Genomic DNA, 208,825 nt, shown 5'->3' with positions numbered 1-208,825 from the left:
AGAGTGATTACCCTTGGAGAGTTCATCAAGAACTTTGAGTTTAAAGCTTTCGCTGTAACGTCTTACATATCCGTCATTTTTATACATATACATTTGTTTTAGTGTATACATATTTCAGGACGGGTCAAAATTGCACACAACGGTTTTGTGTATGATTAGTGGCGTGGTTAAGCACTAATTTAGCAAATAAAAACTGAATAGAAAATCCGCGAGGATTTTCGTAAGCAGGCTCGTACCAAGCAATTGATTATACACGTTGTTGGCGTTAGTTTTTCAGTTGACAAAATTTATCAATTTATATTTTAAAGTGTCATTGTTCTTTATCACATAGAATTCATCTTCACCTTTTCTTTTGTACAATTGGTATGGAACTTTTACAAATGCAAAATAGAATTCATTTTTTCCATTTTCAGCTAGAGCATTATTTTCAGTTATTAGTGGGCAGCTGCTATCAAATAGATATGATTTATTAATTATGCTTCCTCCTCGACTATTATTATGTATGCTAACGCGATAATCTAAATATGTGTCAATATTAACTCTTGTGTATCTATCAAAATCATTACAACTTAAAAGAACTATTGAAATTAGAATTATAACGGATAACTTTTTTATCATATTTGAATTATAGAGTTTCACAATTAACGCCAACGTTTAGTATAAAAGAAGTAGGGCTGTAAATAAGCGATTACTTTTCGGATTATCCACAAGCCAAATCTTTTGCATTTTGTTTTAAATTATTCTTCTAAAAGCCAAATCAAAAGGTTTGGCGACCTCGCAAATAAGCCTGAATCATTGGGTTTAGCACTTACTTGCCCTATTTTTTTTTATACAGTGTTGCCAGTAGTTTTTCTATACGTACTCATTGATTTGGTCCAGCATAAATTTCGCATCATTATCGTTCCTATCCAGCAGTTGCACCTTTTCGTAACATTTTTTTGAATTTTTAAAATCCGACAATTGGAAGTAAGAATACCCCAAATTTGAATATTTGATAATCTTTTCTTGAACTCCAATTTCACTATCTTTCAAAAATGGATGATTGAAATCCGAAATAGCTTCATCATATCTTTTTAAAACCATAAATGTATTTCCACGATTCAGATAATTGCTTCGGTCGTACGCATATTTAGAAGCATTTATAGCTTTTGTGAATGCATCAAGAGCTCCGTCATAATTACCAGCGTTAAACAGTTGCGATGCAATTTGTTGAAACCTCATCATTTCCGCCCCTTCTTTCTGGATTATTTCTTCTTTGGAAGTTGCAGGATTGTAATTTTTTTCCAGGTAAGGCGCAGAACATAATTGACCTAAAATGGCTTCAATCTCATTATATTTATTAATTGCTTTTTTCTCAATTATAGTTCCTGAAATTTTTGAAATAGCATCTATTTTATTCAAACCAGTTCCCCCAAAGGCACTCCAGATTAAAACGCATTCGTCCGCCAGTCTTGAATAAAGATATGCATATTCGAGTTCTTCTAAATCTTTGGCACTTCCATTTTGAGCTTTTTCGATTTGCTTTTTAAAATCGAAGTATGAAATATTACCTACTTTATTTTTCGTTTTTTTGCTTAATAGATTTAGTAAAACGGGTTGTGTTTTAGCTACTGCAGTTTGTTGGTAACTTGTTTTCAATTTTTGTAGTCCTATGTTGAAATCGTTCCATAATATTTTATTTCCTCCTAAAAATTTCTTTTGGAAACTGTTATTGAGTTCATCCCACATAAAGTCCATAGTATATTTTCTATAAAATATATTTAAAACTATCTTTTCAGGGTATTCCGTTTTTGAGTATTTATTTTTCCAATTTGAAAGTAGGTCATTCCCTTCTTTTAAGCTATTCTTTAAGTCTAATTTCATTCTTGATATTTTTCTAAAAATTTTAATTATTTAATGTTTTTCAACTTCAGACGATTTTTTTAAATTATTGGCAACGGTCTTGTATATGGCTCGTAGCGTGTAAATTAGCGATTATTTTCGGATTAAGCACAAGCCGAATTTTTAAATTTTACTATTTATCTTTTTATTGGAAATCGTCAAATTTAAAAATTTGGCGACTTTCCAAATATGCCTTAAATTCCGATTTAACAACTGCCCAGCTATGAGCTATATACGTTGTTAGAGGCAGTTTTTGTTACTATTCTAATTCCTTTAGTTTAGCTTGAGCTTCTTGATTTCCGTCTATTCCAACTGCTTTTTTATAGTTGTTAATTGCTTCTGATTTGTTTTTTTGAGATAAAAAGTAATTCCCTAAAGCAACAAAACTTTTTGATTCATTAGGATAGAAATCAGCATTCAGTTCTAAATATGCTAAAGCTTTTTTAGGAAGATTATGTCCATCCAACATAAAGAACCCAACTTGATTTAGTAATTCCCAATCAGGTTTTACTTCACGTTTCATTCGAATGCTCAATTTTTTATAGTGGGTTTTAAAAGGCTCTGTTAATTCTTTGGCAGAATATTCTTTTGGTGTGTTAAAACGCCACATTTCTGGGAATGGAAACCAAGAGAAAATAGACCGCAATCCATTATATTGGGCTGGAACAACAATACTTCCGTGGTCTTCATTCTCAAAATATTCCCATTTAAAATTAATCTCTTTATTATTTTTCACTAATAGGTCGTGAAACTTTAAATTGGCTCTAATCTGTTCAGTAGGAACTGTTTTGTCTTTTCTAACTTTAATCGTGTCCATTGCTTTGCCAATACTATTTGCCACAGCTATATATAATGATTTTTCTTTTCGATTTCCTTTATTTAGTTGTTCTTGAGTTTCTTTAACCAGATTTTCTTTGTCCCACCATAGACTTGGGTCAATTGCCAAATAATTATCAAAAGAGTTTTCGTGATGTAAGTATGAATAAAGTACAAAAAGACCTCCTGTAGAATGACCAATAATGGTATTGTTGTTTTCGGTTGGGTATTTATTGTTGATATACGGTTTTAATTCTTGATTTATGAATTTTAAAAAATTACTGGCACCTCCAGAAGTTTCCGATTCGTGTCCGCGTTGAAAAGGAACATTAGTATTCGTAAAATCTCTTGTTCTATCGGTATTGGTAATGCCAACTATTATAGATTGAGGAATTTTGAAAGGCGTTAGTTGCTTTTGCATTCCAGTAATAACATAAAATTGTTGAGATGCGTCCAATACATAAATAACTGGATAGTTTTTAGTGCTATTAAAGTCCTCTGGTGTATGTATCCAAATTTCTCTTTGTTCCTTTAATATTTTGGAATATAAACTATCAACCTTCCCAACTACTATTTGCTTTTCGCTATTTTGATGAAATTGTGCTATTCCTTTGAAACATAGGAACAAGGTAATTATGGATATTACAATTTTGGACTTTCTCATTTGTTTGGTTAGGTTTTAGTTTATAATTATTTCTTTTGGCTAATTGACAAAATCAAAAATAATTCCAGAATTGTCCTTTTTACCTATCGTGTTTTTTTAAATTGCCTCTAACGTTACGTGTATGAGCAGTGGCGTGGTTCGTCACGGACAATTGTAAACAGGTACTTGCCATTGGAAATTCCGCAGGAATTTCCAAGTAGGCGAGAACAAGCCATTGCTTATACACATTGTTACCACACGTTTTTATTTTCCATTTCAGAAAATCAGTTGGTCAACTTGATTTCTGATTGAGAATAGGAATATCAAAATCAAAAGAGTAATCAGATTCGTTTTGAATTTCACGTATTCTTGTTTTTTATATTCATTAATTATTTTATAAAATAAAAATCCGCCAACAAGTAAAATCGGCAGATAGTTAAATATAAAGTCAACATACCATAATTCAGAAATTCTACTCGCACCATCTCCAGAACCAAATATGAGGAAAAAAGCAAATATCTCAATTAAAATCAGAATTAATAGAATTCCAAAAAACAGAATAGACCTAATTCCAATTCCGAGATAATTTGTCTTTATTTTTAAAAATTCCGTTGTATTCAATTAGTTCTTATTAGTATTCCTTTTTAAACATTTTGAAAGCAATTCCGCCAACAATTATTAATGGAAGAACATACATAATTAGTTTCGTCAATCCGTTATTTGAAATATTACCAGCTTGAGCTCCAGTTCCAAAAATGAGAAGAAAGATTAACGATTCAACAAAGTATATTGATATCAACAGAATTATTAATCCGATAATCTTTAATGTGTTTTTCAAGGTTTCGTTCAAATTCTGATTAACTTCAAATTTACTATAATTTTCCTACACATTAATTTCACTCGTTAGCTCAAGAAATTAACGGGTTTTTCTTGTGTGGGGAATGTGTGGTAACGGTCTCGTATAACCGTAGTTACGGGATTAAATTTAAAGTTTTTCGGATAAACACCGACGGTAGCAATTACGAGTGGATTCGGACGTAGTCGAATCCGCCGTAATTGCGGTTATACATTGTTGTAAAACGTTATTTTATCCATTCAATATTTTTAAAGTAGTTGGTATATATACAATAATCAATATCGAATTTTCTTTTTTTGGATGAATTTATTGTAAGAATAAATATTCGATTGGTCTCTTGGTTAATCAAATAGAAACTCAACATTCTCGAATCTTTACTTTCTTGAGATTCTATCCAGTATGATTTGTATTCGTTAAGTTCAATTTTACCATAATCTCTGAAGCTTTTGGCATATACAGTTTCGGACAATACTCTATCAAAATAATCATCCATATTTTCTGAAACTTTTAGTCCAATTTTTATTTCAAGAATCGCGCTTTCATTAGATTTATCTTTGGGATTGTATTGATGTACGATGAATTCGTCAGTTTTGTAAGTTTTAGAATTATAGTTTTTAGGTAATAAGATGGAATATTGATTGATTGAGTCTGTAAATGAGCGATAATCAAGTCGTCCGTTAATCGAACAATAATTCCAATTAGGCGTTGTATTTTCTTTCAGTTTATCTTTTAATCTTTCCCAATTTTCGTTGTTATTTTGCGCCCTTAAACCATTAATAGATAGAAGGCCGAACAAAAGTAGAACAAGATATTGGTGTTTTGTCATAATGTGTTACAACGGCGATGTGTATGATTAGTTGCGTGGTTAAGCACCTAATTTAGTAAACAAAACCGAACGCGTGAAAATTCCGAAGGAATTTTCCAAATAAGCACTTGCCAAAGCAATTAATTATACACGGTGTTGTAACACGCTTTTGTTTTTCGGTTTCCTTTTCCTTTTTTACTCCGACAGCCCATTTTCTTATTTGTTCGTTTAAATCTCTAAGTCCGATTCCGCCAAGTAGCATTCCAATTGGCATTCCGATTAAAGTTCGACAAAATTCTTTCGGATTTCTCCGATAGTCAGGTAGATAAGCCCAGTATAAAAATCCTCCGAAAAGGATTATCAAAATTGATATAATTAAGAATTCGGTCATATTCTGTTTTTTAACCAAACATTGCCCAAAGCATTGACATTATTGAGTCAAAAGGACTTTGTTCTTTTTCAGGTTCACAATATTTTTTCGATAAGTATTTTAGCGATCTTTTATTCCAATTATTATCGAATATTAAACTCAGTTCGGATTTATGTTTTTGTATTTCAGATTCTGATATTTCTTTCTTTTTTATTTTATATTCGATTTGTATTAGTTCCGTTATTTTATCAAATTCACCGTTTTGAAACAACTCCTTTTCCTTTTGAGTTCCAACACTTTCTAACGAAGATTTTTTCCCCTCGTAAGTATTATAAATTCCCAAATGTTTTTTAGTTAATTTCAATATTTCTTGATTTGGTCAAATGTGTTACAACGTTTATGTATATGAGCTGTGGCGTGTTTTAGCACGAACCTTTACAAGTAAAAACTGGCTTTGGAAAATCCGTAGGATTTTCCAAGTGAAGACTGACCAAGCCATAGCTTATATACTGTGTTGGCAAACGTTTTTTATTCAGTTATAAATATTTTCTTATTAGGAATATCAATTGTAAGAATTTTACCCAGCCACTCTATACTAGTTTTACCTTCATATATTAATCCATCAACAAATGCAGCATTTAAAGTCTCTAGTTTACATAATTCATTTTCTGTATTTAATTTTGATAGCGTTCCAATGTAATAGTTGTTTTGCTTTTTAAATTCGCTGGTTCTAGGTACTGTTTTGAAATCTTTTTTATCTAATGCAAGTGGTTCAAAGAGTTTTGAACTAAACCAAAATGAATTTTTTCCTGCACCGCTATCCAATTCTATTTGTATTTTCAAAGTGTCATTCAATTGTATGTATGTGAAAATATCAATGGCTTTTCCTGCGTAATCTGCTATTTGAATATCGATGCTTTTTTCATTTTTTGTAGGCTTATTGAAAAGGATTTTTTTATTGATATAATCAATAGTAACAGTTGTGTTTCTGAAGGGTTGTAATGATATAAGACCGTCTATATCTCCGAAATCTAAATCTATAATGGCATATTGTTGATTGTCAAATTCCCTATTATTGATTTCGATACTTGTAGCATTATATAAGTCAAGATTCAATTCTTCACCAGTTGCTCGATGCCCCACAAAGAAATTGTTTGTTTTTTCATTTGTGATTTTATGAGAAAATTTTGTGAAAATAACATTAAGACCTGCTCCTGTGTCAAAAATAAACTTTCCTTCCACATTATTTACTTTTGCATTTATAATAATATGTCCACTTTCATTTGTTTCAAAAGGTATTTGTGCATTTGCCTTTGAAAAAAAAGATAATAATATAAAAAGGATTGCTGTTCTAAATAATTGTTTTGTCATTGTAGTTTTTTTAATGTTTGCCAACACGTAAATATACGTAATTTAGTTAATCACCTCCAAAATCATCACTTTTTTAATGTGTCCTTGGAAACATAAGGCATAGCAGTGCTTTTGTATTCGTTATTTTGTATATCTTTTGGTTGTATATCATCAATTCATATAAGAACTGATATACAAAATGACCAGTTGCAAAATGCGGGAAATTATTAAAATAGTGTTGAAACTTTTTAAGTTTAAATAAGCAATATATAAACTTCTACCACAATAATTAGAAACTTGTAAATAAATTATCCGAAACTAAAAATGCCCAACGCTCAGTGATTTGAATCAACAATCAAGATGCAAGAGCCAAGACAGTAGCCAAAATTCCCCCGACCAAAGACCAACGTCCAAAGTCCAAAAACCAAAAACAAAAACCAAAAACCAACGACCATCTACCAACGTCCAAAGTCCAAAGACCAACGTCCAAAGTCCAAAGACCAACGACCAACGACCAAAGACCAACGACCAAAGACCAACGACCAAAGACAACCCCCAAATAACCCTAAATCTAAGACCCTAAAACCAGAATGAATGAAGTTTAAAACTTTGTGAAAAAAAATTTACTTGTAGGTATTTTTACATATAAAAACTGACGAATTATCACTTACCTTTGGCTCATGAGTATAATAGTACAAATTGCGGTTTCCCCACAACAGCTAGAGGATCTAGATTTTATTTTAGGACTTGCTTTAAAGAAGGAAAAACTTCGAAAAAAAGAAATTGGAGATTGGCGAATTCGCAAACGATCTATCGATGCGCGAAATAGTCCGATAAAAATAAACCTTCAAATAGAGTTGTGGTTACTTGAAGAACTTCGCGAGCAAATACCACCTTATATTCCACAAAAGGTTCACAACGCCAAAAAAGTAGCAATTATTGGAGCGGGACCAGCTGGACTTTATGCAGCTTTACGAGCGGTAGAAGCAGGATTTAAACCTGTAGTATTCGAACGCGGTAAAGATGTACGTGAACGCAGAAGAGATTTGGCTATTATCAACAAACTTCAAAAAGTAAACCCCGAAAGTAATTATTGCTTCGGCGAAGGTGGTGCTGGAACATATTCCGATGGCAAACTTTATACACGAAGTAAAAAACGTGGCAATGTGCTTAAAGCATTAGAGTGGTTTGTACATTTTGGAGCAGATGAAGATATACTCGTAGATGCTCACCCACATATAGGAACTAATAAACTGCCAAAGATAATCACTTCAATGCGGGAGGCGATTATAAAAAATGGGGGAGAGGTTCATTTTAATTCCAAACTTACCGATATTAAGATTAACGATGCCGCAATACAGGCTATTCAAATTAATAATGAAAAATGGTTTGAGTTTGATAATGTGATATTGGCAACAGGACATTCCGCTAGAGATATTTATTACTTGCTGCATCATAAAAACATTAAAATTGAAGCAAAAGGTTTCGCGATTGGCGTTCGTGTAGAACATCAACAAACGCTTATAAATCATATTCAATATCAAAAAGAATACGATAACCCTTATTTACCTCCAGCTAGTTATAGCTTAGTAGAACAGGTAGATGGCTTTGGTGTATATTCATTTTGTATGTGTCCAGGCGGAATAATTGCACCTTGTGCCACCGAGCAAGACGAAGTTGTTACCAATGGTTGGAGCCCAAGTAAACGAAATAACCCTTATGCAAACTCAGGAATTGTGGTAAGTGTAAAACCGACAGACTTACCTAATTACAAAAAAGATGATCCATTTGTATGCTTAGATTTTCAGAAATATGTAGAAAAACGATGCTGGGAAGCGGGAGGTAAAACACAAAAAGTCCCTGCTCAACGTATGATAGATTTTGTAGAAGGTAAGATTTCTACCGATTTCCCAAAAACATCATACCAGCCAGGTATTGTTGCAGCCGATTTAAATAAAGTGCTACCAGCTTTACTCGCAGAAAAACTGAAAAAAGCTTTTGTTGCATTTGGCAAAAAGAAGAATGGGTATTACACTAATGAAGCCGTACTTCACGCACCCGAAAGTCGAACATCCTCAACTATTAGCGTGCCTAGACACCCAATTACACTAGAACACGTTGAAATTAAAGGTCTATATCCCTGCGGAGAAGGAGCTGGTTACGCCGGTGGAATAATTTCTGCAGCCATAGACGGAATTAATTGTGTTGATGCAATAGTGAGAAAGCAAGTAAGCACCGAATAGCCAAAATTCGAAATTAGAATCTAGACTCTCACCCCTCACCACTCACCTCTCATTTCTAGCATCTAGAATCTAGACTCTCACCCCTCACCACTCATCTCTCACATCTCACATCTCATATCTCACATCTCACATCTCATATCTCATATCTCATATCTAGCATCTAGCATCTAGACTCTAGACTCTCACCCCTCATCTCTCACCACTTACCTCTCACCACTCATCTCTCACCTCTAACCATTCACGTCTAAAAACTTAACATTTGACATTTATCATTCTTAATTAATTACCTAAGGCTTATTTTTGCATTCATTAAACGAAAAAATATGAAAGCATTATTAGAAAAGTCGATAAATAAAGCAATGGATTATACACAGTATAACATGCTTTTCAAACAATTGGTGGAAGAAGAAAGAACTACTGGTGAATTCTCCCAAATGAAGGTCGATTATACAAAACTAAACTTCAGCCGAACTAAAAGATTGGATAAAACTGCAAAGGTTTCGGAAGAGGCTATGGAGGTATTTAAAAGTGTTTCTAATAAACAAACTTGGCTTGTTATCACCGAACCTTGGTGTGGAGATGCAGCGCAAACACTTCCTTTCTTAAATAAAATCGCTCAAGAAGCTGATAATATCGATTTAAAAATTGTGCTTAGAGATGATAATCTTGAATTGATGAATCAGTTTCTTACTAATGGTTCGCAATCTATCCCTATTGTAATTATGATTGATGAGGATATGAATGTGCTTCAAACCTTTGGTCCGCGTTCAAAAGCAGCTACTAAACTTGTTTCAGACTATAAAGAGGAGCACGGAAAAATTGACGATGCTTTTAAAGAAATTATACAAGTTTGGTATAATAAAGACAAAGGTATTTCAATAGTAAATGACCTTGTAAATAGTTTGACTGTTAAAGCTTAAGTTAAGTAAGGACATTTTAGAACCAAGAATCTAGAATCTAGACGGATTGGATAAAATAAAGTGACTGTAATCTCGATTTAATCTAACAGCAAAGCGGTCTTAGCTTTTTTAAAAAAAATCTGACAGATTTCATTTCAAAAATCTAATACATTATCAATCTTTGTAACAAAATAAAAAACCATGCAAATTGTATCTGCTCAAGAAGCTGTATCCATAGTAAAATCTAATAATCGCGTATTTTTTCAGGGCGCAGCAATGACGCCTAATTTATTGATAGACACTTTATGTGAGCGATACCACGAACTTAAAAACGTTGAAATTGTTCAAATTCACACTCACGGTGAAGCAAAATACACCGTTGAACCTTATACTCAAGCCTTTCGCCTTAATAGTTGTTTTGTAGGCGATAATGTTCGCAAAGGAGTAAATACCATGCATGGTGATTATACTCCAGTTTTCTTAAGTGAAATACACTTGCTGTTTAGAAGAGGTATTCTTCCTTTAGACGTAGCGTTTATTCAAGTATCTCCTCCAGACAGACATGGGTATTGTTCCTTAGGAGTTTCAGTTGATGTTACCTTACCCGCTATTCAAACTGCAAAACACGTAGTAGCCTTAATTAACCCGAATGTTCCAAGAACTCATGGAGACGGGATTATTCATATTAAAAAAATCGATTATGGCGTAGAGGTAAACACCCCGATATACGCCGCTACAATTGGCGAGCCTTCTGAAATTGAATCTATTATAGGTAGAAATGTAGCAGAATTGGTGGAAGACGGTGCAACCTTACAAATGGGGATAGGGAATATACCTAATGCGGTTTTGCATAACTTAACCAATCATAAAAGGTTGGGAATTCACACCGAAATGTTTAGCGATGGGATACTTCCTTTAGTTGAAAGAGGGATTATTACAGGAGAAGAAAAAGCAATAAAAACAGGCAAGATTGTTACTTGCTTTGCAATGGGGACTAAAAAATTGTACGATTTTATAGACGATAACCCTAATATCCACTTCAAAGAAGCTGCATATACTAACGATACAGCAATTATTAGAAGCAATCCAAAAGTGACAGCTATTAATAGCGCGATTGAAATTGATTTAACAGGTCAAGTTTGTGCAGATAGTATTGGGATGTATCAGTATTCTGGAGTTGGAGGACAAATGGATTTTATTCGCGGTGCATCACTCTCGGAAGGAGGGAAGCCTATTATAGCTATGCCTTCTATCACAAACAAAGGTATTTCAAAAATAACTCCATTTTTAAAAGAAGGAGCAAGTGTTACAACCACTCGAGCCCACGTGCATTATGTAGTTACAGAGTATGGGGTAGTTAACTTATTTGGAAAAGGTATCGAACAACGCGCCAAAGAACTTATTTCAATTGCTCACCCAGATCATAGAGAAGCTCTAGAAAGAGAAGCTCGTAAAAGATTTAATCACTAAGTTATTAATGTTTTAAGTGATTATAATTTAATAGTTTTAATATATTTTTGTGTAATATTCATTTTTAATTCGCTAAATTAGGGGAAATAATAAAAATTATGTTTTCCAAGGCTTGTGAATATGGAATTCGTTCGGTTCTTTTTATCGCTGAGCAATCTGAACAAGATAAAAGATCGAATGTTACTGAAATATCCAAAGCAGTAGACTCCCCAGAACCATTTACTGCAAAGATATGTCAGCAAATGGCGCGTTCGGGAATTATACTTTCCAAAAAGGGGCCTAAAGGTGGGTTTTATATTGAAAAAGATTCTAAACTTACTCTAGCCGACATTGTAAGTTGTATTGATGGAGACAAAATTTTTAATGGTTGTTGCTTAGGTTTGCAATTTTGTTCTTCTGAAAATCCTTGCCCAGTGCACGATGAATATTTGGTGATTCGCGAGGGATTAACCAGTATGTGTGAAAATAATACCGTTATTGAACTTGCCAGCAAAATCCGAAGTGGCGAAACTTTTTTAAAGATGTAACTTTCTATACATCCAATTCAAATAAAAGATATTATATTTAAATTCTGATAGTTTTATCAGAATTTAAAATTTTGTATACCTTTGCATTTCTAAAATTCAACAATGTTTTCAAAAGCCTGTCAATACGGAATTAAAGCATCAGTTTTTATTGCTTCACAATCTGCCATTGGTAATCGTGTAAGTTTAAAGGAAATAGCTGCTGGAATTAATTCTCCTGAGGCATTTACGGCTAAAATTTTACATCAATTAGCTAAAAATAATATTCTTCAATCCCTAAAAGGTCCTACAGGCGGCTTTGAAATTCCAGAGGGGAAAGCAGAGACTATTAAATTGAGCGATATCGTTTCAGCGATAGATGGAGATTCTATATACATGGGGTGCGCTCTAGGTTTTGATCATTGTGATGCACTTCAACCGTGCCCAATGCATGATAAATTTGTAGATATTAGAGATAACCTTAGACAAATGCTTGAAACTACGAGCCTGCATGAATTAGCAAATGGAGTAGACGTGGGATTGTCATTTTTAAAACGCTAAATATTTTTTTGCACCTATTTATGATAAAAAGGTGAGAAATTAAGAAGTGAATTATACTATACCTCTAAAACAAATTTTAATATAAAATGAAAAAACTGAATTGGTTAATATTATTGGTTCTAGGAGTACTGCCTCAATTTGCAATAGCGCAAAAAAAATAGTAGTATTTCAACAGAAAACTGGATGTCGAGTCCCGGCATTATCGGCACCTTCGTTTTAATTGCCATTGTTATGGAAGTTTCTATAAGGTTCAGAATTGAAAAGCCAATTTTAAAAGAGTCATCATTTTATACCGGGTTCTTGAATATCTTTAAAGGAATGTATCCAAAAACAATTTAAAATGAGCTATATTCATCGTTTTCTCACACTGTTTAGTTCAACACCGAAAGTAAAGCCTAAACTAAAATTAGTTGATGAAAGTTGTCCTTTTTGTCGGGGCTATCAGGAATACGATTAAATAATCCGTTCTCTGCCGAAGGATAAGCAGATTGATGTTAAAAACCATCGAGATAAGTTTGTAAAAGTTGGCAAATTTGTGGTGAATCGCATGGATGGTTTTAAAAATAAAAATGAATAATTGAGCGCTGTTCAGAATGTGGCGGCAAACGAATTAAATATATAGAAAACCTTTAATTTTATGGAAAAGAAGAAACCTATTAAACGTCATATTGCTTTGCAACCTTTAAGTAGGCAACATCATTTTGGCTTATTGTTTAGCTGGAAAATTCGAAAAGGATTTCAAAATAATATTGAAATAGGACGGATGCAGGAATATGCAAAGTGGTTTTATAAGCACGAAATAACACCGCATTTTAATGATGAAGAAAAATACGTTTTTCCTATTCTAGATAAAGAAAATGAACTTATTGAACGGGCTTTAAAAGAACACAGACGAATTAAACGTTTGTTTAATGATACAAAAGATCCTGAAAAATCACTCAATAAATTAGAGGAAGAGCTAGATGCTCATATTCGTTTTGAAGAACGAATTCTTTTTAACGAAATTCAAAAAGTAGCAACAGAAGCTCAACTTGCTAAAATTGAAGAAATCCATAGCGATTTAGAAAAATCACCCGACTATCACGATCCCTTCTGGGAGTAAAAAATTACCCTTTAACTATCAATAATATAAAAAGATATAGCGTTTTTTGTATATTCTGACAAAATTGTCATAATTATGATTTAAGTCATACTTTGTTCCTTTTATTCTACTGAAATTTGTTTTATTAAATAAACATAAATAACAATGCCATGACAACACTTCAAGATAAAACAGTAGCAGATGTAGTTACGGAAAATATAAAAGCCGCTCACGTCTTCAAAAAATATGGAATAGACTTTTGCTGCGGTGGAGGGGTAAGTATCAAAAAAGCATGTGAAAAAGCTGAAATTGATCCTGTTTTAGTAGAAACAGAAATACTTAACTTAGAAAATATAAAAGACCGAGCTTTAGATTTTAACAGTTGGAAACTTGACTTTCTAACCGATCATATTATAAATGTTCATCACGGTTATGTGGAAGAAAGTAGCCCATTATTACTTCAGTATTCGCAAAGAGTAAACCACGTACACGGACATCATTACACCGAATTAGCCGAAATAGAATCCTTAGTAAAACAAGTGGTTCAAGAATTGGCAGCACACATGAAGAAAGAAGAATTAATTTTATTCCCATTCATTAAAAAACTTGTAAAAGCAGAACGTGAGGGTACAGAAGTTCCTCCAATACATTTTGGAACTGTTGAAAATCCTATTAAAATGATGGAGGCAGAACACGAAGAAGCAGGTGAAATTCTGCGTAAAATAGCTAAATTAAGTAACAACTTTACGCCGCCTCAAGGTGCTTGTAATACCTATAAAGCGTTTTATTCAAAACTAGAAGAATTTGAACAAGATTTACACCAACACGTACATTTAGAAAATAATATCCTTTTCCCGAAAGCATTAAAACTGGAAAAGACATAAAAAAAATAATTGAGAAATTAGTAAAATAGAACTATCACTAAAGAATAATTAGTTTGTTTTTAATACAGTTCGGAAGATTGACAAATAAGAATGTTTAACGTCAAACTCCGAACTGTTTTTTCTTAATTTTATAGCTTGATAAATTTAAAAAAACATATTGGCATTGCGCTTGCTTATTTCCTGCTAGTAGCTCTAATGGGAGTATTGTTACGGTTATTCTTTGTTACCCCTGTTCAGCTTAATTTTAAGTACATACTTCACGCACATTCTCATACAGCTTTGTTGGGTTGGATTTATTTAGGATTAACAACTTTAATCTATAAAATTTTCCTTTCCGAAGCAGAAAAATCCAAGTTGTATAAGCGCATTTTTATTTTTACCAATATCTGCATATTAGGGATGCTTGTAACCTTTCCCTTTCAAGGGTATGCACTGTATTCAATTATATTTTCAACACTATTTTTGTTTGCTTCCTATTGGTTTACTTGGTTTGCGATAAAAAACATCCCTGAACATTTTAAGCATCGTTTTTCTTGGAAACTTGTAAAAGCTTCCCTTTGGTATTTGGTGTTTTCAAGTATAGGTCCATGGGCTATCGGTGGGGTTATGGCTACGTTAGGCACAGAATCCATATGGTATAAAACATCCATTTATTTCTATCTTCACTTTCAATACAACGGTTGGTTTATATTAGCGCTTTTAGGGATTTTGTTCTATATACTTGAAGAAAAATCAGTTGTTTTTAAAGCAGAACAGTTAAAATCAGTATTCTTTCTCCTGAATTTTGCTGTGATATTTACCTTATTCCTATCAGTACTTTGGTTTGGGCCGCCTAAAATTATTTATGTGTTGGGCTTAATTGGTGCTGTGGCGCAAATCCTAGCATTTTATGAGTTGTATATACTTATTAAAAAGCAGTGTAGTTTTTTAATTAAAAGTATTTCTCCTCAAGGTCTGTTGCTTTTTAAAATTGCAGGAGTTTTACTAGTTGTAAAAGTATTCATGCAGTTCTTTTCTGCTTTTCCTTATATGGCAGATTTGGCTTATCGGCTTAAGGATTTTGTAATCGGTTATTTACACCTAGTTTTTCTAGGGATTGTAATTCCTTTAATGCTCGCCTTTTTAAATTATTTCCGTCTGCTTAAGATTCCTAAAAGCTTCTTGTGGTTTTTCTTAGTGGCTTTTATAACTACAGAGGCTTTAATATTTTATAAAGCTTTTGCATTTTGGCTAGGCCTACCTTTTTTTCAGAACTATTACATTTTACTTGCCATTTTAAGTTGTCTTTTTCCAATAGCCGTAGGGATTTTATTTTTCAATCAAATTAAAAGTTTTTATCTTTCTACCTAAATCTATTTAAATTGAATGATTATATATAGCAAGCTTTAATTATAAAGCTGATAATTATCATTTATAGAGATATGAGGCTTTGCGATATTTGCCCTTGAATTAATGCGAAAATTTTTATCCTAATGGTTAACTGTTTCCACTGTGGCGATGAGTGTCGCGACGACGTGATCACACACGACGAAAAGTCCTTTTGTTGCCACGGATGTAAGACGGTTTACGACATTCTACACGATAGCGATTTAGGTTACTATTACGATATTGAAAAAAATCCAGGAATTTCTCCCAATGAAATCGCGGGTAAATTCGATTTTTTAGACAACCAAACCATTGTTGAAAAACTACTAGAATTTAACGATGGTAAAATGCAAATTGTCTCATTTGTAATTCCTTCAATACACTGTAGTAGCTGTATATGGATACTGGAAAATTTAAATAAACTCAGCCCTTCAGTAATTTCATCTCAGGTTAATTTCCCTGAAAAAACAGTTCGAATTTCTTTCTCTTCTGAGGAAGATGCCCTTAAAAACTTAGTGATTTTATTAAGCCGAATTGGCTATGAACCATATATCTCTTTAGACGATTCGGATAAAAAAGATAAAAACGTAGACCGCAGTTTAATTTTTAAACTAACAGTGGCTGGATTTGCATTTGGAAATATAATGTTCCTTTCACTTCCTGAATATTTTGAAGGATCTGAATTTTGGTTAGACAAATTCAAACCCTTCTTTCGATGGTTGATGTTTGCTTTCTCGCTTCCAGTAGTTTTTTACTCTGCAAGCGGATATTTTATTTCAGCTTATAAAGGACTTCGTTCTAAAATCTTAAATATCGATGTACCCATTGCCCTGGGTGTCGCCGTGCTTTTTATTAGAAGTACTATAGATATTGTAATGGACTGGGGAACTGGTTTTTTCGATAGCTTGGCAGGACTTCTTTTCTTTTTATTACTAGGGAAATTCTTTCAGCAAAAAACCTACAGCTATCTATCTTTTGAACGCGATTACAAATCGTACTTTCCAATAGCAGTTACCCGACTGTTTAAAAACCCTGAAGGTAATACCGTTGAAGAACAAGCCGAAGTTTATAAGGTTGAAAAAGGCGATCGCTTGTTGATTAGAAACAATGAAATTATCCCTGTAGATGCCATCTTGATAAAAGGAAATGCCCTAATCGATTATAGTTTTGTTACGGGTGAAGCCGAACCAATTTCCAAACAAAGTGGCGACAAGCTTTTCGCTGGAGGAAAACAACAGGCAGGAATTATTGAAGTTGAGGTTTTAAAACCTGTTTCTCAAAGCTACTTAACGCAATTGTGGAGTAACGATGTTTTTAGCAAGGATAGAACAGGAGTTTTCGAATCCCTTACAGACAGTATAAGTAAACGTTTTACAGTAACGCTGTTAACTATTGCATTTATTGCAACAATTTTTTGGATGGTTGTAGATCCTTCAAAAGCATTTAATGTGTTCACTGCTGTGCTAATTGTAGCTTGTCCTTGTGCTATTGCTCTAGCTGCACCATTTACACTAGGGAATGTGCTGCGTATCTTCGGAAGAGAAAAACTGTATTTAAAAGAAGCTTCAGTAATTGAACAAATGGCAAAGTTGGATACCGTAGTATTCGATAAAACCGGTACGCTAACTACCAATCAAAAAAACATAATCACTTATGAAGGTGTAGCACTCACTGAAGAAGAACAAAAATTACTTACAAGTACACTTCGAGCTTCTAGTCACCCCTTAAGTCGTTCCCTATACAGCATTTTAGATAAAAACGATATTCAAACCTTAGATGAATTTGAAGAAGAAGTAGGGAAGGGGATTTCAGCGTCGTATAATGACAATTCTATAAAAGTAGGTTCTTATGAATTTGTCGGAGATTCTAGCGATTCTATAGACGAGATTAAAAATAAAACTACTGTTCATATAAGCGCAAACAAAGTCTATAAAGGGTGCTATGTTTTTAATAGTGAATACAGAACTGGAGTAGCCGATGTATTTGAGCAAATAGGAAAGGATAAAGAAGTGATTGTTCTTTCAGGGGATAATGAAGGTGAACGTGAACGTTTGGAAGCAATGTTGCCGCAAGGTGTTAAGTTGTATTTCAACCAAAAACCGAACGATAAATTAAATTTTATTAAATCATTACAACAAGAAGGCAAACGAGTGTTAATGATTGGAGATGGATTGAATGATGCCGGGGCGTTAAAACAGAGTGATGTTGGCTTTGTAATATCCGAAAATACCAACGTTTTTTCACCCGCTTGTGATGGTATACTAGATGCGTCAAAATTCGATAAAATTCCTGACTATCTTAATTTTTCTAAGAAAGGAGTGCAAGTGATTAAATGGGCCTTTGTGCTCTCCTTGTTTTACAATCTTATAGGAATTTCATTTGCAGTTACCGGACATTTACTTCCCGTTGTAGCTGCTATTTTGATGCCTTTAAGCTCTATTAGTGTGGTGGTATTTACAACCATTACCACCCAATCTATAGGTAAGAAATTAAGAATGAGTATAAATAAGAAAAGCTGACGATTATCATGTTTTGGTGATGATTGTGATAATATTTTTGAATTTGATATTTAAGAAATGACGATAATTTACATGCTCTTGGCGCTCAGTCTTTTAGTTGCGATTATCTTTTTTGTACTGTTTATTTTTTCAGTAAGAAAAGGGCAATACGACGATACCTATACGCCATCTGTACGAATGCTTTTTGACGATGAGCTTGTAAAAGAAGATGCCGAACTAACAGGAGATAATGCCGGAAAAAAATCGAATAACAGTAAAGTAAATTTAACCAATCCAGATAAATAATTCTTTTACCATTATGCAAACAGAACAGTTTTACTATGACAATCAGATTGTCAAAAAGTTTATCTATGCTACCATTTTTTGGGGACTCATAGGTATGAGCGTTGGCTTACTACTGGCTTTTATGTTTATGTTTCCGAATATGACAGACGGAATTTCTTGGCTAAGTTTTGGTCGTTTAAGACCATTGCATACCAATGCCGTGATTTTCGCTTTCGTAGGAAATGCAATCTTTGCAGGGGTTTATTATTCCTCTCAACGTTTGCTAAAAGCTAGAATGTGGAGCGATTTTTTAAGTAACCTTAATTTTTGGGGATGGCAGGCAATTATAGTTGCAGCAGCTATTACCTTACCATTAGGTTACACCACTTCAAAAGAATACGCAGAGCTAGAGTGGCCAATTGATGTTGCAATTGCAATAATTTGGGTGGCTTTTGGTGTAAACTTAATTATGACCATGGTAAAAAGACGTCAACGTCACTTGTACGTTGCGCTTTGGTTCTATTTAGGAACATGGGTAACTGTGGCAGTATTGCATATTGTAAATAGTATGGCAATTCCTGTAACAGCATTAAAGAGTTATTCAATGTATTCTGGAGTGCAGGACGCCCTGGTACAATGGTGGTATGGTCACAACGCAGTAGCGTTTTTCTTAACTACACCTTTCCTTGGATTGATGTACTACTTTGTTCCTAAAGCTGCAAATAGACCAGTGTATTCATATAGACTTTCTATTGTTCACTTCTGGTCTTTAATTTTTATTTATATATGGGCAGGACCTCACCATTTATTGTACACATCACTTCCAGAATGGGCGCAAAACCTAGGAGTTGCATTCTCTGTAATGCTACTTGCTCCATCTTGGGGAGGTATGATTAACGGACTTCTAACCTTGCGTGGTGCTTGGGACAAAGTACGTGTTGATCCTGTACTTAAATTTATGGTTGTGGCAATTACCGGTTACGGGATGGCGACTTTTGAAGGACCAATGCTTTCACTTAAAAACGTGAACGCTATTGCTCACTTTACCGATTGGATTGTAGCTCACGTTCACGTAGGTGCACTAGCGTGGAATGGTTTCTTAGCCTTTGGTATGATTTATTGGTTGGTACCACGACTATTTAAAACAAAACTATTCTCAGTTCAATTGGCAAACGCGCATTTCTGGATAGGTACTTTAGGTATCATTATGTATGCGTTACCTATGTATGTAGCTGGATTTATGCAAGCTTCTATGTGGAACCAGTTTAACCCAGATGGAACGCTTACTTACGGGAACTTCCTTGAAACAGTTACCCAAATCATGCCTATGTATTGGATGAGAGCAATAGGTGGTAGCTTATATATTACAGGTGCTTTCATTTTGCTTTACAATATTATAATGACTGCGAGAAGAGGTAGTAAAGTTACAGACGAACTTGCTGAAGCTGCTCCATTAACTCCAGTTACTAAAAGACAAACTTCAGGTGAAGGATGGCATACTTGGTTGGAGCGTCGCCCAATTAAATTAACGATTTATGCAACAATTGCAATTTTAATTGGTGGAATGGTGCAGATTATTCCTTCGTTAATGGTGGACGATTATGTACCTGCAATCTCTAGTGTAAAACCTTATACACCTTTAGAACTAGAAGGTCGTGACATTTACATCCGCGAAGGTTGTGTGAACTGTCATACGCAAATGATTAGACCATTTAGAAGTGAAGTAGAACGTTATGGTGAATATTCAAAATCTGGTGAATTTGTTTATGATCATCCATTCCTTTGGGGAAGTAAGCGTACAGGGCCAGACCTTCACAGAGTAGGAGGTAAGTATTCTGATAACTGGCATTTAAACCACATGTACGACCCGCAGAGTACTTCATCAGGATCTATTATGCCTTCGTATAAATGGTTGATTACATCAGAATTAGATAAATCTGATACCGAATCTAAAATGCGTGCGCTAACCAAAATTGGGGTTCCTTATACTGAGGATGAAATAGCGAGAGCTCAAGAATGGATGACTGAACAAGGTACTCAAATAGAAAAGAACCTTTATAGCGACCCAGATTTTGCTTCATCATACGAGGCAGATAAAAAGTACGCTCAAGAAAACGGGGAAGAATTTGTTGAGATGAAAGACCGAGAAATTGTAGCGGTAATTGCTTATCTACAACGATTAGGAACTGATATTAAAGTACAAAACGCCGAAGATGCATCGGCATTAAACGACTAGTTATGTTGAAATTTGTAAAAGGAAACCTAGAGAACATAGACGATGTTCAAATATATCCAATGATATCACTATTAATATTCTTTTTCTTCTTTGTTGGGCTCTTTTATTGGGTAATTACAGCTAAGAAAGAGCACATTACCGAAGTGAGTAATATTCCATTGGAAGACGATACTAATAACCAAAACGACCAAATACTATGAAAACCGTAATGTCATATTTAAGAGTCATAGGCTTTATGATTCTCGCCTTTTTCCTACTAGAGTTTATAGTAGATTCTGGAGAGGAATGGGCTATAGTTAAATATCCAATTATCTGGGCTGTTTTAGGCGTGGTGTTTTTCTTTGCTGTTGCTTTCGAAATAGTTGCAGCTGCTTTACAACGTGTTCTTTATACGGGGCTTGATGATGATGCTAAAAAGCGATACGCAACTTTAGAAGAAAACCAATTCGGTTGGATTAAGAAAAAGTATAAAGAAATGCTCGATTCTAAGCCTATAGAAGCAGAGCAGGAGATAGTGTTAGAGCATAACTACGATGGTATTCGCGAGTTGGACAATAACCTTCCGCCATGGTGGAAATACTTGTTCTATGCAACAATTGTTTTTGCGGGTGTTTATCTAGTTTATTATGAAATCTTTGATGGTCCAAATCAAATTGATGAACTTGAAACTGAAATAGCACAAGCTAAAATTGATATCGCTAAATATAAAGAAAACAACAAAGACCTTATCGATGCTAGCACAGTAGAGTTTTTAGATTCACCTTCAGATCTTGCTGCAGGTAAAGCTATTTACACCGATAACTGTGTGGCTTGTCATAAAGACAGTGGAGGTGGAGGTATTGGTCCAAACCTAACAGACGATTATTGGATTTTAGGTGGAGGAATTAAGAATATCTACAATACCATTAGCGAAGGAGGTAGAGCAGGAAAAGGGATGATTGCCTGGAAAACAGATTTGAAACCTAGTGAAATTGCCCAAGTATCGAGTTATGTAATGACACTTCACGGTACTAATCCAGCAGATGGAAAAGAACCTGAAGGAGAAATTTGGAAGGATGAAAACGCTTCAGAAGAAGCCGTTGAAGAAAATGAAACAGTAGATAATACTGAAGTTTAAATAGAGATTTACCCTGTATCAATAGCTAATAACTTAGAGTTGGTTTTAAACTATTCTCTAAGTTATTAGCATCAATATTACGTTTCACATCAAAATATAATACCATTGGAAACTCCAGAAAACGAAAGCTTTAGAGATAGCATCGGAACGATGAATGAAGAAGGGAAAAGAGCTTGGGTGTATCCTAAAAAACCTTCCGGCAAGTATTACGATTACAGAAAGTATGTAAGTTATGTTTTACTTACATTTCTATTTACCGCCCCGTTTATAAAAATAAATGGCAACCAGTTTTTACTATTTAATGTTTTAGAGCGACGCTTTAATATTTTTGGATTTCCATTTTGGCCGCAGGACTTTTACCTGTTTGTTATAATGATGGTAATTGGGGTAGTTTTTATCCTGTTATTTACAGCTGCTTTTGGACGAATATTTTGTGGGTGGATTTGCCCACAAACTATTTTTATGGAAATGGTTTTCCGCAGAGTAGAATACTGGATTGATGGCGATAGAGGTGCTCAAATTCGTTTGGATAAACAAAAGTGGGATGCAGAGAAAATTAGAAAGCGAGTTTTAAAGTGGACTATATTTTTTATTATTTCATTCTTAATAGCCAATATATTTTTAGCGTATCTGATAGGAAGCGATCGTTTAATACAATACATCTTTGAAGGACCTTTTGAACATTTAAGTACGCTAATTTCTCTATTAATTTTCACAGGTGTTTTCTATTTTATATTCGCTTGGTTCCGTGAGCAGGTTTGTGTTATAGCTTGTCCTTATGGAAGACTTCAAGGAGTTTTATTAGATAACAAGTCTATAGTAGTAGCCTACGACCACAAGCGTGGGGAAAAGGAAAAAGGCCGTGCAAAATTCAGAAAAAATGAAGATCGTGCCGCTTCTGGAAAAGGTGATTGTATAGACTGTTTTCAATGTGTTCATGTGTGCCCAACTGGAATTGATATCCGTAACGGTACTCAGCTCGAATGCGTGAACTGTACTGCTTGTATGGATGCTTGCGACAGTATGATGGAAGCAGTTAACCTACCAAAAGGGCTAATTAGATATGCTAGTGAAGAAAATATTGAAAAGAAAGCTCCTTTTAAATTCACCCCGAGACTGAAAGGATATACAGCTGTTTTAGTGATCCTTATTGGTGTTCTTACAGGGATGTTGTTCTTAAGAAGTGATGTGGAAGCGAATATATTAAGACTGCCAGGACAGCTTTATGAGCATAAAGACAACAATATCATTAGCAATGTATTTACGTATAAATTGCTAAACAAAACCACAAGAGATATTGAAGACATTCAATTTAAATTGAAATCTCCTAAAGGTGAAATCAAGAGTGTAAAACAGGGTGAAATTATAGTTCCTGCTCAAGATTTAGCTGAAGGAACACTGTTTATCGAAATTAATGGCTCAGCCTTAAGTGGTGATAAAAACCGTGCGGTGATTGAAGTGTATAGTGGTGACAAACTGATAGAAACCACAAGCGTTACATTCTTAGGTCCGCGTAGTTATAAGTAATTCTTTTATTAGAAAAGGAAATTGAAATATAGAATTAATCATTAAATAATAATCGTAATGAAGATAAATTGGGGTACAGGATTGGTGATTGGGATGGTGCTTTTTATATCATTCATACTGTTTTTCGTTATAAAAATCAGTACTCAAGATAAATACGATTTTGATTTAGTAACTGAAGATTACTATCAAAAAGAATTGGTTTTTCAAAAAGAAATGGACGATCAAACCAATTCACATTCTTTAAAGTCTAAAGTTAAAGGCAAAAGAACAGCTGAAGGATGGTTGATTACCTTTCCAGAGGAAGTTGATTATTCAAAGATTTCTGGAACAGTATTGATGTATAGACCTTCCAACAAGAAATTAGATTTCGAGATGCCATTAAAACTATCGAGTTCAACCTTACTTATTCCGGATGAAAAGTTGGTAGGAGGCCGATGGAACACTATCGTTCACTGGAGTATCGATGGTGAAGATTATCTGTTTAAAGATGAAATTATTTATTAGTAAGGATTGAGTTTGAAATCGAAAACCTTACCGAAGTTGATATATAAACTTAGAATCGAGTTCTTAAAATGTTATACACCGCACTTTTATTTGGATTATTAGGTAGTTTCCACTGCGTGGGAATGTGCGGCCCTATTGCATTTTTATTACCTGTAGATAGAACTAATAACCTAAAGAAAATTGGTCAGATTTTTCTGTATCACTTTGGAAGGATACTAGCTTATAGTATTATAGGATTGGTCTTTGGGCTAGTAGGAAAAAGTTTAAACTTATTTGGGTTTCAGCAACAGCTTTCAATTTTGATTGGAGTATTAATGATTGCTGTAATCTTCATTCCCATAAAAACCTTTAATAAATACAACTTTTCAAAACCTATTTATAAAGCTGTTTCAAAAGTAAAATCTGCATTAGGGAAAGAATTAAAAAAGAAAACCCCTGATACGTTTTTAACTATTGGGTTTTTGAATGGCTTTTTACCTTGTGGGTTAGTGTATATGGCTGTTTTCGGAGCAATCGCCTCAGGAAATCCGCTTCAAGGAAGTTTGTATATGGCAATGTTTGGACTGGGTACAATCCCGCTAATGACCTCTGCTATATACCTTGGGAATTTTTTAAATGGGCAAGTGCGCCAACGAATTCGTAAAGCAATTCCCGTGTTGGTAGTAATTATAGGATGTCTATTTATCGTGAGAGGATTGGGCTTAGGGATACCCTATATTTCACCAAAACCAATGACTGAAAAAGTAGATTCAAATTTAGACTGTGCGCCAACACTATCAGAAAATAAACTAATTAATAACCAAAAAAATATTTAAGCAATGACAAATTCAATCTTACCATTAGCTAACTGGGGCATGGGTACCGCAATCATCATTTTCTTTGCAGTGCTATGTGTAGTAATGACTGCCATTGTACTTAACTTTGTTCTTAGAGGTAAAGGCAGTGGTGACAAGAATAACACTACAAATTCAGATAAAGAATAACAGAAGTAGGTAAATCTAATTGCCGACGCACTTAAAATTTCTGGTTTCTTCTTTTGAAAATTACTACCTCGCTAAATCAATTATAGCTTGGATAGTTTCTTTATTATCTACACCAAGACCTTCTTGTTGATGTACAAGTTCACCCCCTTGATTAAAAACACTTATAATATTTGAGTGCGAAAAATCTATTGGGGAAATTTGTTTGTAATTAACTGCTAATACTGCCGCAAATTCACGGGTATCTTCTTCGCTACCACGTAGGAAAAGCCATTTGTCATCTTCCATCTGGTTTTCTTTTGCGAAAGCTTTTAAACGCTCAGGGGTATCAGTTTCTGGATCTATACTTACAAATACATATTGAACATCATCCTTTTTATCATTAGGAATTTGTTTTTCAATATTTCTCATATCGGCAACCAACCTTGGGCAAGCAGCTTGACACGAGGTATATATCATAACCATAGCCAATACCTTTCCTTGTAGCTCTTTCAGTTCAATGTCTTTGCCGTCTTGCGTTGTCCAATGGGAAGGAAGGTTATAGATAGACATATCGGAAATAACATTACTCTTAGATTCTTCGGTGTTGTTTTCAGAAATATCTTTAGAATCGTTAGCCGCATTATTACAAGACATTGCAACAAGTGAAATTGCAATTAAAATATATTTTAAGTTTTTCATAATCATTTTTAATTTTTATAATGATGAATTAAGAGGTTAGAGCTTATTCTTCTATATCCTTTACACATCTAAATCCGAGGTTTTGTGAGCTGTAACGTGCTTTCATACTTCCGCGAAAAGCATATCGCATAAACGCAGCATAATTCATTAAATCTGAAGCGCCAATAGCTGCACTTCCGCAGAAAAGATTAGAGTCTTTATCCTGATCTTTTCGTGATTCTCCTGAAATAAGAACCGTATTAAAATCTTGTGTCCACTCCCATACTAAGCCGTGTAAATCGTATATTCCATAATAGTTTTTATAAGATTCTCCTACTGGATTTACATAGGTTTTAGGAGTCTCGTACCAACTTAAAATATATTGATTATAAGATTCAATTCTTCTAGCGTCGGGAACATCTTTATTGGCCATAGCGGCAAACTCCCATTCGTCAACTGTAGGTAATCGTTTTCCTTGGCATTCGCAATATTTTTTTGCTGCAAACCAAGAAACACTTGTTATTGGAGCATTAGGAAGACCACTATAAGTATCATCATTCTCCCATTTATTAAGATAGCTTTTATCTGCAAACAGACTTATCACCTTGCTTTTTTTCCATTTTGGATTTTCCTTTACAAATTTTAAGTACTCTTCATTTGTAACAGGATATACGTCCATCAAAAATGGGTCAACTTTTACCAGTTGGTCTGCCGTTCCATAGAGCGGTAAAAAAACACCGCCCTTTACTTTGGCCATTTTATCATTTTGAGCAGTAACCTTAACAAATAATAGTGAACAGACTAAGAAAAGGGCGGTGTTGTATAATTTCATTTTATATAAATTTATTATCTATTTCTTACAGCTTGTACCATTTCTGGGGTTACATCTGTCTTATTATTACCCCAGCTGTTATATACATATGTCATCACATTTGCAACATCTTCATCACTAAGGGCCTGAGCAGTCATCACACTATTGTATTTTTTACCGTTTACAGTAATTTCACCTGATTTACCATTTAATACAATATCAATTGCGCGATCTACATCTGCGTTTAGGTAGTCTGCTTTAGCTAAAGGAGGGAAGGCACCTTCAATACCCTGACCGTTTGCTTGGTGACAAGCAACACAAGTAGCCATATATTTATCTTTACCAAACTTCATTTTTTCTTCAAAGCTCAATGCCTTAACTTCTTCTTTTGGAGTTTTTTTGTCTTTGCCTGGCATAGATTGAATTACACCACCTTCAGGAAGGTAAATTCCTTCGTAAATTTCTCCTGCAAATACTTTTTCGTTTTCTTCGCCTTCTACATTTAACATTGCAAGTGCTCCCTTATTGAAAGCTCTAAAAATAGAGTGATCTACCAATATAAAAGAACCTGGAACATCCACTTTAAATTCTATAATTGCTGCTCCTCCTGCAGGTATTAATGTAGTTTGAACATTTTCGTTTATTAAATCTCCACCTTCAACGTGTACTCTGTCAAAAATTTCTCCAATAACGTGAAACGAAGAGACAAGGTTCGGGCCCCCGTTACCTACAAATAAACGAATAGTTTCACCCACTTTTGCAGTCAGTGCGTTATCTCCTGTCATTGCTCCTACGTGACCGTTAAACACTACATAATCTGCTTTTTCATCAATTGCTTTCTGCATATCGAATGCTTGTAAACCACGTTCACCGTACTTTCCTTCGGTGTAGAAGTCACCCTGCATTATGTAGTATTCTCTATCTACTGGTTCTAAACCACCTTCTGGCTCAACTAGAATTAACCCGTACATACCGTTTGCAATATGCATCCCTACTGGAGCGGTCGCACAATGGTAAACATATAATCCCGGGTTGAGGGTTTTAAATGAAAAGATTTTCTCGTGACCTGGAGCAACAAATGAAGATTCTGCTCCACCTCCTGGACCATTCACTGCATGAAGGTCGATGTTATGAGGAAGCTTATTGTCTGGGTGATTTTTTAGTTTAAATTCAATTTCGTCACCTACTCGAGTTCTAATAAAACTTCCTGGTACAGTACCACCAAACGTCCAATAAACGTATTTTACACCGTTTACCATTTCGCCTTCTCTTTCTTGAATTTCAAGATCGACGATTAGCTTTTTAGCTTTACGTTTTCCTACTGGAGTAGGAACAAATGGTGGATCGGTAAGTTCTGCTACCATTTCTTGGCTTACCGGAATATCTAAAGCATTTTCATAGGTTTTGCTAGATTGGTCGTTAACACATCCAGTTAAAAAAGCTGCTGCTCCAAAGCCTAGCAGCAGTTTTACTACATTTTTTTTCTTAAAATTAATTGTCATAATAGTTGGTTTTAAAAAGTTGATTTATAATTTGGTTGTTTCATTCTTATTCCAAGTGAACAGTGTAGGATTTATTGTAACCATTGCCCAAGCCCAATAATTTGAATTGCCATCAAAGTTGTTTTTTACAATTTCGGTGCCTTTTGTAGCGAAGTATTGAGAATAACCAAGTTTTAGTCCTACAAATTCATTCAATTCATACGAAGTTAACAAATCCAATTCAAACCCTAAATTATTTGAAACATAGTTATTTATGTCTGCAGCAGCATAAAATTGATGAAGTGCTAAATTGAAACTTGTTTTAGTATTTAGATTGTACTTTACATTTCCGTAGATGTCCAATAGTCCTACATTATTTATATGGTTTCCTACATAATAAAAATCCATTAGCCCATTAAACTTATGATTTGTACCATATAGAGGAGTAAAGGCTTTATTTTCCCCGCTTGCTGGCGTACCAAACTCATTTCCACTTTGTAACTCGCTTCCTAATCCTAAATTTAGATTTGAAGTTGCAGCATAATTCGCTTCTAATGAAAATAAATATGCGCTTAAATCATTATCGGCTACATCTTTACCAAATTGATAGTAGAGATTTGAAGAAAAGTTGAAGTTATCAATACTAGCTTTTAAGTGCATTCCAGCAGTTTGGCTGTATCGAGTGTCATTTTTAGACGCATCTATTTCATTAATATATTGAAGTCCGTTGTTTAAAAACAGAAAACTTGCGGATAGCTTTTCCCAATTTTTATTTACCCAAATATATTGAAGGCTTTTATAGGTATTTACTGTAAGTATGTTTCCAGTAAGACTTTCATTGTCCTGATTATAAGCTGCACCAAAATGAAGTTTAAAATAGCTTGGTTCAAATTTTAGAATTGCAGCGTCGTGGCTTCTTCCTTGCTGTGCCCAGCCAACATTTCCAAAGAAACGCTGATCGTCGTACACTATCTCCTGACGTCCAATTTTAAAATTAAAATCTTTAACCAAAAGTATTTCTGCCCATGCCTGATGTAGCGAAAAGCCATTATTATCTGCTACATTAAGTTGTGGCACATCTCCCCAAACTCGCACATCTTGCGGACTTAAATACAGGTGAAGTTTTTCAGTTTTAAATTCAAAGTTTAACCGTGTACGTTGTGAAACAAAGGCCGCAGGATCAACATTGTTTGGGTACAGTGTTTTATAACCATGTCTAAGCTCAAATCTAGGACGTAGCTCTGCATCTAATGTAAATTGTGAATATGAAGTTGTCGCAACTAAAAAAAGAAGTATAAAGAGTAAACTTTTAATTATAGGTAAATTCTTCATGAAGATAATTTCTAATACAAATGTCTGAATAGAAATTAAAAAGAAATATGACGGTTGTCACAAAAGCCCTATTAATAACTACTCTAAACAGTCATCGAAAACAGTTGCCTATCTGGCTGATTTCGTTGCAATAGTACGTCAAATGCCATGCAGATATTACGTACAAAAGGACGACCTTTTTCTGTTATATGTAGTTCTTTAGCGCCTATTTCTAACAAACCATCAGCTTCCATTTCTTTTAGGTTGCTGATTACTTCTGGTAATTCTGGAAATTGAAGTGAAGTGTCCTCCCAAGAAGTTTCTAATCGGCACATCATATTTAAAATGTGCTTTCTAATAATTAGATCTTCTTCATTTAACATATGACCTCTATAAACTGGAAGAATTCCTTGTTCAACTAAATGCTGGTATTCCTCTACGTTTTTAGCATTTTGGGCAAAACTGTACCAGCTATCACCAATGGCAGAAACTCCAAGCCCAACCATTAGCTGGGTTTTACTTTCGGTATACCCCATAAAATTTCTATGCAATTCTTTTTCTTCCACAGCTTTATATAAGCTATCCGATTTTAAAGCGAAATGATCCATGCCTATTTCAATGTATCCAGCTTCTTCTAGCATTTTCTTACCAGTTTCGTACATATCTCTTTTTTCTGCTGGAGTAGGTAAATCTTCTTCTTTAAAACCTCGTTGTCCATTTCCTTTTATCCACGGCACGTGAGCATAGCTGTAAAAAGCTATACGGTCTGGCATTAGCTCTTTTGTTTTTTCTATAGAATAAATTACGTGCTCTTTTTTCTGAAATGGGAGTCCAAATATAATATCGTGTCCTACCGATGTATAACCAATTTCCCGAGCAGTTTCAGTTACTCGTTTTACGTTTACAAAGGGTTGAAGTCTGTTAATCGCTACTTGAACCGTTGGATTATAATCTTGAACCCCATAGCTTACTCTTGTAAAACCACAATCGTAAAGAGTTTGTAAATGATCGCCTTTGGTGTTGTTTGGATGACCTTCAAAACTGAATGATGGATTCTCAGCCATTGTTGCATCTCGAAAAATACCTCTAATAAGAATTTTTAAGTTTTCTGCTGAAAAAAAAGTAGGTGTTCCTCCTCCTAAATGCAATTCCTTAATAATTGGCCTCTCATTAAATAGCTCAAGGTAAAGTCGCCATTCTTTTAAAACAGATTCTAAATATGGTGTTTCAACAGCGTGATTTTTGGTGATGCGTTTATTACATCCACAAAAAGTACACAAGCTTTCACAAAAGGGTAGGTGTATATACACACTTATTCCTTCTTTCGAATTGCTTTCAGAAAAACTTTGTGATACATTTTTTTTCCATTCTTTTAAAGAGAAGTTAGCGTCATTCCAATACGGAACAGTTGGATAACTTGTGTATCTTGGACCTGGAACATTGTACTTTGAAACTAAATTGGAAGCCATACCTTATAATTTAAGTGCCAAAATTAGAGATGTTTGTTTTTAACCGAAATGATTAAAATCAGTTTTAAAATTTTAAAACATTCTACTTTTCTTATTCAATCGATTTCTTGGTATGTGACATTTGTTACAGTAAGTGTTGTTTTATTGTATTATTTTTAGCTTAATCACTATAAAAACCGTTAGTTATGAAATTTCTTGCAAGCATTCTTATTGTTGTAATTTTATCTGCATATAATTATAACACTGAAGATAAGTATTCGGAAATAGCACAAAGCAATCCTTCTGAGGTTATATTTAAGCAGGAACATCCTGGTAAGCGGTTGATGGAAAATAATTGTAATATTTGCCACAATCCAAAAACTGCAGAAGAAAGTATTATAGCTCCCCCGATGGTAGCAGTGAAAATGCATTATATTTCTGAAGAAACTACCAAAGAAGAATTTGTAGATGCAATGCTAGATTGGGCTAAAGAACCTTCAGTAGAGAAATCGAAAATGCCTGGAGCAATTAAGAAATTTGGATTGATGCCTTATCAATTTTATCCTGAAGGAACTATCAAACAAATTGCAGATTATATGTTCGATAATGAAATTGAAAAACCAGTTTGGTTTGATATCCATTATAAAAAAATGCACGGTGACCGCAAAAATTGAGGCGAAAAGTAAAACTAAATCACAACAATTTTAAAAGAAGTAGAATGCAAATAGCTTCTGAAATAAGAAAAATACTTGTGATGAGCTTTGAAAAAAAACAATTAATTAAAAGATAATTAAAGAATTACTTCAATTTCCAATTGATATAAATGCAATATGTCTTAATTGTTATGAAATATTTGGAAAAGAATTAAAAATTACTACATTAACACCATAAATAGAGCGTTACTTTTAGATATCTCCACAAATAACTATAAATACTGAGTGCGTGATATTTGAAACAAAATTTTTAAAAATTTATATATGAATAACAGCCAGTCTTATTGGGATGAGAGGTACAAAAAAGGAAAAACAGGTTGGGATATAGGTTATGTTTCCACTCCGATGGAAGATTATATCGATCAGCTTACCGATAAAAATTTAAAAATATTAATTCCCGGCGGAGGGAATAGTTATGAAGCGGAATACTTGTTTGAAAATGGTTTTAATAACGTTTATATAGCTGATATTTCTTCAATTCCGCTTAGCAATTTGGCGAATCGTGTGCCATCCTTTCCAAAAGAAAATTTACTACACACAGATTTCTTTGATTTAAACGATTCGTTCGATCTAATATTAGAGCAAACGTTCTTTTGTGCATTGGAGCCAATCCTTAGAAGTAGATACGTTGATAAAGTGAATGATTTACTTAAGCCCGGTGGGAAATTAGTAGGATTGCTTTTTAATATTCCATTAAATAGTGACGAGCCACCATATGGAGGGAATAAAGGTGAGTATATTCCTTTGTTTGAAGATAAGTTTGTAATCGATAAAATGGAAATGGCTTACAATTCTATCCCTCCCAGAGAAGGAAACGAATTGTTTATTAAGCTGCAGAAAAAGTAAAATTAAACTTATAGCTTTTCGCCATAAGCTAAATCTCCTGCGTCACCCAAACCTGGAATAATATATCCACGACTGTTTAAACTGTCATCCACAGCCGCTATCCATAGATGTGTGTCTGCGGGGAAAATATTTTCAACATATTCAATCCCTGGTTTAGCACCAATCACAGATAGTATGTGTATTTGCTTTGGTTTTCCGTGATTTTTTAAAGCTTCCAATACATTTTCCAATGTTTTTCCTGTTGCAAGCATAGGGTCTACAAGTATCAATGTTTTTCCTTCTATAGAAGGTGAAGCTAGATAGCTAACGATAACTTCAAAGCCATCATCATCATTTGGATGTTCTCTGTAAGCAGAAATAAAAGCGTTTTCAACCGAATCGAAATAATTTAAAACTCCATTGTGAAGCGGAAGTCCGGCGCGTAAAATAGAGCATAATACTATTTTGTTGTCAGGAACATATACTTCCTTTTCACCTAGTGGAGTAGTGACCTTAACGGTTTCATAGTTTAAGGTTTTACTAATCTCATAGCTCATAATTTCACCAATGCGTTCTATATTTCTTCTAAAACGCATGGAATCTTTTTGAATCGAAACATCGCGAAGCTCAAAAATGTATTTACTGATTAAAGAATTCTCTTTGCTGAAATCGTTTATTATCATAATAATTTAGATATGTGTACTAAGATAAAGTTTCTCAAAAAAACAAAGCACTAAATCCAAAAAAAAGACCACCTTCTTTTAAGAGGATGGTCTTTTAAAATGAATGAATAGTGAATGTTTTAAAGGCTTTTCAAGAAGTCTTTAAAATCCTGTCTATCGTAATCGGCCATTCCTTTGTGAGTAAACACCAATTCTCCTTTTGAATTTATAATATATGTAGTAGGGATACTTTGCGACTCATACATTCTTGGCATTGCTGCTATTGGTGCATAAACTTCAAAGTCAAAATTGTTTCTCTTTTTATAATCTATCGCCTTTTCAAACTTACGATCAAAAGAAATCATGAGCACTTCAACTTTATCCTTATCGATGTCGTTGTACATTTTGTTTATGCTAGGCATTTCTGCTATACATGGCGGACACCAAGTAGCCCAAAGGTTTATAAATATTACTTTCCCACGAAATTGTTCCATAGAAACCTTTTCCCCTTTAGAATTTATTAACTGTAAATTGAAATCGGCTTTTGTTGCTGTAGGACCTTTTTCTGTAATATCTTCTTCTACTTTTTCAATATCTGGATTCATTGCACCTGTAGCTAATAATCCACGTTGTGCAAAACCGATAATTTCAGTGTGAATTCCAGAAAAGTAAATTCCGAGTATCACTACTGCGAATACTCCGTATTCGATTAAGTTTTTCTTTATTTTTTTGTTCATACTCAATTTTTTTAAAAAGTTGTTTTTTATTTAAAAATGTAATCTGTACCTGGCACTGTAGAAAACGAATTCACACCCAAATACTCACAATATGCTCGACCGTCCATTTTTGGCGTAATAGGGGAGTGAAGCTTTAAGTATTCTTCTACCACTTCGTGAATGGTATAATCCTTAGTTTCAACATCAATTACATTAGGCATTCTACACAGTACGTGGTCTGGATCTCCAGGACGTTCACATGCAGAAATTGTGTAATATCTATTTTCATCAAGTGGTTCGCCATTTACTTCAATAGATATTATTCGTTCATTTTTATCATTCTGACTGTTAAACTCAACTTTCATTCCTGAAAATCGTACCAGCCATCCGCCAAATCGTTCTGTAGCATTTTGTGCAAAAGCGTTATGCATCTCTTTTTCCAACCACATTTTTATTTGTTTCCCTGTGGCTTTCCCTGTTTTTACGGGCTCATTAACAGGCATTAGGTTCCATAGGTTTGCCCGAGTTATTGCTGCTGGTTCACCATCTTTAGGAACTATAGGATTGCCAAATCTAAACCCGTTTGAAATTGAAATATCTGCTCCAGTTTTCCAGCGTGCCGCGTCGGTTATTAAATTATCCATAGGATTTTCAACTGTAAGATATCGATACAATGGCTCCGTTGTGTACCCTACAATAGTTTCAAGATTTTCTTGATACGGAGCTTTGTTTTTGTTTATTATAGCTTGTATTTCTGGATCCGCTTTATACACTTCAGGATCTACATCTATAAGTTCATAATCGTCTTTTACCAACTTATTATTAACAAAATATAAGTTTAGCTTTCCTACAAACGATCCAAAAGCTCCCGGCTCTGTAACTTTTGCATATGTACCTTGTATGGGTTGCCTAACGCGTTCGTGGGTGTCATTTCCTAGAATATAATCTACGTTTTCAGCAATTGGGCTATTGGCCAAGGTAACCTGCTTATAGATACCGATATGCGTAACTAAAAACATCACATCAATTTTCTCATCTACCTTTACCTTGTCTATAAACTTTTTTACACTGTTGTCTATTTGACTAAAATTAATTCCTTTACTGAAAATGGGGTTCTGTCTTATGGGAACATCTGGGTCGTTTATGCCGATAAATCCAAGACGAACGCCATTAATTTCCTTTACTAAATATGAAGGGTAAAGATTTTCATTACTGTCTTCATGTTTCATATTCTGAACAATGGTAGGGGTTTCAAACTTTTCATAAACTTCAAGCATTTTTTGCTTGCCGTAAATTACTTCCCAATTTCCAGGAATTAACACATCGTAGTTCATGTTTTTGATTACATCGGACATTACTTCACCCTCAGAGAAAGCCACATAACCACTTCCTTGAATTAAATCGCCACCATCTACAATGAGGGTTTTTCCAGGATTTTTCTTTCTTTCTTCGTCAAAAAGCGTTTTTATATGGGCTAAACCGCCACGCTTCTTAAAGACAATCTCGTTGTTTTCCCAAAATAACTCAGGGTGTGGATCTAATTGCCCGTGAATATCTGCAGTTTGTAAAATCGTGATTTTTAAAGTGTCTTGCGTATCGCTGTTTGCTTGGGGATTTTTGTTAAAATTAGGGCTGTTCCAAGCTATAAATGTTGCAACACCCACAATTAAAGCAATATATGTATAAATTAGATTTGGTTTCATTTTGGTTATTTTAAAGGCTTAATAATTTATATCCTTTTTTCTGAAGTTGGAAGGCAGTTAAAAAGGCATTATCTACAACTTCCACTTCTTTAGGTAAATCTTTAGGGTCTATTTTTAGACGGTCTAAAGACATTTTGCACACATTCAGACTCACATTTTGCTTTATTGCCTGCTTTCGGTTTTCCTCAGTGTCAGAAGTTTTTATTGGAGATACATTCGCCCCGTAAAGAATGATTTTAAAGTCTCCAGAGGTATTTAATTCTTTAGCTGCGAGTAAGATTGGTTTTAGCTGTTCAGGGTTTGAAGTGAGTACCACAAAATCATCTGTAATTTGCTGTTGTTGGGCTGTTACACTAAAACTTACTAAGGCGATAAGTACTATAAATATATTTTTCATAATTTAAATTTTTAAAGTCCTAAGCTTAAATATCCTTTTTGCTGAAGCTTTAGGTTGTGTGATATTCCATTATCTATTATTTCCATTTTCTTCGGAAGCTTTTTCGGATCGACATTAAATTTCTTTAATGAAAATCCACAGGCTACGATGTTTGCACCTATATTTTTCGCTTCTTTAAGATGAGGTTTCATAGATTCCAAATCGGTTAAATTGCCGATTTCCTTTCCACAAATAATAATTTCAAAATTCCCGAAGTCTTTTCCATCTTCTTTTGAAAGTTCTTTTGCAGCCAAAAGGATTGGCTTGAGTTGTTGTACTTTTTTTGTGAGTACTACATAGTTTTGTTTTTCAGCTTCTTGAGCTATTGTATGCTGTATATTCCCCATTAACATAAATAGAGAAAGTATAAAAGTTGAAACTAGTGTTTTCATTGTGATTGTATTTTGTTGTTATTGAAGTCGTTTAAAATAAAAAAGAGTAGGCCTCCAGCGATTGCTATATTTTTAAAAAGTGGCCCTAGACTGTTTACTTGTCCTATCTGAATGGTAATAGTTATGGGGATAAGCACAGCGAGTAATACCATAGCCGCCCATCGGGTTTTAAAGCCAATTAAAAAGCAAATCCCTGCCGCCAACATTACAATTCCTGATAGTGTCACTAATAGTTCAAGGTTGCCAAAAAACTCGGCAAATCCCTTGAATTTAGCCATCTGAATGCGATTTACTGTTTTTTCAATTTCAATTAAGTGATTGGCTCCCGCCATTAAAAATATTCCGCTTACCATAATGCGTAATATCTGCACAGAGCGTTTGCCAACGGTTAGAGTTGGGGTCATAAATATGTAAGTTAAAGATTGAAAGATATTTTATCGATAGCAAAATCTATTCACCTATAAAATCAGGTGTTCCTAAATCGATAAAAAATAAAATGCCTGAAAATATTTATGAAAGGCGAGGAGGGAGGTAGTTTCGTTCGTCAAACAAGTTTAATTTGAGGAACTCTTTAAAAGTGAAATTCTCATAGTTGTCTTCACTGTAAACCAAGGTAAATTCAGGGCTTATAAAGTCGACAAATGATGTGCAAATAAGTGATATTTGAGCCTGTTGTTCGTGCTGATATTCGATTACTTCAGCTTTTGAATCAGCAACTGTAGATGTTTTGTTTTTACAATAAGGCTTTACAAACGTGATATTATCTGAAACTAAATGCGCGAAACCACTATAACTATTAAAAACCAAACTCATCAAGATAAGTCCGGCGAAGATAAAAGCTATTGTGTTTTTAGGTTTCATTACTAGCAAATCTAAATAATACTTTATAATTAGAGTGTAACTTAGGTTACATTGATTAGCGAAAGTTCGGATTAACCGACGGAATTTTATAATCTCCACACAAATAACTCACAACTCATAACTCACAACTCATAACTCATAACTCTGAACTAATAAAAACTACTTACTCTCAGCTTCTGTAGTTTTATTTTTCTTGAAAATAGGAATTAAATAGGAAATAGAATATCCATAACCTACGCCAAATTCGCTATAATCATAGGTTCTGTTGTAACCTGGTATGTATAGATTGTCGAAGTTATTGGGTTTGTCTTCGGCTACTTTTCTTTTTAGTTGAAGGTTTATAGATAGGTAGATGTTGTTTAACACCTCGGTTTTTACCCCTACAATTAATTCTGCCCAATGTGCTGTTAAGCCTGTAAATTCTTGAGAGTCGTAAATAGTTTCGTTGGGATATGCTGGATTGTCTGTATAGATTCTGTAGCTAATTAACTCCTGCTTAAATGTTGAAAATCCGTAGCGTAAGCCAATAGTAATAGCGTTTTCCATTCCAAGCCAATTTTCGTAGGCGTTGTAATCGAACCCAAGTTTGGCATAGCTACCGCTGGTTTTGGAAGATACATAAGGTTCTACCCAATCTTTCTTTTCGTTTCCTAATTCTGCTGCAGCATAGAATTTATCCGTAACCCTAAAATCTCCTATAATTTCAAAGCCAGAATATCCGTCTTCGAGTAATGTTCTTAAAGGTTTAGATAAATCTGCTCCAACACGCAATCCGTATTTTTCAATCTTCGGAATAGTATCGTTAGCATTTTTATTTTTTTGCGCCACCATAGATTGAGTGCCGCAAAATAGACTAATGCAGCAAAGTAAGGTGAGCGCTATTTTCATCTTTTACAGTTTCTCGTTTTGGTATTACTTGTTCAATCCAATTCTCGTTGCCTTCTTCTTCTAAAGTAAAATTCAAATTATCGAATTCCGTTCTAAAACCACAGGCACGATTTACGTAGCCATTTTCTCTACTATAAGTAAACATCATTTTATCAATGTTTACAATAGTATCGGTTTCAGTAATTGTGGTTTTTATAAAAAGGTATTTTGTGGTATCTCGGTTTGTATTAAGCGGAAGTACTATAGAATCTGTACTGCTTCGCGGAATAACTTCAATGGAATCTGAATTATTTGTTTTTACAGTCAAAAAATTAACTTTCTTAAGCACCGTAGGGTTTGCGATATCATTAAACGTTATCACCAAATTAGACGTTGTTGCAGTATCTGGTGGGCAGATATCATCTTTTGTACACCCTTTAAAGGCATAAATAATAAGAAAGAGAAGTATAATTCTTTTAAACATAGTTTTTTAAAATTGACCTAAACACCTTTTTGACATAGAATCTAAGACTAAAACATTCAAAATAGAAGTCTTAAGATTGAAATTGTCCTCCGTCTAATTTAATTAGCGTTTCTCCAAAAGTACAACATTTTCTACGTGATGTGTTTGCGGGAACATATCTACAGGCTGTACTTTAATTACTTTATACTTTTCATCTAAAAGTGCCAAATCGCGAGCTTGAGTTGCACTATTACAACTTACATATACAATTCGTTGTGCTTCTAAATTCAATAACTGCTGTACAACATCGGCGTGCATTCCGTCTCGTGGTGGGTCGGTAATTACAACGTCTGGCTTTCCGTGAGTATTGATAAACTCTTCATTGAAAACCTTTTTCATATCGCCTACATAAAACTCGGCGTTATCGATTTTATTTAAAAGTGCGTTTTCTTTTGCAGCTTCAATAGCATCAGGCACAGCTTCAACCCCAACAACTTTCTTAGCTTTTTTAGCGACAAATTGCGCTATAGTTCCTGTTCCAGTATATAAATCGTAAACCAATTCGTTGCCGCTTAAACCAGCAAAATCGCGGGTTACTTTGTAAAGTTCGTAGGCTTGTTCGCTATTCGTTTGGTAAAAAGACTTCGCATTAATCTTAAACTTTAAGCCTTCCATTTCTTCAAAAATATGGTCTCTTCCGTAGAAAAGTCCGATTTCTTGATCGTAAATGGTATCGTTTCCTTTTGAATTGATAACGTATAAAAGGGAAGTAATTTGAGGGAATTCTTCAGAGATAGCTTTTAGTAGTAACTCCCTATTTTCCTTATCCTCGTAGTAAAATTGAATCAAGACCATTACTTCTTGAGTTGAAGAAGTACGAATCATCAAGGTTCTTAAAAAACCTTCTTGATTTCTAGTGTTGAAGAAAGGCAGATTTAATTCTTCGGCCTTTGCCTTAACAAAATCTCGGATAGCATTACTTGGGTCGGCTTGTAAAAAACACTTATCTAAATCTAAAATCTTATCCCACATTCCAGGAATATGGAAGCCTAAGGCATTTCGGTTTTCGATTACCTCGCCGCTTCTAATTTGATCTAGCGTAAGCCATTTGCTATCACTAAATGAAAATTCCATTTTATTGCGATAGAAATATTGCTTTTCTGAACCTAATATAGGTTCAAATTCAGGAAGCTCAATTTTCCCAATGCGTTTAAGGTTTTGTTCTACTTCTTTATGCTTGTAAAATAGCTGATGTTCGTAGCCCATATTTTGCCACTTACAACCTCCACAAGTACCGAAATGCGGACAAACGGGTTCAACTCTTTTTTCAGAATATTTTGAAAAAGAAATTGCCGAACCTTCAAAAAAGCCTTTTCTCTTTTTTGTAGTTTGCACATTTACAATATCGCCGGGAACCGCATTGTTAATAAAAACAATTCTGCCGTCGTCTGCCTTAGCAACTGCTTTGCCTTTAGCGCCAGCGTCTATCACCTCTAAATTTTCAAGGATTACCCTTTTATTTTTTCTCGCCATAGGCGCAAAAATAGCACAATTGTAAGGTTTAAATCCTGTTAAGGCACTAAAAAAAGTGGTAATTATTTAGTAATTTGCGCTCCAAGGATGATTTCTCTCCATTAAGTAGGAATCAAATCTATTTTATTTCAAAATATTACAATTTTATGTCAGTTTTAGAACAATCAGCTTCACAGAAAGCAATCGAATTAGAAAACAAATATGGAGCCCATAACTACCACCCACTTCCAGTAGTTTTAAACAAAGGGGAAGGTGTTTATGTTTGGGATGTAGAAGGCAAGAAATACTACGATTTTCTTTCGGCTTATTCTGCAGTGAACCAAGGACATTGCCACCCAAAAATTGTTGGTGCAATGGACGAGCAGGCTAGAACTCTTACACTTACATCACGTGCATTTCACAATGATATGCTAGGTAAATATGAAAAATTTGCTTGTGAGTATTTCAACTTCGACAAATTATTACCGATGAATACAGGTGCCGAAGCAGTGGAAACAGCTTTGAAAATTTGTAGAAAATGGGCTTACGAAAAGAAAGGTATCGATGAAAATGAAGCCGAAATTATAGTTTGTGAAAACAACTTCCACGGAAGAACCACTACTATTATTTCCTTCAGTAACGACCCAGTAGCTCGTAAAAACTTCGGTCCTTATACTAAAGGATTTATAAAAATTGAATACGACAATCTTGAAGCACTGGAAAAACACTTGGAAAGCAATAAAAATATTGCTGGATTCTTGGTAGAGCCAATTCAAGGTGAAGCAGGAGTTTATGTTCCTTCAGAAGGATATTTAAGCAAGGCAAAAGCACTATGCGAAAAACACAATGTATTGTTTATTGCAGATGAAGTACAAACAGGAATTGCGCGTACAGGAAAACTTTTAGCTGTAGATCACGAAAATGTAAAACCAGACCTTTTAATCTTAGGGAAAGCGTTAAGTGGTGGAGCTTATCCAGTTTCGGCTGTTTTGGCAAACGATGAAATTATGAGTGTAATTCAGCCAGGAAACCACGGTTCTACTTTTGGTGGAAACCCTGTAGCTGCTGCTGTAGCAATGGCTGCGCTAACAGTTGTAAAAGAAGAAAACCTTGCTGAAAACGCTGAAAAACTTGGAAAACTGTTCCGTGACGAATTAAACAAGTTTATTGAAAATAGTAATATCTGTAAGCTAGTACGCGGAAAAGGATTGCTGAATGCTATTGTAATTAACGATTCTGAAGATGGTGATACGGCTTGGAATATCTGCTTAAAGCTTCGTGATAACGGACTTCTAGCTAAGCCAACCCACGGAAACATTATCCGTTTTGCACCACCATTGGTAATGAACGAAGAGCAATTGATGGACTGTGTGTCAATTATTACTAAAACTTTAAAAGAGTTTGAAAAATAATAGTAAAACCAAATAGGGTACTACAACCTTAGGGTTAGCCTATAAACTAAAGCGGTCTCGATATACATCGAGGCCGTTTTTTTATGGGGTTAATTTGAGAGATTAAATTCCTTGATAACGTAACACCAAATGTTGCCGAATATTAAACCTGACAGGTTTCCAAAACCTGTCAGGTTTGAGTAATGAATCATAAATCCAAAACCTGTCAGGTTTGATCGCGGAGCCAAAAATCCAAAACCTGTCAAGATTGGTGGTGAATCAAAACAACATTGATATTCAATTACTTAACTTTTTCCTGTCTTAGATTTATAAAATTGACAGAAAATGCTTTTGGTATTTGTTAATTATTATGGTTAAGTTTAGAAAGTATTAATAGTATTATCGTTAAAAATGAAGTAAAAACATAAGCTTTATTAAGGTTCTAAACATATCTATTAGCAATGTGTTATTGCTTACAATTTAAATGTTACAGCAGTTCGCCATGGCTTATTGACTTTATTTTTATTAAATTTTAATTCTTAATTAGTTTCTTATGAGAAAAAAATTACCCTTCTACCACTTATGGCTTTTGTCATTTGCTTTAATCTTTGGAGTGTCAACTTCCATTACAGCTCAAAACTCGTCTAAAACATTAACTCAACTTCATTCAAAACAAGCTTTAAAATCGAGTAGCGGCATCACTCAACAATCTAGAAATAACCCAAGCTCTATAAATGAAACTTCTATAAATACTGCTGATAGGATTAACGTTCAGGATTGTGATCAAGGGGATGATAGTAACGGATTTGAAAACGGATTTAATATTACTGCTGAAAGTGGCTATAGAAGTGCAGACGACTTTTATGTATCGCCAAATGAAAGTTTAAATGTTCGCTCTATCGTATTTAATGTATTTGCGAACTATCCTGTTTCTTCTGTAGATTTTAATTTTTATGAAGACGATGGCGGTAAGCCTGGAGCTACATTAATAGCCTCTGAAACTGGACTTACGCCTTATGCTCAAGTGCCAATTGGTGCAGCTTTTGGATACACAGTCTATGCTATTTACGTAGAAGTTGATTTCAATTTTGATGGTGGAGCTTCAGGTACGTCTTACTGGATGCAACCTGAGGTGGATTCACCTATGGCATTTTGGGAAGGAACTTCCGCAGGTACACTTGGAGAAGTAATTCATATGAGTGAATTTTTAGGGCCATGGACGCCAGATGATGATGGAGGAATTCATCACGGAGTGTTTAAATTACATTGTGATGTAGTGGTTGCTGGAGATCCAATTTGCTTTGATATTTCTGATACTATTGAACCTATAACACGTGTTGTGTTAGCCAATATCGATAACACATCAAGTGCTGCAATTGACGGTTCGCCAGCGCTGGAAGATTTTACAAATATACAAGGTGTTATGGCTCAAGGAATATCTTACGATATTGCTCTTGCGGGTAACACAAATGGTTTCCTTTGCTATTTTACAGTTTGGATTGATTGGAATCAGAATGATGAGTTCGAAGCTGATGAAATGTATGAAATCGGGTATATAGCTAACTCTTCAGGTACAGATGGAGAGCAGACCACCGGGACAATTACAGTTCCAACCAGTGCCGTTCTTGGAGAAACTACTATGCGAGTTATTAAAAACTGGGATACTTCGCCTACAGACCCATGTGGTGTTTACTTATATGGACAAGGGGAAGACTATACCATTATAGTTGAAGATGAATTAGGTGTCGAAAATCAAACTTCTACTGCATTTTCTTATTACCCGAACCCAACGAGTGGTGTTGTTAAGATTACAGCGAATAAGGAAATTAATTCAGTGTCAGTTGTAAATATTCTTGGCCAACAAGTATTGGTAAAAGAAAACCTCGAAAACGGATTGGTTGATTTATCCAACTTACAAATTGGAGCTTATATGTTCCGCGTAGCATTCGATGATGGAAGTATAGAAAACTTTAAAGTTCTTAAGGAATAATCGATTAGTAAATAATTACATAAAAATGAAAAAGCCGCCTATTTGGGCGGTTTTTTTATACTAGTTAGTTAAACCTGACAGGTTTGAGTGATGAATCAACATCCAGAACCTGTCTGGTTTGCTAGTGCGATCAATTAGGTTTTGCTATAAATCAAAACGGCCCCGATTTTCATCGAGGCCATTTCTTTATTGGTTAGCTTGAAAGATTACATTCCGTATTCTTTCATAAGCTCTTCGTTCATATTCATAATACCTTCCATACCGAATGTTGAAAATAGATAGATAACATATATTAGGTAAATTACACTTAACGCAATTCCTATATACGACAGAATCTTTCCGGTTTTTACATTTTGGTATCCTGTATAAAGCTCTGGGTTTTCCATATACAACTTAGTTGCAGTGCCAGCCATTACAATGGCTACAATTCCGAAAATTAGACCTAGTCCATAGCAACAACAAGTGACTATAGATATAATTCCGAAAACGAGAATTAAGGTTGAATTGGGTAATTTTTGTTGTTCCATAAAAATTTTGTTTTTGGTTGGTTGTTTAAAAGTACCAATTTTTTTGAAGCCCTAATATTTTAGCTAGACAAATTGATTCATTTTAATAAAATAACTCACTACTATTACAATGGCATTCAGCACGATAAGGCCAATCTTAATTTGATAATCGAATTTAAACTTCACGAAAAAGTTTACAAAAATCACTGCTAATAGTAATAGTATAGTATAAATAGCAGGATAAACTTTAAAGGCCGCAGCAAATTCACCTGTAAAAACATGAACAAATGAACGTTGCATTCCACAACCCAAACATTCTACTCCAAAGATTTTCTTGTTTACACAAGGAATCATGTAGTCTTCAAATCCGGTTGTTAACACAGAAGACATTTTTTACTTGTTGTGAACTATCGCCTTATAATCTATTGTAATATCGTCTTTGGTAGTAAGTTTTACCAGATACACACCATCACTTAAGTTTCCAGTATAGAAACTATAGCTATTGTTAGCTCCTAAGTTTTGCTTTTGAATTACCATTTTCCCGTTCATATCGTAAACAATGGCAGACTTAATAGTATGGCCTTCAGGATTGCTGATTTCTAGTTGTTTTTGTGGATTGTTTTGGAACATCGCTACACTAGCAATAATTTTTTCCTGATCTTCGATAGAAGCGGTAGATGAATTATTGCGGTATTCTGCTTTCTTAAAGACAATGAAAAATCTGTTGTCGTAATGTCCTGCATCCAAAGTTAAACTGAAAGGAAATGTAAGGCGTGTTCCTATACGTCTAAATGAATTGTCTTGACGGTCGTATAAGAATATTTTCTCGTAAGGCTTTTTAACCTCCTCAGCAATTAAAAGTTTAATTTCTGTAGTCTTGTTTAATTTGAAGTTAATAGGAATTTGCTTGTTTTCATCGTAGTTAACTGCGTTAATTACATAAGGCAAACGATCGCTATCGTCACCAACAGGAAAGTAAGCATCGGTATTTAATCCCATAGGACTAAGACCATCTAATCCACGGTCGTATCCATCAGTTGCCTGTTCGGAAAACACTAATAACATATCCCTAGTTAAAGCATCATCAAATACTGCGTAAATTCGAGTTTGAGGATCACGAGTATCTAAATCTGTGGGAAGGGAAGCTGTAAGTTCCCCTATATCTCTTGTATTGCTAATTGAAATATCATCTGATGGTCTTTGAAATACAGAACCGGGTGCTCCTTCCTTCACAAATATTCTATGCGAATTTTTAATAGTGACATTCCCGTCATTTTGACCAACAAACATAATTCCTTGTCCGATTGGTGCGTATCGCTTATTTTGATTACTCCCACCAACTCCAGTAGATGTGCCACTATTAGTTCCTGCTGCATTCCAAATGTAAAAAGGTGCTGCAGTATAAGAACCTGGAGGATTGTTATCAGCTAAATCACCATCGTTGTCTTTAGACCCTGGAGTCCATGTGCCATAGCCAAAAGGTTTGTCGGTGTATAAATGTGAGTGTTCATTTCTATCTTCATCGTAATACCAAAACACTCCTAATTCTTCATTTCCAGTATCGTAAAAAAGCTGATTTAAATCTAATGCAGAAGCATAAGGATTACCGGATAAGGTCATTTGTGATACTCCATCAACAGGTGCTTTTACGGGAATGGTAAAACTACCACTATTAGGTCTTCCCCTAAACTCATAAACTTGGTCATGGTTACTTCCAGTACCCTCTATAATATTACCAGGATTAGTTCCAAGGTTTACACCTTTCATGGTAAAACCTAGACCTGCTCTAACGTTATTATCAGCGTTAATTCTAACATAATTTCCTTCGGCTTCTGTACCTGGTTGAGGGTGGGTGTAAATCCAACGCCTTGAAATAGTTAGTCGTGGGTTTGTAAAACCATTTCTAGAAGCTACATTATAACTTATTCTAGCATCTGTACCTAAAGCTCCACCTAATGCTTCGTAAATGCTATTTATTCCAAAATGTGAATTGTTTCCTACTGAAGTTGCGGCTGCTGGATTTCCTACTGGCGAGCACCAGTAATAATATGCAAAAGTATTGGTAGGATTTGTGTTTTGTTGCACAGAAAGAAAACCGTTTCCTGTATTAGTAGAAGTTGTACCACCCTGTATCAACTGTCCGTTATCGCGTAAGTAGATACTGGCCTCAACAGAAGCAGTGGGATTCTTAGTAAGGTTTATGTCGTTTTCAACATATACAATCTGATCTTTCACATAAATATATGATTCAGTTATACCATTCGGTTTTACTGTTAACTGCGCAAAAACCCCAGTAGCTATTAAAAGGAATGAAAGTAAGAGTAGTTGTTTTTTCATCGTGAAAAATTATTTATGAAACTATTGCTTTAGTTTGATACACAGTTTATTTACCAGTCTAATCGATTTATTATGTATGAATAGCAAATAGTTAAAGCGCATTTCATATTTTTACATTTTTAAAGCCTTTGTTGTGGGGAAATTAAGGCACTTTTAAAAGGTTAAATTTAAAAAGAAAATTCTATATAATTACGCTAATACTACAAAATACCTAATTTTTTCGTTTATAGGTAGTTAAGATAAGAAAATTGTAGCATTACTTAGCGGTTTTTTTTAAAAATACATCCAGCTTAAATGCAAATAGGAGATAAAGTTTCGGTTTTAGATGATAATATTTCAGGTATTGTTACTGCCCTAGGTGGCAATACGGTAACTCTTGAAACCTCTGATGGATTCGAATTGGTATACCAAAAAAATGAACTTATTGTTTTGGATGGTTCGCTTTCTAAAAGAGATTTAATTCCTAAGGATGTTTTGTCTATCATTTCGGAGAAAGAACAGAAAAAGCCTGGGAAAACAAAACGTGTAAAACCTAAAGAACGCAACGCTCCAGCTATGGAGGTGGATCTTCATATTCATCAACTCGTTCCAAGTACAAGAGGGATGGATAATTACGATATGCTTACAATTCAGTTGGATACCGCAAAAAGACAATTGGAGTTTGCAATATCAAAAAGAATCCAAAAAGTAGTCTTTATCCACGGAGTAGGCGCAGGTGTACTTCGCACCGAACTCGAATACCTTTTTAGACAATACGATAACGTAAAGTACTACGATGCCGATTTCCAAAAATACGGAAGAGGAGCAACGGAGATTTATATTTATCAGAATGTTTAATTGTAGTGGGGGTAGACGTGAGAGGTGAGATTTGAGACGTGAGACGTGAGATTCTAGATTCTAGAATCTAGAGTCTAGAGTCTAGATGCTCTCTTTTCTTTTTTCTCTTCTCTCTTCTCTCTTTTCTTTTCTCTTGTCTCTTGCAGTGAGATTTGCTTTAAAAATGTATCGAAGACTAAGGCTGTGGTGTTACGGTTTTGGTTATAATTTCCACATTTTCAATAGTTCCCATGTCTAGGGTTTCTATTATAATTTGTTCATCACCTCTTACTAAAACCAAATCTTTTAGAGTGATTTGAACACTTTTAAAAATTTGATATTCGTGAGGTTGATGTTGAAAGACTCCGTAAGAGTTAGCTACTTCAGGGTTTAAATAGTCAGGACCCACAGTAGGATCGGTGATATCATTTCTCGGATCTAAATCTAAGTTTTCATCTTCAAAACGAGTAAGTACTCCATCATTATCATCGTCATTGTCTAAAAAGTCTGGAATTCCATCTCCATCTGTATCTTTTGGATTTGAAAAAGGATCTTCATCGTCATCTTCTAAATTGAGTTCAAAAACTGTTGGCACATTGTCGCCATCATCATCAAAATCGTACATATCGTCTAAGCCATCGCCATCGGTATCACCAGCAAATTCAAATTCTCTTGGCACTCCGTCATTGTCTTCAATTAAAAAAGTAGTTGTAAGTACCGCAGTTCCAGAACTTGCTACATATTCTACAGTAACATTTGGTGAAGTAGGAGGAATACTACTGCAAAAATAGTTGTTGCCTAATGCTGCGTCGTAGGTTCTATAATCAACTACTATAGTTGTCCCGTTAAGGGCGTAGTTTGCAATTCCTTCTTCGCGATAAAGACTATCTAAAACTTCCATTTTAAGCGATAAGCTTTCTTTTGAATCTGGATTTACTTTATAAAACACATAGTTCCCTACGTCTCCGCAAGTTTTAAGTTCTGCATTGTCAAAGTTAAAAGACCTCACAATTATATCACCGTCATCACAACTTTGAATAAAAATAGAAGAAAATATAAGAAGAAATAAAAACCGATTCATTTTATGAGTTTTGGTAATGTTTTTAATAACAGTGAGTTATCGGAATTAATTGCAATGTTTTAATGTAAAATCAATTAATTCAAGTAAAGCGATAAAGATAAAAAAATTGAATGGTAATTATAATGAATCATTACTTTAAATAGCTGTCTAATTTACAACAAATCAAGGTGAAGGTACAGCTATTAGGATTTATTAATTGAGAATATAAATGTAAGAGGTTAAACTATTCGGTTAATAGTTAGAATCAGTTGGAATTTTTAAATGAATTTCAGACAAAAAAAATCCTGACAAGTAAAACTTGCCAGGACCTCCAAAAATCCTAATTATAAAAAAACTACTTAGAACGGATATGTGTTCTCCGCAATTACCTTATTAGAGATTGTCTTTCTAAGTTCAGCGATGTTTGGCATGTTTTGGTACTTAGTAAATCTTCTAAGTCCCATAAGCATTGCACGTTGTTCATCACCTTCAGAGAAAGAAAGAATTGCTTCTTTTGCTTTTACAGTAATAATATCTACAGCGTGGTATAAGTATAGCTGAGACATTGCAATTTGTTCTTTTTGAGTGTCTTCACCAAAGCGTTTTGCGTTCTTTTCAGTACGTAAAATTGCACTTTCAGCCATATAGATTTCAATTAAGATATCTGCTGCAGCTATAAGTGTTTGTTGGTGTTCTTCAAGTTCAGTTCCATATTTTTGAGCTGCACTTCCTGCCACCATTAAGAATACTTTCTTCAATTTAGCAATCATTGCTTTTTCTTCTGAAAGTAATTCAGAGTAGTCTGGAGTGTCGAAAGATGGGATTCCCATTAATTCGTCAGCTACTGCTTGGGCTGGGTTTAAAAGATCTACGTGACCTTTCATTGCTTTTTTCACAAGCATTCCAACTGAAAGCATTCTGTTTATCTCGTTTGTTCCTTCGTAAATACGAGTGATTCGAGCATCACGCCAAGCCGATTCCATTGGTGCATCTGCACTGTATCCCATCCCTCCATAAATCTGAATTCCTTCATCTGTACAGTTTTGAATGTCTTCTGAAACAGCTACTTTTAAGATTGAGCACTCAATAGCGTATTCTTCTACACCTTTAAGCTCAGCTTCTTGATGGCTATTTCCAGCCTCCATACGAAGTGCAATTCTATCTTCGATATCTTTGGCAGCTCTATACGAAGCACTTTCATCTACATACGCATTCGTTGCCATTTCGGCTAACTTAAGTTTTATAGCTCCAAAAGATGAAATAGGCACGTTAAACTGAATTCTTTCATTAGCGTATTCCACTGCTTTTGAAATCACTCTACGCTGTCCGTCAAGTCCTGCAGCAGCAAGTTTAATACGACCAACGTTTAAGGCATTCATCGCAATTTTGAAACCTTCGCCTCTTTCGCCTAACATGTTTTCTACAGGAACTTTAGTTTCATTAAAGAAAACTTGGCGAGTAGAAGAGGAGTGGATACCTAATTTCTTTTCTTCTTCACCTAGTGAAATTCCGTTTGAAGGATCGTTTTCTACGATAAATCCAGTAATGTTTTTGTCGTCTTCAATTCTAGCAAATACAATAAAGGTATTACAGAATCCAGCATTCGAAATCCACATTTTCTGTCCTGAGATTGAGTAGTATTTTCCATCTTCAGAAAGAACTGCTTTAGTTTTTCCGCTGTTTGCATCACTACCAGCACCTGGCTCAGTAAGTGCATAAGCACCAAACCACTCACCAGTAGCTAATTTAGGAACGTATTTTTTCTTTTGCTCTTCAGTACCGTATAGGGTAATTGGCATAGTTCCGATACCTGTATGTGCTCCAAAAGCTGTTGCTACAGAACCACTAGCTCCAGAAATATAGTCGCATACTAACATAGTAGTTACGAATCCCATTCCTAATCCGCCGTATTCTTCAGGAACTGCTACACCAAGAAGTCCCATTTCGCCAGCTTTACGCATAATTTCTTCGGTAAGGGCGTAATCGTGTTGCTCAAAGCGTTCTTTTAATGGCCAAATTTCACGATCTACGAATTCCTTCACAGAATCGCGCATCATTTTTTGCTCTTCAGTAAAATCTTCAGGAGTGAAGACGTCTTCGGCTTTTGTTTCTTTAACTATGAATTGTCCGCCGCGGAGAAGGTTGTCGTTGTTTTTTTCTGTTGTGCTCATATTTGTTTTGATTTGACTTAGGACGGTAAGACATAAGACGTAGGACTTGCCGTCACCAATAATGTTTTTGTATATATTAAAATTAAATTTTACGAAATATTCTTTTCTAAATTTTCCATAAAACGTGTAATCATTCCTTGAATTGATTGAATTTTTATTTCCAAATGTTTAAATCTTTCATTGGAAATATAACCAACTTCAAACGCAATTATAAGTTGAGTTTCCCATTCGAAAGCCGAACCAAGAGCATTATCCAAATATTGGAGAAAATGTTTATCAGTTCTTTTTGCAGTTCCTTCCGCAATGTTTGAAGGAATGGAAACCGCTGCCCTTTGCAATTGACTAGTTAAAGAATAGATTTCGGACTTTGGAAATGTATCTGTAGTTGAATAAGTTTCTTTTGTTAATTCAATACCTTCTTTCCAAATTGTAAGTTTTCTAAAATTATGCTTCGCTGCCATATTGTAAAGGTTTTAAAGTTTTAGTCTTACGTCCTACGTCCTATTGTCTTAAGTCATTATTTAAGAAACTCATAAACCCCAGCAGCTCCTTGTCCGGTTCCTACACACATAGTTACCATTCCGTATTTGCCTTGGAGGTTACGTTTGCGCATTTCGTCGAATAGTTGCACAGAAAGCTTGGCTCCAGTACAACCTAGTGGGTGACCTAAAGCGATTGCTCCACCATTTACGTTTACAATTTCCTTGTCTAAATCTAGTCCGCGAATTACTGCTAATGACTGTGAAGCAAAGGCTTCGTTTAATTCGATTAGCGCTAACTGATCTTGTTTTAGTCCGGCTTGTTTCAGAGCTTTTGGGATAGCGTACAATGGCCCGATACCCATAATACTAGGTTCTACACCTACAGCTGCATAGCTTACCATTCTTGCAATTGGCTCAAGGTTTAATTCTTTCACCATTTCTTCGCTCATGATAACCGCGAAAGCAGCACCGTCACTCATTTGCGATGAGTTACCAGCTGTTACACTACCGCCATTCGCAAATACAGGACGTAGTTTTGATAAAGCTTCTAGGTTAGTGTCTTTTCTAGGTCCTTCATCTTTATTTACAGTATAAGATTCAGTAACTTTTTTTCCGTTTTCGTTTACATAGGTACGTTCTACTTCAATAGGAACAATCTGATCGTTAAATCGTCCTTCCTCTTGCGCTTTTAATGCACGCATCTGACTCGTGTATGCAAATTCGTCTTGGTCTTCGCGAGAAACGTTGTATTTTTTAGCAACAGCTTCTGCTGTTAGTCCCATATTCCAGTAGTAGTCTTCCTTACCATCTTTGGCAACTTGATAATCTGGAACTGGTTTGTAACCTCCCATTGGGATATAGCTCATGCTTTCTGCACCACCAGCGATGATACAATCTGCCATTCCGTTTTGGATTTTAGCAGCGGCAATAGAGATAGTTTCTAATCCCGAGGCGCAATATCTGTTTACTGTCATCCCAGGAATGTCCACGATATCCAATCCCATTAACGAAACTAATCGACCTACGTTAAGGCCTTGTTCTGCTTCTGGCATTGCGTTACCAACAATTACGTCGTCAATTCGTTTTTTGTCGAGTTGCGGTAATTCGTTCATAATATACTTGATGGTCTCCGCCGCCAATTCGTCTGGACGTTTAAAGCGGAATACCCCACGAGGCGCTTTCCCCACCGCGGTTCTGTATGCTTTTACTATATATGCTGTTTTCATAATAGATTTTAGATTTTAGACATGAGATATAAGACTTTTTAAATTTTCTTTGAAAATTTCAGTATCAAAGCATAATTCATTTTTTGTATCTCAATTAATTCATTTAAAATAGGTTTAACTGTATTTTCTGAAACTAATTCAAGCCGGTGGGATAGAACTAGTTGTGTAAACAATTCATTTGATGAGCCGTTGGCAATACCTAAAAAGTTTTTAAACTCTCCATTAGTACTTCTTCCTGCTCCTTCAGCAATATTTGATGGTATTGAAACTGCACTTCGTCTAACTTGGCTTGTTAAACCATATTTTTCTTCCTTAGGAAATTCAGCTGTTATCCGATAAATCTGTTCCGTTATATCCATCGATTTTTGCCAGATTTTTAACTCTTGGAAATTGTGCATGATACTTAGATTTTAGAGGTTAGACATGTGATTTAAGATTTTAATAAAAATAACTATTTAGCTGATAATTAATTACTTTGTCTCAAGTCTCAAGTCTCACATCTCAAGTCTAGTATCTAATTTCTAAGCGGTTTCCCCTTCTGAATCATGTGCTGCAATCTTTCTAGGGTTTTTCTTTCTCCGGTTAAACTTAAGAATGCTTCTCTTTCAAGATCTAGCAAGTATTGCTCGCTTACATAGCTCGCTTCACTTAAATCACCACCTGCCATAACGTATGCCAGTTTGTTTGCAATCTTCTTATCGTGCTCACTAATGTATTTTCCAGCGTACATTTGGTCGGTTCCAACAAGGAACATTCCCATTGCTTGCTTTCCGAGTACTTTAATATCTGTTCTTGGAATTGGTTTTGTATATCCTTGATCAGCCATAAAACGTGCAGTTGCTTTTGCTGCAGCAATTTGTCGGCTTTGGTTTACAACCACAATGTCTTTTCCTTTCTGAAGAATTCCAGTGTCAAAGGCTTCATAAGCTGAAGTAGATACCTTTGCCATTCCAATAGTCAAGAAGTAATCTTGAAGTCGGTTAAGCTCAACATCTCCTTTTTTGAAAGTATCGCTTGCTCTAAGTGCCATTTCTTTAGAACCTCCACCGCCAGGAATCACCCCAACGCCAAATTCTACTAAACCAATATAACTCTCTGCAGCGGCAACAACTTTATCGGCGTGAAGTGTAAATTCACATCCACCCCCTAAGGTCATTCCGTGTGGTGCAACTACTACTGGAATAGAAGAGTAACGAAGGCGCATGCTTGTATCTTGGAAATACTTAACAGCAGCATTCAATTCGTCGTATTCTTGTTCTACAGCCATCATAAAGATCATCCCGATATTGGCACCAACAGAGAAGTTTTTCCCTTGATTGGCAACTACCAAACCGTCGAAGTCTTTTTCAGCAATGTCTATCGCTTTATTAATTCCAGCTAAAACATCGCCACCAACAGCGTTCATTTTACTAGTGAATTCCACATTTAAAATCCCATCGCCAAGATCTTCAACTACAACACCGCTGTTTTTGAAAACTTCTGAAGTCTTACGAATGTTGTCTAGAATAATAAATGAATCCTGACCAGGTACTTTTAAGTGTTTTTTCTGAGGGATATCGTAGTAATAGGTATTCCCTTCTTTTACGGTATAGAAAGAATCTACACCAGCTTCAAGCATTTCGTTTACCCAAGCTGCTGGTTCTTTTCCTAAATCTTTAATTAATTCAATTCCTTTTTTAACACCTACGGCATCCCAAATTTCGAAAGGACCATTGTCCCATCCGAAACCTGCTTTCATAGCATCGTCAATCTTGTAAAGTTCGTCGGTGATTTCAGGAATTCTTTTTGAAACATAAGCAAACATTGCTGCGAAGTTCTTGCGATAGAATTCACCAGCTCTATCTTCCCCTGCAATAAGAATTGGGAAACGATCGGTTACAGTACCAACCGATTTCGTTTTTTCTAGAGTTGCAAAAGATGCTTTTTTACTTTTTCTGTATTCTAGAGTGTCAAGGTCTAATGAAAGAATTTCACTATTCCCTTTTTCGTCTTTTACTTTTTTATAGAAACCTTGTCCGCTTTTACTTCCAAGCCATTTCTTTTCCATCATGGTGTCGATAAAACCTGGAATTTGGAAGATACCGTGTTCTTCGTCTTCTGGAACATTCTCGTGAATACCTTTAGCAACGTGTACTAAAGTATCAAGACCAACAACGTCAACAGTTCTAAAAGTAGCCGATTTTGGACGACCAATTACTGGACCGGTTAGTTTATCAACCTCTTCAACGGTAAGTCCCATTTCTTTCACTTGGTGGAAAAGACTTTGAATTCCGAAGATTCCAATTCTGTTTCCAATAAATGCAGGAGTGTCTTTGGCTACTACCGTAGTTTTTCCAAGGAACTTTTCACCGTAACCATTTAAGAATTCTAACACTTCAGGTGAAGTTTTAGGTCCTGGGATGATTTCAAAAAGTTTCAAGTAACGTGGTGGGTTAAAAAAGTGAGTTCCGCAGAAATGCTTTTGGAAATCTTCACTACGTCCTTCGCTCATAAACTTAATAGGAATACCAGAAGTGTTTGAAGTAATAAGGGTTCCTGGTTTTCTGTGCTTATCTAGATTCTCGAAAACTTGTTTCTTAATGTCTAGACGTTCTACTACTACTTCAATAATCCAATCGGCAGTTTTTACCTTAGCAATATCATCTTCTAAGTTTCCTGTAGTAATACGTTTTGCAAAATCTTTGTGATAGAGTGGGGCAGGGTTGCTTTTAATGGCTTTCTGTAATTCTGTGTTTACAATTCTGTTTCTTACCACTTTATCTTCTAGAGTAAGCCCTTTTTTCTTTTCGGCATCATTAAGCTCACGCGGAACAATATCGAGCAATAGCACCTCTACACCAATATTGGCGAAATGGCAAGCTATACCGCTTCCCATAATTCCGGAACCGATTACCGCTACTTTGTTAATTCTTCTTTTTGACATCTCTTTAAATTATGAGTTATGAATTATGATTTCTGAATTAAGAAAACTGAAGTCTTAATTCGGAATTATTTATTTTTTTGATTTTAAACTGAATCATAGACCTTTTTGGAGCTAATTAAGTCGTTAATTGTTTTTGCCACTTTCCTAAAAGTCTGTAAATCTTCTTCTGAAACATTTTCTCTTACAGCTTTATCAAAGCCGAAGACTACATCTTTTGAAAAACTTCGCATTTCTTTACCAAAAGGAGTTAGATGAATTAAAACCCCACGTCCATCTTCTGGATTTGGTTTTCGTTCAATTAGTCCTTTTGATTCCATTGCTTTTAAAGTGCGTGAAAGACTTGTAGCTTCCATTCCCATCTTTGGACCTAAAGCAGTACTTGGGGTGCCATTCTCAGGATCAATACTTATTAAAGCAAACCCAGTTGCCATAGTACTCCCTTTTTTTCCTGCTTCCTCATTGTACATTTTAGTAACATTCATCCAAGTGGAACGCAAAACATAATCTATGGTTTTCTCTTTTGTTTTTTCTTGCATTGAGGATATTGAAAAAAGTATAATACCAAAGATACAAAAATTTATTATGCACGCATAGTAAATTTAGTAGTTTTTTTATAATAAGTTGTGAGTGAGTGCCTCGGTACAATTTTATAGCTTAAAATGTATCCTTTTCATTCATAAAATGGCAGCTGCAAAATCCCTCGAGAGCCGATTTAGGGCTTTTGTTTTTTGTCTTGGTAGGAATTATTAAAACAAGTACTTATATATAGGTGAATTAAAAAACAATAAAGATCTTCAACAATATTTTTTCGGATTCTGGTATTTAATAATCACATAGTACTGGATTCAATTCAATTGAAATTATTCCGTGAAAACATTATAGCTGCATTAGTGTGTTAAGATTTAATAAAGAGCTAGAATCAGTTTAACGAAATGATATAATTTTGAATCTTGATTTTTAAATGGATATTATATAGACTTTAAGTCCTAACGCAAATAGATTAAGAATTATGAAAAAAATATTATACGTATTCATGCTTTCAGCAATTATCTATAGCTGTAAAGACAATTCTAAAAAGGATGAAACTCAAAAGCCTTCAACCGTAACCCTTGAAGAAAGTGTAGAGAACTTAACAGATAGTATTCAAGTAAAAAATATTCAGATAGGCTCGGATACTTCAAACGATAAAAATAAGTTTCACTTGTCTTATCCAAGTACGGTGTATGATTTCATTAATAAAAATGAAGAGGAATTTGCGCAGTCGTATTTAACCGAATTTAAAGACGCAGCTAAGGATGTAAATGAAGACGCAGTTGCAGGACTAGATTTTGGTCAGCATTTTGAAATTATAGAAAGCACACCTTCTATTATAGCTTTTTTAATTGAGCGTTACACTTCATACGGAAACAATTATAATTCTCAATACTTCACTCATATATATGACATAAAAGAAAAAAAGAAACTTGAATTCTCAACTATCTTTTCTCCACAGGATAACTTTGATAAACTAGCTGAAGTTGTTAAATCGAAAACAAGTGAGATTTTAAGAGATAGAATAAGATCAATGGAAGAGCTTACTGATGATGATAAAAAAGCACTTTGGAAAAATAGTCAAGAAATGATTGACGAGGGTACAAAAGCAAACGATAAAAACTATCATGCTTTTAGCTGGGATGAATCGGGAAACTTGACAATATATTTTGATAAGTATCAAGTTGCTTCGGGGAATCATGGAAATATAGAAATTAAACTTGCTCCAGAATCATATAAACACTTAGTGGCCGAAGAGTATCAATATATTTTTCACATTCAACCACAAACACAAGAAGAGGATACATCCACTACATCAATTGATACCGACCAATCTTCTCCAAAAACATATAAGATTGACTGCAGTAAGGAGCCTTGTATAGCAATTACTTTTGACGATGGACCTGCAACGCACACAACGCAACTTTTAGATATTCTTAAAAAGCATGATGTGAAGGCCACATTTTTTGTGTTAGGAAAATCGGCTAAAGTTCAAAAAAACACTTTATTAAGAGCTTATAAGGAAGGACATCAGATAGGAAATCACAGTTGGGATCATAAGGATTTAAAAAAACTGTCTGATGAAGAAATAGTAAACCAGATAATTAAAACCAATGATGTGATTTCAAATATCACAGGAGAAGAAGTGAATGTTATGCGTCCTCCTTACGGTTCGTTTAACGACATTGTAAAAAACAAAGTGAATATGCCAATCATCTTGTGGAATTTAGATCCACTGGATTGGAAAGACCGCAATGCCGAAACTGTCGCACAAAGAATAAGTGAAGCGAATATAAATGGAATTGTTTTGGCTCACGATATTCATAAAACAACCGTTGAAGCAATGCCAGAAGTGATTTCTAATCTTAAATCAAAAGGATATCACCTAGTTACTATAGACAACCTATTTGCAGGGAAAGAACTTGTAAATGGTAAAACCTATAACCGAAGACAATAATTAATTATTGATCTTTCTTTGAGTAATTCAGTTTTCCATCCACTATTCTTGCTGGAGCAGTGTAGGGATGTTCGGTAGCTTTGTTTTCGCTCATTATATGTAGTACTTCCCATCCATCAACTTTTAAGATATCGGAAATTAATGAGCGGTGACAGCTCCACCAAACAGCTTCGGCACACATTATTGCTGTCTGCTTTTCTGCGGCAATTTCTTTTAGAGTGTTAAGAGCTTGTTTAAACTCTTCGGTTGCCATATAATCTGCATATCCTTTAAAAGAATCTAATCGCCAAGCATCGTTTTTGGAATTGGGATTTGGTTTTCTACGTCCGCCTAAATCTATGAGATGCGTGTATTCTATGTTGTTTTCGGGAAGTGATTTTTCTAAACTGTCCTTATTAAATTGTGGAAATTTTCGAGAACTAGGATAATGCCGAACATCGACGAGAGATTTTATATTGAAGGATTGCAACAATTTTAAAAATTCGTCGAACGTACGGGTTGAGTGTCCGATGGTCCAAATAGTATTCATTTTTATAAAATAGATTACTATTAAATGTAAGAAATAGAGAAGGAGGGAAGAAGGAAAACAATCGGTTTAACGTAAGTTTATTAGGGTAGTGCCGATGGGTTTATGGTTAGAATGGATGCGATAACAGGATGTTTTTCTGTTTAGGTGGCATTTAAGACCTACACAGAGGCCTTCGGCGACGCCTTGCAGGTTGGGTTTTCGAAGACATTGGCAGGTTGTTACTTTTGTAAATTGAGGTGTAAGTTTAATTCGCTACAAACTTTAATCCTACAATAGATAGTATTAAAGTAGAAAGGAAAAATACACGCCAGAATGTAGCGGGTTCGTTAAAATAGAAGATGCCTACAAGTACAGTTCCCACTGCTCCAATTCCAGTCCAAACGGCATAGGCTGTTCCAATAGGTAAGGTTTTCGTTGCTTGAATAAGTAGAAACATACTTATAGCTAAACTAACTAGAAAGCCAAGAAACCAAAGCCTAGATTCTAGTCCTGTAGTTTCATTTACTTTTCCTAAGCAAGCCGCAAAACCAACCTCAAATAGACCACCTATTATAAGTAGGATCCAATTCATATTGTACGATGAGTTAATAAAATCAAATGTATTAAAAAAAGTCTGACAAAGTTTATCAATCATTATTATCACTAATGAGTTACGATAAACTTTGTCAGATTTAGAGAGTGTTTAAACTCGAATATTTAGAAAATAAACTTATGAAGTATGTTCATAGATTTTATCATAAAGATCTTTATACTGCGCTTTAATAACTTTACGCTTCATCTTCATGGTAGGTGTTAGCTGTCCGTCTTCAATGCTCCAAACATCGGGAGTCATTTCGAACCTTTTCACTCTTTCCCACTTTCCGAAACGCTCATTAAAAAGATCTACTTCTTCTTGAATACGAGCAATTACTTCTTTGTTATTTACCAAGTCCTTATTGTCTGCAGGAAGGTTGTGATTTTTCAGTTTCCCCCATTCTCGAATAAAATCAAAGTCGGGCTGAATTAAGGCTGCAGGCATTTTTTCACCTTCACCAATCACCATTATTTGTTCAATGAAACGAGATTGTTTCATTTCGTTTTCAATAATTTGTGGCGCTATATATTTCCCACCACTCGTTTTGAACATTTCCTTTTTACGGTCGGTAATCTTAAGGAATCCTTCGCTATCAATTTCACCTATATCTCCAGTATGGAAGTACCCACCTTCCATTACCTTTTCTGTTTCTTCTTCATTTTTAAAATACCCCAACATTACTTGAGGGCCTTTAACTAGAATTTCACCATCTTCGGCGATTTTTACTTCAGTTTCACTTAATGGTCTACCAACGGTACCAATTTTAAACCCATTGTTTCGCATATCGTTTACTGCAACTACAGGAGAAGTTTCGGTAAGTCCGTAACCCTCCATTACCGGAATTTGAGCAGCGTTAAACACACGTGCAAGTCTTGGTTGTAATGGAGCACTACCTGAAGCAATAGCCTTGATATTACCTCCTAAAGCTTCTCTCCATTTACTGAAGATTAACTTGTTAGCAAGTTTAAGTTGTGATTCGTACCACCAGCCATTCTCCCCGTACGGTTCATATTTTAATCCAAGGTCTATAGCCCAGAAGAATAATTTCTTTTTAATTCCAGTTAGTTCAGTTCCTTTGGCGTAAATCTTATCGTAAACTTTTTCAAGTACACGAGGAACAGCCGTCATTACCTCTGGTTTTACTTCATTTAAGTTTTCACTAATCGTTTCAAGCGATTCAGCAAAATATAGTTCTACACCACAATACTGATACATATAGTGTAACATTCTTTCGTAAACGTGACATACGGGTAAAAAGCTAAGTCCTTTAGATTTTCCCATTACAATAGGAAGACGCTCCGAACTAAATTTAGCATTACTCGCAATATTTTTGTGAGAAAGCATTACACCTTTAGGTTTTCCTGTAGTTCCAGAAGTATATATTAAGGTAGCAAGATCATTTTCGTCAATTGCCGCCTTTCTTTTATCTAATTCATCTTGATTGCTTTCATCTTTTCCTGCTTCAAGTACTTCCGACCAATTTTTTGCTCCTTTAACGTCATTAAAAGTATAGACTTCTTTCAGTTTAGGAACATTGTTTTTTATGGCCATTACCTTGTTGTATACCTCTTCATCTGAAACAAAACAATAAACAGATTCACTATGATTTAAAACGTATTCATATTCATCTTCAGAAATAGTTGGATAAATTGGAACATCTTGCGCCCCAGTTTGCATAATACCGATATCGCATATGTTCCATTCTGTTCTGTTCGTAGAAGAAATAAGCGCAACCTTGTCATTTGGTTGAACTCCCATTTTTATTAAAGCACGGCTTATTGCATTTGCTTTATCGATATATTCTTGTGTAGAAGTTGATTTCCATACTCCATTATATTTAGTAACAAGAGCATTTTCTTGAGGGTACTGTTTAAGTTGATAATATGGGAAATCAAAAAGTCTTTTTGGATCAGTCATAGTGTAGAATTATTGTATGTGCAAAATAGTGAAATTATTCGATATTCCATATTCACTATTTCTAAAGTAATATAATTATTAAAAATTCTATAAATCGAAGCAGTGGGTTTATTACTATCTTAGCGGAATCTTTGTTTGCTAAGTTATTTCAAATTTTTACAACATAAAAACTGAATCTATTTTAATACTAATCGCCGAGATAATTTAACCAACTACGATTGATATCTCACAAATTCTAATTTATTGAACTATGAAGCTTTTTAAATATTTAGCTCTTAATTTATTTTGTTTAACACTTTTTATTTCCTGCGATAATTCTCAAGAAAAAGTTTCTGAAGACAAGGAATTTAAAGTCGATTTTGAAAAATACACTCTAGATAACGGTTTACAAGTTATCTTTCATATAGACCGTTCAGACCCTGTGGTTGCAATAGCTTTAACAAGTCACGTAGGTTCAGCTAGGGAAATTGAAGGGAGAACTGGTTTTGCACATTTATTCGAACATTTACTTTTCTTAGAATCAGAAAACCTTGGAAAAGGCGGACTTGATAAATTGAGTGCTCGTATTGGAGGCTCTGGCGCAAATGGTTCTACTAGTAGAGATAGAACAAATTATTTCCAAACAGTGCCGAAAGACGCTTTAGAAAAAATGATTTGGGCCGAAGCTGATAAACTTGGTTTCTTTATCAATACAGTTACAGAACCAGTCTTGGCAAAAGAAAAGCAAGTGGTGAAAAATGAAAAACGCCAAAGAGTTGATAATGCTCCTTACGGTCATAATTTTTACGTAATTCATAAAAACCTTTATCCAGAAGGGCATCCTTATAGTTGGGAGGTAATCGGGTCTTTGGAAGATCTTCAAAATGCAACCCTTCAGGATGTAAAAGATTTCTATAACCGTTGGTATGTTCCTAACAACGTAACGCTTACCATTGCTGGAGATATTGATGTTGATCAAGCAAAAAAATGGGTTGATAAATATTTTAGTGAAATTAAACGCGGCGAGGATATTCCTAAAATGGAAAAGCAACCTGTTACGCTTTCTGAAACTAAAAAGCTGTATTACGAAGATAATTTTGCCCGTGTACCTCAATTAACGCTTACTTGGCCAGGGGTTTACCAGTATCATCCAGATTCGTATGCCCTAGAGGTTTTGGCAACCTATTTAGCAAAAGGTAAAAAAGCACCTTTATACCAAACGCTAGTAGAAAATATGAAGCTAACCGACGAAGTGGATAGTTATCAATACAACTCTGAAATTGCTGGTCAGTTTATGATGCAGGTTACAGCGTTTCCAGATACAAGCTTACAAGACGTATTAAATGGAATTGAAGAAGGATTAAAAAAGTTTGAAGCTGAAGGGATTTCTGAAGCCGATTTAGATAGAATTAAAGCAGGGCAGGAAACTGCTTTTTATCAAGGACTTTCAAGTGTGCTAGGAAAGGGATTTCAGTTAGCTCAATATGAAATATTTGCTGGGGATCCTGGATTTGTAAATCAAGATGTGAAAAATATACTTGCAGTTACGCCTGATGATGTAATGCGAGTTTACAACCAATATATTAAAGGTAAGAATTATGTGGCAACAAGCTTTGTTCCTAAAAACCAGAAAGCACTAGCCCTAACAGATTCTAAATTAGCAGATGTAGTGGAAGAGCCAATTGTTGAAGGTGCTGAAGAAAGTTTTGATTCAAGCGTAGTTGCGGAATATGAAAAAACACCTTCAAGTTTTGACAGAAGTGTGGAGCCTCCTTATGGTGAAAGTCCAGATGTGAAAGTTCCAGAAGTATGGAAAGACGAATTGTCTTCAGGTATTAAATTATTTGGAATTGAAAACAATGAAGTGCCTTTGGTGCAGTACAGAATTCAACTTGATGGCGGAATGCTTTTAGAAAATTCAGAAAAAATTGGTGTTTCAAATTTACTAGCAGGTCTAATGACTCAAGGAACTGCTACAAAAACTCCTGAAGAACTAGAAAATGCAATTGAAAGTCTCGGGGCATCTATAAATACTGTAGCTACAAAAGAAGCTATTATGATTTATGGAAATACATTGGCTAAGAATTATGATAAAACGATGAGTCTTATTGAAGAAATTCTACTTCAGCCAAGATGGGATGAAAAGGAATTTGAACTTCAAAAGCAAAGTGTTTTAAGTCAAATTGAACGTCAGAAAGCAAATCCAAATAGTATTGCAGGTATTGAATTTGACAAGTTAATTTACGGTGAAAACAATATCTTATCGCACGATAATTTCGGAACTAAGGAGTCTGTAGAGGCTATTACTTTAGATGATTTAAAAACATATTACAACACATATTTCTCACCAAACATTACTAAATTTCATGTAGTGGGTGCTGTGTCACAAGCTGAGGTTTCACGCTCGTTAACGTCATTAAATGATAAATGGGCGTCAAAAGAAGTGTTGTTTCCTGAAATAGCTGATATTAAATACCCTGAAACTTCAAAAATTTATTTTTATGATTTTCCAGGAGCGAAACAATCTGTTCTTAATTTTGGTTACCCGGCTATAGCTGCTACACACGCCGATTTTTATCCTGCTAGCTTAATGAATTACCGATTAGGCGGTGGTGGTTTTGCGTCGCAACTTACGCAAGAATTACGCGAAGGTAAGGGTTACACTTATGGTGTTCGCTCTGGATTTACAGGTACAAGTATTGAAGGGACGTTTATGATAAGCAGTGGTGTTCGCTCTAACGTTACCTATGAGTCCACAGCCTTGATAAAAGATATTTTAGAAAACTATGGTAAGAATTTCAATGAAAATGATTTGGAAATTACCAAAGGCTATATGCTAAAAAGTGGAGCAAGAGCTTTTGAAACATTAAACAGCAAGTTGTCTATGCTTTCAAATATTAGCAACTACAACTATCCAGTTGATTATGCAAAACAACGCGAAGCAACCGTTAAAGCCTTGACCGTAGAAGAAGTTAAAGCATTAGCTGAAAAATACATTCGTCCAGATAAAATGATATATGTGATAGTTGGCGATGCAGCAACTCAATTGGGTAAACTGGACCAACTAGGGTTAGGAAAACCAGTGCTTTTGAATAAGTAATTAGAAATTGATAACTACGAGAAAATAACTCGTAGTTACTTTCATAAATAAAAAAACCGTTTACAAATTTTCTGTAAACGGTTTTTTATTATCTATAGAATAGATCTACTTCTTTTCAATCCATTTTCTTGCATTAACTAAGGCTTCAACCCAAGGAGAAACTTTGTCATCCTTTCTATCTTGTGGGTAGTATGCCCAGTTCCAAGGAAAAGTAGAACGCTCTAAGTGAGGCATCATTACTAAATGGCGACCTGTTTTATCAGTCATCATTGCAGTGTTGAAATCACTTCCGTTCGGATTTGATGGCAATTTATCATAACCGTATTTTGCAACAATATTGTAGTGGCTTTCCTCTTTTGGGAAACTGAACTTCCCTTCCCCGTGAGCCGACCATATTCCTAATGTACTTCCTGCCATTGAAGATAACATCACAGAATTATTCTCCTGAATTTTTACAGAAGTAAACACACATTCAAATTTATTGGTATCGTTATGAAGCATTTTTGGTTTTTCTTCATCTTCAGGATTAAGTAATCCTAACTCCACAAATAACTGGCATCCGTTACAAACACCTAAGGATAATGTATCGTCTTTAGCAAAGAAATTCTTTAATGCTTTATTCGCTTTTTCGTTGTAAAGGAAAGCTCCAGCCCAACCTTTAGCACTTCCTAAAACATCACTGTTACTAAATCCACCAACAGCAACTAAGAATTTTATATCCTCAAGATCTTCCCGACCTTCAATAAGGTCGGTCATATGCACATCTTTTACATCAAATCCTGCCAAGTGCATCATATAAGCCATTTCGCGCTCACTGTTACTTCCTTTTTCACGGATTACAGCTGCCTTGGGTCTCGACTGCGCTCGACCTGACATTGTCTCCTCGAGCGTAGTCGAGAGGTTGCCTGTGAAATTCTTGGGAAACACAAACTTTAATGGCTGATTCTTATAATTGTCAAAACGTTCTTTAGCTAGTTCTGAACCGCTTTGATTTCTGTCTAATAAATATGAAGTTTCATACCAAGCATCACGCATTTCAGGAATGCTGAATGAAAGTTCTTCGCTGTTATTTTTAATGGTTAGTGTTTCATTAGTTGTAACAGTTCCAATCTTTTTGAAATCGATATTATTTTCAGATAGAAGTTTTTCAACTGAAGTATCTTCAGAAGCTTGAATTACAAGTCCTGCGTTTTCAGCAAAAAGAACTTTTACCATATCACTTTCACCTAAGTTTGAAAGATCTAAATCTGCTCCAAGATTAACGTTGGCAAAGCACATTTCTAATAAAGTAGTAATCAATCCACCTGAAGCAACATCGTGTCCAGCAAGAATTTTACCTTCTTTAATGAGATCTTGTAACGTATTGAAAACGGTTTTTACGTATTCAGCACTTTTTACATTTGGCGCTTCGTTTCCGATAGCGTTTAAAATTTGTCCAAAAGAAGATCCGCCTAGTTTAAAGTTGTCTTGAGATACATTGATATAGTAAATACTACCACCACCGTTCTGAAGAACAGGCTCAACTACTTTTTGAATATCGTTACAGTTTCCTGCAGCAGAAATAATTACAGTTCCTGGAGAAATAACCTCTTCGTTTTTGTATTTCTGCTTCATTGAAAGTGAATCTTTTCCGGTTGGAACGTTGATTCCTAAATCAATTGAAAAATCTGAAACAGCTTTAACAGCTTCGTATAGTCTTGCGTCTTCTCCTTCGTTATTACAAGGCCACATCCAATTGGCTGAAAGTGAAACACTTTTTAAACCATCTTTTAATGGAGCCCAAACAATATTGGTTAGAGACTCGGTAATAGCATTACGCGATCCTGCAGCGGGGTCTATTAAGGCTGTTAATGGAGAATGCCCAATAGAAGTGGCTACACCCTCTTTACCTTGATAATCTAAAGCCATTACACCGCAGTTGTTTAATGGTAATTGTAATTGTCCTACGGTTTGTTGTTTTGCAACACGACCAGTTACACAACGGTCAACTTTATTGGTAAGCCAATCTTTACAAGCTACAGCTTCTAATTGAAGAACTTGTGTAACGTATTCTTTTATTTTTGAAGCTTCGTAAACAGAGTTTTTATAGTTTCTATTTACGGTTTTGTCTTTCATTATTGTTTTTGGTGAGCTACCAAACATGTCTTCAAGAGCAAAATCCATAGGTTTTTTGCCGTCTTTGTTTTCAAAACAGAAACGTTGGTCGCCTGTAACTTTCCCTACTTCGTACATAGGAGAGCGTTCGCGGTCTGCAACTCTTTTAAGGTTTTGAATGTCTTTATCACCAATAACTAAGCCCATTCGCTCTTGGCTTTCATTCCCCATTATTTCTTTGTCAGAAAGAGTAGGGTCACCAATAGGAAGTTTGTTTAAGTCAATTTTTCCACCTGTTTCTTCAACTAATTCACTTAAACAGTTTAAGTGTCCACCTGCACCGTGATCGTGAATAGAAACAATTGGGTTGTGGTCGCTTTCTACCATTGCTCGAATGGCATTGGCAGCGCGTTTTTGCATTTCTGGGTTACTACGTTGAATTGCGTTAAGTTCAATTCCGCTGCTAAATTCACCTGTATCTGCCGATGAAACTGCAGCACCACCCATTCCAATTCGGTAGTTATCACCACCTAAGATTACAATTTTATCACCTTCTTGAGGCTTGTCTTTTATTGCTTGACTTGCTTTTCCGTAACCGATACCACCAGCAAGCATAATCACTTTATCGAAACCTAATTTACGAGCGTCTTCTTCGTGTTCGAAAGTAAGAACAGATCCAGCGATTAATGGCTGACCGAATTTGTTTCCAAAATCGGAAGCTCCATTACTAGCTTTAATTAAAATATCTAAAGGCGTTTGGTAAAGCCAATCGCGTTCTTTCATTCCTTTTTCCCAAGGCTTTTCTTCGTTCAAACGTGAATAAGAAGTCATATAAACCGCTGTTCCAGCAAGCGGTAAAGAACCTTTTCCTCCTGCCAAACGATCGCGGATTTCACCACCACTTCCAGTTGCAGCACCGTTAAAAGGCTCTACTGTAGTTGGGAAGTTGTGCGTTTCAGCTTTTAATGAAATAACACTGTCGAAATCTTTTTCTTCGTACCAATCTGGCTTATCTGCACTTTTTGGAGCCCATTGTTTTACTTTAGGTCCTTTTATAAAAGCTACGTTATCTTTATATGCAGAAACAATATCGTTCGGGTTTTCTGATGAGGTCTTTTTAATAAGTTTGAATAGGGAAGAAGGCATTTCTTTTCCATCTATTTCAAATACACCGTTGAAAATTTTATGACGGCAATGCTCACTATTTACTTGGCTGAAACCAAAAACCTCACTATCGGTAAGCTTTCTACCTATCTTTTTTGATAAGTTTTCAAGGTATTCAACTTCTTCAGCATTTAGCGCTAAACCTTCTTTTTCATTGTATTCAGAAATATTTTCAATTTCTAAAATTGGTTCAGGTTGCACATTAATATCAAAAACCTCTTGATTTAGTTCCTGAAATTTTTGAGAAATCATAGGGTCGAAAGCCTCTTTTACAACTGAACTGTTGTGAAATTCCTCTATACGAATTACGCCTTCAATCCCCATATTTTGGGTGATTTCAACGGCATTAGTACTCCAAGGAGTAATCATAGCTGCGCGAGGACCAACAAAAAAATCCGACGTGTTTGTGGACAGGACGGATTCCTCTAGCTTAGCCTGATTGCCAAAAAGCCATTCCAGCTTTTTAGTATTTTCTTCTGAAATTATTCCGTGGGTTTGAACTGCAAAAACAGTGTTTTCTACGTTACCAAAAAAGTGAATCATCTATTTTTATTTTGAAGCTGCAAAGTTAACTATTTTAAAGGATAATCTATTTATCTAAAAAGCTTCAAAATTCTCTAATTATCATTTTTAATTAACAACAATTCGATTTTTTGAAGTTCTAGAGGTGTAAAACAGAAAAGAGCAGACTTTTGCCTGCTCTTTTCTTATATAAAATCAATCTTTTTTTATGCCTTCTTTTGTAATAAAGAAATGTAAAAACCATCATAACCACTTTTGCTTGGCAAGATTCTTTCTTCATTTAATAACGTAAAATTCTTACCAGCTTCACTAGCTAAAAATGCTTTCACTTGTAATTCATTTTCTGAAGGCAGGATAGAGCAAGTAGCATAAACCAAATCTCCACCTGGCTTTACCATTCTAGAGTAGCTTTCTAATAAATCCTTTTGAGTAGCTCTAATCTTATCTAAAAATTCAGGCTGAAGTTTCCACTTAGCATCAGGGTTTCTTCTTAAAACTCCTAATCCAGAACAAGGAGCGTCAATTAAAACCTTATCGGCCTTTTCTATCAACTTCTTTATAACTTTAGTGGAATCAATTACTCGAGTTTCAATATTGAAAATATCGTTTCTTCGAGCTCTACGCTTGAGTTCGATAAGTTTATTCTCGTAAATATCCATTGCAATTAGCTGGCCTTTATTTTCCATCATTGTTGCAATATGAAGGCTTTTTCCGCCCGCCCCTGCACAAGCGTCAATAACGCGCATTCCAGGTTTTGGGTCTAGCATAGCAGCTACTTTTTGTGAAGAAGCATCTTGTACTTCAAACAAACCGTTTTTAAAAGCATCTGTAATAAATACGTTTGAACGCTCTTTAAGTTTTAAAGCATCTGGATAACCTTTTATTGTTTCAGTTTCAATTTCAAGGTCCGATAATTCATTTTGTAACGCTTCAACTGTAGTTTTTAAGGTATTTACGCGTAAAACAACGTCGGCTTGTTTGTTTAAGGCTGCAATTTCCTTATCCCATTTCTTTCCTAATTCTTTTTCACCTAACTCATCCATCCAATCTGGAATAGATTCACGGTATTTTCTAATTTTAGAAAGTTCGTCGAATCTTCCTTTTATACGACGGGTAGGAGTATCTTCAAATTGTTTCCATTCTGGAATTTTAATTCCGTTTAAGGTTGCCCAAACAGTAAATAATCTAAATAGATTAGGACGGTCAAAAGGTTCGCGAACTTCAGCAATTTCTGAATATAGGCGTTTCCACCTTACAATATCGTAAGTGGTTTCTGCAATAAATGCTCTGTCTCGCGCACCCCAACGTTTATCACGTTTTAAGGTGCTTCTTAATACTTTATCGGCTTGTTTATTTTCGTTGAAAATAAGGTGAAGTGAATCAATAGTAGCGAATACTAGGTTTCGGTGTAATTTCATTTAATAGGGTATTCAATTTATATAACACAAAACCAGATTAATTAATAAAATTACTCCTGAAATTTGTGTTTGACTTTAAGGCTTTCAATCAGTTGAAAACTTTTGCGAGTGCAAAGGTATCTCTTTGAAACTGAAATTGAAACTTAAATCGAAATCAAAAAAAATATTTTATAAATTATTTTTTACAATTTACTACCAAAAGACTTAAAAGTTGAAAGATATTTTCAATTTATCTGATGTTCCCAAGCATTTATAAATAGGTTATGATATTTGGTATTTTAGAATGTTTACTTTTGCCAAAAATTTTAAAAATGCGATTTCTTTTTATCCTATTAGCTGCATTAACATTAGTTTCTTGTAACACTAAGCCTGAAGTAGAATTTAATTCTGTTGATATTACACCAGTTTTTATAGACAGTTTGAGTATTCGCGCTATTCAACCCTTAGATGAAAACAGAGTTTGGTTTGCAGCAGATCAAGGAAAAGTTGGTTTTATTGACGGCGACACTCCGAAGCTAGCTGTAATTAAATATGAAGATACCTTACTTCATTTTAGATCTATAGCAACAACAAACGAAGCGGTTTTTGTCTTGAGTATCGCTAATCCTGCAGTGCTTTATAAAATTGGTTTTGATGGAAAAGATGCAACCAACATAGAAGAGGTTTATTCAGAGAAAAACGAGAATGTGTTTTACGACTCGATGAAGTTTTGGAATGATATGGAAGGGATTGCAATTGGCGACCCTACAGAAGACTGTATGTCTGTAATAATTACCCGCGATGGTGGAAATACTTGGCAAAAGTTATCTTGTGAAAATCTTCCAAAAGTAGAAAAAGGCGAAGCAGCATTTGCGGCAAGTAATAGTAATATTGCCGTTTATGGAGATAATGCTTGGGTGGCAACAGGTGGTAAAAAAGCTCGAATTATGCATACTTCTGATAAGGGAAAAACTTGGGAAGTATATAAAACACCAATTATTCAAGGACAAGCGATGACTGGAATTTACTCTGTTGACTTCTTAGATGAGAAAAACGGCGTTATTTTCGGTGGAAACTGGGAAGACAAAGAGTTTAATGAAGGGAACAAGGCTATTACTAAAGATGGCGGTAAAACTTGGAAATTGATTGCAAATGGAAAGGAGCCGGGGTATCGCTCTTCTGTAAAATATGTACCTGGCACAAAAGGGCAAGGGCTAGTTGCGGTTGGCTCACCTGGAATTTCGTTTAGCGGTGATGGAGGTAAAAACTGGAAGGAACTTTCAAAAGTTGGTTTTTTCGCTATTGAATTTGTTAACGATAGTGTAGCTTTCGCTTCAGGCAATAAAAGAATTTCAAAATTAGTATTTAAGAAGTAGCGTTATAATTTCTTCATTGTTAAACTACATTTATTATTTATATCTGTAAAATATTGATAGTTAGGTATTAATAGGCTTTTGGTTTGTAAAAACTTACAGTCATTAACACTTGCTTAGTATCATTTTAAGAATAATTTAGGGCTTTAAAAATATCATTTCACAATATAGGCCGTTTTAGGGGGTATAAGTCGAACTAATTCTAAAACCTAAACTTATGAATTTGATTAAAAATTTTAAAAAACCTTTACTCGCCATTGCTTTAGCGGGCGCATTTACAGCGTGTTCAGACGATGACGATTCGTTATCTGTTGAAGATGGAAATGGAAAGCTTGGTATTTATGCTTCAGCCAACTATTCTTCAAACGCAGGTAAAAACACCGTTTTGGATGGTCCAGTAGTTGAACTGTCTAAGTTCTTAATTAATTTAGAAGAAATTGAGTTGGAGTACGATGATATCATCGGAGATGACAACTTCTATAATAGTGAAGAAGAGATTGAATTAAAAGGTCCTTTTGAATTGGATTTATTATCCCCAACTCCAGTTGTAATTACTATAGTAGATGCACCTAATGGTCGTCTTGAAGAAATTGAATTCGAATTTGATAAAAACGAAAATCCAGATAGCGAAATTTATGAGCAGAGTATAAGAATGGAAGGAACTATAGACGGTGTTCCATTTGTATTCTGGCACGATTTTGAAGAAGAACTAGAAGTAGAGTTCGACGAAGGAGAAACTAATACTGTTATATCAAACGATCAGAATAGTGTTGTAATTAACTTCGACCTAAACAGTGTTTTTGACGCTACAACAGGTGTAGATCTTTCAAACGCAGTTGACGGAAATGGTGATGGAGTTATTGAAATTAGTCCTAACGATGAAGATGGAAACCGCGATATTGCAGATGCAATGAAAGAACACATAAAAGATAAAATTGATTTACTTGACGATTAATCTTGTAAACAAATAATTCCACTTTTATCACCGGCTCCAATTTGGAGCCGGTTTTTTTTTGAATAATTATCACTTTCACAATAAATTCAGGTTTTCTATAGTAGTTTAATAATTTTCATTTTTTATTTAATAATTTGATTGATAAAAATTGGGCAATAAAATCTTCACAAGTTTTATAATCTAATAAATTGATTGTTCGTCTATTACCACAATTATTAAATTGAAAAAACCGGACTATTTAATCTTTTAAAATTCTTCAAAAGCCCTTGATTAGCCCGTAAATCCTAACATCCTAATTTTGGATTCCGATATATTAATGACATATTTGGTAAAATTTTAATAATTAAACCAATATAATGAAGAACAAATTACTTAGAAAAGGGTCAATTTTATTAGCGTTGATGATTTCATTCGCTATGACCCAAACAATGAATGCTCAATACTGTGTTCCAGAAGGGACAAACTCTGATCGATTTATCGATAATTTTTCAACTACTAATGGAGTTGAAAACATTTCAAACTTAGGAAGTGGATTTTCAACCGGCGGTTACGGCGACTTTTTTGATACGCATACCTTATCACAAACTGCTGGTGGCTCAGTTGATTTTTCTGTAGATATTGAAGACGAAACTGCTGGATTTAGAATTTGGGTTGATTGGAATCAAGATGGAGTTTTTGATGTAGCTAACGAAGTTGCATACTCATCATCATCATACGACACTAACCACACAGGAACTATTAGCGTACCTGCTAATGCCCCAGAAGGTGAAACTAGAATGAGAATTGTAAGCCATTGGTTAAGTTCATCTGGCGATATTGATCCTTGTGTAACAGGTTTTACTTACGGTGAATTTGAAGACTATAAGCTTATAGTAACTGGACTAAGTTCTTGTACAGGAACACCTGATGGAGGTGTTACATCGGTAGATCCAACATCTGGAAACCCAAGCTCAACGTATACTGTATCAGCCCAAAACTACACAGTTGCTGGTGAAATGACGTACTTATGGCAGTCTAATACAAACAACGCAGGTTGGGAGGATCACGGTACAGCATTTGCTTTTTATGAAGATTTTACTGCAACGGCGTCTAGCGAGGTAGGAGATATTACAGAATGGAGGTTAGAAGTAACTTGTACTGCATCTGGAGAAACTTCTTACTCTGATGTGTCAACTTTTACAACAGAAATTTCATATTGTGGAGCTAATAGTAGTAATGTTGAAGCAATTTCTAAAGTTGTTTTTGCAGGAATTGATAACGATTCTCCAGTGTCAAGTACATTAGGATATGAAGATTTTACTGCTATAGTAGCGCAAGTAGAAGCTGGTGGAACATATAGTTTTGCAGCCGAAGGTAATACAGGTGGAAATTTCACAAATTATTTTTCAGTGTGGATTGATTGGAACCAAAATGGTGTGTTTGAAACAACCGAATTTGTAGAAATTGGTTCAATTATAAATTCTGATGGAACAGATGGGCAACAAGCAGTTAATGATATTGTTGTTCCTGTTGATGCAGTTGAAGGTGAAACCCGTATGCGTATCAGAAAAAACTTTAACTCTCCTTCTTCAAACCCTTGTGGGACTAACACATATGGACAAGTAGAGGATTATACTGTAAATGTTGCAGGTACTGCGCCTTTCCCAAGTCCTTATTGCGATATAGAAGATGCTGTTGATGTAATTGTTGAAGAAATTACTAAAGTTGAATTTGCAGGAACAACTATTACAAACGAAGACACAACTTCTGTATTAGTAGATAAAACTGATATTGTTGTGAATGTTACTGCAGGAGAAACTTATACAATTAGTGTAGAAGGTAACACTTATGGTGATTTTGAAACCAATATCGTTGCATTTATAGACTGGAATCAAAATGATATATTAGACGATTCAGGTGAAGTTTATGAATTAGGAACTTTACAAAATTCAACTGGAGACGATGGAATTTCAGTGAGTATGGACATTTTGGTTCCTTCAGATGCTGTAGTTGGAGCTACAAGAGTTAGAATTACAAAAACTTATTTTGATGATCTTTCTGATGCGATTGTTACTCCTTGTGGTATTCAATTTGATCCATTCGGAATGGGAATTGAACCAGGATATGGTCAAGCTTTAGATTTTACATTAGAAGTTGAAGAAGCGAGTACTGTAGATTGTTCAGGAACTCCTGAAGCAGGTATCACAACTGTTACTCCAGAAGAAGGTGAAGTTGATACTGAATACACGGTTGCGGCTACTGGGTTTACAACCGGAACTGGATTGGAATACCAATGGCAATCTAATACAGATGGTGCTGGATGGATAAATGAAGGAGATGCATCAGATACTTTCTCTACATATTTAGCAACTGCACCTTCTGAAAGTGGAGTTACGGTTGAGTGGAGATTAGAGGTTACTTGTACCTTATCATCAGAAACAGCATATTCTGAAATTGCAACATTTACAACTATAGAGACTTCGCTTTATTGTATTCCTACATTAGTTTGTAGTGATGGAGATAATATTGTAAATGTTACTTTCCAAGAGATAGATAATACTACTGACTGTAGTGCTGGTGGATATTCCGATTATACTTCAATGGTAGCTACTGTTGAAGCTGGTGGTACTTATCCAATTTCTGTAACTGTAGGTAATGGATGGGATGTTGAATCGGCTTCAGTTTGGATTGATTTTGATAACAGTGGAAGTTTTGATGAAAATGAATTCTTTTACATTGGAACAGGAACCGGAGAAACTCTAACCGAAGATATTGCTATTCCTGCAGATGCTGCAGATGGAAACTATAGAATGAGAGTTCGTGTAGCAGCAGTTCCAGAGACAGATGCTACTTGGGATATGGCTTGTGATGAAGATCAAGGATATGGTGAAACTGAAGACTACACAGTTACTGTTGATGGTGTAGCAGGAATTAATGACTACACAAGTTCTAATTTCACATACTTCCCTAACCCAATGGAGAATGAGTTAAACATTACTTCCAATAAAAACATTGAGTCTATTTCAGTGTATAACTTATTAGGACAAGTTGTGATGAACAATGTAAATTTTGCAGCTGGTAAAGTTGATGTTTCTTCACTTTCTACAGGTGCTTTCTTATTCCGTGTTACTTTTGAAGACGGAGTAGTTGAGAACTTTAAAGTTTTGAAGAAGTAAGAAATACTTTTAGACTGTATATTATAAAGCTGCCCTTTTTAGGGCAGCTTTTTTTTTGTAGAAAATCATTAAATAATCCCATATAATTCCTTCCTCATGATTTCTAAACATTGGGTTTGTTCGACGTAAATTTTATGAATATATTTGGTAACATATTAACAATAAAACCTAAGTAATGAATATTAAACTACTTAAAAAACAATCATTAATTTTAATTTTAGCTTTTTTATTGTCTATTTCTCATAATGGTTATGGGCAGTCTCTAGATAGTTCTCTTGACTCAAACAAAACGGTAATTTTAGACTGTGGACAAGGGGATGACAGCAATAATTTTGAGAATGGAAAAGAAATAGCAGGTGCAGAAATTATTAGGCATGCAGACGATTTTGACGTTGCTCCAAACAGCACTTTAAATATCCGTTCTGTAGAGTTAAATATAATGACGCTCCAACCTATCAATACTTTAGACTTAACATTTTATAACGATGACAATGGTTCTCCGGGCAGTACAGTTTTGGAAACAATCACTGGTCTTGAGCCATATGCCCAAGTGCCAATAGGATTTGCATTTAACGCCTATAGTGTTTATACAGTTATGGTAGAAGTAGATTTAACTTTTGAAGGAGGTGCTTCAGGTGCTAAATATTGGATGGAACCGGTAGGTCAAAATAGTAGCGTTGAGGTTTACTGGGAGATTAACACTTCAGGAACTTTGGGGAAACCAATACATGGTAGAGCAGGAGGTCCGTGGATTGAAAGTACAGATGGAGCGCAAGGAGTTTTTAAATTACATTGCGAGGTTGCTACGCCACCACCATTCGAGTGTATGTTTGATATTAATGCTTGGGTAGAGCCAATTACTAGAGTTGTAATGGCTGATGTAGATAATACATCATCTCCAACTAGTACATTGCCATTAGAAGACTTTACAAGTACAGTAATTAATGCTGAAGTAGGAGCATCAATCGATGTTGCACTAGAAGGAAATACTGAAGGACCTTATGATAACTTTTTTACGGTTTTTATAAATACAGCCGGAACAGGTGAAGAGTGGAGTACTTTTGAAGCTTTTGAGATTGGTTCTATCAATGGATCTACAGGTACAGATGGACAGCAAGCAACTGCAACAATTACTTTGCCTAATAGTTTAGAGGAAGGTGAATATCTGTTACGAGTAGTAAAGAATTTTAATGTTTCACCATTAGACCCTTGTGTGAATTACGCTTATGGACAAGCTGAAGACTATACACTTAATATAGGTGGCACAGTTGGAGTTAACGATTTTTCAAATGTAAAATTTACTTATTACCCTAATCCAATGGGGGATGAATTGATTATAAATTCTAAAGAAAATATTGAGACTATCTCAGCTTATAACCTATTAGGTCAAGAGGTGTTGAGCAATCATAAGATTACTAATGGTAAAGTAAATGTTTCTGAGCTTACGGCTGGAACTTATATTTTCAAGATTACTTTTGAAAACGGAATTACTGAGAACTTTAAAGTTGTGAAGAAGTAATTTCTAACCGAATACTTAAATTAATTAAAGCTGTCCTAGTTAAAGGGCAGCTTTTTTATTGAATGAGTTTTGAAATATAAAACACCTAATTGCTGATTATTGTAGTAAAACCGAATTCTTCATATCAAAAGCTAAACTGATATAAGTGTTGTTGTTGAATTCAAACTCATCTATAATTACCCAGCCTAATTTTTTAGTGTGAGCCTTTTCAGAAATTACATTTACTTTATTTATAAAGGTAATAGAGATAGGATACTTCTTATAAAACTCTATTCTCATCTCCTCAAAAAGCTGATTGAGTAATCCCGTTCCTCTATATCTTTTATCTATACATATAGGTCCGTATTGGAAAGTGTTTTCGGTGGTAATTTTATTTCCGTTAAATGAAAGTTGAGGCAACCGAGCTATCATTACCTTGAAAATATCCCATTGCTCAAAATACTTCCAACTTCCAGCGAAAGCATAAGCTACAACATCGTTAGTTTCATTTTCTGCGATAAATAATCCATTAAGGCTAATAATTTCTTCCAATTGGGAAGTTGTAAAAGGAGTGGTTACAAAACCTTCTTTACGTTCTTCTTCACTTAAATTGCGATATAGATACTTCTCCTGAAGTAAAAGAACGCCTTCAATGTCCTGTTTATAAGCCAATCTTGTATTTATCATAACTTCAGAATTTAGAATGAGAACTACTATGAAGCTATTTCTTCCTCTTTTTTATTGTTCGGCAAAACAGTTTGAAGTATTACAGCAATAGTCATTACAATTACACAACCAACTAAGTTAAGCCATAAATAAGGCATTAAATCGATATACCAGAAGTAGATTATTATTACTTGAGTAATTAGCGCTGCAATGAAAACCGCTTTGCTACGCACATATTTTATGAAGAAGGCTAGTAGGAAAATTCCTAAGACGTTTCCATAGAAAATAGATCCGATAATATTTACTAACTGAATAAGGTTGTCAAATAAATTTGCTGTACAAGCTACACCAATAGCAATTACTCCCCAAAGAAGCGTAAAGCCTCGCGAAGCTGCAACGTAATGCTTTTCACGTTTCCCTGGTACATTTCTTTTGTAGAGGTCTATTGTGGTTGTACTTCCTAAAGCATTCAGCTCTGAAGCAGTCGATGACATTGCCGCACTTAAAATTACAGCAAGTAATAAACCAATAAGTCCGCGTGGAAGGTTTGTTAAAATAAAATGTATAAAAACGTAATCCTTATCGTTAGTTTCAGCATTAGGATTTGCTTTCTTTATAAGTGATACCGATTGATCGCGAAGTTGTTTTTCACTCTTGTTTAAGTCTTTTATCTCTTGTGCGATGCTTTGTTTTTCAGCATCTGTTTCTGCTTTTGAATAGCTTAATTGAGCTGAGTTTAATTGTAAATCAAGCGCACTTTTCTCCGCTTCTAAAGCAGTGTATTCATTTGAATACTTCGATTGTTTTACATCTTTAACTGCAGAAGGATTAAAGTGAAGTGGAGAGCTATTGAATTGATAAAACACAAAAACCATTATACCTACAAGCAGAATAAAAAACTGCATTGGTACCTTTAGCATACCATTCATAATTAGCCCCATTTGGCTTTGCTTAACACTTTTTCCAGAAAGATAACGCTGCACCTGACTTTGATCTGTACCAAAGTAGGAGAGGGCTAAAAAAGAACCTCCTATAATTCCACTCCAAAATGTGTAACGATTATCAAAATCGAATGAAAAATCAAGAATGTCCATTTTTCCGTTGGCACCTGCAATTTCTAGTGCTTTGGTAAATGTAATGTCTAGTGGAAGGTAGTTTAGAATTAAAAGGAAAGCAATCAGCATACCGAAGAAAATCACAGCCATTTGTTGCTTTTGAGTAACACTTACGGCCTTTGTTCCACCACTTACCGTATAGATTATAACTAGAACTCCAATTATAACATTTAAGTAAATAAGGTTCCATCCAAGAACAGCTGAAAGAATAATAGAAGGAGCAAAAATGGTAATTCCACAAGCCAAACCTCGTTGTATCAAAAACAGAATTGCCGTTAAGGTTCGAGTTTTTTTGTCGAAACGACTTTCAAGGTATTCGTAGGCTGTATAAACGTTGAGCTTGTGATAAATAGGAATAAATACCAAGCAAATAATTACCATAGCTATTGGCAATCCAAAATAGAATTGCACAAAGCCCATTCCGTCGTGAAAAGCTTGACCTGGAGTAGAAAGAAAAGTAATCGCACTGGCTTGTGTAGCCATTACACTTAATCCTATTGTCCACCAATGAGCGTTGTTTCCACCTTTTAAATAATCACCCGTATCTTTTTGCTGGCGCGATTTCCAAGTGCCATAAAGTACGATAAATACTAGGGTTCCGATTAAAACAATCCAATCTATCTGCTGCATTTAGGCGAAGTTTTGCATTAGTAAATAAAACAAATAGATGTACACAGCATTCAAAAGAAGTACTATCGTAAAACTTCTTTTCCAAACAAATTTTTGTTTTTCCTCATTCATAATTATATAAATTACTTTCCTATTGATAACATATTAGCAAATATTCTAAATGCTCCTGGAACACCTGCAGGAAGTTCCCTGAAAAAACTTAAACCTGTATAAATATAGTGTCCTTTGCCATATTTGGCAACTAAGAGTGAGCCTTTTGTTTGAGCTTCCCCACTGTCTTTCATACCCAGAATTGGTGTAAATTCTTTTGCCCATTCATCAGGGAAATACAAACCGCGTTCCTGTACCCAACCTTCAAAATCTGCTTGAGTGATTTTGTTTGGTGTATTCATTACAGGGTGTTTTGGTGATAGAAACTTTACATCAGAAAACTCATCAGTAACCCTGTCTCTTGAAAGTTTTAAAGAGTAAGGTGCAAGATCTTTTGTTACTAAATCGTGGCTTGTGTTGTATTGTACAATCATTGTCCCACCATTTTCAACGTATTTGTTCAAAATAGGTTGTGCAAAAGCTAAGTCTGAAACTACGTTATAAGCGCGTATTCCAACTACAATTGCATCAAAACCTTTTAATGATTGTTCTGAAATGTTTGAAGGATTTATAGTTGTAACGGAATACCCAATTTGCTTCAGGCTTTCTGGAATAGCATCGCCAGCTCCGTTTATATATCCAATACTCTGACCTTTCTTTTGAATATCTATTTTCGCAACTTTTGCTTCGGAAGGTAGAAGTACACTTTGATAAGGTATGTGGTCATAATCGATAAGCACTAACTCCTTATCAAAAGTTTCATTTTCAGCATTTATAATTGTTTGTAAATACCCTTCACTTTGATTATTTGGTGGAGTAACTTTAAAACTAAAAGTTTTTGTTTCACCTTTTCGGCTCAGCTCAAAATTTTGCTGACTTGGTTCAATTTTCCAGCCTTCAGGATATTTTAAACTTACATTCCCTGAAATATTATCTTTTCCAGCTCTAACAATTACCGAAACATTTCTTGAACTATTATCTGCGAAAATTAAAACCTTCTCAGGAATTGAAGCGGTAACTTTTGGTAGAATTTCAAGAGGACGATACACTTCTCCTTTTACGGGGTCGTTGAATTTATATATGATATCCTTAGTAAATGGAATTACAGTATTTCCAAATTGAAGTTCAAAAATTAACTGTTCAAATACAGGGGTTTCTCCAAGGCCAATTAATTTCTTTGGTGCAGCATACATGCCCACTGTTCCTTTTTCATTTAGCCAATAGGGTGAGGAGTAAGGTGGGGTGTTTTTTTCTGAACGAAGGGTAAGTTCAATATTTTTTTTGTTGTTAAATGGAAGCGATTCGGTAGTATTCCAAAGTGCTTTTCCATTAGCATTTTTAATCGATTTTAACGCCACACTATTCCCTCCTCGATTAACTGCTTCAACTGTTACATTAAAGTTGTCGTTAGGATTGATTGTGTTTTCTTCGGAAACTGCTTCCAAGAAAATTCCGCCACAATCTAAAATGAGTTGTTTTAGTTGCGCTAACTTTATTGCTCTCCAGTGCTTATCTTTTAAGTTTGACACAAGTGGATAGGCTTCCAATAATTGCGGAAGCATTTGTGAAGGATTTTCAAAGTTGAAGTTTTCTTCTAAAGGCTTTAGGATAGCTGCAATTTCATTTCCTCCTTCAAGTCTCGACCAGTTAGTGTTTATTCCTTCAAAAAGATTGTTATCTGAAGGTTTTGAACCTTTAAGAATTTCCAAATATTCAGTTTCAGAACCACGGGAGCCCGTACTTCCGAATCCTTGTGATTTGTGCATACTTCTACTCAACGAGGCTATTTCACCATTGGATAATCCGAGAGAAGGAAAGTAATTACCAATTTCTACTTTTACGTGATCTGATTTATCTGCTTTTTCAAATTTTTCTTTACTTCCATAAAACCAATACGATGTATTAAAAAACAAACGTTGAGGTTTCCATGTACCGTGTTCATTTGCAGATTCAGGGAATTTTGTTGCATCATTTGCCAAGTCGAAACCTTCTAAACTCAACATGGCCGAAGCTGTGTGATGCCCGTGTGTGCTACCAGGACTACGATGGTCGAAACGGTTTACAATGATGTCTGGTTTAAACTTTCGGATGGTCATTACTACATCGCTTAAAACATCCTCTTTTTTCCAAAACTCAAATGTCTCATCTGGATTTTTGCTATACCCAAAGTCATTGGCGCGAGTAAAAAATTGCTGCCCGCCGTCAGTTTTACGAGCTTCAAGAAGTTCTTGCGTACGAATAACGCCAAGTAATTCTCTAAGCTCTGGGCCTATTAGATTTTGCCCGCCATCACCTCTTGTTATTGAAAGATAGGCAGTATTTGCGTGAACATCATTTACCAAATACGAAATTAGCCTTGTGTTTTCATCATCGGGGTGTGCAGCAATATATAATGCCGACCCTACAAAATTTAGTTTTTGAAGGTTGTGATATATTTCGGATGCGGTTGGTTTTTTCGGGGCTTGAGCAGTAGCAGCTAGTGTAAATAATAAAAGCAGAAAGCTATAAATCGATGTTTTTTGCATAAAAATAGTACTGTTTTATTCGATAATTTTTCAAAGATACCTATTTGAGAAAACTATATGGGAGGCAACTCTTCCTTATTTTTCTCGAGATTTTGTAAGTGCTCTTGAATTTCTTCTGGGCGAATAATACTCACACCTTTCTGAAGCATCATACTATTTGGGTAGGTAATAATTTCATTGTCTGGGGTATGCAGGATAATATGAAATGTTTTAATATCCTCAATAGTTCCTTCGCAAGGGGCTTCCTTATCGTGAATTTTTATATAATCCCCGATTTTATATGGGAAAGTAAAAAACATAATCACCCCACTCGTAATATTGCTAAGTATAGACCACTGAGCAAAAAACGCAATCCCGATAACGGCAAAAACCGACGACATCACTAATCCTAAGTTTTCAAAATCAAGTCCCCAAATAATAAAGAATCCTAAAGCACCTAAAAAATAAATAGAATAATCTATATGCTTCATTATAAGACCTGTGCGGTGCTCCAAACGTTCAATTTTGTCGGTGAAATTTCGAACTGTTCTTTTTAAAATTATTCTTATCAGGATTAGTACAACTATTAGAATGATAGATTCTAATAGTTCTGGGTATATTTCTTTAAGGTTTATCATATTAGTAGGTTTTCAATCCCAATGAATCGCGAAGGTGCAAAAACTCATTTTTGTTTTCTTTCCAATAAGCGCTTTGTATACGCTTAGATTTTATGGCAGTTGTTTTAAGATGACTAGTGTCATTAGTTTTTTGAGCATTTACCTCTTCCCATTTTTCAATTTCATATGGAAAATTACTTTGAAAAAATAGCGTTAGTTCTCTTTGTAAATCAGGATAGTTTAAGGTGTAAATTGAAATAGAATCCCCTTGCTTTAAACTTGCTGTAGCATTGTAGGCTTTTACTTCTTTATGATAAAATCTCAAGTATTCAAATGAAGGGATTAGCGTTAAATTACCCGTAGGTAATTCTTCTGGGTTTATACGGATGAGGTTCCAAAGTTCATTTTCTAACCAAGTTTTAGGCACACTAAAATTTTTATCACCTTCATCAGCAAAGTAAGAGTGGCTTTTAATTTCGTATTCATTTCTATTGTTGAGTTGCATGTAAACCTGCCCACACCATTCCTGCACACTATTACTGATCTTTATTGCATTTTCTTGAGTAGAAATTGGACTAAATGTGCTTGTCATTACAGAATAAGGATAGATACCAGTATTGAAGTTCTTAGTTTGATTTAATTTTAATACTGAAATATTTTCTTTGGAATCGTTATCTGCTTTTACTTGTTCCTTGGGTAAGAAATTTTCTGAAACAAAAATGTTTACCGCTTTCCCTTTTCTAATTTCACCGTAGCGTACTTGAGATAAATCGTACGAAGTAATTTCTGCCTTTCCGCTGTACCAATAATCTTTAAACTCTTGCGAAACGTTTCTGTAGGCAACATCTTTTTCCTTAATGGTCTCTTTTTGATTTTTAGAGAATTCTTTTTTTTCTTCGGAAGAATTACAACTAAATAAAAATAGAGATAGGAAAAGTACTGCAAGAAGTCTGAAGAGATACATGGGCGAAGGTTTTACGTAAAAATAGCAAAAAATCAGCGCTCGACAATCTCGGTTAACGTTTTATAAACAAGGCGGGTAGGTAATCCCATTACATTAAAATAGCAACCTTCAATTTTCTCGATTCCTATATATCCAATCCATTCCTGAATTCCATAGCTTCCCGCTTTGTCAAAGGGTTTGTAAGTTTTAATATAGTAGTCAATTTCCTCTTCAGTGAGCGTTTTAAACCAAACCTTTGTAGTGTCGTTTACTGTAATTTGAAACTCTTTGGATGTAAAACAAACGGAAGTTATAACTTCGTGAAATTGGCCGCTTAAGCTTTTAAGCATTTCTTTGGCTTCTTGACTATTTTTTGGTTTGCCAAGAGCACTATTATCCTTCCAAACAATAGTGTCGCTAGTAATTAATATATCGTTAGTTTTAAGTGATCTAAACGCGGATGCTTTAAGCTGAGAGAGGAAATCCGTAATTTCTTCTCGATTTAAATCTGAATTGTATTTTTCATCAACCTCTTTTACTTGAATGGAATAATCTACATCCAAATCTTTAAAAAAAGCTTGTCTTCGTGGCGAGCCTGAAGCAAGGATGATATTGTAGTTTTTTAATTTTTCTTTTAGCATTTTTAATTCAAGGTTTCTCTGTGTTGTGGTTTTATAGATAGATTTGTGAAACCACTTATTCAAGATTTAAATTATTTACTCCAAAACTACATATTGAAAAAGCGGAATTGAGCAAATTCCCAAAAACATTACAACTTTTAATACTTTAGAGAGTAATGCGTAATGTTTTACTGTTTTTGCGTCCCAAATTTTCACACAGAAAAAGAGTAGGGGTCCTACAATTGCAAAAAGGAAGTAAAGTGATAAAACTTGATAATTGTAAAGGTATTCGTACATGTAATAAATAATCCCGAAAACCATCAAGGCCGCTAATACAAAAACAATTCTACTTGTTCTTTTTCTACCAATAGCAATTGGCAGCGTGTTTATACCTCCTTTTTTATCACCGTTTATATCTTGTAAATCCTTAACTATTTCACGAATAAAATTAAGTGCTAGCGCAAAAAATGAAAAGTAAAGCACAACTTTAAAAACCGCCGATTGTAATTCCTTATTTTCGATTGTAATTGCAGGTAACAAATCAAAAAGCGTTACCATTATAAGACTCATTGCAACTAAAAAGGAGACTACTAAATTTCCTAAAAGAATAATTCCTTTTAAATAAGAAGAATACAAATAAAGCAAAGCAGAGAAAACGATGAAAAGCGCAGCAAAACCTGGCTTCCCGATGCTGTTAGAAAGATAAAACCCTATTCCTACACCTATAACATTTAGGGCGATAAATAGGTTGTTCGCGGTTTGTTCCGAAATCTTTTTACCGATTAAAACTTTCTGTGGCTTGTTGATTCTATCAATTTCAACATCATAAATATCATTGATAATATTTCCGGCTGCAGCAATGCAAAGTGTTGCTATTACAAGCAAAGCAAAATTGAAATCACTTAGTGTAATATCAACTTCAAAAGGTATAAAAAGCCCATACCTAATAAGTATTTGCACCAAGGCGATAAAAAACAGGTTTTGGTAACGAACTAGATTAAGGTAATTCAAGAGTTAGATTTTAAATTCAGCAATTTTGTTAGGTGTCAATCTTCAACTTAAATTAATCGTATTTAGCACTAACTTTTTCAGTCATTAGCCATTTTCCGTGTACTTTTAGCACTTGCTCAATAACATCTCGAACGCATCCTTTTCCACCGTTTTTATGTGAAACGTATTTAGAGATGTTTTTTATTTCCGGTACTGCATCTTGTGGGCATGTAGGCAAACCAACTTCCTGCATTACTTCATAATCAGGTAAATCGTCACCCATATAGAGAATGTTCTCTTTCTTTAAATTATGAGTTTTTAAGTAGTCGTCTAAAATTTCAGTTTTATTATGAGCTCCAAGAAAAACATCTTTTATTCCTAGATTTTGAAGTCTCACTCTCACGCCTTCATTAGATCCACCAGAAATAACACATACATTAAAACCTTTGTCTACAGCAGTTTTAAGTGCATAGCCATCTTTCACATTCATTGTGCGAAACATTTCACCTTGGGTGTTAACTTGGATGCTTCCGTCGGTAAGAACACCATCAACGTCAAAAATAAAAGTGTTTATGTTTTTTAAATATTCTTTATAACTCATTTTCTTATTTTTCTATGAATACTCATTTTCTTATTTAAAATTGTTCTTTAAGGCATCAGTAAATAGTTCGTAAACTTTTCTATAATTACTGTCATCCAACAAATTTAAGTGTTTTTCAATGGTTTTAACGTCATTTCGTTTTGCTGGACCTGTTTGTGCCTCTTTTGGGGATAGGGTTTCAATTTTTAAAGCTGTTTCCTGAATTAATGGCCTAAGCAAATCAAAAGGAAGGTTTTCCTTATTTAAAATATCACCGCCTATATGATATAGGTAATTGGTGAAATTATTTACAAAAACTGCAGCTAAATGTAGTTTAGCCCTTTCCTCGGATGAAATTTCTGTAACATTTTCAGAAATGGTCTCTCCCAACTTTTGAAGTATTTCCAAATCTGAAGCGTTTTCGGCTTCTATACAAATTGGGATATTCTTAAAACTAACTTCTCGTTGTTTTGAAAAGGTTTGCAGTGGATAAAAAATTCCACGTCTGTTGTTTTTAGAAAGTACATCCATAGCCGCGCCGCCTGAAGTGTGTACAACCAATTTATTTCGAAGGGCCAAGCTTTCAGAAAAAGATGAAATAGCGTCGTCTGGAATGCCAATAATATAGACATCGGCTTCTTCAATTTCTGAAATTTTATCAGTAAAAGAAATTGATTGAGATGAAGAATCTAAGTCGATTTTACTTCTGTTAAAAACCTGTTTTACAGTTGCTTGACTGCTGTTTTTAAAAGCTTTGAATAAGTGGCTATTTACGTTGCCAAAGCCTAAAAGAATCACATTTATCATAACGCGAAGTTAGCCTTTTTATAAATTTCAAAATTGATTTTGAGGTTAATTATATTCTCTTTAGATAAGTCGAATGTTAGATTTTAATTTTCTCAAGTCTAAAGTCTTATTCTCACCTAAACACTTTATGCTTGATAATTTTCACTTCACCTTCTTGCTCTAGTTGCTTGATGGCTCGAATTACGGTTTCAACTCTTTGTCCCGTTAAATCTGCAATTTGCTGTCGAGTGAGTTCTACTTGAAATAATTCGTCGCTTCCATATTTCTTTTTTAGAAAATCTATCAAAGTCAAAATGCGATGTTCTGGAGAGTGAACAGATATTTCTTTTAAAATTGTGGCTTTATAGTAAAGTCGTTTAGCTAAAGCTTTGGTGAATTTTAAATTGATTTCAGGATTGTGGGTGAGTAATTCAAACAATTTTGTTTTCGGCAGTTTGTAATACTCTGTTTGTTTTACTGCTGCCGCTGAAGCGGGATACTTAAAATCTGCAAATAGAGGAGGCTCCGCAAAGCTTTCACCATTGTAAAAAAATCCTTGAACAAATTCCTTCCCGTCATCGTTTACATTAAACATTTTCACCTCTCCAATTTTTATCTGAAAATAGAAATCTGCACGAGTATTTTCGTTTAAAATAATCTCTGAAGCGGCAATGTTTTCTAGTGTTGCTTCATAATCTAATAATAATTCTTCAGGAATCATCTCTTTATGATTTGCCTCATAAAATAAGGCTTGGTTCGCTTTGTAAATTTACTCCAAATTATACAAAACCCTAATATTATGAGACATCTATCTATAAAAGAAATGCAGCACGAGTTTTCAAAGGACTATTATATGTATATTCCCTTAACAATCATTCTAAATAGTTGCGTGGGTTCTATCGCTGCGATGGCAATTTTGGCTCAAGGTACAAGTTTATTGTCGGGAATAGAACTTACAATTGTCGTCTCTCTTTGTATGGGCTATAACGCAGCACTTTTGGCGGGCTCTAATAAAAACTTCGCCTTTTGGCTTTTAACAGTAAGTATGGTTGTAAACATATTGCTGATTTTGATAACTTTGCTGTAAAAACAATGAAAAAGAAAATTGAATCTCGGGAAGATGTATCCTTACTTGTAAATACTTTTTATTCGAAAGTCAGGAAAAACGAACTTCTCGGACCTATTTTCAATGGAATCATAAAGGATTGGCCTTCACATCTGGAACTACTTACAGATTTTTGGGAGACCAATCTTTTCTTTCAACGAAAATACTTCGGAAACCCAATGCATGCTCATGTTGAAGTTGATAAGAAAGTGGGCGGTACAATCAACGAACTTCATTTTGGAACGTGGATTAATCTATGGCACGAAACCATAAATGAACTTTTTGAAGGCGAAACAGCCGAAATAGCCAAAAATAGAGCTAGAAATATGGGGACATTTCTGAATTTAAACATATTCAATTCTCGAAATAATTAACTTCAATAATTACTGAGTTTAATAGGTAAAAATCAATGTGTTTAACGAAAATATTGAATTAAATTCAAGTATTTATAACATTAAATAAACGTGTGTTTTAGCAGTGTAAGTACTATGTGTTTTTAATAGATTAAATGAACGCAATTACTTATTTTTGCAGCAAAATTTATCGAAATGCAAAAAAAGATTGCTTCCGTCCTTTTCTCTACCAAATTAACAGCAGTTTTATTTATCGTTTACGCCATTGCAATGGCAGCGGGTACATTTATGGATGCAGACTCCCAAAGTCCGCCAACGCCATATACTCGTGAACTTATTTACAATGCCTGGTGGTTTGAAGCAATTATGGTATTGTTTGCCATAAACTTCGTAGGAAATATTTTTAGATATAATCTTCATAAACCTAAAATGTGGGCTACTTTATTGCTTCACGTTTCTCTAATTTTAGTTATAGTTGGAGCTGCGGTAACAAGATATATCGGCTTTGAAGGGGTGATGCATATTCGTGAAGGACAGACAGAAAATTCTATTCTTTCTGAAGAAACCTACCTAGACGTATTTATCGATGGAGATTACATGGTCAATGGTGTAGCGCAACGCAGAAAAGTAAAACCAAAAAAACTTCGTCTTTCTGAAAAGTTAAATAACAACTTCACTATAAACACTGATTATAACGGCAAGGATGTTACAATCAAGTATAAGAATTTCATCAAAGGTGCTAAGCAAGATTTAAGAGAAACTGAAGATGGCGAAGAATATATAAAGATAGTTGAGTCTGGAGATGGAGAACGTCACGAACACTGGGCTAAAGTGGGTGATGTTTCTAATATTCACAACATTCTTTTTGCTATTAATAAACCTACTGATGGTGCGATAAATATTACTTTTTCTGAAGACGGGAATCACACAATTTCTAGTCCATTTGCCGGAAACTTTATGCGAATGGCAGACCAAATGGAAGGGGAGGTTGTAGCCGACAGCGTTCAACCGTTTAATATGCGATCGCTTTACCGTATGGCAGGAACATCATTTGTAATTCCTGATCCAATTACTAAAGGTGAATTTGGAATGGTTAAAGCTCCAGCAGATGAACCTAGCAACCAAGATGCACTTATTCTTGAAGTTTCTACTGATAATGAGACCAAAACAGTTGAGCTACTTGGAGGAAGAGGAACTTCGCCAAATCCAAACGAAGTGCATATCGATGGCTTAAAAGTTTATATGTCTTACGGCTCTGAAAGTATTGAACTTCCATTTTCTATAACATTAAACGATTTTATTGCTGAAAAATATCCTGGTACTGAAAAAGGGTATTCTTCATTTATGAGTAAGGTTACTGTTATCAATGAGGATAAAACACATTTTGACGCCGATATCTTTATGAATAACGTACTAGACCATGAAGGTTACCGTTTTTTCCAATCTGGATTCGATCCTGATGAAGGAGGAACAATTCTTTCTGTAAACCACGACTGGTGGGGAACTTGGATTACATACATTGGTTACTTCTTACTATACGTTGGATTAATGGCAATTCTTTTTACTAAACACAGTCGTTTTGGTAAGCTTGAAAAAACGCTTACTAAAATTAAAAAGAAGAAGAAAAACATGATTACTGTTTTGGTGCTACTACTTTCTTTTAGTGGTATGGCACAACACAGTGAGCACTCAACGCATAGACCACCTGTTGATAAAGCAAAGATAGATTCGTTAATCGTTGCTAATGCTGTAAGCAAAGAACACGCAGCCGAATTTGGACACTTGATTATTCAAGACAATGGGCGAATGAAGCCTATAAACACTTTCTCAAGTGAATTATTAAGAAAAATAAGCCGAAGCGACCACTATCAAGGATTGGATGCTAACCAGGTGTTTATTTCGATGACGGAATTTCCTAGACTATGGGTTGAAGTGCCTTTAATTGCGCTTAAACGCGGAAACGATAGTATCCGTCACGTTGCTGGAGTTTCTGAAGATCAAAAAAATATTTCGCTATTAGATCTTTTTGACGACAAAGGAAATTACAAACTAGAACCATTTTTGGCGGCTGCAACAAGCACTAATACTCCTAACCAATACCAAAAGGATTTTATAAAAGCTCACGAAAACTTTTCGCTTTTAAACTCTGCATTAAGTGGAGGGATTTTAAAAATCTTCCCAATTCCAAATGATGAGAGTAAGAAATGGGTTTCATACCCAGAATTGAATGAAGCCAACCTAACAGGAATGGACTCGTTGTATGCTAAAAACATACTTCCGTTGTATTTTGATAGCCTTAAAAAAGCACGTGAAAACGGTGATTACTCCAAATCTGATGAGTTATTAGAGAGTATTACCAATTTTCAGAAAAAATACAGCGCAGATATAATGCCTTCTGAAAATAAACTGAGAGCAGAAACTTTTTACAATAAAGTTGATATTTTCAATCGCTTGTATAAATACTTCGCAGTATTTGGAATTATAATGATTGTATTCATTGTAGCTCAGCTTATAAAAGATCGAAAAGTACTTAGAGTTTTAATAAGATCTACAAAAGTTATTATGTGGGTTTTATTTATAGCAATGACGCTAGGGCTTGCTTTACGCTGGTATGTAAGTGGTCACGCACCTTGGAGTGATGCTTATGAGTCTGTAATTTATGTAGCATGGGCAACAATTTTCTTTGGACTTTCTTTTGGTAACCGTAGTGATTTAACTGTAGCAGCTACATCGTTTGCGGGTGCAATTATTCTATGGGTTGCACATCAGAGTTGGTTAGACCCTTCTATTGCAAACCTACAACCGGTACTTGATAGTTATTGGTTAATGATTCACGTAGCAGTAATTGTAATGAGTTACGGTCCATTTACACTCGGAATGATGCTAGCAGTAGTTTCTATGTTCCTTATGATTTTCACTACCAAGAAAAACTTTAAGCGAATGGAATTAAACATTACCGAGCTTACAGTAGTGACGGAGTTAGCGCTAACTGTTGGATTGGTTCTGCTTACCATCGGAAACTTTTTAGGTGGACAGTGGGCTAACGAAAGCTGGGGTAGATACTGGGGCTGGGATCCAAAAGAAACTTGGGCACTTATTAGTATTATGGTTTATGCTTTCGTAATCCACGCTAGGTTAGTACCAGGATTACGCGGAAAATGGACATTCAATATGTTGGCGTTGTTTTCATACGCTTCAATTATGATGACTTATTTCGGAGTAAACTTCTACTTAAGTGGTCTTCACTCTTACGCTAGTGGTGATGCACCTGCAACACCAACGTTTGTATGGTGGATTACTTTATTTGCAGTAGTATTAAGTGCGGTGTCTTACTTTAGATACAAGAAGTTTTATATTAAGAAAAAGAAAAAATCCAAACGAGTTAAGTAAAACCTTAATTCGTTTGGATTAGTAATAATTCTATTTTATAAATAACTAAAAGCCAACAGCAGTATCGTCGCCGCGATAGTCTGCACCGCCTTGTAATTTGCCGTTTTCTAATCTTAAAATTGCATCAACTTTTCCAATAATTGGATCAGTTTCGAGGTTTTCAGGATATCCTTTTTGTTTTAATTCCTCAATGATTTCACGAGGGAATCTTTCAAATTCATATCTAACAGCATCAGGTAACCATTGATGATGGAAACGAGGTGCATCAACAGCTTCTTGCATATTCATATTAAACTCATAAACATTTAAAATTGTTTGTGCTACCGAGGTGATAATTGTAGAACCTCCAGGCGTTCCTACTACCATAAAGAGTTCACCATTCTTTTCAACAATTGTTGGTGTCATAGAGCTTAACATTCGTTTTTGAGGGGCTATAGCATTAGCTTCGCCTCCTACGAGTCCGTACACATTAGGTGCTCCTGGTTTTGCACTAAAATCGTCCATTTCATTGTTTAGGAAAAAGCCTAGTTCACTAGCGTAAAGTTTAGAACCATAAGCTGAATTTAATGTTGTAGTAGCCGAAACTGCATTTCCAAAGGAGTCTACGATAGAATAATGTGTGGTTTCTGTATTTTCATACCCCATAATTACTCCTGGTTTTACTTCTGAAGAAGGCGTAGCAGCATCAAAAGAAAAACTTTGCATTCGCTGTGATAAATAGGCGTCATTGAGAAGTGAATCTGTTGGAATTTCAACAAAGTCGGGATCTCCAAGGTAAAAACTTCTGTCGGCATACGCACGACGTTCGGCTTCAGCAAGCACCTGAATGTATTTTGCACTGTTGTGCCCATAGCTAGAAAGAGGAAAGGGTTCAACCATTTTTAAGATTTGTGATAAACAAATTCCACCGCTGGATGGAGGTGCCATCGAAATTACTTTTAAATCTTTATAGTTAAAAACAATTGGCTCACGCCACTGTGCTTCGTAGGCTGCTAGATCTTCTAGCGTTATAATTCCTCCTTTTTCATTTAAAAAGGAGACTAATTTTTTAGCTGTTTCTCCTTCATAAAACTCAGAACGTCCGTTTTGAGCAATTAACGTTAAGGTATTTGCTAAAGCTGCGTTTTTAAGAGTGTCACCTTTCTTATATGTTTCAGTAAAAAGATTTTTTTCACCGCTTACTTCTTCAAATATGGTTTTGTAATGTTCCAACCTTTTTGCCTGTTGTTCGGTAATAATATATCCGTTTTTAGCAAGGTCGATAACAGGTTTTAAAATTACTTCCATTGGTAAACTTCCCAACTTCTCGTGTACTGCAAACATTCCTGCTACTGTACCAGGCACGCCCACAGCAAGCGCTCCTACAGAGCTTTTTTCGGGTATAAAGTTTCCTTCTTTGTCTAAATACATGTTTTTTGTAGCGGCAATAGGAGCTTTTTCACGATAGTCTAAAGACCCTATTTCACCGTATTCGCTGCGGTAAACCATAAACCCACCGCCACCTAAATTACCAGCATAGGGAAAACAAACAGATAATGCCATTTCGGTAGCTATCATAGCATCAAAAGCATTTCCACCCATTTTTAGGATTTCTGTGCCAATGCGAGAAGCTTCTTCTCTAGCTGAAACTACCATTGCACTATCAGCTACTACAGCTTCTTTGCTTTCGGTTTTCGGTTTTTCGTAGCTGTTTTGGGTGGTAACTTTTTCTTTGCAGGCAAATAGTAATAAAACAATTAAAATTAATGAGTAATGTTTCATAATTCGATAAGTTTTTGGTTAGAATGTATTATTAATTCATCAAAAAATGAGGTAAATTCAGATTCAAATTCTTCGTAATATTCTTCGAGTTCCACTACTGCTAAGTTCATTTTTGCAACTCCTTTAGTGCGTACATTCATTTGGGCTAGTATTTTTCCTATACCTTCAACAGTGGCGTAGCTCAGCAACCAGTTATCAGCTATCATATACGGCATCATTCGCTGAATTCTAGCGGGAAGTATGGTGAAGTTATTACGAAGCAACTCATAAAATTCTTCAACATATTCATCCAAAGGTTGATCGGAATATTTTTTCCAGTTTTTTGCAAGATAATGGTCGTAAAGTATATCTACAATTACGCCACTATAATGGCTGTAGTTTTTGTGAAGTCTCTTGGTGCTTTTATGAACAGTGGGGTGAGAATCGGTAAAGGAATCGATCTCGCGATGCAATAAAATACCTTTTGCAATCTTAGGCGGGTATTTTAGGTAACGCTTTCCTTTTATGCCATCTGCAATAAAATTGCCAATTGTAATTTCGTCGTCATCTCCGGAGAGATATATATGTGCTAAAAAATTCATTCAATAAATATATGTATTTTTGATCTGTAAATACTGAAAATTGAAGAGGTTACCCAATTTAGACCCGTTGCGGTTTTTTCTAGCATCCCTTGTGTTGCTGTTTCACTTGCCTCAACTTTCCGCTAACCAGGGACTTCCTTATTTTGATGGGCTTCCTATATTTCATCGTGGTTTGGAGGCCGTTTATATGTTTTTTGTACTTAGCGGGTTTTTAATTATTAGAATTATTTACCGCGCCAAAATTCGGGGTACATTCTCTATTAGAGACTTTTACATTAAAAGAATTCTGCGAATATTTCCTTTGTATTATCTAGTTTTAGGTTTTGGATTTTTCTTTTACAATGTGATTTTACCCTATTTAAATATTTATTTTGAGATAAAATATACGTGGAAGGAAGCTCTGTTATATAATGTTTTCTTTCTACCGAATGTGTTCGCAAAAGTTTACGAACCCGGTGGAATTATTGAAATTCTATGGTCAATTGGGATTGAAGAACAGTTTTATTTATTCATAGCCCCTTTACTTTTTTTTATTAAAACCAAATGGATTTTGCCAATTCTAAGCGCTTTGCTGCTTGGGTATTTCATTCTATACTGGTCAAATATTTTTGAAGTACTTCGCAATTATACTTTTGTGTTTTTCTACCTTTTCACAGGTGGAGTTATTGCTATACTTGAAGAAAAGAAAATGTTAGAGATTTTTAAACGTAGAAAATTTTTTCCTCTGCTAGTTTGTTTGGCAACATTACTGTTTTATTTTACCGATATATTTATGTTTGAACCTTTGTGGCTTCGTTCTTTAATAACCTGTTTGTTATTCGGATTCTTTGTACATACCTTGGCATTCAACAATCGCGGAGTGGAAATGAATAATAAAATAATTAATCATTTTGGAAGTATTTCGTACGGAATATATATGTATCACGCCATAATTCTAAACGCTGTTGTATTTTTGTTTTTAGAACTAGAAATCCTTCAAAACCTTAATAAAAAATTAACCGTATTTTTGATGCTCCTGCTTACCTTCGCAGGAACTATTTTAATAGCTCATATATCGTATACTTACTTTGAGCTTTACTTTTTAAAATTGAAAAATAAATTTAGAAAATGACTTTAATTAAATCTATATCAGGTATACGCGGAACAATTGGCGGCCTACAGAGTGAAAACTTAACTCCAATCGATGCTGTAAAATACGCTGCTGCATACGGTAGTTGGGTAAAGAAACAACGCAACAAAGAAACACATAGAGTAGTGGTGGGTCGTGATGCCAGGATTTCTGGTGAAATGATTCAGCAATTGGTTATGAACACCTTAGTAGGGATGGGTATAACGGTAATAGACCTAGATCTTTCTACCACTCCTACAGTTGAAATGGCAGTAATGATGGAACACGCCGACGGTGGAATTATCCTTACAGCTAGCCACAATCCAAAGCAATGGAATGCTCTTAAATTATTGAACAATAAAGGTGAGTTTTTAAATGCTGCAGCGGGACAAGAAATTCTTGATATTGCTGAAGGAGGAAATATAGAATTTGCAGAAGTTGATGACTTAGGCGAAATTCATAAAAACGATGCCTATATAGACTTACACATCGATGAAATTTTAGATTTACCTCTAGTAAATGTCGATGCTATTAAAGCTTGTAAGTTTAAAGTAGTGGTTGATGGTGTTAATTCAACAGGAGGAATAGCGATACCGTTATTATTAGAAGCTTTAGGAGTAGAGCCAGTAAAATTATATTGTACTCCAAACGGTCATTTTCCTCACAACCCAGAGCCTTTAAAAGAGCATTTGGGCGATTTGATGAAAATGGTAGTAGACGAAAATGCCGATTTCGGAATTGTAGTAGATCCAGATGTAGATCGTTTAGCTTTTGTTGATGAAAAAGGTGAAATGTTTGGGGAAGAATACACTTTAGTAGCTGTTGCTGATTATGTTTTAAAACATACACCAGGAAACACTGTTAGCAATATGTCTTCGTCTAGAGCCTTACGCGATGTTACCGAAAAACACAACGGAACTTATACGGCTAGTGCAGTTGGGGAAGTGAATGTGGTTGAAATGATGAAAGAAACCAAGGCTGTAATTGGCGGTGAAGGTAATGGTGGAATAATTTATCCAGAATTGCATTACGGTCGTGATAGCTTGGTAGGAGTAGCTTTATTCTTAAGTCATTTGGCGGAACAAAAAATGGCTGTTAGCGAACTTCGTAAAACATACACTTCATATTTTATGAGTAAGAAGAAAATTGAGCTTACTCCAACATTGGATGTAGATGCAATTTTAAAAGCTATGGAAGCCAAGTATGCATCAGAAGATATCAATACCATAGATGGAGTTAAAATTGATTTCCCTGAAAATTGGGTACACTTACGTAAATCCAATACAGAGCCTATTATTAGAATATATACCGAAGCCAAATCGCAAGAAGAAGCAGATAGCTTAGCCGATAAGATTATTGCTGAAATTAAAGCAATAGCTAATATTTAGTAAACATCATAGATTAAATATTAATGGCCCCAGTTGGGGCCATTTTTTTTTGAATTTTAATTCCCTCAATTCAATATAAAGAAGATTCTTAATTAAGATGAAGCGAGCATTTTAAGCTTATTTCTTTGTGAATGGAATTAGCATAGGCACTTCGTTTTGATAGGTTTCATATTGTTTTCCAAGTGCATTTTTTAAGTCATTTTCTTCTAGATACTTTACAGCTATTAAAATATAAATAGTGGTAACAACGGTAAATAATAAATGCCCAACCGTCATTGTAGGAGCTGCCCAAAAGGCGACTAAAAAACCTAACATAATTGGATGTCTAACTATTTTGTACAAATAGTTGGTTTGAAATTTTGGGCTAGATGTTTTCTTATTTTTAAGATTATTGAAAATTTGAGCTAATCCAAAAAGTTCGAAATGGTTTATCATAAATGTAGAAAGTAATACAATAAGCCAACCTAAAAAGAAGAGTATAGTTATAATTAAAGTTATAGTTTCACTTTCAGTTTTCCACACTATAGTAGTAATCGGCTGCCACTGCCAATAAATTAGCAGCAAAGCTAAACTTGATAAAAGTATATATGTACTTCGCTCCATTGCAGTACTAAATATGGAGGTAAACCATTTTTTAAATTTTGGTCGTGCCATTATACTATGTTGCAATGCAAATACACTTAGTAAAATTATATTTATAAATAGGGCAGAACCTATTGTTGTTTCAGGTCCAGAGTCTATAGATTTAGGAACAATTATATTGCCTACAAAACCAATAGCATAAAGGAATGCGATTAGAAATATTATATAGGCAAGAATACCGAAGATGAAAATCATTGATTTTTTCATAATATTTGTTTTTAAAAATTACTGTTAACGACAGTGTTTGTGGTTATTGGAATGCCTTTTTTTATTGTTTGATATACAATACAGCTGCGTTTAGCTCCATTTATAAGGATTGTCATTAACTTATTGTTTGTATTTCTAGCGGATACTAATATCTCTAGATGCATCGATTGAAAGCCAACAGGAATAGATTTGTCTATCATTAAAGTTCCTCTAACATCAATATTTGCAGTTGCAATAACTTTTGTTTCAACTAGTTCAATATTTAATTTATTTGAAATTAATCTAACTGTACTTTCAAAACAAGATGCTAAGGAAGCACATAGTAAATCCCCAGGATTTGGAAAGTCGTGGTCGCCACCAACAGCACTGTGAACACCAATTTTAAAAGGAATTTTCATTTTTTCATTTACTGCAACCCAAGTGCGAAATGGATCATGTAAATCTTTTCCAAAAACTTCAGCTGAATCTGTAATCCAAGCAGAAGAGGGGTCATTTAAGTATTTTTCGGTGAGAATCAAATGTCTTTGATTAACAATTGAATTGTCTTTAAGAGCGAATTTGGTCTTGGATAAATACTTTCTAGTTGCCATTACATCATTATTTAATTCGAGAATAATGTAAAGGTTGCGTTATTATAGATTAATTGGCTTTCTTAAAAGTTCAAATAATGTTCTTAAAAGCCCAGGTAGTAATCGCTAGGTTTCTGCATTGCGAATTCTAAACTTGTTGGGAGTTATTTTGGAAGTTTGTTTAAACGCCTTAATGAAGTGCGAAATGTTTTTAAATCCACATTCATACCCAACTTCACTTACGGTTAAGTTTGTACCTAATAGTAGTGTTTTTGAATGGTCTATTCGTTTACGAATTAGCCATCTTCCCGGTGTGGTGTTGAAAATGATTTCAAATTCACGTTTAAAAGAAGAAAGACTTTTCCCGCATAATTTTGCAAAATCGGGTATTTTTAAATCGTATTGAAAGTTTTCTAACATTATAGATTTAACGTCAGACGTTTTACTTTGCAATATGGAATTGAAATATATTAGTAGATCTTTATTGCTAGAGTTAAGCGCAATAGCATAGAGTAATTCGTTAAATTTTAATTCAACTAGTTTTTTAGGAGTTTCAATTTTGTTGTTTAAATATTGAAATATACTTGCTATCAGGGTTGTAAATACTTCATTTGTAGTAATATCAAAAATTTGGCTGTGTTCTTTTCTTTGATTATTCTGCCTTATAAATGAGGGATTTTCAGAAATGAATCTTTGTATAAATGTGTTGTTAATGAAGAATAACATAACACAATATTCATTTTCTAAATACTGCTTTGTAGTGTAAACACCTTTCCTAACAAACAATGCATCCCCTTCGTTAAGTTTATAGGTTTTTTTGGAGGTAATCCAATCTTTTTTGCCACTGATTACGTAAGTGATTAAATGATTTTCTATCCATAAATTATACTCTTCAATATGAAGCGGACATTTATATTCTACAAATAAGTAGTCATCGCCAACGAGTTTGTTGAATCTAGGATGTTGTTTGAAATATTCGTAAGCATTAATCACAGGGTTGATTTTGAGATTTACTCTCTGTGTCTTAAAATAATGATTACGAGGAGCTTTAGAAGATAACTAAGACTAGTAAAAGAGCTCTAATATTTTATAATGTACTAAGCTACGTATTATTTTCTTAGAAATAGTCTTAGATTGGTTTTTTATTCGATTGATTTTGAGTTAGATGAGTGCGAATTTTGCGTGATGAAGTATTTTTTGGGTTCTAAGTATACATTATGAAGAAAGGCACTATTGATATCTATAAGCTAAGTATTATAATTACAGGTTTTGCCCATTTTAAATTTTCCAAGACTTTCTAGCATTACATTACTCTTTTCAATATCAGAATATACATAAAGTGAAAAAGCTGTTTTTCGGGGAGAAAATCCAAGTATAGGAGCATCTCCATCATGTCCGCTTGCATATTTGTAATGATAATTTCCGAAACTTTTATTGTCTTGATAATTTTCTAATGAAAATATCACCACAGTTTCTGAACCCCATACAAAGGATAAGCATGATTATTTTTAATTTTGATTTCCTTTACAGGGTAATAATCATCAAATTCAGGAAATTTCCACATTATTTCTTTTCCTGATTCTAACCTACCACTACTTTCTGAAATAAAGTACTTGGTCATTATCTCTGGATTAACAATTCCTTCGAAAACATCTTCTACAGGTATTTGAATTTGAATTACGGTATTAGATTCTAATATCATTTTTTCAAATTAAATTCTTACCTGATTTTTTCTAATATTTCCTTTAGTTCGGTTTCTTTCTGAGTTCCGATTAGTAATTTTTTTCCATTCAGAAGTTCTATAGCTAAACCTCTATTTCCTTTAGTGTTGTAGACAGTTCCATATTTTGTACCAAGCCGGATACCCCATCCACCTACAAATCCGTAATTCACTACTTCAACACTTTTAACATCTTTCCATTTTACTTGTTTCTTAACCAATGGGAAGAAACGCATTCGGATTTCATTTTGGTCAATATTAGTTTTTAGTCGCATAAACCAAAACAAAGCAATTAAGCCAAAAATGAAAATAGAAAAAATAATGAGCTCTAAATCGGACATAGGGCTATCACCAAATTTTTCCTCGATAATTAATTGCTTATAAATCCCTATAATGGGTAATACTCCAATTCCGATTAAAATTAACCAAAGCCACCATTGTGTGAATTTTTGTTCTTCTTTGAAAACGATCTTCATATTCAATTAACTAATAAGGTTAAAATAAAAACACTTAAGTTTATATAGAATTAAATGTAAGGAATTTTCGAATGAAAATGGGTGCTGTAAACCTTAAACTAGCGCAGATAAAGCCTAAAATATTCTATCCAGCTAATTTTAATAAATGTCTTATGAATTTCTTTTTTCCAATTCTTGAACTGCTAATTTCAGAATTTTTATTTGTCCGTAAATATTATTCCACGGTTCAGCATTAATTTGAAAAGTTTCTGTTTTTTTTCCGAAAGAGTTTTTATACTTAACGACAAATCCTTTAAAGTGATCCAATTCAATAATTTCACTGGTTTTAAGGTTTAGTTCTTTTTTACCACCTAAAATGGAATAACTTATTAGGCTTATCTGATTTCCATTCACATCTATTTCAAGTAATAATTTCTGTTCTTTTATTGTTAAGTACATCGGATAAATTAATAATATCAACCAGGTATACCATTCAATTCGCTTAACGGTATTGAATAAATATATAATCAAGCCAACTGTTATAATGTTGACCAGCAATCTCCAAATTATTGATATTTTAAGGTTATGTATTAAGTGGTCATTCATATCTAAATTCCTGAGTTTTAATTAGTGCCAAAGTATAGAATAAGGTGCGTTTGAAGGATAATATTTGCATTTCTATGTTCCTTTCATTTTTCTAAGTTGCCGATATTTAAATACTTGACATTATTTGTAAAATTAAAATCTGTTTTGTTATTATATACGTAACCGTTCATATCTGTAAAATTAAAATCGGGGAATATCTGCTATTTTGAGTATGCCTTTTAAACTTCATAAGTTTGTAATATGAAGTCCATATTGATCAAAATGCTGAATTAAATAAGCTTTTTCTTTTGGGGATTTGAAATAAAACGGAATAGAAAACTCGATGTAATCAGGAAAAAGTTTACCCTTAAAATTAGTAAAAGAAGTTTCCCCATCTCTGAATTTGACTTTGAAACTAATATATTTTTCTTCTTGCTTTAGCCATATACCTATGTCTTCACTAAACTCTCTTTTTTTAATAACGCCATAATTATATTGATGATTATAATCAACGGCTGTGTAAGTGATTTCTTTTGTGATTTGAGCTTCATTATTCTCCCACACAAGCGTTTGAAAAGGGAACGTCCATGCACCCACACAGGAATAAAATCCACTGCTTAGCATTCCAAATGTTTTCTTAAAGAAATTAGGATGAGAAAGTTTTTCCTCCTCCCAGCTACCGGAAATATCTAGCTCGTCCGGCCATAGGTAATGTGCCAATGCGGGAATAAATTTCACGCATTCTTGCTTTACTTCTTGTTCTCTTTTTTGCATCCGTAAGGACTTTTCATAATAAGGAGATTCCTTGTCCTTAATAACTGAATAGTCATATAAACACAAATTCTTTTTTTCTTCTAAACAAGTGAATAAATAACCTCTATGATGTTTTGATAAGGAGAAGTAGTTTTCATTGTAAAAATAAAACACAGTAGTTTCAATAAAAGATTCTCTGATACCTGGACCTTTTTTAGTGACTAGTGCAAAGGAATAATCACCAGGGGGAGGAAACTTATCTTTTTCCCAAGTGGCTGGAGCGGTTAATACAAAACTTCGTCTATTTTCTTGAAAGGGAGCTACAAACTTATTCTCCTCCTCCTTTGAGTTAGCCCAGAAACCACATTCCTCCCATATTTCATGCATGGCTTTAATATCTTCGGGCTTGTCAGAATCCTTCAAAATACGCAGTAAATCGTATATATGGTTAGAGTTTTTTAGCTCATATATTGTTGTTTTTGCCATTATTGGATGATTGGATTTGTTAAAGTCTTGGCTTTAGACCAAATCTGTTTACCTTTCTTAAACCGTTCTTTGTATGATTAGTGGCTTGTTGATGTAACCAATTTAACAAAAAAATCACAAATAGACATGAGTGAAGCGCACTTTGGAAAATAAAACCATGTGCCGTTAGCTATCGGGATTGGTAAGTAGGTGAGAACTAGCCATTAATTATTCAGGGTATTGTAGTACGTTATTCATTCACTATTCGTTCTTGTAATTTGGAATGAGCCTTTCTTCCCTCTCTAATTATTATATCAATAATCTCTTTAATATCTTTTTTTGAAGTCCTGAAATTAACAACGCAAGCTCTTAAACAATACATTTCATTTACAATAGCATTTGATAAAAATAGCTCGCCACCAGTTTGTAATTTATTTAATAATGCTTCATTTAGTTTATTTAGATAATCATTACTTTCTTTGAAATTGATTGGAATATATCTAAAAGTAGTAATGCTTAAATTTTGAGAAACTGCCTCTAATTCAGCATTTTCTTTAGCCAAGTCAAATAATATTTCTGATAGTTCAATGTCTTCACCAATTAGTTTTTCATATCCACTTCTACCTATTTGTTGTAATGATAACCAAACCTTTAAAGCTCTAAAGCCACGTGAATTTTGAAGTCCATATTCATAAAAATTTTGAGCAATTTCGTTTTCATCGTTGCTAAAATTATAATATTCTGGATGTGAGCTATAGGTATCTATTAAGTGTTGAGGGTTTTTAACCAATGTACATCCGGCTTCAAGAGGACTATATAACCATTTATGTGGGTCGAGAGCAATAGAATCAGCTTCTGAAAGACCATCAAATAGTTTTTTGTATTTTGGAATAACTGTGGCTGGTACACCATAAGCTCCATCGATGTGAAACCATAAATCATAATCTTTGCAAATGGTTGAAATTCCTTTTAAACTATCAACCACTCCAGTACTAACATCACCTGCAGTACCTATAACCATTATTGGCTTAAAACCATTTTTTATATCTTCTTTAATTGTTTCTTCTAGCACTTTATTGTTCATTTTATTTGAAGAATCAGTTTGAATCCAGCGAATAGATTTTGTGCCTAAACCAAATAATATAGCTGCTTTGTCAACCCAAGTATGTGTGGTTTTTGAACAATAAATAGTTAACTTCTGGGATATATTTGAAAGTCCATCTTCTTTTATGCTTTTGGGTGCTTTAGCTGTTCTAGCTGCTAAAAATGCTGTAAAATTTGCCATATTTCCTCCGCTGACTAAAATTCCTCCGTAGTTAGGTGAAACACCAATGAACTCTGCCAGCCATTGAATAGTTTGTTTCTCAATTTCAGTAGCCATTGGACTTAAAATATGTGCTCCAACATTTGGATTTACAGATGCAGCTAATAAATCGGCTAAGGCTCCGATTGGGGCAGCAGATGAAGTAATATAGCCTAAGAATTTAGGGTGTCCATTAAGTAATGAATGATTAAGTAATAAGTTCGTTGCTCTAGAAATCAGTTCGGTTGCGGGTGTTCCTATTTCTGGCAGGGAAGTGTTTCCCAATATACTTTGTAATTGATTTGGACTTTCTTTTACAGTAACAGGTTTTTTATCAATGCTAGAAAGGAAGTCAGAAATATCATCTATTAATTGATGTCCGATTTTTCGAAACTCTTCTTTATTAATCTCTATTGAATTATTTCGATTTTCAGTCATAATATTATGTTTCGCGATGATATGTTACAAAGTTTATGTGTAAGGAACGTTTCGTGTTTGAGTGCGAGGACTTTCCTTCGCCAGTTCGCTACTCTCGTGTTGGAACGAAATACGGAAGAAAGCAAACAAAGTAATGAACAAATGATTAATCTAAATTAAGCAATGTTTTTTACACGGAGTTAGCCTACGTTTTTTATTTTACTAAATCTAAACATTATTTTTTTTAGAGGTTTCGCTTTATATCCAGACTAGGTTAATGTTTTGCGTCATTAATTTCTATCCAATAACCGTCTGGATCTTGAAAATATATTTGTCTAATTCCGTCTGGTCTTGATTGGATTTTTTCACTTTCTCCAGCAAAATTGGAATATTCGATTCCTTTTTCTTTTAAATGTTCTAAAAATCCATCAAAATTGTTAACTGCAAAGGCAAGATGAAGCACTTTGTTAATTTTTATATCACCATACTTATCAACCTGAGCTTGTGCAATGTGAAGTTGCTGGTTTGTGCCAGTATCAAAGAAACGAATCAACTTATACTCAGGCCAAGGTGTATCTAATTCCCTTAGGTTTAGTATGTTTTTATAAAATTTGGCACTGATATCAATATTTTCAACTTGTATTGTTGAATGATCATGTTTGAGTTCAAAAGACTGGGCACTAGCATTTAAAGAACTGAAAGTTAAAGCGAGTAATAATATAAGACGTTTCATAATTACTGATTTTTGTGTAAGAATATGTAAGTTACAAAAATCATTCTAACTCGTTAATTACGAGAATTGTAAGCGGGTTTTGGTGAAATTGTAAAAGGTGTGTGGCTATAGTTTGTTGCGTGGTTAAGCACCTAATTTAGCAAATACAAACAAAATAGACACGAGCAAGGTGAACTATGGGAAGTAAAAATCCGCGTCTCGATATCTATCGGGATTCGTAAGTAGGCGAGGACTAGCCATAAATTATATGGGGCTTAAGTTTACAATGCATTAAATTTATTAGATAATCAGAAAGAACAAAAGACTGAAATAAGGATAATGTACAATTGCTTTTCGGTTTGGCATTTATCCCATTTTGCTTATAGCTAATGTTGGTGGTAGTGTTTTTTTGAATTCTTGTATTTCTTCGTATTTCTCAATTCCCAAATATTCAATCAATTTTAAAAAATGAATCTTATTTTCAGAGTAATATTGTAGTAATAGTTCTCTCATTTTCAGGAATTCATTCTCATACATTAGTTGAAAATTCACTTTAGTTTTATGTCCGTTGATTAGGGTTAACTCACAAACATTAGAGGTTCCATTTGTTCTTCCTGGAGCAAAGTCTCCTCCCGCTTGGGATTCCCATTTATCAAAATAATCATTTATATAAAACTCAATTTTCTTAATTTCATTTAGTTCAATCTTTAAGTCATCAATTAAGATTTCACGGGTTCTGAACCTCAATTTTTTGTTTAGATTTCCATTAAGTGATTTTCGTTTTGACGCTTGAGTGATTTTAAAATATATCATTAACATACAAGCTAAAATTCCAACTCCTTGACCAAGATTTTCAATTGTGCTATTGTCAAGATATTCTCTGGCTAAATATGCGATTCCTATACCTATAAATAACAATGAATAAACAACAATATTCACTGATAATGTAAAACCTTTGTTTTTAGTAAAAATTTTGAATTCGATTTCTTTTTTCATTTTACATTATCACAAATGGTTATACTCGTGTAGGCAAACTTTTTTTAATTACAATGCAATACCCAATATCTCTCTTCTTTTCGCTTTAAGATTACGCCTGTTATAGGATCAATTATTAATCTTTCGTAATCCCCAAGACATTTTTCCTGATATAGAGTATTTTCAATTTGCCAGTAATAAACTTCAGTTTTATTGTTAAACCTAACTTCTTTTTTTAAAGGATATTCTGAAGGTTTTAAATTTTGAAGTGCAACGATACTATCCAGTTCCATTGGAGTTAGCCAATTGGAAGGTTGGTTTTTTAAAATGTAATCCGGAATTCTTTTGGTATTAATTTTCTTTATAATATTTAAATCAGCATCAAGGACAACATTGAAGGTTTTTGGAACTTCTAATTTGGCAAACTCTACATTACCAAAGTCAAATCTGATTTCCGCCTTGTCAAGTCGGTTTTTTATTTTTTTCCCCCGTTCTATTTTTTTCCATTTATTTTTTCCTCGCTTATTTTTATATCTATAGTAAGAATGACTGTTATACTCAAAATCATTGAATAGGTTTTCACCTACAGATTCTTTTAAATGAAATTCAGCTATTCTAATTAGGTCATCCGTTGTTTTGTTTTGAGAAAAACAGTTTCCAAGGCATAAGAAAAATAATATTAAAGTTGAAATCTTATTCATTTTAATGTTTGCCGACGGTTAGTATTACCGTTGTTAAGGGATTAAAATTAATTATTTTCGATTAAATATAGGCCTTAGTAATTTTGAGGTGGATAGATTGGCCAGTTCGCATTCCGAGCTAGTTTAATACGCAGTCAAATTGGCCAACACGAATGCAGGGAACTAGCGAAGCAAATTACGGTTATATATTGTTGTGCTATGTTATTTTTCTAATTAGTTTATTATAGTAGCAGTAAATTTTCTCTTTTCGTTTTTTTCCTTTGATCCACCCATACACTTTATTCGACTCAGGAATATATTCTATCGAAGTTTCTGAACAATTGCCGAGAAAATAATCATCATACTTTTCATTTGGCATTTCCTCATATTGGGAAAGAGTTGGTGTCATTAAATAAACTTTATTGATTTCGAAGTCTCTTACACCTGTTCGGCAATCAGCACCATTTGATGCAAATATTCTTATGATTTTCCTTTTTTCCTTGCCTTTAATAACAGAGATAATTTCCAGGTCAATTGATTCATAAAATTCAGGAGGATTATCATATTCCTCCTCAAATGATGCATTGACGGCTGCTTCGATGGTTGCAAATGTCTTTCCATTTTCAAGGTGAAAATTTCGTTCAACAACTTTTGCTAATACTACTAATTCTGCACTTTTTGCTGTTTTAATAAAATTTCCACCCCAATAACAACTACAAGCGAAGGTCAGGGTTGAAATTAAAATAAAAATTATCGTTAGAATTGGTTTTTTCATAATGTTGCACAACGTTTATGCAATGTTGTAGCGCGTTTGTATTTCCTTCCTTAATTCTTCTACTTCCGAAATTTTCATTTGAAGAACAGTTTCAAGTGAATTCGATTTGGTTTTTAATCTTAGTCTTCCAAGAGGTTTATCAAATTGTTCTTCGCGAATTAATTCAGTTTCTAAGTCCTGTATTTCGATTTCTTTATGTCTATCTTTGAAAAGCCTGTAATCAGCAACATAAGAAATCTTTTCAGTCTCCATACTTAAAATTTCTCTGCCAACAGAATTCCAAAGTGTTAGTTTCAACAAATAAAAGCCAATACCCCAACAAAGTAGAAATGAAAAAACTATTCCGATAAATGGTCCTTCTCCAGATTTCAAGACAAAAATCGTAACCGCAATTGGAATCAATGCTATTAAGACAAGAAAAGTCGTTAAAACAATTCGAATAAATATAGGCGATTTCCTCGCGGAAATAATCAAGTGATTATCATCAATATTAAACTGCTTATTTTTCATTTTTAAATGCTTGCTAACGGTTGGGCTATGAGCAGTGCGCCAAAAATGCAATTATTTTCGGGTTTGAACTCATTTTATAAATATACAAGTGCTTTTGGGTTTAGCACAAATCCAGTATTGCTTATAGCCTCGTGTTGTAACCAGTTTTTAATTCTTCAGTCTAAAGTTCTCTAGAGTGATAAGTTTTGGCTCAACCAAATTTTTAATAAACGTATGGTCGTTTTTAAAATAACCAGATGTTTTAAGAGTGTAAACAATATTTTTCTTTCTATATAAGAAAAGCACTCCATTCGGTTCACCGTTCCAATTTCGAACCGCGTAGAAATTTTGATCTCCTGATAGAATAATTGAGTCATATTCTATTACAGTTTCATTAGAAGTCGAACTCCTTGGCCTCAAAATTATTTTCTTTATTAAATCAAATTTTCTATTCGCTTCTTTCTCAGAATTACTTTTGCTAATTTCTATGGAATAGTATAAAGGTGAATATTTATCGGATTCGGGTGAATCATAAGTATAAGTCAAATCGAAATGACCGTCTTTCCATTTTTTTACAAATGCGGATTCCGAACTTCCACTAGTATCTACTTTAATATTATAAAATTCCCCAATTTCTATTGGCGTGGTAAGAATACTATATTTTTTAAAATCCACATTCTTTTCAATTGTGCAGGAAAGCACACTCAAAATAACAGTAAAGTATAAAAAAAAATTTAATGTTTTCATCAAATTGGTTACAACGGTTAGTATATGAAAAGTAGGCGATTTTGAAGTACTAAACTGTCGGTTAAGCACAAACTTTGAAACGAGCCTAAACCCTTGACTTTACCACTATTTCGCCTATTTTTTATATACATTGTTGGCAGCTGGGTTTATTCATTTAAAACTATTTTTCACTTCTTCAAACTTCTCTTTGCTAAGTAATTTGTTTTCATCTAGAGTAATTATTTGTGCTTTATCAGCAAATGGCTTGAGTTGTTCATTTTCCATAGCGCTCATTATGATTTGATTGCCATCTAAAAAATCGTCTGTTAATAATTCTACTATTTTTTCATAGTTTGTAAATGACTGTTCCTGCTGATTTGGGGTGTCAATGACTAGAGGAGATTTAGCTTCATTTCCAAATTTTTCTACCATTGAAAAAATAGTCAAGTAGTACCCTAATATGGCTCTTGCTCCTTCAGCGGCTCCACCTTCTTTTATGACTTTATTGTAGTCTAGTGGTGAGTTTATTTCAGATAGGTTTACTGCTTCTGCGTCAAGTAGCTGAACATAATTTGATAAAATTGAATTAAAGGAGTTCAAAATACTCTCAGTTTCTTCTTCGGTTGTTAAAGACTTTTGTTCCTTTTTTAAGTCTTTGATTTCTTCTTGCAGTATTGCTATTTCAGCATTTTTAATATTCTTAGTTCTAGTCACTTTGGTTTTGATAGAGTTTCCGGCAACACTTTCAATTATTTGATTAAAATCAATTTTGGATTCAGTTTCGTCTTCAATCACATACTTTTCATTTATTTCAGAAATTTGAGACCTGATACTCTCCAATTGTCTTTCATTAGAAGCTATTTTCTTATCAATTTTGTCAGTAGATTGGATTATTTCTCTAAGCTGATTTTCAGCTTGATTTTTATCTGTCATAATTGAAGCACGATTAACAATTGAGTTTTCATGTACAACACCACATAATGGACATTCGATTTCATCATCTTCAATGTTTTCAACGGAAAATTTGTAGTCTTTATCAAGTTCTGATATCAGTTTCTCAGTCATTACTTGCTGCTGATAGAGATATGATTTTTCAGAATTATTAATAGCTATTGCATGAAGCAATTCTTCTTGACCTTTTTGAAGCGATTCTAAATCTTTTTTTATGTTGTCTGTAATTTTATCGATTGCTGAAACCGTGGTAACCGTATTTACTGAATTTGGAACGTAGCTTTCAATAACTTCAAGAGTTGTATCAATTTTCCCAACTTCATACTCAATGTTTTTTTGTGATTCCTTCTTATCTGTTCGTTCAGATTCCAATTTAAAATGTTCAGGTTTAAGCAGTCCTACATGATACTTTACTATAGTAGACTTCCAATTACGATATTGACCTAATCTATCAAAATTGTCCCAAGCTTTAGCCCAACTTCTCTTTTGGTCAATATAGAATGGGATAAAGTAATAAGCAGGAGGTGGTGTCTCTAACAATCCTGAGTTTTGATTTGGTAATAACGCGCTGAATCCAACTATATCAGCAAATTTTTGAGAATATTCACCTGTTATTTTTTGAAAATTTTCATAATCAGAACTACCTTCTTTAATAGAAATTTCATTTTTATATCTTTTTACTCTAAAAGTTTTGTCGTCAACTTCAAAGTCAACAATTGTTTTGCAGTCCTGAGCATTCCAAGTAGTATCAAGTTCAGGTTCGCACCCAAGTCCCCAAAAAATCAATTTTAATAATGTTGATTTACCTACACTATTATCTTTTGCCGTTATCAGATTCAGGTTTTTGCCGAATTTGAACTGATTTGCTGACTTTGTTGTGTTTGACAGAACTAGCAGTTGTATCAATCTTAAGCTTTTCATTTTGTTTAGTTCTAAGATTTCTTATTAATATTTTAAAGTTGCTCTTGTCCATTACATCATCATTATATATTCACATATTATAGCTGACGTTATTTCATCTTGTGAAGAAAATTGTCTTCGAATTTTCGCAGGTAAATTAGTCGATACTTGAGTGATTAATTCTTTGAAATCAGATTGTCCTGAAGCAATTGCTTCTTCGATTCTTCTTTGAAGGATAGTTGTTGTATCGTGTTGAAAACTGCTACTATTACTTATCCTTTGTCTCTTGTATCTTAAAAATGAACGTTTTAATAACTTGGATTTGATTGAGTTCAGACCTATTTCTGTACAAATGCGGTTGAACTCTACATCCAATTGAGCTTCGTCTTTAATATTTGTGAATTCATTTATGACACTAGTTACTTTTTCTGAAGTCAACGCTTTATTTTTTATGAGTTCATCCCATTTGGTGAAATCATAGGTAACTTTTCCTTTTCGTATAAGTTCATCAATAAGAAGTCTATAAATCGATTCGTCATTAAAACGTGATTCAGGATAAAGGCGATTAATCAAACTTGAAATTTCACCTACAAGGATTTTCTGGTAATCTTTTTCGGCTAAATCTGGTACAATAAACTTTAACGTTGACGGTAATTCAGAAATTGAAAGTTCATTTTTTATTGCGGCTTCTAGTTTTTTAAGTTGACTGTCTGCTAAATCTTCTTTTCGAATTATTTTTAGTTCAACATCATCTTTTTTTAATTCAAGACTAAAGTTACTAGTGCAAACAAGATTCAAAGAGGTAATCTTGTCAGCATAAGGTTTAGAATTTACACTTTCAATTAGCTTACCTAAAACAGACCTACCGCTCTTTTTTTTCTCAACTAATTGATAATTTGTAAATTTTGCTGAATTCGTTTTAACCTGATTGAATTCGAATTTTGCATTTTGAGAACTTAGTGAATCACTAATCACGACATCTTCATGAAGTTCAATAAATACTGCATATTCATTCGTTGTGTCATGTTCACTAATAACTCTGTATAAAGCCCAATGATACTGATATAGGTACTTATCAATAGTTTTAGCCCCAGCCTTTTCTCTTTGCGAGTCGAATAAGGGATTTGTATTGTCTTTATCAGTCATTTATTGTTTTTTACCTTGCTGCCAACGGTATTGTGTATGGTTAGTTGCGTGGTTAAGCGAATAAGTTAGCAAATAAATCACAAATAGAACATTCCGCAGGAATGTTCGTAAGTAAGCTAAAACAAGCAATTAATTATACACGGTGTTGGCAATAGTATATTTTACTAATATTTCGTTCAGTTTTCGTGTATCAGATTCCGCAATTTCATTTAAGTCAATCGTAATTTTTTTTCCGTTATCTTTTGTTATAATCAACGTTTTTTCATTCAGTTCAGTCGTTTTTACCTGGTCAAAACTCAATGATTTACCCAAAAATGAATTTACCTTAATATTTATACCTTTTTTATTCCATTGCACATAGTTCTTATACCAAAACATTTGACTGAAATAAAGAGCTTGTAATAAAAATCCGATTTTCAAAATGTATTTATTCAAGTCATACCTTGAGAATTCAATAGGTTCAAAAATTCCAATTATAAAACAAATAATAGATAATATTAATATTGTAATCCAAAATTTATTTCTCATACTATCGAAATGTATTCTTTTCATTTTTTCACAATTGCTTTAAAGAGTTTGTATGCTGATAAAATTCCAATTAAAAACATAATTCCGCAAATCAAATATTCCGCTTTAGAAAAATAATCAAGTCCTCCAATAATTCCAAAAGCAGTCCATAATAGATGTGTCAGAATTTCACTTTTATTCGATTTGTTTTTTTTTTCGTGGTGTTCTGTCATATTATTGCCAACGTGTTTGTATATGGTTTGTTGCGTGGTTTAAGCAACTAATTTAGTAAATAATTACCGACCAAGAAAGTCCGAGAGGACTTTCGTAAGTAAGCGATAAGCCAGCAATAAATTATATACGGTGTTGGCATTTCGTTGTTTTTATTCAGTTTTATTTTGGTCTTTATCTGCTTGTTTTTTTAAATTATATCTGGTCATAAGTGCCATAAATATTCCGAAAAAAGAGGCGTGAAATATAAATTTCCATATTTTGAAATCTTGCCCATCAGAATAGTCAAATCCAGCCATAAGTCCAGCATAAACAATTCCAGAAAATAAACCTGATTTTATTATTGCTTTTGTCTGCGTATTCATATTTTTTTAAATTCCGTTTTTAGGTTAAATTTATTTCCGATTGAGTGAGAAATTCCGCTTTAAATTCGGGTTTTGCTTTTCAATTCAGTTTCCGATTCCTCAAACGAACTAAAAGTCAAACGTTTTAAATCACTCTTTTTTATGCGACTTTAAATTCTCATTTACTTTTTTGTCAAGTAATTTGTTTTCAGTTCCTCAACGATTTTAAATTCAGTCAGATTTGAGTCATTCGCATATTTTTCCATTTCCGATTTAATGTCTTTTAAATTACTCATAATTGTCATTTTTAACGGTTCTGCTCAATGAATGCCAACGGTTTGGCTATGGTTTCGTTGTGGAATTGTCCGCGAGGACCATTCCGCCGTAACCAAGCGATGGTTTAAAGATAGGAATTTCCGGAGGGAAAATTCCGCCACAATGAATTATAGCCGTTGTTGTAGCAAGTTTTCATTCAAAGACTATTGGTAAAACAGTCTTTTTAATTTTTACAATATGGTAAGGTTGTGTAATCACAGTGGTTGCGTTTCCATTAGGAGCTAAATCAGTTATATTGACCATGATGTTTTCAGGATTAGAGGTAATATTTAATTCAAGGCTATGACCTCCATTTCCTTTTATTTCATCAAAAACAGCAATAACTGTATATTCAGAAAAATCAATTTCTGTTTCCGAAAAGTTATCAGACACATTGTTTATTGTATTCATTTGAGTTATTAAATCGTTCCAGACGCCGTCGTCGGTTATAACAATATTTTGCTTATTTATTCCTTCGCCTCCATTTCCATAAAGATTATCTTTAGAAATTAAGATAGATTGAATACTTACAATTTTAGTGTCATCATCAGTGTTGCAACTAAAAACGAGTATTGTCAATAAAATAATTAGGACGTTTTTTATCATTTTGACATAGGTTGTTTTTTACTAGATGCAAAAATTCTCGGAAGGTTGTGTAAAATTTGCTACAACACGTAAATATACGTAATTTAGTAAAATACCCCGAAAATCACTAAATTTTTTACTCAGCTACCAATACATAAGCCTTTATACAGTTTTTTCTATGCGTTATTTTGTATATCTTTAGGTGTATATCACTAATTTTCAGATTGTTTGATATACAAAATGACGATATGCTATGGACCTGAAAAACTATAAATTCGAACCTGGATCTCATCAGAATAAACCCGTTATTTGGGTTAGATTTCCATATCATTTCCATCTAAAAAATGCCTTAAAAAAAAGATTTCCATCAGCTAAATGGAGCCAATCCAATAAATCTTGGTATTTATTAGACACGCCTGCCGTAAGAGAAGTGCTAAACCTACCTAAAAAAAACAATGAAGATAAATTGCTGTATAATATTCATCCAGTAAATCAGCAAGCTATGTTAAACTTTGTAAACCAATTAAATCTTAAGGCTTATAGCGAAAATACAATTCGGGTTTATTGCACAGAACTAAAGCATTTATTGTTATTGCTAAATAATTATCCTGTAGAAAAGCTTACTCCAGAGAAACTTAAGGCCTATTTCCTCTATTGTTTAAAAAATGAAAGAATGAAAGAGCGAAAATTAAATGGGAAAATAAATGCAATTAAATTTTATTTCGAACAAGTCTTACACCGGGAGAAGATGTTTTTTGATATCCCAAGACCTAAAAAGCCGGCAACGCTACCAAAAACATTAACCCAACGTGAAATTTCTTTACTTTTTAAACAAGTTACAAACATCAAACACCTCTTAGCATTACAATTATGCTACGGTATGGGCTTGCGAGTAAGTGAAGTTGTTAACCTTAAACTAGAACACATTAATACTAAAGATGGAATAGTGTTGATAGCTCAAGCAAAAGGCAAAAAAGACAGATATGTACCGTTACCAAATTCGGTTTTGCCATTGTTGAGAGAATATTATTTTCAGTTTAAACCCAAAAAATACTTACTAGAAGGTAGGTTTGGTGGACAATATTCAAAAGGAAGTGTGCAAACGGTTTTTAGAGAAGCTTTAAAGAATGCAGGAATTAATAAAAATGTAGGCCTACACGGCTTGCGACATAGTTACGCTTCACATTTATTGCAAACCGGGACAGATATTAGGTTAATTCAAGATTTATTGGGTCACCACAGTATTAAAACAACTATGATATATACCAATGTAACTCAAAAACAACTCAATAAAATTAAAAGTCCATTGGATAGTTTAAATTACTAACCCCCTTATTATTTCAAAGGGCGTCTTTTAAAAGACGCTTAATAATATGTTGGACTTGTTATTGTTTTCTGTGTTTCCAACGTTTGTGCGACCATAGATAATGCGCTGGGTTTTCACGAATTTGCGTTTCTAACATGTCAAAAAACATTCTTGTAATTTGAAAGTCTTCATAAGTCTTTGGGTGATCTGCAATAGGAACAAATGTGGCGGTATAATACCCGCGCTTTACTTTTTCAACTTTTAAATAAAGCACTGCAAAGTCTAACTTTTTAGCCAATTCCTCGGTTCCAGTAAACATAGGAACATCTATACCCATAAAAGTATCGCGATATTTAAAGGCATTCAGTTTAGGAGATTGATCGGAAAGAATGTAGGTGAGCGTTTTTATTCCTTTTTTCCATTTTCGGAAAAGTACCGGAACAATTTTTCTGTTACTTACAATTATACCTCCAAAATGCTCCCGAGTTTTTTTAACCAAATCGTCAAATTGTTTATTGTCTAACGGCTTGTAAACAGCGTGAGCTTGATGTTTCATGAGTTTGTTTAGAATGCCACTCCATTCCCAATTTCCATAATGCCCAGCCATCAATAAAATACTTTTATCGCTGTTGTAATAGCCGTCTAGAATTTCAACATTGGTAACTAGAAAGCGCTTGCGGATTTCTTTTTCTGAAATGGTAAAAGCTTTTATGGTTTCAAAAATAAGATCGCAAAGATGCTTGAAAAAGGCTTTGGTAATTTTATTGCGTTCTTCCTGGGTTTTTTCGGGAAAAGCTAAGGCTAAATTCTCTTTTACTACTTTCTTACGATACCCTACAATGTAGTAAACCAATATAAATAAGGCACTTGATTTTATATACAAAATACGCATTGGCAATTTTGAAATAAGCCACAGAATAGGGTAAACGAATATATATAGAATTCTTTGCATAGGTAATGAAACCGCAAAACTACTCAATTTATTTCTTGAAAGTGTACATTGGAAATAGGAAATTAAAAGTGATTTTATAATTATTCTCACTCCTTTTATCATTTCATAAAGTAAGGTAGCGGCATCACTAACTGAATTCTCGCTTCAAATAAATGCTATCCTAGGGAATCTATAGTTTTGTCGGTAATTGTTGAAGGTAAAGAAGGTTTGCAAATAGCTACTAATAAATTCACAATTCGGCTTAAATACTCCTAATTTCACCCTTGGTTTTCGTATTTTTGATTTCAAAATTTTCAACTATATATATGTTAAACATAGACATCGCAACAATTGTAATTATCGCTGCAAACGTAATTATATCAATGAAAGGTTTTAACGACATAGCCTTTTTTAATAAGTATAAATTCAATATTTCGGGGATACGCCACGGAGAGCAAATAAGAATGTTTAGCTCGGCATTTTTGCACGCAGATTTTTCGCATTTATTATTCAATATGCTTACCCTATACTTTTTTGCTCCCGTTGTAATTAATAGTATTGGTGTAACTTCCTTCGTAATTATTTATGTTGTAAGCTTATTAGCAGGGAATTTACTTTCGTTTTACTTTCATAAGGATGAACCCCATTACAGCGCAATAGGAGCAAGTGGTGCAGTTATGGGAATCTTGTATTCTGCTATATTATTTCATCCAAATATGGGGCTGTATCTATTTTTTATACCCATTGCTATTCCAGCTTGGTTATTTGGTGTGGCATATTTGTTGTATTCTATCTTCGGAATGAAAAAAAGACTAGGAAATGTAGGTCACGATGCGCATATAGGTGGAGCTTTAGGAGGTTATGCACTAACACTAATGTTTGTACCTAGCTTATTTACTACAAGTTTGTGGATTGTTGTTTTACTTGCTGTTCCTTTAATTATTTTATTCATTATGCATAAACTTGGGAAAATTTAAAATCTCAAAAGTTATTAAACTAATTCAACAAAATATGAAAGCACTTCAAACCATTTTAATTTTAGCATTAACAACAACCGCAGTTATGGCTCAAAACACTCTTCCACCTCCAACTATAGATGTTACAGGCGAAGGTATTGTACGTGTTGTTCCCGATGAGGTAACAATAAATATTCGTGTAGAAAATACAGGTGAAAACGTTAAATCGTTAAAAAAGCAAAACGATGCTATTGTAAACGATGTTATTAAATTTCTGAAGAAAATGAACATCGAAAATAAAGATGTTCAAACCCAGTACATGAATTTAAATAAGAATTACGATTACAATACCAAAACATATACGTTTGCTGCAAACCAAGCTATCTCGATAAAGTTATACGACTTATCTCAATACGAAGCTATAATTAGTGGCCTTCTAGATACGGGCGTTAATCGTATAGATGGTGTTATGTTTTCGTCTTCAAAAAAGGAAGCTTTGGAAAGCCAAGCGCGTAAAAATGCAATCGAAAATGCGTTGATGAAAGCAAAAGAATACGCAGGTGTTTTAAATCAATCTGTAGGTAAAGCAGTTTCAATCAGTGAACAGACAAATGCTGGACCTGGGCCCATAATGTACAAATCTGCAATGATGAGTGATCAAAGTGGAGGAGGTCAAGAAACAATAGCTCCTGGCGAAATGGAGATTAAAACCTCAGTAAATGTTAGTTTTCTTTTAAACTAAAAAGAATAGGGTAGAAGGAAAGTACCTCAACAAAAAAGCCTCGAAAACCAATGTGTTTTCGAGGCTTTTTTAATATTTATTTTTTTAAGAAATTATTCTCCACCTAATAAGGTTGAAATTTTAGCTTCTAAAGCTGCACCTCTAAGGTCCTTATCTATAATAACTCCATTTTCATCTAGTAAAAAAGTTGCTGGAATAGCACGTATATTGTATTGCTGCGCAATAGGATCTTGCCACCACTTTAAGTTAGAAACGTGATACCAATCCATTTTATCATCTTCAATAGCTTGAAGCCATTTGTCTTTCTGAGTGTCTTTATCTAAGGAAACGCTAATGATGTTTAATCCTTTTTCGTGATATTTATTATAAACCTTTACTACGTTAGGGTTTTCTACACGGCATGGCTTACACCAAGAAGCCCAAAAATCAATTATAGTATATTTTCCTAATGCATCTTCCAACGACATCATTTCGCCTGTAGGAGTAGGAGCGCTAAAATTTGGGGCTTTACTACCAATACTCGCTTTCTTTAAAGACGATACGTTGTTTTTAAGGTCAATAACCAACTCGTTCTCGGCTAGTTTTGGGTTCAGATTGTCAATAAATGTTGAAGCCTCGTTTGGGTTTAATTCCTTTTTGCTAACCATTTCAGAGATTAGCATTACAGCGAAAATAGAATTGTTGTTTTTACTTAAGAAATCTTTTTTGAATTCAATTTCCTCATTCATCAAGTTTAAGTTTTCACTTTGCACTTGTGTAATAGCAGCAGTATCATTTTCTTGTTGTGCAGCACGGTAACGCTCCATTTGTTGCTGCTTAACTTTGTTTAAAGAAACCATCTTGTCAACAAACTCACTATAAGCTTCGTTTTCTTTTCCACCGCTCACTCTTGAAGCTTGTAGGCTATCCTTGTAAACTACAGCTTTCATATCTACGTTTTCAGGGAAATATAAAACAGATCCGTTCACACCATCTATTCGTAAGAAGTTTAGGTTATAACCTTCACTCTTATTATAAGTAGCCGAAAACTTTCCATCGGTTACCGTTAAGGTGTCAACAGCTTTAGGTTGTTTATTTTCTAAGGTAAATACATAAATCTTGGATCCATTTTCAAACCCAATAGCATCACCTTCAAACTTGTAGCCATTACTAGCTGAATCGTTACAAGAAACCAGTGAAATTGCAAATAATAAAGCAAATATAAATCTCATAATATTAATCTATTTTAATTTTTGGCAAAAATACAGGTTTAAAACCTTAAAGAGATAAATACCTATTCATTTTGGTTTTAATTAACATACCTAGGTAGTTTGCTGTATTTTATACAATAAAAACGAGTTGCTATATTTAATTATAGCAACTCGATATTGTTTTTAAGAATTGGATTGGTTTTAAATCAAAACCAAGGCTCTTCTGGATTATACCGCAACACCGTACTCGCGTAAAGCGTCGTTAAGCGATGTTTTTAAGTTTGTGCTTTCTTTGCGTTTTCCAATTATTAGCGCACAAGGAACTTGATATTCACCTGCTGGGAATTTTTTGGTATAACTACCAGGTATTACTACCGAACGCTCAGGAATATAGCCTTTCGTTTCAACAGGAGATTCTCCTGTAACATCTATAATTTTTGTTGAAGCAGTAAGCACTACGTTTGCCCCTAAAACAGCTTCTTTCCCTACGCGTACACCTTCAACAACGATACAGCGGGAGCCTATAAAAGCATCGTCTTCAATAATTACTGGGGAAGCTTGTAAAGGCTCTAAAACCCCTCCAATACCTACACCACCACTAAGGTGAACGTTTTTACCAATTTGAGCACAGCTACCAACTGTAGCCCAAGTATCTACCATTGTACCTTCATCAACGTAAGCTCCAATGTTTACATAACTAGGCATTAGGATTACCCCTTTTGAAATATAAGCTCCGTGGCGCGCCACAGCATGAGGTACAACGCGAACTCCTTTGGCTTCATAACCAGATTTTAACGGAATTTTATCGTGATACTCAAAAATTCCAGCTTCCATAGTGCGCATTTTCTGGGTAGGGAAGTAGAGCACAATGGCTTTTTTTACCCATTCGTTAACTTGCCACCCATCGGCTACAGGCTCTGCACAACGCAATTTCCCTTGGTCGCATAAATTTACAACTTGACGGATAGCCACAAGTGTTTCAGATTCGGTTAGTAAGGATCGATCGTCCCAAGCTTTTTCAATAATCGTCTTTAGTTCGGTCATTATATATAATCGTTAATAATTTTAATTTACTTTCTCTATTTGTTAATTCTATAGTAGTTGGCTTTAACTCACATCAACTTCTAACTTCTAACCTCTAACCTCTAACCTCTAACCTCTAACCTCCAACTTCCAACTTCTCACTTCCAACTTCCAACCTCTAACTTCCAACCTCCAACTTCTACCATCTAGCCCCTAATCCCACAAATATACTCTTCATAAATCAAAAATACGGTTCATAATAGTATAGTAATTCACAAAGGCTTATTTTTGTCGCAGTTATGGGAAGAATTTTAGCATTAGATTACGGTAGTAAACGAACAGGCATCGCCATTACAGACGAGTTGCAGCTAATTGCTTCAGGGTTAACCACGGTTCCTACTTCCGAATTAATCGATTTCTTGAAGAAATATATAGCTTCAGAAAAAGTTGAATTGGTTTTGGTAGGTGAACCTAAACAGAAAGATGGAACACACTCAAGTATAGAAGAGGAAATTCAGAAGTTTTTAAAGAAATTTTCAAATATCTTCCCCGACTTACAAGTTAAACGCGTTGACGAACGTTATACTAGCAAAATGGCATTTCAAACTATGATTGATAGCGGTCTTAAAAAGAAGCAACGTAAAAATAAGGCGCTGGTTGATGAAATTAGTGCAACAATAATTTTACAGGAGTATTTATATAATAAATAGCTTTGTGAACTCGCAATTTATCGCACGCCCATCATAATAATGAATAAAAATAATAATAGATAATAGAGAATGATTTTACCAATAGTAGCTTACGGCGATCCAGTTTTAAGAAAGGAAACCGAAGAAATAACAAAAGATTATCCAAACCTTAAGGAGGTAATCGAAAATATGTTCGAAACAATGTATGAGGCACGTGGTATTGGTCTTGCTGCACCACAGGTAAATTTACCGATTCGTCTTTTTATTGTTGATGCTACCCCTTTTGAAGATGACGAAGATCTTACTGAAGATGAGCAGAAATATGTTTCAACATTTAAGAAGGTATTTATCAACGCTAGAATTTTAGAAGAATCTGGAGATGAATGGGCTTTTAATGAAGGTTGTTTAAGTATACCAGATGTTCGCGAAGATGTATTCCGCCAACCTGAAATTGTAATGGAATATTACGATGAAAACTTCAAAAAACACAAGGAGTCTTTTAAAGGAATGGTAGCGAGAATTATTCAACACGAATACGACCATATCGAAGGAATTTTATTTACCGATAAACTATCTCCGTTAAAGAGAAGATTAATCAAAAGTAAGCTTGAGAATATTTCAAAAGGAAAGATTAACATAGATTACCGAATGAAATTTCCAAATGCAAAAAAGAAACGCTAACTCACTTGCGTATCTAAACCAAACCAAAGATATTTGTAACCATTAAAAAATAAAGGAATTTTATGAGCTTAGAAAAAGTGTTATCAATCTCCGGTAAACCTGGATTATATAAATTGAAATCCCAAACAAGAGCAGGCTTTTTAGCAGAGTCGCTTTTAGATGGTAAAACAATTAACGTAAGTGGCCGTCACAATGTGAGCTTGCTTTCAGAAATTGCTATATACACACTATCAGCAGAGGTTCCACTACGCGAAGTCTTTAATAAGATTGCAACAAAAGAAGAAGGAAAAGAAGCTATTAGTCATAAGTCTTCTAAAATAGAATTGGAAGAATACTTCTTTAGTGTATTACCAGACTACGATGAGGATAGAGTGTATGCTAGTGATATTAAAAAAGTACTACAGTGGTACAACCTTTTAGTTAAAAATGGTCTTACAGATTTTTCTGAAGCAAAAGCTGAAAATAAAGAAGAAGACAAAGAAACAGTAGCAGCAAAGCCTAAAAAAGAAACAGCTGCTAAAGCTGCATCTCCTAAGGCTGCAAGTGCAAAAGCGTCTTCAGCAAAAAAGGGAGGAACAGCTAAAAGTACTGCCGCTCGTAAGAAATAATAATTTGTTATTACTTAAAAAGGTTATAGTATTTTATAACGAAAGTCTTAAAATCCAATTGGGTTTTAAGACTTTTTCTTTTAGTAAAAATTTATCACCCGGTATTTTATAATAAACCATAACTTTATAGCCTCTGTGTTATTTAGTCTTTAGGCATCGCTATAAATTTGCTTCATTTATTAAATACATTAAAACTTAATTACACCTCATTTACAATGAAAAATACGCGTCAAGACCAACTTAAAGCCTTCGATAGATTGTTAACCATTATGGACGAATTGCGAGAGCAATGCCCTTGGGACAAAAAACAAACTATGGAATCGCTTCGTCATTTAACCATAGAGGAAACCTACGAACTTGGAGATGCCATTCTAGATAACGACCTAGATGAGGTAAAAAAAGAGTTGGGGGATGTTCTTTTGCACATAGTATTTTACGCAAAGATAGGAAGCGAAACAAACGATTTTGACATTGCAGATGTATGTAATAGTATATGCGATAAACTTATTGCACGTCACCCACACATTTATGGCGATGTAAAAGTTGCAGATGAAGCTGAAGTAAAGCGCAACTGGGAAAACCTAAAATTGAAAGAAGGAAAAACAAGTGTTTTGGAAGGTGTTCCTAAATCCCTACCGGCAGTAGTTAAAGCGAGTCGAATTCAAGAAAAAGTAGCTGGTGTAGGTTTTGACTGGGAAGAACCACAACAGGTTTTTGAAAAATTACAAGAAGAATTAGGTGAATTACAGCACGAAATAAACGAAAACAACCAAGATAAAATTGAAGCCGAATTTGGCGATGTGCTTTTCTCTATGGTTAACTATGCTCGATTCTTAAATGTAAACCCTGAAAATGCATTAGAGCGCACAAATAAAAAGTTTATTAAACGTTTTCAATACCTAGAAGGAAAAGCTAAAGAGATGAACAAATCTTTAAAGGATATGACGCTTGCAGAAATGGATGTTTTTTGGAATGAAGCAAAACTTCAATAACAACAGCATGGCTTAGAAATAAAAAAAGATTTAATCTTTCTCAAGTGGAATGATTAAATCTTTTTTTATGCTTAAAAGTTCAATTTTAGTCTTCTCGAACTTCTTTAATTTTCGAAAGCTTAGCCTTCCAAACTTCTAATTGTTCTTTATGACGTTCGATGTTTTTGCGAACTTCTACAACCATAGGATTGTCGTCGTCTACATGGCGGAAGAAACCTAAGTTATTTTCTAACTGACGGATTTCATCTTTCGTTTCTTCAATCTTTTTAGAAATGAAGAAGTGTTCGTTTTTAAGTTTACGCTCGTCATCTCTGTTTACAAGCGTATTCAGCTTGTTGTCGAACTTGATAAGTTCCGCTTCTTTTTTACCTAAATCAAGCTTTTTGAAAAGTGCATCCAGTATTTTATTAAACTTTTGCTCTATATTACGCTTGTTATAAGGTACGCGACCAATTTCTTTCCAAGCAGTAATGTTGTCTTTTATAGCCTTAATATCGGTTTTATGATCTCCACTTAATTCAAAAGTAGCAAGTTTTGAAAGCATTGCTTCTTTTGCTTCATAGTGAGCAACCTCTTCTTTATTTGCTTCATTTTTCTGAGCGTGAAGTCGGTCGAAGTAGTGGTTACAAGCTTTTTTAAACTGCTTCCAAATCTTGTCGCTATATTTTCTTGGTACGTGACCAATATTCTTCCAGTCATTCTGAATTTTCTTCATCAACTGGGTTGTAGTTTCAAAATCTTCGCTGTCTTTATTGTCTTCAGCAATTTTAATAAGCTCACGCTTCATCTCAAGATTTGTAAACTGTTCTTTCTTTTGATTTTTGTAGAAAGAGTTTTTCTGATAATTAAAGCTACTTGTAGCATCTTTAAAAGATTTCCAAACCTCCTTGTTGTTTGCTCTTGGTACACGACCCGTATTAAAAAAAGTATCTCTTAACTCTTGAACCTTTTTAATTGAGTTTTGCCATCCTTGGTGACTTGGTTTCGTCTCTTCGGTTGTCTTTTTTATTTCCTCGATAAGTTGTTTTTTCTTTTCGAGGTTGTTTTCAAACTCTTTTTCAGCCTCGGCTAAATACGCTTGGCGTTTATCGTGAATAACCTTTGTAGCTTCACTAAACTTATCCCAAACTTCATCACGATATTCCTTAGCAACTGGACCTATATCTTCTTTCCACATTTTGTGAAGCATCTGTAACTCACGGAATGCCTTGTTTACATTTGCTTCTTGCGCAAGTTCCTCAGCTCGGGTAATCAATTTCAACTTAGCATCTAAGTTGTGTTTGAAATCCATATCTCGGAATTCACGATTCAGGTGAAGATAATCGTAGAAATTTTCAACGTGGTGATGGTAAGTATTCCAAACCGTATTATACTTGTCTCTCGGTATTGGACCTGCAACGTGCCACTTTTCTTGTATTTCTTTAAAGTGCTTGTAAGTTGTATTGATGTTTTCTTCAGCACCTAAAAGGCTCTTTAATTCCTCAATTAACTCCCAGCGCTTATCTAAGTTTGCTTGAAGATCCTTTTTAAGGGATTTGTAATAGTTGTTACGCTTCTCCTTATAATCGAAATAAAGTGAATTAAACTTTTTCTTTAACGGAGTAGTGTAGTGGAAGTCAATAATGTTTCCGCCCTCAGCAAGAAAATCTTCCTTCTTATGCTCTAATTCCTCATTAAACTGATTGTTAAACTCCGCGCGAATTTCTTCAACATCGTGTTTTAAATCTTGAATTTTCTTCGTGTTTAATAAAGTTTCAAACTCGGCAATCAACTCTTTTTTAGATAGCGTACTGTAATCTTTTTGTGCCTCTTCTTCTTTAGTTTCGTCTTCTTCCTCATCTTCTGAAGAAGCTACTTCCTCTTCATCTTCAATTTCAATTTCGTCCAGATCAGCAGTAGCAGGAGTAGTTTCCTCTGCAACTGTATCAGAAGCTACTTTTTCTTCTGTTTCAACTTTTTCAGTTTCTACAGGTGCAACAGATTCTTTTTCAGATGTAGTTTCGTTATCTGGAGTTACTTTTTCATTTTCTTGATTACTCAATGGAGTAGATGTATCCTTTGGCATTTTTTCGTCAGACATTTCTTTCAATGTTTAGGTTCATTTATCTTAGAGGTTCAATATACTAACAACTCTGCAACTAGCAAAGCACACGAGGCTTTTTTGGAAGTTTTTCCTCAAATTTTATGAATTCCAGATCTCCCAAGCTTTTTCAGCCTGAAACTCTAACATTTTTAATCCGTTAGAGATTCTTGCTCCTTGATGTTTTCCGCGTTTTAGAAATTCAGTTTCTGCGGGGTTGTATATCAAGTCGAAAAGCAAATGTTTTTCTGAAAGAAACTCGTAAGGGATGCTAGGACAGTCAGTTATATTAGGAAAAGTGCCTAAAGGCGTACAGTTAATAATCAAACAGTGATTTTGAATGATGTTTTCATCAAGTTCATCATAGCTTAAATTACTCGATGTTTTCTTTCTACTTACAAATTTAAAGTCGAATCCCAGCTTTTCAAGGGCGTACGCAATTGCTTTTGAAGCCCCGCCAGTTCCTAGGATTAGCGCAGTTTTCTTTTGAATAGGTAGAAACGCTTCCAAAGACTTCTGAAATCCATAATGATCGGTATTAAATCCCTTAATCATTTTAGATTCTGACACTTTAATGGTGTTTACAGCTCCAATTTTCTTAGCCTCTTCATCTAAGTCATTTAGTAAAGGTATCACTTCCTCTTTATAAGGTATCGTAACACTTAACCCAAGTAAATTTGAAGTTTCAGAAATAACCTTAGGAAAGTCATTTATTGATGGAATATCAAAGTTTTCATAAGTGTGATTCAGGTTTTCTTTTTCAAACTTTTCGGTGAAATAAGTCCTTGAAAATGAATAACTAATATTTTTTCCAACCAATCCGAATTTAGACATTTTGTTGTTTTTTATAATTGTCGTACCAATCTAAGCTTAACACAATAACAACACCTACTACCATAAACACTATAGCGAGTATAGTTTCCGTTCCAAAAGATTCTGGAAAATAGCGAGTATATCCTGTAATTATTTTTCTTCCGTTGGCGTCAACAGTAATGTTTCCTAAGCTATCAATAACGTATTTTTCTTCCTTCCAAGGCCAAACAACGCCTAAAGACCCAGCAATAAACCCTATAATTACTGCGTAAGTGGCTTTTTTAAATCGTTTTAATACATAAGCCAATAAGTGCGAAAGTGAAACTAATCCTACTAATGAGCCAATAGAAAAAACAGCTAAAACTTTAAGTAATTCAATGCGGTGCGGATCGTAAAGCCAACTAAAATCTCCTTGAAATACGTTGGCAATAGAGTCGAAAAGCGCATTTACAGAATCTACTAGAAGCAGTACATAATTCCCGAGGAGAATTAATATAAACGATCCCGAAAGCCCTGGCAAAGTCATTCCTGAAACACTGATGATTCCACAGAAAAAAACAAATAGTAGATTGCTGTTTTCCTTAGCAGGTTCTAAAAAGCTTATGGCTACCCCAGCAATCACTCCAGCCATAAGATAGGCGATGTACTTTTTGTTCCATTCACCAAAATCTTTTGCAATAAAGTAAATAGAACCGATTATCATTCCAAAGAAAGCACTCCAGACGTATAGCTCGTAGTGAACGATGAGGTAGTCTAATAATTTAGAAATACTAAAATAGCTGATTACCATTCCAGTAATTAGCAATGTTAAAAACTGACCATTTGTATAGCGATATAAACTCTTAAATCGTCCACCGATTAAGAGTTTAAAAGCTTTTTTGTTTATTTTTTGTAGCGAGTAGATAAACTCTTCGTAAAAGCCAGCTACAAAAGCAACAACACCCCCCGAAACCCCTGGAACCTTATTGGCAGCACCCATTCCTAGCCCTTTTAGGACTAACCAAACTTTATCAGAAAGGGAGCGGTTTTCGTACATTATCGGGATATGTATTTTTAAGTTTTAACTCTCAGTAGGATTTTGCTTTTTTACTGCTACACGTTCAAGTAAAAATATGGTTAAAAAGCCTATGATAGCAAAAGCTATAGCTAATATTACTTGAGGGTTTCCATCAAAATTTTGTGGAAGAATACTCCTCTCTAAAAACGGAACTTCTTCTCTAGCGTGATTTAGCCTGTATTGAAGCACTTCTTTCCAAGGCCAAATTTTATTTAAAGCGCCAATCATAAACCCAGTTAGCACTGCTAATATTAGGTTTTTATGGTGTTTAAACAACCAGTTTAACACTTTAGAAAATAATTTTAACCCAACTATAGCACCAAGTCCGAAGACTAAGATTTTTCCTACGGAATTTAGAATAAGACTAGTGTCTAATGTAGAAATACCTTCTGTAAGTTGTGTGATAATCCCGATAACTGTGGTGTAAGCGCCCATTAGTAAAAGGATAAAAGCTCCTGAGATTCCTGGAAGAATCATCGCGATAATAGCAATAAAACCAGCTAAGAAAAGAAACCAAATACTATCTGGTGATCCTATTGGCTCTGCAATAGTTACTAAATAGGAGAGGACTGTGGCAATTATTAATGCCAAAACTACTACAAGTCGCCATTTCGAAATCTGTTTCCCTACGTATAATATACTTGCGATTACCAATCCGAAGAAAAAAGACCACACAGCAATTGGGTAAAACTCCAATAGCCAAGTAATTAATTTTGCAAGGGATAAAATGCTTATAAGTACCCCTGAGAATAGGGCTAGTAAAAACGAAAGATTATAGTGTTTCCAAGCTTTAGAAAAGCCTTCTTTTTTCCAAATTTTAAAGAATCCTAGGTCTAAATTGTGAATGGTTGTTATCAACTCTTCATAGATACCTGAGATAAAGGCAATAGTACCTCCCGAAACACCGGGAACAACATCGGCAGCGCCCATCGCTAAACCTTTCGCAGTAATTAATAAGTATTGAATGAAATTTCTTTGAGGCATAATTTTAAATTGCTAAAGCCTCAAAAATACACAAATTAAAGAGAAGGATTTTTGTGTTGTTTGATTATTTCTTGAACCCTTTTAATTTCTAAAACTGAAGGAAATAATTCTTCAAGTATCATAAAAAATTCAGGTTCAGATTTTAGTGCATTTTTCAAGTGAAATGCACCTTTATCATGTTCGTTTAAGATGAAATACAAACCAGAAAGTCGGTATTCTAACTCAGCGTTTTCTGAATAAAATTCAAGAGCCTGATTTAGATTGTTTACAGCTGCTTCAAATTCGCCTAACTTTGTTAAAATATCACTACGTGTTAACCAAGATTCTAATTCATAATTTCCTAATTCTAAGGTTTTACGAAATCCAACTTCAGCTTCTTCAAAAAGACTTAGTTTGTTGTTGATTTTGGCGTAACGTTTCCAATAAAGCACATTTTCACTATCAATATTAATAGCTTTCTCGATATAGTACAATGCTTTTTGATACTGCTTGTTTTTGTAGTAATAATCAGTAATAGCTATCCAACCTTTATCTAGTAAGGAATCTTCTTCTACACATTTAGTAAAAAACTGTAGTGCCATTTCATCATTACCTAATTTCTCATAACATTTTCCAATGCGAAGTAGGGCGTATGATGTAGGGTCGTCTAATCCTAATGTAATAGAATAACTTTCTATAGCTTCTCTATATCTTTTGAGCTTTTCAAGTACTCTCCCTTTTTCAAGGTATGCGCCAATAAATCTATCGTCGCTAATAATAGCGAAGTCGAAAGCCGCAAGTGCTTTTTTATAATCTTTTAAAGCGAAATATTGTTTCCCCACTTGATGCCAAGCTACTTCGCAATAAGGATTTTTGTTTAAAAAATCATTTAGATAATCTATTGCTTGCTCGTATTCTTCAAGATATTCGAAACAGTAAATAATGTTGTAAAGTGCAGAGTAATCCTGTTCGTCTTTCTCTAAACACTTCATAAAATATCGCTTGGCGTTTTGGTAATCTTCCATAAAAAGATATTCCATACCTAGCAATGAAAGCACATCACTTTCATCTGTTGTGATGTCTAAAGCTTGCTCTAATAGCGAAATTGCTTCTTTGTGTTGATCTCTACGAGAGAAGATATTTGCTTTTTGAATGTAAATTTCCTCGTTGCTTTGCTCTAATAGATAAAGTTCATTTAAAAGCTCTTCAGCAATATCTAATTGATTTTCGAAAATGTAAATTTCAATTTTAAAAAGCTTTAGGTTGGTAGAAGTAGGGTGTTGCTCTAAACCTAATTTAGTAGCTTTTTTAGCTAGTGCCATTTTTCCGTTTGCAAGGTAATGATGCACTATTTCTTCAAATTCCTCGGAATCGAAAAACAGTACGCTGTTGGTTTTCAGCATAGATTCGAATTTCTCAAGGGCAAAGTTGTTATGCTCGTTTGAACTTAATTGCATACGCTCGTTTTAACGGTTGTAACTATTTTAAAGATAGTAATGATAATTTAAGTTCAATTGTTATGCCGAGTTTCTTGTTAACGAACTTATTAACAAGAAAATAAGAGTGTAAATACCTGAAAATCAATAAAATAATTTAGTTTACTTTCTTTTGAATTGAATCTAAAACTTCTAAAATTATATTACAACCCTCTGTAATTTCGTCATTGCTAATTGTTAGGGGAGGTGTAATACGTATGGCTCTTCCTTCGAACAGTAGCCAGAAAAGAATTAATCCTCGGTCCTTACAAGCAAGGATAACTTCGTTTGCAATTTCTGGGGTTTCCACCATTGCTGCAAGCATTAAACCTCGTCCGCGAACTTCTGTAATTAACGGGTGATTTAGTAGTTTTCTAAAAAGCTTTTCCTTTTCAAGGGTTTGTTTTATAATATCGGTTTCAGTTAACTCTTGTAGAGTTGCCAAGGCAGCTGAAGCAATTACTGGATTACCACCAAAAGTAGTAATATGCCCTAATTTTGGATTGTCTTGAAGTAACGTCATCACTTCGTGTGAAGTCGTAAACGCTCCAATTGGCATTCCTCCACCCATTCCTTTTCCCATAACTAATATGTCTGGTGCTATCCCAAAATGTTGAAATGCGAAAAGTTCTCCTGTGCGGCCAAAGCCTGGTTGAATTTCATCTAGGATTAACAAAGTGCCAGTTTCGTCACACTTTTCACGTACTTTTTTCAGATAGTTGTTTTCTGGCTGAATAAAGCCTGCTCCCCCCTGAATGGTTTCTAAAATAATAGCAGCAGTCTCTGAAGTTATTTTTTCAAGGTCTGCTTCGTTATTAAAAGTAACAGGAAAACAATCGGGTATTAAAGGTTTAAATGCGTTTTTGCGCTCTTCGAAGCCCATAACACTCATAGACCCCATCGTGTTGCCGTGATAGGCGTTATTTGCGTATAGAATCTGCGTTCTACCCGTTGCGCGTCGTGCTAGTTTTAAAGCTCCTTCTATGGCTTCTGTACCGCTATTTACTAAATAAGTGGTGTTTAGATTTTCAGGTAAATTTTCAGCGAGTAATTTAGTAAGCGCTACGGCTGGATCTTGAATGTATTCTCCATAAACCATAACGTGAAGATATTTTTCAGTCTGATTTTTAATAGCCGAAACCACTCGTGGATGACAATGTCCAAGTGTACAAGCTGAAACTCCAGCGACAAAATCAAGGTGTTTTCCACCAGATTTGTCGTAAATATAACTCCCTTCTGCACGAGAAATCTCCATCGCCAATGGGTGAGGAGTGGTTTGTGCCTGATATTTGAAGAAATCGTTTTTCATTGTATTATGAATAATTATATGCGCAATTTAAATCTATAGAACTGCTTTTGGTTTTGTAGAAATTGAAAGTAAGACCAAAAGAATTTGAGAACTTTTAAAAAAGAAATTTATTTTCCAACCACCACCTTCCAACTTCTAACCTCTAACCTCTAACCTCCAACTTCTAACTTCTAACTTCTAATCTCCAACTACTCGTCTTCTTCCGTTTCCGCTTTAGGGTCGTCTGGGCGGTTTTGTAGATCCTTCGGACTTAACTTAGACTCTTTTGGGAGTTGAATTTTATCTTCGGGTATATCTTCAAAAAACTCACCTTCGTCGTAAGGCAACGGAATTCCTTGAATTTTAGGTAAAATAGGGGCTGGTTTATCTTTAAATAAATCTTCTACTTTTAATAAACGTTCGTCACCTCTCCATGTAAAACCAGGTAAAATCCGAGCGTTTTCAGGAAGCATAGATGGTGGATATACCTTACCTGTTGCTTTTTTAATAAATCTAATTCCTGTAATTTGCTGTTGCTCCAAATACATTTGGATCGAACTCGAAACAGTATTGTTTATCCCAACTAATTGTTCTTTATCGTCTCGAGAATAATAAATTACTTGAGTGTTTTTGTTGATGTTTACGGTATCTAACTCGTTGTTTGTAAAAAGCCCAATGAGACTTTCTCCCTTTACTTGATTGTAACCCAAACTATCTTTCTGAACTAAGAACGCATTATTAAAAACTTTTAATGTGTCTAGTTTATTCGTTAACGTGTCTGATAAAATATGAATGGTGTCACCAGTCATTTGATTTTCACCACTCCACATCACAGGGTTTCGCAATAACTTTGTGATGCCTCGTTTTTCATTTACGTAGATAGAATCGCATTTACCGCTAGTAGGTTCATCGCCTTCTTTGCCAGGTTTAAACATTCTTGCTTGGTAAAAACCTTTTAGAATTCTATTTTCAGGCTTTCCTGTTACTTGTAATGTATCGGCATGAACGTAAATAGAGTCGTTGTCACGAACTGTAATTGCAACAGCTCTTTTGGTTATAAAAACAGAATCTTTAGCGCGAAAAACTTCAGCATAATGCCCGCGGATAAAGCTTTTGTTAATAGTGTCTATTACTCTAATGTTATTGGTGGCCGAAGCAAAACTTTTATTTCGGTCGAAATAAATACTATCGCCATAGAGTGTTCTGTTTTCGTAATCTACTCTAGAATTTTTTACAAAATAACCTGTATCCCCGCGAGTGTCGTAATATCCTCGCTCACAATATACAGTGCTAGTTTCACTTTCTATAGTTGAAGGACCGTAGAGGTAAGCATCACCAGATTCAGAATAAAAGTCTAGTTGATTACTTTTTACCGTGTATTTTGGATTTACAATCTTTACGTCTGATAAAAACTGGTACTTCTGACTTTCTGCAAAATACCTTCCAATTCTACTTGTCAATACACTCGAGGTATCTTGTACAGTTCCCCCAGATCTGTAAAAAGCTTGTTGTTTAACCCTATCGAAGTAAAGGGTATCTGTTTTTAGTGTAGTTTTTGGCTCAGTAAGTACTACATCACCACTTGCAAAGGCAAACTGAGTATTTCCGTTATACTCGGCGTATTTACTATTCATTGAAATAGTATCGCCCTGTGTAATTCGTACTTGACCGTATGCTTTAACGAAGTTGCTTTTTAGATAAACAAAAGCTTGGTCGCACCACATTTCTACACCTTCATGAACAATATAAACTTGTCCCGATTCGTCCTTAGTGTAAATTGCTGCATTCGGAAACTCTGGTCGTATTTCTAGATAACCAGATTGTATATCAACTTTCTGTTTTTCCTGTGCGGAAAGATGTATTCCGAAGAAAAGAAAAAGTAAAATATATGCCGATATTGCTTTCAAATGCTGCTTCTCTTTTATTTGTTCTCCGCTTTAAACTCAAATACCTACAAGGTTTTAAAAACCTTGTAGGATTATGTATTTGAAAGTTATGATGTTTAAAAACTAATTCTTAGTCTCTAAGAATTGTTTGTTTTCTATCTGGACCTACAGATACTATCTTGATAGGAATTTCCAATTCTTTTTCAAGGAAATCTATGTAGTCTTTTAGCGCTTGAGGTAACTGAGATGCTTCACTCATCTTAGTTAAATCGGCTTTCCAACCTTTCATTTCTGTATAGATAGGAGTAACGTTTTCGGCTTCTACGTTGTACGGTAGATGCTGAATAATTTCGCCTTTGTAATTGTATGCAGTACAAATTTTTAATGTATCAAATCCGCTTAAAACGTCGGCTTTCATCATTATTAATTGTGTTACACCATTCACCTGAACAGCGTATTTTAATGCAACTAAATCTAACCATCCACAACGTCTTGCACGCCCAGTAACAGCTCCAAATTCGTTACCAATCTTTGCCATTTTTGCGCCTATTTCATCAAAAAGTTCGGTAGGGAAAGGACCACTACCAACGCGGGTTGTGTATGCTTTAAATATTCCGAATACATCTTTTACTTTGTTAGGAGGTACTCCCAAACCAGTACAAGCACCAGCAGCAGTGGTATTTGAAGACGTTACAAAAGGATAAGTTCCAAAGTCGATGTCTAATAACGAACCTTGAGCTCCTTCAGCTAAAATTGTCTTTCCAGCTTTTTGTGCTTGGTGTAAGTATTCTTCACTATCAATAAATGTTAGTGTTTTTAGCGTTTCTACTGAAGCGAAAAATTCTGCTTCAAGATCTGCTAAATCGTACTGAACATCAACATTGTGAAAAGCAATCAACGCCTCATGCTTATCTGCTAATGCGCGATATTTATCTTTCCAGTTGTCTAATTCTAAATCACCAATACGAATTCCGTTTCTTCCGGTTTTATCCATATAAGTTGGTCCGATACCTTTTAAAGTAGAACCAATTTTCGCCTTTCCTTTAGAAGCTTCAGAAGCTGCGTCAAGCAAACGGTGTGTTGGTAAAATGATATGTGCTTTTCTTGACAGAATTAAGTTTTTCTTGTAATCGATATTGTATTTGTCAAGTCCTTCAAGTTCTTTTACAAAAACAACAGGATCGATAACAACACCGTTACCAATTACGTTCATTGCGTTTGTGTGGAAAATTCCAGATGGAATTGTTCTTAAAACGTGTTTAATACCGTCGAATTCTAAGGTGTGGCCTGCGTTTGGCCCGCCTTGAAAGCGTGCGATTATATCATAGTTTTTTGTAAGTACGTCGACAATTTTTCCTTTGCCTTCGTCGCCCCATTGTAGTCCAAGTAGTAAGTCTACTGCCATAATTTATCAAGAATTGTCCGCGTCAGAATTTGTTGCGGGTTTTTTATTTCCGTAGAAATATAGTGAATGGTTGGTTATTTCAATATTGAAAACTTCTTCAATAGTTTTTTTAATGCTTTGTATTCTAGGATCGCAAAACTCGATCACTTCGCCATCCGAAAGGATAACGTGATCGTGGTTGCGGTCGAAATATGACTTTTCGTAATGCGCTTGGTTTTGTCCAAACTGATGTTTGCGAACCAACCCACACTCCAAAAGTAATTCAATAGTATTGTAAAGCGTTGCACGACTTACGCGATAATTTTTATTCTTCATATTTATATACAACGATTCAATATCAAAATGGTCGTCGTGGTCATAAATTTCTTGAAGTATAGCAAAGCGTTCTGGCGTTTTACGGTGTCCTTTTTCCTCTAAGAAACCCGTGAAAACGTTCTTTACAATAGCCTGATTATTTAAGTCTGTTTTAATGCTCATAATAAGGATGCAAAGTTACTCAAAATTTAGATGTTCTATTATGGAAATTAAAGAAAAAGAAACTTGAGGTATTTGGCACTATAAATTTCAGCTTTTTAGGCCTAAATACGTGATGTATACTGCAGTTTTCAATTCTTGGAACACCTTAATTCTTCATCTATTTTACTTATTCTCTGGAAACTTTGTCAATTCCATTAATCTTTTTAATGTTATCCATTAAGTTGTTAAGGATGGTTCTGTTTTTAACAATAACAATAATTTTCCCTGTGAAAACTCCATCGTCACTATCAAAATGAACACTCTTCATATCGATATTAAGGTTGTTTGAAATTACCTTGGTAACTTCATTTACAAGTCCAATTGTATCTATTCCACTAATGTTAAGAATAGCCTTGAATTCACGCTGAGTAGAATCCACCCATTTAGCAGGCATAATTCTGTAGCTATAATTACTCTGTAATTGTAAAGCGTTTGGGCAGGTGGTTTTATGCACCTTTATTCCATCGGTTACTGTAACGAATCCAAAAACATCATCCCCAGGAATCGGGTTACAACAATTAGCTATTTTGTAATCCAACTTGTCTTCGTTTTTTCCAAACACCAGCTGATCGAACTTTTCGGTAATTTCTTCTTTGTGGATATCTTCCGGCTTGTCTGGCTTTCTGATTTTATTTTTAAAGAAACTGATAAAGGCATTACTTCTGGATGAAGCAAAATCTTTCAACTTTTGGTTGTCGATAATTCCTGCTCCCACACGGTAATACAGGTCGAGGCTAGTTTTTACCTTAAAGAATACAACCATTTGATTGATGGTGTTTTCGTCAAGATTTATTTTTAATGATTTTAGCTTCCTCGTTAAAATTTCTTTTCCATCTGCAGCAATTTGTTTCTTTTCGTCTTTTAAAGAAGATTTAATTTTTGAACGCGCACGACCCGTGGTTGCATAGTTTAACCAGTTGGCAGTTGGTTTGGCATTTTCAGATGTAATTATTTCAACTTGATCCCCACTTTTCAGTTGATGACTTAGGGGAACTAATTTTCCATTCACTTTTGTACCACGAGTATGCATCCCGATTTCGGTGTGAATGTGAAAAGAAAAATCTAAAGCTGTTGCGCCCTTTGGAAGGGAGTATAAGTCTCCTTTTGGTGTGAAAACGAAAATCTCTTTTGCGTATAGATTTAGTTTGAATTCTTCAACAAAATCTACAGCGCTTATTTCTGAATTTTCTAAAGTATCTTGTAATTTATTTAGCCAATTCTCCAAACCACCATCGTCCTTCTCTTTGTTTTTGTATTTGTAGTGAGCTGCGAAACCTTTTTCAGCAATTTCATTCATACGCTCACTTCTAATTTGTACTTCTACCCAACGCCCTTTAGGCCCCATTACGGTAATGTGAAGGGCTTCGTATCCTGTTGATTTAGGTGAGGAAATCCAATCGCGCAAACGTATTGGATTAGGACGGAAATGATCAGTAACTATAGAATATATTTTCCAAGCTAAAAACTTTTCGTTTTCAGGTTTACTCTTGTAGATAATACGAACGGCAAACTTATCGTAAACCTCATCAAAAGTTACGTTTTGAGCCAGCATCTTCCTACGAATAGAGAAAATAGATTTTGGACGACCTTTAATGTCGTATTCTAATTCTTCAGCATCTAAGGAATTTTTTATAACATTATTAAAAGCATTGATATAAGCATCTTGCTCTTCTTTGCTTTCTTTAATTCTGCTTAAAATATCGGCGTAAACATCGGGTTCAGTAAACTTAAGACCTAAATCTTCGAGTTCTGTTTTAATGTTATAGAGTCCGATGCGATGTGCAAGAGGCGCGTATATATAAAGTGTTTCGGAAGCAATTTTACGCTGTTTATGCGGCGGCATGCTATCCATGGTTTGCATATTATGAAGCCTATCCGCGATTTTAATGATGATTACCCTAATGTCTTCATTTAGAGTAAGCAACATTTTACGGAAGTTTTCTGCTTGCATAGAAACATCTTCCGAAAGGGATATGTGGGCAATTTTTGTAAGTCCATCTACAATGCGAGCAACCACTTTGCCGAACATTTTTTCAATATCCTCAACAGTGTACTCGGTATCTTCCACAACATCGTGCAAAAGTGCTGCTGCGATAGAGGTGGCATCTAAACCAATCTCCGAGGCAACAATTTTTGCAACTGCAATAGGATGAAAAATATAAGCCTCACCACTTTTACGGCGTTGCTCTTTATGTGCATCTACAGCAAGGTCGAAAGCGCTGCGAATCAGTTTTTTATCTTCCTTGGTTAAGGTGCGATAACTGATTTTTAGCAACTCTTTATACTGCTTTGCAATTTCTTTTTTTTCTTCTTCTAAGTCTGCTTCTGTCATACATCTAAAAGTATTGAAAAGTATTTAAACGGGCAAAAAAAATAGGGGTTTGTGATGATTATAATTTGAGGATTAGTGTCAATAAAAATCGAAAAAATTGAATTGAAATTCTCCTCAAAATTACCCTTTAAATTAAACATAACAATATTAAAAACAAAGAGCCACTCAATATTGAGTGGCTCTAAATTTAAGATGTTATAGAAACTTAGTTTTTAATAACTCTATAGGTTCCAATTTGTCCTTTTACAGTAACTTCTAAGATGTAAGTTCCAGTGTTTAAACCTGCAAGGCTAATCTCTGAAGTAGTAGCATCTATGTTAGTGGATAATACCTTTTGACCTAACATATTGTAGATAGTTACAGACTCTATATTGTTTGCAGAGTTTAGTGAAAGCATATCTGATGTTGGGTTAGGGTAGAAGCTAAATCCAACAAGACTGTTTTCATTAACGCCTAATAAACCTACTTCAATGGTATAGTCTTCCGTTTGTCCGTAATTAGAGCCTGGATTACAAGAATCGATAGCATAATCGTTTGCAGTGCTTGTAAATCTTTTGATTACTCTCATTCTTGTTGCACCTGCTGTAACGCCCATAGGCACTACTATGTCACCAGTTGCTTGCTGTCCATCGTTACCGTTTGAATTGCTTATCGCACCAATTTCGTAACGCTCACTGTCGTTGTCTAAAACGCCATCTTGGTTCCAATCGATAAATACAGTGAAACTAGAAATAAATCCACCTGTGTGTCCTTCTAAGGCGATTGGGTAAGTTTCTCCTTCTGTCATATTACCTACAATTGAAGTAAAATCTTCGTGACCTGGAGAACCATCAACGGTATTATCAGTTCTATTGCTTATTCCAGCAACCTCAACCAAAGTAATTGGCTCTACCGCATATAGGTATTCAATTGGACCACAGTATGGGTCTGGGAAAGAACCTGCTGTTACGTTTATTGTGTAATCTTCAGCTTGTCCGTAGTTAGAACCAGGAGTACAAGAATCTATTGGATAATCAGATCCCGAGCTTGTAAACCTCTTGATTACTCTCATTCTAGTATTTCCTGCAGTAGCTCCTACAGGTACAGCAATACTTCCAACCGTTTGAATACCGTCATTTCCATTAGATTCAGAAATAACTCCAATATCATAACGCTCTCCTTCATTGTCTAAAATTCCATCTTGATTCCAATCAATAAATATTGTAAAGCTATTATCGTAGCCTCCTGTATTACCTTCTAATGCCACAACATAAGTTTCGCCTTCTGTCATTTCACCTACAATTGAAGTGAAATCCTCGTGTCCTGGCGATCCGTTTATAGTATTATCGGTTCTATTGCTAATTCCAGCAACTTCAACTAAAGTTATTGGTTCAATATCTAGATTGTATTCTAATGGGCCACAATATGGATCAGGGAAAGATAAAATGTCAACATTAATTGTATAATCTTCAACTTGCCCCCAAGCACTAGTAGTACAAGAGTCTACAGTATACTCAGAACCAAATTGCTTATGAACTCGCATTCTAGTAGGGCCAGGAGTTACTCCAGCAGGAACAGTAATTGTTCCAGTTGCTTGAATTCCGTCAGTTCCTGTTGAATTTTGTATAACACCAATTTCATAACGTTCATCATCGTTATCTAAAACACCATCTTGATCCCAGTCTATAAATACTGTGAAAGAGTTAGGGTAGTCTCCGTTAGTGTTTCCTTCTAAAGCGATAGAATAGCTTTGTTCTTCTTTCATTATACCTGTAATAGCAGTAAAGTTTTCGTGAGATGGTGAGCCATCTACAACTTCACTACTTCTGTGGCTAATAGTCGCTACTTCTACTAAAGTGATAGGTTCAACTGTGATATTGCTTACTTCGCAGTATGGTGCAGGGAAACTTCCACCTCCAACAATGTCTCCGTAAATTACGAAAGGAAAACCTTGTGGGGTACTTGTACCACTATCAAGGATAGATACCCAAGAACCACTTTGGTTTTGAAGCGCATTTCCTGTAGTAGGTTCGCCTAAAATTACAATAGGAGGAGCCCAAGGTCCAGACGAACCAGAGCCTTCAAAAGTATATTCTATCCAGTAAGTACCTGCTGAAAGTGATAGACCTGGTGTAAGAGCTTTTACTCTTTGAATTTGTCTACTTGTGTCGTTTGGTTCGGTTTCAGTAGTTCTGTTTGCATCAGCATAAGTAGCTACATCAATGATGTTTGTTGTAAGGTCTCCCCAAACAATGTTTGCTCCACCTGCACTTGGGTCTGCATCCCACACGCGTACATATACGGCAGTAACTGAAGGCGCAGTAGAACCAGTTTGGTATGCAAATACATCTATAGATGAAATTTCAACATCTTCGGCAAATATTACGTCATCGGCAATACTTGTACCATCAGTTAATTTGGCAGAAGAACCTAAAGTGTTCATTCCTAGAGTAACAGACTCTAAAAGACTGGAGTTTGGATTACCTGCTGTATTCCAATACGGACCATTATAATACAAGATGTCGTTAGGAGACAGATTACTGTAATGAGTTCCTGTGTATGGTACTGCAATATTGCTACTTCTTTGATCGCTGCTAACTGCACCGTTGTTTTCAGCTATAGCTGGAACTGTGCTATTGTAATAAGCGGCAGGTAGCTCTACTGTTGTGTTTTTGATTACTTTACTTTGGTTCTGAACTCTATTTTGGGCGAAGCCAATAGAACAGACCGAAAGAAAAGCTAATAGTGTAAGTTTTCTCATGATAAATTTTACGATTATTAGATTAGGGGTTGTTTTGAAAATCGCAAATATATCTTAAAATATTGTTAATGCAAATGGAATTTTGTTAAGGAAGAATGAGTATTTGCAAGGCTTTATGCGATTTTTATCAAATCGATTTATTTTGATGCTTTTTAATTGTCTTAAAATCAAAACCTTGTGGTGTTGAAAATGAAGTAGTTGAGGATTTGTAAAAAAAAATAAATAGAAATAAGTTTTTATTGAAAAAAATTAGAATGATTAATAAAAAAAGCCACTCATTTTAATGAGTGGCTTGATTGATTATTTAGTTTGGTATTAATTTTTAATAACCTTGTAAGTTCCAATCTGACCTGCAACAGTTACTTGCATTATGTAAGTTCCAGAGTTTAAATCTGAGATGTTAATATCAGAAGTAGTAGCACCTATTTTAACGTCTTTTACTTTTTGACCTAATAGGTTAAAAATAGAAACAGACTCTATATTGTTTATAGATTTTAATGATAGAGAACCTGAAGTTGGGTTAGGAGAAAAATTAAATCCAGCTAACTTATTGTCGTTTACACCAGCAACAACATCACCATAAATTAAAAATGGTAATCCTTGTGGAGTAAATGTACCGCTATCTTCAAGAGCTACCCAGCTGCTAATTGAAGCTTGGTATTGTATAGCGTTTCCAGTTGTTGTTTCACCTAAAATTGCAATTGGTGGAGCCCAAGGTCCAGAAGAACCTGTACCATCAAAAGTATATTCAATCCAGTAAGTTCCAGCAGCAAGAGAAAGTCCAGGTGTAAGTGCTATTACAGTTTGAATTTGTCTAGATGTATCCCCGATATTGGTTTCTGAATATCTGTTAGCTTCAGAGTAAATAGCTTCATCAATAATGTTTGTGGTTAAGTCTCCCCAAATTACACTACCACCAGCGCTTGGGTCACCATCGTATACTTGTAAGTAAACAGCATTAATTGAAGGAGCGCTAGAGCCTGTTTGGTAAGCAAACACTTCTATAGAGGTAATTTCAACAGGTTCTGGAAAGATTACGTCGTCAGCTACGCTATTTCCGCCGCTAAACTGAGCGCCAGATCCTAAGGTGTTCATTCCTAATGTAACAGATTCTAAAAGGCTAGCGTTTGGATTACCAGCGGTATTCCAATAAGGTCCGTTATCATATAACAAGCCGTTAGGGGCCATGTTGTTATAATAAGTTCCAGTAAACGGTATTGAAACATTGGTGTTTCTCGGGCCATTGTTTACAACACCTGCGTTTTCACCAACTGTGGTTGCACTATTGTTGTAATAGGCAGCAGGTAATTCTACAGTTTGAGCTTGGCTCAAACCGATTGCACAAAATGAAAAAAGTGCTAAAAAAGTAATTTTCTTCATAATAAGAGGGTTTTAAAGGGTTATTTAAGATTTTAGTTTAATCGTACTAAATGTATTCATAATTAATACATAAACAAATAGTAAATGTGTAATTTTTTAAGATATTATTTAAGGATATTTCATTTGTATTAATTTTCTTGAATAATAGCTTTTAGAAGAGGGTATGCACTTGATTATCAAAACATTGTAATTTTGCAGAATAAAATTTTGTGATTTACATATTGCTGTTTGATAAGTTATTGTTATAGGATTTAGGTGAGGAAGTTGGAAATACGAATCTGAATTGAGTAAAAATATGATGAAAATCGTGTGAAATCTGCTTGATATTGATTGAAATGATGAATCAATATTCCTTTTTAGGACGACTGAGTTGAATAAAAAATAGTGTTGACTAAAGAAAATGATTAAACACCATTTTAATTATTACTGTATAATAGAGTAGGTCTTACTAGTCGTTATTAATTTTTTTACTCCTGATTTTATCAGAAATGGCTAAACCTATTCCAGTTAAGACGAAGGGTGATAGTTTTAACTAAGAAATATAATTCCAAATATTTCGATACTTCACTAGTTGGGCATAGGTGCTTTTAATTGGTCTGTTTTCGTCGGAAGCGAGATTTGGATCTGCTTTCAATGTTTGTAAAGCGTAACTGCGGGCTATTTTTAAAATTTCGGAATCTTTTACAATATCTGCGATTCGAAGATTTAATACGCCACTTTGTTGTGTTCCCATCATATCTCCTGGGCCGCGAAGTTTTAAATCTACTTCGGCTATTTCAAAACCATCGCTGGTGCGAACCATAGTTTCGAGTCTTGTCTTAGCGTCGGCAGAGAGTTTATGGCCTGTCATTAATATGCAGTAACTCTGTTCGGCACCTCGGCCTACACGACCTCTTAATTGGTGTAACTGTGAAAGGCCAAAACGTTCGGCGCTTTCAATAATCATTACACTGGCATTTGGAACGTTTACACCAACTTCAATAACAGTTGTAGCAACCATGATTTGAGTTTCTCCTTTCACAAATCGGTTCATTTCATAATCTTTATCGGCTGGTTTCATCTGCCCATGAACTATAGAAATTTGATAATTTGGACCTGGGCCATTAGGTGGAAATTCACGAGAAATACTTTCATATCCATCCATCAAATCTTTGTAATCCATGCTCTCACTTTCTTGAATTAAAGGGTACACAATATACACCTGTCTGCCCTTCGAAATTTCCTCTCTAATAAAGTGAAAAACCTTCAGTCTATTTGCGTCAAAACGATGTACAGTTTTGATGTCTTTTCTACCGGGTGGAAGCTCATCAATTATACTAATATCTAGGTCGCCATAAACGCTCATTGCAAGGGTGCGTGGAATAGGGGTGGCGGTCATCACAAGTATGTGTGGAGGGTACTCATTTTTGTGCCATAATTTGCTTCGCTGTTCAACTCCAAAACGATGCTGTTCATCTACAATTGCAAGGCCTAAATTTTTGAATTTCACCTTATCTTCGAGTAGCGCATGGGTACCAATTAAGATGTCTATTTCTCCATTTTCAAGTTTTTCGTGAATCTCCCTTCTCTTTGAAGTTTTAGTTGAACCCGTAAGAAGTTCTATACTGGTATTCAGTTCTTTGCATATCTCAACTAACCCTTGATGGTGTTGGACTGACAAAATTTCAGTTGGAGCCATTAAACATGCTTGAAAACCATTGTCAAGTGCTATTAACATTGACATTAGCGCAACTATGGTCTTCCCGGAACCTACATCTCCTTGTAAAAGACGGTTCATTTGTGCATTGCTGCCTAAATCGTTGCGAATTTCTTTAATAACTCGCTTCTGAGCATTGGTTAAATCGAAGGGTAAATGTTCGTTAAAAAAGGTGGTAAAATTCTCTCCTATTCTATCAAAAGTATACCCCTTAATTTTAGATTTATGTACAAGGTTTTTTCGTACCAACTGAAGTTGAATATAGAATAATTCTTCAAACTTTAATCGATATTGAGCCCGTGCTAAATGGGCCTGACTTTTTGGGAAATGAACGTTCAAAAGTGCGTCCTTTTTTGACACTAATTTTAGCTGTTCTAAAAGGGGTGTTGAGAGGGTTTCAAAGAAGGCATTTTTACTCTCTAAAAACAGCTGTTGCATCAGTCCATTTATCACCTTATTTGTGATGCCACTATTACTTAATTTTTCAGTAGAAGGATAAACAGGTTGCATGGCAGATCGAATACTTTTTTCGTGTATTTCGAGCAATTCCATTTCTGGATGTGGCATTGAAAAGCTTCCATTGAAAAAATTCGTTTTACCAAAAATCACATAAGGAACATTGATTTTTAAATTCTCTCTAATCCATTTTACTCCTCTAAACCAAACCAACTCCATTTGTCCGGTTTCATCTCTAAAAGTTGCAACAAGTCTTTTTCCTCGTTTTTGCTCTACTGTTTTTATATGTGTGATTTTCCCAACAATCTGTACTTCTGCATTAGTTTGTTGTAATTGGGAGATTTTATAGTATTGCGTTCTGTCTAAATATCTATTAGGGAAAAGATTTAGCAAATCCTGAAATGTATGAACCCCTAGCTCTTTTTTAAGTAAAGTAGCACGATTAGGTCCAACGCCTTTTAAGTAATCTATAGGGGTTTGCAAGAAATTTGCATTCATAAAGCTCACTTGATATTATGGAGTAAAACTAAATTAAAATTAAGTTTTGAAAGCTATAATTATATATTTGTTGCTATATTTCAGCTAATTTAAACAATCTATTTAATCAAATACTCTAGAAATTATCATAAACAACCTAGGAAGAATGATTGAGTATTTCATCTTCCCTCAAAACCAATTAATCAATGAAAAAAATCTACCTTTTATTTCTCTTGGCAATCGCAATGCAGGTTTCAGCATTTGCACAAACCACATTGGAGCTTTCTACGAGGCTTACGGAGGATTATCCTTTGGAGATGCCTACCTTAAGAGCTTACCCAATATATCTGAATGCTGAAGTAGAAGAACCAGATAGCGTTACTGAAGTAAGCTTAACTATAAATGGTGAAGAGTTTCCTGCTGAAATAGAAACTGGATTTTATTACTATTTATGGGAGCCTAATAGTTATGGGAATCACGAAATAGTGATGACGGCAAAAACTGCTCAAGGTGAAGAAACAACCTTAACTCGTAATATAACTGTTACAAATACAGTAAATTCTCAAGTGGTAAGAAGCTTAGAAGATGTAGTAATTGAGTTTACAGGACAAAATGATAGATGGTACTATGGAACGCACACTTTTCCACAGTTTGTAGGTGCTTACAACGATATTAATGCTATTTTAGAAGTAGAATGCCCTAATATTCCAGGGGGATGTGATGATTGGGATAGATTGGCTTACATAGATATTAAAGCTCCAGACGGTAATTGGATTCAACTTATTCGATATATTACTCCGTATCGTGTAGCATGTGACCACGAACTTAACGTTACAGATTATATGTCGTTACTTCAAGGTGAAGTAGAAATTCGTGTGTTTATCGATACTTGGGGAACAGGTGGATGGCAACTTACTCTAGATGCTGAATATACTGCAGGTACGCCTCAATACGCATACAGCAATGTAGTAGAGGTGTGGGACGATGCCTATCCTTTTGGTGATCCTGCAAACTTACAACCTGTAGAGACTTTTAATGTAGAAATTCCTGCAGGAGTTCAATCTTCACATTTAAGAGTATCTAATACTGGACACGGTTGGGGAGGAAACAATACTTCTAATGCTGCAGAGTTTTTTAATGCTACGCACTATTTTGATATAAACGGAGAACAAACTTTTACACAAAACCTTTGGAATGCTTGTAACCCAAACCCTGATGGCTGTACAGGACAACAAGGAACTTGGAGTTATCCTCGTGCTGGATGGTGTCCAGGGGCAATTGCACCACCAGATATTTATGATTTAACTTCTTATATTGGTAGTTCTTTCGATTTGGATTACCGTTTCCATCCTACATATCAAGATTATTGTCATCCTAACAATCCAAACTGTGTTTCAGGGCAAACTTGTGCAGATTGTAACGATGGATATAACCCACATTACTACGTAGATACCCATATTATAAATAAGAGTAACCACCCGATGGTTTATGGAAATACTTTAGGAATCAATGTCGTAGATAATACTCAGGTTTACGATGTGAGTGTTTATCCAAACCCATCTAAAGGTGTATTTCAAATTAATACATCTTACCCAGAATCTACTACAAGATTAACGGTAAATACAATAGAAGGGAAAACAGTAAAAGCGTATTACTTTAAGACTCTTGCAGAACTTAAAAACTTTACGTTTGATGTTACTAGTCTTTCGAGTGGAGTTTATTTCATAAATCTCGAAAATAGTTACGGAACAGGAGTAAAAAGAATTATTTTAGAATAGAATTTTAATTCTCACACTTTTAAAAAGGTTATTTTTGAATATCAAGAATAACCTTTTTTTATGCTTTATTTTTTGAATTTTAACTCCACCAATTTCTCACAAAGATTTTTGTTTTTACTATTTTCTGTGATTGCAGCTACCTTTAGGTTGCAAGCACAGCAGACCGATGTTGTGGATTTTATGAAGATTGATGCTTTAATTGAAGCAGATGTTGTTACCAAGAAAGTATCGGGGAAATTTACTGCGACGTTTAATGTTTTAAAAACAACAGATTCCATTTTTATGGATGCTGTAAATATTCAAATTAATGAAGTTGTAACTGAAGAATTCAAAATTGCATCTAATGAGAAGAAAGTTTGGTTTGTTGGTAATTTCAAAAAAGGAAATACTTACATAGCAGATTTTTATTATGAGATGAAACCCAAACAAACTCTTTATTTTTTTGGGAATGAGATTTGGACACAAGGTCAAGGGAAATACACTTCGCATTGGTTGCCCAGTATAGACGATGTAAACGATAAGATTGAATTCGATTTAAAAATTAAAGCTCCTAAAAACAAAACTGTAATTGCAAATGGGAGACTAATAGAAATTGATAATTCAGAAAATCGAAATAGCTGGAGGTTCGATATGAAAGAGCCAATGTCTAGCTATTTAGTAGCCTTTGCAATTGGAGATTACAATAAGATGGAGCTAGTTTCAGATTCTGGAGTTCCAATTGAATTGTACTATAAACCGAACGACTCACTAAAAGTTGAACCCACATATCGATACAGCAAACAGATATTCGACTTTCTTGAAAATGAAATAGGGGTGTCATACCCTTGGCAAAACTACAAGCAAGTTCCCGTACGAGATTTTTTATATGCAGGCATGGAAAACACCACTGCTACATTTTTTTCAGAAGCATTTATTGTTGATGAAATTGGGTTTGCCGATAGAAATTACGTAAACGTTAACGCTCACGAATTAGCACATCAGTGGTTTGGAAACTTGGTTACCGCAACGGCAGATAAACATCACTGGTTGCAGGAAGGTTTTGCAACTTATTACGCGCTGTTAGCAGAAAGAGATGTTTTTGGCGAAGATTATTATTACTGGCAATTGTATCAAACTGCCGAGCAATTAAAAGCAATGAGTGATGAAGGTAAGGGAGAATCGCTATTAAACCCTAAGGCAAGTTCACTTACTTTTTATCAAAAAGGTGCGTGGGCATTGCATATTTTACGTGAACGAATAGGGGATGAACCATTTAAACTGGCCGTAAAAAACTATCTCGAAAAGTATAAATTCAAAAATGTAGCTACCGAAGATTTTTTAAATGAAGTGAAAATGGTTTCTGAAGTTGATATTACGGCATTCGAATCGCACTGGCTGCAACAAACAGCTTTTCAAAGTGAAGATGCGTACCAAGCTTTACTTAAATCACCTTTTATAAAAAAGTACTTTGAAGTTTCTGCGTTACGTGTGATGCCTTTTTCAGAGAAAAAAAATCAGTTGAGAACCGCACTTACTTTTCCAAACGATTTTATTGGGCAAGAAGCTGTTTATCAGCTGATGGATGAACCTATTTCGGAAATGGTTCAACTTTATAAAAGAGCTTTTGAAAGCAATAACATCTACGTAAGACAAGCAATTGCACTATCGTTACAAACAATTCCAAATGAACTTCAAAAAGAGTATGAAGGACTTTTAAATGATGTTTCTTATGTAACCAAAGAGGCTGCTTTATATCAATTATGGATGCAGTTTCCAGACAAAAGAGAAGAATATTTGAATAGAACGAAAGGCGTAATTGGATTTCAGAATAAAAATGTAAGGCAATTATGGCTAGCTTTAGCATTAATAACGGAAGGATATAATACTTCTGAAAAGCTTGATTATTTAAATGAATTGAAGAGCTATAGTGCTACAGTCTATAGTTTTGAAATTCGCGAAAAAGCGTTTGAATATATTAATGAATTACAACTTTGGGATATTGAAACGCTCGAAAATTTGGCTGAAGCCTGTGTTCATCCCACTTGGCGCTTTTCAAAATCTTCTAAAATGTTGATGAAAACTGTAGTGGAAAGCAAATCGTTTAATAACGAATTAAAAAGTATAGAAGCAAATATCTCGAAAGAAGCTGCTGAATACTTGAAAACATTAAAGATATAAAATGAGAGCATTAGTTATTTCGGGAGGAGGAAGTAAAGGAGCATTTGCTGGAGGTGTTGCACAATACCTTATGGACGAACTTCACGAAGAATACGATCTTTTTGTCGGAACCTCTACCGGTAGCCTACTAATTTCACATTTAGCATTAGATAAAGTAGATAAAATTAGAGATGTTTTTACTTCTGTTAATCAAAATAGCATCTTCAACAGTTGCCCATTTATCATAAAAAAAGACAAACTAGGAGGGAAGCAGATAGCTATAGATCATTACACGGTTTTAAAAAATTTTATAAAAGGAAAGAAAACTTTTGGAGAAAGTTTAAATCTGCGTAAACTCATTGAAAAAACTTTTACCGAAGATGAGTTTCACATATTGAAAGCTTCATCTAAAGATGTGGTTGTTACCGTTTCCAACCTTTCACTTAATCAGGTTGAATATAAGTCTATATCCGATTTTGATTACAAAGATTTTTTAGATTGGATTTGGATTTCGTCAAACTTCACACCTTTTATGAGTCTTGTGAAAAAGAATGGCTGTGAATATGCAGATGGTGGCTTTGGGAGTATGGTGCCTATTGAAGAAGCTATAAATCGAGGAGCTAAAACTATAGATGTTATAATTCTTGAAACCGAGGTGACCTACTATAACCGATTACCTTCAAAGAATGTTTTTTCGCTTCTTACCAACATGCACACTTTTATGGCGGATAGAATTGAAAAACAAAACATCCGCATAGGGAAGTTTGTAGCTGCTAATAAAGGGGTGATTATTAATATTTATTATACGCCAACAGTGTTAACAACCAACTCCTTAATCTTTGAAAAAGACAAAATGGCTAGCTGGTGGAAACACGGCTATGAGTACGCTCATCACAAAAATGAAGCATTAAGTGAGCTCCGTACTAAAGACAATTAAGCAATATAGAGTCTTACTTTTCAAATTTCAAAATACAATGGGGGAAACCCCCTAATCTTTAAGTGTATTCCCCAATTTTTATGGTTAATGCAATTGTAGTTGTTTATAAATCAATATAATTGAGTTATATTCACTAATCGTATTAAAATCATCTTTTTACATAACCATAACCAAATTTATTATGAAATCAATTTTGAATTATCGTTTATCCTTATTTTGTATTTTTTGCTTCTCATTATTTAGCTGCCACGAAGGCACAACGACTACTGAACCCCCTTATGAAGGACCCCCTAAAGGACATATAATTACTGTAGAACGTGCTCAGGAAATGTATGACTCTTATTCTCAACGACGAGTTTCAATTATAAAAAAATACGAAGACAGTATTAAACCTACACCAGAATCATTTGGGGCAACACGATATGCAGAATTCGACCTAGCAACTATTAAACAATATATAGCTTTTATCGAACACGAAGCTAATAGAGCTAAGGTGGACGTAAGTACTTTGCGATTTTACTTGTCTAACTATCCAAATAGCAATAAATATCCAAACGGTGATGCTGTAAAATACCCAAGACAAAACAGCATTTTTGTTGTTCCAACTATGGACCACAATGGAAAAAACGTAGGTTTTTCAATAGAAGAATTAGAAGGTAAATATACAGCTGTGCCTATCAGAAAAAGGGATGGCGGTAATAATGATAAAAATGGAGTAGTGAATGAAGCTAGTTTTTTATCTTCAAATACTACTACACTTCAAGTAAATACCACTAGTTTAATACTTAATGACGGAACAATAATGCCCCCACCAATACTTGGGTCCGACGACTTTGGAGACAATAACTAATTTAATTTAAGTTTTGTGGAGGCAGTAGTAAAACCCCTTGAATATATATTCTTGACTTTATACTTGGTTGTATTTGTCATCTCTTTAATTCGTTTCCCGCTTTATAAAGATTCCCCTCTAAAATATTTTCCGTTAATTTTATTATTTACGGTAATTACAGAGTTTTTAGGGGGGTATATCAGAGATTTTATCGGCACGTCGAATTTGATAATCTTTAATATTTATTACCTTTTTTACTTCACCTTATTTCATTATGTGTTTCTAAAAGTTATTGAAGAAGCGTGTTTTAAGAAGTATATAAAGGTGGGGATAGTTTTATTTTGGGTGTTTTATATTCGAGATTTAATATTAGTAGATATTTTTAATTATTCCTTTATTGCCTCCTATATAGTGGGTGCAGGAGTATTAATCTTCTGTATAATTCTATACTATATAAGTGTTTTACAATCTTCATTGGTTTTAGTAATCAAAAACGATTTGTTATTTTGGGTAAGCGTCGGCTTGTTTTTGTTTTATATAGGATATCTTCCTATAAAAATTATGAGAACATTGTTTTTTGACCTTACAAATTTTTATTTAATCTTACTTATCATTCAGTTTTCACTTATTATTGTGATGTATTTGTTTTTTCTTATCGGATTTATATGGATGAAAAAGAGATAATCGTACTAATGGCAATTGCGATACCTGTGACTTTGGTTATCATAGTTATTGTGCTCTTTAGTGTGTTTTCTAACAGAAAAAATAAATTACTTAAACAACAAGAAGAAGCAAAAAAGTCATTTGAGCGCGAATTAGCTGAGTCGCAAATTGAAATGCGAGAAGAAACATTAAGAAACATTAGCTGGGAATTACACGACAACATTGGCCAGCTAATGACCTTAGCTAAAATACAATCTCAGTTAGCTGTAGATAAACCTGAGTTATTACCAGAGGTCTCCGATACTATTGGCCAAGGAATTAACGAACTCAGATCACTTTCAAAATTAATAAACCCGGAAGCATTAAAAAGCTTGAGTTTAGTAGAAGCTATTACTCTTGAAATAGAACGATTTAATAGATTGAAATTCATAACTTCAACTTTAGAAGTAAATGGAGAAGTAGTTCCTTTAGAAAGTAACATACAAGTTATCTTATTTAGAATACTACAAGAATTCTTTTCCAACACAATAAAACATTCTAAGGCTTCTAATTTAACCGTAACGCTCGATTATACAGATAACCAATTGACAATTTGTGCAAAAGACGACGGTATTGGGTTTGATGATAACGATGTGTTTTTAGGTATCGGTCTAAAAAACATGAAAACTCGTGCTAAACTTATTAATTCAACTTTATCCATTAATTCGGAAAGAGAACAAGGGACTACTTTGCATTTAAATTATAACTTTACATAATTTAAGTTTATAAGTGTAATTCTTAATTCCAAAATTTATGAAGTATTCGGTTGTAGTAGTAGATGATCATTATTTGCTTTCTCAAGCCATAGGAGGAATGGTTCAGGGGTTTGAGAAGTTTGATGTGCTTTACTTATGTAAAAATGGGCAGGAATTATTAGATAAACTAAAAGACCCGAGTAATATCCCAGATATAGTTTTGATGGATATTAAAATGCCTATTTTGAATGGTATTGAAACCACAGAAATTATTAATAAGGAATATCCTAATCTAAAAGTTCTAGCGCTTTCTATTGAAGAAGATGAATATACTATATTAAAAATGTTGCGTGCTGGTGCGCGTGGATATCTATTAAAAGACACCAAAAAAGAAATTCTTGAAGAAGCTCTAACAAAAGTAATTGAAGTAGGTAGCTACTACACAAATAACGTTTCTAAAATCCTTACAGGTTCACTCGAAAATGATGTGAAAACTGAAATTAAAGATAGAGAGCTCGAGTTTATTAAATTAGCTTGTACCGAAATGAACTATAGAGAAATTGCAGATATTATGTGCTGCAGTTACAAAACAGTAGAAGGGTATCGAGATTCTCTGTATAGAAAATTAGGAATTAAAAATAGAATAGGACTTGTGCTTTTTGCAATTCACCACAATCTATTTACACCTTAAAATAGTTCAGATACCTCTTTTTTAACGTATCCCATTGCTTTTTGTGAAGGAGAAACTTCTTCCATAAATTGCTGTAGTAAATATTCTCTCATTTTATCTACATCTCCATCCTTCACGTGCATATTTCCTTGTCTAATAATGTTTATAGTAGCGTTTTTAGCCGCTTTTACAACATTCCAGCATTCAACACTTACGTAAACTTGCTGCGTTAAATTATGGTCAAATTCTTGCTCAATATTCTGAACTAATAGCTTCTCATATTCATCCTTAGCATCCGAAAATGGCTTTACACGTACAAGCAACTTATTTAGATCTATACGCTCTAAAAACAAAGTAAGGCGTTCGTAAGCTTGTAAACGTAGTGGTAATACCTGCTTTTGAGCTTCCTTTTGAATTAAATACCTGCGCCTTCCTTCTTCATTGGCAGTATGTCCTTTAAAAAAATAATAAGCCACAACACCTACTACAGCAGCAGGGAGTAAATAGGCAAAATAACTAATAATTTGAGTTGCTTCGTTCATAGTGTTTTTTTAATCAGAACAAACTTAATCGTTTTATGAAAATTGACAAGAGATATAATGTTATAAAAATGACTCAGTTTTTACTTTTTTTAAATATATAAATATTGATTAAACTTGTTAAAACAAATATTATGAGATATCTATTAATAACTCTTACAATTTGCATTGGGCTAATGCTAGGTTGTAATTCGAAAAATAATAGTAAAACTGAAGATGTAACTTCTGAAGAAACAATAGCAGAAGAGCAGAATTCAAACTCTGAAACTCAAGAATTTGTTGAAGAAGCAAATCATATAGAATATGATCCATCTGAAACATTGTACTTTAGTCACGCTTTTATCTATAAATATACCGATGAAGATGAATCGAATGAACTTTGGCTATATTATAATCCCGAAAATGGACAATTGCTATATGTGCCAGAAGATGAAATGATAGATTTTGTTATAAGTGATCCTGATGGTAATTATTACTTCTTTGGAAATGACGGTCACGGCAATGATATGGTAGATGCTCAATTTGTTGAATGGGTTGCCAATCCTGAGTTTTATGATGAAAATGAAAATTATCCAGTTTCAGACCAATACGTAAAGCTGATCCCTACAGGCAAGAAAAAAGTACTAAATGAATACTTTAAAATAGATGGAAAGGAGATTATATCAGAAGAGTATAAATGGGAGTTTACTAAAATGAAAGGTGAGCAGTCTACTTTTATCACGAATGTAATTCCAATTAATTTTTATCAGGTTTATGGATTTAATAAATTAGAAGGTGATATATCGCTGCCTTACCCTTATTTTGATTTCGTTGGAATATTTGGTAAAAATCAAACCATAACTGAATTTAAATCTGGAACAACAAAAATAGAACTACTATCTTATGAGTACAACACTTATTTTGTTGAAGCTGCCAAATATCAATATGTTGAACAACTGCCAAACGGAGATTGGCAAGAGAAAGCTTTACCTCTTTTAAAACCTAAAAAATAATAGGTAATTAAGAATACTGAAAGCGACACTCGTATTTCTCTAGAAATATTTATTAATCACAAACTAAGTACCCTCCTCAAGAGGTTACTTATTTTTGTTTATAATTTGACTAATAATTTCGGGTTTAAAAAGCTTATAATGGCTAATTTCACACTTTGAAAAAAAGCAAAATTTTGGAAAAGTATTTAGAACAACTTAATGATGCTCAACGTGCGCCAGTACTGCAAAAAGACGGAGCGATGATTGTAATAGCAGGTGCTGGATCTGGAAAAACTCGAGTGCTTACATTTCGAATTGCGTATTTGATGTCGCAGGGAGTGGATCCATTCAATATATTAGCACTAACGTTTACCAATAAGGCCGCTCGCGAGATGAAAGGCCGTATTTCTAGTATTGTTGGAAGTAGTGAAGCTAAAAATCTGTGGATGGGGACTTTCCATAGTATATTCGCAAAAATTCTTCGTTTTGAAGCTGATAAACTTGGCTACCCTTCAAACTTCACAATTTATGATACACAAGACTCCCAAAGTGTGATTCGATCTGTGATTAAAGAAATGAGTTTGGATAAGGATGTCTATAAGTACAAACAAGTTTACTCACGCATCTCTTCTTATAAAAACAGTCTGATTACCGTAAAAGCCTATTTCAATAATCCAGAACTAATGGAGGCTGATGCTATGGCTAAAATGCCTCGATTGGGAGATATTTATAAATCATACGTTGATAAATGCTTTAAAGCAGGAGCAATGGATTTTGACGATTTATTGCTGAAAACAAATGAGCTATTAACCCGCTTTCCAGATGTATTGGCTAAATATCAAAACCGATTCCGCTACATACTTGTAGATGAGTATCAAGATACAAACCACAGCCAGTATTTAATTGTTAGAGCGCTTTCAGATAAATTCCAAAACATTTGCGTAGTAGGGGATGACGCACAGAGTATTTATGCATTCCGTGGCGCGAACATCAACAATATTCTGAATTTCCAGAAAGATTATGACGATGTAAAAGTATATCGACTAGAGCAAAACTATCGTTCTACAAAAAATATAGTAAACGCTGCCAATAGTGTAATTGAAAAAAACAAAACCCGTCTAGATAAAGAAGTTTGGACAGATAATGTAGAAGGAAATAAAATTCTTGTAAATAGAACGATGACAGATGGTGATGAAGGCCGATTTGTTGCAAGTTCGATTTTCGAAAACAAAATGAACCATCAGTTAAAAGAAGGGGATTTTGCAGTTTTATATAGAACAAACGCTCAGAGCCGTGCGATTGAAGATGCTCTCCGTAAAAAAGATATTCCTTATAGAATTTATGGCGGATTGAGTTTCTACCAAAGAAAAGAAATTAAAGATGTTCTGTCGTATTTAAGATTGGTTCTCAACCCAAAGGATGAAGAAGCGCTTAAACGAGTAATAAATTATCCTGCTAGAGGAATTGGAGGAACTACGATGGATCGTTTAATTATTGCTTCAAATCATTACAATCGTTCGATTTTTGAAGTGATGAAAAACATCGATAAAATCGATTTAAAAATTAATTCTGGAACAAAATCTAAGTTGTTAGACTTTGTGGCTTTAATTGAGAGCTTCCAAGTTTTAAACCACAATTACGATGCTTTCACTATTACCGAGCATGTAATTAAAAAAACAGGTTTATATCAAGAATTAAAGAAAGACGGTACACCAGAAGGAATTGCTCGAATTGAAAATATTGAGGAATTGCTAAACGGTATGCGTGATTTTGTGGAGGAGCAAAAAGAAATTGCCGATGCTACAGGTTCGCTTTCAGAATTTATGGAAGATGTAGCGCTAGCTACTGATTTAGATAACGACAAGGGCGACGACGACCGAGTAGCACTTATGACGGTGCATTTGGCCAAAGGACTAGAATTCCCTTATGTTTATATCGTTGGGATGGAAGAGGATTTATTTCCTAGCGGAATGAATATGAATTCTCGTAGCGAACTAGAAGAAGAACGACGTTTGTTTTACGTAGCGCTAACAAGAGCCGAAAAACAAGCTTATCTTACCTATACACAATCTCGCTATCGATGGGGGAAATTGATTGATGCAGAACCAAGTAGATTTATAGAAGAAATTGATGAAAGCTATTTGGAATACTTAACTCCAATCACTGAAAATCGATACAAACCTCTATTAAATGCAGATATTTTTGATGAGGTAGATCATAGTAAACTTCGACTTAGAAAGCCTACTGCAGGTAAACCACCTACAGGTCCTACAGAAGAACAATTACGAAAATTGCGTAGGCTAAAGCCTGTTACAAGTGATACAAATAAAAATTTTAGCGCTGAAGATGCAAACCTAAGTATTGGAACTATGGTTGAGCATGTTCGTTTTGGAAAAGGGAAAATTTTAAAAATTGAAGGTGTTGGTGCCGATACTAAAGCCGAAATAAACTTTGATAATGGAGGCCTTAAAAAACTACTTTTACGTTTTGCCAAGCTTAAGGTTTTAGATTAATTATTCTGAAACCTTAAGGTAAGTATTTATGTAGCTGCTTATTTGTTCAATCATATTTTCAATGTCACTTTGTGCCCAATCGCCATGGCCACCGTTATAGACGGTAAAGTTATGGTCTATTTCTGCAATATTTAATGCAGTGTTTAAGGTTTCACCGTTTGATAAGGGTACAATTGAGTCTGTATTTCCATAAAACAATAGCGTAGGACTAGAAGCGTTAGAAACCTGTAATGCAGGGCTTAATACTTCTGAGTAATTTGTTTCAAGAGGGTATGCAGTTTCATCTACTAATGCAGCCAAGAGAAAGGGAAAATTCGGATTCGAACTGTAAAATTCATCTGTAAAATCTGTTGGTCCTACGATATCCGCAATCATCTTTACTTGATTATCTGAGTCATAAACATAATCGTACATAAGTGAGATATGTGCCCCAGCACTAGCCCCAATAAGTGCAAATTCAGGTAAGATTTGTAAGGCTTCCTTTTCTGATGTTAACTTATTTATTACTTCATCAATGTTTAAAAACTGATTTGGAAACGCAGGAGTGTTGATGTCAGCCAACACATAATTAATATTTACTATTGCGTGATTTGGATGTCGTTGCTTTATCTGCGGAATCAAGAAATCCATATCTGCTTTATCTCCTTCAACCCAACCGCCACCGTGAACCAAAACAATTACTTTTGTTTTATCTTCCGAACGATTTGCTGGAAGGTAAAGATCGTATTTTTGTTGTGTATGGCTACCATAAGATACATTTAGTAAAACCTGCTCATCTTGTGATAGTTCAGGGCTGTTATCATTGTCTTTAGAACAGGAAACAATGGCAAGTAGAAGTAAAGAAAACAGTAAAAAGAAAAAGTTCTTTTTCATAAAATTAGGTTTGTTGTTTTCTATAACGTAATTATTTTATCTTTATGTTAAGTCAACACTCGATTAGTTGTTATTTCTTTAAAATTGGATTATATTTAAATTAAAATACCGCGCTATGGCTGAATTCATTAAAATTTACGAAGAGAATCCGAATCCGAAGGAAATTAAACGCGTTGTAAAAATTCTTCGCGATGGTGGTGTTATTATATATCCTAGTGATACTGTTTACGCGCTTGGTTGCGATATAAAAAATACCCGAGCGATGGAAAGGGTGGCTCAGCTAAGGGGGGTAAAACTTGAAAAGGCTAACTTTTCATTCGTATGTGAAGATTTGAGTAATCTTAGTGATTACGTAAAGCAGATTGATACTTCTACATTTAAGTTGCTTAAGAGAAATTTACCTGGTCCATATACCTTCATTTTACCTGGAAATAATAACCTTCCTACAGTGTTTAAAAAGAAAAAGGAAGTGGGAATTCGCGTGCCAGATAATGCTATTACTCAGGCAATAGTTCATGAACTCGGTAACCCAATTATTTCTACATCTATAAAAGATGAGGATGAGGTGATAGAATACACAACCGATCCTGAACTTATATTAGAGAAGTGGGGTAACTTAGTCGATTTAGTTATTGATGGCGGTTATGGTGGTAATATTGCCTCTACAGTGATTGATCTTACCGGTGATGAACCAGAAGTTATTCGTGAAGGGAAGGGTAGTCTTGAACTTTAAATAATTTATCTTTCTTGAAACACTTGTTATTTTTGTAACAACTGCTTTAACCCGCGATAAATATTTTGTTCTAGTATATCCATTTCACCGTCTACTAAAAATAATTGTTTAATACTTCTAAAGGCTTCATCAATTTCCTCTTTTGAATAGTTGAAACGTTCAATAGCGGCATGTATCTTTTGGATTTGCTGATAATCGTTATCGTTTTCAAATTCTTTTCGAATTTTTTGATACTTCTTATCTCCAACCCTAGATTTTATATATTCCTTTTCTTCTTTAGAAACACTAAAATCTGCATGAGCACAATAGAGTAGTATATACCCTTTAAGCTCTTCGTGAGTCCAAGTCGTGGTGAAATCTTCCATAGCATTTCTCTTTAATTAATTAGCACTATACAAGATACAAAATATCGAGGAGGTTTTCCAATTATAAAAAAACAAAAAACCCAGCCTGTTATGGCTGGGTTTAGTTTTAAAGGTTTTCAGAAAGATTAACTTCCAGAAGCCTCAAGGTTTTTCATTTCTTTTTCAATCATATCGTAGAATTGATCGATCTTAGGAAGTACTAAAATACGAGTACGTCTGTTTGTAGCTCTGTTTTCAGCAGTTGTATTAGGAACTAAAGGAACGTATTCTGAACGACCTGCAGCAACTAAACGACCTGGTTCAACTCCAAGTTTCTGAAGCTCTCTAACGATAGCTGTAGCACGCTTCACACTTAAATCCCAGTTGTCTATTAAATCACCTCTTTTTCTATAAGGCACGTTGTCTGTATGTCCTTCAACCATAGCTTCAAAATTAGGCTTGCCGTTGATTACTTTTGCAACTTTACCTAAAATCTCAGTAGCTCTAGTAGAAATATCGTAGCTTCCACTTCTAAAGATTACTTTGTCTGATAGTGAAATATAAACTACACCTTTTTCAACATTTACTTCAATGTCTGGGTCGTTTATACCAACTTCTTTCTTAAGACTTGTAACAAGTGCAAGAGTTACACTATCTTTCTTGTTAAGTGCATCTTGAAGACGGCTAATTTTAAGATCTTTTTCTTTTAAGCTCTCTAAAGACTTTTCAAGGTTTGTAGCTCCTTTTGAAGTTAACATTGTAAGCTCTTTTGAACTTTGGATAAGATCAGCATTAGTTTGTCTCATGTCTGCCAATCGCTCTTCAAGTTGTTTTGCACGAGCATTTAAAGCTGCTCTTTCAGCAAGACAGTCATTAAGTTTAACTGTTGCAGTGTTTAAAAGATCTTGGGTATTTTTTTGTTTTGCTTCAAGCTCAGTGTACTTCTTTTTTGAAACACAAGAAGTGAATACTAAACCTGAACACATTGCTAAAATCAATAGTTTCTTCATAGTTTGTAGGTATTATGTTTAGATTGTTGTTTTAAAATTTAATCAAGAACAAAAATATTAAAATAGCGCTCTAGGAAGAAACGATTAACAATACTTTAGGTTAAAGTTTCTCGAAATTTTGTCTTTTTTTTATAAAGTATTGATAAACAATGGATTTTATTTCGAAATATTCAAAATTTGAAGCATATTCTCTACGTTTTTTGATAAATTTAGGAAGTAAGCCATAAAAATTAAAGTGAGCTTTTACAATTGCAATACAATGTTTGGGTTTTCCTTTCAATAGAAATTGTATACCTGCAACACCATCCAATATAAAACGCACCAAAATCGTAAAAATAACCTCTGTGCCTTTTACATTCTTTAATAAGTTTAATAGTGAATTTCGGAAGTTATAAAAGGTTTTTTTAGGATTTACAGCATCCAATGTTGCACCACCTACGTGAAATACTTTTGATGCTCCTATGTAAACTACCTTTCCTCCTTTAGAATTTAAACGCCAGCAAAGATCAATTTCTTCTTGATGGGCAAAGTAATCTTCATCGAGAGCTCCTGCATTCCAAAAAGCAGCAGACCTAACAAAAAGACAAGCCCCAGATGCCCAAAAAATTGTAGCAGTATCATTGTATTGACCGCTATCTTTTTCCAAAGTGTTGAAAATACGTCCGCGACAATAAGGATATGCATACTTATCTACAAAGCCTCCTGCAGCACCAGCATATTCAAAATACTCTTTATTTTTATAGTCTAAAATTTTAGGTTGTGCAGCAACAACTAAAGGATTACTTTCAAATTGTGAAATTATAGGTTGTAACCAATTCTCTGTTACTTCTACATCACTATTAAGAAGAACAAAGATATCTTCAGAAAGTGTTTTTAAAGCATCATTATAGCCTTTAGCATACCCACCATTTACACTGTTCTGAATAATTTTAACCGTAGGAAAATTTTCAGAAACGTATTTAACCGAGTCGTCAGTAGAGGCATTATCTGCTACATAAATCGTCGCTTCCTTTGAAAATGCTACAACTGATGGAAGAAATTTTTGTAATAAACTCTTTCCATTCCAATTTAAGATGACTACGGCTACTTTCACGTTGTAAAGATAGATTTTTAGGGGGTTTTTATGAATTTATTTATAGTTCGGAATGTCTTTTAGGAAAACATAGCGTTCGTTTTCATAATCCATCTGGCAGTAGTAATGCTCTAACCCGTTGGTAACCATTAAATAACTAGCGTTTAAAGCCAGATTGTATCTAGCAATCTGATCAAAAGTGATTTGAGTAATCGGTATAGAAGGCGCCTTACATTCCACAATCAGAAATATGCTCCCGTCATTGTTAAAAACCACAATATCATAACGCTTGGTTGTATTGTTCAGTTTTAATTGCTTTTCAACATTTATAAGACTTTTTGGATATTTTTTTTCTTGTAAAAGAAATTGAACTACGTGTAAACGCACCCATTCTTCGGGAGTAAGTACCACGAACTTTTTTCTAATTTCATCAAAAACCAATGTTTTATTTTCGCTACTTTTGAAGCGGAAGGAATACTGTGGAAAATTCAATTTTTGCATTTGCAAAGATTCAAAAATTAAAATTTAAATTTCAAAATTAGATTTCTTCTAATTAAAATCTTCAATCGTTAATCGTAAATCGTCCAATGCCACTCGACAAAGTAAAGTCCATTATAACTGATATAAAAAACGGAAAAACAAAACCTATCTATTTTTTGATGGGTGAAGAGCCGTATTATATTGATGGGATATCTAAATATATAGAAGAGAATGTTTTATCTGAAGAGGAAAAAGGGTTCAACCAAATGGTGCTTTATGGTCGTGATGTTTCTGTTGATGAAATAATCAGCAATGCCAAACGCTTTCCGATGATGGCGGAAAAACAAGTTATTATTGTTAAAGAAGCGCAAGACCTATTTCGCACAATTGAAAACCTTGTGCCTTATGCCGATAATCCACAACCAACTACTATATTAGTACTTTGTTATAAATACAAAACCTTAGATAAACGTAAAAAGCTCGCAAAAACCATCGCTAAAAACGGAGTTATTTTTGAAAGTAAAAAACTTTACGACAATCAAGTTCCGGATTGGATTAAGCGAGTTTTAGCGGGTAAAGGGTATACCATTACTCCCAAAGCAGCCCAAATGCTTGTCGAATTTCTTGGTAACGACTTAAGCAAAGTAAATAACGAATTAGAAAAACTTCAGTTGATTCTAAAACCTGGAGAACAAATTACACCTCAAATAATTGAAGAAAATATTGGAATAAGTAAGGACTTCAATAATTTCGAACTTCAAAATGCAATAGGATCTAAGGATATAAAGAAGGCATTTGCAATTATTCAATACTTCTCGCAAAACCCGAAAAACAATCCGCTGGTGATGACAATTGCATTACTGTATAGTTTTTTCTCAAAATTATTGAAATACCACGCGCTTTCAAACAAAGGTGAAGCAGCTAAAGTATTAGGAGTACATCCGTTTTTTGTAAAAGATTATCAAACAGCAGCAGCAAATTACCCAATGAAAAAGGTGAGTGCAATTATTGCGGCCATTCGTGAAGTTGATATGAAAAGCAAAGGGGTAGGTGCAGCAAACGTTCCACAAGGCGACTTGCTGAAGGAGTTGCTGGTAAAGATTTTCAATTAACTTTTATCGTTCAATTCTAAATAGAACAACTTATTTCTTATCTATAGAAAACTTTCCTGGACCTAGTAAAGCAATTGCAATAAATCCAATTAAAAATAAGATAGCTTTTTCTTTTACTGCAAAAGGGTCATTTGCGTGTACGATAAAAGCTGCAACCGCCATTGTAATAATTACGGGAATTGAAGATAGACGAGTTTTAAATCCAATAATAATCAGAATTGGGAATATTACTTCGCTAAGTACGGCTAAAATTAAAGAAGCTGGCTCTCCCACACCAATAGGGTCTCTAAAAGTTAAATCTCCAGCAAGTAATTTCTGCAATTTTGGTAATCCGTGAGTAAGCATCAAACCACCAAAACCTAAGCGTAACAGCAGTAAGGCAATATTGTTAAAACTAGATTTATTCATTCGTTTTTAATTTTATAGATGCGAATATAAAAAAAATGAATCTAGAAAGCACTAATTCAAAAAATTGGAGCAGCACTTTTTTAAATGTATTTTTGCGAGCCAAATAAACAGTGAATGAAAAAAATTAAGGCTTGGTTTGCTGCCGCTAGATTACGTACCCTTCCACTTTCGGTTTCGGGAATTATCATAGGAGCAACTGCTGGAATAATTCAGAGAAATCATGTATTACAGTCTCAAGCTGACCTCGATTTTGGAGGGGTAGAATACTTAACTCACTCAACTGTATTAAGTTCTCCTATTTTTTGGCTAGCGATTATGGTTACTGTTGGCTTTCAAGTTCTGTCCAATTTTGCAAATGATTATGGCGATGGTGTTCGCGGAACCGATGCTAAAAGAGAAGGCGAAAAACGAATGGTTGCTTCGGGAATTATTACACCAAAGCAAATGAAAATTGGAATGTTTGTGGTGGGAGCATTCACTTTCTTGTTGGCGACTTTCTTAATTTTCTTAGCCTTCGGAAATGAAAACTTTATAATTTCTTTTATATTTTTTAATCTCACAATTGCATCTATTGTAGCAGCGGTAAAATATACAGTTGGTAAAAAAGCTTATGGATACTCGGGCTTAGGAGATATTTTTGTATTTCTGTTCTTCGGATTATTAAGTGTATTAGGTAGTTACTTCTTGTTTACACATAATTTAAAATGGGAATTACTGTTGCCAGCCATAGCCGTAGGTTGTTTTAGCACTGCAGTGTTAAATTTGAATAATATGCGCGATATTGATAACGATGCTGCTGCTGGTAAAAACACTTTAGTAGTAAAACTTGGTATAGACAAAGCTAAAAGATATCACGCCTTTTTATTGATGTTTGGAATTGCTTGTGCTATTCTTTATACTGCATTGAATTATCGAGAAGCATTGCAATTTGTTTATGTTATTGCTTTTATTCCTTTTTTATTAAACATTAAAACCGTGTTTAATAACAAAATTCCAAGATTGTTAGACGCCGAATTAAAAAAGGTTGCTCTAGGCACTTTTTTGTTTGCTGTCTTGTTTAGTATATTTATGTAGAAAAAACACATATTATGAAAATTACATATTACGGACATAATTGCTTAGCCCTTGAAATTAAAGGGAAACACATTTTAGTAGATCCATTTATATCTGGAAACGAACTTGCAAAAGATAAAGTAGATGTTGACTCCCTAAAGGCAGATTACATTTTACTTACTCACGCACATCAGGATCACACCCTAGATGCTGCAAATATTGCCAGAAGAACGGGGGCAATAATTGTAAGTAATTTTGAAATTGCAACACATTACGAAAAAAAGGGTATCGAGGTTCATCCTATGAATCACGGCGGTAGCTGGAAATTCGATTTTGGAAATGTAAAATACGTTACAGCTATTCACACAAGTTCTTTTCCTGATGGTAGCTATGGTGGACAACCTGGCGGATTCGTTATTGAGGGCGAACATAAAAACATTTACATAGCAGGTGATACAGCCTTAACTATGGATATGAAATTGATTCCTCTGCGAACTAAATTAGACTTAGCAATTCTACCTATTGGAGATAATTTTACAATGGGAATAGACGATGCTATTATTGCTAGTGATTTTGTTCAATGCGATAAGGTTCTGGGTGTTCATTACGATACATTTGGCTATATAGAAATAGACCACGAGGAGGCAAAGCGTAAGTTTTATGACGCTAATAAAGATTTAATGTTATTCGAAATCGGGGAGTTTATTGATTTATAATTCTAACTTTTCCCTAAGCATAGGCAAGGGGTTGTTTAATGATTAAAGCACATTTCAAAAAACATATTCTAAACTTTAAACGCCCGAGTGGAACCTCTCGAGGCGTTTTAAATACTAAAGAAACTTTTTTCATTATCCTGAAAACTGAAAACAGTTTTGGAGTAGGAGAGTGTGGTATTTTAAGAGGTTTAAGTATTGACGACCGCCCAGATTACGAAGAGAAACTTCAATGGGTATGCGATAATATTAATTTTGGCAAAGATAAACTCTACGAAGCTTTAACAGAGTTTCCATCTATTCAGTTTGGGGTTGAAGCTGCTTTCCAATCTTTAAACTCCAAAAATCCTTTTGAAATCTTTCCTTCAGAATTTACGCGTGGAGAAAAAGCTATTCCGATTAATGGTTTAGTTTGGATGGGGGATAAAAGCTTTATGAAAGAACAAATTTCAGAAAAGCTAAAGCAAGGCTTCACTTGCATCAAAATGAAAATTGGAGCTATCGACTTTAAAACTGAAATAGAACTTTTAAAATCCATAAGGAAAGAGTTTTCACCACAAGAAGTAGAACTTAGGGTAGATGCAAATGGTGCATTTTCACCTAAGGAAGCTTTAGAAAAGTTGAAGGTATTATCAGATTTAGAATTACATTCTATCGAACAACCAATCAAACAAGGACAATGGCAAGAAATGGCGCGTCTTTGTGAAGATACACCGCTTTCTATAGCTTTAGATGAAGAGTTAATAGGGATATTTTCAGAAGAAGAGAAACAGAAGTTACTTGACACTATAAAACCGCAATACATTATTCTAAAACCTTCATTAATTGGTGGGATTCAGGGAAGTGATACTTGGATTCAATTAGCTGAAAAATACAATGCAGGTTGGTGGATTACCTCTGCCTTAGAAAGTAATATAGGTTTAAATACAATTTCACAATACACTTTTACAAAAAACAGTAAATTGCCTCAAGGTCTAGGTACAGGTAGTTTGTATACAAATAACATAGACAGCCCTCTTAACGTTGCAGATGGAGCTTTGCATTACGATGCAGAAGCAGAATGGAATTTTAAGTTTTAACAATCAAATCACTTTCATAAAAACAAACTTTTATAAAATGTACATAAAACAAGCTTTTAATTTTCTTCACGACTGGTGGCGTTATTTAGTAGGATTTCTAATTATTTTCATAGCAAGTCAATTAGGTTCAATTCCATTTTTGATTGCTGTAATGTTGAAAGTAATGACTGAAGGTGGAGATATAGAATCGGTACAAGATCCTGGTGTTTTGATGACGGTATTAGATTCGAACTTAACCTTTTTCCTGATGTTGTTAAGTTTTGCTGTAGGCTTGGCGGCAATTATTTTGGTGGTGAAATACCTACATAAACAACCTTTTGTAACCTTAACAACTTCGCGTAAAAAGACCGATTGGGGAAGAGTTTTTTTTGGTTTTGGGCTAATTACAATAACGACTTTGGTAGTTACATTGTTAGATTACAACAGCAATCCAGAAGATTATGTAATTCAATTTGAATTAGTGCCATTTTTAATTTTAGCATTAATAGCAGTGGTAATGATACCCTTACAAACCAGTTTTGAGGAATATCTTTTTCGAGGTTATTTAATGCAGGGAATCGGTGTTATTGTTAAAAATAAATGGATTCCTTTGGTTGTAACATCTGTAATATTTGGTGCGCTGCACCTAGCAAATCCAGAGGTTGACAAACTAGGGAATGTTATTATGATATATTATATCGGGACAGGGTTTTTCCTAGGAATTATGACCTTAATGGATGAAGGAATGGAGCTTGCTCTCGGATTTCACGCAGGGAACAACTTAATTACAGCACTACTAGTAACTGCAGATTGGACGGTATTTCAAACTAACTCAATTTTTAAAGATGTTTCCGATCCTTCTGCTGGATTTGATGTAGTTGCCCCGGTATTGATTATCTACCCAATTTTCCTGCTTTTAATGGCGTGGCGCTATAAATGGACAGATTGGAGTGGAAAACTATTTGGTAGAGTTGAAGAGCCAATAGTTGTAATTGAAGAAAATGAATCTAATTCAACTTATATAGATTAGTGAAACGTTTGCTACATCCAAGTTTTAGATTAAATGGAGAAGCTTTTTCTACTGAAAAAGGTTTGAAGAAGCACGCCGAATATTTACTCAATAGCAAGGAAGAATACGAAGTAGCAATTGGAAGTTTCATTTTAGAATGGCTAGATGAAAAGGATTTTATTACCGTTAAAACTTCTGGGTCTACAGGTACTCCTAAAGTTCTTAAACTTCAGAAAGATCATGTTTTTAACAGTGCCACTGCAACTGTAAATTACTTCGACTTAAAAGAAAACTGTAAAGCGTTATTATGTCTTCCAGCAGCATATATTGCAGGAAAAATGATGCTTGTCCGCGGAATGATTGCAGGTTGGGATTTATATACTGAAGCACCTGTTAAAAGCCCGTTGGAAAATTTAGAAATAGACTTTGATTTTGCAGCCATGGTGCCTTATCAAGTTTTTCATTCGTTGAAAGATTTGCATAAAGTGAAGAAGTTAATTATAGGTGGGGGAGCTGTTTCAGTAGAACTAGAAAAAGAATTACAACTTCAAGATACACTAGCTTTTTCAACGTATGGGATGACAGAAACCATCACTCATATTGCAATCCGAGCTTTAAACGGAATTGATAAGTCTAAGGCTTTTAATGCGCTTCCTACAGTAAAGTTTTCTCAGACTTCGGAAGGGTGTTTACAAATATCAGCTCCTAAAATTTCAGAAGAATTAGTTGTAACCAATGATGTAGTTAATTTACTATCACCAACATCATTTATTTTCCTAGGAAGAATAGATAATGTTATTAATTCGGGAGGCGTTAAAGTTCATCCTGAAGAAGTTGAAGAAAAATTATCACTTCATATAGACACCCCATTTTTTATCGCTTCAGAAAAAGATGAGGCATTAGGGGAGCGAGTAATTATGATTGTTGAAGCTGAAAACACTTTAGAACTTAAGGACTTTTCAGAAGCTTTTACATCACTTTCTGCATACGAAAAGCCTAAAAAGGTTTATACCGTTCCACAGTTTATTTATACTGAAACTTCAAAAATTAAGAGAGTTGAGGTATTACAGACTTTAAACAAGGGTTAAGCTAACCAAGACTTTTTATAAGCTTTAGTAGCGAACTTTATTGTGTTTCTTCATCTCTTTAACTTCTTTTTTAGCTTCTTTTTCATGGAAATCTCCTCCTAGATATGGGCAATGTGCAAGAGCTTTCATACTCTCAAAAGGCACCGGTACTTTGTGATACATAAACGATTGGGCTAAGGTTTTAATAAGGTTCTTATCTCCAACGGTAAGATCTACATCATCCATGGTAAATTGTGCAGGATGCTCGTACCCACAGGCGTGAGTCATTTCTAAAAGTTCTTTTCTAAAGTTTTTAAAATAGAAATGCGCTCTTACAGATTTATCTTCAATATTTATTCCTCTTTGTAACCACTTATTTTGGGTAGCTACCCCTGTAGGACATTTGTTTGTGTGGCATTGTTGCGCTTGAATACATCCAACGCTCATCATAGCTTCACGAGCAACGTTTATTAGGTCTGCACCCATCGAGAAAGCCATAGCAGCCTTTGCAGGAAAACCTAGTTTACCGCTGCCAATAAAAACTACTCTATCACATAAGTCGTGTTTTTTAAAAATCTTATAAACTTCAGCAAAACCAAAGAGCCAAGGAAGCGAAACGTGGTCTGCAAAGCTAGGAGGGGCTGCACCGGTTCCACCTTCACCACCATCAATTGTAATAAAATCTGGACCTTTACCCGTTTCCTTCATTATTTTAGCCAACTCTTCCCATTCGTTTAATCTACCAACAGCCGATTTAATTCCAACAGGTAAGCCAGTTTCTTGAGCAATATCTTCAACAAAATCAAGTAAGCCTTTTACACCTTTAAAAGCTGAATGTGTAGGAGGAGACAATACATCTTTTCCAATAGGCACGTGTCTAATTTCAGCAAGTTCTTCCGTTATTTTAGCTCCCGGAAGAACACCGCCTTTCCCTGGTTTTGCTCCCTGAGAAAGTTTTACTTCTATAGCTCGAACCTGTGGGTTTTCATTTACCATTTTAACCATTTTCTCCATCGAGAATTTGCCTTCATCATCTCGAACCCCAAAATACCCTGTTCCGAAGTGAAACACTACATCGGCACCGGTTTTATGATATGGCGATAATCCACCTTCACCTGTATTGTGATACGCATAGGATAGCGCACAGCCTCTATTTAGTGATTCTACAGCACGTGCCGATAAAGAACCAAAGCTCATTGCAGAAACGTTTATAATAGATGTAGGGCGGTAAGGTCTGCGACGTTTATTATAGGCTCCCATAACTTTAGCACAAGGTAAAAAGTAAGGGTTTTTGTAATTCGGATTGTCTTTTTCAACCTTATAAGGTAATAACGCATTATTTATAAAAATATAGTTAGGCTCGTAAATATCACGGTCTGTACCAAAACCTTCGTAGTTATTTTGATTTTTTGCCGACGCATAAATCCAACCTCTTTCAATTCTATTAAATGGGAGTTCCTCTCTGTTGTTGGCAACTATATACTGTCTTAATTCAGGGCCAATACTTTCGAGCATGTAACGAATATGACCAACTATAGGAAAGTTGTGACTGATAGTGTGACGTTTATTAAAGAAAACATCACGTATGGCGATTATTGATAAAACTATAAGTATCCAAGCCCACCAAGGGATGTTCGACAAAAACTCTAATATTCCGTTCATCATTTTTGCTTATTAAATTTCAGGTTTCGAAAAGAAAGTTAATTAATTTTAAAACATAAAGGTATCAAATTTAAATGTTGATTTAGTAAAATTATTAACCATATTTCTGTGAATTTAATAAAAAAACCGTGTTAGAAATATATTTTTTCTAACACGGTTGCTAAACTAATAACTTAAGTACTTGTTAAGCTTCTGGATGATTATCGGTTGCTTTCATCAACCAAGCATCTAGCATCCAGCTAATTTTTTCTATGTGGCCAATAAAACCTCCAACCATATCAATTGTTCCTTCATCATCAGCGCTGCTAGCTTTCTCAACTACCTTACGCATCTGCTTTAAAAGTTTCCCATGATCGTCAAGTAGAATTTTCACCATTTCAACATCTTTAGTGTTTTCTGAAGATTCTTCTAGGTTACTCATTTTAATATAATCTGAAAGATTACTTGTAGGTTGAAAACGAAGGGTTAAAATTCTTTCTGCAATTTCATCTACCTTTAATTTGGCATCGTCATACATTTCTTCAAACTTTACGTGAAGTTCAAAAAAGTTACTTCCAACGATATTCCAGTGGAAATTACGTAGTTTTTGATAGTATAAATGGTAGTCTGCTAAAAGGACATTAAGTTCTTTTGCAATTGTTGCAGTTTTCTTTTTATCTAGATTTAAATAGCTCATATTTTTTTGTTTTAAGGTTTTCTCAAAAATAAGAAACTATTATACTGAAATCAATGTTTTAGAGGGGTTTAGCTTTATTTTAACGATAATAATCGAAGTAATTTCTTTTAAAACCTTTTAGCCCTTGTATTATATCTTGCCCTTTGTTTTGGGGATGATACTTATTAAAATAGATTTTAATTCTTGGTGAATCCATTGGCTAATCTTTCCTAATAAACTTAGACAAGGCATCGCGGGAGTTTGGCAAGCAACTTTTTGATCTGTAATAAGCCAATCTGCAATTTCCTCTCTCTTATTTCGACTAGTGTCAACTCCTGATAGTTTAAGCTTTAAAATATTTGAAAGTACGAGTGGATTTATTTAAACATTAAGACTTAAGCATGATTTACAGACATTTTACTTGGATGATTTCTGAAATAGTCCATAGTGTTGTTAAGTTCTAAAATTATTCGTGTACCTAAAGGCTTCCCTTCGTCGTCTTTCTTATCGATAATCTTATAATTAATTTTTCCTTCGTTCGTTTTATTGTAAAGTTCGATACGCTCCTTAATTATTCCCATCCCCATACTATTATGGCTTTTAATGGTGTTTATTTTATTTTTATTATCTCTTCCAGCGCCATTATCATCAATAATAATTTGTGTTGTGTTTTCATCGATATCTATATGAATACTTAACAACTTCTTTTTACGTGGGCTGGCTAACAAGCCATGCCAAATAGCATTTTCTAGGAACGGCTGAATTAATAATGGCGGAATTAAGACATCTTCAAGGTCTGGGTTCTCAATGCCCGAAATAACATATTTAAAGTCATTGGAGAACCTGTTTTCTTCGAGCTTAAGATAGTTTTCGGCTAACTCTAATTCTTCTTGTAGAGAGATAACTTGCTGTTTTGATGTTTCAAGTACCATTCTTGTGTAATGACTGAATATCCCTAAGTATTCAATTGCTTTACAGTTCTGTTCACTTTGTATGAGATAGGTAATGGCGTTAAGGCTGTTGAATATAAAATGAGGATTAATTTGAAGTCTAGTAACAAGAATTTCCGCTTGTGCTAAGTTTCGTTCGTAAATAGTAACCATTTTTTCTTTTTCAGCTTGATTTAAACGCTCATTAGCTGTTTTTCTAATACGGTAATTTCTATACTGCATAAAAAAGATAATCAATATCGCACCTAGTGCAATCGCTAAAAGGATGGTGATAATTTGTCTTCTCTTAAGTTCATCTTTCTGGGTATTCAAAAGCACTTGCTGTAAAGCTTTATCCTTTTCTAAAAATTGAATGTGACTTTCCTTTTTTTCTAAATTGTACTCCTGTGTAAGAGCTTCAATTTTTACGTTTTGTTCATTTATATTTATACTATCCTTATAAACCTGAGAGAGTTTAAAGTTTGATAATGCCGATTTATAATCTCCTCTTTGTTCAGAAACTTCAGAAAGCTTTAAAACATTTGTACTTATCATACCTAAGGCATTTAGGTTTTTAGAGAGTTCTAAGGATTGATTATAATAATCTTCGGCGCGATTTAATTCACTTTTCTTTAAATAGGTGTTCCCTAAATGTGTAAGAATTTCTGCTTGTCTGTGGATATTTTTAAGAGACTTGTACCCATCGGCAGAAGTTTGAAAATAAGTCACAGCTTTATCTAAATCTTTTCCTTCCTTTAACTTAGAAATCCCCATATACTCATAAGTAATAGCTATTCCAAATTCATCATTTCTATCTTGATTTAATTTTAAAAGTATTTTCAAATATTCATTAGCAGTCTTAAAATCACCTTTCACGATATAATAATCGCTAATAGAAAGATAGTTCATTGCAACTCCTAAGTCATTGCCTATATCTTGTTGTGCTTTTAAAGACCGTTCAAAATATGGTAAAGCTTCATTTTCACGTCCAGGTATATTGCTTAATGTGTTACCAATTCCGTTAGAAGAAATAGCTATGTTTTTTAAATTATTTTCGTCTTCGGCAATTTTTAAAGCTTGCATATAATAGAGAAATGCAGTGTCGTTATTATGATTGTATCGGCCCGCAACACCTGCATTATTCCCCATTATCATTTTGAAAATCGGGTCTACATCTTTATCTTTTATTAATTCAAAAGCTCTAGTGTGAAGTGATAGCGCTTGATCGTAACGTTGATGATAACGGTACAACAACCCAAGATTGTCTAAGGCTCTGGCGTATAATACCGTATCATTTATTCGCAATGCTCGATCTACTGCTTCCTTAGCGTGAAAGTATTCCGACTCTAGGTCGTGTTGCATTTTATGAATTCCCTTAGCTAAATTAATTTCCGCTAAAACTTTTAAGGAATCATTGGTTTCATTTTCAAAAGCCGTTTTCAAGCTGTCAATACGTGAATTGGATTGCCCTAATATTTCATTAGAAGTGCATAGGAATACTAAGGCTAACAGAGAAAATGTTATGCTTTTTATATTGCGTACCAAGGGGAGTGGGGAAATTATTTTTTGTTTCAAGGGGTGTAGATTTATATTCTGAAATTTATGAAAATAGAATAATTCTGAAGTATTTTTCTATCAAATCTATAAGGAATTTAAACTATAAAGTTAGAATGTTTGAATTATGTTGAAAAATACAAAAAAAATAATTTAGCATCTATTAAAACAGCAAATCTTATTATAGATATTTAGGACATACTCGCAAGTTTCTTTACAACTTTAGGAACACCTGTAGAGGCTTTTTCGGCATAAACTGAGATTTCTTTAGTTGGGTTTATTGAAGGATTGGGGTCTATAAAATAAACTTGAGCATCAGGTTTGGCATATTGTATCAAGCCTGCAGCGGGATATACTTGCATAGAAGTCCCTACAATAATTATAGCATCGGCATCTTCAATAATCTCAGAGGCAACTTCAATCATAGGAACCATTTCGCCAAACCAAACTATATGTGGGCGAAGTTGGTGGTTGTTTTCACAGCAATCACCTATGTTTAAGTCGTCCGTCCATTCTAAAATTAAATTTTCATCAACAGTGCTTCTTGCTTTTAGAAGTTCGCCGTGTAGATGAATAACATCAGTACTTCCGGCGCGTTCGTGAAGGTCGTCTACATTTTGAGTAATAATTGTTACATCGTGATGTTTTTCAAGTTCTGCCAACGCAATATGAGCACTGTTAGGTTCTACGGTTTGCAGCTGCCTTCTACGTTGATTGTAAAAATCGAGTACCAAGGCAGGATTACGCTTAAATCCTTCGGGTGAGGCTACTTCCATTATATCGTGATTTTCCCATAATCCGTTGCCATCTCTAAAAGTTTTTATGCCACTTTCTGCACTTACTCCAGCTCCTGATAATACTACAATTTTCATAATTTTTGCCCGCAATAACGGGGAGTTTTATTAATAGAATTCTTTACTAAGTTATTTAAAAATATGAATATAAGAAACCATCAATAAAACAAATACTTTTATCTTCGCAGATTTAAAATTGAATTTGAAATCTAAGTTGAAAAGTTGATTTTAATTCACAAACCTATAAACCCAAAACTCATTAGCTTTTCAAGTCGATTAATGAGCGAAATCGAAGTATGGATTTAGAACTTTTAGAATACCTTCAAACTTACCTTACAGAAAATAGAAAAGAGCGCTTTCAGGAAGTGCTATCAGAACGAACTCGCCATTTTACGGTAGTTACCGAAGATGTTTACCAACTCCATAATACAAGTGCTGTAATGCGTACTTGTGATGTTTTTGGTATTCAGGATTTACACGTTGTAGAAGAAAGAGTGAGCAAACGCATAGATAAAGAAATTGCTATGGGGGCCCAAAAATGGGTTTCGTTTAAAAGGCATAATGCAATAAAAAATTGTATTAGTGAGTTAAAAGATTCTGGATATCAAATAATTGCTACAACACCACATAAATCTTCAATGATGTTACATGATTTTGATGTGTCTAAGAAAAGTGCTTTTTTCTTCGGAAAAGAAAGTGATGGTTTAAGTGATACAGTGATGGAAGCAGCCGATGGTTTTTTAAAAATCCCAATGTACGGTTTTACTGAAAGCTTAAATATTTCAGTTTCTGCTGCAATTATTTTACAAAGTGTGGTTTCAAAACTGAAACAAAGTAATATTAATTGGCAGCTTTCAGAAGAAGAAAAACGTGAAATAGAACTTGAATGGGCTAAAAAAACTATAAAGTCTTCAGATGAAATTATTGAGCGTTATAAAAACTCTAAATAAGGAACTATAAATTCCAAATATCGTAAATTATAAATCGTAATTCCTTTATTAAAATGAAACTCGTCTTCGCTACTCACAACAAAAATAAATTTGCAGAGGTTAAAGCTCTTCTGCCGCATCATATCGAATTATTAAGCTTAGACGATATAGGGTGTAATGAAGATATTGAAGAAACTGCCGACACCATCGAAGGAAATGCTATTTTAAAAGCTAATTATGTTCGCGATAATTATCATTTAGATTGCTTTGCAGACGATACCGGGTTAGAGGTAAAATCGTTAAACAACGAACCTGGGGTTTATAGTGCTAGATACGCTGGGAAGGATAATAACTCTCAAGCAAATATTGAAAAGCTCCTGAATAATTTAGCTGATAAAAAAGATAGAAGTGCAAGATTTAAAACTGCAATAGCACTTTCAATGAATCACTCAGAAGTCTTGTTTTTAGGTATTTGTGAGGGTAAGATTATAGAAGAATTACGTGGGGATTCAGGTTTTGGTTACGACCCAGTTTTTCAACCTGATGGCTTTGATGAAACATTTGCCGAAATGACGCTTCAGCAAAAAGGTGAAATAGGTCATAGAGGAAAAGCAATGCGTCAATTAATTGATTATCTGACCGAATAAGTGCCGATTTTGTTGGCGATAGAAATTTATTTTCGTGTAAAATCTTAAATATATCCCAATAAATATTGTTAGTTAAAAAGTAAACACTACTTTTGCGGCCTTGAAAAATCATAGCGTAAGGCTTTTGATCATCAAGAAATCCTCAGGGTGAGGAGTGTTATAGTGAAGCTGTCCGTTTTTATTTTATATGTCCAGTCGCTTCTCGTTAGCACGCATATAAAAATTTATTTTACAAAAAATGACAGCATTTAAAGCACTCGGCTTAGAAGAGCATCTTCTAAAAGCCATCGCAGACTTGGGTTTTGAAACCCCTTCAGAAGTTCAAGAAAAAGCAATTCCAATCTTATTAGACCGCGAAACCGATATGGTTTCATTGGCACAAACAGGAACAGGTAAAACCGCAGCTTTCGGTTTTCCTATGTTGCAAAAAATAGACGTAAACAGTCGCACTACACAAGGACTTATCCTTTCACCTACACGTGAATTGTGTTTACAGATTACAAATGAAATGGTGGCTTACGGTAAGTATATGCCAGGTTTAAACGTTACTGCTATTTATGGTGGTGCAAGTATAACCGATCAAGCACGCCAAATTAAAAGAGGTTCGCAAATTATTGTAGCTACTCCAGGTCGTATGAAAGATATGATTGGCCGTGGCTTAATAGATATTTCAAAAATTGAATATTGCGTTCTTGATGAAGCAGACGAAATGCTTAACATGGGCTTTTTCGAAGACATCACCGAAATTCTTTCGCATTCACCTAAAGACAAGAGTACATGGTTGTTTAGTGCTACAATGCCTAAAGAAGTATCTACAATTGCAAAAAAGTTTATGCATACTCCAGTGGAAATCACTGTAGGAACAAAGAATGTAGGTTCAGATCAAGTAACACACGAATATTACCTAGTTAACGCAAGAGATCGTTACAACGCTTTAAAACGTTTGGCAGATGCAAATCCAGAAATCTTTTCTGTAATTTTCTGTAGAACAAAACGCGATACTCAAAAAGTAGCTGAACAACTTATCGAAGATGGATATAACGCAGCTGCAATTCACGGAGATTTAAGTCAAAGTCAACGTGATACAGTAATGAAATCTTTCAGAAATCGTCAAATTCAAATGCTTGTTGCAACAGATGTTGCTGCACGTGGAATTGATGTAGATGATATTACACACGTTATAAACTATCAACTTCCAGATGAAACTGAAGTGTACACTCACCGTAGTGGTCGTACCGGACGTGCTGGTAAAACAGGAGTTTCAATAGTTATTGTTTCTAAAAGTGAAGTTAGAAAGATAAGAACTATTGAAAAGATAATTCAAAAGAAATTTGTTGCCAAGGAAATTCCTTCAGGAATGGAAATTTGTGAAGTGCAAATGTTCCACCTAGCAAATACAATAAAAAACACTGAGATAAATCCTGAGATTAACGCTTACCTTCCGAATATAAACGAAGTATTAGCAGATTTTTCAAAAGAAGATTTAATCAAGAAAGTATTTTCAGTAGAGTTTACTCGTTTCTTAAATTACTACAAAAACAGTAAAGATTTAAATATCTCTGGTGGAGATCGTAACTTTTCTGAAGAAGGAGGAGGAGATAGCACTCGTTATTTCTTAAATATTGGTGGAAAAGATGATTTCGATTGGATGAGCTTGAAAGACTTCCTTCGTGATTTATTAAGCCTTGGAAAAGACGATGTTTACAAAGTTGATGTAAAAGACAGCTTCTCATTCTTTAATACCGATACAAAGCATCAGGAAATGGTGATGAGTGTATTCAAAGACTTTAAGCTTGATGGCAGACAAATAAACATTGAAATTTCTAAAGACACAGGTCGCAGCGGAAGCGGTCGTAGTCGTGGAAAGAAAAGAAGCGAAAGAGGCGATAGAAGCGATCGTAGTGATAGCGGAAGAAGAGGTGGATTTAAGAAGCGCAGCAGCAGTTCAAGCAGCGATAAACCAGCTTTTAAAGGAAAAAGTAGAAGAAGTACCGAACGTCCAAATGCAAAAGGGACTGGCGGAAGACGTAGGAGAAATGCTTAATTAATTCATCATACTGAATTATTAAAATTTAGCGACGTCTTAACGACTATATAATTATATTTACGGGCCTTTTAAAAGGGCCCGTTTTTTATTTATTTAAAATGAGCTTTTGGCATAGAGCGTGTACTGATTAATTAGGAGGTTTACTATCCCTAAGGTTAGCTTCTTAAAAATGTTACTTTAAATTATAATGTTTACCATATTAGGGTTTGGATAAACATTAATTTGTCTTAGTTTGTTAATTGTTATTTTTGAATAAGACGAATGCAATTTTTACTATGAAAAAAAATCTCTTACTAATTCTTCTGTTTTTTGTTTCAATTTCATCATTCTCCCAAGAATTACACGATATAAAAGGAGTTGTAATGAACGATGCTAACGATAAAATTTTAGAAAACGTAAACATCGTAAACCTTAATCAGGTAAAAGGAACTACTACTAACGATAAAGGAGAGTTTGCATTAAAAGCAGCAGTAAACGATACACTGTATTTTTCATATCTAGGATTTAAATCGCTTCGCGTTCGTGTTACAAACGATTGGCTTAGATTCGGAGACATTAAAGTAAAAATGACTGAACTTGGTATAGCGTTAGAAGAGGTAGTTGTAAAACCTGTTCAGTTAACGGGTTATGTAGAGATTGACGCTAAGTTAATACCTGTTTATGACAATTACCGATATAGAATTTCAGGATTGAGCACGGGTTATGAAGGAGGTAGTAATCAACCAGGCGCTGTAAGCAAAGTTTTAAGCTCTATTTTTAATCCTGCCGACTTCCTCTATAATGTATTCGGAAAACGGCCACAACAGATGCGGAAAATGCGCAAGATGAAAGAGGATGATGAAATAAGAAACTTGCTTCAAAGTAAGTTCGACCGTGAAACCTTAATGGCCGTACTTCAGTTAGAACGTGTTGATATTGATGAGATATTAAATAAATGTAATTACTCTAAAGATTTTATTAGAACAGCAAACGACCTTCAAATTTTAGATGCAATTAGTGGTTGTTATGAGGAGTATAAAATATTGAATAGAGATAAGTAGTGTTGAAATCGAAATCGAAATCGAAAACGAAATCGAAATCGAAATGGTCTGTTGGGCTTCGCTTAGAGACTTTAACCTGAAAGTTTAAATCTTTTAACTGATTATTTCTTTAGTATCTCTGTGTTGCTTTGTGCCTCTGTGGTGTTTAACTTACAGAAGTGTTCAAAATTTAAGAAAATACAATAATCATGAAAGAAATCATTAATGCGCAACGTAACTTCTTTAATACTCACGCTACAAAAGACATTCAGTTTAGGAGGGCTCAGTTAAAAAAACTTCAACAAGCTTTAGAGCAAAATGAAGCATTACTTCACGAAGCTATTTACAAAGACTTCAAAAAATCTGAATTTGATAATTACAGTACTGAACTTTCCCTGCTTTACAAAGACATAAAGGAAGCGCGAAAAATGATTTACAAATGGGCGCGAAAGGAAAGTGTGCCTACTGGAATTCTCAATTTCCCAGCTTCAAGTTATATTATTCCTGAGCCTTTAGGAGTTTCTTTAGTTATTGGGGCGTGGAATTATCCTTATCAGCTTTCCTTTGCTCCAGCAATTGCTGCAATTGCCGCAGGGAATACTGTAATTTTAAAGCCTAGTGAATTGCCGACCAACACCGCGGCAGCTATGGCTAAAATTGTAAAGGAGAATTTTGATCCTGCGTTTTTTACAGTGGTAGAAGGTGGAGTGGAAGAAACTCAAGAATTACTAAAACAGAAATTCGATAAAATATTTTTTACTGGAAGTACTACAGTTGGTAAGATAGTTTATAAAGCTGCTGCCGAAAATTTAACTCCGGTTACCTTAGAGCTTGGAGGCAAAAGCCCTGCTATTATTACGGAGAATTGTAATTTAAAAGTTTCAGTAAAACGTTTAGTTTGGGGTAAATTCTTAAATTCCGGCCAAACTTGCATCGCTCCAGATTATATATTGGTTCATAAAAGTATTGAACAAAAATTTCTCAATCAGCTAAAAATAGAAATAGAAAGTCAGCATTTTGCTTTTGAAAATGATAATTTTCTTCAAATTATCAATAATAAAAACTTTGATAGGTTGGCTAAAATGCTCGACCCACAAAAAATATTTTACGGAGGCGAAATGAATCGCGAATCGCGCTATATTCAACCTACCGTAATGCAAAATGTAAGTTTTGAAGATGCAGTGATGCAAGAGGAGATATTCGGGCCTATACTTCCTGTAATTACGTATGAAACTATTGAGGAAGCGATTGCCAAAGTAAATAGCCTGCCAAAACCATTATCTTGCTATGTGTTCACAAAAAGCAATGCTACTAAAAAGAAAATTTTAAAAGAAATCTCCTTCGGTGGCGGGGCAATTAATGAAACCGTAATGCACATCACTAACGAAAATTTACCATTTGGAGGTGTTGGTTTTAGTGGGATTGGTAATTATCACGGAAAAGCAGGATTTAAAGCTTTTACACACTATAAAAGCGTAATGGATAAGCCAACATGGTTCGATCCTTTTATTCGATATTATCCTCACACAAATTTTAGATTAAAGCTAATGCGCTGGATTATGAAGTTGTAAGAACATCTCTTTAACTTCACGCTTATCTTTTACAAGTAGGAAGAAACTCATTTTGAGTAATCTCATTATTATTGCTTATATTCTGTACTAATTAATAAGTCAATATATGAAGTTGCGATTAACGCTAATAATGGTTCTTTCACTTATGATGCTCTCTGCTCAAAATCTTACAGATAAAGCAATTAAACTGGATGATGCATCTAGTTTAGACCCACTCATTGCTGCTTCAGGCGATAAAAAGTTGGTCTTGCTAGGAGAAGCCAGTCATGGTACCCATGAGTATTACATATGGCGCGATAAAATTAGCAGAAGGCTTATAGAAGAACACGGTTTTAATTTCATTGCCGTGGAAGGTGATTTCGCTAGTCTTTATAAGTTAAACCAATATGTAAAGAATATTGAGGGTTCAGGAAATTCGGCAAGAGAGGTTTTAATGCAGCTCAATCGTTGGCCAACGTGGATGTGGGCAAACGAAGAAGTTGTAGCTCTTGCTGAATGGTTACGAGAGTATAATGATAGTTTGCCACAAGACAAAAAAGTTGGTTTTTACGGAATGGATGTTTACGATGAATGGGTTTCAAAACAAATGGTGTTGGAAACTCTTAAAAAAATAGATGAATCGAGCTATAATTACGTTAAACTCCAATACAATTGCTTTAATCCTCATAAAGGCGATAGTTGGCAATATGCTCGTGCAGTAAAAGACGGAAAACCAGATTGCGAAGCTGCTACTGAAAGGGTAGTTTCTTATATTAGAAATAATCGTGAAATCTTAGAAGACCTTTCAGATGACGAATATTTTTACTTGCTTCAGAATGCAATTGTAGTACATAATGCTGAAGAATTTTATCGTGAAAGTATAGCTTCTAAAGATGCTGTTTCTTGGAACTCTAGAGTTTTTCATATGCGAGAAACAGTAGGCGATTTACTGGTGCTCTATGGTGAAAATTCTAAAGGTGTGGTTTGGGCTCACAACACGCATATTGGCGATGCTTCGTTTACCAGTATGCGAAATACTGGTGAAAAAAATATTGGTCAGCTAAAACGAGAAAGTTTAGGAAAGAATAATGTTTTTCTAATAGGTTTTTCTAGTTACAAAGGAAAAGTAATTGCTGGTTCTAGTTGGGGCGCCAGAATGGAAGAAATGACGATTCCTAGAGCTTTAAGAAGTAGTGTTGAGTATAAACTTAAGAAAACAGGTTTGAATTCTTTCTATCTTATTTTTGACGAAGAGGATAGAAAGGAAGAAAATTTAAAGGTCATGGGGCATCGTGCGATAGGAGTCGTGTACAATCCTCAATTTGACAGAAGACAGTTTGTGCCTACTATTGTGCCACTTCGTTACGATGCGTTAATTTTTTTCAATGAAACAAAAGCTTTGCAGCCCTTGCATAAATAGAATTGCTACTTATTCAAATTCTTAAATCTTTGCAACAGCGTAGGGTGTGAATAGTGTGCAAAAACATACAGTGGGTGCGGGGTAAGGTTGCTTAAACTATTCTTCGAAAGCTTTTTTAAACCTGAAATCAGCGGTTCTGATGCGAAAGTGTTTTTAGCATAATCATCTGCTTGGTATTCAAACTTCCTACTTAGGTAATTCATTGTTAAACTCGTAATCCCGGAAATCGGGCTATATAACACTCCAAATGCTACCAACCCAACGTGAAACGAAGGTTGAGAAATATTTAATGCTTCAGAAAGTAAGGGATTACCAATAAATAAAGACAATAACCACAAAGTAAATCCTGTGGTTAAAATGGCAACTATTAGGTTGATAATAATGTGATTTCGTTTATAATGACCCACCTCGTGAGCAAGTACAGCTACTATTTCTTTTTCGTTTAAATCATTAATTAATGTGTCGTAAAGTGTTACTCGTTTCTCGCTTCCAAATCCTGAGAAATAAGCATTTGCTTTTGTACTTCTTTTACTTCCGTCAATAACAAAAATTTTATCTAAAGTAAAACCAACTTTCGACGCGTATTTTTCAATTTCTGAACGCAGTGAGCCTTCTTCTAAAGGAGTTTGTTTGTTAAATAAAGGAACAATAAAACGTGCGTAAAATAAATTCATCAGCACAGTAAATACGGTTATAATTCCCCAAGCATAAAGCCAAAAATATTCTCCTGTGGTTTGATAAAACCAAATTATTGCTCCTAGAATTATTCCACCAAGAATAGCACCCATAAGCCATCCTTTCACTTTATCGAGAAAGAATGTTTTTCGAGTTGTTTTATTAAAACCGTATTTTTCTTCAATTACAAATGTGCTGTAATAGCTAAATGGAGTACTTAAAATATCACTAGCAATCATAATAATGCCAAAGAAAACCAAGGCAATTAGGATTTCATTGTTGGAAATAGAACGCGCTAAATTATCAACATATGCGAAGCCATCAAAAAAGAAGAATAGGAGCGTGGCTATTAAAGAAATGGTTGAAGTAAGCAGACCGAATTTATAGCGTTCCGTTTTATATCTTTGGGATTTTTGATACTCCTGTTCATCAAAAATATCATCTAACTCCTTAGGTAGCGTATCTCCAAAGTGTTTTGCATTTAAGTAATCCAACGCCTGGTCAATAATAAAACTGACAATTAATATCGCTATTATTATATAGAAAAGAGTTTCTGGACTCATAATTTAAGTTCTAAATTTTAAGCACCAAAATCCAATAAAAGTCATTAATTAAAACTCTGACTTTGTTTGGGATTTAGGATTTGGACTTTTGTGATTTGCGAAATTTACTTTAGAAAATTTCGCTGCCTTTTAGCTTCAAATATAAGGATTCCCGCAGCTACAGATACATTCATACTGTCAATTTCCCCTTGCATTGGGATGATGATGTTTTGATTGCTGTTTTCTAACCATTCATCACTTAAACCAGTTGCTTCGGTGCCAACTACAATTGCTGTACTTTCTATAAAATCGCAAGTGTGATATGGTACGGACGCTTGTAAGGCAGCACAATAGATGTTGATGTTGTTTTCTTTTAGAAATGCGATAATTTCCGAAGTACTTCCCGTCGCAATGTTATTTGTAAATATACATCCCACACTACTGCGGATAATATTTGGATTGTACATATCAGTTTTAGGGTTGGCGATTATTACAGCATCAACATTAGCAGCATCGGCAGTACGAAGAATTGCCCCAATGTTGCCGGGTTTTTCGGGAGCTTCAGCAATTAAGATTAAAGGTCCTCTAGATTCGTTCGAGGAACCGTTATTAAGCGAGTTCGAAATCGTTAATGTAGAAAGACTTAAATCTTTTACCATTGCAATCGCCAAAACTCCTTCCGTTGAACTTCGATAAGCTAGTTTTTCATAGATCTCCGAAGTGATTTCTATGATTTCAGTGTTAGTACTTACATATTTCTTTAGCGCATCAAAATCTTTTTCAGAAATAATTTCAGGACAATATAATAAGGTTTTTAACTGATATTCTCCTTTAACTGCAAGTGAAATTTCACGTAGTCCTTCTACAAAGAAAAGACCTGTTTTTCTACGTTCACGCGATTTTTCTTGAAGGAGAACAATCTGTTTTATCAACGGATTTTGAAGACTTTTAATTGATTTTTGCATTTTCCAAAGATAAGTTACATATACTTATGTGCAGTCCCTAAATTTATACGAAGTCCGAAACTAATGTTGAGGTAATTAGCACCATTAAAAGTGTCTTTTAATTCCTTAGGAACATTCACATTCATAAAATCGTGACGTAATTCAGTAGAAGCGTAAACACCTAAATAGTTTGAAAATCGATAGCTTAGCTCAGGATTTAACCACACTGCAGTCGCGGTATCGCTAAAATTGTCACCTGTGGCGTGATTGCGATAGGTTGAATACCCAACACCAATTCCGATGCTAGCGTCAAAATCTCCTATGTGCTTTTCATAATTAACCATTCCTCCAACTAAATAGTTGTTTGAACGGAAGTAGTTTCCTATTAGCTCTGGGTCCGAAACATTAGATTTGAAAAAACTAAAATATGGGCCAACATAAAAGTCTTTAGTTGTTTTAATTTTAAAAGAAAATCTCGCCCCCATTTTTAAATCCAAACCATTATTTGCAAAATTATCACCAAATGCAATTGGAAAATATGGGCCAAAACTGATGTTGCCAATGTTCTTACCTGGTCCTAAGCTGTCTATTTTAGTAGTCTCTGTTTGTTGTGCAAATGCGGTAGATGAAATAAATAACGCCAACACAAAAGTTCTAATATTCAAAAACATATGTATTTTCAGGGTTTGTTAGTGGGATGGAAATTGTTTGTTCAGGCTCGCCATTCAATTTGTAAATAAACGCTACGGTCGTACCTAATTGGCTTTCTACATTGATATGAATATCTGAGTATTCTGAATCTAAAAACCGAAATTCAGATTCATCATCTTCACATTGGTTTAAATCATTGCCATTTAAGTTTACTCTACAAATAGCGGAATCATAATTTAGTTTGTATTCAAGAGTGTTTGTGTCTCCTGGAATATTGTTAATATGAAGGTTAAGTTTTGCATACTTATTTAGCTGAATAACACCTAAATTATATGTAGAAGCATTACGATTATTGCTTTCGTCGTAAAAGGCTTTGGCAGAATAATCTATATTTTCAATTAGTTCGGTATCATAGTGGTAATGCCAGATTTCGCTAAACGGTTTTGAATTAACAGCTATATAAAAATTATATGGAGGTTTTGACATAAGCGAAGTGAATTCAAATTGTCCATTCTCGTCACTTACAGTCTCACCTAATAATGCTTCACGGCTAGTCTCAGAACGAACAGAAATATTTGAAATAGGATTGTTGTTGCTGTCAACAATGGTTCCTGTTACTAAAACACGTTTATCATTCATTATATCAACCTCACAAGATTGAAGAACAAACACAATACCTAAAAATAAGTATTGAAATAAATGTTTTCTTTTCATAAATAAGCAATTTTCAATGCGGCAAGAATAATAAAAAAATATCTCAATTATTAAAGAAATCGCTAATTTTTACTTAGAAAACTGGGCTGATTTAATCATTTCATCAATTAAATCGTCTTATTTAATTATTATTCAAAGACATGAAAAGGATTATAAAGTTCTCCCTTCAAAATAATTAACCACCAAAGCCACCATATAATTATAACTTTTTATACCATCACTTTGGTTATTTGCTTTTAAGAAATTATCCCAAAATACTTTTGAAAATGTTTCGAAAGGATTTTCATAGCTTCCCCAAAAATCTTGCATTTCTCTATAACTGGCTAAAATTCCTGGGTTAATGGTTTTTGTTAATTCAAAAAAATCATCTTCACTGTTTCTAAACACATCGCTTAATAAATAACGAAGTGTAAATATGTGACCAGCATATTGTATATAAGTGTCGTTGTTGTGAAGGGTTGCTAAAGTCGCAATAAAATTAGCTTCGTTTTCTGCAGCATAACCAATTTGATGCGCTTCTTCGTGGCAGGCCACTACAGGGAATTTATAAGTTTTAATTAAATTGTTCACTTGTGCTTCTCCAGAAAACGGATTTAGATATCCACTGTAACCCATATACGTCAACCCTAAGCTCCAACCGCTATTCTTAATACTTCGAGGTGAATAGGCGAGTTGTGGGAATTCTTTTTCTAAATTAACATAGCCGTTTGTGGATCTTTCCAACATTGTTTTTTGAGTATAGGGAACCTCTACTTTTAGAGTATCACCCCCGTTTAATTCATTGTGCAATGTGTTACTCTTTTCAATAAATTTTTTAGTTGTTTCCAGCAATTGCTCGTAGCTGTAATCGCTTTCTAGTTGCAGCGATCTATGAAGAGGTAGTCTATAATAATTGAAAGCCCAAAGTATATGGAACATAAAATATACCACTGAAACGGCAGCAGTAATGTCTATTAAAACTCGAAATGGTTCAAAACGAAGTCGGTAATAGTTTTTGTAAACCCATCGTATAGCAATAATAGCAATCAGTAAATAAAAAACGTCTCCAACAGAAAATGGAACCCACCCAAACAGATAGCGAGAGATTTTTGAAAGCATAGGATAGAAGCCTAAACTGTAATACTTCTCTACAAATTCGGGAAAATTCTTTAGAATTTGAAGCAGAAATATCTGTATTGGTAGAAGCAGCGCAATGATTAGTGAAGTTCGTCTTTGCATAATTCAAACTTACAAAGGAATTCTTTCTCCACATAATTTTTATAGCGGATGAAAAACGGTAATTTTGTGGAAATATGCCTCGAATTCAAAAATAAATTAAACTTACAAGGAGCCCCACATAAATAGCGGGGAACACCTCGCAGGATATTCATGAATTCGCGGTAAAAATTTTTTCACAATAAAAATTATAAATTATATGAACCAAGAAATAAGAAACTTAGAGCCTAAAGCTCTTTGGAACAAATTTGCAGATCTTAACGCTGTACCGCGACCTTCAAAAAAAGAGGAGCGTGTAATTGCTTTTATGAAAGACTTCGGAAAAAGTCTTGGATTGGAAACCATAGAAGATGAAGTAGGAAACGTAATTATCCGCAAGCCTGCAACTAAAGGAATGGAAGACCGAAAAATGATTATTTTACAAAGTCATTTAGATATGGTTCACCAAAAAAACAACGACACAAACTTCGATTTCGACAAGCAAGGAATTGAAATGTATGTTGATGGTGATTGGGTACGCGCTAAAGGAACTACACTTGGGGCAGACAATGGTTTAGGAGTTGCTACAATAATGGCGATTCTTGAAAGTAACGATATAGAACATCCAGCAATAGAAGCGCTTTTCACTATAGATGAAGAAACAGGAATGACTGGTGCAAAAGGCTTAAAAGGAGGAGTGCTGAAGGGTGATATTCTTTTAAACTTAGACACTGAAGAAGATGATGAGATTGGTATTGGTTGTGCTGGTGGAGTAGATATTACTGCTTCAGGAGATTACAAAAATGTTGATGCCTCTAAAAATGGGCAATCATATATTATTAGTGTAAAAGGACTAAACGGTGGCCATAGTGGAATGGATATCATTAAAGGTCTTGGAAATGCAAATAAGTTGATGAACAGATTACTTTTTGCTACTAATGACTTTATGGAGTTAGCTAATCTTGAAGGAGGTAGTCTTCGAAATGCAATTCCGCGTGAAAGTGTTGCAAAGGTTGTAGTTACAGATGAATCGAAATTTCAAGCTGCATTCGAAAGCATGAAAAAAGATATTCTTGTAGAGTATAAATCATTAGAAGAAAATCTTTCAATTACTGCTGAAAAGAGCGATGAGGCTTTTTCTAAGGTAATGCACAGCGAATGTCAGACTAAGTTTTTAAATGTTATGAATGCTGCACATAACGGTGTTTATAGAATGTCTCCAGACATTGAAGACTTGGTTGAGACTTCAAATAATATTGCAAAAGTATCAGTTGCAGGTGGAAGCATCAAAATTGAATGCCTAACTAGAAGTTCTGTTGAGTCTTCAAAAGCGACTTTAGCAAATGCTTTAAAATCAACTTTTGAATTAGCAGGTTACGAGGTTAAACTTTCAGGTGATTATCCTGGGTGGGCACCAAATATGGATAGTGCTATTTTAAAAGTAATGGATAGTCTTTACGAAAAAATGAATGGGGAAAAAGCTAATGTAGCTGCTTGTCACGCAGGATTAGAATGTGGTATTCTAGGTCAGAATTATCCAGGGATGGATATGATTTCCTTTGGTCCAACTATTAGAGGAGCGCATTCTCCTGATGAGCGTGCAAGCATTTCTTCAGCTCAAAAATACTGGGACTTTACTCTTGAAGTAATGAAGAATATACCGAAGAAATAGCGCTGAGTTGTTTCGCTACCCAAATTATTCAAAAATAGGGTAGGGTTATAGCTTATTGAGCTCTTTACAATTAATTCAAATAAAATAGAGGAACTGATTTTAAATCGGTTCCTCTTTTTTTATTTAGCAAGATTTGAAATTACTTCACAATCTCTACAAGTTCTAGTTCGAAAATTAATTCAGAATCAGCAGGTATAACTCCTGGAACTCCTCTTTTTCCATATGCTAAATGAGAAGGGATAAAGAGTGTAGCTTTATCGCCAACTTTCATATTTAGTAATCCTTCGCGGAAACCTGGAATTAACTGAGCGTCTTTGCTGTAATCTGTTGGTACTGGTACGTATTGTCCAGCTGCTTTACGCATTTCATCAACCATTTCGTATTGCTCAGCATTTTTTAAAATATTCGAATCGAATAATTTTCCGTTTGTTAAGAAACCAGCGTAGTTCATTAAAATTTTGTCGCCTTCGTTAGGTTGTTCTCCTTCTGCTTTTTCGTTGAAGTAGATTTTTAAACCTGAAGGAAGAGAATCAGCTTTAGCCTTTAGGGCTTTTAATTCCTCTGCTTTAGTAGATGCAATTTTATTAATGCGCTCTTCTTTCTCTTTTTTCTCTTTTTCTATTTTATTCATCTCTTCAGTAAAGTAAGGAACTTTCACCTTCCCTTTATTGATGATGTTTACTTTTTCAATAATTACTGGAGAAATTGGTTTATCACCAGGCTTTTCTGTTTCTACTACTCCAATTGCGTCAACAATGTCTTGCCCAACTACAATCTCACCAAAAATAGTGTGACGGCCGTCTAACCAAGGAGTTTCTTTTAAAGTAACGAAAAACTGACTTCCATTTGTCGCTGGGCCTGAATTAGCCATTGCTAACAGTCCTTTTCTGTCAAATCGAATAGTGTCGGTAATTTCATCTGGAAATGCGTAACCAGGGCTTCCTGTACCATCACCTTTTGGGTCCCCACCTTGAATCATAAAATCTTTTATAACTCTGTGGAAAGAAAGTCCATCGTAAAAGCGCTTTCCTTTGTAAATAGAATCTACCATTCCGTTAGTACCTTCGGCTAATGCTACGAAGTTAGAAACAGTAAGTGGTGCAGTTTCATTTTTTAGTTTAGCAACAAAAGTTCCTTTATTAGTAATAAATTCAGCATATACACCATCTTCCTTTAATTCAGGATATTTCTCCTGACAAGACGCAAATGCAAGCGTAAGTGATAAAAATAGAAATGATAATTTTTTCATAAATAATTAATTTTCGTTTGATTGTTCAATTGAGTGTAAAGTTACAGTGCTCTGCACAGGAATATTAGTGCCGAGTTTTTGTTCGATCCCATAATAACCATAGGCTTTATAGGAAGGAAATAGGAAAGTTACTGTTTCACCTTCCTTCATAAGTTTTATGCCATCACGTACACCAGAGATAAGTTCTTGATTGCTTTGGTCCACTTTGTATTGCTGTAAACCATTATCTTTTTCTGAAAGAATCAAAGAACCGTTTAGGTCTTTAATGTCGTAAGTGAATTTTACAATATCTCCTGGATCAGGCATATCTGAAGATGTAGTATCGCGTTTATTGTAAAAATACCAGAACCCACTTTCAGACGTAATGTAGTTGTGAGTTGAGTCTTTTGCGATTATTTTTTCGATATAATCTTTTTCCTCTTCATAAAGTTTTTTATTCCTTTCTGCAGATTCTTTTATGAATGTACCAGACTGACTTTGTATAGGCTTCCTGGCTTCAGGGCTTTTACAAGAGGTGATTAAAGCCGAGAATAATAATATGTATATTAGCTTATTGAGCATTTGCAAGTTCGTTTTTATAACGTGGCAAGATACTAATAAATTCGTTTATGGTTTTGTTAAGGTCTTGCGAACTTTTCCCCCCGGCAGCGTTAATATGTCCACCACCACTGTAATGATTACGAGCAAAATCATTTACTGAAAACGTTCCCTTACTTCTAAAAGAAATTTTCACAATACTCTCTTGTTTGTTTTCAATGAATATTACAGCGAAAACAATACCTTTAACCGACAATGCATAATTTACAAACCCCTCGGTATCTCCTTTTCTAAAGTTATTTTCGTCTAATTCACTCTGTGTAAGCGTGATGTAGGCTGTGTGTAATTCTGGAATTAAATGCAAGTTGTTTAAGGCAACGCCTAGCAATTTCATTCTTTCAGGGCTGTTGTTGTCGTAAACATTTTGATGGATAATAGCACTTTCTGCACCAGTTTCAATCAATTTTGCTGCAACCTTATGTGTAGTAGGAGAGGTAGACGAAAAACGAAATGATCCCGTATCGGTCATTATCCCAGTATAAAGATTGGTAGCTATTTCTTTTGATAATTTTTCAGTTCCATCTAAGGCGTCTATAAAATGGTAAACCATTTCTGCAGTAGAGCTCATTTTAACATCGCTATATGTTGCAACAGCGTAGTCTGATGGTTGTTGGTGATGGTCTATCATTACAAATTTTGCAGAAGATTCTTCCAGTACACCGTTAAGTGGATCGCCAACTCTACTTAAATCGTTAAAATCTAGAGTGAAAATTATATCAGCTTGGTTTAAAGTCTCAGTGCTTTTTTCAATCTCCTTTTCATAGATTAAAATATCATCTGCTCCAGGCATCCACTTTAAGAAATCTGGAAAGTCATTAGGCATTAATACAGTTGTATTATGTCCTTCACTTTTCAAATAAAATGAAAGGCCTAAGCAAGAGCCAAGCGCATCCCCATCAGGGTTTCTATGGCCGATGATTACTATGTTTTGAGGCGATTTAAGTAGGTTTTTTACTACTTCTGTGGTTTCTTTATTCATAGGGCGCGAAGATACGATAAAGCCTTTTAACCCCAAAGAATCGAATATGGTTAATTATTGGTGGAAATACTGCTGAAGTGATTGAATTATATCTAATTATGTGTGTTAAGTGTTTAAACAAAAAGCATAGGTTTTGAATGTTGAAAATAAAATACCTATTTTTGCCGAAATTTAAAAAACACAATGAGAACAGACAGAACATTTACAATGTTAAAGCCAGATGCGGTTGAAAAAGGACACATAGGCGCAATTCTTGAAAAAATTAACGCTTCAGGTTTTAGAATCGTAGCGATGAAACTTACTCATATGACTACAAACGATGCTAAAGCATTTTATGCAGTACATAGTGAGCGTCCATTTTATGGCGAATTAGTAGAATATATGACACGCGGTCCAATCGTTGCTGCAATTCTTGAAAAAGAAAATGCAGTTGAAGATTTCCGTACATTAATTGGTGCTACTAATCCAGCAGATGCTGCTGAAGGTACTATCCGTAAAATGTATGCAGCTTCAATTGGCGAAAACGCAGTTCACGGAAGTGATAGCGATGAAAACGCTGCAATTGAAAGTGCTTTCCATTTCTCAGGTCGTGAAATGTTCTAAGTATTTACAAACTATTTATATTGAAAACGCCTTCCAATTTGGAAGGCGTTTTGTTTTTACTTTAATTTTTTGCTCTATCGTAATATCAACTTTTTTATTAATTCTCTTCCCAGCTCTTCATTGAGTAGTTTAACTATTTTGTCTTTTCCGTAACTGAGCTCTTCACGTAAAACTGAAGAAGTAAGTTGCACGTATAACGTCTCACGATCCAATTTTACATCGGATGTGTATTTTACAATAGCGTGACCCATAACGGCTACCCACGCTTCTTTAGCGTTTACCTTGTCCAAGCCTTTGTCAAGCTTGTTTTTACCGATAAACTCTTTTAAAGCGTCTCCAAGTGATATATTTTCTGCGTATCGTTTAGCCATTTTTCAATTTTAGAAATGTGAATTTTAAGGTTTATCATTTACTATTCAACATCTGTAATCAATCTACAATGTCAAATTTTTTAAACCTATTGTACGTGTAAGTTTTATTATCTCTGTTTTTTAAAACCAAGGTGCTATCTTTTGCTTCAACTACTATTTCTTTCCATTCGTCAAATGAAGTTTTGTAGTGCATGATTAATTGGTTTTCTTCAATATTTAAGGTGAAGTCCTCCGTTACACCATTTGTATTAAAGGTTCCATCAAATTTTGGAGAAACCTTTGTGCGAGTTCCGCTATCGCCATTTATCTCAATATAGTCTATTATAGTGTTTACACCAAAGTTTTTAACTTCTCCGTCTGGCATTTCTACGGTGTTTATTTCCCAATAACCGTTGAGATGTTGCTTTTGTTCCTCTGGATTAGGTTTTTTACAAGAAAATAAAACGGTAGTAAGTATTATTAGTATTATTCTAAAATTCATCTTTTCTTAAGTTTATAGCTGAAACATTTTATATGTCTGGTGTACTTTTTTTATTACTTCTTCGGTTCGTTCGGCGTGAGTATCACTGATGAATAGCTGCCCGAAGTTTTCTTTGTCTACTAAAGTAATTAAATGTTCTACTCGGGTTTCATCGAGTTTGTCAAAAATATCATCTAAAAGTAAAATCGGGTTAGTTTTAGTGTGATTTTTTATAAAATCGAATTGAGCTAGCTTTAATGCTATAAGATACGATTTTTGTTGCCCTTGTGAGCCAAACTTCTTGATAGGATGTCCGTCAATTTCAAAAATTAAATCGTCTTTATGAATTCCAAAGTTGGTGTACTGCGTGATTTTATCCTTTACAATATTTGTTTGAAGAAGCGTTAGCAAATCATTTTCTTGTAATTGACTTTGATAAATTAAGTTTATGGATTCGTCACCACTGCTAATCGACTTGTATCTATTTTGAAATATTGGAAAAAATTCTTCTAGGAATGCGTTTCTTTTTCCGAAGATAGATGTTCCGTAATTGTGAAGTTGTCCATTGTAAATGTCAATTGTATCTTGGTTAAAAGTGTTGTTTGCAGCAAAATACTTTAACAGGGAATTACGTTGTGATAATACCTTATTGTATTTGAGAAGAGTTTGTAAGTAATCTGGATCTCTTTGCGAAATAACACCATCAATAAACTTTCTTCGTGTATCGCTTCCTTCAATAATTAAATCTCTATCAGCGGGTGAGATTATCACTAAGGGTAGAAATCCAATGTGCTCACTTAATTTCTCGTAAGCCTTTCCATTTCTTTTAATGATCTTTTTTTGTCCTTTTTTGGCACTTACAACAATTTTTTCCTGACTTTCTTTTCTATCGTAAAACCCTTCAACTACAAAAAACTCCTCTCCGTGTTTTATATTTTGAATTGTAATAGGATTGAAATAACTTTTCCCAAAGGAAAGGTGATAGATAGCATCTAGAACGTTAGTTTTTCCTACACCATTATTCCCTACGAAGCAGTTGATTTTGGGATCAAATTCAAAGGATTTGGCTTCAAAATTTTTATAGTTAAGTAAGGATAGCTTTTGTAAATTCATATAAAAAATTGACTTAGGACATTTAGACCCATACGATGATATTAGTGCTTTTGAGAACTATTTTAGAGGTTGTTTTAAATAAGGATGTAAAAATACAAGGTTTGACGTGATTTTGTCTAAAGACTTATGTTCTTTTGTTTAAAATCTATTTTAAAAGGTTTATTATTGCACGTAAATGGCGCTTTGAGGTCTATTAATAGTAGGATTGAGTATTAATAAAAAATAAGAAATATTAATCCTTTTAAATTCCATTAAAAATTTTATTTTTGCGCCACTATAATCAATAACTATGGCAACGTACAAAAAACGCGGAGGCAAACCTAGAACTAAGGTTGAAAAAGAAGAACAATTAGAAGACGGCAGCACAACTGCAGAAGTGTTTAATACCCTTGACGAAGGCGCATCTAAAACGGAGGCGTGGATTGAAAAGAACCAAAAAGGTATTTTAGGTTTCATTATCGTAGTAGCTGTTTGTGTTTTAGGATATTTTGCTTACGACCAGTATATAAAAGCTCCTAAAGAGGCAGAAGCAATGAACGAATTGTTTCAAGCACAAAACTATTGGGAACAAGCTTTAACTGCTCCAGCTAAAGACTCTCTATACAATCTTTCACTTCAAGGAGGAGAGGGTAAATATGGTTTTATTGATATAATTGAAAACTATAGTGGAACAAAAGCGGCAAACCTTGCACATTATTACGCAGGTATGGCTTACCTTAACACTAATAAATATCAAGAAGCAATTGCTCAGTTAGATAAATTTAGCAGCAAGGACGATGTTCTAGCTCCTTTAGCTAAAGGTGCAATTGGTGATGCGTTCGCTCAACTAAATCAGAATGAAGACGCTTTAAAATATTACGAAGAAGCTGCAAAAATGCGCTCTAATGAATTTACTACGCCACGTTTCCTATTGAAAGCTGGAATTGTAGCGATAGCTTTAAATCAGAATGACAAAGCATTAAAGCACTTCAAACAAATAGCGGATGAATATCCGAATTCAACTGAAGCTGCAAAAGCCGAAATTTATACCGGTCGTGCAGAAGCAATGAAATAAAGAATGGCAACAGAAAATACAAATTTATCGGCTTACGATAAAACAACAATCCCAAATGCGAAGGACTTTCGATTTGGGATTGTTGTTTCAGAATGGAATCACGAAATAACAGAAGGAATGTTTCAAGGCGCTTTCGATGCTTTGAAAGATTGTGGCGCTATTAACGAGAATATAGTTCGTTGGAATGTTCCTGGGAGCTTTGAGTTAATTTACGGTTGTAAACGTATGACTCAGAGTTATGATATGCTTGATGCCGTAATTGCAATAGGTAGCGTGATTCAAGGAGAAACTAAGCATTTTGATTACGTTTGTGAAGGCGTAGCACAAGGAATTAAAGACTTAAATGTTCAAGGGAATATCCCTGTTATTTTCTGTGTTCTTACAGATAATACTATGCAACAAGCTATAGATCGTAGTGGCGGAAAGCACGGGAATAAAGGAACTGAAGCAGCTATTGCAGCAATCAAAATGGCGCAACTTCGCAAAGATTCTAAATTTTAATATTTATACTTCGAATTCGCTCGGTAACCGAAATTTAAGATTCAAATTCCAATTTTGTCACTCTGAGCGCAATCGAAGGGTGCAATTTACTACGCACTGCCAATGAGCACGTAATACACCATTGGTACAGTAATTGTTCAAAAAACATTTAAATTCAGAATTGAATTGAGTAACTTTGAGGCACGACAATTATGGGACTAATAGGTAGAAGAAAAAATAAGAAGTATAGTTATAAACCACGTCATTTTGAATATGACGGAGAAGGTAGCCCTTTTTCAATAGGTCATAAATTTGATCAATACAGGACTACTGTTGGTGAAAACACAGGGATAAAAGCTAAATTTAGAACTGCTTGGGCAGATTTAAGACAGTCTTCAGATAGAAAAACCAATTTAAGACTTTTGGCTATAATCGCAATTCTTGTGCTTATTTTCCTATTTATTATTGATTTCGATTTATCCATTTTCTACGCATAGATTTTAATGTCAGACATTATTCAGTTATTACCAGATCACGTTGCTAACCAAATTGCAGCTGGGGAAGTTGTTCAACGCCCTGCTTCGGTAGTAAAAGAGTTATTGGAAAACGCCATTGACGCGAAAGCTACTGCTATAACACTTGTTGTTAAAGATGCAGGAAAAACACTTGTACAAGTTACCGATAATGGAGTAGGGATGAGTGTTACCGATGCGCGATTGAGTTTTGAGCGCCACGCGACTTCAAAAATAAAATCGGCTGAAGATTTATTTAACTTAAATACAAAAGGATTTCGAGGAGAAGCTTTAGCTTCTATTGCTGCAATTGCACACGTTGAATTAAAAACGAAGACTGAAGATTCAGAAATAGGAACACATTTAACTATTGAAGGTAGCAAAGTAATTTCCCAAGAACCAGCTGTTGTACCAAAAGGAACAACTATTTCGGTTAAAAATCTATTTTACAATATTCCTGCTAGACGAAACTTTCTTAAAAGCAATACAGTTGAAACTCGTCATATTATCGACGAATTTCACCGTGTAGCTTTGGCACATCCCGGTGTTGCTTTTCATATGCTACACAATGGAAGCGATGTTTTTAATCTTCCATCGTCAAATTCGCGTCAACGAATTGTAAATATCTTTGGAAGTAAAACAAATGAAAAACTAGTACCGGTAAGTGAAGAAACCGAGATTCTAAAAATAGAAGGTTTTGTAATGAAACCCGAATACGGAAAGAAAAGTAGAGGAGAGCAGTTTTTCTTTGTAAACGATCGTTTTATAAAAAGTCCATATTTACATCACGCGGTAAATTCAGCATTTGAAGGCTTGATGAAAAACGATGTTCATCCAGGGTACTTTTTGTTTTTAGAAGTAGATCCACATTCTATAGATATCAATATTCATCCTACAAAAACCGAAATTAAGTTCGACGATGAACATTCTATTTATGCAATGCTTCGGGCAACTGTAAAACACAGTTTAGGACAGTTTAATATTGCTCCTGTACTCGATTTTGAAAGAGATAAAGGGTTCGACACCCCTTATGAATACAGTAAAAAAACACCTACAGCACCGACTATAGAGGTTGATAGAGATTTCAATCCGTTTAAGGAAAAACCTAAACAAGCAAATATAAAATTCCCGTTTAACAGAGGTAAAGAATCTTCTTGGGAATCGTTATATGTTGGACTAAAAGGTGAAAATGAAACTTCTAGTTTCGGTACCACGCAACAAGCCGAAGGGAGATCGTTGAGTGCCGTAGAAATGGAGTTTGAAAGTGAAGAAGTTACGGGAAGTCTTTTTACTGATAAAGAAACTGAACGTGGACAAACAACGTTTCAACTTCAGAATAAATACATTATAAGTCCGTTAAAAAGCGGAATGATGGTAATTCATCAAAATCTAGCGCATCAAAGAATTCTTTATGAGGAATTGCTGAAGAATATAACAGTTAAAGAAGCGGTTAGTCAGCAGTTATTATTTCCACTTCAGCTTAGTTTTTCTAAACCTGACGTAGCTATTATTGAAAAAATACGGGAACAGTTGGAGAACACAGGTTTTATTTTTTCAGAGTTAAAAGATGAAACTATTGAGATTAGCGGAATTCCGGTATTGATACTAGAAAGCCATGTTGTAAATTTGCTAAGTCAGCTTATTAACGATATAAAAGAAGAAGTGCCGGATAGTGGCTTCAGTCAGAACGATATGTTATCTAAATCGATGGCAGCAAGTATGGCGATTAAAACGGGTGTTTCTTTAAATAGCGAAGAGCGTGAACATTTAATAAACCAATTGTTTGCTTGTAAGGAACCGTCTGTAAGCCCAACCAATAAGCCAGTTTTCATTACTTTAGACGTAAATGAACTGGATAAGAAGTTTATGTAGAATTAACCTTTAGGGGTTTAAATAATTTTACCGAGGTTTATTAGGATGTGGTGTTTTAAAACACATTGTATAATCAGAGGTAGTAATAATTATGGGAAGAATAACAGATACAGTAAAGTTTCTATTAATCCTGAATGTGATCTTTTTTATAGGCACACAGTTTACAGGAGGAATTGCGGAGAGATTATTCGCTTTATATTATTTCGAAAATTCTAATTTCCAGTTTTGGCAGCCGGTTACATCAATGTTTATGCATGGCAGCTTTTTCCACATACTTTTTAATATGTATGCTTTGTGGGCTTTTGGTTCACCTTTGGAAATGCGTTGGGGACAGAAGAAATTTCTGTTCTTCTACTTTTCTGCAGGAATTGGTTCGGCGTTAATTTATACCCTTGTAAATTACTTCCAGCTTCATAGTGGCATGGATGATTTGTTAAGTGCAGGTCTAAGTCAGCAGCAAATTATGGATATCTTGGAAACAGGAAAGTATAACACTGCAATTTTAGAGTATGTGTCTCAGGACACAATTCAGAGTATGTACAATATATACAACGGAGTTGCTTTGGGTGCTTCTGGAGCGGTATATGGAGTGTTAGTGGCTTTCGGAATGATGTTCCCTACAGTAGAGCTGATGATGATTTTCCTGCCTATACCTATTAAAGCAAAATACTTTATCCCAGGTATTATTGTTTTAGATTTAGTTTTTGGAATTACAGGAGCTCAAACAGGTATTGCACACTTCGCACATATTGGAGGAGCATTGTTCGGGTTTATTATGGCTTGGTACTGGAAGAAAAATAGTTTTGATAACCATCGCTGGAATTAATTATGGCAGCAAACAACCTTATAGATAAATACAAGTCGGCCAATATACTGGTGAAGCTTATTGTGATTAATGCAATTGCATTTTTTGCAGTTTATCTAGGCTCTTTCTTTTTAAACACTAGTCAATTTTATTTTTCTCGTTGGTTTGTTTTAAGTGATGATTTTGGAAGTCTATTAACTAAGCCTTGGACTTTAATTACTTATTCTTTTTTGCATTTCGGGTTTTTACATATCCTATTTAATATGATATGGTTGTATTGGTTTGGACAATTTGTGCTAAACCTGTTTACAGGTAAAAGATTGCTCACGGTATATTTGTTAGGAGCACTTTTTGGCGGACTTTTATTTGTAGTAGCTTATAATCTTTTTCCTGTTTTTAATGAAAGTAGAGGCTACTTGATTGGGGCATCTGGAGCGGTTACTGCTGTAATGATATTTATAGCTACATATACTCCAAATACAGCATTCCGATTATTTAGTTTTACAATCAAACTTTGGCATATTGCGCTATTTCTTTTTGTGTTAGATTTAGTTAGAATTCCAGCTGGAAATGCAGGAGGAATTTTAGCCCATGTAGGAGGAGCAGTGTTTGGTTATGTATATGCAATTCAGCTTGCAAAAGGTAATGATATTGGGAAATGGTTCGAGAATTTCATGGATTGGATAGCCAATCTTTTTAAGCCAAGAACAAAAAAACCGTTTCGAAAAGTTCACCGTACAACACAACCAAAATCTAAGCGTTCTAAGCCTAAAGAATCAAAGTCTGATTATCAAAAAAAGATAGATGAGATTTTGGATAAAATAGGTAAAAGCGGTTATGAAAGTCTAACAAAAGAAGAAAAAGACTTTCTTTTTAAAGCCGGGAAAGAAGATTAATTCCATGCGAAGATTTATCAATAAGATGATTTTTTGGGGCAACTTGCTCGCAGCATTTCTATTATTGATATCTTTCGTTTTACCCTACCTGCCTCCCAAGACCTTTCCAATACTTTCTTTGCTAAGCTTGGTGGTTTCATTGCTAATTATAGTTAATATTATTTTCGCTATTTATTGGGCAATACAGTTTAGAAAACGATTTTTTGTTTCGTTCACTGTTCTTTTAATTTCATATTTCTATTTCAATGTTTTTTATGAAATTTCATCGCAAGTTGATGCTTCACAGTATGAAAATAGTTTGAATATTTTGTCGTATAACGTTAGACTTTTTAATGCATACGAGAAGAATTTGGACGATGAAGCTTTTGATATAATGACCGAAATCCTCTCTGAAGAAGACCCCGATATTGTCTGCATTCAGGAGTTTTATAAAGGCAATAAAATTGACTTCTCAGCATATCCGTATAAATTTATTCATTATAAACACAACAGAGCAAGTTTAGGTCACGCTATTTTATCAAAATATCCAATCATAAAAAGAGGTTATTTTGATTTTCCGGATACTTATAATAATGCTTTATATGTAGATATAGTTAAAGGAAAGGATACCCTTCGAGTTTATAATTTGCATTTACAATCTTTAGGTATAATACCTCGGGTTAGCTTTTTACAAAAAAATGATAATGAAAAGTTGATGAAGCGGGTTTCTTATGCTTTCAGAAAACAGCAATCACAAATTGAAGAAATAAATGCACATAAAGCTAAAGTATCGTACCCGATTATTATTGCAGGTGATTTCAATAACACTCCATTTTCTTATACCTATAGAAAATTAAAAGAAGGCATGCACGATAGCTTTAGGAAACGTGGGAATGGCTTAGGAACAACTTTCAACTTTGAAAAATTTCCAATGCGTATTGATTATATTTTTGCTTCTGAAGAGTTGGATGTTTTATCATTTGATACTATGAAAAAAACCTTCTCCGACCACTACGCTATCCGCTCTACTGTGGGTTGGTAGCCTTTTAGCTTTTGATGTAATTCTCAAAAACTTCGGCATTCTCTAAATACGTTAGTGTGTTTGGCCCTTCGTTAAACAGTAAATCTAATACCGATAGATTTGGTAAAAATGAATGATTTGCTTCGTGAACTTGCGTGTATTTTTCACAATTAAATGCCGACTTCCTCTTAGCATTAACTAATATACGTAGGTCATCAATTTCGGGTTCCTTTTCAAATTCTGTGGTATGTGAAACTTCAATCTCTATTCCTATTAATTCGCATAGTATATTAAATATATTTAGGTTGAACTCCATTAAGTTTTCAACCTTTTCGGTGAATATAGGTTCTAGGTCATCTTCATAAAACTCAAAAAAAGGAGAGGTGCGATAAGCGCTTTGCAAACTCTTCCAATGATGTTCTTGCCAAGGAAAATCGTTTTCTACTAAAATATCCTTAGTTTTTTGACGATTTCCATTTTTGCTGTGCTTCACTGGAATGTTCATTAGTAATTTCCCGTTGCTATGCGCAATATATGTTCGATTTCGGTAAGTTTGTTTTTGGTAGTTATCCTCCACTTCAAAAACCACTTTTTCAGCCTGCGCTACCGCAGCCATTTGTTCGATAGTAGGAAAATATGATGGGTATAAGAGGATTGTTTTCATTTTAAATAATTGAGCGTTTCAAAATTAAAAAAGAAAACCATACTCAAAACAAAATTGATTGACATAGTTTTAAATAGTGTAAAGCTTTTAGGCTTTCACTATAACCTGAAGTAATAAAAAATAAACCTAAACTAACAACCGGAGTGCTATCTAAGGGTGGAACTTGAAACCATTTTCCCTACCTTTGTAAAAATCTTTTAAATATGCTCATAATTGGCATTGCCGGAGGAACCGGTTGTGGTAAAACTACAGTAGTCGATCAAATTGTATCAGAACTTCCAGAAGATGAAGTGTGTATAATATCTCAAGATTCATATTATCACGATACAAGTCATTTAACATTAGACGAACGAACTAAAATAAACTTTGATCATCCACAAGCTATCGATTTTGAATTGCTAGCTAGTCATTTAAAAGAACTTCGCGCTGGAAATTCGTTTGAGCAACCAGTTTATTCGTTTATAGAACATAATCGTACAGGAGAAACAATTACTACCTACCCAAAAAAGGTTATAATTGTAGAGGGAATATTAATATTATCAGATCCTGTTATTCGCGATATGTTTGATATTAAGATATTTGTACATGCTGATAGCGACGAACGATTAATACGCAGATTAAAACGCGATATTGCCACTCGTGGTCGTGACTTAGAAGAAGTTTTAAATAGGTATCAAACCACATTAAAACCGATGCATCAACAATTTATCGAGCCTACAAAAGAGTATGCCGATATAATTATACCAACAAACAAGTACAATACTGTAGCTGTAGAAGTTATAAGAAGTATTATAGACCATAAAATAAGACTTAAAGAATAGTGGGTTTATCAGAACTTAGGAATAATAAATTCGTGCGGTTTGTAAGTAACAAATACGTACTAATTCTTGTTGTGTTCATTATTTGGATGTTGTTTTTTGATGCAAATTCCTATCTAACTCACCACGAATTAGACAGTGAAATTAATGCGCTTGAAGAGAATGCCGAATTCTATCAAAAAGAGATAGAAAATGATAAAGCATTTATAAAGAAAATGCAAGATAAAGAGGAAATGGAAAAATTTGCTCGAGAAAAGTATTATTTGAAAAAAGAAAACGAAGATATTTATATTATCGAAAATCAAGATAGTATTAAAAAAGAAGATAAGCGATGAGTGAGTTTCTATTTGAAGAATTTGACGAAGTTTCAGCTAAACAGTGGAAACAGCAAATTCAATTTGACTTAAAGGGCGCAGATTATAACGAAACATTAGTTTGGCAAAGTCCTGAAGGAGTACACGTAAAACCTTTTTATCATCAAGATGATTTTGATAATGAGTTTTCTCCAATTCCAGGGCAGCCCGAATCATGGAAGATTGCCCAAAAAATATTTATCGATGACGAGCAAATAGCTAATAATATTGCTGTTGATGCAATTAACAGAGGTGCAAATGCTATAATTTTCACTGCAGACGAAGATTTTGATATTAAAGTTGTTTTTAAAGATTTTCCACGTGAGAATGTCTCAGTTTATTTCAACTTAAAATTTCTTTCAGAAGCGTTTTACACTAAACTTTTCAAGTTCTTTGCAAATAAAGAAGCATCAGTATATTACAATATTGATATTATTGGAAATTTAACTCGTACTGGAAATTGGTTTCATAACTTAAAGAAAGATCACGAAATTTTAGAGAGTGTTATAAAGAAAAATACTTCTTTAAACCTCTTATCTGTAGATACAACTGTTTACCAAAATGCTGGTGCTAACATCGTGCAGCAATTGGCTTACGCCTTGTCTCACGCAAATGAATATCTAAATCACTTAATTAATTCGGAAGATTCTCAAGCTACTACTGAGATTTTAAACAAGGAAGAAGCTCAAAACTTAAATATGACTTTTCAATTAGCTACAGGAGCTAATTATTTCTTTGAAATTGCAAAAGTCCGAGCCTTAAGAAAGCTTTATAAAGTTTTGGCTAACGAATATGGGGTAAAAGAAACCTGCCATATTGTTTCTACACCTTCAAAACGCAATAAAGCCCTTTACGATTACAACGTAAATTTATTGCGAAGTACTACCGAATGTATGAGTGCTGTTTTAGGAGGTGCTGATACAGTTTGTAACTTGCCTTATGATGAAATTTATCACAAAAGTAACGAGTTTGGTGAGCGCATTTCGCGAAATCAATTATTGATTTTAAAACACGAAAGTTATTTTGAAAGTGTAAGTAATCCTGCTGACGGAACTTATTATATCGAGCAACTTACAACTGATTTGGCTGAAAAAGCATTAAAACTGTTTAAAGACATTGAGAAGAACGGTGGTTTTCTAAAGCAGTTAAAAGAAGAAACAATTCAGAAGAAAATTAAAGAAAGCGCTGAAAAAGAACAGCAGCTTTTTGATAGTGGCGAATTAAAACTATTGGGAACCAACTATCACATTAACAAGAATGATAGAATGAAAGAGGATATTGAGCTTTTTCCGTTTGTAAAGCACAATCCGGTAAAAACCCTAATAGTTCCAATCATTCAAAAACGTTTGGCAGAAAAAGTTGAACAAGAAAGATTAAGCAATGAGTAGAAGAGATATACAACATATTAGCCTGGATAATTCAGAATTCAGAATTCAGAATTCAGAATTGAATGATGATACTTCTTCCACAGCGGAGAATATTGAATTAAAAAAAGAATACTCCAAGGAAGATATTGACAAGCTTCAGCATCTAAACTTTGTAGCGGGAATTACTCCAAATCTTCGCGGACCATACTCTACTATGTATGTGCGTCGTCCTTGGACAATTCGTCAATATGCAGGTTTTTCTACTGCAGAAGACAGTAATGCTTTTTATAGAAGAAATTTAGCTGCAGGTCAGAAAGGACTTTCAGTAGCTTTCGACCTTGCTACGCATAGAGGTTATGATAGCGACCACGAAAGGGTAGAAGGTGATGTTGGTAAAGCAGGAGTGGCTATTGATAGCGTTGAGGATATGAAGATTCTTTTCGATCAAATTCCTTTAGATAAGATGAGTGTATCGATGACGATGAATGGTGCTGTACTACCAATTATGGCATTCTACATTGTTGCTGCCGAAGAACAAGGTGTTGCACCAAAAGATCTTTCGGGAACTATTCAAAACGATATTTTAAAGGAGTTTATGGTGAGGAATACTTATATCTATCCGCCTACACCATCGATGAAGATTATCAGTGATATTTTTGAATTCACTTCTAAAAATATGCCTAAATTCAACAGCATTTCTATTTCTGGATATCATATGCAGGAAGCTGGAGCAACGGCAGATATTGAACTTGCATATACCTTGGCTGATGGATTGGAATACATCCGAACAGGAATTAAAGCAGGAATGGATATAGATACCTTTGCACCTAGACTTTCTTTCTTTTGGGCAATTGGGATGAACCATTTTATGGAAATCGCAAAAATGCGAGCTGCTAGAATGCTATGGGCTAAGATTGTGAAGCAATTCAATCCTAAAAACGAAAAATCACTTTCGTTGCGTACGCACTGTCAAACCAGCGGGTGGAGTCTTACCGAGCAGGATCCGTTTAACAATGTTGCTAGAACTGCAATTGAGGCTGCAGCAGCGGCATTCGGTGGTACGCAGTCTTTACATACCAATGCATTAGATGAAGCTATTGCTTTACCAACAGATTTCTCTGCCCGTATTGCGAGAAACACACAAATTTATCTACAAACTGAAACCCAAATCACAAGAACTGTTGATCCGTGGGCAGGAAGTTATTATGTAGAAAGTCTAACTAATGAAATCGCTAATAAGGCTTGGGCTTTAATTGAAGAAGTTGAAGAGTTAGGAGGGATGACAAAAGCTATAGAAGCGGGTATTCCTAAAATGCGCATTGAAGAAGCTTCGGCTAGAAAACAAGCGCGAATAGATAGTGGTCAGGATGTAATTGTTGGGGTTAATAAATACCGATTGGCTAAAGAAGACCCATTACAAATTTTAGATGTTGATAATAAAAAGGTTAGAACTTCACAGATTGAACGCTTAAATCAAATAAAATCTACTCGCGATAATACTAAAGTTGAAAAAGCACTTGCAGATATTACCGAATGCGCCCGTACAGGTGAAGGAAATTTATTAGCTTTAGCTGTAGAAGCTGCTCGTTGTAGAGCAACTCTTGGCGAAATCTCTACCGCAATGGAAAAAGAATTCGGAAGGTATAAAGCACAAATAAGATCATTTAGCGGCGTGTATAGTAAAGAAATAAAACAAGATGAAAGCTTTGCAAAAGCAAGGGAGATGGCAGACCAGTTCGCAGAATTGGAAGGACGTCGTCCACGTATTATGATTGCAAAAATGGGGCAAGATGGCCACGACCGTGGAGCGAAAGTTGTTGCTACGGGTTATGCCGACGTAGGCTTTGATGTGGATATAGGTCCACTATTCCAAACTCCAGCCGAAGCTGCTAAACAAGCTGTAGAAAATGATGTCCACATTCTAGGCGTGTCGTCTTTGGCAGCAGGCCATAAAACGTTAGTGCCTCAAGTAATTGAAGCTTTAAAAAATTACGGCCGTGAGGATATTATGGTTATCGTTGGCGGTGTAATTCCTGCACAAGATTATCAATACCTTTTTGATGCAGGGGCTATAGCTGTTTATGGTCCCGGAACCCGCATTAGCGATGCAGCAATTGAGATGTTGGGAGTGTTGATTGAATCTATAGAGTAGAGGAATTGGGGGCAATTGACTGCTTTATTGTATGAATTATCAGAATGAATGAGAATTTTTATATAAAGCATCAAGATCATTTAAAGTTGTATGTTTTATGGAAAGATAAAATCAACTTTGAAAATGCGATGACCCGCAAACAATTGCCATTCTATTCTGAAGTAAAGGAACAAGCATTTTTAGATGGTGGAATTAGGTATTTCATTCTTGAAACTGATAGGCAAAAAGTAGATTCATTGCTAATTGAAAATGATATAGTTGCTAGTATTGAAACAATACCAAATCAAGATTTTCGCGATATCAAGAAGTTTTATAATGTGTATGCTTGGGTTGCCGTAAGTATTGTGGTTTTGATAGCTCTTGCTTTAATTATAGAATTCATTGTTTTCAACGATTAAATTACTTCCATAAAAATTTTAATGCTTCAAACGATTATTCATTATACATTACATTTATTAGTTCCTGGACTAATAGCTTATGTTTTCTTCAGAAAAGAATGGAAAAAAGCTTGGTTAATAATGTTGGCTACAATGCTAGTAGATTTAGATCATCTTTTGGCTACGCCTATATTTGATTCAGGAAGATGTAGTATTAATTTCCACCCATTACACACTTATTGGGCAATGGTGGTTTATGTGGTGATGTTGTTTTTCAAAAAAACAAGAATTATAGCAGTAGGATTACTATTCCACATGCTAACAGATTTTATAGATTGTCAATGGTGATTAGCCAATAAAAGCTAAGCATCAAGATTAAAATATGAAATATTGAACAATTGAAGGTGGCTGAGTATTTCTGTTTTTTGTAAAAAAAATTAAAATACACCGAAGCCCTGGACTACCTATGATGATAGGGTTCATTTCTTAAAATAGTGAACCCGCGATATAGTTGCTCAATAAAAAATAACCTTACCATTTGATGAGAAAAAGTCATTGAAGAAAGTGATACTTTTCCGTTTGCGCGTTTATATACTTCCTCGCTAAATCCATAAGGGCCGCCAATTACAAAAATTAGATTTTTCAGGCCGCTATTCATTTTCTTTTGTAAAAATTGAGAAAATCCTTCAGAAGTATATGTTTTTCCTTTTTCATCGAGAAGAATCAATACATCAGCCGTATTTGTTCGTTTTAGGATCTCGTCACCTTCAGCTTGTTTTTGAAGGGCTTCAGATAAGTTTTTTGCATTTTTAATATCTGGAATTACTTCCAATTCAAAAGGAATATAAAACCCCAATCTTTTGATGTAATCATCCATTAGGGATTGTAACTGTTTATTGTCGGTTTTACCTATTGCGAGTAGTGTAATTTTCATCTAAAAGTTTTCAGATTTCAAAAATACAAAGATAATAGCTGTCTCTTCCTACTTCTCACTTCGACTTTCTAACTTTTTAAAGTATTTTAGCTAAAATTTTAAGCTATGATTTCAGAAAAACAATTCAACAAAGAGATAGATATCATAATCGCAAATGCAATTCGTGAGGATGTAGGGAATGGCGATCATAGTTCATTAGCCTGTATTCCAGAAGATGCTACCGGTTCGGCTAAGCTTTTGGTAAAGGACGAAGGTATTATTGCAGGGATAGATTTTGCGAAACAAGTTTTTGAATATATAGATCCAGGTCTTGAAGTAGAGGTAAAAATAAAAGACGGCTCTCCAGTAAAATATGGAGATGTGTGTTTCTATGTTTCAGGACTTTCACAGTCAATTTTAAAAGCTGAAAGATTGGTTTTGAATGCTATGCAACGTATGAGTGCAATTGCAACTAAAACAAATCAATATGTTAAGCTTTTGGAAGGCACTAATACCAAAATTCTAGATACTCGTAAAACCACACCTGGAATTCGCGCATTAGAAAAATGGGCTGTAAAGATAGGAGGTGGAGAGAACCATCGTTTTGCGTTATATGATATGATAATGCTAAAGGATAACCACATCGACTTCTGTGGAAGTATTACTAAGGCTATTGAAAAAACGCAAGCATATTTAAAAGAAAATCATTTTGATCTTAAAATAATTGTTGAAGCAAGAAATCTTGCTGAAATTGAAGAAATCCTTCAAAGTGACGGAGTATATAGAATATTAATCGATAACTTTAATTACGAAGATACTCGTAAGGCTGTAAAACTAATTAACGGTAAGTGTTTAACAGAGTCTAGTGGAGGAATTACATTAGAAACAGTTAGAAAATATGCAGAATGTGGTGTAGATTATATTTCAAGTGGTGCGTTAACGCATTCGGTTTATAATATGGATCTTAGCCTAAAAGCGGTTAAATGAGCGAAAACCAAGAAAAGGAAATAAAAATTCCTGTGATACGGGAATTGGTTGATGTAACAAAAAGAATTAAACTCCCAGGATTAGGTCAGTTTTCACTATATCATTTATTAGAAATTTATGTAAATGGTATTTTAAAAGGTTCCTTTTCACCGCGAGCTAGTTCTATTGCTTATAGTTTCTTTTTAGCGTTATTTCCTTTTTTGCTTTTACTTTTAAACCTTATTCCTTACATCCGTATAGATGGGTTTCAAACGCGGTTTTTAATATTTATTGAAGCTTTATTACCTCCGCAAACCACACAGTTTTTCTATCCAATTATTGCAGATATTGCGGTAAACCCACGCTCTGGATTGCTGTCGTTTGTGTTTATACTGTCGCTGTTCTTATCAGCAAATGGGGTGAATGCTATATTTAGTGCATTTGAATACTCTTTTCACGTATCTGTAAATAGGAATTTTTTCCGTCAATACCTTGTAGCTCTAAGTGTTGCTATTTTCTTGGCATTGTTGTTGTTAACTTCAGTAGGGGTTATCCTTTATGGAGAATTTATTATTCGCGACTTCCAATCTAGAGCTTATATCGATAACGATTTGTTTTGGATTCAGTTCTTTCAATTCCTTGTATTCCTAATTATGATCTATGTAGTAATTGCGACCTTGTATTACTTCGGTACCAAAGAAGGGAAGTCTTCTAGCTTTTTTTCCATTGGAGCAGTAGTTACTACAGTGTTGTTCTTGTTAACCACATATTTTTTCGGAATATATATTAATAATTTTTCAAATTATAACGAGTTATATGGCTCTATTGGTGCACTTTTGATATTGATGTTATATATTTGGATAAACGCAAACCTTTTGCTGCTAGGTTTTGAGTTGAATGTTTCAATTAAGCAGCTTAAAGAAAAAATTAAAAAATAACTTAATCTCTTCAAATTATGAATAAAATATTTTTAACACTCTCATTAGCTTTAATGACTGTTTTTGCTGCTTCGGCTCAAGATGTAACTGGAAAATGGAAAACTATTGACGACGAAACAGGTGAAGCAAAATCTATTGTTGAAATCTATAAGCAAAACGGTAAAGTTTATGGTAAAATAGTAGAAATTTTAAATCCTGCTAAGAAAAATTCAGTATGCGATAAATGCCCAGGAGCGGATAAAGGGAAGCCAATAGAAGGGCTTGTAATACTTAAAGGCCTTCAGAAAGATGGCGATGAATACAACGACGGAACAATTATGGACCCATTAAACGGGAAAGTTTATAAAAGCTATATTAAATTAAATGGAGCAAATAAGCTTGACGTACGTGGATATGTTGGTTTTTCACTTTTAGGAAGAACACAAACTTGGTCTAGAGTGAATTAAAAAATCATAAAAACAGTATCTTTAGGCCACCATTTTGGTGGCCTTTTTTGTGTCTTCAAATCAAATAATTAATCTAATAATTTTTCCACTTGTTTTTCATAGATGTTATTCTTCCTATTCCTTTAAAACAAACCTTCACCTATAGTGTAAATAAGGATGAAGCGGCTTTTCTGCAACCGGGTATGCGTGTAGCTATCCCATTTGGAAAGTCAAAAGTTTTTACGGGAATTGTTTATCAAGTTCACGATCAAGCTCCGGTAGGTTACGAAACCAAGTCTATAGATCATATTTTAGATGAAACCCCCATAATTACAACTCATCAGTTAAAGCATTGGGAGTGGATTGCGAAGTATTATATGTGTTCGATAGGGGAAGTGATTAAGGCTGCTTTACCAAGTGCTTTTTTATTGGAAAGTGAAACAATGATTAAGCTTTCTACCGAAATTAATATAGAGGAGAAATCACTTACAGATGAAGAGTTCTTAGTATTTGAAGCGCTTCAAAATCAAACTTCATTACATATAAATGAGGTGCGCTCTATACTCGATAAGAAAAATGTAGTTTCTGTTATTAATAAATTAATAGATAAAAAAGTTGTTGATGTTGAAGAAACCGTTTACGAGCAATACACCCCAAAGCTTGTTCGCTATGTGAAGCTTTCACCTGAATATAATTCTGAAGAGAATTTACGTCAACTTTTAGATTCGATGAGTCGTGCTCCAAAACAACGCGAAATGCTTATGAATCTATTTGTACTGAGTAGTCAGACAAAAAAACCGATTACAACTACAGCACTTCAAAAGAAAAGTAATGCCTCGGCTTCCACTTTAAAATCGCTTATCGATAAAGGAGTTTTAGAAGAATATTTTATTCAAAAAGATAGGGTAGAGTTTTCTGGTGAAGCTACCACAGATATTAAGGAGTTAAGCGAAGCACAAACAAAAGCCTACCAAGAGATTAAAGCTACTTTTACTGAAAAAGATGTTGTGTTACTTCACGGCGTAACATCTAGTGGGAAAACCGAAATTTATGTTCGTTTAATAGAACAAATGATAGCTACGGGAAAGCAGGTTTTATATATGCTACCTGAAATTGCCTTGACTACACAATTAATTACTCGACTTCAAAAATATTTTGGAGAAAAAATCTCTGTTTACCATTCAAAATTTTCAGTAAATGAAAGGGTTGAGGTTTGGAATAATGTATTAAATGAAAAGCCAAAAGCACAAGTGGTAATTGGTGCGCGTTCATCATTATTTTTACCTTTTAAAAATTTAGGATTCATAATAGTAGATGAAGAGCACGAACCATCATTTAAGCAATACAGTCCTTCGCCACGTTACAACGCTCGAGACAGCTCTATAGTATTAGCAAAACTTCACAAAGCAAAGGTTTTGATGGGTTCTGCAACGCCATCTTTAGAAAGCTATTACAATGCTAAAACAGGAAAATTTGGGTTGGTAACCCTAAAAAAGCGTTTCGGAAACGTACTAATGCCTGAAATTGAATTGGTAGATATAAAGGAGAAAAGCCGTAAAAAGCAAATGACGGGGCATTTCAGTGATAGACTGCTGGAAGAAATGCGTGAAACGTTAGGAAATGGGGAGCAGGTTATTCTTTTTCAGAATAGAAGAGGTTATTCGCCAGTGGTAGAGTGTACAACTTGTGGTGTTTCGCCTCAATGCCCTAATTGCGATGTAAGTCTAACTTTTCATCAATATAAAAATCAGTTGCGTTGCCATTACTGCGGATACAAAATAGCGATGATGCTAAGTTGCATAGCTTGTGGAAGTGAAACGCTAGACACAAAAGGATTTGGAACCGAACAAGTTGAAAACGAATTAAAACCACTTTTCCCGAATCACAAAATCGCACGGATGGACCAAGATACTACCAGGGGAAAACACGCGTATTCAAAACTTATTGAAGCACTGGAAAACGAAGAAATAGATATTTTGGTGGGTACTCAAATGCTGGCTAAAGGGTTAGATTTTAGAAATATAGGTTTGGTAGGGGTGATGAATGCCGATAACCTTTTAAACTTCCCCGATTTTAGAGCTCATGAACGAAGTTTTCAATTACTTCAACAAGTGTCGGGTAGGGCAGGGCGTACACAAAAAAGAGGTAAAGTTTTAATACAAACGTACAATCCGTATCATCAAATCTTAAAGCAAGTTAGCGTGAATGATTATGCCGAGATGTATGAGGAGCAATTAGAAGAGCGGTACAATTTTAAATATCCTCCATACTATAGAACTATAAAAATTGTTTTTAAAGACAAGAATTTAAAAAAAGTTCAAAAAGCTTCTGCTTGGTTTGCTCAAGCGTTACAAGTTCCGTTTAAAGAAAATGTTTTAGGTCCTGAACCCCCACCAATTGGAAGGATTAAGAATATGTATATTATTAATATCCTCATCAAAATTCCGAAGGATCAGTCTTTAGATAAGAGTAAGAAATATATTAATAATGTACAGCGTAGTTTTAATACGATTAAAGATTTTTCAAGTGTGCGTATTAATATAGATGTGGATAATTATTAAAATTTAGAATATGTCGAGTATATAAAAACTTTAGTAAAGTGTATCAACTTGAAGATTTATTGGGCATTTCTTTAAATTCTATTTAAAAATAGGTTTGATTAAACCAAATAATGTATTACTTTTGCACCCTCTTTGGCAGGAAGTCAAGGAGTTTTAATAATAATTTTAATAGATTTTTTATGAATCATTACGAAACTGTTTTCATCTTAAATCCCGTTTTATCTGAAGATCAGATAAAGGAGACAGTAAAGAAATACGAAGATTTTCTTGTTTCTAAAGGTGCTAAGATGATATCCAAAGAAAATTGGGGCTTGAAGAAACTTGCTTACCCAATTCAAAAGAAAAAAAGTGGGTTTTACCACCTGTTTGAGTACACTGTAGAAGGTGATACTGTAAACGAATTAGAAACTGAATTCAAAAGGGATGAGCGTTTTATGCGTTACCTTACTGTAAGCCTTGATAAGCACGCAATTGCTTGGGCAGAGAAGAGAAGAAATCGCAATAAAAAATCAGCTTAAATTATGGCAACATTACAACAACAAGCAAAAGGAAAAAAAGACGGAGAGATCAGATATCTTACTCCGCTTAATATAGAAACAAACAAGACTAAGAAGTATTGTATGTTTAAAAGGTCAGGTATTAAATACGTTGACTATAAAGATGCAGATTTCTTATTAAGATTTGTAAACGAACAAGGTAAAATTTTACCAAGAAGACTTACTGGAACTTCATTGAAGTACCAAAGAAAAGTTGCAGTTGCAGTTAAAAGAGCACGCCACTTGGCACTTATGCCATATGTAACCGATCTATTAAAATAAAAAACCAGAACGTATTATGGAACTTATATTAAAGAATGACGTAGAAAATCTGGGTTTTGCAGATGATATTGTAACTGTTAAGAACGGCTACGGAAGAAACTACTTGATACCTCAAGGACATGCGGTACTTGCTACTCCTTCAGCTAAAAAAGTACTTGCTGAAACTTTAAAGCAACGCGCTTTTAAAGAACAGAAAATAGTTGATGAAGCAAAAACACAGGCTGAGAAATTAAACGGACTTGAAATTAAAATCTCTGCCAAAACTGGTGAAGGTGATAAATTATTCGGTTCAGTAAACAACGCTGATCTTGCAGAAGCACTTGAAAAAGCAGGTGTATCTATCGAGAAGAAATTCATCATGATTCCAGGTGGAGCCATTAAGCGTACAGGACCTTACGAAGCAACTATCCGTTTCCACAGAGACGTGATTAGCAACTTCGCATTTGAGGTTGTTGCGGAAGCAAAATAATTTATTCAATTGAATATAAAAAAGCCTTTCTCAATTTGAGGAAGGCTTTTTATTTGGAAATAGGTTTTCAATTACAATAGATAACAGATACCAAAAATGAAATACGCCAGATTAACAAAAGAACAATTTGAAGAATTACACCAGGAGTTTATCAACTTTCTAGCTACTCAGTCTATTACTGCAGACGAATGGGCTAAGTTAAAAGTTGAAAAACCTGAAGTAGCTGAAGAAGAGTTAGATGTTTTTAGCGACTTAATATGGGAAGGTGTGCTTAAGAAAGTTAAATACCTAGAGCACATTTCGCCTAAGCAATTAATGCTTTTTCATATTACTGATGCTTTTATGGAGCTTATCGCAATAAAAATTGATAAGGAAGAGGTTGATATTACAACCGAATACGGCTACAAGTGGCTTCAGCAAAATTTACACGACGATGCTGTAAGCTTGTACACATCTACTAAAGCAATAAAAGAAGATAGAAATAAAGATGTTTTTATTCTAATTCAGCAAGGTGCTGTTATTACAAAAGGTGAACTTTATATTTATTTTAGCGACCTATTGAAAGAATAATTTTCAAATTAAAAAGCCCCAAATTTCAGAAGTTTAATTTTGAGATTTGGGGCTTTTCTTATTTTATGGTTTTACTTATTCATATCTTAAACTCTCAATAGGATCTAAACGTGCAGCTTTTGAAGCAGGATAGGAGCCTGCAATAACAGCTACTATAAAGGTTATTATTGTAGCCCAAATCATTGCAGTCCAAGGTAGGGTAAATTCGAAATCGAAAGCTTTTGCGAAGCCATATCCAGTTAGGATTCCGAGAATAATCCCGAGAATACTTCCAAACTGACCAATTACTATAGTTTCCATAAAGAACTGTGTAGATATTGTAGATCGTTTGGCTCCTAATGCCTTGCGGACACCAATTTCCCGAGTACGCTCGGTAACAGATACTAGCATAATATTCATC

At 34.5% G+C, this 208,825-nt stretch carries 194 protein-coding genes and 1 pseudogene (1 of these 195 only partly in view); 84 read left to right on the top strand and 111 right to left on the bottom strand.

Annotated features, from left to right (window positions below):
* Positions 1–852 precede the first annotated feature (852 nt).
* The 7 genes from G3A46_RS08790 to G3A46_RS08760 all read right to left on the bottom strand — a co-directional run bounded on the left by G3A46_RS08790 (position 853) and on the right by G3A46_RS08760 (position 6,742).
* A complete protein-coding gene (locus G3A46_RS08790; protein WP_165148879.1) occupies positions 853–1,863 on the bottom strand; it encodes a hypothetical protein in 1,011 nt (336 codons plus the stop codon).
* Positions 1,864–2,140: 277 nt separating this feature from the next.
* Complete coding sequence (locus G3A46_RS08785; RefSeq protein ID WP_165148876.1) at positions 2,141–3,361, bottom strand: alpha/beta hydrolase-fold protein; 1,221 nt, start codon at positions 3,359–3,361, stop codon at positions 2,141–2,143.
* A gap of 610 nt (positions 3,362–3,971) precedes the next feature.
* A complete protein-coding gene (locus G3A46_RS08780) occupies positions 3,972–4,178 on the bottom strand; it encodes a hypothetical protein (RefSeq protein ID WP_165148873.1) in 207 nt (68 codons plus the stop codon).
* 244 nt (positions 4,179–4,422) lie between these two features.
* The gene (locus G3A46_RS08775; RefSeq protein WP_165148871.1) at positions 4,423–5,022 is read right to left on the bottom strand and encodes a hypothetical protein; all 600 of its coding nucleotides are present in this window, start codon (positions 5,020–5,022) and stop codon (positions 4,423–4,425) included.
* Positions 5,023–5,074: 52 nt separating this feature from the next.
* Positions 5,075–5,392, bottom strand: coding sequence for a hypothetical protein (locus G3A46_RS08770; RefSeq protein ID WP_165148869.1), 318 nt, complete (start codon positions 5,390–5,392; stop codon positions 5,075–5,077).
* Between the two features lie 10 nt (positions 5,393–5,402).
* A complete protein-coding gene (locus G3A46_RS08765) occupies positions 5,403–5,735 on the bottom strand; it encodes a hypothetical protein (protein ID WP_165148867.1) in 333 nt (110 codons plus the stop codon).
* 164 nt (positions 5,736–5,899) lie between these two features.
* Positions 5,900–6,742: an aspartyl protease family protein gene (locus G3A46_RS08760; RefSeq protein ID WP_165148865.1), complete on the bottom strand. Its 843-nt coding sequence runs from the start codon at positions 6,740–6,742 to the stop codon at positions 5,900–5,902.
* Between the two features lie 659 nt (positions 6,743–7,401).
* Between G3A46_RS08760 and G3A46_RS08755 the strand changes: the two genes are divergently transcribed.
* From G3A46_RS08755 to G3A46_RS08670, 17 genes are all read left to right on the top strand, one after another.
* Entirely contained in the window at positions 7,402–8,964 is a 1,563-nt protein-coding gene (locus G3A46_RS08755; RefSeq protein ID WP_165148863.1) for an FAD-dependent protein, read from the top strand.
* A 323-nt stretch (positions 8,965–9,287) separates the two neighbouring features.
* Positions 9,288–9,884, top strand: coding sequence for a thioredoxin family protein (locus tag G3A46_RS08750; RefSeq protein ID WP_139856573.1), 597 nt, complete (start codon positions 9,288–9,290; stop codon positions 9,882–9,884).
* A 180-nt stretch (positions 9,885–10,064) separates the two neighbouring features.
* The gene (locus G3A46_RS08745) at positions 10,065–11,333 is read left to right on the top strand and encodes an acetyl-CoA hydrolase/transferase family protein (protein WP_165148861.1); all 1,269 of its coding nucleotides are present in this window, start codon (positions 10,065–10,067) and stop codon (positions 11,331–11,333) included.
* Positions 11,334–11,431: 98 nt separating this feature from the next.
* Positions 11,432–11,860: an Rrf2 family transcriptional regulator gene (locus G3A46_RS08740; protein WP_165148859.1), complete on the top strand. Its 429-nt coding sequence runs from the start codon at positions 11,432–11,434 to the stop codon at positions 11,858–11,860.
* A 102-nt stretch (positions 11,861–11,962) separates the two neighbouring features.
* Complete coding sequence (locus tag G3A46_RS08735; protein ID WP_165148857.1) at positions 11,963–12,397, top strand: Rrf2 family transcriptional regulator; 435 nt, start codon at positions 11,963–11,965, stop codon at positions 12,395–12,397.
* A 637-nt stretch (positions 12,398–13,034) separates the two neighbouring features.
* Positions 13,035–13,499, top strand: coding sequence for a hemerythrin domain-containing protein (locus G3A46_RS08725; RefSeq protein WP_165148853.1), 465 nt, complete (start codon positions 13,035–13,037; stop codon positions 13,497–13,499).
* A 149-nt stretch (positions 13,500–13,648) separates the two neighbouring features.
* A complete protein-coding gene (gene ric / locus G3A46_RS08720) occupies positions 13,649–14,362 on the top strand; it encodes an iron-sulfur cluster repair di-iron protein (protein ID WP_165148850.1) in 714 nt (237 codons plus the stop codon).
* 135 nt (positions 14,363–14,497) lie between these two features.
* Positions 14,498–15,712 carry a hypothetical protein gene (locus G3A46_RS08715; RefSeq protein WP_241836873.1) on the top strand — a complete coding sequence of 405 codons (1,215 nt, stop codon included), beginning with the start codon at positions 14,498–14,500 and terminating at the stop codon, positions 15,710–15,712.
* 122 nt (positions 15,713–15,834) lie between these two features.
* Positions 15,835–18,246: a heavy metal translocating P-type ATPase metal-binding domain-containing protein gene (locus G3A46_RS08710; protein WP_165148847.1), complete on the top strand. Its 2,412-nt coding sequence runs from the start codon at positions 15,835–15,837 to the stop codon at positions 18,244–18,246.
* Between the two features lie 57 nt (positions 18,247–18,303).
* A complete protein-coding gene (ccoS, locus tag G3A46_RS08705) occupies positions 18,304–18,531 on the top strand; it encodes a cbb3-type cytochrome oxidase assembly protein CcoS (protein ID WP_165148844.1) in 228 nt (75 codons plus the stop codon).
* A 13-nt stretch (positions 18,532–18,544) separates the two neighbouring features.
* Entirely contained in the window at positions 18,545–20,746 is a 2,202-nt protein-coding gene (gene ccoN, locus G3A46_RS08700; protein ID WP_165148841.1) for a cytochrome-c oxidase, cbb3-type subunit I, read from the top strand.
* A 2-nt stretch (positions 20,747–20,748) separates the two neighbouring features.
* The gene (locus G3A46_RS08695; protein WP_165148838.1) at positions 20,749–20,946 is read left to right on the top strand and encodes a CcoQ/FixQ family Cbb3-type cytochrome c oxidase assembly chaperone; all 198 of its coding nucleotides are present in this window, start codon (positions 20,749–20,751) and stop codon (positions 20,944–20,946) included.
* Positions 20,943–21,863, top strand: a complete 921-nt coding sequence (locus tag G3A46_RS08690; RefSeq protein WP_165148835.1) for a cbb3-type cytochrome c oxidase N-terminal domain-containing protein — start codon at positions 20,943–20,945, stop codon at positions 21,861–21,863. Before G3A46_RS08695 ends, G3A46_RS08690 begins: the two co-directional genes overlap by 4 nt.
* A gap of 105 nt (positions 21,864–21,968) precedes the next feature.
* Entirely contained in the window at positions 21,969–23,390 is a 1,422-nt protein-coding gene (gene ccoG / locus G3A46_RS08685) for a cytochrome c oxidase accessory protein CcoG (RefSeq protein WP_165148832.1), read from the top strand.
* 57 nt (positions 23,391–23,447) lie between these two features.
* Entirely contained in the window at positions 23,448–23,894 is a 447-nt protein-coding gene (locus G3A46_RS08680) for a FixH family protein (RefSeq protein WP_165148830.1), read from the top strand.
* 68 nt (positions 23,895–23,962) lie between these two features.
* Entirely contained in the window at positions 23,963–24,709 is a 747-nt protein-coding gene (locus G3A46_RS08675; RefSeq protein ID WP_165148828.1) for a sulfite exporter TauE/SafE family protein, read from the top strand.
* 3 nt (positions 24,710–24,712) lie between these two features.
* The gene (locus G3A46_RS08670; protein ID WP_165147661.1) at positions 24,713–24,877 is read left to right on the top strand and encodes a hypothetical protein; all 165 of its coding nucleotides are present in this window, start codon (positions 24,713–24,715) and stop codon (positions 24,875–24,877) included.
* Positions 24,878–24,940: 63 nt separating this feature from the next.
* Here G3A46_RS08670 and G3A46_RS08665 read toward each other — a convergent pair whose 3' ends face one another.
* The 5 genes from G3A46_RS08665 to hemN form a co-directional block, all read right to left on the bottom strand.
* A complete protein-coding gene (locus G3A46_RS08665; protein WP_165148826.1) occupies positions 24,941–25,555 on the bottom strand; it encodes an SCO family protein in 615 nt (204 codons plus the stop codon).
* Positions 25,556–25,598: 43 nt separating this feature from the next.
* Entirely contained in the window at positions 25,599–26,366 is a 768-nt protein-coding gene (locus tag G3A46_RS08660; RefSeq protein WP_165148824.1) for a formylglycine-generating enzyme family protein, read from the bottom strand.
* A 14-nt stretch (positions 26,367–26,380) separates the two neighbouring features.
* Positions 26,381–27,847, bottom strand: a complete 1,467-nt coding sequence (gene nirK / locus G3A46_RS08655; protein WP_165148822.1) for a copper-containing nitrite reductase — start codon at positions 27,845–27,847, stop codon at positions 26,381–26,383.
* Positions 27,848–27,871: 24 nt separating this feature from the next.
* Positions 27,872–29,158 (bottom strand): alginate export family protein, encoded by a 1,287-nt coding sequence (locus G3A46_RS08650; protein WP_206735985.1) that lies wholly within the window; start codon positions 29,156–29,158, stop codon positions 27,872–27,874.
* A gap of 83 nt (positions 29,159–29,241) precedes the next feature.
* The gene (gene hemN / locus G3A46_RS08645) at positions 29,242–30,606 is read right to left on the bottom strand and encodes an oxygen-independent coproporphyrinogen III oxidase (protein WP_165148820.1); all 1,365 of its coding nucleotides are present in this window, start codon (positions 30,604–30,606) and stop codon (positions 29,242–29,244) included.
* Between the two features lie 185 nt (positions 30,607–30,791).
* On the opposite strand from hemN, the gene G3A46_RS08640 reads away from it, so the two are divergent.
* Together G3A46_RS08640 and G3A46_RS08635 are read left to right on the top strand one after the other, a co-directional pair.
* Positions 30,792–31,259: a hypothetical protein gene (locus G3A46_RS08640; RefSeq protein WP_165148818.1), complete on the top strand. Its 468-nt coding sequence runs from the start codon at positions 30,792–30,794 to the stop codon at positions 31,257–31,259.
* A 303-nt stretch (positions 31,260–31,562) separates the two neighbouring features.
* On the top strand, positions 31,563–32,144 hold the full coding sequence (locus G3A46_RS08635; protein ID WP_165148816.1) for a methyltransferase domain-containing protein: 582 nt from the start codon (positions 31,563–31,565) through the stop codon (positions 32,142–32,144).
* A gap of 8 nt (positions 32,145–32,152) precedes the next feature.
* On the opposite strand, the gene upp is transcribed toward G3A46_RS08635, so the two are convergent.
* From upp to rlmD, 10 genes are all read right to left on the bottom strand, one after another.
* On the bottom strand, positions 32,153–32,806 hold the full coding sequence (gene upp / locus G3A46_RS08630; protein ID WP_165148814.1) for a uracil phosphoribosyltransferase: 654 nt from the start codon (positions 32,804–32,806) through the stop codon (positions 32,153–32,155).
* Positions 32,807–32,925: 119 nt separating this feature from the next.
* On the bottom strand, positions 32,926–33,522 hold the full coding sequence (locus tag G3A46_RS08625; RefSeq protein WP_165148811.1) for a TlpA disulfide reductase family protein: 597 nt from the start codon (positions 33,520–33,522) through the stop codon (positions 32,926–32,928).
* A gap of 26 nt (positions 33,523–33,548) precedes the next feature.
* Positions 33,549–35,204: a bifunctional metallophosphatase/5'-nucleotidase gene (locus G3A46_RS08620; RefSeq protein ID WP_165148808.1), complete on the bottom strand. Its 1,656-nt coding sequence runs from the start codon at positions 35,202–35,204 to the stop codon at positions 33,549–33,551.
* A gap of 10 nt (positions 35,205–35,214) precedes the next feature.
* Positions 35,215–35,601 carry a DsrE family protein gene (locus G3A46_RS08615; RefSeq protein WP_165148805.1) on the bottom strand — a complete coding sequence of 129 codons (387 nt, stop codon included), beginning with the start codon at positions 35,599–35,601 and terminating at the stop codon, positions 35,215–35,217.
* A gap of 11 nt (positions 35,602–35,612) precedes the next feature.
* Complete coding sequence (locus tag G3A46_RS08610) at positions 35,613–36,032, bottom strand: sulfur reduction protein DsrE (protein ID WP_165148802.1); 420 nt, start codon at positions 36,030–36,032, stop codon at positions 35,613–35,615.
* Positions 36,029–36,436 carry a DoxX family protein gene (locus G3A46_RS08605; RefSeq protein WP_165148799.1) on the bottom strand — a complete coding sequence of 136 codons (408 nt, stop codon included), beginning with the start codon at positions 36,434–36,436 and terminating at the stop codon, positions 36,029–36,031. The genes G3A46_RS08610 and G3A46_RS08605 overlap by 4 nt, the downstream gene beginning before the upstream one ends.
* 106 nt (positions 36,437–36,542) lie before the next feature.
* Positions 36,543–36,893, bottom strand: coding sequence for a hypothetical protein (locus tag G3A46_RS08600; RefSeq protein ID WP_165148796.1), 351 nt, complete (start codon positions 36,891–36,893; stop codon positions 36,543–36,545).
* A 159-nt stretch (positions 36,894–37,052) separates the two neighbouring features.
* Entirely contained in the window at positions 37,053–37,781 is a 729-nt protein-coding gene (locus G3A46_RS08595) for a DUF6048 family protein (RefSeq protein WP_165148794.1), read from the bottom strand.
* The gene (locus G3A46_RS08590) at positions 37,747–38,244 is read right to left on the bottom strand and encodes a DUF6452 family protein (protein WP_165148792.1); all 498 of its coding nucleotides are present in this window, start codon (positions 38,242–38,244) and stop codon (positions 37,747–37,749) included. The genes G3A46_RS08595 and G3A46_RS08590 overlap by 35 nt, the downstream gene beginning before the upstream one ends.
* Before the next feature lie 102 nt (positions 38,245–38,346).
* Positions 38,347–39,756, bottom strand: a complete 1,410-nt coding sequence (rlmD, locus tag G3A46_RS08585) for a 23S rRNA (uracil(1939)-C(5))-methyltransferase RlmD (RefSeq protein WP_165148790.1) — start codon at positions 39,754–39,756, stop codon at positions 38,347–38,349.
* 146 nt (positions 39,757–39,902) lie between these two features.
* Between rlmD and rocD the strand changes: the two genes are divergently transcribed.
* Both rocD and G3A46_RS08575 read left to right on the top strand, forming a co-directional pair.
* Positions 39,903–41,147, top strand: a complete 1,245-nt coding sequence (gene rocD, locus G3A46_RS08580) for an ornithine--oxo-acid transaminase (RefSeq protein ID WP_165148788.1) — start codon at positions 39,903–39,905, stop codon at positions 41,145–41,147.
* A 532-nt stretch (positions 41,148–41,679) separates the two neighbouring features.
* A complete protein-coding gene (locus G3A46_RS08575; protein WP_165148786.1) occupies positions 41,680–43,116 on the top strand; it encodes a GEVED domain-containing protein in 1,437 nt (478 codons plus the stop codon).
* A 206-nt stretch (positions 43,117–43,322) separates the two neighbouring features.
* Here the strand turns inward: G3A46_RS08575 and G3A46_RS08570 are convergent, their stop codons facing one another.
* The 3 genes from G3A46_RS08570 to G3A46_RS08560 form a co-directional block, all read right to left on the bottom strand.
* Positions 43,323–43,643, bottom strand: a complete 321-nt coding sequence (locus tag G3A46_RS08570; protein ID WP_165148784.1) for a CCC motif membrane protein — start codon at positions 43,641–43,643, stop codon at positions 43,323–43,325.
* 63 nt (positions 43,644–43,706) lie between these two features.
* On the bottom strand, positions 43,707–44,012 hold the full coding sequence (locus tag G3A46_RS08565) for a DUF2752 domain-containing protein (RefSeq protein WP_241836872.1): 306 nt from the start codon (positions 44,010–44,012) through the stop codon (positions 43,707–43,709).
* A gap of 3 nt (positions 44,013–44,015) precedes the next feature.
* A complete protein-coding gene (locus tag G3A46_RS08560; protein WP_165148782.1) occupies positions 44,016–45,959 on the bottom strand; it encodes a T9SS type A sorting domain-containing protein in 1,944 nt (647 codons plus the stop codon).
* A gap of 294 nt (positions 45,960–46,253) precedes the next feature.
* On the opposite strand from G3A46_RS08560, the gene G3A46_RS08555 reads away from it, so the two are divergent.
* Positions 46,254–46,796, top strand: a complete 543-nt coding sequence (locus G3A46_RS08555) for a Smr/MutS family protein (RefSeq protein WP_165148780.1) — start codon at positions 46,254–46,256, stop codon at positions 46,794–46,796.
* 175 nt (positions 46,797–46,971) lie between these two features.
* On the opposite strand, the gene G3A46_RS08550 is transcribed toward G3A46_RS08555, so the two are convergent.
* From G3A46_RS08550 to G3A46_RS08520, 7 genes are all read right to left on the bottom strand, one after another.
* Positions 46,972–47,856, bottom strand: a complete 885-nt coding sequence (locus G3A46_RS08550; protein ID WP_165148778.1) for a hypothetical protein — start codon at positions 47,854–47,856, stop codon at positions 46,972–46,974.
* A gap of 338 nt (positions 47,857–48,194) precedes the next feature.
* Complete coding sequence (locus tag G3A46_RS08545; RefSeq protein WP_165148776.1) at positions 48,195–50,006, bottom strand: acyl-CoA dehydrogenase family protein; 1,812 nt, start codon at positions 50,004–50,006, stop codon at positions 48,195–48,197.
* An 89-nt stretch (positions 50,007–50,095) separates the two neighbouring features.
* Positions 50,096–50,467, bottom strand: a complete 372-nt coding sequence (locus G3A46_RS08540; protein WP_165148774.1) for a four helix bundle protein — start codon at positions 50,465–50,467, stop codon at positions 50,096–50,098.
* Between the two features lie 56 nt (positions 50,468–50,523).
* Entirely contained in the window at positions 50,524–51,714 is a 1,191-nt protein-coding gene (locus G3A46_RS08535) for an acetyl-CoA C-acyltransferase (protein WP_165148772.1), read from the bottom strand.
* Between the two features lie 38 nt (positions 51,715–51,752).
* A complete protein-coding gene (locus tag G3A46_RS08530; protein ID WP_165148770.1) occupies positions 51,753–52,112 on the bottom strand; it encodes a four helix bundle protein in 360 nt (119 codons plus the stop codon).
* 116 nt (positions 52,113–52,228) lie between these two features.
* A complete protein-coding gene (locus G3A46_RS08525; protein ID WP_165148767.1) occupies positions 52,229–54,637 on the bottom strand; it encodes a 3-hydroxyacyl-CoA dehydrogenase/enoyl-CoA hydratase family protein in 2,409 nt (802 codons plus the stop codon).
* Positions 54,638–54,720: 83 nt separating this feature from the next.
* Entirely contained in the window at positions 54,721–55,173 is a 453-nt protein-coding gene (locus G3A46_RS08520) for a MarR family transcriptional regulator (protein WP_139856415.1), read from the bottom strand.
* A 473-nt stretch (positions 55,174–55,646) separates the two neighbouring features.
* On the opposite strand from G3A46_RS08520, the gene G3A46_RS08515 reads away from it, so the two are divergent.
* Entirely contained in the window at positions 55,647–57,125 is a 1,479-nt protein-coding gene (locus G3A46_RS08515; protein ID WP_165148764.1) for a polysaccharide deacetylase family protein, read from the top strand.
* A gap of 4 nt (positions 57,126–57,129) precedes the next feature.
* On the opposite strand, the gene G3A46_RS08510 is transcribed toward G3A46_RS08515, so the two are convergent.
* The 3 genes from G3A46_RS08510 to G3A46_RS08500 form a co-directional block, all read right to left on the bottom strand.
* Positions 57,130–57,654 carry a DUF488 domain-containing protein gene (locus tag G3A46_RS08510; protein ID WP_165148761.1) on the bottom strand — a complete coding sequence of 175 codons (525 nt, stop codon included), beginning with the start codon at positions 57,652–57,654 and terminating at the stop codon, positions 57,130–57,132.
* A gap of 244 nt (positions 57,655–57,898) precedes the next feature.
* Complete coding sequence (locus tag G3A46_RS08505) at positions 57,899–58,225, bottom strand: multidrug efflux SMR transporter (protein WP_165148758.1); 327 nt, start codon at positions 58,223–58,225, stop codon at positions 57,899–57,901.
* A 138-nt stretch (positions 58,226–58,363) separates the two neighbouring features.
* Positions 58,364–60,145 (bottom strand): long-chain fatty acid--CoA ligase, encoded by a 1,782-nt coding sequence (locus G3A46_RS08500; RefSeq protein WP_165148755.1) that lies wholly within the window; start codon positions 60,143–60,145, stop codon positions 58,364–58,366.
* Positions 60,146–60,395: 250 nt separating this feature from the next.
* Here G3A46_RS08500 and G3A46_RS08495 point away from each other — a divergent pair, with 250 nt between their 5' ends.
* Positions 60,396–63,224, top strand: a complete 2,829-nt coding sequence (locus tag G3A46_RS08495) for a pitrilysin family protein (RefSeq protein WP_165148752.1) — start codon at positions 60,396–60,398, stop codon at positions 63,222–63,224.
* A 105-nt stretch (positions 63,225–63,329) separates the two neighbouring features.
* Here G3A46_RS08495 and purL read toward each other — a convergent pair whose 3' ends face one another.
* Both purL and G3A46_RS08485 read right to left on the bottom strand, forming a co-directional pair.
* Positions 63,330–67,025 (bottom strand): phosphoribosylformylglycinamidine synthase, encoded by a 3,696-nt coding sequence (gene purL, locus G3A46_RS08490; protein ID WP_165148749.1) that lies wholly within the window; start codon positions 67,023–67,025, stop codon positions 63,330–63,332.
* 185 nt (positions 67,026–67,210) lie between these two features.
* Positions 67,211–68,422, bottom strand: a complete 1,212-nt coding sequence (locus G3A46_RS08485; protein ID WP_165148746.1) for a methyltransferase domain-containing protein — start codon at positions 68,420–68,422, stop codon at positions 67,211–67,213.
* A gap of 311 nt (positions 68,423–68,733) precedes the next feature.
* On the opposite strand from G3A46_RS08485, the gene G3A46_RS08480 reads away from it, so the two are divergent.
* The 4 genes from G3A46_RS08480 (at position 68,734) to G3A46_RS08465 (ending at position 75,403) form a co-directional block, all read left to right on the top strand.
* Positions 68,734–69,777 (top strand): YCF48-related protein, encoded by a 1,044-nt coding sequence (locus G3A46_RS08480; RefSeq protein ID WP_165148743.1) that lies wholly within the window; start codon positions 68,734–68,736, stop codon positions 69,775–69,777.
* A 214-nt stretch (positions 69,778–69,991) separates the two neighbouring features.
* The gene (locus G3A46_RS08475) at positions 69,992–70,729 is read left to right on the top strand and encodes a hypothetical protein (RefSeq protein ID WP_165148740.1); all 738 of its coding nucleotides are present in this window, start codon (positions 69,992–69,994) and stop codon (positions 70,727–70,729) included.
* A 356-nt stretch (positions 70,730–71,085) separates the two neighbouring features.
* The gene (locus G3A46_RS08470) at positions 71,086–73,884 is read left to right on the top strand and encodes a GEVED domain-containing protein (RefSeq protein WP_165148737.1); all 2,799 of its coding nucleotides are present in this window, start codon (positions 71,086–71,088) and stop codon (positions 73,882–73,884) included.
* A 175-nt stretch (positions 73,885–74,059) separates the two neighbouring features.
* Complete coding sequence (locus G3A46_RS08465) at positions 74,060–75,403, top strand: T9SS type A sorting domain-containing protein (RefSeq protein WP_165148734.1); 1,344 nt, start codon at positions 74,060–74,062, stop codon at positions 75,401–75,403.
* Positions 75,404–75,499: 96 nt separating this feature from the next.
* On the opposite strand, the gene G3A46_RS08460 is transcribed toward G3A46_RS08465, so the two are convergent.
* The 10 genes from G3A46_RS08460 to G3A46_RS08415 form a co-directional block, all read right to left on the bottom strand.
* Positions 75,500–76,069: a GNAT family acetyltransferase gene (locus G3A46_RS08460; protein WP_165148731.1), complete on the bottom strand. Its 570-nt coding sequence runs from the start codon at positions 76,067–76,069 to the stop codon at positions 75,500–75,502.
* A gap of 26 nt (positions 76,070–76,095) precedes the next feature.
* A complete protein-coding gene (locus G3A46_RS08455; protein WP_165148728.1) occupies positions 76,096–77,793 on the bottom strand; it encodes a sodium:solute symporter in 1,698 nt (565 codons plus the stop codon).
* Positions 77,794–77,915: 122 nt separating this feature from the next.
* Positions 77,916–80,408, bottom strand: coding sequence for a PIG-L family deacetylase (locus tag G3A46_RS08450; RefSeq protein ID WP_165148726.1), 2,493 nt, complete (start codon positions 80,406–80,408; stop codon positions 77,916–77,918).
* A gap of 53 nt (positions 80,409–80,461) precedes the next feature.
* Positions 80,462–81,025, bottom strand: a complete 564-nt coding sequence (locus tag G3A46_RS08445; RefSeq protein WP_165148723.1) for a mechanosensitive ion channel domain-containing protein — start codon at positions 81,023–81,025, stop codon at positions 80,462–80,464.
* Position 81,026: 1 nt separating this feature from the next.
* A complete protein-coding gene (locus G3A46_RS08440) occupies positions 81,027–81,968 on the bottom strand; it encodes a septum formation inhibitor Maf (RefSeq protein WP_165148720.1) in 942 nt (313 codons plus the stop codon).
* 32 nt (positions 81,969–82,000) lie between these two features.
* Positions 82,001–82,588 (bottom strand): Maf-like protein, encoded by a 588-nt coding sequence (locus G3A46_RS08435; protein ID WP_165148717.1) that lies wholly within the window; start codon positions 82,586–82,588, stop codon positions 82,001–82,003.
* Positions 82,589–82,663: 75 nt separating this feature from the next.
* Positions 82,664–83,578 carry a geranylgeranylglycerol-phosphate geranylgeranyltransferase gene (locus G3A46_RS08430; RefSeq protein ID WP_165148714.1) on the bottom strand — a complete coding sequence of 305 codons (915 nt, stop codon included), beginning with the start codon at positions 83,576–83,578 and terminating at the stop codon, positions 82,664–82,666.
* Between the two features lie 52 nt (positions 83,579–83,630).
* Positions 83,631–84,158 (bottom strand): HAD-IIIA family hydrolase, encoded by a 528-nt coding sequence (locus G3A46_RS08425; protein ID WP_165148711.1) that lies wholly within the window; start codon positions 84,156–84,158, stop codon positions 83,631–83,633.
* Between the two features lie 30 nt (positions 84,159–84,188).
* The gene (locus tag G3A46_RS08420) at positions 84,189–84,944 is read right to left on the bottom strand and encodes a DUF2520 domain-containing protein (RefSeq protein WP_165148708.1); all 756 of its coding nucleotides are present in this window, start codon (positions 84,942–84,944) and stop codon (positions 84,189–84,191) included.
* A gap of 112 nt (positions 84,945–85,056) precedes the next feature.
* Positions 85,057–85,644: a Crp/Fnr family transcriptional regulator gene (locus G3A46_RS08415; protein WP_165148705.1), complete on the bottom strand. Its 588-nt coding sequence runs from the start codon at positions 85,642–85,644 to the stop codon at positions 85,057–85,059.
* Positions 85,645–85,722: 78 nt separating this feature from the next.
* Between G3A46_RS08415 and G3A46_RS08410 the strand changes: the two genes are divergently transcribed.
* The 3 genes from G3A46_RS08410 (at position 85,723) to ccsA (ending at position 89,771) form a co-directional block, all read left to right on the top strand.
* Positions 85,723–86,010, top strand: coding sequence for a hypothetical protein (locus G3A46_RS08410; RefSeq protein ID WP_241836871.1), 288 nt, complete (start codon positions 85,723–85,725; stop codon positions 86,008–86,010).
* A 5-nt stretch (positions 86,011–86,015) separates the two neighbouring features.
* Positions 86,016–86,402, top strand: a complete 387-nt coding sequence (locus G3A46_RS08405) for a group III truncated hemoglobin (RefSeq protein WP_165148702.1) — start codon at positions 86,016–86,018, stop codon at positions 86,400–86,402.
* Positions 86,403–86,576: 174 nt separating this feature from the next.
* Positions 86,577–89,771, top strand: a complete 3,195-nt coding sequence (gene ccsA / locus G3A46_RS08400; RefSeq protein ID WP_165148699.1) for a cytochrome c biogenesis protein CcsA — start codon at positions 86,577–86,579, stop codon at positions 89,769–89,771.
* A 45-nt stretch (positions 89,772–89,816) separates the two neighbouring features.
* Here ccsA and ggt read toward each other — a convergent pair whose 3' ends face one another.
* Positions 89,817–91,532, bottom strand: a complete 1,716-nt coding sequence (gene ggt / locus G3A46_RS08395; protein ID WP_165148696.1) for a gamma-glutamyltransferase — start codon at positions 91,530–91,532, stop codon at positions 89,817–89,819.
* A complete protein-coding gene (locus G3A46_RS08390) occupies positions 91,529–92,113 on the bottom strand; it encodes an ACP phosphodiesterase (RefSeq protein WP_165148693.1) in 585 nt (194 codons plus the stop codon). The genes ggt and G3A46_RS08390 overlap by 4 nt, the downstream gene beginning before the upstream one ends.
* 40 nt (positions 92,114–92,153) lie before the next feature.
* Between G3A46_RS08390 and G3A46_RS08385 the strand changes: the two genes are divergently transcribed.
* Positions 92,154–93,224, top strand: a complete 1,071-nt coding sequence (locus G3A46_RS08385; RefSeq protein WP_165148690.1) for an acyltransferase — start codon at positions 92,154–92,156, stop codon at positions 93,222–93,224.
* Entirely contained in the window at positions 93,221–94,609 is a 1,389-nt protein-coding gene (gene glmM, locus G3A46_RS08380) for a phosphoglucosamine mutase (RefSeq protein WP_165148687.1), read from the top strand. Before G3A46_RS08385 ends, glmM begins: the two co-directional genes overlap by 4 nt.
* 117 nt (positions 94,610–94,726) lie before the next feature.
* On the opposite strand, the gene mddA is transcribed toward glmM, so the two are convergent.
* The 21 genes from mddA to G3A46_RS08270 all read right to left on the bottom strand — a co-directional run bounded on the left by mddA (position 94,727) and on the right by G3A46_RS08270 (position 111,082).
* Positions 94,727–95,458, bottom strand: a complete 732-nt coding sequence (gene mddA / locus G3A46_RS08375) for a methanethiol S-methyltransferase (protein WP_165148684.1) — start codon at positions 95,456–95,458, stop codon at positions 94,727–94,729.
* Positions 95,459–95,469: 11 nt separating this feature from the next.
* On the bottom strand, positions 95,470–96,048 hold the full coding sequence (locus G3A46_RS08370; RefSeq protein ID WP_165148681.1) for an OsmC family protein: 579 nt from the start codon (positions 96,046–96,048) through the stop codon (positions 95,470–95,472).
* Positions 96,049–96,153: 105 nt separating this feature from the next.
* Positions 96,154–97,020 carry an AraC family transcriptional regulator gene (locus G3A46_RS14605; RefSeq protein WP_165148678.1) on the bottom strand — a complete coding sequence of 289 codons (867 nt, stop codon included), beginning with the start codon at positions 97,018–97,020 and terminating at the stop codon, positions 96,154–96,156.
* A gap of 254 nt (positions 97,021–97,274) precedes the next feature.
* The gene (locus G3A46_RS14345) at positions 97,275–97,493 is read right to left on the bottom strand and encodes a DUF1801 domain-containing protein (protein ID WP_241836870.1); all 219 of its coding nucleotides are present in this window, start codon (positions 97,491–97,493) and stop codon (positions 97,275–97,277) included.
* Positions 97,490–97,729, bottom strand: coding sequence for a hypothetical protein (locus G3A46_RS08355; protein WP_165148675.1), 240 nt, complete (start codon positions 97,727–97,729; stop codon positions 97,490–97,492). Before G3A46_RS08355 ends, G3A46_RS14345 begins: the two co-directional genes overlap by 4 nt.
* A 17-nt stretch (positions 97,730–97,746) precedes the next feature.
* Positions 97,747–98,223, bottom strand: a complete 477-nt coding sequence (locus tag G3A46_RS08350) for a phosphoethanolamine transferase domain-containing protein (protein WP_206735984.1) — start codon at positions 98,221–98,223, stop codon at positions 97,747–97,749.
* Between the two features lie 150 nt (positions 98,224–98,373).
* Positions 98,374–98,661 carry a hypothetical protein gene (locus G3A46_RS08345; RefSeq protein WP_165148672.1) on the bottom strand — a complete coding sequence of 96 codons (288 nt, stop codon included), beginning with the start codon at positions 98,659–98,661 and terminating at the stop codon, positions 98,374–98,376.
* Between the two features lie 372 nt (positions 98,662–99,033).
* A complete protein-coding gene (locus G3A46_RS08340) occupies positions 99,034–100,026 on the bottom strand; it encodes a hypothetical protein (protein ID WP_165148669.1) in 993 nt (330 codons plus the stop codon).
* A gap of 229 nt (positions 100,027–100,255) precedes the next feature.
* Complete coding sequence (locus G3A46_RS08335; protein ID WP_165148667.1) at positions 100,256–101,746, bottom strand: pyridoxal-dependent decarboxylase; 1,491 nt, start codon at positions 101,744–101,746, stop codon at positions 100,256–100,258.
* 253 nt (positions 101,747–101,999) lie between these two features.
* Positions 102,000–102,458 (bottom strand): VOC family protein, encoded by a 459-nt coding sequence (locus tag G3A46_RS08330; protein ID WP_165148665.1) that lies wholly within the window; start codon positions 102,456–102,458, stop codon positions 102,000–102,002.
* A 345-nt stretch (positions 102,459–102,803) separates the two neighbouring features.
* The gene (locus G3A46_RS08325) at positions 102,804–103,433 is read right to left on the bottom strand and encodes a hypothetical protein (protein WP_165148663.1); all 630 of its coding nucleotides are present in this window, start codon (positions 103,431–103,433) and stop codon (positions 102,804–102,806) included.
* Positions 103,434–103,477: 44 nt separating this feature from the next.
* On the bottom strand, positions 103,478–104,113 hold the full coding sequence (locus G3A46_RS08320; RefSeq protein ID WP_165148661.1) for a hypothetical protein: 636 nt from the start codon (positions 104,111–104,113) through the stop codon (positions 103,478–103,480).
* A gap of 196 nt (positions 104,114–104,309) precedes the next feature.
* A complete protein-coding gene (locus G3A46_RS08315) occupies positions 104,310–104,867 on the bottom strand; it encodes a hypothetical protein (protein WP_165148659.1) in 558 nt (185 codons plus the stop codon).
* A 15-nt stretch (positions 104,868–104,882) separates the two neighbouring features.
* Positions 104,883–105,377, bottom strand: coding sequence for a hypothetical protein (locus tag G3A46_RS08310; protein WP_165148657.1), 495 nt, complete (start codon positions 105,375–105,377; stop codon positions 104,883–104,885).
* A gap of 147 nt (positions 105,378–105,524) precedes the next feature.
* On the bottom strand, positions 105,525–106,103 hold the full coding sequence (locus G3A46_RS08305) for a hypothetical protein (protein WP_165148655.1): 579 nt from the start codon (positions 106,101–106,103) through the stop codon (positions 105,525–105,527).
* Between the two features lie 150 nt (positions 106,104–106,253).
* Complete coding sequence (locus G3A46_RS08300) at positions 106,254–107,954, bottom strand: hypothetical protein (RefSeq protein WP_165148653.1); 1,701 nt, start codon at positions 107,952–107,954, stop codon at positions 106,254–106,256.
* A gap of 51 nt (positions 107,955–108,005) precedes the next feature.
* The gene (locus G3A46_RS08295; RefSeq protein ID WP_165148652.1) at positions 108,006–109,079 is read right to left on the bottom strand and encodes a DUF4297 domain-containing protein; all 1,074 of its coding nucleotides are present in this window, start codon (positions 109,077–109,079) and stop codon (positions 108,006–108,008) included.
* 129 nt (positions 109,080–109,208) lie between these two features.
* Positions 109,209–109,631: a hypothetical protein gene (locus tag G3A46_RS08290; protein ID WP_165148650.1), complete on the bottom strand. Its 423-nt coding sequence runs from the start codon at positions 109,629–109,631 to the stop codon at positions 109,209–109,211.
* Positions 109,628–109,819 carry a hypothetical protein gene (locus G3A46_RS08285; protein ID WP_165148648.1) on the bottom strand — a complete coding sequence of 64 codons (192 nt, stop codon included), beginning with the start codon at positions 109,817–109,819 and terminating at the stop codon, positions 109,628–109,630. Before G3A46_RS08285 ends, G3A46_RS08290 begins: the two co-directional genes overlap by 4 nt.
* Before the next feature lie 150 nt (positions 109,820–109,969).
* Positions 109,970–110,182: a hypothetical protein gene (locus G3A46_RS08280; RefSeq protein WP_165148646.1), complete on the bottom strand. Its 213-nt coding sequence runs from the start codon at positions 110,180–110,182 to the stop codon at positions 109,970–109,972.
* 447 nt (positions 110,183–110,629) lie between these two features.
* Positions 110,630–111,082 (bottom strand): protease complex subunit PrcB family protein, encoded by a 453-nt coding sequence (locus G3A46_RS08270; protein WP_206735983.1) that lies wholly within the window; start codon positions 111,080–111,082, stop codon positions 110,630–110,632.
* Between the two features lie 232 nt (positions 111,083–111,314).
* On the opposite strand from G3A46_RS08270, the gene G3A46_RS08265 reads away from it, so the two are divergent.
* A complete protein-coding gene (locus tag G3A46_RS08265) occupies positions 111,315–112,388 on the top strand; it encodes a tyrosine-type recombinase/integrase (protein ID WP_165148644.1) in 1,074 nt (357 codons plus the stop codon).
* A gap of 58 nt (positions 112,389–112,446) precedes the next feature.
* On the opposite strand, the gene G3A46_RS08260 is transcribed toward G3A46_RS08265, so the two are convergent.
* On the bottom strand, positions 112,447–113,409 hold the full coding sequence (locus G3A46_RS08260) for a lysophospholipid acyltransferase family protein (protein WP_241836869.1): 963 nt from the start codon (positions 113,407–113,409) through the stop codon (positions 112,447–112,449).
* A gap of 215 nt (positions 113,410–113,624) precedes the next feature.
* On the opposite strand from G3A46_RS08260, the gene G3A46_RS08255 reads away from it, so the two are divergent.
* Entirely contained in the window at positions 113,625–114,275 is a 651-nt protein-coding gene (locus tag G3A46_RS08255; protein WP_139855010.1) for a rhomboid family intramembrane serine protease, read from the top strand.
* Between the two features lie 34 nt (positions 114,276–114,309).
* The gene (locus G3A46_RS08250; protein WP_165148642.1) at positions 114,310–114,996 is read left to right on the top strand and encodes an SIMPL domain-containing protein; all 687 of its coding nucleotides are present in this window, start codon (positions 114,310–114,312) and stop codon (positions 114,994–114,996) included.
* A 92-nt stretch (positions 114,997–115,088) separates the two neighbouring features.
* Here G3A46_RS08250 and G3A46_RS08245 read toward each other — a convergent pair whose 3' ends face one another.
* Together G3A46_RS08245 and G3A46_RS08240 are read right to left on the bottom strand one after the other, a co-directional pair.
* Positions 115,089–116,207: a TlpA disulfide reductase family protein gene (locus G3A46_RS08245; RefSeq protein ID WP_165148640.1), complete on the bottom strand. Its 1,119-nt coding sequence runs from the start codon at positions 116,205–116,207 to the stop codon at positions 115,089–115,091.
* Between the two features lie 207 nt (positions 116,208–116,414).
* On the bottom strand, positions 116,415–117,230 hold the full coding sequence (locus G3A46_RS08240; RefSeq protein ID WP_139855007.1) for a 2,3,4,5-tetrahydropyridine-2,6-dicarboxylate N-succinyltransferase: 816 nt from the start codon (positions 117,228–117,230) through the stop codon (positions 116,415–116,417).
* A gap of 278 nt (positions 117,231–117,508) precedes the next feature.
* On the opposite strand from G3A46_RS08240, the gene ruvX reads away from it, so the two are divergent.
* The 4 genes and pseudogenes from ruvX (at position 117,509) to mazG (ending at position 120,179) form a co-directional block, all read left to right on the top strand.
* On the top strand, positions 117,509–117,919 hold the full coding sequence (ruvX, locus tag G3A46_RS08235) for a Holliday junction resolvase RuvX (protein WP_165148638.1): 411 nt from the start codon (positions 117,509–117,511) through the stop codon (positions 117,917–117,919).
* 69 nt (positions 117,920–117,988) lie between these two features.
* Positions 117,989–118,579: a peptide deformylase gene (def, locus tag G3A46_RS08230; protein WP_165148636.1), complete on the top strand. Its 591-nt coding sequence runs from the start codon at positions 117,989–117,991 to the stop codon at positions 118,577–118,579.
* A gap of 62 nt (positions 118,580–118,641) precedes the next feature.
* Positions 118,642–119,052, top strand: a pseudogene (locus G3A46_RS08225) (DUF5606 domain-containing protein); the annotation flags it as partial.
* 350 nt (positions 119,053–119,402) lie between these two features.
* The gene (mazG, locus tag G3A46_RS08220) at positions 119,403–120,179 is read left to right on the top strand and encodes a nucleoside triphosphate pyrophosphohydrolase (protein ID WP_165148632.1); all 777 of its coding nucleotides are present in this window, start codon (positions 119,403–119,405) and stop codon (positions 120,177–120,179) included.
* An 85-nt stretch (positions 120,180–120,264) separates the two neighbouring features.
* Here mazG and G3A46_RS08215 read toward each other — a convergent pair whose 3' ends face one another.
* The 13 genes from G3A46_RS08215 to recG all read right to left on the bottom strand — a co-directional run bounded on the left by G3A46_RS08215 (position 120,265) and on the right by recG (position 140,764).
* Positions 120,265–122,259, bottom strand: a complete 1,995-nt coding sequence (locus G3A46_RS08215) for a DUF349 domain-containing protein (RefSeq protein ID WP_165148629.1) — start codon at positions 122,257–122,259, stop codon at positions 120,265–120,267.
* Positions 122,260–122,361: 102 nt separating this feature from the next.
* Positions 122,362–123,093: a shikimate dehydrogenase gene (locus G3A46_RS08210; protein ID WP_165148626.1), complete on the bottom strand. Its 732-nt coding sequence runs from the start codon at positions 123,091–123,093 to the stop codon at positions 122,362–122,364.
* Positions 123,086–124,108, bottom strand: a complete 1,023-nt coding sequence (locus tag G3A46_RS08205) for a DUF368 domain-containing protein (protein ID WP_165148623.1) — start codon at positions 124,106–124,108, stop codon at positions 123,086–123,088. Before G3A46_RS08205 ends, G3A46_RS08210 begins: the two co-directional genes overlap by 8 nt.
* A gap of 24 nt (positions 124,109–124,132) precedes the next feature.
* Positions 124,133–125,113 (bottom strand): DUF368 domain-containing protein, encoded by a 981-nt coding sequence (locus G3A46_RS08200; RefSeq protein WP_165148620.1) that lies wholly within the window; start codon positions 125,111–125,113, stop codon positions 124,133–124,135.
* Between the two features lie 35 nt (positions 125,114–125,148).
* Positions 125,149–126,549, bottom strand: coding sequence for a tetratricopeptide repeat protein (locus G3A46_RS08195; protein ID WP_139854998.1), 1,401 nt, complete (start codon positions 126,547–126,549; stop codon positions 125,149–125,151).
* 136 nt (positions 126,550–126,685) lie between these two features.
* Positions 126,686–127,876, bottom strand: coding sequence for an aspartate aminotransferase family protein (locus G3A46_RS08190; protein ID WP_165148617.1), 1,191 nt, complete (start codon positions 127,874–127,876; stop codon positions 126,686–126,688).
* Positions 127,877–128,064: 188 nt separating this feature from the next.
* Complete coding sequence (locus G3A46_RS08185; protein ID WP_165148614.1) at positions 128,065–129,762, bottom strand: OstA-like protein; 1,698 nt, start codon at positions 129,760–129,762, stop codon at positions 128,065–128,067.
* Between the two features lie 109 nt (positions 129,763–129,871).
* A complete protein-coding gene (locus G3A46_RS08180) occupies positions 129,872–131,146 on the bottom strand; it encodes an adenylosuccinate synthase (RefSeq protein WP_165148611.1) in 1,275 nt (424 codons plus the stop codon).
* Between the two features lie 6 nt (positions 131,147–131,152).
* Complete coding sequence (locus G3A46_RS08175; protein ID WP_139854994.1) at positions 131,153–131,623, bottom strand: transcriptional repressor; 471 nt, start codon at positions 131,621–131,623, stop codon at positions 131,153–131,155.
* Between the two features lie 166 nt (positions 131,624–131,789).
* Positions 131,790–133,994, bottom strand: coding sequence for a RelA/SpoT family protein (locus G3A46_RS08170; protein ID WP_165148608.1), 2,205 nt, complete (start codon positions 133,992–133,994; stop codon positions 131,790–131,792).
* Between the two features lie 205 nt (positions 133,995–134,199).
* Positions 134,200–136,734 carry a GEVED domain-containing protein gene (locus G3A46_RS08165; protein ID WP_165148605.1) on the bottom strand — a complete coding sequence of 845 codons (2,535 nt, stop codon included), beginning with the start codon at positions 136,732–136,734 and terminating at the stop codon, positions 134,200–134,202.
* A gap of 315 nt (positions 136,735–137,049) precedes the next feature.
* Positions 137,050–138,114, bottom strand: a complete 1,065-nt coding sequence (locus G3A46_RS08160) for a T9SS type A sorting domain-containing protein (protein WP_165148602.1) — start codon at positions 138,112–138,114, stop codon at positions 137,050–137,052.
* A 532-nt stretch (positions 138,115–138,646) separates the two neighbouring features.
* Positions 138,647–140,764, bottom strand: a complete 2,118-nt coding sequence (gene recG / locus G3A46_RS08155) for an ATP-dependent DNA helicase RecG (protein ID WP_165148599.1) — start codon at positions 140,762–140,764, stop codon at positions 138,647–138,649.
* 185 nt (positions 140,765–140,949) lie between these two features.
* On the opposite strand from recG, the gene G3A46_RS08150 reads away from it, so the two are divergent.
* The 6 genes from G3A46_RS08150 (at position 140,950) to G3A46_RS08125 (ending at position 148,511) form a co-directional block, all read left to right on the top strand.
* Positions 140,950–142,521: a peptide-N-glycosidase F-related protein gene (locus G3A46_RS08150; protein WP_165148596.1), complete on the top strand. Its 1,572-nt coding sequence runs from the start codon at positions 140,950–140,952 to the stop codon at positions 142,519–142,521.
* A gap of 108 nt (positions 142,522–142,629) precedes the next feature.
* On the top strand, positions 142,630–144,678 hold the full coding sequence (locus G3A46_RS08145) for a M1 family metallopeptidase (protein ID WP_241836868.1): 2,049 nt from the start codon (positions 142,630–142,632) through the stop codon (positions 144,676–144,678).
* A gap of 1 nt (position 144,679) precedes the next feature.
* Positions 144,680–145,594 carry a patatin-like phospholipase family protein gene (locus G3A46_RS08140; protein ID WP_165148590.1) on the top strand — a complete coding sequence of 305 codons (915 nt, stop codon included), beginning with the start codon at positions 144,680–144,682 and terminating at the stop codon, positions 145,592–145,594.
* A 181-nt stretch (positions 145,595–145,775) separates the two neighbouring features.
* Positions 145,776–146,444 (top strand): hypothetical protein, encoded by a 669-nt coding sequence (locus tag G3A46_RS08135; RefSeq protein WP_165148587.1) that lies wholly within the window; start codon positions 145,776–145,778, stop codon positions 146,442–146,444.
* A 644-nt stretch (positions 146,445–147,088) separates the two neighbouring features.
* Positions 147,089–147,841, top strand: coding sequence for a sensor histidine kinase (locus G3A46_RS08130; protein WP_241836867.1), 753 nt, complete (start codon positions 147,089–147,091; stop codon positions 147,839–147,841).
* 37 nt (positions 147,842–147,878) lie between these two features.
* Positions 147,879–148,511, top strand: coding sequence for a response regulator transcription factor (locus tag G3A46_RS08125; RefSeq protein ID WP_165148584.1), 633 nt, complete (start codon positions 147,879–147,881; stop codon positions 148,509–148,511).
* On the opposite strand, the gene G3A46_RS08120 is transcribed toward G3A46_RS08125, so the two are convergent.
* Entirely contained in the window at positions 148,508–149,032 is a 525-nt protein-coding gene (locus tag G3A46_RS08120) for a hypothetical protein (protein WP_165148581.1), read from the bottom strand. The genes G3A46_RS08125 and G3A46_RS08120 overlap by 4 nt on opposite strands.
* Positions 149,033–149,163: 131 nt before the next feature.
* Here G3A46_RS08120 and G3A46_RS08115 point away from each other — a divergent pair, with 131 nt between their 5' ends.
* Together G3A46_RS08115 and G3A46_RS08110 are read left to right on the top strand one after the other, a co-directional pair.
* Positions 149,164–150,021 carry a hypothetical protein gene (locus G3A46_RS08115; RefSeq protein ID WP_165148578.1) on the top strand — a complete coding sequence of 286 codons (858 nt, stop codon included), beginning with the start codon at positions 149,164–149,166 and terminating at the stop codon, positions 150,019–150,021.
* Between the two features lie 173 nt (positions 150,022–150,194).
* Positions 150,195–152,513: a UvrD-helicase domain-containing protein gene (locus G3A46_RS08110; protein ID WP_165148935.1), complete on the top strand. Its 2,319-nt coding sequence runs from the start codon at positions 150,195–150,197 to the stop codon at positions 152,511–152,513.
* On the opposite strand, the gene G3A46_RS08105 is transcribed toward G3A46_RS08110, so the two are convergent.
* Positions 152,514–153,386, bottom strand: coding sequence for an alpha/beta hydrolase (locus G3A46_RS08105; protein ID WP_165148575.1), 873 nt, complete (start codon positions 153,384–153,386; stop codon positions 152,514–152,516).
* 115 nt (positions 153,387–153,501) lie between these two features.
* On the opposite strand from G3A46_RS08105, the gene G3A46_RS08100 reads away from it, so the two are divergent.
* Positions 153,502–154,119, top strand: coding sequence for an L-threonylcarbamoyladenylate synthase (locus tag G3A46_RS08100; RefSeq protein ID WP_139854982.1), 618 nt, complete (start codon positions 153,502–153,504; stop codon positions 154,117–154,119).
* A 26-nt stretch (positions 154,120–154,145) separates the two neighbouring features.
* Here the strand turns inward: G3A46_RS08100 and G3A46_RS08095 are convergent, their stop codons facing one another.
* The 4 genes from G3A46_RS08095 to G3A46_RS08080 form a co-directional block, all read right to left on the bottom strand.
* Complete coding sequence (locus G3A46_RS08095) at positions 154,146–154,484, bottom strand: hypothetical protein (RefSeq protein WP_165148572.1); 339 nt, start codon at positions 154,482–154,484, stop codon at positions 154,146–154,148.
* A gap of 125 nt (positions 154,485–154,609) precedes the next feature.
* Positions 154,610–155,473, bottom strand: a complete 864-nt coding sequence (locus G3A46_RS08090; protein WP_165148569.1) for an OmpA family protein — start codon at positions 155,471–155,473, stop codon at positions 154,610–154,612.
* 100 nt (positions 155,474–155,573) lie between these two features.
* Positions 155,574–156,566, bottom strand: coding sequence for a glycosyltransferase family 2 protein (locus tag G3A46_RS08085; protein ID WP_165148566.1), 993 nt, complete (start codon positions 156,564–156,566; stop codon positions 155,574–155,576).
* Positions 156,567–156,602: 36 nt separating this feature from the next.
* A complete protein-coding gene (locus tag G3A46_RS08080; RefSeq protein ID WP_165148563.1) occupies positions 156,603–157,046 on the bottom strand; it encodes a type I restriction enzyme HsdR N-terminal domain-containing protein in 444 nt (147 codons plus the stop codon).
* A gap of 86 nt (positions 157,047–157,132) precedes the next feature.
* Between G3A46_RS08080 and holA the strand changes: the two genes are divergently transcribed.
* Positions 157,133–158,137 (top strand): DNA polymerase III subunit delta, encoded by a 1,005-nt coding sequence (holA, locus tag G3A46_RS08075; protein WP_165148560.1) that lies wholly within the window; start codon positions 157,133–157,135, stop codon positions 158,135–158,137.
* A gap of 30 nt (positions 158,138–158,167) precedes the next feature.
* Here the strand turns inward: holA and G3A46_RS08070 are convergent, their stop codons facing one another.
* On the bottom strand, positions 158,168–158,545 hold the full coding sequence (locus G3A46_RS08070; RefSeq protein ID WP_165148557.1) for a DoxX family protein: 378 nt from the start codon (positions 158,543–158,545) through the stop codon (positions 158,168–158,170).
* A 114-nt stretch (positions 158,546–158,659) separates the two neighbouring features.
* On the opposite strand from G3A46_RS08070, the gene menA reads away from it, so the two are divergent.
* The 5 genes from menA to G3A46_RS08045 are packed head-to-tail and all read left to right on the top strand — an operon-like array spanning position 158,660 to position 163,466.
* Positions 158,660–159,619 (top strand): 1,4-dihydroxy-2-naphthoate octaprenyltransferase, encoded by a 960-nt coding sequence (gene menA, locus G3A46_RS08065; protein WP_165148554.1) that lies wholly within the window; start codon positions 158,660–158,662, stop codon positions 159,617–159,619.
* A gap of 14 nt (positions 159,620–159,633) precedes the next feature.
* Complete coding sequence (locus G3A46_RS08060) at positions 159,634–160,314, top strand: metal-dependent hydrolase (protein WP_165148551.1); 681 nt, start codon at positions 159,634–159,636, stop codon at positions 160,312–160,314.
* Between the two features lie 41 nt (positions 160,315–160,355).
* Positions 160,356–161,390, top strand: coding sequence for an o-succinylbenzoate synthase (locus G3A46_RS08055; RefSeq protein WP_165148931.1), 1,035 nt, complete (start codon positions 160,356–160,358; stop codon positions 161,388–161,390).
* A gap of 37 nt (positions 161,391–161,427) precedes the next feature.
* Positions 161,428–162,399, top strand: coding sequence for a CPBP family intramembrane glutamic endopeptidase (locus G3A46_RS08050; RefSeq protein ID WP_165148548.1), 972 nt, complete (start codon positions 161,428–161,430; stop codon positions 162,397–162,399).
* Complete coding sequence (locus tag G3A46_RS08045) at positions 162,399–163,466, top strand: AMP-binding protein (protein WP_165148545.1); 1,068 nt, start codon at positions 162,399–162,401, stop codon at positions 163,464–163,466. The genes G3A46_RS08050 and G3A46_RS08045 overlap by 1 nt, the downstream gene beginning before the upstream one ends.
* A gap of 24 nt (positions 163,467–163,490) precedes the next feature.
* On the opposite strand, the gene G3A46_RS08040 is transcribed toward G3A46_RS08045, so the two are convergent.
* The 4 genes from G3A46_RS08040 to G3A46_RS08025 all read right to left on the bottom strand — a co-directional run bounded on the left by G3A46_RS08040 (position 163,491) and on the right by G3A46_RS08025 (position 169,120).
* Positions 163,491–165,107, bottom strand: a complete 1,617-nt coding sequence (locus G3A46_RS08040; RefSeq protein ID WP_165148928.1) for an FMN-binding glutamate synthase family protein — start codon at positions 165,105–165,107, stop codon at positions 163,491–163,493.
* Between the two features lie 184 nt (positions 165,108–165,291).
* Positions 165,292–165,783, bottom strand: coding sequence for a DNA starvation/stationary phase protection protein (locus G3A46_RS08035; RefSeq protein ID WP_165148542.1), 492 nt, complete (start codon positions 165,781–165,783; stop codon positions 165,292–165,294).
* A 374-nt stretch (positions 165,784–166,157) separates the two neighbouring features.
* Positions 166,158–168,266, bottom strand: a complete 2,109-nt coding sequence (locus G3A46_RS08030) for a tetratricopeptide repeat protein (RefSeq protein ID WP_165148539.1) — start codon at positions 168,264–168,266, stop codon at positions 166,158–166,160.
* 170 nt (positions 168,267–168,436) lie between these two features.
* Complete coding sequence (locus G3A46_RS08025) at positions 168,437–169,120, bottom strand: NAD-dependent deacylase (protein WP_165148925.1); 684 nt, start codon at positions 169,118–169,120, stop codon at positions 168,437–168,439.
* Between the two features lie 215 nt (positions 169,121–169,335).
* Between G3A46_RS08025 and G3A46_RS08020 the strand changes: the two genes are divergently transcribed.
* The 6 genes from G3A46_RS08020 to G3A46_RS07995 all read left to right on the top strand — a co-directional run bounded on the left by G3A46_RS08020 (position 169,336) and on the right by G3A46_RS07995 (position 176,651).
* The gene (locus tag G3A46_RS08020) at positions 169,336–169,989 is read left to right on the top strand and encodes an RNA methyltransferase (RefSeq protein ID WP_165148536.1); all 654 of its coding nucleotides are present in this window, start codon (positions 169,336–169,338) and stop codon (positions 169,987–169,989) included.
* Positions 169,990–170,042: 53 nt separating this feature from the next.
* Positions 170,043–170,615, top strand: a complete 573-nt coding sequence (locus G3A46_RS08015; RefSeq protein WP_165148533.1) for a non-canonical purine NTP diphosphatase — start codon at positions 170,043–170,045, stop codon at positions 170,613–170,615.
* Between the two features lie 238 nt (positions 170,616–170,853).
* The gene (locus tag G3A46_RS08010; protein WP_165148530.1) at positions 170,854–172,659 is read left to right on the top strand and encodes a DEAD/DEAH box helicase; all 1,806 of its coding nucleotides are present in this window, start codon (positions 170,854–170,856) and stop codon (positions 172,657–172,659) included.
* Between the two features lie 278 nt (positions 172,660–172,937).
* Positions 172,938–173,702 (top strand): carboxypeptidase-like regulatory domain-containing protein, encoded by a 765-nt coding sequence (locus G3A46_RS08005; protein WP_165148527.1) that lies wholly within the window; start codon positions 172,938–172,940, stop codon positions 173,700–173,702.
* A gap of 188 nt (positions 173,703–173,890) precedes the next feature.
* Positions 173,891–175,252, top strand: coding sequence for an aldehyde dehydrogenase (locus G3A46_RS08000; protein ID WP_165148524.1), 1,362 nt, complete (start codon positions 173,891–173,893; stop codon positions 175,250–175,252).
* A gap of 106 nt (positions 175,253–175,358) precedes the next feature.
* A complete protein-coding gene (locus G3A46_RS07995) occupies positions 175,359–176,651 on the top strand; it encodes an erythromycin esterase family protein (protein WP_165148521.1) in 1,293 nt (430 codons plus the stop codon).
* Positions 176,652–176,656: 5 nt separating this feature from the next.
* On the opposite strand, the gene G3A46_RS07990 is transcribed toward G3A46_RS07995, so the two are convergent.
* The 5 genes from G3A46_RS07990 to G3A46_RS07970 form a co-directional block, all read right to left on the bottom strand.
* Positions 176,657–177,889, bottom strand: coding sequence for a M48 family metallopeptidase (locus G3A46_RS07990; RefSeq protein ID WP_165148518.1), 1,233 nt, complete (start codon positions 177,887–177,889; stop codon positions 176,657–176,659).
* Between the two features lie 104 nt (positions 177,890–177,993).
* Positions 177,994–178,833, bottom strand: coding sequence for an RNA methyltransferase (locus G3A46_RS07985; protein WP_165148515.1), 840 nt, complete (start codon positions 178,831–178,833; stop codon positions 177,994–177,996).
* 14 nt (positions 178,834–178,847) lie between these two features.
* Positions 178,848–179,477, bottom strand: a complete 630-nt coding sequence (locus G3A46_RS07980; RefSeq protein ID WP_165148512.1) for a hypothetical protein — start codon at positions 179,475–179,477, stop codon at positions 178,848–178,850.
* Positions 179,467–180,177 carry a carboxypeptidase-like regulatory domain-containing protein gene (locus tag G3A46_RS07975; RefSeq protein WP_165148509.1) on the bottom strand — a complete coding sequence of 237 codons (711 nt, stop codon included), beginning with the start codon at positions 180,175–180,177 and terminating at the stop codon, positions 179,467–179,469. Before G3A46_RS07975 ends, G3A46_RS07980 begins: the two co-directional genes overlap by 11 nt.
* Before the next feature lie 150 nt (positions 180,178–180,327).
* The gene (locus G3A46_RS07970) at positions 180,328–181,395 is read right to left on the bottom strand and encodes a DUF3810 domain-containing protein (RefSeq protein WP_165148506.1); all 1,068 of its coding nucleotides are present in this window, start codon (positions 181,393–181,395) and stop codon (positions 180,328–180,330) included.
* 196 nt (positions 181,396–181,591) lie between these two features.
* Between G3A46_RS07970 and G3A46_RS07965 the strand changes: the two genes are divergently transcribed.
* On the top strand, positions 181,592–183,043 hold the full coding sequence (locus tag G3A46_RS07965; RefSeq protein ID WP_165148503.1) for an aminoacyl-histidine dipeptidase: 1,452 nt from the start codon (positions 181,592–181,594) through the stop codon (positions 183,041–183,043).
* Between the two features lie 139 nt (positions 183,044–183,182).
* On the opposite strand, the gene G3A46_RS07960 is transcribed toward G3A46_RS07965, so the two are convergent.
* The 3 genes from G3A46_RS07960 to G3A46_RS07950 are packed head-to-tail and all read right to left on the bottom strand — an operon-like array spanning position 183,183 to position 185,868.
* The gene (locus tag G3A46_RS07960) at positions 183,183–184,292 is read right to left on the bottom strand and encodes a peptidylprolyl isomerase (RefSeq protein WP_165148500.1); all 1,110 of its coding nucleotides are present in this window, start codon (positions 184,290–184,292) and stop codon (positions 183,183–183,185) included.
* A gap of 6 nt (positions 184,293–184,298) precedes the next feature.
* Positions 184,299–184,853: a gliding motility-associated peptidyl-prolyl isomerase GldI gene (gldI, locus tag G3A46_RS07955; protein ID WP_139854955.1), complete on the bottom strand. Its 555-nt coding sequence runs from the start codon at positions 184,851–184,853 to the stop codon at positions 184,299–184,301.
* Complete coding sequence (locus G3A46_RS07950) at positions 184,843–185,868, bottom strand: bifunctional oligoribonuclease/PAP phosphatase NrnA (RefSeq protein WP_165148497.1); 1,026 nt, start codon at positions 185,866–185,868, stop codon at positions 184,843–184,845. The genes gldI and G3A46_RS07950 overlap by 11 nt, the downstream gene beginning before the upstream one ends.
* A gap of 183 nt (positions 185,869–186,051) precedes the next feature.
* Here G3A46_RS07950 and G3A46_RS07945 point away from each other — a divergent pair, with 183 nt between their 5' ends.
* A complete protein-coding gene (locus tag G3A46_RS07945; protein ID WP_165148494.1) occupies positions 186,052–186,471 on the top strand; it encodes a nucleoside-diphosphate kinase in 420 nt (139 codons plus the stop codon).
* Between the two features lie 74 nt (positions 186,472–186,545).
* Here G3A46_RS07945 and G3A46_RS07940 read toward each other — a convergent pair whose 3' ends face one another.
* From G3A46_RS07940 to G3A46_RS07930, 3 genes are read right to left on the bottom strand one after another with little or no spacing between them, the layout of a single operon-like run.
* Complete coding sequence (locus G3A46_RS07940; protein ID WP_139854952.1) at positions 186,546–186,842, bottom strand: DUF721 domain-containing protein; 297 nt, start codon at positions 186,840–186,842, stop codon at positions 186,546–186,548.
* 58 nt (positions 186,843–186,900) lie between these two features.
* Complete coding sequence (locus G3A46_RS07935; RefSeq protein ID WP_165148491.1) at positions 186,901–187,323, bottom strand: lipocalin family protein; 423 nt, start codon at positions 187,321–187,323, stop codon at positions 186,901–186,903.
* Positions 187,324–187,335: 12 nt separating this feature from the next.
* Positions 187,336–188,415, bottom strand: a complete 1,080-nt coding sequence (locus G3A46_RS07930; protein WP_165148488.1) for a DNA replication/repair protein RecF — start codon at positions 188,413–188,415, stop codon at positions 187,336–187,338.
* Between the two features lie 289 nt (positions 188,416–188,704).
* Here G3A46_RS07930 and G3A46_RS07925 point away from each other — a divergent pair, with 289 nt between their 5' ends.
* The 7 genes from G3A46_RS07925 (at position 188,705) to G3A46_RS07895 (ending at position 195,055) form a co-directional block, all read left to right on the top strand.
* Positions 188,705–189,469 carry a tetratricopeptide repeat protein gene (locus G3A46_RS07925; RefSeq protein WP_139854949.1) on the top strand — a complete coding sequence of 255 codons (765 nt, stop codon included), beginning with the start codon at positions 188,705–188,707 and terminating at the stop codon, positions 189,467–189,469.
* A 3-nt stretch (positions 189,470–189,472) separates the two neighbouring features.
* On the top strand, positions 189,473–189,970 hold the full coding sequence (gene ribH / locus G3A46_RS07920) for a 6,7-dimethyl-8-ribityllumazine synthase (protein WP_139854948.1): 498 nt from the start codon (positions 189,473–189,475) through the stop codon (positions 189,968–189,970).
* A 191-nt stretch (positions 189,971–190,161) separates the two neighbouring features.
* Entirely contained in the window at positions 190,162–190,446 is a 285-nt protein-coding gene (locus tag G3A46_RS07915; RefSeq protein WP_139854947.1) for a riboflavin synthase subunit beta, read from the top strand.
* A gap of 6 nt (positions 190,447–190,452) precedes the next feature.
* Positions 190,453–192,333 (top strand): DNA mismatch repair endonuclease MutL, encoded by a 1,881-nt coding sequence (gene mutL, locus G3A46_RS07910; RefSeq protein ID WP_165148485.1) that lies wholly within the window; start codon positions 190,453–190,455, stop codon positions 192,331–192,333.
* A 91-nt stretch (positions 192,334–192,424) separates the two neighbouring features.
* Complete coding sequence (locus G3A46_RS07905) at positions 192,425–193,159, top strand: rhomboid family intramembrane serine protease (protein WP_139854945.1); 735 nt, start codon at positions 192,425–192,427, stop codon at positions 193,157–193,159.
* A 2-nt stretch (positions 193,160–193,161) separates the two neighbouring features.
* Entirely contained in the window at positions 193,162–194,034 is an 873-nt protein-coding gene (locus G3A46_RS07900; RefSeq protein ID WP_165148482.1) for a rhomboid family intramembrane serine protease, read from the top strand.
* A 4-nt stretch (positions 194,035–194,038) separates the two neighbouring features.
* Positions 194,039–195,055 (top strand): endonuclease/exonuclease/phosphatase family protein, encoded by a 1,017-nt coding sequence (locus tag G3A46_RS07895; protein WP_165148479.1) that lies wholly within the window; start codon positions 194,039–194,041, stop codon positions 195,053–195,055.
* Between the two features lie 4 nt (positions 195,056–195,059).
* On the opposite strand, the gene G3A46_RS07890 is transcribed toward G3A46_RS07895, so the two are convergent.
* Positions 195,060–195,698, bottom strand: coding sequence for a WbqC family protein (locus G3A46_RS07890; protein ID WP_165148476.1), 639 nt, complete (start codon positions 195,696–195,698; stop codon positions 195,060–195,062).
* Positions 195,699–195,901: 203 nt separating this feature from the next.
* Between G3A46_RS07890 and udk the strand changes: the two genes are divergently transcribed.
* From udk to G3A46_RS07860, 6 genes are all read left to right on the top strand, one after another.
* Positions 195,902–196,519 (top strand): uridine kinase, encoded by a 618-nt coding sequence (gene udk / locus G3A46_RS07885; protein ID WP_139854941.1) that lies wholly within the window; start codon positions 195,902–195,904, stop codon positions 196,517–196,519.
* 71 nt (positions 196,520–196,590) lie between these two features.
* Positions 196,591–196,851 carry a septum formation initiator family protein gene (locus G3A46_RS07880; RefSeq protein ID WP_347237687.1) on the top strand — a complete coding sequence of 87 codons (261 nt, stop codon included), beginning with the start codon at positions 196,591–196,593 and terminating at the stop codon, positions 196,849–196,851.
* On the top strand, positions 196,848–198,257 hold the full coding sequence (locus G3A46_RS07875; RefSeq protein WP_165148470.1) for a methylmalonyl-CoA mutase subunit beta: 1,410 nt from the start codon (positions 196,848–196,850) through the stop codon (positions 198,255–198,257). Before G3A46_RS07880 ends, G3A46_RS07875 begins: the two co-directional genes overlap by 4 nt.
* Positions 198,250–200,388 (top strand): methylmalonyl-CoA mutase, encoded by a 2,139-nt coding sequence (scpA, locus tag G3A46_RS07870; protein ID WP_165148467.1) that lies wholly within the window; start codon positions 198,250–198,252, stop codon positions 200,386–200,388. The genes G3A46_RS07875 and scpA overlap by 8 nt, the downstream gene beginning before the upstream one ends.
* 44 nt (positions 200,389–200,432) lie before the next feature.
* Positions 200,433–200,786, top strand: coding sequence for a hypothetical protein (locus G3A46_RS07865; protein ID WP_165148464.1), 354 nt, complete (start codon positions 200,433–200,435; stop codon positions 200,784–200,786).
* 21 nt (positions 200,787–200,807) lie between these two features.
* Positions 200,808–201,113, top strand: a complete 306-nt coding sequence (locus tag G3A46_RS07860) for a DUF6122 family protein (protein WP_165148461.1) — start codon at positions 200,808–200,810, stop codon at positions 201,111–201,113.
* Positions 201,114–201,225: 112 nt separating this feature from the next.
* Here the strand turns inward: G3A46_RS07860 and rlmH are convergent, their stop codons facing one another.
* On the bottom strand, positions 201,226–201,699 hold the full coding sequence (rlmH, locus tag G3A46_RS07855; protein ID WP_165148458.1) for a 23S rRNA (pseudouridine(1915)-N(3))-methyltransferase RlmH: 474 nt from the start codon (positions 201,697–201,699) through the stop codon (positions 201,226–201,228).
* Positions 201,700–201,804: 105 nt separating this feature from the next.
* Here rlmH and nadC point away from each other — a divergent pair, with 105 nt between their 5' ends.
* The 8 genes from nadC to G3A46_RS07815 all read left to right on the top strand — a co-directional run bounded on the left by nadC (position 201,805) and on the right by G3A46_RS07815 (position 208,425).
* A complete protein-coding gene (nadC, locus tag G3A46_RS07850) occupies positions 201,805–202,665 on the top strand; it encodes a carboxylating nicotinate-nucleotide diphosphorylase (protein ID WP_139854934.1) in 861 nt (286 codons plus the stop codon).
* A complete protein-coding gene (locus G3A46_RS07845) occupies positions 202,662–203,582 on the top strand; it encodes a YihY/virulence factor BrkB family protein (protein WP_165148455.1) in 921 nt (306 codons plus the stop codon). The genes nadC and G3A46_RS07845 overlap by 4 nt, the downstream gene beginning before the upstream one ends.
* Before the next feature lie 17 nt (positions 203,583–203,599).
* Positions 203,600–204,028, top strand: coding sequence for a DUF2147 domain-containing protein (locus G3A46_RS07840; RefSeq protein ID WP_165148452.1), 429 nt, complete (start codon positions 203,600–203,602; stop codon positions 204,026–204,028).
* A gap of 89 nt (positions 204,029–204,117) precedes the next feature.
* Complete coding sequence (gene priA / locus G3A46_RS07835; RefSeq protein WP_165148449.1) at positions 204,118–206,568, top strand: primosomal protein N'; 2,451 nt, start codon at positions 204,118–204,120, stop codon at positions 206,566–206,568.
* Between the two features lie 179 nt (positions 206,569–206,747).
* Positions 206,748–207,086, top strand: a complete 339-nt coding sequence (gene rpsF, locus G3A46_RS07830; protein WP_139854930.1) for a 30S ribosomal protein S6 — start codon at positions 206,748–206,750, stop codon at positions 207,084–207,086.
* Positions 207,087–207,089: 3 nt separating this feature from the next.
* The gene (gene rpsR, locus G3A46_RS07825; protein ID WP_073216777.1) at positions 207,090–207,386 is read left to right on the top strand and encodes a 30S ribosomal protein S18; all 297 of its coding nucleotides are present in this window, start codon (positions 207,090–207,092) and stop codon (positions 207,384–207,386) included.
* Between the two features lie 16 nt (positions 207,387–207,402).
* Complete coding sequence (rplI, locus tag G3A46_RS07820; protein WP_165148446.1) at positions 207,403–207,855, top strand: 50S ribosomal protein L9; 453 nt, start codon at positions 207,403–207,405, stop codon at positions 207,853–207,855.
* A 96-nt stretch (positions 207,856–207,951) separates the two neighbouring features.
* A complete protein-coding gene (locus tag G3A46_RS07815; protein ID WP_165148443.1) occupies positions 207,952–208,425 on the top strand; it encodes a DUF6495 family protein in 474 nt (157 codons plus the stop codon).
* 75 nt (positions 208,426–208,500) lie between these two features.
* Here G3A46_RS07815 and G3A46_RS07810 read toward each other — a convergent pair whose 3' ends face one another.
* Positions 208,501–208,825: the 3' portion of an ABC transporter permease gene (locus G3A46_RS07810; RefSeq protein ID WP_165148440.1), read on the bottom strand. 917 nt of this gene lie beyond the right edge of the window; 325 of the gene's 1,242 nt are visible here — the last part of the coding sequence; its start codon lies beyond the right edge, outside the window — the gene reads right to left on this strand; its stop codon occupies positions 208,501–208,503.

The organism is Aequorivita sp. KMM 9714, from assembly GCF_011065475.1.
GTDB lineage: Bacteria > Bacteroidota > Bacteroidia > Flavobacteriales > Flavobacteriaceae > Aequorivita > Aequorivita sinensis.
This window is presented reverse-complemented; position numbering and strand designations above follow the sequence as displayed.

What these genes read in the sequence shown, in the direction of transcription:
- G3A46_RS08790 (WP_165148879.1), bottom strand. Translation starts at nt 1,863, where the DNA reads ATGAAATTAGACTTAAAGAATAGCTTAAAAGAAGGGAATGACCTACTT.
- G3A46_RS08785 (WP_165148876.1), bottom strand. Translation starts at nt 3,361, where the DNA reads ATGAGAAAGTCCAAAATTGTAATATCCATAATTACCTTGTTCCTATGT.
- G3A46_RS08775 (WP_165148871.1), bottom strand. Translation starts at nt 5,022, where the DNA reads ATGACAAAACACCAATATCTTGTTCTACTTTTGTTCGGCCTTCTATCT.
- G3A46_RS08770 (WP_165148869.1), bottom strand. Translation starts at nt 5,392, where the DNA reads ATGACCGAATTCTTAATTATATCAATTTTGATAATCCTTTTCGGAGGA.
- G3A46_RS08760 (WP_165148865.1), bottom strand. Translation starts at nt 6,742, where the DNA reads ATGACAAAACAATTATTTAGAACAGCAATCCTTTTTATATTATTATCT.
- G3A46_RS08755 (WP_165148863.1), top strand. Translation starts at nt 7,402, where the DNA reads ATGAGTATAATAGTACAAATTGCGGTTTCCCCACAACAGCTAGAGGAT.
- G3A46_RS08750 (WP_139856573.1), top strand. Translation starts at nt 9,288, where the DNA reads ATGAAAGCATTATTAGAAAAGTCGATAAATAAAGCAATGGATTATACA.
- G3A46_RS08745 (WP_165148861.1), top strand. Translation starts at nt 10,065, where the DNA reads ATGCAAATTGTATCTGCTCAAGAAGCTGTATCCATAGTAAAATCTAAT.
- G3A46_RS08740 (WP_165148859.1), top strand. Translation starts at nt 11,432, where the DNA reads ATGTTTTCCAAGGCTTGTGAATATGGAATTCGTTCGGTTCTTTTTATC.
- G3A46_RS08735 (WP_165148857.1), top strand. Translation starts at nt 11,963, where the DNA reads ATGTTTTCAAAAGCCTGTCAATACGGAATTAAAGCATCAGTTTTTATT.
- G3A46_RS08725 (WP_165148853.1), top strand. Translation starts at nt 13,035, where the DNA reads ATGGAAAAGAAGAAACCTATTAAACGTCATATTGCTTTGCAACCTTTA.
- ric (WP_165148850.1), top strand. Translation starts at nt 13,649, where the DNA reads ATGACAACACTTCAAGATAAAACAGTAGCAGATGTAGTTACGGAAAAT.
- G3A46_RS08710 (WP_165148847.1), top strand. Translation starts at nt 15,835, where the DNA reads ATGGTTAACTGTTTCCACTGTGGCGATGAGTGTCGCGACGACGTGATC.
- ccoS (WP_165148844.1), top strand. Translation starts at nt 18,304, where the DNA reads ATGACGATAATTTACATGCTCTTGGCGCTCAGTCTTTTAGTTGCGATT.
- ccoN (WP_165148841.1), top strand. Translation starts at nt 18,545, where the DNA reads ATGCAAACAGAACAGTTTTACTATGACAATCAGATTGTCAAAAAGTTT.
- G3A46_RS08695 (WP_165148838.1), top strand. Translation starts at nt 20,749, where the DNA reads ATGTTGAAATTTGTAAAAGGAAACCTAGAGAACATAGACGATGTTCAA.
- G3A46_RS08690 (WP_165148835.1), top strand. Translation starts at nt 20,943, where the DNA reads ATGAAAACCGTAATGTCATATTTAAGAGTCATAGGCTTTATGATTCTC.
- G3A46_RS08680 (WP_165148830.1), top strand. Translation starts at nt 23,448, where the DNA reads ATGAAGATAAATTGGGGTACAGGATTGGTGATTGGGATGGTGCTTTTT.
- G3A46_RS08675 (WP_165148828.1), top strand. Translation starts at nt 23,963, where the DNA reads ATGTTATACACCGCACTTTTATTTGGATTATTAGGTAGTTTCCACTGC.
- G3A46_RS08670 (WP_165147661.1), top strand. Translation starts at nt 24,713, where the DNA reads ATGACAAATTCAATCTTACCATTAGCTAACTGGGGCATGGGTACCGCA.
- G3A46_RS08665 (WP_165148826.1), bottom strand. Translation starts at nt 25,555, where the DNA reads ATGAAAAACTTAAAATATATTTTAATTGCAATTTCACTTGTTGCAATG.
- G3A46_RS08660 (WP_165148824.1), bottom strand. Translation starts at nt 26,366, where the DNA reads ATGAAATTATACAACACCGCCCTTTTCTTAGTCTGTTCACTATTATTT.
- nirK (WP_165148822.1), bottom strand. Translation starts at nt 27,847, where the DNA reads ATGACAATTAATTTTAAGAAAAAAAATGTAGTAAAACTGCTGCTAGGC.
- G3A46_RS08650 (WP_206735985.1), bottom strand. Translation starts at nt 29,158, where the DNA reads ATGAAGAATTTACCTATAATTAAAAGTTTACTCTTTATACTTCTTTTT.
- hemN (WP_165148820.1), bottom strand. Translation starts at nt 30,606, where the DNA reads ATGGCTTCCAATTTAGTTTCAAAGTACAATGTTCCAGGTCCAAGATAC.
- G3A46_RS08640 (WP_165148818.1), top strand. Translation starts at nt 30,792, where the DNA reads ATGAAATTTCTTGCAAGCATTCTTATTGTTGTAATTTTATCTGCATAT.
- G3A46_RS08635 (WP_165148816.1), top strand. Translation starts at nt 31,563, where the DNA reads ATGAATAACAGCCAGTCTTATTGGGATGAGAGGTACAAAAAAGGAAAA.
- upp (WP_165148814.1), bottom strand. Translation starts at nt 32,806, where the DNA reads ATGATAATAAACGATTTCAGCAAAGAGAATTCTTTAATCAGTAAATAC.
- G3A46_RS08625 (WP_165148811.1), bottom strand. Translation starts at nt 33,522, where the DNA reads ATGAACAAAAAAATAAAGAAAAACTTAATCGAATACGGAGTATTCGCA.
- G3A46_RS08620 (WP_165148808.1), bottom strand. Translation starts at nt 35,204, where the DNA reads ATGAAACCAAATCTAATTTATACATATATTGCTTTAATTGTGGGTGTT.
- G3A46_RS08615 (WP_165148805.1), bottom strand. Translation starts at nt 35,601, where the DNA reads ATGAAAAATATATTTATAGTACTTATCGCCTTAGTAAGTTTTAGTGTA.
- G3A46_RS08610 (WP_165148802.1), bottom strand. Translation starts at nt 36,032, where the DNA reads ATGAAAACACTAGTTTCAACTTTTATACTTTCTCTATTTATGTTAATG.
- G3A46_RS08605 (WP_165148799.1), bottom strand. Translation starts at nt 36,436, where the DNA reads ATGACCCCAACTCTAACCGTTGGCAAACGCTCTGTGCAGATATTACGC.
- G3A46_RS08600 (WP_165148796.1), bottom strand. Translation starts at nt 36,893, where the DNA reads ATGAAACCTAAAAACACAATAGCTTTTATCTTCGCCGGACTTATCTTG.
- G3A46_RS08595 (WP_165148794.1), bottom strand. Translation starts at nt 37,781, where the DNA reads ATGAAAATAGCGCTCACCTTACTTTGCTGCATTAGTCTATTTTGCGGC.
- G3A46_RS08590 (WP_165148792.1), bottom strand. Translation starts at nt 38,244, where the DNA reads ATGTTTAAAAGAATTATACTTCTCTTTCTTATTATTTATGCCTTTAAA.
- rlmD (WP_165148790.1), bottom strand. Translation starts at nt 39,756, where the DNA reads ATGGCGAGAAAAAATAAAAGGGTAATCCTTGAAAATTTAGAGGTGATA.
- rocD (WP_165148788.1), top strand. Translation starts at nt 39,903, where the DNA reads ATGTCAGTTTTAGAACAATCAGCTTCACAGAAAGCAATCGAATTAGAA.
- G3A46_RS08575 (WP_165148786.1), top strand. Translation starts at nt 41,680, where the DNA reads ATGAGAAAAAAATTACCCTTCTACCACTTATGGCTTTTGTCATTTGCT.
- G3A46_RS08570 (WP_165148784.1), bottom strand. Translation starts at nt 43,643, where the DNA reads ATGGAACAACAAAAATTACCCAATTCAACCTTAATTCTCGTTTTCGGA.
- G3A46_RS08565 (WP_241836872.1), bottom strand. Translation starts at nt 44,012, where the DNA reads ATGTCTTCTGTGTTAACAACCGGATTTGAAGACTACATGATTCCTTGT.
- G3A46_RS08560 (WP_165148782.1), bottom strand. Translation starts at nt 45,959, where the DNA reads ATGAAAAAACAACTACTCTTACTTTCATTCCTTTTAATAGCTACTGGG.
- G3A46_RS08555 (WP_165148780.1), top strand. Translation starts at nt 46,254, where the DNA reads ATGCAAATAGGAGATAAAGTTTCGGTTTTAGATGATAATATTTCAGGT.
- G3A46_RS08550 (WP_165148778.1), bottom strand. Translation starts at nt 47,856, where the DNA reads ATGAATCGGTTTTTATTTCTTCTTATATTTTCTTCTATTTTTATTCAA.
- G3A46_RS08545 (WP_165148776.1), bottom strand. Translation starts at nt 50,006, where the DNA reads ATGAGCACAACAGAAAAAAACAACGACAACCTTCTCCGCGGCGGACAA.
- G3A46_RS08540 (WP_165148774.1), bottom strand. Translation starts at nt 50,467, where the DNA reads ATGGCAGCGAAGCATAATTTTAGAAAACTTACAATTTGGAAAGAAGGT.
- G3A46_RS08535 (WP_165148772.1), bottom strand. Translation starts at nt 51,714, where the DNA reads ATGAAAACAGCATATATAGTAAAAGCATACAGAACCGCGGTGGGGAAA.
- G3A46_RS08530 (WP_165148770.1), bottom strand. Translation starts at nt 52,112, where the DNA reads ATGCACAATTTCCAAGAGTTAAAAATCTGGCAAAAATCGATGGATATA.
- G3A46_RS08525 (WP_165148767.1), bottom strand. Translation starts at nt 54,637, where the DNA reads ATGTCAAAAAGAAGAATTAACAAAGTAGCGGTAATCGGTTCCGGAATT.
- G3A46_RS08520 (WP_139856415.1), bottom strand. Translation starts at nt 55,173, where the DNA reads ATGCAAGAAAAAACAAAAGAGAAAACCATAGATTATGTTTTGCGTTCC.
- G3A46_RS08515 (WP_165148764.1), top strand. Translation starts at nt 55,647, where the DNA reads ATGAAAAAAATATTATACGTATTCATGCTTTCAGCAATTATCTATAGC.
- G3A46_RS08510 (WP_165148761.1), bottom strand. Translation starts at nt 57,654, where the DNA reads ATGAATACTATTTGGACCATCGGACACTCAACCCGTACGTTCGACGAA.
- G3A46_RS08505 (WP_165148758.1), bottom strand. Translation starts at nt 58,225, where the DNA reads ATGAATTGGATCCTACTTATAATAGGTGGTCTATTTGAGGTTGGTTTT.
- G3A46_RS08500 (WP_165148755.1), bottom strand. Translation starts at nt 60,145, where the DNA reads ATGACTGATCCAAAAAGACTTTTTGATTTCCCATATTATCAACTTAAA.
- G3A46_RS08495 (WP_165148752.1), top strand. Translation starts at nt 60,396, where the DNA reads ATGAAGCTTTTTAAATATTTAGCTCTTAATTTATTTTGTTTAACACTT.
- purL (WP_165148749.1), bottom strand. Translation starts at nt 67,025, where the DNA reads ATGATTCACTTTTTTGGTAACGTAGAAAACACTGTTTTTGCAGTTCAA.
- G3A46_RS08485 (WP_165148746.1), bottom strand. Translation starts at nt 68,422, where the DNA reads ATGAAATTACACCGAAACCTAGTATTCGCTACTATTGATTCACTTCAC.
- G3A46_RS08480 (WP_165148743.1), top strand. Translation starts at nt 68,734, where the DNA reads ATGCGATTTCTTTTTATCCTATTAGCTGCATTAACATTAGTTTCTTGT.
- G3A46_RS08475 (WP_165148740.1), top strand. Translation starts at nt 69,992, where the DNA reads ATGAATTTGATTAAAAATTTTAAAAAACCTTTACTCGCCATTGCTTTA.
- G3A46_RS08470 (WP_165148737.1), top strand. Translation starts at nt 71,086, where the DNA reads ATGAAGAACAAATTACTTAGAAAAGGGTCAATTTTATTAGCGTTGATG.
- G3A46_RS08465 (WP_165148734.1), top strand. Translation starts at nt 74,060, where the DNA reads ATGAATATTAAACTACTTAAAAAACAATCATTAATTTTAATTTTAGCT.
- G3A46_RS08460 (WP_165148731.1), bottom strand. Translation starts at nt 76,069, where the DNA reads ATGATAAATACAAGATTGGCTTATAAACAGGACATTGAAGGCGTTCTT.
- G3A46_RS08455 (WP_165148728.1), bottom strand. Translation starts at nt 77,793, where the DNA reads ATGCAGCAGATAGATTGGATTGTTTTAATCGGAACCCTAGTATTTATC.
- G3A46_RS08450 (WP_165148726.1), bottom strand. Translation starts at nt 80,408, where the DNA reads ATGCAAAAAACATCGATTTATAGCTTTCTGCTTTTATTATTTACACTA.
- G3A46_RS08445 (WP_165148723.1), bottom strand. Translation starts at nt 81,025, where the DNA reads ATGATAAACCTTAAAGAAATATACCCAGAACTATTAGAATCTATCATT.
- G3A46_RS08440 (WP_165148720.1), bottom strand. Translation starts at nt 81,968, where the DNA reads ATGTATCTCTTCAGACTTCTTGCAGTACTTTTCCTATCTCTATTTTTA.
- G3A46_RS08435 (WP_165148717.1), bottom strand. Translation starts at nt 82,588, where the DNA reads ATGCTAAAAGAAAAATTAAAAAACTACAATATCATCCTTGCTTCAGGC.
- G3A46_RS08425 (WP_165148711.1), bottom strand. Translation starts at nt 84,158, where the DNA reads ATGAGTTATAAAGAATATTTAAAAAACATAAACACTTTTATTTTTGAC.
- G3A46_RS08420 (WP_165148708.1), bottom strand. Translation starts at nt 84,944, where the DNA reads ATGATAAATGTGATTCTTTTAGGCTTTGGCAACGTAAATAGCCACTTA.
- G3A46_RS08415 (WP_165148705.1), bottom strand. Translation starts at nt 85,644, where the DNA reads ATGATTCCTGAAGAATTATTATTAGATTATGAAGCAACACTAGAAAAC.
- G3A46_RS08410 (WP_241836871.1), top strand. Translation starts at nt 85,723, where the DNA reads ATGAGACATCTATCTATAAAAGAAATGCAGCACGAGTTTTCAAAGGAC.
- G3A46_RS08405 (WP_165148702.1), top strand. Translation starts at nt 86,016, where the DNA reads ATGAAAAAGAAAATTGAATCTCGGGAAGATGTATCCTTACTTGTAAAT.
- ccsA (WP_165148699.1), top strand. Translation starts at nt 86,577, where the DNA reads ATGCAAAAAAAGATTGCTTCCGTCCTTTTCTCTACCAAATTAACAGCA.
- ggt (WP_165148696.1), bottom strand. Translation starts at nt 91,532, where the DNA reads ATGAAACATTACTCATTAATTTTAATTGTTTTATTACTATTTGCCTGC.
- G3A46_RS08390 (WP_165148693.1), bottom strand. Translation starts at nt 92,113, where the DNA reads ATGAATTTTTTAGCACATATATATCTCTCCGGAGATGACGACGAAATT.
- glmM (WP_165148687.1), top strand. Translation starts at nt 93,221, where the DNA reads ATGACTTTAATTAAATCTATATCAGGTATACGCGGAACAATTGGCGGC.
- mddA (WP_165148684.1), bottom strand. Translation starts at nt 95,458, where the DNA reads ATGAAAAAATCAATGATTTTCATCTTCGGTATTCTTGCCTATATAATA.
- G3A46_RS08370 (WP_165148681.1), bottom strand. Translation starts at nt 96,048, where the DNA reads ATGGCAACTAGAAAGTATTTATCCAAGACCAAATTCGCTCTTAAAGAC.
- G3A46_RS08355 (WP_165148675.1), bottom strand. Translation starts at nt 97,729, where the DNA reads ATGATATTAGAATCTAATACCGTAATTCAAATTCAAATACCTGTAGAA.
- G3A46_RS08350 (WP_206735984.1), bottom strand. Translation starts at nt 98,223, where the DNA reads ATGAAGATCGTTTTCAAAGAAGAACAAAAATTCACACAATGGTGGCTT.
- G3A46_RS08345 (WP_165148672.1), bottom strand. Translation starts at nt 98,661, where the DNA reads ATGTACTTAACAATAAAAGAACAGAAATTATTACTTGAAATAGATGTG.
- G3A46_RS08340 (WP_165148669.1), bottom strand. Translation starts at nt 100,026, where the DNA reads ATGGCAAAAACAACAATATATGAGCTAAAAAACTCTAACCATATATAC.
- G3A46_RS08335 (WP_165148667.1), bottom strand. Translation starts at nt 101,746, where the DNA reads ATGACTGAAAATCGAAATAATTCAATAGAGATTAATAAAGAAGAGTTT.
- G3A46_RS08330 (WP_165148665.1), bottom strand. Translation starts at nt 102,458, where the DNA reads ATGAAACGTCTTATATTATTACTCGCTTTAACTTTCAGTTCTTTAAAT.
- G3A46_RS08325 (WP_165148663.1), bottom strand. Translation starts at nt 103,433, where the DNA reads ATGAAAAAAGAAATCGAATTCAAAATTTTTACTAAAAACAAAGGTTTT.
- G3A46_RS08320 (WP_165148661.1), bottom strand. Translation starts at nt 104,113, where the DNA reads ATGAATAAGATTTCAACTTTAATATTATTTTTCTTATGCCTTGGAAAC.
- G3A46_RS08315 (WP_165148659.1), bottom strand. Translation starts at nt 104,867, where the DNA reads ATGAAAAAACCAATTCTAACGATAATTTTTATTTTAATTTCAACCCTG.
- G3A46_RS08310 (WP_165148657.1), bottom strand. Translation starts at nt 105,377, where the DNA reads ATGAAAAATAAGCAGTTTAATATTGATGATAATCACTTGATTATTTCC.
- G3A46_RS08305 (WP_165148655.1), bottom strand. Translation starts at nt 106,103, where the DNA reads ATGAAAACATTAAATTTTTTTTTATACTTTACTGTTATTTTGAGTGTG.
- G3A46_RS08300 (WP_165148653.1), bottom strand. Translation starts at nt 107,954, where the DNA reads ATGAAAAGCTTAAGATTGATACAACTGCTAGTTCTGTCAAACACAACA.
- G3A46_RS08295 (WP_165148652.1), bottom strand. Translation starts at nt 109,079, where the DNA reads ATGACTGATAAAGACAATACAAATCCCTTATTCGACTCGCAAAGAGAA.
- G3A46_RS08290 (WP_165148650.1), bottom strand. Translation starts at nt 109,631, where the DNA reads ATGAAAAGAATACATTTCGATAGTATGAGAAATAAATTTTGGATTACA.
- G3A46_RS08285 (WP_165148648.1), bottom strand. Translation starts at nt 109,819, where the DNA reads ATGACAGAACACCACGAAAAAAAAAACAAATCGAATAAAAGTGAAATT.
- G3A46_RS08280 (WP_165148646.1), bottom strand. Translation starts at nt 110,182, where the DNA reads ATGAATACGCAGACAAAAGCAATAATAAAATCAGGTTTATTTTCTGGA.
- G3A46_RS08270 (WP_206735983.1), bottom strand. Translation starts at nt 111,082, where the DNA reads ATGATAAAAAACGTCCTAATTATTTTATTGACAATACTCGTTTTTAGT.
- G3A46_RS08265 (WP_165148644.1), top strand. Translation starts at nt 111,315, where the DNA reads ATGGACCTGAAAAACTATAAATTCGAACCTGGATCTCATCAGAATAAA.
- G3A46_RS08255 (WP_139855010.1), top strand. Translation starts at nt 113,625, where the DNA reads ATGTTAAACATAGACATCGCAACAATTGTAATTATCGCTGCAAACGTA.
- G3A46_RS08250 (WP_165148642.1), top strand. Translation starts at nt 114,310, where the DNA reads ATGAAAGCACTTCAAACCATTTTAATTTTAGCATTAACAACAACCGCA.
- G3A46_RS08245 (WP_165148640.1), bottom strand. Translation starts at nt 116,207, where the DNA reads ATGAGATTTATATTTGCTTTATTATTTGCAATTTCACTGGTTTCTTGT.
- G3A46_RS08240 (WP_139855007.1), bottom strand. Translation starts at nt 117,230, where the DNA reads ATGACCGAACTAAAGACGATTATTGAAAAAGCTTGGGACGATCGATCC.
- ruvX (WP_165148638.1), top strand. Translation starts at nt 117,509, where the DNA reads ATGGGAAGAATTTTAGCATTAGATTACGGTAGTAAACGAACAGGCATC.
- def (WP_165148636.1), top strand. Translation starts at nt 117,989, where the DNA reads ATGATTTTACCAATAGTAGCTTACGGCGATCCAGTTTTAAGAAAGGAA.
- mazG (WP_165148632.1), top strand. Translation starts at nt 119,403, where the DNA reads ATGAAAAATACGCGTCAAGACCAACTTAAAGCCTTCGATAGATTGTTA.
- G3A46_RS08215 (WP_165148629.1), bottom strand. Translation starts at nt 122,259, where the DNA reads ATGTCTGACGAAAAAATGCCAAAGGATACATCTACTCCATTGAGTAAT.
- G3A46_RS08210 (WP_165148626.1), bottom strand. Translation starts at nt 123,093, where the DNA reads ATGTCTAAATTCGGATTGGTTGGAAAAAATATTAGTTATTCATTTTCA.
- G3A46_RS08205 (WP_165148623.1), bottom strand. Translation starts at nt 124,108, where the DNA reads ATGTACGAAAACCGCTCCCTTTCTGATAAAGTTTGGTTAGTCCTAAAA.
- G3A46_RS08200 (WP_165148620.1), bottom strand. Translation starts at nt 125,113, where the DNA reads ATGCCTCAAAGAAATTTCATTCAATACTTATTAATTACTGCGAAAGGT.
- G3A46_RS08195 (WP_139854998.1), bottom strand. Translation starts at nt 126,549, where the DNA reads ATGCAATTAAGTTCAAACGAGCATAACAACTTTGCCCTTGAGAAATTC.
- G3A46_RS08190 (WP_165148617.1), bottom strand. Translation starts at nt 127,876, where the DNA reads ATGAAAAACGATTTCTTCAAATATCAGGCACAAACCACTCCTCACCCA.
- G3A46_RS08180 (WP_165148611.1), bottom strand. Translation starts at nt 131,146, where the DNA reads ATGGCAGTAGACTTACTACTTGGACTACAATGGGGCGACGAAGGCAAA.
- G3A46_RS08175 (WP_139854994.1), bottom strand. Translation starts at nt 131,623, where the DNA reads ATGAGCATTAAAACAGACTTAAATAATCAGGCTATTGTAAAGAACGTT.
- G3A46_RS08170 (WP_165148608.1), bottom strand. Translation starts at nt 133,994, where the DNA reads ATGACAGAAGCAGACTTAGAAGAAGAAAAAAAAGAAATTGCAAAGCAG.
- G3A46_RS08165 (WP_165148605.1), bottom strand. Translation starts at nt 136,734, where the DNA reads ATGAGAAAACTTACACTATTAGCTTTTCTTTCGGTCTGTTCTATTGGC.
- G3A46_RS08160 (WP_165148602.1), bottom strand. Translation starts at nt 138,114, where the DNA reads ATGAAGAAAATTACTTTTTTAGCACTTTTTTCATTTTGTGCAATCGGT.
- recG (WP_165148599.1), bottom strand. Translation starts at nt 140,764, where the DNA reads ATGAATGCAAATTTCTTGCAAACCCCTATAGATTACTTAAAAGGCGTT.
- G3A46_RS08150 (WP_165148596.1), top strand. Translation starts at nt 140,950, where the DNA reads ATGAAAAAAATCTACCTTTTATTTCTCTTGGCAATCGCAATGCAGGTT.
- G3A46_RS08140 (WP_165148590.1), top strand. Translation starts at nt 144,680, where the DNA reads ATGAGAGCATTAGTTATTTCGGGAGGAGGAAGTAAAGGAGCATTTGCT.
- G3A46_RS08135 (WP_165148587.1), top strand. Translation starts at nt 145,776, where the DNA reads ATGAAATCAATTTTGAATTATCGTTTATCCTTATTTTGTATTTTTTGC.
- G3A46_RS08130 (WP_241836867.1), top strand. Translation starts at nt 147,089, where the DNA reads ATGGATGAAAAAGAGATAATCGTACTAATGGCAATTGCGATACCTGTG.
- G3A46_RS08125 (WP_165148584.1), top strand. Translation starts at nt 147,879, where the DNA reads ATGAAGTATTCGGTTGTAGTAGTAGATGATCATTATTTGCTTTCTCAA.
- G3A46_RS08120 (WP_165148581.1), bottom strand. Translation starts at nt 149,032, where the DNA reads ATGAACGAAGCAACTCAAATTATTAGTTATTTTGCCTATTTACTCCCT.
- G3A46_RS08115 (WP_165148578.1), top strand. Translation starts at nt 149,164, where the DNA reads ATGAGATATCTATTAATAACTCTTACAATTTGCATTGGGCTAATGCTA.
- G3A46_RS08105 (WP_165148575.1), bottom strand. Translation starts at nt 153,386, where the DNA reads ATGAAAAAGAACTTTTTCTTTTTACTGTTTTCTTTACTTCTACTTGCC.
- G3A46_RS08100 (WP_139854982.1), top strand. Translation starts at nt 153,502, where the DNA reads ATGGCTGAATTCATTAAAATTTACGAAGAGAATCCGAATCCGAAGGAA.
- G3A46_RS08095 (WP_165148572.1), bottom strand. Translation starts at nt 154,484, where the DNA reads ATGGAAGATTTCACCACGACTTGGACTCACGAAGAGCTTAAAGGGTAT.
- G3A46_RS08090 (WP_165148569.1), bottom strand. Translation starts at nt 155,473, where the DNA reads ATGAAGAAACTATTGATTTTAGCAATGTGTTCAGGTTTAGTATTCACT.
- G3A46_RS08080 (WP_165148563.1), bottom strand. Translation starts at nt 157,046, where the DNA reads ATGCAAAAATTGAATTTTCCACAGTATTCCTTCCGCTTCAAAAGTAGC.
- holA (WP_165148560.1), top strand. Translation starts at nt 157,133, where the DNA reads ATGCCACTCGACAAAGTAAAGTCCATTATAACTGATATAAAAAACGGA.
- G3A46_RS08070 (WP_165148557.1), bottom strand. Translation starts at nt 158,545, where the DNA reads ATGAATAAATCTAGTTTTAACAATATTGCCTTACTGCTGTTACGCTTA.
- menA (WP_165148554.1), top strand. Translation starts at nt 158,660, where the DNA reads ATGAAAAAAATTAAGGCTTGGTTTGCTGCCGCTAGATTACGTACCCTT.
- G3A46_RS08060 (WP_165148551.1), top strand. Translation starts at nt 159,634, where the DNA reads ATGAAAATTACATATTACGGACATAATTGCTTAGCCCTTGAAATTAAA.
- G3A46_RS08050 (WP_165148548.1), top strand. Translation starts at nt 161,428, where the DNA reads ATGTACATAAAACAAGCTTTTAATTTTCTTCACGACTGGTGGCGTTAT.
- G3A46_RS08040 (WP_165148928.1), bottom strand. Translation starts at nt 165,107, where the DNA reads ATGAACGGAATATTAGAGTTTTTGTCGAACATCCCTTGGTGGGCTTGG.
- G3A46_RS08035 (WP_165148542.1), bottom strand. Translation starts at nt 165,783, where the DNA reads ATGAGCTATTTAAATCTAGATAAAAAGAAAACTGCAACAATTGCAAAA.
- G3A46_RS08020 (WP_165148536.1), top strand. Translation starts at nt 169,336, where the DNA reads ATGGATTTAGAACTTTTAGAATACCTTCAAACTTACCTTACAGAAAAT.
- G3A46_RS08015 (WP_165148533.1), top strand. Translation starts at nt 170,043, where the DNA reads ATGAAACTCGTCTTCGCTACTCACAACAAAAATAAATTTGCAGAGGTT.
- G3A46_RS08010 (WP_165148530.1), top strand. Translation starts at nt 170,854, where the DNA reads ATGACAGCATTTAAAGCACTCGGCTTAGAAGAGCATCTTCTAAAAGCC.
- G3A46_RS08005 (WP_165148527.1), top strand. Translation starts at nt 172,938, where the DNA reads ATGAAAAAAAATCTCTTACTAATTCTTCTGTTTTTTGTTTCAATTTCA.
- G3A46_RS08000 (WP_165148524.1), top strand. Translation starts at nt 173,891, where the DNA reads ATGAAAGAAATCATTAATGCGCAACGTAACTTCTTTAATACTCACGCT.
- G3A46_RS07995 (WP_165148521.1), top strand. Translation starts at nt 175,359, where the DNA reads ATGAAGTTGCGATTAACGCTAATAATGGTTCTTTCACTTATGATGCTC.
- G3A46_RS07990 (WP_165148518.1), bottom strand. Translation starts at nt 177,889, where the DNA reads ATGAGTCCAGAAACTCTTTTCTATATAATAATAGCGATATTAATTGTC.
- G3A46_RS07985 (WP_165148515.1), bottom strand. Translation starts at nt 178,833, where the DNA reads ATGCAAAAATCAATTAAAAGTCTTCAAAATCCGTTGATAAAACAGATT.
- G3A46_RS07975 (WP_165148509.1), bottom strand. Translation starts at nt 180,177, where the DNA reads ATGAAAAGAAAACATTTATTTCAATACTTATTTTTAGGTATTGTGTTT.
- G3A46_RS07970 (WP_165148506.1), bottom strand. Translation starts at nt 181,395, where the DNA reads ATGCAAAGACGAACTTCACTAATCATTGCGCTGCTTCTACCAATACAG.
- G3A46_RS07965 (WP_165148503.1), top strand. Translation starts at nt 181,592, where the DNA reads ATGAACCAAGAAATAAGAAACTTAGAGCCTAAAGCTCTTTGGAACAAA.
- G3A46_RS07960 (WP_165148500.1), bottom strand. Translation starts at nt 184,292, where the DNA reads ATGAAAAAATTATCATTTCTATTTTTATCACTTACGCTTGCATTTGCG.
- gldI (WP_139854955.1), bottom strand. Translation starts at nt 184,853, where the DNA reads ATGCTCAATAAGCTAATATACATATTATTATTCTCGGCTTTAATCACC.
- G3A46_RS07950 (WP_165148497.1), bottom strand. Translation starts at nt 185,868, where the DNA reads ATGAATAAAGAAACCACAGAAGTAGTAAAAAACCTACTTAAATCGCCT.
- G3A46_RS07945 (WP_165148494.1), top strand. Translation starts at nt 186,052, where the DNA reads ATGAGAACAGACAGAACATTTACAATGTTAAAGCCAGATGCGGTTGAA.
- G3A46_RS07940 (WP_139854952.1), bottom strand. Translation starts at nt 186,842, where the DNA reads ATGGCTAAACGATACGCAGAAAATATATCACTTGGAGACGCTTTAAAA.
- G3A46_RS07935 (WP_165148491.1), bottom strand. Translation starts at nt 187,323, where the DNA reads ATGAATTTTAGAATAATACTAATAATACTTACTACCGTTTTATTTTCT.
- G3A46_RS07930 (WP_165148488.1), bottom strand. Translation starts at nt 188,415, where the DNA reads ATGAATTTACAAAAGCTATCCTTACTTAACTATAAAAATTTTGAAGCC.
- G3A46_RS07925 (WP_139854949.1), top strand. Translation starts at nt 188,705, where the DNA reads ATGGCAACGTACAAAAAACGCGGAGGCAAACCTAGAACTAAGGTTGAA.
- ribH (WP_139854948.1), top strand. Translation starts at nt 189,473, where the DNA reads ATGGCAACAGAAAATACAAATTTATCGGCTTACGATAAAACAACAATC.
- G3A46_RS07915 (WP_139854947.1), top strand. Translation starts at nt 190,162, where the DNA reads ATGGGACTAATAGGTAGAAGAAAAAATAAGAAGTATAGTTATAAACCA.
- mutL (WP_165148485.1), top strand. Translation starts at nt 190,453, where the DNA reads ATGTCAGACATTATTCAGTTATTACCAGATCACGTTGCTAACCAAATT.
- G3A46_RS07905 (WP_139854945.1), top strand. Translation starts at nt 192,425, where the DNA reads ATGGGAAGAATAACAGATACAGTAAAGTTTCTATTAATCCTGAATGTG.
- G3A46_RS07900 (WP_165148482.1), top strand. Translation starts at nt 193,162, where the DNA reads ATGGCAGCAAACAACCTTATAGATAAATACAAGTCGGCCAATATACTG.
- G3A46_RS07895 (WP_165148479.1), top strand. Translation starts at nt 194,039, where the DNA reads ATGCGAAGATTTATCAATAAGATGATTTTTTGGGGCAACTTGCTCGCA.
- G3A46_RS07890 (WP_165148476.1), bottom strand. Translation starts at nt 195,698, where the DNA reads ATGAAAACAATCCTCTTATACCCATCATATTTTCCTACTATCGAACAA.
- udk (WP_139854941.1), top strand. Translation starts at nt 195,902, where the DNA reads ATGCTCATAATTGGCATTGCCGGAGGAACCGGTTGTGGTAAAACTACA.
- G3A46_RS07875 (WP_165148470.1), top strand. Translation starts at nt 196,848, where the DNA reads ATGAGTGAGTTTCTATTTGAAGAATTTGACGAAGTTTCAGCTAAACAG.
- scpA (WP_165148467.1), top strand. Translation starts at nt 198,250, where the DNA reads ATGAGTAGAAGAGATATACAACATATTAGCCTGGATAATTCAGAATTC.
- G3A46_RS07865 (WP_165148464.1), top strand. Translation starts at nt 200,433, where the DNA reads ATGAATGAGAATTTTTATATAAAGCATCAAGATCATTTAAAGTTGTAT.
- G3A46_RS07860 (WP_165148461.1), top strand. Translation starts at nt 200,808, where the DNA reads ATGCTTCAAACGATTATTCATTATACATTACATTTATTAGTTCCTGGA.
- rlmH (WP_165148458.1), bottom strand. Translation starts at nt 201,699, where the DNA reads ATGAAAATTACACTACTCGCAATAGGTAAAACCGACAATAAACAGTTA.
- nadC (WP_139854934.1), top strand. Translation starts at nt 201,805, where the DNA reads ATGATTTCAGAAAAACAATTCAACAAAGAGATAGATATCATAATCGCA.
- G3A46_RS07845 (WP_165148455.1), top strand. Translation starts at nt 202,662, where the DNA reads ATGAGCGAAAACCAAGAAAAGGAAATAAAAATTCCTGTGATACGGGAA.
- G3A46_RS07840 (WP_165148452.1), top strand. Translation starts at nt 203,600, where the DNA reads ATGAATAAAATATTTTTAACACTCTCATTAGCTTTAATGACTGTTTTT.
- rpsF (WP_139854930.1), top strand. Translation starts at nt 206,748, where the DNA reads ATGAATCATTACGAAACTGTTTTCATCTTAAATCCCGTTTTATCTGAA.
- rpsR (WP_073216777.1), top strand. Translation starts at nt 207,090, where the DNA reads ATGGCAACATTACAACAACAAGCAAAAGGAAAAAAAGACGGAGAGATC.
- rplI (WP_165148446.1), top strand. Translation starts at nt 207,403, where the DNA reads ATGGAACTTATATTAAAGAATGACGTAGAAAATCTGGGTTTTGCAGAT.
- G3A46_RS07815 (WP_165148443.1), top strand. Translation starts at nt 207,952, where the DNA reads ATGAAATACGCCAGATTAACAAAAGAACAATTTGAAGAATTACACCAG.